We start from the raw sequence: 226,090 nt of genomic DNA on the forward strand, positions 1-226,090 counted from the left end.
TGTCGAATCGTCCGAGTAGCCCACTACGAGGACGACTCTCCGCCTTGCGATGCACCGCACCTGGGGGTACCCCCAGCGGTAGCTGGGGGAGCCGCTGGACCCGCCCTCCGGGCGGCCGACGCTACTTTCGAAACAGGCCCTAGTGGGTCGCCTCCTCCAGGGCCTTGCGGGTGTTGGGGCCGTAGACGCCCGCCGGGTCGCCCTGGACGTGGTGGAAGAACTGGAAGCGGGAGACCGCGTGGCTCACGCCCTGGTCGTACTCGCCGTCGGCGTCGCGGTAGTAGAGGCCGGCCTGGCGCAGGCGGTTCTGGAGTTCGACGACCGCGGGGCCGGTGTCGCCGGGGCGGAGCGTGGCGGGCACGGAGGGGGGCGTGCTGGTGGGCGGCGTGGACTGCGTGCCGGTGGCCGGGGCGGACACGGGGGCGGAGGCGGTGGCGGTGGCGGAGGCCGGGGCCGACGGCCGGGAGGGGGTCGCCGTGGCACTGGGCTGGTCCGACGTGGCCGGGCTCAGCCCCTCGGTGGCGGCCAGGGTCGACGGGGTCTCGCTCGGGGTCGCGGACGCCGACGCACTGTCCGCGGGGGTCGGCCGGGCGCTGGGCGGCAGTTCGAGCGCGGGCTCGGAGGCGCCCCGGTCCGGCACGGCTTCGGTGAGCTCCGGGCCCTGGTTCAGCTGCGCGGACAGGACGACGGCGCCGACGGCGAGGACGACCGCGCCGGCCGCGGCGCACGCGATCACCGCCGCACGGCGCGACCTGGCGGCGCGGCGGTGTCCGGCCCGGCCGGCCGCGGCGGGCAGGTACGGCTCCACTTCGCGCGAGGCCGTCGACAGCGGCACGGGCAGCCGGTCGGAGGTCGAGACCGTGCCGAGGTCGATGAAGTCGGTCTCCTCCTCGGCGGCTTCGCGCAGCGCCTCGGGCAGCGGGCCGGGGTCCCCGCCGTTCTCGCCGGGATCCGGCCCCGGAACGTACGGCCGCACGCGCAGCGATTCGTACTCGTACTCGTCCTCCGGAGAACCCGGCCCCTGCGACGCCACCGGCGCCCCCTCCCGACGTCCTGACAGTCGCAGTGATTATGCAGACACCCCGCACCGGTCACGAAGCCGCCTCGGGCTCCGCCGGTCGTACAAAGTGCGCGAATGATGTGCAATGGGTGTGAATCTTTGTGAAGAAGTGGCGGCTACGCGGTAACCGGCACGCATCAGGTGCCCGAGCGGAGCGAGATGGCGCAGGACGACATCGACGGCATGGACGACACCGGGGCCACCGAGGCCGCCGAGGCCACCGGCGGACCGGCCGCGGCCGGTCCCGTCGAGATCGGCGACCGGCGGGCCGTGCGCCTGGCCATCGGCGCGCTCGCCCTGGGCCTGCTGCTGGCCGCCCTGGACCAGACGATCGTGTCCACCGCGCTGCCGACCATCGTCAGCGACCTCGGCGGTCTGGACCATCTGTCCTGGGTGGTGACCGCCTACCTGCTGGCGTCGACCGCGGCGACCCCGCTGTGGGGCAAGCTGGGCGACATGTACGGCCGGAAGAAGCTCTTCCAGGCCGTCATCGTGATCTTCCTGATCGGCTCCGCGCTGTGCGGACTCTCCCGCAGCATGGGCGAGCTGATCACCTTCCGCGCCTTGCAGGGCCTGGGCGGCGGCGGCCTGATCGCGCTGTCGATGGCGATCGTCGGCGACATCGTCCCGCCCCGTGAACGCGGGCGCTACCAGGGCGTCTTCGGCGCGGTGTTCGGCGCCAGCAGCGTGCTCGGCCCGCTCCTCGGCGGGCTGTTCGTGGACACCCTCAGCTGGCGCTGGGTGTTCTACGTCAACCTGCCGATCGGGCTGGTCGCGCTCGCCGTGATCGCCACCGTGCTGCACATCCCCGTCCACCGCACCTCGCACCGCATCGACTACTGGGGCATGGCGGTGGTGGCGGCCGCCGCGACCTGCCTGGTGCTCGTGACCTCGCTCGGCGGCAGCACCTGGGCCTGGGACTCGTGGCGGATCATCGGGCTCGCGGTGCTGGGCGTGCTGCTCGTCGCGGTGTTCGTGGCTGTCGAGCGGCGGGCGGAGGAAGCGGTGCTGCCGCCGCGGCTGTTCCGGATCCGCACCTTCTGGCTCTGCTCGGTGATCTCCTTCGTCGTCGGCTTCGCGATGTTCGGCGCGCTGACCTTCCTGCCGACGTTCCTCCAGGTCGTCCACGGCTACTCGCCGACCTGGTCCGGCGTGCACATGATCCCGATGGTGGTCGGCATGCTGGTGGCGTCCACGGGCTCCGGCCAGATCGTCTCGCGCACCGGGCACTACAAGGTCTTCCCGATCACCGGGACCGCCGTCACCATCGTGGGCCTGTTCCTGCTGCACCGGCTGGACGAGCACACCGAGGTCTGGGTGCTCAGCACCTTCCTGCTGGTGTTCGGCCTCGGGCTGGGCCTGGTCATGCAGGTGCTGATCCTCGCCGTGCAGAACGCCGTCGGCTACCAGGACCTGGGCACCGCCACCTCGGGCGCCACCTTCTTCCGCTCCATCGGCGCCTCGTTCGGCGTCTCCATCTTCGGCACGATCTTCACCACCAGCCTGGCCCGCGAGATCACCGCCGCGCTCTCCGGCCGCACACTGCCGCCCGGCTTCGACCCCGCGGTCGTGCAGGCCGATCCGCGCGGGGTCGGCGCGCTCCCGGCGGACCTGCGCGAGCCGGTGCTGCACGCGTACTCCACCTCCATCACCGGGATCTTCCTGTGGGCGGTGCCGGTGTGCGCGGTCGCCTTCGTGCTGGCCTGGTTCCTCAAGGAGGAGCCGCTGCGGCGGTCGGTGACCGTGCCCGACGCCAGCGAGACCATCGGCACCAATCCCGTCAGCCGCTCCTCGCTCGACGAGATCGCCCGCTGCCTGAGCGTCCTGGGCGGCCGCCAGGCCGGCCGCGACCTGTACATCCGCATCACCCGGCTGGCCGGGCTCGACCTGCACCCCGCCTCCAGCTGGCTGCTGCTCTACCTGGCCCGGGCCCGCAGCGCCGACCCCGCGGACCTGGCCGGCCGGACGACCGTCCCGGCGGAGGCCCTCGACCGCGCGGCCCACGAGGTCGAGGAGCAGGGCCTGGCCGTACGGGACGGAAGCGCGCTGACGCTCACCGAACGGGGCCAGGAGGTCGCCGCGCTGCTGACCGAGGCACGCCGCAAGCTCCTCGCCGACCTGCTCGGCGACTGGAACCCCGAACGCCACGACGACCTGGCGGCCCTGCTCACCCGGCTGACCGGCGAGCTGTGCGGCCAGGACCAGGACCGCCCGGGGCACGATCCCCGCCGGGCCGCGTGACGGGTCGCCGTCACCGGCCCCCGGCGAAGGCGGCGAGGGCGGCGAAGTCCCGCTCGCGCAGGCCGGCCCGCGGGTCGACGTGGTGCAGCAGCGCGGGACCGGCGTGGTGGGCGGCGACGTAGTCGGTGTCCGCGGCGCTCTGCTCGTCGTCCACCCAGGCGAACGGGCGTCCGGCGGCGTGCGCCACCAGCGTCCGCGTCTTCCAGTGGACGAGGTCCGGACCGTGACCGAACAGCACGTCGGTGAAGTCGACGTACGGCAGCGGCGGCAGCCCGAGGACCGGGCCGATCCACGTGTTCGCCTCGGCCATCCAGGTGGTCGCCCACCACAGCTCGTACCCGAGGGCGAGCAGCGCCGGCCCGTGGGCCGGGTCGAGCCACACGCGCAGCGGTCCTGTGGCCAGGCCCACCGGCGGCACCCGCAGGGTGGTGTACCCGTCCGGGCGGCCTCCCTCGGCCGCGTACGGGTTGAGCGGCCCGTCCACGTCCAGGTAGAGCAGGGGCCCGGTCGACGGCGTCCTCACCGGCGGGGCGGCGCGGCTGCGGAGGCCGGCGCGCTGCCGTGGAACTTCTTGTGGATCCACAGGCGTTCGCCGCCGAGCTCGACCTTCGCGTACGTGCCGCTGAGCGGGCCGATGCGGGTCCCGAGGGGCAGGCGAGCCACCACGCGGTTCGGCCGCGTCGTCCCCCACCGACCCATGGCGAGGGTCACCACCGCCCGGTCGGTCACCAGCACGACGCGCCGCGTCGTCGCCAGGAGCGCCACCACCAGCGCGATCAGCAGCCACGGCAGCCCGAGCCACGGCGCCTCGCCGGCCAGCCGGCGCGCCACGATCCCCAGCATCACCGCGCCGGCGAACATCCACATCGTCGCCCACGGATTGATCCCGCCCTGGGCGACGAAGACCTGCCGGACCGACTCCCCCGGTTCCAGGAACCCCCGCGACCGCTCTTCCGCCTTCTGCAGCACCCTCATGCAGACTCCCCCTTCTGACGCTCCCCACCCGTACGGCAGCGACCCGGCTCCGTGACCCGCCGCCGGGCCCGGGCGGTCGTACGGGGACCACCGCGGGCAGGGCGACGGTACCGGCCCCTCAGGACTGCTTGGGGGCGGCCTGCTGGACGACCTCGAAGGACCACAGCGTCGAGCCGGTCGCCGCGGGCTGCGGGCGGCCCTCGCCGCCGCCCTGGTGGGCCTCGCGCATGGAGCCGGACATCCAGTTCGCGAAGTCCTCCTCGCTGCGCCAGCGTGTGTAGACCAGGTACTGGTCGGTGCCCTCCAGGGGGCGCAGGAGCTCGAACCACTCGAAGCCGTCGGAGTTCTCCACCGCGCCGGCGCGGGCGGCGAAGCGCTTCTCCAGGACCTCGCGCTGCTCCGCCGGAACGGTGAGGGCGTTGATCTTCACGATGCTCATGCCCTCATCGTGCCAGCCGGAATTCGGGTGCCGGGGGCGGGGCGGGCGTGTCAGGCTGCGCAGCGGTCGGCGAATCGTCCGTACGAAGGAGGCCTGCCATGTCCGAGACCGGTGCGCACGCCGTGTCCGCCCTGTTCCGCGGCGGTCGGCTGACCGTGATCCCCCGCCGTGCGGCGCGCCGCGAGCAGGTGCTGCGGCACCTGGCCGAGACGCTGTTCCGGCCCGGCCGCGGCTATGCCGAGGCCGAGGTGAACGAGGCCCTGCGCACGGTGCACGACGACTGCGCGGCCCTGCGCCGGTACCTGGTCGACGACGGCTGGCTGGAACGTTCCGCGGACGGCACGGTCTACCGCAGGATCCGCTAGGCCGGTTCGGCCCGCGGCCGGCGCCGCAGGGGCGGGCCGGCGAGCCAGACGCTCACGGCGATGATCCACAGGCCGGCCAGGCACAGGCCGATGAAGCCGGCGAACGGGACGAACATCAGCACGCCCAGGACGAAGGCGATCCACCCCAGCCAGTGCGGCAGCGGCCCGGAGGAGCGGGCCGTGCTGAGTCCGGCCGCGAGCAGCATCACGCCCACCCCGCCGAGGAACGGCATGAACAGGTCGCCGCTGAGCACGTTGAGGGCCTGGAGCGCGCCGCCGCCGACCATCTGCTCACCGGCGGCCTCGATGAGGCAGAGGGTGAGCCCGGCGCTGATCCAGAAGCCGAGGGCGCCGAGCGCGCCGCCGACGAGGGCGATGTCGGGCAGCCAGCCGGAGCGGTCGGTCGTGGCGAGGGCGCGGCGCAGGCTCCCGGCGAAGAACACCAGGAAGATCCCGGCGACCAGGAGCAGGTACAGGCCGACGCCCTGCGCGGTGTCGTGCCGGGTGTAGAAGAGGCGGACCGTGAAGCCGGAGCTGCCGACGCGGGGCGTGTCCCCTTGGAGGGCGAAGGCGATGGCGCCGAGGATCACGGCCACGAGGCCGTTGAGGGGCCCGAAGCGCATCGGGGGCCTCCGTCCGTGCGTCCGTGCTGCTGCCGCCCCCGGCACCGGCGATGCCCGTAATGATGTTTGCACGGGTGCCAGGGGGCCGCCATCGGCGGACGGGGCCTCAGCGGGCCTCCGCGACCGCCGCCCGGTCGGGGCCGGCCGTGGCCTGCGCGGGCAGGGTGACGGGCACGACGGAGTGACTGCGGCGCTCGCGCTGGAAGACGTACGCGGCGATCGAGCCGGAGCCGATGAGGGCGACGGCGGAGGTGGCGGTGCCGAGCCAGCCGGCGCCGAGCCACTGGCCGCCCGCGTAGCCGAGGCCGACGCTGTACGCGGCCCAGACCAGGCTCGCCAGCGCGGACCAGGGAAGGAATTCGCGGACCCTGCGGTGCGAGGCGCCGGCGGTGAGGCTGACGACGGAGCGGCCGGCCGGTGCGAAGCGGGCCAGGACGACGAGCGCGCCGCCGCCGCGGGCCAGGACGGCGCCGAGGACCTCCTGGGCGCTGGACAGCCGGCGGGAGTTGGCGACCCGGTGGTCGAGCCAGTCGCCGCCGCGCCAGGCCAGCCGGTAGGCGGCCAGGTCGCCGAGGGTGGAGGCGGTGGCGGCGCACAGCAGCAGGACGACCACGTCCAGGATGCCGTTGGTGCCTCCAACGGCGGTGCCGGCGGTGGCGGCCGAGATGAGCAGCACGCCGCTGGGCATCACGGGCACGAAGACGTCGAGCACGATGGACGCGGCGACCAGCGCGTAGATCCACGGTGAGTCGAACAGCGAGCCCGCTCCGGTCAGCACCGCGTTCTCCTCTCTCCCTCTGGTGCGCGGCGCCCTCCGGGGTGTGTGGCGGTCTCGCGCAGAAGCGGTTCTTCTGCGACCCGCCCTCAGCCGTACAGCGTACGCCAGAGAGGCGCCGAGGATCCCCTCGGGGGCGCGTGACGTTTTCCTCATCATCGATGGCGGGCTGTGGGAATAGCACGCGAATTACTGGGGAGTCACCGGGGTCGCCCTGCGATCGGCCCGGTCCGCGCGCCCGCCGCACGGCCGTGACCTCAGCCGATGCGGCATCACCCGGCACCGCCCCGCCCGCGGTGTTGATCCGGCGCCCAAGAAGCCGCGCAGTGGCGGAAGTCCACAGATCTACCCAAGTCACCCATTCCGGATTCTCATCCATTCGAGTGAGTGCAGGCGGCTCCGTCCCCTGGGTAGCTTCGGTGGGGACAGCGGCCGAGGGCAGGGGGGCTCCCACCACACACGTCGTTTCGCGGTGAATTGTTTGCATAAGCCACGCATGTGACTGCGTGGGCCACGAGGGCGCAAGGGAAGGACCATTCATGACGGTTGAGCCGGATGTCGCGTCGGAGTCGGCGACAGGGAACGGACAGTCCCAGCAGAGTCTGAGCACCGCCGCGGCGCGGAATTTGGCGACGACCACCAAATCCACGCCGCAGATGCAGGGCATCACCTCGCGCTGGCTGCTGAAGGTACTGCCGTGGGTCCAGGCGGCGGGCGGCGCGTACCGGGTCAACCGCCGGCTGAGCTACTCGGTCGGTGACGGGCGCGTCGACTTCGTCCAGACCGGCTCCGACGTGCGGGTGATCCCGGCGGAGCTCGGCGAACTGCCCCTGCTGCGCGGATTCGACGACGGCGCCGTCCTCGCGGCGCTGGCCGGCCAGTTCGAGCAACGGGAGTTCGCGCCCGGGGAGGTGATCGTCTCCGCCGGGCAGCCGGCCGACCATGTCTTCCTGGTCGCGCACGGAAAGATCAACAAGCTGGCGCCCACCAAGTGGGACGGCCAGGGCGTGGTCGGCACCATCGCCGACGGCGACCACTTCGGCTCCGAGGGGCTGGCCGCGGCCGACGCCACCTGGGACTGGACCGCCAAGGCCGCCACCACCGTGACCGCCCTCGCCCTGCCGCGGCAGGCCTTCCAGGCCCTGATGCAGCAGTCCGACGGACTGCGCGAGCACGTCGCCGGCTTCGTCAGCGGCACCCAGCAGGCGCAGAACAAGTACGGCGAGAAGGCCATCGCCCTCGCCTCCGGCCACATCGGCGAGCACGAACTGCCCGGCACGTTCGTGGACTACGAACTCTCCCCGCGCGAGTACGAGTTGAGCGTCGCCCAGACCGTGCTGCGGGTGCACAGCCGTGTCGCCGACCTGTACAACCAGCCCTACAACCAGGTCGAGCAGCAGCTGAAGCTCACCATCGAGGCGCTGCGCGAGCGCCAGGAGCACGAACTCATCAACAACCAGGAGTTCGGGCTCCTGAACAACGCCGACTACCGGCAGCGCATCACCACCCACTCCGGCCCGCCCACCCCAGACGACCTCGACGAGCTGATCAGCCGCCGCCGCGGCGCCCAGTACCTGCTGGCGCACCCGCGGGCCATCGCCGCCATCGGCCGCGAGTTCAACAGCCGCGGCCTCGTGCCGCACACCGTCGACCTGCACGGCAACCACGTGCCCTCCTGGCGCGGTCTGCCGATCCTGCCGTGCAACAAGATCCCCGTCACGAAGGAGAACACCACCTCGATCCTGGTGCTGCGCACCGGCGAGGACAACCAGGGCGTAATCGGCCTGCACCAGACGGGACTCCCGGACGAGTACGAGCCGGGTCTGTCCGTCCGCTTCATGGGCATCGACGAGAAGGCGATCATCTCCTACCTCGTCAGCGCCTACTACTCGGCGGCCGTCCTGGTGCCCGACGCCCTCGGCGTCCTGGAGAACGTCGAGATCGCCCGCCGCGGGGAGTAGGCGGCGGTGCGCGTGCTCGCGGCGGACGGCGGCCCCACGCGGCCCACCGTCCGCCGCGAGCGCGGCCGTTGCCCCCCGCTCCCGCGGGGGGTTTGCCCCACCCCGCAACCGGTGGGCGGCCTGATTCCGGCTCCGCCGCGCTCTCCGTACCGTCCTTGACATGACGAAACGCAACGGCACCCTCAGGACCCTGACCGCCGCCGCCGGTGCGGTGGCACTCGCCATGACGGCCTCCGCCTGTGCGGACGCCTCCGACGACACCCGCCCGGAACAGCGCGACTTCGCGCTCTCCGGCAGCCGGCTGACCATCGACGCCGCGGACAGCGCGGTCGTGGTCAGGCCCGCGGACGTCAAGACCGTCAAGGTCACCCGCTGGTTCGACGGCTGGTCCGTGCTCGGCGACACCCCGAAGGCCACCTGGTCGCTGGACGGCCACACCCTGAAGTTCCGGGTCGACTGCCACGGCTTCATGGACAACTGCTCCGCCCGGCACGAAGTGCTGGTGCCGCGCGGCGTGACCGTGACGGTGACCAACGGGGACGGCCGCGTGGAGGCCAGCGGCTTCAGCACCCCGCTCACCCTCACCACCAAGGACGGCTCGGTCCGGGTCCGGGACGTGACCGGTCCCCTGGAGCTGTCCACCGGCGACGGCCGCATCGAGGCGACCGGCCTGGCCTCCCGCCGGGTCACCGCGCACACCTCGGACGGCTCGCTGACGCTGGCGTTCGTGCAGGCCCCCGACAGCGTCGAGGCGCGCAGCGGCGACGGCGCGGTGCGGGTGTCCCTGCCCAAGCAGGCCTACCGGGTCAGCGCGCGCTCCGGCGACGGACACGTCCGCGTCGCCGTGCCGCGCGACGACAGCAGCCCCCGCACGGTCACCGTCCGCACCTCCGACGGCTCGGTGAACGTCGTCGAGGCGCCCGCCGGCTGACGCAACCGACCGGCCCGTGTATTCGTCCCTGCCGGGTGGGAGACTGGAGCGGACAACCACCGGCGGCGGACCTGCGGGAGAGGGCACTGTGACGACGGCACGCTCGTGGTGGCGGCGCGGGGACAATCTGCGCGCCGACGCCCAGGCCGCGAAGGACGCCGCCGCGCAGGCCTTCTACGAGCTCGACACGGCGCAGCGCGACCTCGTGATCTCCATAGAGACGGTCACCGCCGTGGACGACACCCCGGCCGCCCGCCGGGCCGTGGCGGACTTCCGGGCGCTGGGCGAGCGCATCGACGAGGTCAGCGCCGGCTACATCGCCGCCGTCGACGCCTACGACCTCGACCACGACGAACTGGACGCCTCGACGGCGGCCCGCGCCCGCACCGAGCTGACCCGGGCCAAGGACGAGCTGACCCGGGCCAGAACGGACCTCGACACCTTCGCCCGGAACCTCACGCCGCTGCTGGAGAAGGCCGAGACCCAGCTCGCCCGTCTCGCCCCGGCCGTCGAGCGCGCCCGGCAGGCCCTGCTGGGCGCCTCCAACGCGCTGGACGCGGTACGCGCCTCCGGGCTGCGCGCCGACGACCTGGCCGCCCGGCTCGCCGCGCTCGGCCCGGAACTGACCAAGCTCAACCAGGGCGCGGGCCGGCACGGCGTCCAGGAGACCATCCGCCGCGCCGACGAGGTCCTGCGCACGGCGGAGGGCATCCGCGCCGAGGCCGAACGGCTCCCCGAACGGGCCCGCGAGATCGACAAGCGCCTGGTGTCCCTGCGCACCCGTACACAGGCACTGGCCACCCGCACCGAGGGCGTCACACCGGTCCTCAGCGAGCTGCGGCGGCGGTACTCCATGGCCTGCTGGGAAGACCTCCAGCAGGTCCCGCAGCGGGCCGCCGAGGCGGTCGGCCACGCCGAACAGAAACTCGCGGAGGCCACCAAGGCCCGCGAGGAGCAGCGCTGGCCGGACGCGACGGCCCTGCTGGCGACCGTCCGGGCGCAGCTCGACGACGCCGACGCGGCCGTCTCCGCCGCCGGGGACCGCCTGCGGCGGCTCAACGAGGTCAGCAAGGACCCGCAGGGCGAGATCGAACGCACCCGGTTCGCCCTCCGCGACGCCCAGCGCCTCGCCATGCAGGGGCGCACCACGCCGGAGCCACGGCACGCCCGCCCTCTCGACGACGCGGTGGCCCGCGTGGACCGGGCTGTCGCCGGGCTGGAGGGGCGGCACCCCGACTGGTGGCACTTCCTGCAGGAGATGGCCGGGGTGCGGGATGCGGCGGCGCGGGTTGTCGCGGCGATCCGCGAGGACCGCGCGGCGGGCCGTCCTTAGGCCTGCGGCCTCCCTCCCCGATTTTTCCCCCGCCCTCCCGCCCGTGTGCCCCGTGAAGTCTGGGCACCCCGACGCCAGTTGTTGGGGGGCCGGGTTCGGGGCCTCCGGGGCTGCCATTCTGGACAGCACATTTAGGTGCCTCAGGAACTCTCGGCTGCGTGCCCCGGGTTGTGCACCCAAATATGCTCCACAGTCCAGAACACCACCCTCCCCCAGCTACCGCTGGGAGGTGCCCCCACCTCCCCCGCCCCCTCCGTGAGCTCTCGCGCCTGATCCCCGGTGGGTGGATATGGACGGCACCGTGCTCGGGCACCCGCAGGCGCAGCGCTGTCCAAGTGCGCAGCCGTCACCGCCCACAGACACCCCACCGGCCGTAAGTCGCCCCAACGACCCCGGGAGGGGGTGCGCCGGGGTCCGCCCGCTGGGGGCACCTCCCAGCGGTAGCTGGGGGAGGGACGAGCGGCGCCCGCAGCACACAAATTGCAGGGGTAACCCGCGAGCCCCGTGGGGGTCCCCCCGGCCGAAGGTTGGGGGAGGACTCCGGAGCGGCGCCGACCCCACACCAAACAGAGCGCAGGGCCCGTACTTACCGCGCCGGGCACACGGGCGGGAGGGCGGGGGAAAAACCTGGACCCGGACGGCAGTCAGGCGCAGCAACCGCCGCCGCAGCAACCGCCTCCCGCGGACGGGGCGGCCGCAGCCGACGCCGTCCCCCCGACAGCGACAGCCGAAAGCAGCTTGACCGTGTCGTCATGCCCGGCAGGGCACTCCGCCGGGGAGGAGGACTCGGCCATCGGCCGGTTCAGCTCGAACGTGGTGCCGCAGGACCGGCAGCGGTATTCGTATCGGGGCATGAGCACAGGTTAGCCAGAGCCAGAGCGCACCGCTTGCGCGCCGGCGTCAGCCCGTCGCGACACGGTCGTCGAACTCCCGAATGGCCGCGGCGGCGCTGCCCGCCGCGGGGCATGAGCACAGGTTAGCCAGAGCACAGGGCCCAGCGCCCAGCGTCACCGCTTGCGCGCCAGCGTCAGCCCGTCGGCGACCGTCAGAAGCAGCGCCTCGACGCGCAGGTCGGCCGCGACGTGGCCGTTGAACTCGCGGATGGCCGCGGCGGCGCCGCCCGCCGCGGGGTCGGTCACGCGGCCGTGGTAGAGGGTGTTGTCGGCCGCGAGGACGCCGCCCGGTCGCATGCGGGGGACGAGTTCCTCCCAGTAGGCGACGTAGTTCTCCTTGTCGGCGTCCAGGTAGACGAGGTCGATCGAGGGTTCCTGGGGCAGCGCCCGGAGCGTGTCGAGGGCGGGTGCGATGCGCAGGTCGATGCGGTCCTCCACCTCCGCCTTGGCCCATGCCTCGCGGGCGACGGCGGTCCACTCCTCGGAGATGTCGCAGGCGAGCAGGCGTCCCCCGGTGGGCAGGGCCTGTGCCATGGAGAGGGCGGAGAAGCCGGTGAAGGTGCCGACCTCCACGACGTTGCGGGCGCCGAGCAGGCGGACCAGGAAGGCCAGCAGCGGGCCCTGTTCCTGGGCGGACTGCATGCCGGCCGCGCCGCCGAAGCGCTGGTGGGTGATCTCGACCAGTTCGCGCTGGACGGCGTCCAGGGGCGGGTTGTGGTCCAGTACGTAGGCGTAGAGCTCGGGGGTAAGCGGGGGATTCTTGGTCTCGTTCACGACTGCTCCTTAAGGTGGCGGGCATGTACGTGGATGACGCCGTCGCCTTGGTGCCCAGCATGCCAGGAAGGCGGGTGCTGCTGGGTGTTGCCGGAGCTCCCGCCGCGGGCAAGTCGACCCTGGCCAGGTCGCTGGTGGACGGGGTGAACGCGCGGCTCGGCGCGGACACGGCCGTGCAGGTCCCGATGGACGGCTTCCACCTGTCCAACGTCCAGTTGGACCGGCTGGGGCTGCGCGGCCGCAAGGGCGCGCCGGAGACCTTCGACGTGGACGGCTACGTCCATCTGCTGCGGCGGCTGCGGGCGGCGCAGGGCCGCACGGTCTACGCGCCGGACTTCGACCGGGCGCTGGACGAGCCGGTGGCGGCGGGGATCGCGGTGCCGGCCGATGCCCGGCTGGTGGTGACCGAGGGGAACTACCTCGCCGACGACGGCCCCGGCTGGCACGAGGTGCGGGATCTGCTGGACGAGTTGTGGTTCCTGGAGACCGAGCGCGCGGTGCGCGAGGAGCGGCTGCTCGTACGGCATGTGACGGGCGGTCGCACCGAGGAGGAGGCACGCGCCTTCATCGAGGCCAGCGAACGCCCGAACGCGCTGCGCGTCGAGACGACACGCAGCGCGGCCACCCGCGTACTCAGGCTCAACGACGCGACGCACTGAACAGCCGACGAGCCCGCCACGGCGGCCGGCACGCGCCTTCATCGAGGCCGGCGAACGCCCGAACGCGCTGCGCGTCGAGACGACACGCAGCGCGGCCACCCGCGTGCTGAGGCTCAGCGACGGGACACGCTGAGCAATCGACGTGCGGGGCCGTCCGGCCGGAGCCGGCGTCCGGCATGTGACGGGGAGCGCACCGAGGACAAGGCACGCGCCCTTCATCCAGGCCGGCGAACGGCCGCACGTGCTGCGGCTCAGCGACGGGACACGCTGAGCATCCGGCGCAGCATCTCCTCGCCCGCCGCCGCGCCGGCGAGGGTGAGCGCGTCGATGTGCGGGGCGGTCCAGCCGGAGTCGGCGAGTTCGCCGTGGCCCGGGCGCCAGCCGGTGTGCGCGGCGAGCAGCAGGTCCGCGTCGAGGAGGGAGTCGCCGGCGGCCAGGACGTGCTCGGCGCCGGTGCGCCGGACGACCTCGGCCAGGGCGGCGGACTTGGTGAGCGGGCGGGGCACGGCGTAGATCTTGCGGCCCTGGAGCGACACCGTCCAGCCCCGCTCCTCGGCCCACTCGGCGAATTCCTTCACCCAGTTCTCGGGCAGCAGGGAGCGCTCGACGACGAGGTAGACGAAGAGGTCCTCGGCCACCCGCTCCTTGCGCAGCCAGGACTCGTCGCCGGTGCGCGCCAGGTGCGCCCGGACCTCGTCCAGTGGCGCGCAGCCCTCGGCGAGGCGGCGGCGCATCTCGGCGTTCCAGTCGTGGTCGGTGTGGCCCTTGACGAGGATGTGCCCGCCGTTGGCGCAGATCGCGTAACGCGGCACGGGGCCGGGCAGGTTGATCCGCCGGTACTGCTTGCGGGTGCGCGTGGTCGCGGGGACGAACTCGGCGACCGCGGCCAGCTTCTGGAGCAGGGCGGCGGCGGTCTCCGTCATGAAGGACAGCGGCCGTCCCTCGTGGACCTCCACGCACAGCAGGCGGGGCGCGTCCTCGTCGGGCACGGTCAGGGCGAGCGCCGACGGGGAGTAGACGAGGGTGCGGTCGAGGTCGCTGGCGACGAGGGTGCGCTGGTCCGGACGCTGCTTCACTGGGCCGTCACGGCCTTTCCGTTGGTACCGGTCGCGCCCCGGGTGAAGCGCGGGTGGATCAGCCCGACGCACGAGTACGGCAGGTCGTCCACCTCCTCCACCGGGACGCCCCGCTGCTCGGCGAGCAGCCGGATGTGGGCCAGGTCGGCGCCGGCCCCGCGGCGGGCGAGCACCCGCCAGGGCACGCGGCGCAGCAGGACCCGGGTGGTCTCGCCGACGCCGGGCTTGACCAGGTTGACGTCCCCGATGCCGTACTCCTCGCTGATCCGCTCGACGGCCTTCCAGCCCTCCCAGGTGGGTGCGCGGTCGGCGGCCTGGAGTTCCTTGAGGTCGCGGGCGACGTCCTCGGCCACGTCGCCGAAGCGGGCGGCGACCGTGTCGAGGAAGAGGGTGGAGACGTCCGAGCCGGCCAGTTCGCGGTAGAACTTCGCGCCGTGGAAGTCGTCGGGGCCGATCAGGTCGGAGCGCAGCACGGTGCGGGAGATCAGGCCGGAGACGGTGGAGTTGAGGCATGCGGACGGGATGAGGAAGTCGTCGCGGGTGCCGTAGGTGCGCACGCAGGACCCGGGGTCGGCGAGCACCGCGATCTCCGGGTCGAAGTCCCCGAAGGGGGCGACGGCCTCGGCCAGTTCACGGGTGATCGCGCCCTTGCCGGTCCAGCCGTCCACGAAGACCACCCGCGCCGGGTCGTGGTGCGCGGCCAGCCAGCGCAGCGCGGTGGTGTCGATCCCGCGGCCGCGGACGATGGAGACCGCGTAGTGCGGCAGGTCCAGGCCGTGGGCGTGCCGGGCCCAGCGGCGCATCAGCACGCCGACGGGCGTGCCCGCGCGGGCCAGCGACACCAGTACCGCGTCCGGGCCGCGCTCGGCGAGCACCAGGTCGGTGACGGCGCCGACGGCGCGGGCGATCCGGCCCGCGGACTGCTCCAGGGCGTCCCGGAACAGCTCCTGGTACTCCGCGCTCGGCTGGTACTCCTCGGGCAGCGACTCCGCGTAGTGCGCGCCGCCGCTCTGGATGGCCTCCTCGCGCTCCTCGGTCGGGGCCTCCAGCTCCACGTCCGACAGGTCCTTGAGCAGCCAGCCGACCTCCTCGGGGGCGTACGAGGAGAACGCGGGGCCGCGCAGCGGCTCCGGGAGCCCCGGGGAGGTACGGGGTTCGTAACTGGGGACCACGGCGAGCAGCATCCTTTCTGTGTGTTCCGCGAGCCGGGCGAGCAGCCCGCCCGGGGCGTGCAGCGCGGGGGTGTCCGCCGCGCTGTCCACGACCGCGACGATCGTGTCGAAGCCGGCGCCGGCGACGTTGTACGCGTAGCGCTCGCCGGGGCCGTCGGCGGGCGCGTCGTGGTCGGGGAAGACGATCCGGGTGCGGATCGCGTACCCGGGGTCGTCGACGGCGAGCACGGGCGAGCGGGTGGTGGTGGAGAAGCGGACCTCCGCGTGCGGCAACGTCTCCTGGAGGGCCTGGGCCAGGCGCAGCGGGACGTACATCAGCTCCTCGTTGCCCAGCACGAGGATGCGCCGACCGCCTGCCGCACCCGCCGCCAGTGAGGCGGCCATCGCCGGGAGGGCGGCCTCCAGGCGGGTGCGGTGGGCGGGGGTGAAGCCGTGCCGGCCGCCGTCGGGCACGCCGGCCGGCCAGTCCAGGGGCACGCGCTCCGGCAGCGGGCGGACGGCATCCGGTGCCGGGTGGGCGGCGGCGGCCTCGGCGGCAGCGTGACTGTCCTGCTCGGCGACCAGGGCCCGGCCCCGTTCCAGCACGTCCTCGGGGAGGTCGACGCCGCCGGTGGCGAGGGCCACCAGGTCGACGGCGGCGCCCAGTTCCGCGGCGACGGCGGTGAGCCGTTCGCGGTCGGCGGGCGAGCGCATGTCGACCAGGGCCACCACCACGTACCGGTCCCGCGGGTAGCGGGCGTGCAAGGCGCGGACCGTGTTGAGCACGGTGCGCCCGGTGGAGAACTCGTCGTCGACGAGGACCAGCGGCCCGTCCCCCGCCAGCAGCGCGGGGTCCTCGGGCAGCAGGAGGTGGGAGGTGGCGTGGCTGTGCTCCTCCTCGAAGCCCCCGACCGGGGTCGTACCGGGCACCGGGCGCCGGGTGGAGTGCAGGTAGGGGGCGGTGCCGAGGCCGTCGGCGACGGCGTGGCCGAGGCCGGTGGCGGTCTCCGCGTAGCCGAGGACGACCGCGCGCACGGCGGCGTCCGCCCCGAGCAGGTCGCGCACGCGCACGCCGAGCCCGTGCCCGGCCGCGTAGACGGCCTCGGGCCGCTGCGGGACGTGCTTGCCCAGCACGTTGGAGACGAGCAGGTGCGCGCGCTTGGGGTTGCGGCGCAGGGCGAGGCCCAGCAGACCGCTCAGGCCCTCGCCGCGAAGGGCGATGCCGAGGCGGTCGGCGACCCACTGCCCGGACCAGACGGGTTCTGCTGCCATGGGGAGGGCCCTTTCCCGGTGGGTGCCGGTCATGACGGCAGGCACGCGGCGAGGAGTTCCACGAAGGTGGTCTCCTCCCGCGCCACGCCGAAGACCTCGGCACGCCGCACGGTGCGCTCGGCCCAGGCGCGGTGCGGCTTCACCTCGTTCATCTTGTTGGTGTAGGCCGACCGCAGGACGCCGCCGCCGCTGCGGTCCTCGCGGAGGATGTCCACGGCGTCGCTCCACTCCTCGTGGGAGACGACGTTCAGCGCGTGCACGGGCTGCACGTGCGAGGGGTGGATGCAGGTCTTGCCCTGGAGCCCGTTGGTGCGGTCGAGCTCGATCTCGCGGATCAGGCCGTCCATGTCGCGCTGGATGAGGGCGTCGCGCAGGTCGACGGCCTCGGGCAGGAAGGGGCTCTGCCGCAGCAGCGGCTTGAACATCCGCTCGGAGTGCCGGAAGTACTCCCACACCGGGCCGGTGATCGTGAAGCCGGTGCCGTCGGCACGGCCGAAGACGTTGACGACGTCGGCGATGACGGAGGCCACGATGCGGACGTCGTAGGCGGTCATGTCGGGCGAGCGGCGCAGTCCGTAGGCGGAGCAGAAGTCGGTGACGCCCAGGCGGAGCGCGAGGACCCGCTCGCGGTACTTGTCGACGGTCCGCGCTATCCCGGTCAGCGTCTCGGTGCGCGTCTCCAGGTGCAGCAGCTGCGGCGACTCCAGCACCGGCATCGCGAACAGGCGGCGGCCGCAGATGCCCTCGGCGACGGCGAGCGCCTCCAGGAAGGGGACGCCGGACTCCTCGGTGAACTTGGGGAGCACGAACCCGGACAGCAGGCCCGCGGTGTCGCCGAGGCGGCGCACCAGGTCGGTGATCTGCTCCGGGGTGCGGACGCGGATGAACAGCAGCGGCGGGTCGGCGTCCCCGATGCGGGCGGCCAGCGCCCCGAACTGGAGGACCAGGTTCTCCTCACCGGCGACGACCTCGCGGTCGTCTATCGAGTCCTCCAGGCACAGGACCATGGAGACGACGCCGCGGGCGGCCTGCTTGAGGACGTCCTCGGCCAGGCTGGTGCGGGTGGCCGGGCTGTAGAGGGTGGCTCCCAGGGCGACGGCGAGCGTGGCGGCCGGCGAATCGGCCGTGAACTCGCCTGGCTCGCGGTGGAACAGTACGTTCCGCACGTCCGGCGCGAGGTGCGCGAAGTGGCGCATGCGTTCCCCCGTGGCAGGTGGTGGATGGTGAGGCGGGAAGCGTCCCCCGACGCCGTGGCCGATTATCGTACGTGTGGGGTCACCGGGGTCGTTCCCGTCGTGCATGAAAATCAGGTAACCCCCTCGGGTCCGCGGGATGTCGGCCGGTCCGCCGATTGCGGCGCTCCCCCGCCCCGCGTTGTGGGCGCGGCCCCCGGGAGGGCAGGATGACGGGCATGACGCAGGCGATGGTGAAGGGCTCGAACATCCCCGTACCGGCTTCGGGCGTACGGGCGGTACTGCGCTGGAGCCCGGGCGCGGGGGTACCGGACGTCGACGCGTCGGCGCTGCTGGTCGGGGCGGACGGGCGGGTGCGCTCGGACGAGGACTTCGTCTTCTACAACCAGCCCCGGCACCCGGCGGGCGTCGCGCGGCACCTGCCCAAGCGCAGCGAACCGGCCGGGCTGACCGACGCGGTCGAGGTGGACCTGTCCGCCCTGGACCCGAGCGTGGACCGGGTGGTGATCGCGGCCTCCTCCGACGGCGGTCCCTTCGCGCTCGTCTCGGACCTGCGGGTGCTGCTGTACGACGCCGCCGCGGCGGCCGGCTCCGACGCCGAGCCACTGGCCTTCTTCGAGGTCGTCCCGGACACCGGCGACGAGTCGGCGCTGATCTGCGGGGAGCTGTACCGGCGCTCCGGCAGCTGGAAGTTCCGCGCGCTGGGCCAGGGGTACGTGTCCGGCCTGGAGGGCCTGGCAACCGAGTTCGGGATCTCCGTGGACGAGGGCGACCTCGTCGAGGTCCCGGCGCAGCCGGCCCCGGACGCCGAGGCGAACGCGCTGCCGCCGCAGCCGGTGCCGCCCACGGTCCGCATGACGGCCGAGCCGGATGCGTACACCCTGCAGGCCCCGGCCCCTTCGACGCAGGCCGTGCAGGCCACCCAGGCCGCCCCGCCCGCGTACGGCTACCCGCAGCAGCCCCAGCCGACCGTGCCGGCCCCCGCCTACGGCTACCCGCAGCAGCCAACGGCGCCGGTCCCGGCGTACGGCTACCCGCAGCAGCCCGCCGCCACCGCGGCCGCGCCCGGCCCCGCCTACGGATATCCCCACCCGCAGCAGCCCGTCACGCTGCCCCCGCAGGGGCCGCAGTTCCAGGAGCGCCGCTGACCGTGGCCGCGGGCGGGGCCTGCGGCGTCACACCTTGCTCTTGAAGCCGCGGCCCCACTGCAGGCCCCAGCCGTACAGCCGGTCGAGTTCGGCCTGGAAGCCGTAGACGTACTTGACCTCGCGGCGCACGGTCAGGTCGCCCTTCTTGTTCTCGATGAGCACGACCGCGCAGGACCGGGCCTGCGGCTCGCGCTCGTTGAGCGGGATCTCGATGCGCGGCCCGGAGCTGGGGAAGATCTCCACCTTGGCGTGGGTGCGATCGAAGGCCGGCGTGCCGTCGTAGATGTAGACGAAGACGAGCATGCGCTTGAGTTCGTCGCGCTTGTCGAGGTTGATGTAGAGCGTCTCGCCCGAGGATCCGCCGAAGCGGTCGTCCCCGCTCATCTGGATGTACGGCGGGGCGTCCAGGTCGCCGAGGAAGTTGCCGAGCGGCTGGACGACGCCCTTGGTGCCGTCGGCGAGTTCGTACATGCAGGCCAGGTCCAGGTCGACATTGACCATGGCGGGACCGGCCGCCTGCACCGGCTCGGGCTTGAACAGGTGGGTCTGGCGGCTCAGCCAGGAGCCGCCGCGCTGGTTCCAGCCGCCGGTGTCGGAGGTGCGCATCTGCCAGGACAGGTTGATCCGCAGATTGCCGACGGCCGCGCCCTGCTTGGTGAGCGAGACCACCTGATGGCGCCGGGTGAGCTCGATGGTGTGCACGTTCGCGAGGTCGAACTGCACGTTGAAGCCGCCGCTGGGCCGCAGAAAGTTCCACATGTGGGCTCCGCCCCTCCCCTGACGTGCCGCCGCCCTCCACCCGGCGGGCGGAGGGCGGCGGCCCGGTCCGGTCGTGCGCCGGGGATCAGACCCCGCTCGTCACTTCCGTCTTGTCGTTGTCGTCCCGCTGCTCGGAGCTTTCCCCGAGGCGGCGGTTTCGCACCACCGACGACCAGTAGGAGGCGCCGATCAGGACAACACCGACGAGGCCGGTGATGACCTCGTTGATCTCGTACTTGATGGTGACCAGGAGGATGACGGCCAGGGCGCCGATGGCGTAGTGCGCGCCGTGCTCCAGGTAGACGTAGTCGTCCAGGGTGCCCTTGCGGACCAGGTACACGGTGAGCGACCGGATGTACATCGCACCGATGCCGAGGCCGAGCGCGATGATGAAGATGTCGTTGGAGATGGCGAACGCGCCGATGACGCCGTCGAAGGAGAACGAGGCGTCGATGACTTCCAGGTAGAGGAACAGGAAGAAGGCCGCCTTGCCGGCCAGGCCCACGGCGCTGGAGCCGCTGCCGCTCGGCTTGCCGCCGCCGGCCACCTCCTCCAGCTCCTGGTCGGCCTCGTCGGCCTCCTCGTCCAGCCGGTCCTCGAAGTAACCGGAGATGCCGCCGACGACGAGGTAGGTGATCAGACCGCCGACGCCGGCGAGCAGCACGGTGGAGGTCTTGTCGCCGCCGCCGTGGGCCACCGCGGTGGCCACGGTGGTGGCGGTGACCAGCAGCACGACCAGGGCGACGACCACCGAGAGCATGTCCAGCTTGCCGAGCTTGGACAGCGGGCGCTCCAGCCAGGACAGCCAGGTGTGCTCACGGCTCTCGAAGATGAAGTCCAGGAAGATCATCAGCAGGAACATTCCGCCGAACGCGGCGATCGCCGGGTGGGCGGAGGTGACCAGGTGTTCGTACTGGTCCTTGTTGTTGATCGCCAGATCGATCGCGTCGATCGGGCCGATCTTGGCCGTGATCGACACAATGATGATCGGGAAGACCAGCCGCATGCCGAAGACGGCGATCAGAATGCCGATCGTCAGGAAGATGCGCTGCCAGAACGCATTCATCTTCCGGAGGATCCCGGCGTTGATCACCGCGTTGTCGAAGGAGAGCGAGATCTCCAGGACAGAGAGGATCGCGACGAGTGCGAGACCTTCCGCACCCCACAGGAAGCCGGCGAGGGCCAAGCCCGCGGCGGTGACGCCGAGCGACCAGCCGAATGTACGGAGGAGCACTGGATATCCAATCCCTTTACGAAACGTTGACCCCGAAGTCTAGGGCGATGCCCCGCAGACCTGACGCGTACCCCTGGCCAACGGCCCGGAACTTCCATTCCCCGCCGTAGCGGTAGAGCTCGCCGAAGATCATGGCGGTTTCGCTGGACGCGTCCTCGGACAGGTCGTACCGGGCCAACTCGCTCTGGTCGAGCTGGTTGAGCACCCGGATGTAGGCGTTGCTGACCTGGCCGAAAGTCTGGCCGCGCAGGTCCGCCTCGTAGATGGAGACCGGAAAGACGATCTTGTCGACCCGCTCGGGGACCGCCGTCAGGTCGACGATCAGGACCTCGTCGTCGCCGTCCCCGTCACCGGTGAGGTTGTCCCCGGTGTGCTCGACCGAGCCCTCAGGGCTCTTGAGATTGTTGTAGAAGACGAAGTACTCGTCGCCGAGGACCCGCCCCGAAGCGCACAGCAGGGCGCTCGCGTCCAGGTCGAAGGGCGCTCCGGTGGTGGAGCGCGCGTCCCAGCCCAGCCCGATCATCACCTGCGTGAGATTGGGTGCGGCCTTGGTGAGGGAGACATTGCCTCCCTTGGCGAGCGTCACGCCCATGCTGTCCTCCTCCCCCAGCCGGAGTGCGCGGCCCGCCCCGGGCGGACGGACCGCACGACCCCGGACATCAGACGTTGACGCCGAAGTCCTGCGCGATGCCGCGCAGGCCGGAGGCGTATCCCTGGCCGATGGCCCGGAACTTCCACTCCGCACCGTGCCGGTACAGCTCGCCGAAGACCATCGCGGTCTCGGTGGAGGCGTCCTCGGTGAGGTCGTAGCGGGCCAGTTCGTTGTTGTCGGCCTGGTTCACCACGCGGATGAACGCGTTGCGGACCTGGCCGAAGGACTGCTGACGGGTCTCGGCCTCGTAGATCGACACCGGGAAGACGATCTTGGAGACCTCGGCCGGGACGGCCGCCAGGTTCACCTTGATCTGCTCGTCGTCGCCCTCGCCCTCACCGGTGATGTTGTCGCCGGTGTGCTCCACGGAGCCGTCGGGGCTCTTGAGGTTGTTGAAGAAGACGAAGTGCTGGTCGGAGAGGACCTTGCCCTCGGTGCCCGTGAGCAGGGCACTGGCGTCCAGGTCGAACCCCGCGCCGGTGGTGGTGCGGGCGTCCCAGCCGAGGCCGACGACGACGGCCGTGAGGTTGGGGGCCTCCTTCGTCAGCGAAACGTTGCCACCCTTGCTGAGGCTGACTCCCACGAGTCCTCCCATGTCGTCGCGTGCCGCTGGTAACAGGATCAACGCCCTGAGGGTAGTACCCGGTTCCCTCCGGCTACAGGGCTTCGAGCGCCTTGACGTACTCGTTCAGGTCACGCGCGTCCGGCAGGCCGTTGACGACCGTCCAGCGGATCACGCCCTCCTTGTCGATGACGAAGGTGCCGCGCACCGCGCAGCCCTTGTCCTCGGCGAAGACGCCGTAGGCGCGGGAGGCCTCGCCGTGCGGCCAGAAGTCGGACAGCAGCGGGTAGTCCAGGCCCTCCTGGTCGGAGAAGACGCGCTGGGTGTGCATGGAGTCGCATGAGACCGCCAGCAGCTGCACGTCCTCGTTCTGGAACGCCGGGAGCGCGTCGCGCAGCGCGCACAGCTCGTCGGTGCAGACGCCGGTGAAGGCGAAGGGGAAGAAGAGCAGCACGACGTTCTTGGCACCGCGGAAGTCCGAGAGCCGCACGGTCCGGCCGTGCTGGTCCCTCAGCTCGAAGTCGGGGGCCTTGTCTCCTGCGCCGAGCGCCATGCGGGACACACCTTTCCGGTGACGGGGGCGGCACCGGGACCCTCGCGGCCCGGCCGGCCACCCAGTCAACCACTGCCCGCCGGGCCCCACGCAAGACGCCCCCGCGGCATGCTGCCGCGGGGGCCCAGGGTCCGTCCGAAACGCCTCAGCGCTTGGCGGCCTTCGCCGACTTCGGAGTCACGAGCCGGCTGGCGGTCCAGTCCTTGGAGACGTTGACACTGCTGGTCTGAGCGAGGCCGGCGGTCTGCGCGGCCTCTCCGATGTCACTCGGCTCGACGTGCCCGTCACGGCCGGTCTTCGGGGTCATGAGCCAGATCTGGGCGCCGTCGTCGACGGCGGACGTGGCATCGACCAGGGCGTCGGTCAGGTCGCCGTCATCGTCGCGGAACCACAGGACGACACCGTCGGCGACGTCGTCGTAGTCCTCGTCCGCGAGCTCTTCGCCCGTGATCTCCTCGATACCCTCACGGAGCTCCTGATCGACGTCGTCGTCGTAGCCGAGCTCCTGGACCACCTGTCCGGGCTCGAAACCAAGCCGGCTTGCCGGGTTGGTCCGCTCCTCCGCGTGGCCCGCGGTCGCGCTCACGCTCTGCCTCCTGTCATGGGGGTTGTCTTCCCGCTCCTGTGCGGGGTTATGGGCGGTAGTCCACACGGGCGCGGCGGATCGCGCAAGTACCCGGCCACCCATCCCGCCCAAACGTTGACGTGTCACCGCAACCCGAACTGCGAAGGGTGACGTGGCTCACTCCACTATGCCAGCATTTCTCCCGAATCGGAGTCGCGGTCGGTCGTACGTCCGAGTGGGCGTACAGTTGCGATTTGGTCGCTCGGCCACCGGAAGCCACGCAGGAGCCCCGCTCAGGGCCTTGTAGGTGGGTCTGTCTCGCTACATGACGGTTACCGCTCAGTAGAGATGACGTATCCCGAACGCGCGGTACACGATGGAGGCGGCGTGACCCCGTAGCACTATCTATCAGCGAAGGATTAGCGTGGCTTCCGGATCAGATCGCAACCCGATCATCATTGGCGGCCTTCCCAGCCAGGTCCCGGATTTCGATCCCGAGGAGACGGCGGAATGGCTCGACTCGCTTGACGCCGCTATCGACGAGCGCGGACGCGAGCGCGCCCGCTACCTGATGCTCCGGCTGATCGAGCGCGCGCGCGAGCGGCGCGTGGCCGTGCCCGAGATGCGCAGCTCGGACTACGTCAACACCATCGCGACCAAGGACGAGCCGTTCTTCCCCGGCAACGAGGAGATCGAGCGGCGCATCCTGAACGCGACCCGCTGGAACGCGGCGGTCATGGTGTCCCGCGCGCAGCGCCCCGGCATCGGCGTCGGCGGCCACATCGCCACCTTCGCTTCCTCGGCCTCCCTCTACGACGTGGGCTTCAACCACTTCTTCCGGGGCAAGGACGACGGCAAGGGCGGGGACCAGATCTTCTTCCAGGGACACGCCTCCCCGGGTGTGTACGCCCGCGCCTTCATGCTGGACCGGCTCTCCGCCACCCAGCTCGACGCGTTCCGCCAGGAGAAGTCCAAGGCCCCCTACGGCCTGTCCAGCTACCCGCACCCGCGGCTCATGCCGGACTTCTGGGAGTTCCCGACCGTGTCCATGGGCCTCGGCCCGCTGGGCGCGATCTACCAGGCCCGGATGAACCGCTACATGCAGGCGCGCGGCATCGCCGACACCGAGCAGTCGCACGTGTGGGCCTTCCTCGGCGACGGCGAGATGGACGAGCCGGAGTCGCTCGGCCAGCTGTCCCTGGCCGCCCGCGAGGGCCTGGACAACCTCACCTTCGTCGTCAACTGCAACCTCCAGCGGCTCGACGGCCCGGTGCGCGGCAACGGCAAGATCATCCAGGAGCTGGAGTCGCAGTTCCGCGGCGCCGGCTGGAACGTCATCAAGCTGATCTGGGACCGCACCTGGGACCCGCTGCTGGCCCAGGACCGCGACGGCGTGCTGGTGAACAAGCTCAACACCACGCCCGACGGCCAGTTCCAGACGTACGCCACCGAGACCGGCGCGTACATCCGCGAGCACTTCTTCGGCGACGACCAGCGCCTGCGCGCGATGGTCGAGGGCCTCACCGACGACCAGGTGCTGCACCTGGGCCGCGGCGGCCACGACCACCGCAAGATCTACGCGGCGTACAAGGCGGCCCGCGAGCACAAGGGCCAGCCGACCGTGATCCTGGCCCAGACCGTCAAGGGCTGGACCCTCGGCCCGAACTTCGAGGGCCGCAACGCGACGCACCAGATGAAGAAGCTGACGGTCGACGACCTCAAGCGCTTCCGCGACCGGCTGCACCTGCCGATTGCCGACAAGGAGCTGGAGTCCGGCGCCCCGCCGTACTACCACCCTGGCCGGAACTCGGAGGAGATCCAGTACATGCACGACCGCCGCAAGGGCCTGGGCGGTTACGTCCCGACCCGCGTCGTGCGTGCCAAGCCCCTGGCGCTGCCGGACGACAAGGCGTACGCGGCGACCCGCAAGGGCTCCGGCCAGCAGACGATCGCCACCACCATGGCGTTCGTCCGGCTGCTGAAGGACCTCATGCGGGACAAGGAGATCGGCAAGCGCTTCGTGCCGATCGCCCCCGACGAGTACCGCACCTTCGGCATGGACTCGCTCTTCCCGTCGGCCAAGATCTACAACCCGCTGGGCCAGATGTACGAGTCGGTCGACCGCGAGCTGCTGCTGGCCTACAAGGAGTCCCCGACCGGCCAGATGCTGCACGACGGCATCTCCGAGGCGGGCTGCACCGCCTCGCTGATCGCCGCGGGCTCGGCCTACGCCACGCACGGCGAGCCGCTGATCCCGGTCTACGTCTTCTACTCGATGTTCGGCTTCCAGCGCACGGGCGACCAGTTCTGGCAGATGGCCGACCAGCTGGCGCGCGGCTTCGTGCTCGGCGCCACCGCGGGCCGCACCACGCTGACCGGTGAGGGCCTGCAGCACGCCGACGGCCACTCGCACCTGCTCGCCTCCACGAACCCGGCCGTGGTCGCCTACGACCCGGCGTACGGCTTCGAGATGGCGCACATCGTGCGGGACGGTCTGCGCCGCATGTACGGCGGGACGCCCGAGGCGAACGAGGACATCTTCTACTACCTCACCGTCTACAACGAGCCGATCGTGCAGCCGGCCGAGCCGGCGGGCGTCGACGTCGACGGCATCCTCAAGGGCCTGTACAAGTACAAGGCCGGCGAGGCGGGCGCGGTCCCGGCGCAGATCCTGGCGTCCGGTGTCGCGGTGCCGTGGGCCCTCGAGGCGCAGCGCATCCTCGCCGAGGAGTGGAACGTGCGGGCCGACGTCTGGTCCGCGACCTCCTGGAACGAGCTGCGTCGCGACGCGGTCGAGGCCGAGGAGCACAACCTGCTCCACCCGGAGGAGGAGCAGCGCGTCCCGTACGTGACGCGGAAGCTCTCCGGCTCCGAGGGCCCGTTCGTGGCCGTCTCCGACTGGATGCGGGCCGTTCCGGACCAGATCGCGCGCTGGGTGCCCGGCACCTGGCAGTCGCTGGGCGCGGACGGCTTCGGCTTCGCGGACACCCGAGGCGCGGCGCGGCGCTTCTTCCACATCGACGCGCAGTCGGTGGTCCTCGGCGTGCTCACCGAGCTCGCCAAGGAGGGGAAGATCGACCGCTCGGTGCTGAAGCAGGCGATCGACCGCTACCAGCTGCTCGACGTGGCCGCCGCCGACCCCGGCGCGGCCGGCGGCGACGCCTGACGGTCCCCGCTCCACCAGGGCCCCCACCGCGGTCGCGGTGGGGGCCCTGCCCGTCTGCGCGGCGTCATTGGTCGACGATCTGGAAGGCCCGGATCGTGTGCCGGGACTCGGGCACCCATGTGCCGGACGGGAACGTCTCGAAGTCGCCCTCGGTGGAGCACTCGGCACTCTGGTAGGTCGTCACGAGCTTGCGGGTGCGGTTGGCGAAGGACTTCGCGGTGACTCCGGCGGGCAGCGGCACGCAGGAGTTGACGTCGGTGTCGGCGAGTTCGTGGACCGTGCGTGGGCCGCCGTAGTCCGGCCGGGCCCACAGGCACAGTTCGCCGGGGTCGCAGCCGCCCGCGGGGGCGGCGCCCGCCGCGGTGGGGGACACCAGGGCGGCGGCGCTCGCGGCCAGGGCGAGCGGCAGGGTCAAGGTCAGGGTCAGGGCACGGCGCATGTGGATCACTCCCCGTTGTCGGTACGGCGTCGTCGCGGCACCCGAAGGCACCGGTACGGAGCACCACCGTGAACGACGAGGCCCGGGGCCGCCAAGGGCCCCGGGCCTCGATCACCCTGATAGGGAGTTCACCGGTGTCAGACGTGCACCGCGCCGCCGGCGGCGTCCGCGTTGACGCCGCGCCGGGTCAGGAACGCGACACCGGCCGCGAAGGCGGCCACGATGCCGGCGACCGTGAAGGCCAGCCCCATCCCGGACAGGAAGGTCTCGTGGGTGACCTTCGTGATCATCGCGACGACCTCGGCCGGGGTGTTCGGGGCGACCGGCGGCACGCCCACCACGACCGCGTCGGCGGCCTGTGCGGCCTGCTCGCCCTTGAGCGGGGGCAGACCGGCGGCGGCCCACTTCTCGGGCAGCGCGCTGTCCACCCGCGAGGCCATGACCGTCCCCAGGACGGCGGTGCCGAGGCTGCCGCCGACCTGCATGGCGGAGCCCTGGAGGCCGCCGGCCACGCCGGACAGCTCCAGCGGGGCGTTGCCGACGATGACGTCGGTGGCGCCGACCATCACCGGGGCGAGGCCGAGGCCGAGCAGCGCGAACCACAGCGACATGATCAGGGAACCGGAGTCGGCCTCCAGGCCGGTCATGCCGAACATGGCGACCGCCGTGCAGACCATGCCGCCGACCAGCGGCACCTGGGGGCCGAACTTGGTGATCAGCAGGCCGGCGACCGGCGAGCTGACGATCATCATCGCGGTGAGCGGCAGCAGGTGGACACCGCACTCCACCGCCGACATCCCGTGGACGTTCTGCAGGTAGAAGGTGACGAAGAACAGGCCGCCGAGGAAGGCGAAGGCCATCAGCACCATCAGCAAGGTGCCCGCCGACAACGGCACCGAACGGAACATCCGCAGCGGGATCAGCGGCTCGGAGGCCCTGGTCTCCCAGACCGCGAACAGCACGAACAGCAGCACCGAGCCGATCAGGAAGAGCAGGGTCTGCGCATTGCCCCAGCCCCACTCCGGAGCCTTGATCAGGCCCCAGACCAGACCGAACATCGCGCCGGAGAGCAGCAGGATGCCGGGGATGTCGAAGGACCGCGGCGCCTTCTCGGCGCGGACGTCCTTGAGGATCACCAGGCCCATGGCGAGCGCCACCAGGCCGACGGGCACGTTGATGAAGAAGACGGACTCCCAGTTGACGTGCTCGACCAGCAGACCGCCCGCGATCGGCCCGGCGGCGGTGGAGGCACCGATCACCATGCCCCAGATGCCGATGGCCATGTTGAGCTTCTCGGCCGGGAAGGTGGCCCGCAGCAGGCCGAGCGCGGCAGGCTGGAGCAGCGCGCCGAACACGCCCTGCAGCACGCGGAGCGCGATCACCATGCCGACCCCGCTGGAGAGGCCGATCAGTCCCGAGGTGAGGGCGAAGCCCGCGAGGCCGATCAGGAAGGTCTGGCGGTGCCCGAAGCGGTCGCCCAGCTTTCCGGCGGTGATCAGCGACACGGCGAGCGCGAGCATGTACCCGGTGGTGATCCACTGGATCTGCTCGCGGGAGGCGCCGAGGTCGGCCTGGATGGCCGGGTTGGCGACGGCGACGATGGTGCCGTCCAGCGCCACCACCATGACGCCGATGGCTACCGAGAAGAGGGTCAGCCAGGGATGGCCGCGGAGGGGCTTCTTGGAGGGCGCCGGTATGGGCTCCGGTGCCTGGTCGGTGACGACGGAGGCTTGGGTCATGGGCAAGAGATTATGGCAGCATCTGACATTTGACCAAAGCATTCATCCGTCGGTGACTGACAGGAAGCGCGACCGGTTCGAAGGGGGTCCCGAAAGGTGGACGGCAGATGACGTACGCGATGCCCAAGACGCCCGTGTGCGGTCTGCGGGAACGCAAGAAGCAGCGCACGCGTGACGCGCTGGTGCGGGCCGCGGTGGAGTTGTTCGTGGCGCAGGGGTACGACGGGACGACCGTGGACGAGATAGCGGACGCGGTGGGCGTCTCGCAGCGCACCTTCTTCCGCTACTTCGCGGGCAAGGAGGAGGTCGCCCTCGCACTGGAGGACACCGTCGAGGACGCCTACGTCACCGCGGTGGCGGCCCGGCCGCCCGGCGAGCCGCCGTTCGAGGCGCTGCACGCGGCGCTGAGGGCGTCGTGGGACGGCATCGGCGCGCTCATCGTCGCCGTCGTACCGCTGCCGACGTACATGGCGATGTACCGGGTGATCGAGTCCACGCCGACGCTGCTGGCCGCGCAGCTGCGCCGCTCGTCGGTGGTGGAGGGGCGGCTGGCGGCCGTCATCGCCGCGCGCGAGGGCCTGGACGCGGCCGACCCGCGGCCGCGGGTGCTCGTGGGAGCCGTCGGCGGGGTGCTGAGGGCGGCCCAGCGGCTGTGGGGCGACGGCGACGAGACCACCGTGGAGTCGATCCGCAGGATCACCGAGGAGCACCTGGCCCTGCTCGTCCCGGTCCTGACACAACCATGGGGCGAGCACAAGGGTGTGTCCGGAATCTCCTTCTTTCAAACGTGACTTGAGTCACGGCGTGCTCAGGGGACCTGCGGCGTCTCCTATGGTGGCACGCAGTGAATTTCGCCGACGAGCGTTTCAGCTCCCCCTCCCTGCGCGCCCTCCTGGCTCTTGCCGTGGTCTTCGTCATGCTGTCGACCACCGGCTGGACGGCGCTGCGTCATCACCAAGGTGACAACGACGCCAAGTCCGTTGCCCTGGCCGCCTGGCGGCACGGGACGGTGGGCGGCCGTGCGCTGCCCGACCCGCAGGCGGGGGCGCAGGCGGTGGCACGTTTCTTCGGCACACTCGCCCCGGCGCAGGCCCAGCGCCTTGCGAAGCGCTACCCGTTGATCGTGGGCAACCTCAACGGCGCGCCGCTGAGCCTGCGTTACCAGGCCAACCAGCTCACTCTCAGCGCCGAGCGGGCCCGGGAGCGTGCCCGCTCGCACAGCTCGCTGCTCACCACCGAGGGCCGGCACGACGCCGCCGAACGGGCCGCCCGCTACACCGCGCTCCAGCAGCCCGGCCGGCAGATCCTCGCCTTCGACCCCGCGGGCCGGGGCCGGGTCGCCGAGGTCTTCGGCGACCTCGACAGCGCACGGCGGGTCTCGATCGTGGTGCCCGGGGTCGACACCGACGTGATGTCCTTCGAGCGCACCGCCCTCCCCTACCGGGCCCCGGTGGGCATGGCCCGCTCCCTGTACGGCGCCGAGCGGGCCGCCGACCCGCGGGCGCGCACCGCCGTCATCGCGTGGGCGGACTGGACCACCCCGCTGGGCGTGGGCCTGGACGCGTCCACCGGCGAACTCGCCGAGCAGGGCGCCGTCCGGCTGACCGCCCTGGTGCGGGCGCTGCCGGCGCGCGGCGACGTCGCGCTGTTCTGCCATTCGTACGGCTCGGTGCTGTGCGGGGTGGCCGCTCCGGGCCTGCCGGCCGGCCGGGTCTCGGACATCACGGTCTTCGGCAGCCCCGGCATGCGCGTGGACCGGGCGGCCGATCTGCGCACCGGCGCCCGCGTGTGGGCGACCCGGGACAGCTCGGACTGGATCGGCGACGTCCCGCATCTGGAGATCGCGGGGCTGGGCCACGGAGCCGACCCGGTCTCCCGGGACTTCGGCGCCCGGGTGGTCAGCTCCGACGGCGCCGAGGGCCACGCGGGCTATTTCCGCTCGGGCACCGCCAGCCTCGCCAACTTCACCCGTATCGCGCTGGGGCGCTTTCCGGACATCCGCTGCGCCCAGGGCCGGTCCTGCACGGCGGGCGTGGCCTAGACCGGCCTCACGCGGCGGGTTCCCCCGGCGGAAACCCGGCCTACGATGACTCGTATGGGTGACGTATTGGCCGGATCCAACGCCGTATGGGAGTTCGATGCCGACGCTGTCCTCATCCGTTACGAGCGGGGTTTGCGCAACTCCAGGCTGCTCCAGGTCCTCGGGCAGCGCCGCGTCCCCTATGCGGCGCTGACGGGCGTGGAGCTCGCGCCGGGCAGGCGCGGCACCCTTGTGCTGCGCGCCGTGCCGCGGCCCGGCGCCGACCCTTTGATGGAAGCCGCGGACGGCCAGCTCAAGGAGGCCGCCGACCCCTATCGCCTGGTGCTGCCCGCCGCGCGCGAGCCGCTCGCGGAGCAGTGCGCCGAGCGGCTGGTGACCGCGATCGGCGCCCTGGGCGCCGGCGAGGACGAGCCGGCGGCGCGTCACCTCGTGGACGCCCCCGCGCCGCCGCTGTCCTTCAAGGCGTACGACGGGCGGGCGTCCTTCGACGGGCACACGGTGACCTTCCGCTGGTCCTGGACCGGCGCCTCCACGCCCAAGTGGCGGGCGGGCGACCAGCACTTCCCCGTCGCCGGGCTGACCGGCCTGGAGTGGCGCTCGCCCGAGGCGCCCGGCGGCCACCTGCGGCTGCTCCCCCGCGACGGCGGCGGCCGGTTGCCGGGCAGCGCGGACGACGACCCGGCGGCCGTGGTGTTCGGCCTCGGCTACGGCCCGGTCCACGAGTCGCTGCCGCTGGCCGCGGCCGTACTGGCGGCCGTCCAGCGGGCCGCGCGGTCGCGGCCCGCCCTGGAACGCGACGGCTACTCGCGCGCCGCCGACGTGGACGACATGTCCGCGTAGCGGTCACCGGCGACCTGTCCCGCGATCGGTTCCAGCCGGCCGAGCTCGGCCTCGTCCAGCACGATCCGGGTGGCGGCGGTGTTCTCCCGCACCCGCTCGGCCCTGCGGGTGCCGGGGATCGGGACGACGGCCAGTCCGTGCACCTGCGCCCGCTGCTGGACCCACGCCAGGGCGATCTGGCCGGGCGTGGCGTCGTGCGCCTGCGCGGCCGCGCGGAGCGGCTCCAGCAGATCGGCGTTGCGCTGGGCGTTCTCGCCGGTGAAGCGCGGCTGGGCCTGCCGGAAGTCGTCCGCCCCCAGCTCGGACGCGTTCCGGAAGGAGCCGGCGAGGAAGCCGCGCCCGAGCGGGGAGTACGGCACCACGGCCACGCCCAGCTCGGCGGCGGCACCGGCGAGCGAGACCTCCACGTCCCGGCTGAACAGCGACCACTCCGACTGCACCGCCGTGACCGGGTGCACCGCGTGCGCCTCGCGCAGTTCGGCACCGGTCACCTCGGACAGCCCGAGGTGCCTGACCTTGCCGGCCCGCACCAGCTCGGCCATCGCGCCCACCGACTCGGCGAACGGCACGGCCGGGTCGCGGCGGTGCATGTAGTAGAGGTCGATGACGTCCACGCCGAGGCGGCGCAGGCTGGCGTCGACGGCCTGCCGGATGTACGCGGGGTCGTTGCGGACACCGCGGTACCGCAGGTCGTCGGCCTTGCGCGCGATGCCGAACTTGGTGGCGAGGGTGATCTCGTCGCGGTGCGCCCGCACGAAGGGGGCGAGGAACTCCTCGTTCGCGCCCAGCCCGTAGACGTCGGCGGTGTCGAAGAGCGTGACGCCGAGGGCCAGGGCCTCCTCCAGCGTGGCGCGGGCGGCGGTATCGTCGGTCGGTCCGTAGAACTCGCTGATGCCCATGCAGCCCAGGCCCTGCACGCCGACCAGGGGACCGTCCGTGCCGAGCCCGACCTTGGCGATCGGCTCGTGTGTGTCGCTCATGCGCTTCATGCCCTCTCGGACGCCCTGGGGGCGTCGGCATAGACGTTGATCTTGTGGTCGAGGACCGCGAGGGTGTCCTGGAGCTCGGTGATCCGCTGGAGCACGTCGCGCCGGGTGGACTCCAGCAGGTCCCGGCGGTCGGGGAAGGTGTGGTCCCCCAGCCGCACCAGCTCGGCGTAGCGGACCATGTCCGCGACCGGCATCCCGGTCAGCCGCAGCTTGCCGACGAAGGCCAGCCAGTCCAGGTCGCGGCTGGTGAAGCGGCGTTGCCCGGTGTGGGAGCGGTCGACGTGCGGCATCAGCCCGATGCGCTCGTACCAGCGCAGGGTGTGCGCGCTCAGCCCGGTGAAGGCCGCCACCTCGCTGATCGTGTAGCGGTCCCGGCCGGCCGGGAGGGGGTGCGGCGCCGCGTCGGCGCAGTTGCGTACGCTGCCGGGCTTGCTCTTGGCCACCTGCGTCACGGTCATGGGTTCCACGCTAAAACCCTGGAGTGCACTCCAGGCAAGGCCATTCGTTAGGCTCACCGTCATGCGGAGCCTGAGCAGCCTGAGCGCGATCGAGAACTGGCCTGTCCCGACAGCCGCGGCGGCGGTCGTCCGCCGCGACGGCACACTGCTGGGAGCGTACGGCGACACCGGGCGGCGCTTCCCGCTGGCGTCGGTGACCAAGCCGCTGTCCGCCTACGCGGCGCTGGTCGCGGTCGAGGAGGGCGCGGTGGAGCTGGACGAGCCGGCCGGCCCCGAGGGATCGACCGTACGGCATCTGCTCGCGCACACCTCCGGTCTCGCCTTCGACGAGCACCGCGTGATGGCCGCCCCCGGCACCCGGCGGATCTACTCCAACGCGGGCTTCGAGGCGCTGGCCGACCACATCGCCAAGGCCGCCGACATCCCCTTCGCCGAGTACCTGCGGCTGGCCGTGCTGGAGCCGCTCGGCATGCACGCCACCGACTGCCCGGGCTCGGCGGGCGCGGGCGCGATCTCGACCGTGGACGACCTGGTGCGCTTCGCCGCCGAGGTGCAGGCGCCGCGCCTGCTGGCCGCGGAGACGGTGGCGGCGGCCACCTCGGTGGCCTTCCCCGGGCTCAGGGGCGTCCTGCCCGGCTACGGCGGCCAGAACCCCAACGACTGGGGCCTGGGCTTCGAGATCCGGGACCACAAGTCCCCGCACTGGACGGGCGCTTCCTCCTCACCGCGCACCTTCGGGCACTTCGGGCAGTCCGGCACGTTCCTGTGGGTCGACCCGGAGGCCGGCGCGGCCTGCGTGGTGCTGACGGACCGTGACTTCGGCGAGTGGGCACTGCCGTTGTGGCCCGCGCTCACGGACGCGGTGCTGTCGGAAGTCTGACGCGGCGCGCGCTCCGCCACCGAGCTGCGGGCGCCTCACGGGCTCAGGGACCCACCGCCCGGCCACGACGGCCGGGACCCGGGGCTACGCTCCGGCCCGCGCTCACGAACGCGGCGCTGTCGCCGTAAGCGGATCGGGCCGCGTGCGCTTCGCCACCGAGGTGCGGGCACCGCGGCCGCCTGCCCCGGATACGGAGGCCGCCACCACCTCGCGGGCGCCGGAGCCCACCGCCCGGCCACGACGGCCGGAACCCCGACGACCGGGACCCGGGGCTACGAGAACGGGCGCTCCCCCGACTTCCGCGCGTGGGCACCGCCGCTCCGGCCCGCGCTCACGAACGCGGCGCCGCCTCCGGAAGCGTGACGAGGGTCAGCGGGATCGGGTCGCAGGACCGTCCGCTGAAGCCCCGCAGGAGTGAGCCCGCCAGATGCCGGGGATCGGTGGAGGCGGCCACCCGGCCGCGGGCGTTGACCAGTGCGGCCGGGGCGGGCAGCCGGCGCAGCAGCGGCAGCACGGCGGCCTCGAAGTGCCGCAGGTAGACGTCGGCGGCGGCCACGCCGAGGAAGTGCCCGCCGTGCCGGACCGGCACCGACAGCGTGAGGCTGTACTCGTCGGAGCACAGGTAGTCGACGTAGGGCCCGGCGACCGCGCGCTCGCCGGTGGCGCGGGGCAGCGCGAACCAGTCCCAGTGCGTGTAGTCGGAGTAGGCCGAGGTCGCCGGGTCGAGGTCCAGCAGCAGCGGCCGCAACTCCCCGTCGCGGTGGGTCTGCCACCACTCCAGCCAGGCCGGCACGTCGCCGAGCAGCCCGGGTTCGGCGATGAAGCCGATACCGGAGATCAAGTCGCCCCGGCCGCGCAGCCGGTCGTGCAGCAGCGGCCGCAGCGCGGCGAGGTCGGCGGTGGTCGGCGCGCGGCCGGCGGCGCGCACCGCGGTGACGGCGGCGGTGCGTTCGGCGACCTGGGTGACGGCGGCGAAGACGTCCTCGAGCGCGGCGCGGACCCGGTCCACGACACCGGCGGCGACGGACTCGACGACGGTTGATGAGCTCATGACCACAGCGAATGCCTCCGGTGCGGGAGGACGGGAGGTACGGGGCGCCCGGGTCAGCCGGCGGCGGCCAGTCGCAGTCCGATCAGGCGCTCCATCGCGTCCTGCACCCGCCGTTCGGCCAGGGACCTGGCCCGTTCCGCGTCACCTTCGCGCACGGCGCCGATCAGCGCGCGGTGCAGCGCGACGGCCGCCGCGCGGGCGTCGTCCTCCCCGAGTGCGAGACAGATTAGCGCTCCGATCTCCGCCTGGATACGGATCTCCTCCTTGGTGAGACGGGCCGACTGGGAGGCGGCGGCGAGTTCCACATGGAGCCGGCCGTAGACCCGTCCGCGGGCGGTGAGTTCGCCGGCGGCCTCGAACTCCTCCAGGGAGCGCTGGAGGGGGGCGAGGTCGTCCGGCCCGGTGCGTTCGGCGGCCAGCCGGGCGGCGGATCCGGCGACGGCGGCCCAGTGGTCGGCGAGGTCGCGCAGTTCCTCGGTGCTCCAGTCGGCGAGCCGGTGGGCGAGCCGGACGTCCCGGGGCTGGCCGGGGGCGGTGACGAAGCTGCCGCCGCCGCGGCCGCGGCGGGTGGTGACCAGCCCCTGCTGCCGCAGGGCCATGAGCGCCTCGCGCAAGGTCACCGTGGACACGCCCAGCCGGGTGGCCAGTTCGCTCTCGCCGGGCAGCTGCTCCCCGTCGGCCAGCAGGCCCAGCTCGATGGCGTCCGCCAGCCGCCGTACGACCGCGTCCACCCGGGCGAGGCTGCCGACGGGTGCGAAGACGGCGTGCAGCGCGCCATTCGAAAGTTTGCTCACCCGGTCACCTTCTCACTTGGGGAAAGTTTTACCCCGGCCAGGCCTTGTCCTCTGAAATATAACTTCATAGGTTTTCGGTCAACGCCCGCGCGAACAGAAAGGTTCCCGCCCATGGAGGGAACGGACAGCGGAACGGCCGGGGGGACGGCCGACGGATCGCCCGCTCGGACACCTGCCGTGCGCCTGCGGGGCCTGGACAAGTCGTTCGGACCCGTGCACGCCGTCGACGGGATTGACCTGGAGATCGGCGACGGCGAGTTCTTCTCGATGCTGGGCCCCTCGGGCTCCGGCAAGACCACCGTGCTGCGCATGGTCGCGGGCTTCGAGACGCCCACCGCAGGCACCGTCGAACTCGCCGGCCGGGACGTCACCCGCCTCGCCCCCTTCGAACGGGACGTCAACACCGTCTTCCAGGACTACGCCCTCTTCCCGCACATGACGGTCGAGCAGAACGTCGCCTACGGGCTGAAGGTCCGCAAGGTGCCCCGGGCCGAGCGCGCCGAGCGCGTGCGCGCCGCCCTCGCCTCGGTCCGGCTGGCGGACTTCGGCGGGCGCCGCCCCGACCGGCTCTCCGGCGGCCAGCGGCAACGCGTCGCACTCGCCCGAGCGCTGGTCAACCGCCCGAAGGTGCTGCTGCTGGACGAGCCGCTGGGGGCGCTCGACCTCACCCTGCGCGAGCAGATGCAGGTCGAACTCAAGGCGCTCCAGCGCGAGGTGGGCATCACGTTCGTCTTCGTCACCCACGACCAGGAAGAGGCGCTGGCCCTCAGCGACCGGATCGCCGTCTTCAGCAACGGCCGGATCGAGCAGGTCGGCACCCCCGCCGAGGTGTACGAGCGGCCCGCCACCCCCTTCGTCGCCGGCTTCGTCGGCACGTCCAACCTGCTCACCGACGAGAGCGGGACCTACAGCGTCCGGCCCGAGAAGATCCGGCTGCTGGACCCCGGGGAGCAGGCGCCCGCCGGGGACGACGCGCAGCGCACCGTCTCCGGCACCGTCGCCGAGGTCGTCTATCTCGGCGACGCCACCCGCTTCCTGGTCGACCTGGACGACGGCGGCCGGGTGACCGCCCTCCAGCAGAACCGGGAGACCTCCTCGGCGGACGTCGCCGCGTACCGGGGCACCCGCGTCCGCCTCCAGTGGCACCGCCGCCACCACGTCACCGTCCAGCCCGCAGCACCGGAAACGGAGTCCACGTGCGTCTGACCCGTACCCTCGCCGCCTGCACCGTCCTGGCCCTGGCCACGGCCTGCGGCGGGTCCTCCTCCGACAAGGGCTCCGGCTCCGGGAGCGGTTTCACCCCGCCGAAACTCAGCGCGCAGAAGACCCTCGGCAAGACCGAGGGCGCGGTCGACCTGATCGCCTGGGCCGGATACGCCGAGGACGGCTCCAACGACAAGTCCGTCGACTGGGTCACGCCCTTCGAGCAGGAGACCGGCTGCCAGGTCAGCACCAAGGTGGCCGGCACCTCCGACGAGATGGTCAGCCTGATGAAGACCGGCCAGTACGACGCCGTCTCCGCCTCCGGCGACGCCTCACTGCGCCTGATCGCCTCGGGCGACGCCGCCCCGGTCAACACGGACCTCGTGCCCAACTACCAGGACATCTTCCCGAGTCTGAAGATGCAGAAGTGGAACTCGGTGGGCGGTGTCGCCTACGGCATCCCGCACGGCCGCGGCGCCAACCTGCTGATGTACCGAACCGACAAGGTCTCCCCCGCGCCCACCTCCTGGTCCGCGGTGTTCGACAAGTCCGCCCCGTACAAGGGCCATGTCACCGCCTACGACTCGGCGATCTACCTCGCCGACGCCGCGCTGTACCTGATGAAGACGAAGCCGGAGCTGGGCATCAAGGACCCGTACGCCCTGGACCAGAAGCAGTTCGACGCCTCGGTCGCGCTACTGAAGGAGCAGAACGCCAACATCGGCGAGTACTGGAGCGACTACCTCAAGGAGATCTCCGCGTTCAAGAGCGGCGACTCCGTCATCGGCACCAGCTGGCAGGTCATCGCCAACCTCGCGGAGGCCGAGAAGGCCGAGGTCGCCGCCGTCCTGCCGAGCGAGGGCGCGACCGGCTGGTCCGACACCTGGATGGTCTCCGCGAAGGCCCGGCACCCCAACTGCGCCTACAAATGGCTGGACTGGATCGTCTCGCCCAAGGTCAACGCCCAGGTCGCCGAGTGGTTCGGCGAGGCCCCGTCGAACGCCAAGTCCTGCGCGCTGACCGCCGACAAGAACCACTGCACCGTCTTCCACGCCGCCGACGAGCCGTACTGGAAGCAGGTCCACTTCTGGAACACCCCGATCCCGCAGTGCCTCGACGGCCGCACCGACGTGACATGCGTCCCCTACGCCAAGTGGGTCCAGGCCTGGACCGAGATCAAGGGCTGAGCCGTCGGTGACCACCACGACCCCCACGTCCGGCACGCCCGGGCGGCGGCTGGCAGGCTTCCTGCACCGCCGCCCGCGGCTGCGGCTGTCCCTGCTGCTGTCCGCCCCGCTGCTGTGGCTCGTCCTCGCCTACCTGGGCTCGCTGGCCGCGCTGTTCCTCTCCGCCTTCTGGACCACCGACCCCTTCACCTCGGACGTGGTGAAGGTCTGGAGCACCGACAACTTCCACGCCCTGTGGACGACCCCGGTCTACCGGGACGTCGCCCTGCGCAGCCTCGGCGTGGCGGTCGCGGTGACCGCCGTCGACATCGTCGTCGCCTTCCCGATCGCGTTCTACACCGCGCGGGTGGCCGCCCCGAAGTACCGCCACCTGCTGGTCGTCGCCGTCCTCACCCCGCTGTGGGCCAGCTACCTGGTCAAGGCGTACGCCTGGCGGATCATGCTCTCCGAGAACGGGCCGCTGGACTGGGTACTGAAGCCGCTGGGCCTCAGCGGCCCCGGCTACGGCCTGCCCGCGGCCGTCATGGTGCTGGCCTACCTGTGGCTGCCGTACATGATCCTGCCGATCCACGCGGGCCTCGAACAGCTGCCGGCGAGCCTGCTGGACGCCTCCGCCGACCTGGGCGCGCGCACCTGGCGCACCTTCAGGTCCGTGGTGCTGCCGATGGTGCTGCCCTCGGTCGCGGCGGGCTCGGTCTTCACCTTCTCGCTCAGCCTCGGTGACTACATCGCGGTGCAGATCGTCGGCGGCAAGACCCAGCTCATCGGCAACGTCGTCTACTCCAACATCACGCTCGACCTGCCGCTGGCCGCCGCGCTCGGCACGGTGCCGGTCGCGATCATCGTCGTCTACCTGCTGGCCGTGCGACGCACCGGCGCGCTCCAGAGTCTGTGAGGGCCGTACGCCATGCACCTGTCCCGACCCGCCCGGATCGCGCTGCGCGCCGCGGCCGCGCTCGGCTTCGCCGTCATCTACGTACCGCTGCTGCTGGTCCTGCTGAACTCCTTCAACGCCGACCGCGGCTTCGGCTGGCCGCCCTCCGGGCTCACCCTGCGCTGGTGGGGCGACGCCTGGCACAGCGACGGTGCCCGCGCGGCGCTGTGGACCTCGGTGAAGGCCGGGCTCGGGGCGACGGCGGTGGCGCTGGTGCTGGGCACCCTGGTCGCGCTCGCCGTCCGGCGCCACCGGTTCTTCGGCCGTGAGGCGCTGTCCTTCGTGGTGGTCCTGCCGATCGCCCTGCCCGGCATCGTCACCGGCATCGCGCTGAACACGGCGTTCCGCACGGTGCTGGAACCGCTCGGCGTGGGGCTCGGGCTGTTCACCGTCGTCGTGGGCCACGCCACCTTCTGCGTCGTGGTGGTCTTCAACAACGTCCTGGCCCGGCTGCGGCGCACCTCCGGCTCGTACGAGGAGGCGGCCATGGACCTGGGCGCCGACACCTTCCAGGTCTTCCGCGACATCACCTTCCCGCTGATCCGCTCGGCGCTGCTGGCGGGTGGGCTGCTGGCCTTCGCGCTCTCCTTCGACGAGATCGTGGTCACCACCTTCACCGCCGGGCCCGGCGTCCAGACCCTGCCGGTGTGGATCTTCAGCAACATGGCCAGGCCGCAGCAGGCGCCCGTGGTCAACGTGGTCGCCGCGGTGCTGATCGTGCTGTCGGTGGTCCCGATCTACCTCGCCCAGCGGCTGTCCGCGGACACCGCCGGACACGCGGCAGGCGGCCGGATCTGACGCGCGGACGCGCGCAGAAGAGGGGTCCGTGCCATCCTTCCGCCCGGATAAGGCAGGCTTGTACCGTGCCAGAACCCGCGCAGAACGCATTCGACCCCGCCCGCGACCACTCCCACATCGCCACCCTGCGACGGCTGGAGAAGTCCGCGGGGCGCCTGGCGGCGGCAGCGATCGCTCGGATGGACGCGCAGCTGCCCTGGTACCGGGCCATGCCGCCGGAGAACCGCTCGTGGATCGGGCTCGTGGCGCAGGCGGGCATCGCGGCCTTCACCGAATGGTTCCGCCACCCGGAGACGCCGCAGGCGATCAGCACCGACGTCTTCGGCACCGCGCCGCGGGAGCTGACCCGGGCGATCTCGTTGCGCCAGACGGTGGAGATGGTGCGCACCACCATCGAGGTGATGGAGGCGGCCATCGACGAGGTCGCCGCCCCCGGCGACGAGTCGGTGCTGCGCGAGGCGCTGCTGGTGTACGCGCGGGAGATCGCCTTCGCGACGGCCCAGGTCTACGCCCAGGCGGCCGAGGCGCGCGGCGCCTGGGACGCCCGCCTGGAGTCCCTGGTGGTCAACGCGGTGCTGTCCGGCGAGGCCGACGAGGGTGTGCTGTCCCGGGCGGCGGCACTGGGCTGGAGCTCGCCGGACAAGATCGTGGTGGTGCTGGGCACAGCACCCAACGGCGACAGCGAACTGACGGTGGAGGCGATCCGCCGGGCCGCGCGCCACGCCAAGCTCCAGGTGCTGACCGGTGTGCTGGGCGACCGGCTGATCGTGGTCGCGGGCGGCGACGACGAGCCGCTGCGTGTCGCCAAGGCGCTGATCGGCCCCTTCGCGGCGGGCCCGGTGGTGGCCGGACCGGTCGTCGGCGACCTGCTGTCGGCGTCCCGTTCCGCGCAGGCCGCGGCCGCCGGCCTGCGGGCCTGCGCCGCCTGGCCGGACGCCCCGCGTCCCGTGCAGGCGGACGATCTGCTGCCGGAGCGCGCGATGGCGGGGGACCGCTACGCCCGCGATCAACTGGTGGAGGAGATCTACAGACCGCTGGAGGAAGCCGGTTCGGCGTTGCTGGAAACGCTCTCGGTCTACCTCGAGCAGGCCTCGTCGCTCGAAGGGGCGGCCCGTATGTTGTTCGTTCACCCCAACACCGTCCGATACCGGCTCCGACGTGTGACGGACGTCACCGGCTGGTCCCCCTCGGATGTACGATCCGCATTCACCCTTCGCATCGCACTCATCCTGGGCCGGCTCTCCGACTCCGGACAGACACCGTAGGTGTACGCAGGGCATTTGTGGGACACCAACAAATCGCCCGTCGGTTCTTGGTCCCTGTCCCCACGGGCGGGGACGACCTCGCTCAAGAGAGAGTTGAAAGCGTGCTCGTACTCGTCGCTCCCGGCCAGGGTGCCCAGGCCCCCGGCTTCCTCGCCCCATGGCTCGATCTGCCCGGCGTCTCCGACCGCCTCGCGGAACTGTCCGCGACCGCCGGACTCGACCTCGCCCACTACGGCACCAAGGCCGAAGCGGAGGAGATCCGCGACACGGCCGTCGCCCAGCCGCTGCTGGTCGCCGCCGGCCTGGTCGCGGCGGAGCGGCTGCTGCCCGGCGCCGGCGCGCCGCACGCGGTGGCCGGCCACAGCGTCGGTGAGATCACCGCCGCGGCGATCGGCGGGGTGCTGAGCGCCGACGCGGCGATGGCGTTCGTCCGCACCCGCAGCACGGCGATGGCCGCGGCCGCCGCCGTCACCGAGACCGGCATGTCGGCGGTGCTCGGCGGGGACGCGGACACGGTCGTGGCGCACCTGGAGAACCTCGGGCTCACCGCGGCGAACATCAACGGGGCCGGCCAGATCGTCGCCGCCGGCACGGCCGCGCAGCTGGCCGCGCTGACCGCGGACAAGCCGGAGAAGGCGCGGGTCATCCCGCTGAAGGTCGCGGGTGCCTTCCACACCCACCACATGGCCCCGGCCGTGGCCACCCTGGACGCGCTGGCGGCGACGCTGGAGGTCTCCGACCCGGTGCTGCCGTACGTGTCCAACACCGACGGCAAGGTCGTCACCGGCGGCGCGGAGATCGTCGCGCGGCTGGTGTCGCAGGTCTCCAACCCCGTGCGGTGGGATCTGTGCATGGACACCTTCAAGGAACTCGGCGTCACCGCCATCATCGAGCTGGTGCCGGGTGGCACTCTGGTGGGCCTGGCCAAGCGCGCGCTGCCCGGCGTCGCGACCCTGGCCCTCAAGACCCCCGACGACCTCGAGGCCGCCCGCGCGATCGTCGCCGAGCACGGCACCCAGGAATAGGAGTCCTCGCAGACATGACCGCGAAGATCAGGCCCGCCAAGGGCTCCCCGTACGCACGGATCATGGGTGTCGGCGGCTACCGGCCGACCCGCGTGGTGCCCAACGAGGTCATCCTGGAGCACATCGACTCCAGCGACGAGTGGATCCGCTCCCGCTCCGGCATCGCCTCCCGGCACTGGGCCGGCCCCGACGAGACGGTCTCCGAGATGTCCGTGATCGCGGCGGGCAAGGCCATCGCGGACGCGGGGATCTCGGCCGAGGACATCGGCGGCGTCATCGTCGCGACGGTCTCCCACTTCAAGCAGACCCCGGCGGTCGCGACCGAGATCGCGCACCGGATCGGCGCCGTCAAGCCGGCCGCCTTCGACATCTCCGCGGGCTGCGCGGGCTTCACGTACGCCGTGACGCTCGCCAAGGGCATGGTCACCGAGGGCAGTGCCAAGCACGTCCTGGTGATCGGCGTCGAGCGGCTGAGCGACCTGACCGACAAGTCCGACCGGGCCACCGCCTTCCTGTTCGGCGACGGCGCCGGCGCGGTCGTGATCGGCCCCGCCGACGAGCCGGAGATCGGCCCGACCGTGTGGGGTTCGGAGGGTGACAAGGCCAACACCATCACCCAGACCGTCGCATGGGACCGCTTCCGAGCGGGTGATGTCTCGGGGCTTCCGGTGGACGCCGACGGACAGGTGAAGTTCCCCGCCATCACCCAGGAGGGCCAGACCGTCTTCCGCTGGGCGGTGTTCGAGATGGCCAAGGTCGCCCAGGAGGCGCTGGACGCCGCCGGGATCACCGCGGACGACCTCGATGTCTTCATTCCGCACCAGGCCAACATGCGGATCATCGACTCGATGATCAAGGCGCTCAAGCTCCCCGAGCACGTCGCCGTGGCCCGCGACATCGAGACCACCGGCAACACCTCCGCCGCGTCGATCCCGCTCGCGATGGAGCGCCTGCTGGCGACCGGACAGGCCAAGAGCGGCGACACGGCCCTGATCATCGGTTTCGGGGCGGGTCTCGTGTACGCCGCCACGGTCGTTACCCTCCCCTAGTCAACACCCCACGCGGCGCCGCACTCCCGCCCGCCGCAGCCCGTAGTAACAGCACCGAAGAAGGAGAGCGCCGCAATGGCCGCCACCCAGGAAGAGATCGTCGAGGGTCTCGCCGAGATCGTGAACGAGATCGCCGGCATCCCCACCGAGGACGTCCAGCTGGACAAGTCCTTCACCGACGACCTGGACGTCGACTCGCTGTCCATGGTCGAGGTCGTCGTCGCCGCCGAGGAGCGCTTCGAGGTCAAGATCCCGGACGACGACGTCAAGCAGCTCAAGACCGTCGGCGACGCCGTCGACTACATCCTCAAGGCTCAGGCCTGATCCAGGCCGGTCCCGGACGACGTGTCTGTCGCCCGCCCTTCTAGACGTGGAGAGACAATCCCTGTGAGCCCGACCAATCACACCGTGGTCGTCACCGGTATCGGCGCAACCACTCCGCTGGGCGGGGACAGCGCGTCGAGCTGGGAGGGGCTGCTCGCCGGCCGTTCCGGCGTCACCGCCCTGACCCAGGACTGGGCGGCAGACCTGCCCGTGCGCATCGCGGCGCAGATCGCCGTGGAGCCGCTGGAGGTTCTGCCCCGCCCGGTCGCACGCAAGCTCGACCGTTCTGCCCAGTTCGCTCTGATCGCCACCCGTGAGGCGTGGGCCGACGCGGGCTTCACCGCCAGGGCCGGCGAGGACAGCTCGATCGACCCCGACCGCCTGGGCGCGGTGATCGCCTCCGGCATCGGCGGCGTCACCACCCTGCTCGACCAGTACGACAACCTGCTGGCGTCCGGCCCGCGCAAGGTGTCCCCGCACACCGTGCCGATGCTGATGCCCAACAGCCCCTCCGCCAACGTCGGCCTGGAGGTCAACGCCCGGGCCGGTGTGCACACCCCGGTCAGCGCCTGCGCCTCGGGCGCGGAGGCCGTCGGCTACGCGTACGAGATGATCCGCTCCGGCCGTGCCGACGTGGTCGTCGCCGGCGGCACCGAGGCGGCCATCCACCCGCTGCCGATCGCCGCCTTCGCCAACATGATGGCGATGTCCAAGAACAACGAGGACCCGCAGGGCGCCTCCCGCCCGTACGACAAGGCCCGCAACGGCTTCGTCCTCGGCGAGGGCGCGGGCGTCGTCATCCTGGAGTCGGCCGAGCACGCCGCCAAGCGCGGCGCCAAGGTCTACGCCGAGGTGCTGGGCCAGGGCCTGTCGGCCGACGCCCACCACATCGCGCAGCCGGAGCCCACCGGCCGCGGCATCGCCGCCGCGCTGGAGCAGCTGCTGACCGCGACGGGCATCGACCCCGCGGAGATCCACCACCTCAACGCGCACGCCACGTCCACCCCGCAGGGTGACGTCGCGGAGATCAAGGCGCTGCGCAAGGTCCTCGGCGACCACCTCGACCACGTGGCCATCTCGGCCACGAAGTCGATGACCGGTCACCTCCTGGGCGGCGCGGGCGGCATCGAGACGGTCGCCACCGTCCAGGCCCTGTACCACCGCACCGCCCCGCCGACGATCAACCTCACCGACCTCGACGACGAGATCGACCCGGGTCTGGTCTCCGGCGAGCCGCGCAAGCTGCCGGACGGCCGGATCGTGGCCGTCAACAACTCCTTCGGCTTCGGCGGCCACAACGTCGTCCTGGCCCTGCGCACCGTCTGACGGCAGGACCGACCAGCCGCAACCCCGAGGGCCGGCCCACCGCGTGAGCGGGGGCCGGCCCTCGGCATTGCGGGCGGGCGCCCGGTCAGGGGCAGCTGACGACCTGTCCGGCCCAGGACAGCCCGCCGCCGAAACCGAGCAGCAGCACGGGGGCGCCCGGCGCCAGTTCACCGCGCTCGACGAGCTTGGAGAAGGCCAGGGGGACGGAGGCGGCCGAGGTGTTCCCGGAGTCGACGACGTCCTTGGCCACGACGGCTTCCGTGGCGCCGAGCTGACGGACCACCGACTCGATGATGCGCAGGTTGGCCTGGTGCGTCACGATGCCGCCGAGGTCGGCCACGGCGACGCCCGCGCGGCGGCAGGCCTCCTCCGCGATCGGGGCGAGGGTCGTGGTGGCCCAGCGGAAGACCGCCTGGCCGTCCTGGGCGAAGCGCGGCTGCCAGGCGCCCGTGAGGCGCACGGCGTCCGCCCGGGTGGGGTCGGAGCCCCAGACCACGGGGCCGACGCCCTGGAGCCCGCCAGGGCCTTCGGTGGCGCCGTCCGGCACCGCGCTGAGGACGGCCGCCCCGGCTCCGTCGCCGAGCAGGACGCAGGTGCTGCGGTCGGTCCAGTCGGTGAGGTCGGACATCTTCTCGGCGCCGATGACGAGGGCGTGCCGCGCTGCTCCGGCACGCAGGGAGTGGTCGGCGGCGGCCAGCGCGGTGGTGAAGCCCGCGCAGGCGTTGTTGAGGTCGTAGGACGCGGGCGCGGTGGCCCCGAGCCGGGCGGCGACCTGGGCCGCGGTGCTCGGGGAGCGGTCGATGGCACTGGAGGTGGCCACGACGACCAGGTCGATGTCGGCGGGCGCCAGGCCCGCGGAGGCCAGGGCCTTGCCGGCGGCGGCCGTCGCCATGTCGGCGACCGATTCGTCGTCGGCGGCGATGCGGCGGGTGGCGATGCCGGTGCGCTGCCGGATCCAGGCGTCGCTGGTGTCGACCATGGCGGCCAAGTCGTCGTTGGTGAGGACGCGTTCGGGCTGGTGGTGGCCGAGGGCGACGATACGGGTCGAGGTCATGCCGGAACTATAGCGACCGATCGATCGGACGCTAAAGAGGGGCGGCTCGCTACGATGGCCCCATGAGCCCACGCAAGTCCGCCACCGAGGCCCGCCACACCCGCGAGCGGATCATCGAACGCAGCGTCGCGGTCGCCTCCGTGGAGGGCCTGGAGGGCCTGACCATCGGCCGGCTCGCGACCGACCTCCAGATGAGCAAGTCCGGGCTGCTGGGCCACTTCGGCACCAAGGAGGCGCTGCAGATCGCCGCGCTGCGCCGGGCGTCGGAGATCTTCACCCGCGCCGTGTGGCTGCCGGCCGCGGGCAACCCGCCCGGCCTGGCCCGGCTGACGGCGATCTGCGAGGCCTGGGTGACCTACCTCGACCGCGAGCGGGAGGCCTTCCCCGGCGGCTGCCTGTTCACCGCCTCCGCCGTGGAGTTCGACGGGCGGGAGGGGCCGGTGCGGGACGCCGTGGCACGGCTGTACACCGTGTGGAAGCGGCGCCTGGTGCGGGATCTGCGGGCCGCCGTCGAGCAGGGCGAACTGCCCCAGGACACCGATCCCGACCAGATCGTGTTCGAGCTCAACGGCGTCTACTTCGCGCTGAATCACGCCGTCCAGCTCTTCGGCGACCGGAGCGCCCCCGATCGCGCCCGGCGTGCGCTGCGCCGCGTCCTGCGCTGACGAATCAGCCCTTCGGGGGGATTGGCCCGGATTGCCGGATGGGCGGCCCTGCCGCCGCACAACATCTGGGACATGACCATATGGCTGAGGGGGGCCGGCCTCACGGCGGCCGCCGTGCTGGTGGTACTGGGTCCGGGGGGTCCCGGGGGCGGGGCGGGAACCGCCCGTGCCGACGAGCGCCCCGGCGTCCCGGGACCGCCGGTCGTGCGGTTCCTGCCGGACGGCACCGTACGGGTGGAGACGGGCGGCGGCGCCGTCCGTGTGGAGACGAAACCGGACGGCGGGGCGGGAGGGGTGCCCAGGACCCGCGTCCGGATCCGGCACGGCGGTGACACCGTGGAGGCCCAGACCGGCCCCGGCGGCTCGTCGGCCCGCGTACGGCGGGAGCACTGCCCCCGCTACCAGGCCTCCGTGGACGCCTCCACGGACTCCTCGGGCGCGCGCGGCTCGGTGTCCTGGCGGCATCCGTGCGGACCGGCCCCGCGCCCGAAACCCGCCCCCGCGCCCGCCCCCGTGCGGCAGCGGCCCGCCCCCGCGCCGACTCCGACGCCCACCCCCACTCCGACGCCGACACCCACGCCCACCCCGACACCGACCCCGACCCCGACCCCGACACCCAGCCACCGGGTCGAACTGCCGCCGGTCGCCTACCGCAAGGTGACCGCGCTCCCACCGCCCGAGGGTCCGAGCCTCGTCCATCTGATGCTGCTGATCACCGCACCCGCGGTGCTGTCGGCCGCCGCGCTCAAACCCCGTTCCCAAGCTCGTTCCCGGAGGTGACGCATGTCGGACTGGATTGTCCTGGCCATCGGAATGGCCGCGAGCTGCGTGGTCGTGCTGAGCATCGTGGCGATCAACAACCGCCGGCTGAGCGAGGACGACGACCCCAGCGAGACCCCGGACGTCATCGAGTACATGACGATGATGATCGGCGTGGTCTACGCGATCGTCCTGGGCCTGGCCATCGCCGGCGTCTGGGAGGGACGGGGCGCCGCCGAGGACGCCGCGCGCCGTGAGGCCCAGGCGCTGCACGAGGTCCAGGAGCGGGTCCAGGTGTACCCGGCCGCCGTCCGCGACCGGGTGCGCGAGGACATCGACACCTACGTGTCGTACGTCGTGGACAAAGAGATCCCGTACATGGTCAAGAACGGCGACAACACCCAGCGCGGCAGCGAACTGCTGGGCGTGGTGCGCCGCGACGTGACGGCGTTCGAGCCGCGCACCCCGCTGGCCAACCAGGCCTACCAGCCCGTCGTCGACCAGGTGGCCGCGGCCGACGACGCACGCAACGCGCGCGCCGACAGCTCCGCGCCCACCATGCCGGGCGTGGTCTGGTTCGGGCTGATCGTGGGCGGCCTGGTCGCGGTGGGACTGATCTTCACCCTGCAGATCCGGCGCTCCCGGCGGGAGTTGCTCCTGGCCGGGCTCTACAGCGCCCTGATCGCCTTCCTCCTCTTCCTGATCTGGGACTTCAACGCACCCTACGGACGGGACCCCGCCGAGGCGGCGGCGTCCTTCGCCGCGCTCTTCCCGCACGTGGGATAGCCCCCGCGGGCCCGGGCAGTGCCCGGCCACCGCTGGGTGCCCCCACCGCCCGGCGGGCGGGTCCCGCGGCACCCCCGGCCACCGCCGGGGGTGCCGCCAGGTGCGGTGCACCGCACGGCGGACAGCCGTCCCGCGCTCTGCGTGGCCGGACCCCCCGGACAATGCGACGGCTTCCCCGGCCGAAGGCCGGGAAAGTGCCGTGCCTGAGGGCACCTTCCGGCGCAACCGGGGAGCCCGCATCGCGTCCCGGCCGTCCCCGAAGCCCACGGGATACGCCCCCCTCCCCCCGGCCGAAGGCCCGCCGAGAGCCGTGCCCGGGGCCACCTTCCGGCGAAACCAGGAAGCCCGCTTCGCGCCCCCGCCATCGCCGAAGCCCACAGGAAGCGACCCCTCCCCCCAGCCCAAGGCCGGAAAAGTCCGTGCCCGGGGCCACCTTCCCGCGAAACCAGGAAGCCCGCTTCGCGCCCCCGCCGTCCCCGCAGCCCGCGAGATGCGACCGCTCCCCCAGGCCGAAAGCCGGCGAAGTGCCGCGACCGCGGGCACCTTCCGGCGGAACCGGGGGGCAGGTGACGGCCCGGCCGTCTAGGCCTGCTGCGCGGCCCGGCCGTCGCCGAAGCTCGCGAACCAGGTGGCCGCCATGTCCTCCTCGCCGTGGCCCTGGGCCGCCGCCCGCCGGAAGCGCTCCGCGCCGGCCTCGGCCACGTCGAGGCGGACCCCGGCGGCCTCACCGGCCGCCACGACCAGCCGCGCGTCCTTCTCCGCGGTCTGCAGCGCGAAGCTGGGCGCGAAGTCGCCGCGCAGGATGGCGTCGGCCTTCCCCCGCAGGTAGCCCATGTCGAGGCCGCCGCCGGCCACCGCGTCCAGGAAGGCGCGGGGGTCCACCCCGAGTCCCTCGGCCAGCGCCAGGGCCTCCGCGGTGCCGTGGGTGACGGTGAGCACCCAGCTGTTGACCACGAGCTTGAGCCGGCTGGCGGCGCCCTCCGCGGCGTCCTCGCCCACCCACTGGGTGCGCCTGCCGATCGCGCCGTAGACCGGCTCCAGCGCCTGCCGCACCTCCTGCGGCCCCGCCGCGAGCACCAGCAGCTCCCCGGCCTCGGCCGGCTGCCTGGTGCCGAGGACCGGCGAGTCGACGAAGACGATGCCGTGTGCGGCGGCGAACTCCGCGAACGCGCCGAGCGCTTCGACGCCGGCCGTGGTGGCCTGCGCCCAGACCGTGCCGGGCCGCAGCGCGGGCGCCGCCTGCCGCATGGTCTCCAGCGCGGCCGGGCCGTCGTGGAGGATCGTCAGCACGACGTCGGCGCCCTCCACGGCCTCCGCGGGCGTGGCGGCGACCCGGACGCCGTCCTCCGCGAGCGGTTCGGCCTTGCTGCTCGTACGGTTCCACACGCGGACGTCGAGGCCGGCCCTGACGAGGTTGCGGGCCATCGCGGCACCCATGATCCCGGTGCCGAGGACTGCTACTGAGGTGGTGTCGGACATGGGAGCCACCGTACGACGGACCAATCCGAACCGCTCGCGGCGCCGAATGCCGGACGGGAGACTGTGCACGGGGCAACGGCAGGACCGCGGCGGCCGGGCACCGAGCACACGACAGCGGACCGACACAACGACGAAAGCGGGAGATGTGGAGAGGGAACCGGTGCGAATCGGCATGCCCGCGCGCCAGGGGCCGGACCTCACGGAACTGCTGCTCGCCGTCGCGCGCGGCGACCAGGAGGCCTTCGCCGGGCTGTACGACGCCGTGAGCGGGCCCGTGCTGGGGCTGGTCCGCGGCGTGCTGCGCGACCCCGCGCAGTCCGAGGAGGTCGCCCAGGAGGTCCTGGTGGAGGTCTGGCGCACGGCGGCCCGCTTCCGCCCCGAGAAAGGCAGTGCGATGACCTGGGTGATGACCCTGGCCCACCGCCGGGCGGTCGACCGCGTCCGGTCGGCGAGCGCCGCCGCCGACCGCGAGCACAAGGCGGCCCTGCTGGACCGCACGCCCGCGTACGACGAGGTGACCGAGCAGGTCGAGGCCCGGCTCGAACGGGAGCAGGTGAGGCGCTGCATGCGCACCCTCACCGAGCTGCAGCACCAGTCGGTGATGCTGGCGTACTACCGGGGCCTGACCTACCGCGAGGTCGCCGAACTGCTGTCGCTGCCCCTGGGGACGGTCAAGACCCGGCTCAGGGACGGCCTCATCCGGCTGCGCGACTGCCTGGGGGTGACCGCGTGAGCACCAACGCCGAGCTGCACACCCTCACCGGGGCGTACGCCCTGGACGCCCTGGACCGGCACGAGCGCGCCGAGTTCGAGAGCCACTTGGCGGACTGCGAGCCGTGCGCCCTGGAGGTGCGCGAGCTCACCGCGACCGCCGCCCGGCTCGGGCTCGCCGCGGCCGAACCCGCGCCGCAGCGGATGAAGGACGAGGTGATGCGGCGGATCGCCACCGTCCGGCAGGAGCCGCCGCGGGTGGCCGAGATCCCCGTGCGGGACCGCCGCCGTGTCCGCCGCGCCCCGCGGACCCCGCTGGTCACCCGGTTCGCCCTGGCCGCCTGCCTGGTGGCCGCCGCCGCGCTCGGCGGCGTCGCCGTCTGGCAGCAGCAGCAACTGGGCGACGCCCGCCAGGAGGCCCGGCAGGCGCAGGCCGGCGCCGAGTCCGTCGCCCGGGTCCTCGCCGCGCCGGACGCCGCCGCCACCACCGGGAAGCTCTCCGGCGGCGCCAGCGGCACCGTCGTGGTGTCCCGGAGCCAGGACCGCGCGGTCTTCTTCGCCCAGGGCCTGCCCCCGCTGTCCGGGGGCCGGGTCTACCAGCTCTGGTTCTCCGACACGGGCGGCACCATGCGCTCCGCCGGGCTGGTCCCCCGCTCCGGCCCGGGCGGCAGCGAGGCCGTGCTCCTCGACGGCCCCGTCGGCGGCGCATCCGGGATGGGCATCACCGTCGAACCGGCGGGCGGCTCCCCGCGCCCCACCACGCAGCCGCTCGCGCTCATGTCCTTCGCGAAGGCCTGACCGGTGGGGGGACGCGCCCGGCGAATGCGGGAGCCGGGCGCGCGGGCGGCCTAGGCTCGGGCGGGACAAGGCAATCAAAGGTACGAGGTGCACGCGTGTCCGTGGCCGTCTGCTTGTTCACCGCGGATCTGCGGGTGCACGACCATCCCGTGCTGCGCGCGGCGCTGAACTCGGCCGACGAGGTCGTGCCGTTGTTCGTGCTGGACGACGGCGTCGGGGCGGCCGGGTTCGCGGTGCCGAACCGCGCGGCGTTCCTGGCGCAGTGCCTGGCGGACCTGGACGCCCGGCTGCGGGACCGCGGGGGGCGGCTGGTGCTGCGCGCGGGGGACGTCGTCGAGGAGGTGTGCCGGGTCGCGGAGGAGACCGGCGCGCGGCAGGTGCACATCGCGGCCGGGGTGAGCGCGTACGCCGGCCGCCGGGAGACGCGGCTGCGGGAGGCGCTGGAGGGGGCGCGGCGGGAGCTGCGGGTCCACGACGGCGTGCTCACCGTGGTGCCGCCCGGGGCCGTCACCCCGGCGGGCAAGGACCTGTTCGAGGTGTTCACGCCGTACTTCCGGCGCTGGGAGCAGGAGGACGTCCGGGACGTGCTGGGCGCGCCGCGGGTGGTCCGGGTGCCGGAGGGCCCGCGGTCGCTCGCGCTGCCGGACGCACCGGGCGGGGTCTCGCCGGGCCTGCCCGCCGGGGGCGAGAGCGAGGGCCGGCGGCTCTGGCGGGCCTGGCGCTCGGGCGGCGGCGTGGACGCGTACGACGAGCGCCACGACGACCTGGAGGGCGACGGGACCTCGCGGCTCTCGCCGTACCTGCACTTCGGCTGCCTGTCGGCGACGGAACTGGTCGCCGGCGCCCACGGCGGCTTCGTACGCCAGCTGGCCTGGCGGGACTTCCACCACCAGGTGCTCGCCGCCCGCCCGTACGCCGCCCACCGCGACCTGCGCCCGCGTCACGACTCCTGGCAGGGCGACGGCCCGGAGGCCGAGGCGTGGCGGGAGGGCCGCACCGGCTACCCGATCGTGGACGCGGCGATGCGGCAGCTGCGGCACGAGGGGTGGATGCACAACCGGGCGCGGCTGCTGGTGGGCAGCTTCCTGACCAAGACGCTGTACGTGGACTGGCGGGTCGGCGCCGCGCACTTCCTGAGCCTGCTGGTGGACGGCGACATCGCCAACAACCAGCTCAACTGGCAGTGGGTGGCGGGCACCGGCACCGACACCCGCCCCAACCGCGTCCTCAACCCGCTGACCCAGGCCCGGCGTTTCGACCCCGACGGGGCGTACGTCCGCCACTGGCTGCCGGAGCTGGCCGGTGTGCCGGGCGGCGCCGTCCACCGTCCCTGGCTGCTGGACGAGGAGCGGCGCCGCGCACTGGACTACCCGGCGCCGCTGGTGGACCTGGACGAGGGCGCCGCCCGCTTCCGCGGGGGCCGGGGGAAGAAGCCCGCGGTACGGGAGGCGTAGTCGTCCCAGCCGGGGCGGCCGGCCATGCGCCGCTCCAGCAGGGCCTTCCCGCTGCCGCGGATCAGCAGCAGGCTCATCACCAGCGGGGAGACCACGGTGGCCGCCGCGGCCTGCCAGGCATCGCAGGTCAGCGCGAACAGCCCCCACCAGACGAGGAAGTCGCCGAAGTAGTTGGGGTGCCGCGTCCAGCTCCACAGCCCGCGGTCCATGATCTTCCCCCGGTTCGCGGGATCGGCCTTGAAGCGCGCCAGTTGACGGTCGCCGACCGCCTCGAAGAGCAGGCCGACGGCCCACAGCAGGGCGCCGACCGCGGCGGCGGGACCGAGCGGGCCGGGGAGGTAGGAGGCCGCCTGGACCGGCAGCGAGACCAGCCAGACCAGGGCGGCCTGGAGCAGGTAGACCATGCGCAGGGCGTACAGGGTGCGGTTGCCGCGCGCCTTGTCCAGCAGGGCCTCGTAGCGCGGGTCCTCGCCGTGCCCCCGGCCCCGCCAGGCGATGTGGGCGGCCAGCCGCAGCCCCCACACCGCCACCATCGCCAGCACCAGCGCGCGCCGGGCCGGGTCCCCGTGCCCGGCCGACATCACGTACGCGACCGCCCCCACGGCCGCAAAGGCCGCGCCCCAGGCGATGTCGACGTACCGGTGCATGCCGCGCACCCGGCCGACCGCGAAGGCCACCAGCATCACCGCGAGCGCCGCGCCCGCCGCCGCGAGGGTCACCATCGCCCGTACCAGCCGTCCTGCGTGTCCGGCAGCCCGGTGCCGCCGTCCTCGGTGGGGCGTACGGCGAGGATCTGGTCGACGCCCATGCGCCGTTCGGCGAAGGCGAGCGCACCGCCGGCCAGGTACAGCCGCCACACACGGGCGGTCTCCTCCCCTGCCATCGCCGTGAACTCGGGCCAGCGCGCCTCCAGCGTGGCCAGCCAGGCGCGGATCGTGCGCACGTAGTGGTCGCGCAGCGACTCCACGGCGCGCACCTCCAGCCCGGCGTCCTCCAGCAGGGCGACGGTACGGCCGAGGGGCCGCATGTGCATGTCGGGGGCGATGTACGTCTCGATGAACGCGCCGCCGCCCGGCGCGACCCGGCCGCGGGACATCTGCTGCACCAGGGCACGGCCGTGCGGGCGCAGCACGCGGTGCAGGGTGGCGGCGAAGGCGGGGTAGTGCGCGTCGCCGACGTGCTCGCCCATCTCGATCGCGGTGACGGCCTCGTAGCCGCCGCTGCCCTCCAGGTCGCGGTAGTCGCGCAGTTCGACCCGCACGTACTGCTCCAGGCCGCGTTCGCGGATGCGGGCCTGGACGGCGTCGCGCTGCGCGGCGGACAGGGTGACCGCGTGCACCTGGGCGCGGTGGGTCTCGGCGGCGTACAGCGACAGCGCGCCCCAGCCGCAGCCGATGTCGAGCAGCCGCATGCCGGGGCGCAGTCCCAGCTTGCGGCAGATCAGTTCCAGCTTGTCGCGCTGGGCGTCGGCGAGGCCGTACGCGGGGTCGTCCGCGCGGGTCCAGTAGGCGCAGGAGTACGCCATGGAGGGGTCGAGGAGCAGGGCGTAGAACGCGTTGGACAGGTCGTAGTGGTGGCTGATGGCGGCGCGGTCGCGGCCCCGGCTGTGCAAGGTCCCGTTCAGCCGGGCCCGGCCGCGCGGGGCGGGCGGCCGGGGGCCGACCGCGCCGAGCCGCAGCGCCGCGCCGGCCGCCCGCAGGCGGTCCGCGGCGGTCAGCCGGGGCGGGGTGACGCGGCCCTCGCGCACCGCGGCCCAGATCGTGCGCAGGCTCTCCGTGAGGTCGCCGCGCACGTCGAGCTCACCGGTGATGTAGGCCTCGGCCAGGCCGAGTTCGCCGGGTTCCCAGAGCAGCCGGCGCAGCGCGCGCCGGGAGCGCAGCACCACCATCGGCGCGTCGCGGGGCCCCGCGGTGCTGCCGTCCCAGGCCCGCAGCCGGAACGGCAGCGGGCCGCCGGTGAACTGCTCCAGCAGGGGGACGAGAGTGTCCGCGGCACTCTTCACCGGGCGGTCTCCCCTCGGGTGAGCAGCAGTTGGCGCACGTCGAGGTAGCCGGAGCGGAAGCCGGCCTCGGAGTGGGCGAGGTAGAGGGTCCACATGCGGCGGAAGGTCTCGTCGAAGCCGAGGGCGGTGACCTCGGCGGCGCGGTCGGTGAAGCGTTCGCGCCACAGCCGCAGTGTCTCGGCGTAGTGCGCGGCGAAGCCCGTGCTCTCCTCGACGCGCAGCGTCGTGTGCGCCGCGAGGGTGCGCTCGATCGCCTCCGGGGAGGGGATCAGGCCGCCGGGGAAGATGTACTTCTGGATCCAGGTGTGGGTGTGGCGGGTGGCCCGCATCCGGTTGTCGGCCATGGTGATGGCCTGGAGCGCGATCCGGCCGCCGGGGGCGAGCAGCCGGTCGAGGGCGGTGAAGTAGGCGGGCCAGTACTCGGCGCCGACGGCCTCTATCATCTCGACGCTGACGACGGCGTCGTAACGGCCCGTCACCTGCCGGTAGTCGCGCAGCAGCACCGTCGCGCGGGCGGACAGGCCGGCCGCCTCGATGCGCTCGGCGGCCAGCCGGCGCTGCTCCTCGGAGAGGGTGACGGTGACGACCTGGGCGCCGCGCCGGGCGGCGCGCACGGCGAGTTCGCCCCAGCCGGTGCCGATCTCCAGCAGCCGGGTGCCCTCGCCGACCCGCGCGAGGTCCAGCAGGCGGTCGATCTTCCGGCGCTGGGCGTCCGCGAGCGCCTCCGGGCCGGCGGGCAGGCCGGCGAAGACCGCCGAGGAGTAGGTGAGGGTCTCGTCCAGGAAGAGCGCGAACAGCTCGTTGGACAGGTCGTAGTGGGCGTGGATGTTGTCCCGGGCGCCGTCGAGGGTGTTGCGGCGCTCGCGGGGCTCCCGGCGTGCCCACAGGGCGCGCAGCCGCTGCATCGGCCGGGGGACGAGTCCGGTGACGTTGGCGGCCAGCACGGTGAGCACGGCGACGAGGTCGGGCGCGTCCCACTCGCCGGCCATCCAGGACTCGCCGAAGCCGATCAGTCCGCCGGCTCCCACGCGGCGGAAGAAGGCCTCGGGGTCGCGGATCTCGACCGCGGGGCCGCCGGTGCCGAGCACCGGGCCGCCGGGCCCGAGGCGGCAGTTCAGCGGCAGCCGGGACAGGGTGCGGCGCACGACGGCGCCGGCGACGGCGGCCCGTGCGCGGGAGCACCGCTGTGGTGCGGCGACGTCCGGCCAGCGGCGCGGGTCCACGCCGCCGGAGCAGGCGGGAGCGGGTGCGGGGACGGGTACGGACGTGGTCACTCGAAACCCTCCTGAGGCGGGTGGACGGGGCGCCGCAGCACGGGCAGTCCGCGCAGCAGCAGTCGGATGCCGTGGCGGCGGATGCCGGCCGACACGGCGGCGGTGGACCAGGGGTGGCGCAGCGCGGCGCGCAGCAGGAACGGGGCGGTGCCGGGCCGCCGTTCGCCGCGCACCGTGGCGGTGAACGGCCGGGTCCCGGCGCGTTCCAGGTGGACGGTGAGGCGCAGCGCGGCGTCCGGCTCCGGCAGCCGCATGCGGTAGGCGCCGTCGACGGGGAAGAACGGCGAGACGTGGAAGTCCTTGGCGACGTCCGCCGCGCCGGACCCGTCGGTGCGCAGCAGGTAGGCGTGGCGCTCGCCGTAGGTGTTGTGGACCTCGGCGACGACGCAGGCCAGGGCGCCGTCCGGCGTGTGGCACCAGTAGAGCGTCAGCGGGTTGAAGACGTACCCGAGGACCCGGGCGTGGGTGAGCATCCGCACCGGGCCGCCCCGCAGGTCCACCCCACGCGCGGCGAGCCAGGTCTCCAGGGCGGCCCGTACGGTGGGCTGCCGGCCGCCGAAGTGGTCCCGGGCGTCGAAGCGGGCGAAGGGGCGCAGCGGCGCGGGGAGCCGGGGCGGCCGGTCGGGGTCGATCAGCCACAGGTAGGTGCGGTGGGTGAAGGCGTGGCGGACCGGGCGGGTGCGGACGTGGGTGATCACGCACTCGTACAGGGCGGGCACGTCCGGCGGGGCCGCGGCGGTCACCATCGCGCCCCCAGCGCGCGGGCGGCCTCGGCGCCGGAGCGGCAGCCGTCCTCGTGGAAGCCCCAGCCGTGGTAGGCCCCGGCGAAGGCGGTGACGGGGGTGTTCAGCGTGGGCAGCAGACGCTGCGCGGCGACCGACTCCGGGGTGTAGACGGGGTGTTCGTAGACCATGCGGGCCAGCACCCGGCCGGGGTCGACCAGTTCCTCGCCGCCGAGGGTGACCAGGAAGCGCTCGGGGCTGTCCAGCCGCTGCAGGCGGTTCATGTCGTAGGTGACCCGTACGCCGCCGGGCGAGGGGGCGCAGGAGGGCATCCGGTAGTTCCACGAGCCGCGGGCCCCGGTGCTGCGCGGCAGCAGCGAGGTGTCGGTGTGCAGCAGCGTGGGGTTGCGGGAGTACGGGATCGCGCCGAGCACCGCGCGCTCCGCCGCCGTGGCGTCGGCGAGCAGGCGCAGCGCCTGGTCGGCGTGGGTGGCGACGACCACCGCGTCGTACTCCTCGCTCTCGCCGTCGTCGGTGACGATCTCGGCGCCGTCGGCGTGCCGGCGCAGGGCGCGTACGGGGGTGGCGGTGCGCAGGGCCGTCAGCCGCTTGGCGATCCGCTCGACGTAGGTGCGCGAGCCGCCGGTGACGGTCTTCCAGGTGGGCGAGCCGGACACCGACAGCATCCCGTGGTGGTCCAGGAACCGGAAGAGGTACACCGCCGGGTACTCGGCGGCGGTCCGCGGCGAGCAGGACCAGACGCAGGCCACCAGCGGGGTGGTGAAGTGCGCGACGAAGTACGCCGAGAAACCTCCCGCGCGCAGGAACTCGCCCAGGGTGGTGGTGTCGTCGCCGCCGTCCCCGGCGAGCAGCCGCCGGGCCCTGCGGTGGAAGCGCGGCACTTCGGCCAGCATCCGCAGGTACTCCGGGCGCAGCCCGTTGCGCGGCTGCGCGAACAGCCCGGCGGGCCCGCGGGCCCCGGCGTACTCCAGGCCGCAGCCCTCGCACCGCACGGACATGCTCATCTCGGACTCCTGCGTGCGGACGCCGAGTTCGGCGAAGATCCGCAACAGGGTGGGGTAGGTGCGCTCGTTGTGCACGATGAAGCCGCTGTCGACGGCCGCCACCCGGCCGTCGGACGAGGGGACGTCGTGGGTGTGGGCGTGCCCGCCGAGCCGGTCGTCCGCTTCAAACAGCGATACGTCGCCGTGCCGTTGCAGTGCGTACGCGGCGGTCAGGCCGGCCACCCCGCTCCCCACGACCGCGATCCGGCGCCCTGTGCCGTTCATGCCGCTCCCTTCGTGCCCCGTCTCTCCCTGATGGTGATTCGTAGGCCTGCGGCCACCGGATTGGCCGATCGGGCAATCCGGTGGGGACGCGGTTCCGAATCCCGGGCAGGTATCAGGACGGGCGGCGGCGGAGGGAGCGGCGGACAATGACGGAGAGTGCGAGGAGAGGCGATCCGATGACGTACGGTGACGACGCGCAGGGTGGCGACGGCGCCGCGACGCTGGTTCCGTACGCCCTGCCGGAGCGCCCGGCGGCCGCCGTCCTGCTGCTGCACGGGGGCCGCGCCGAGGGCCTGGAGCCGCCCACGCGGTGGAACCTCCCCGGGGCCCGGATGCGGCCGTTCGTCCGCGCCATCGGCCGGGCCACGGCCGGGCACCCGGTGGCGCTCGCCGGGGTCCGCTACCGGCACCGCGGCTGGAACGGCGACCGGCAGGACGCCGCGCACGACGCGTGGCGGGCGCTGGAAGCCCTGCGGGAACGCGCTGGGGCGGTGCCCGTCGTGCTGGTCGGCCACTCGATGGGCGGCCGGGCCGCGCTGCGGGTGGCCGGGCATCCGCTGGTGGGCGGGGTCGTGGGGCTCGCCCCGTGGTGCCCGGCGGGCGAACCGGTGGGGCAGCTGGCCGGGCGCCGCCTGGTGCTGCTCCACGGCGACCGGGACCGGGTCACCGATCCGGCCGAGTCGCTGACCCTGGCCGACCGGGCGCGCGCGGCGGGCGCCCTGGCCTGCCACCTGACGGTGCCGGGCGGCGACCACGCGATGCTGCGGGACGCCGGCATCTGGCACGCGACCACCGCCCGCGTGGTGGCGGGGCTGCTGCGGCTCGCCCCGCTGCCGCCGGACGTGGCGAGCGCCCTGGCGGCCCCTGCCGCCGGAAAGGAACGACCCGGATGACTGCGAAGACCGCCCTCACCTGCCTGGTGACCGGCGCCAGCGGCTACATCGGCGGCCGCCTGGTGCCCGAACTGCTCGACGCCGGCCACCGGGTGCGCTGCCTCGTCCGCACCCCGGGGAAGCTGCGCGACCACCCCTGGGCGCCCCGCGCCGAGACGGTGCGGGGCGACGTGACCGACGAGCGGTCGGTGCTCGCGGCGATGGAGGGCGTGGACGTCGCGTACTACCTCGTGCACGCCCTCGGCAGCGGCCGGGACTTCGAGGAGACCGACCGCCGTGCCGCCGAGATCTTCGGCCGCGCGGCGAAGGCGGCCGGTGTGCGGCGGATCGTGTACCTGGGCGGGCTCACCCCGGACGGGGTGCCCGAGCGGGAGCTGTCGCCGCACCTGCGCTCGCGCGCCGAGGTGGGCCGGGTGCTGCTGGCCTCGGGCGTGCCGACGGCCGTGCTGCGGGCGGCGGTCATCATCGGCTCGGGCTCGGCCTCGTTCGAGATGCTGCGCTACCTCACCGAGCGGCTGCCCGTGATGGTCACCCCGCGCTGGGTCAACACCCGCATCCAGCCGATCGCCGTACGGGACGTGCTGCGCCTGCTCGTCGGCTGCGCGGCGCTGCCGCCCGAGGTGAACCGCGCCTTCGACGTGGGCGGCCCGGACGTGCTCACGTACCGCGCGATGATGCTGAAGTACGCCGAGGTGGCCGGGCTGCCGCCGCGGCTGATCGTGCCGGTGCCGGTGCTCACCCCCCGGCTGTCCAGCCACTGGGTGGGGCTGGTGACCCCGGTGCCCGCGGGCCTGGCGCGTCCGCTGACCGAGTCGCTGCGGCACGAGGTGGTCTGCCACGACCACGACATCGCCCGGTGGGTGCCCGATCCGCCGGAGGGCATGATCGGCGTCGAAGGGGCCCTGGAACTGGCCCTCCAGCGCATCCGGGACGCCAATGTGGTCACCCGCTGGTCCTCGGCCTCGGTGCCCGGCGCGCCCAGCGATCCGCTGCCCACCGACCCCGACTGGGCGGGCGGCAGCCTCTACAGCGACCGCAGGGCACGGGTGGTGGACGCCTCGCCGGAGGCCCTGTGGCGGGTGATCGAGGGCATCGGCGGCGAGAACGGCTGGTACTCCTGCCCGCTGGCGTGGGCGGTGCGCGGCTGGCTCGACCGCTTCGTCGGCGGGGTGGGACTGCGCCGGGGGCGGCGGGACGCGGCGCGGCTGCGGACGGGCGACTCGCTGGACTTCTGGCGGGTCGAGGAGATCGAACCCGGGCGGCTGCTGCGGCTGCGGGCGGAGATGCGGCTGCCGGGGCTGGCCTGGCTGGAGCTGTCCGCCGGGCAGGACGACCGGGGGCGCACGGTCTACCGGCAGCGGGCCCTGTTCCACCCGCGGGGGCTGGCCGGCCACGCGTACTGGTGGAGCGTGTCGCCGTTCCACTCCGTCGTCTTCGGCGGCATGGCCCGCAACATCGCCTCGGCGGCGAAGCAGGCGGCCGCTCCGCCGCCGGCGGCTGCACGGTGACGCGGGGCCGGTTCGTCGTCCCCCGCCGCCAAGAGGCGGACGCCGACCGCGAGTCCGCCCTCCGCAGGACGGGCGCAGGTCACGGCCCCATGCCGGAACGGTCCCCCGACGCCGCGTTCACGGACGCGCGGTCGCCGGAAGAGTCACACGGCGACCGCACGTCCGACCTCGACGGGACCGGCGCGGGCCACCGCCCGATACCGAGGCGGTCCGCCGACGGCGGCCTCACGCCGGAGCCGGGCCCTCGCCGTCAGGAGGCCTACGGCGACCGCGAGTCCGCCCACGGCCGGACGGCCGCGAGCCACCGCCCGAAGCGGGGACGGTCCGCCGACGGCGCGTTCCCCGTCCCCCGCCGTCAGGAAGCGAACGGCGACCGCACGTCCGCCCCCGACGGGGCGGGCGCAGGCCACCGCGCGATGCCGAGGCGGTCCGCCGACGGCAGCTTCACGGTGGCGCGGGGCCGGTTCTTCGTCCCCCGCCGTCAGGAGGCCTACGGCGACCGCGAGTCCACGCTCGGTCGGCCGGGCGCAGGCCACCGGCTGATCCCGGGGCGGTCCGCCGACGGCGGGTTCCCCGTCCCCCGCCGTCAGGAGTCCGCCCTCGGCGGGACCGGCGCGGCGGAGGTGGCCGGTCCGAGCCGGCCGGTCCGGCCTGGTGGAGGTCGTCGCGCCGCCGTGCGCGGCGCCGTCCATGCTGAGGGCAGCAGAGGGAGACACCCGCACGCATCCCCACGGGAGAAGCGATGACATCCGTGCCACGCACCGTCCGATGGCTGCTGCCCGTGGTGCTCCTGGTCGCCTGGATGGGGATCGGCGGCACGCTCGGCCCCTACGCCGGCAAGCTGGGCGAGGTCTCCACCAACGACCAGGCGGCCTTCCTCCCCCGCAGTGCCGAGTCCACGAAGGCGCTGGCCGAACGGCAGGCGTTCCGCCGGGGCGAGACCGTGCCGGCCGTCGTCGTCTGGACCGCGGCCCGCGGTCCGGTCACCGACGCCCAGCGCGACGCCGCCACGGCCGCGCTGGCCTCCCTGGCCGGGACGGAGGGCGTGACAGGGCAACCCTCCCCCGCCGTGCGCTCGCGGGACGGGCGGGCGCTGGAGGGCGTGCTGCAACTGCGGCCCGATCTCGGGAGGCAGGTGCAGGAGGTCGTCGACCGGATCTCCGCCACCGCCGGGCGGGTGCCGGGCACCACGGCCCACGTCGCGGGACCGGCCGCGTCGCAGGCCGACCTGGGCGACGCCTTTGCGGGCATCGACGGGCTGCTGCTGCTCGTCGCCTTCGGTGTGGTGCTGGTGATCCTGCTGCTGGTCTACCGCGCGGTGCTGCTGCCCCTGGTGATCATCGCCGGCTCGGTGCTCTCCCTCGGCCTCGCCGCCGGCGTGGTGTACGTGCTCGCCGACCACGGCACGGTCCGGGTGGACGGCCAGGTGCAGGGCATCCTGTCGATCCTCGTCATCGGCGCCGCAACGGACTACGCCCTGCTGCTGTCGGCCCGCTTCCGGGAGGAACTCGCCGGGCGCGGCGACCGGTTCGCGGCCATGCGGGCGGCGCTGGGCCGCTCGGCCGGAGCGATCGTGGCCAGCGCCGCCACGGTGGCACTCGGGCTGCTCGCCCTGCTGGCCAGCGATCTGACGAACAACCGGGCCCTGGGCCCGGTCGGCGCCGTCGGCATCGTCTGCGCCGTGGCGAGCAGCCTCACCTTCCTGCCCGCCGTCCTGCTGCTGCTCGGCCCGGCCGCCTACTGGCCCGCCCGGCCGCGTCCGGCGCGGGAGGGCGGCCGGGGGGTGTGGCAGCGGGTGGCCGCGCTCGTGGACCGGGCGCCGCGCCGGGTCTGGGCGGTGGCTCTGGCGGTGCTGGCGGCCTGCGCGGCCTTCTCCCCCGCGCTGACCGCCCGGGGCGTGCCGCTCGACGAGATCTTCGTCCACCGGGCCCCCTCGGTGACCGCGCAGCGCGTCCTCGGCGAGCACTTCCCCGGCGGCTCGGGGAACCCCGCCGTGGTGGTCACGGCCGCGGACCGGCTCCCCCAGGTGACCCGGGTGGCCGAACGCACCGCGGGAGTCTCCTCAGCCGCCGCGGTCACGGCGTCCGGCCGCCCCGGCCAGGGCGTGCCGCTGGTCGCCGGCGGCAAGGCGCTGCTGGAGGTGACGCTGCGGGACGCGGCGGACAGCGACGCCGCCAAGGCCACCGTGGAGCGGCTGCGGCGGGCCGTGCACGCGGTGCCCGGCGCCGACGCGCTCGTCGGCGGCTACACCGCGCAGCAGGTGGACACCCAGGCGACCGCCGAGCGCGACCGGACGCTGGTGGTGCCCGTCGTCCTCGCGATCATCCTGCTGATCCTGGCCGCGCTGCTGCGAAGTGCGCTGCTGCCGCTGCTGCTGGTCGCCACGGTGGCGCTGAACTTCGCCGCCACCTTGGGTGTGTCGGCGCTGGTCTTCCCGCATGTGTTCGGCTTCTCGGCGACGGACGCCTCGGTCCCGCTGTACGGCTTCGTCTTCCTGGTCGCGCTCGGCGTCGACTACAACATCTTCCTGATGACCCGGGTCCGCGAGGAGACGCTGCGGTACGGGACGCGGCAGGGCGTCCTGCGCGGCCTGACGGCCACCGGGGGCGTGATCACCTCTGCGGGCGTGGTGCTGGCGGCGACCTTCGCCGCGCTGGGCGTGATCCCGCTGGCCTTCCTGGTGCAGATCGCCTTCATCGTGGCGTTCGGGGTGCTGCTGGACACACTGCTGGTGCGGTCGCTGCTGGTGCCCGCGCTGGTCCGGGACATCGGGCCGCGGGTGTGGTGGCCGGGGGCCGCGGCGCGGTGCGCGGAGGCCGGCGGCACGCCGCAGGGCCCCGCGGCGGGGGCCGCGGCGCCGAGGGAGTGTCAGACCACCTGATGCAGCCACCGGACGGGGGCGCCCTCGCCCGCGTACCGGAAGGGCTCCAGCTCGTCGTCCCAGGGCTTGCCGAGGAGCTTGGCGACCTCGGTCTCCAGGTCGGCCTCGCCCTTGCGGGCCCGCGCGAGCGCGGCGCGCAGCCGGTCCTCGGGGATGAGGATGTCGCCGTGGATGCCGGTGACGGCATGGAAGATGCCCAGTTCGGGGGTGCTGCTGTAGCGCTCCCCCTCGGCGGAGGGGCACGGCTCCGCCGTCACCTCGAAGCGCAGCAGATGCCAGCCGCGCAGCGCGGACGCCAGCTTGGAGGCGGTGCCGGGGTCTCCCTGCCAGGAGAACTCGGCCCGCCAGGTGCCCGGGGAGGCGGGCTGGCGGATCCAGTCGAGGTTCACGCGCACGCCGAGCACGCCCGCGACGGCCCACTCGACGTGTGGGCACAGCGCGCGCGGCGCGGAGTGCACGTACAGAACTCCACGTGTCGTCACCGGGACCTCCAGTGTGGGACGAGGTACGCCTTCCCCAGCGGCCTCATGCCCATAACCGAGCCATCCGGGACAGCAGTGGACATTCTGCACTAATCATAACGAATGAGACAAGATCTGACTTCTGATCACCTCTTTCCCATCAGGCGTCAAGGAAAAAGCTACCGCGCGGCGTCACCCGAGGAGTGACGTACTGTCGGGATCACCGAGAAGTCACCCACTCGCCCGAGGGAGCAGCGATGCGGGAGTCGCTCCGGCGCACGGTGCGCGGCGCCACCGCCGCCCTGACCGGCCTGCTGACGACGGTGCTGGTGACGGCCTGTTCCGTGGGCGGCACGGAGGCTCCGGCGGCCGCCGGGAGCGCGGCCGCGAGCCCCCGCCCGAGCGCCTCGGCGGCCCTCGACTGGAACACCCGGCCGGCCTCGCTGGCCGCCCTGGGGGATTCCATCACCAGGGGTTTCGACGCGTGCGGCGTGTTGACGGACTGTCCGGAACTGTCCTGGGCGACCGGCAGCGGGGCCTCGGTGACCAGCGTCGCCGGCCGGCTGCTGACCCGCCCCGCCGCCAGGAGCTGGAACCTGGCGGCCAGCGGCGCCCGGATGGCCGATCTGCCGGCGCAGGCCGAGCGGGCCGTGTCGCTCCGCCCCCAGCAGGTGATGATCCTCATGGGCGCCAACGACGCGTGCGCGCCCAGCACGGCCCGGATGACGCCGGTGGACGCGTACCGCCGGGACTTCGCGACCGCGTTGCGCACCCTGCACCGGGGGCTGCCCGAGGCGCAGGTCTTCGTGGCGAGCGTGCCCGACCTGCTGCGGCTGTGGGACGTCGGACGGCGCAACGCGCTGGGCCGGCAGATCTGGAAGCTCGGCCTGTGCCCCTCGATGCTGGCGGACCCCGAGGCGACGAACGCCGCCGCGAACGCCCGTCGCCAGGCCGTGCGGAAGCGGGTGATCGCGTACAACGGGGTGCTGGCGCAGGAGTGCGCGCGCTGGGAGCACTGTCGCTCCGACGGCGGCGCGGTCTTCGACTACCGCTTCACCGAGGCCGAGTTGAGCCCCTGGGACTGGTTCCACCCCAGCGCCCGGGGACAGTCCCGGCTCGCGGGCATCGTCTACGGCGCGGCCTTCGGCTCCGGCGCCGTCACCCGGTAGGGCGCGCGAACGCGCCTGCGCACGGCGGGGGTCGCGGGAGTCCGGCGGGCGGTCCGGACTCACTTCGGCAACAACGCCGACACCTGGGCGACTCAGCCATTGACACCGCCCGGAGCCCGTAACTACGGTCCCTTCAACATTTCGAACGGGTGACGAAATCTCGAACGACCGTCCTTAAGGGGCAACTTCCGTGCGCATCACCGGCATCAGTACCCACGTGGTCGGCACTCCCTGGCGCAATCTCACGTACGTGCTCGTCCACACCGACGAGGGCCTGACGGGCGTCGGTGAGACGCGCATGCTGGGCCACACCGACGCGCTGCTCGGCTACCTCCACGAGGCCGCCGCCAACCACATCACCGGCTCCGACCCCTTCGCGGTGGAGGACCTCGTCCGGCGGATGAAGTACGGCGACTACGGCCGGGCCGGAGAGATCGTCATGTCGGGCATCGCGGTCGTCGAGATGGCCTGCTGGGACATCAAGGGCAAGGCCCTCGGCGTGCCGGTGTGGCAGCTGCTCGGCGGCAAGGTGAACGAGAAGGTCAAGGCGTACGCCAACGGCTGGTACACCACCGAGCGCACCCCGGAGGCCTACCACAAGGCCGCGAGCGCGGTCGTGGAGCGCGGCTACCGGGCGCTGAAGATCGACCCGTTCGGCACCGGCCACTTCGAGCTCGACCACGCGGCCACCTCGTACTCCGTCTCCCTCATCGAGGCCGTCCGCGACGCGATCGGGCCCGAGGCCGAGCTGCTGGTCGAGATGCACGGGCGCTTCAGCCCGGCCACCGCGATCCGGGTCGCCAAGGACATGGCGCCGTTCAAGCCGAGCTGGATCGAGGAGCCGGTGCCGCCGGAGAACCTCAAGGCGCTGGCGAAGGTCGCCGCGCACACCGACCTGCCGATCGCGACCGGCGAACGCATCCACGACCGCTACGAGTTCCGCGAGCTGTTCGAGCTCCAGGCCGCCGACATCATCCAGCCCGACCTCGGGCACATCGGCGGCATCAACGAGGTGCGCAAGCTCGCCGCCACCGCCGAGACGCACTACGTGCTGGTCGCCCCGCACAATGTCGGCGGGTCGGTGCTCACCGCGGCGAGCCTGCAACTGGCCGGCTGCACCCCCAACTTCAAGATCCTCGAGCACTTCAACGACTTCGCGGACTCCGAGATCAAGAAGGTCGTCAAGGGCGCCCCCGTGGTCGGGCCCGACGGGTACTTCACCCTGTCGGACGCGCCGGGCCTGGGTGTCGAGCTCGACGTGGACGCCGCCGCCGAATTCCCCCAGCAGCAGGCCCGCTTCGACCTGTGGGCCGAGGGCTGGGAGCGCCGGCAGCCCAAGGGCACGCAGTGACCGGCCCGCGCGCCGTCGTCCTCGACGGACCGGGCCGGCACCGGATCGTCCCCGCGGAACCGGTCGCGCCCGGTCCGGGCGAGGCACTGGTCCGCGTGCACGCGGCCGGGATCTGCGGCAGCGACCGCGAGGTCCACGCGGGCACGCGGCCCGAGGGCTACGTCCGCTACCCCGTCACCCCCGGGCACGAGTGGTCCGGCACGGTGGAGGCGGTGGGCCCCGGCGTGCCCGCGGACCTGGCCGGCCGCAAGGTCGTCGGCGAGGGCTTCCGCAACTGCCAGGTCTGCGACCGCTGCCACGCCGGGGAGACCACGCTGTGCGGCGCCCCGTACGAGGAGACCGGCTTCACGCAGCCCGGCGCGATGGCCGACACCCTCACCCTGCCCGCCCGGCTGCTGCACGTCCTGGACGACGACGCCGATCTGCGCTCCGCCGCGCTGCTGGAACCGGCGGCGTGCGTGGCGGCCGCCCTGCTGATGGCCCCGGCCGCGCCGGGCGACCGGGTGGCCGTCGTGGGCACCGGCACGCTCGGGATGCTGGCGGTGCAGTTCCTGGCCGCGGTGTCCCCCGCCGAACTGCTCGTGGTGGGGACCCGGCGCGACCGGGAGGAGCTGGCGGCGTCCTTCGGCGCCACGATGTACCGCACCACGGCGGAGCTGCCGGGCCCGCAGTCGACGGACTTCGGGGACTTCGACCTCGTCGTGGAGGCGGCCGGTTCGCCCGGCGCGGCCCGGACCGGCGCGGGGCTGCTGCGCCGGGGCGGCCGGCTGGCGCTGACCGGCATCCCGGAGGCGGGCTCCGCGCAGGGGCTGGACCCGACCGACCTGGTGGTGCGGCAGCTGACCGTGCACACGGTGTTCGGGGCGCCGCCGGCCGCGTGGGCGCACACGGTGCGCGCGTTCGGCGCGGGCGTACTGGACCCGGCTCCCCTGATCACCCACGAACTGCCCCTGGAGGACTTCGCCGGGGCGCTCGGCCTGCTGGCGGGCCGGGACCCGAAGGTGGGCAAGGTGCTGCTGCGCCCATGACCCCGGCCCGCCCCGGACAACGATGTCCGCTCCGTACCGGCCCGCACCCAATGACCCGAACGTCGTCCGAGATCCCGAACAGCTCGCAGCCCGCACCGATCCGGAACGGCACCACCGGCACCGACGAAGGAGCACCGTGAACGACGCTTCCACCCCGAGTCCCGACGGGACCGGTACCGCCCCCGGCCCCCGTCACCCAGGGGAGTACGCTCTCGCCCTGCTCGGCCACGGTGCCCCGGCGGACGACCCGGCCGACGCCTCACCGCACTCCTTCCCCGACGGCGGCACCTGGCGCACCGAGATCCCCTCCGTGGAGGGCCCCGAGGCCCTGGCCACCGTGCTGGAGGAGGCCGAGCGCCTGGAGGTGCCCGTGCACCGGATCAGCCAGGGCAGCGGCGTCTGGATGCTGACCGACGCGGAGATCACCGAGATGGTGGCCGCCTGCGCCGAACGCGACGTCGAGCTCTGCCTGTTCACCGGTCCCCGCGGCACCTGGGACATCGGCGCGGCCACCCGCACCGACTCCCGCGGCGGCGGCCTGCGCGCCCGCGGCCACGACCAGGTGGCCGGCTGTGTCGAGGACGCCCTGCGGGCGGCCGCGCTGGGCGTGCGCTGCCTGCTCGTCGCCGACGAGGGCGTGCTGTGGCTGCTGCACCGGCTCCGCGAGCAGGGCCTGCTGCCCGCCGACACCACGTTCAAGGTCTCCGCGCTGGTCGGCCCGGTCAACCCGGCCGCCTACGCGGTGTGGGAGCGGCTCGGCGCCGACTCCGTCAACATCCCCTCGGACCTGACCCTCCAGCAGATCACCGAGATCCGCCGGACCAGCCGGGCCCCGATGGACTTCTACATCGAGGCCCCCGACGACCTCGGCGGCTTCGTCCGGCTGTACGACGCGGCCGAACTGATCCGCCGCGGCGCCCCGATCTACCTGAAGTTCGGCCTGAGCAAGGCCCCCGGCATCTACCCGTACGGACGGCAGTTGCGGGACGTCGCGCTGGCGACCGCCCGCGAACGGGTCCGCCGCGGACGCCTCGTGCTCGACCTGCTCTCCCGGCTCGGCGCGGACGGCGGGCTCTCCCCGCTGGGCGCGCGGCTGCCGGGCCCGCTCCACCGCTTCCCCCTCGACATCACGACCGACCAGGACCACGCGGCCGACCCCCGCCTGGCCCCCGAAAGGATCTGATCAGCCATGCGCATCGCCAGAGCCGCCCACCTGCGCACCACTGCCGCGCTGATAGCCACCCTCGCCCTCGGTGCCACCGCGACCGCCTGCGGGCAGAGCGACAACGGGGGCGGCGGCGCCGACAAGGACGGCGGGAAGGGCGGCACCATCGGCATCGCCATGCCCACCAAGTCCTCCGAGCGCTGGATCGCCGACGGCGACAACATGGTCAAGCAGTTCCAGGCCAAGGGCTACAAGACCGATCTGCAGTACGGCGACGACAAGGTGGAGAACCAGGTCGCGCAGATCCAGAACATGATCACCAAGGGCGACAAGCTCCTGGTCGTCGCGGCGATCGACGGCTCGGCCCTCAGCGACGTGCTCCAGCAGGCGCACGACGCGGGCATCAAGGTCATCTCCTACGACCGCCTCATCCTCGGCTCGCAGAACGTCGACTACTACGCCACCTTCGACAACTTCAAGGTCGGCCAGCTCCAGGCGGGTTACATCGTCGAGAAGCTCGGGCTGAAGGACGGCAGCAAGAAGGGCCCCTTCAACATCGAGCTGTTCGCCGGCTCGCCCGACGACAACAACACCAAGTACTTCTTCAACGGCGCGATGGACGTGCTCCAGCCGTACATCGACAAGAAGCAGCTGGTGGTCAAGAGCGGTCAGACGGGCCTCACCCAGGTCACCACCCTGCGCTGGGACGGCGCCACCGCCCAGGCCCGCATGGACGACCTGCTGAGCAAGTCGTACACCTCCGACGACGTGGACGCGGTCCTGTCCCCGTACGACGGCATCTCCCGCGGCATCATCTCGGCGCTCAAGAGCGTCAGCTACGGCACCGGCAAGAAGCCGCTGCCGGTCGTCACCGGCCAGGACGCCGAGGTCGCCTCGATCAAGTCGATCATCGCGGGCGAGCAGGCGCAGACCGTCTACAAGGACACCCGCGAACTGGCCAAGGTCGCCGTCCAGATGGGCGACGCGGTCCTCACCGGCGGCAAGCCCGAGGTCAACGACACCAAGACGTACGACAACGGCACCAAGGTCGTCCCGACCTACCTGCTGCCGCCGGTCAGCGTCGACAAGTCCAACTACAAGGAGATCGTCGTCGACTCCGGCTACATCAAGGAGTCCGAGCTCCAGTAGTACGGGAGCCGGACCGCGACCGACGATCACCACCCCTCCACCCGAGGAGAACGGAAAGCAGGAATGGCCGGACCCGTCCTCGAAATGCGCTCCATCACCAAGACCTTCCCAGGGGTCAAGGCGCTCTCCGATGTCACCCTGACAGTGGCCGAGGGCGAGGTCCACGCCATCTGCGGTGAGAACGGTGCGGGCAAGTCGACCCTGATGAAGGTGCTCAGCGGGGTCTATCCGCACGGCAGTTACGAAGGCGAGATCCTCTTCCAGGGGGAGCCCTGCGTCTTCCGCGACATCCGCGCCAGCGAGCAGCGCGGCATCGTGATCATCCACCAGGAACTCGCCCTGGTGCCCTACCTGTCCATCGCCGAGAACATCTTCCTCGGCAACGAGCACTCCAGCCGCGGCGTCATCAGCTGGAACGAGACGCTGCGGCACGCGGGCCGGCTGCTCAAGCGGGTCGGGCTCGCCGACCCGCCGAGCACCCGGGTCGCCGACATCGGCGTGGGCAAGCAGCAGCTCGTCGAGATCGCCAAGGCGCTGTCCAAGGAGGTCAAGCTCCTCATCCTGGACGAGCCGACGGCCGCCCTGAACGACGAGGACAGCCGCAAACTCCTGGACCTGATCCTGGAGTTCAAGGAGCACGGCATCTCCTGCATCATCATCTCGCACAAGCTCAACGAGATCGCGCGGGTCGCCGACTCCATCACGATCCTGCGCGACGGCCGCACCATCGAGACGCTGGACATGAAGGCCGGCGCCGAGGACGGCACCCCGGCCGTGACCGAGGAGCGGATCATCCGCGGCATGGTCGGGCGCGACCTGGACCACCGCTTCCCGGAGCGGGAGCCGGACATCGGCGAGGTGGCCTTCGCGGTCGAGGACTGGACCGTGCACCACCCGATCGACCAGCAGCGCAAGGTCGTCGACGGGGTCTCGCTCAACGTCCGCAGCGGCGAGATCGTCGGCATCGCCGGGCTGATGGGCGCCGGCCGCACCGAACTGGCCATGAGCGTCTTCGGCCGCTCCTACGGCCGCGGCATCTCCGGCCGGGTCTACCTGCGCGGCGAGGAGATCCGCACCCGTACCGTCCCGGAGGCGGTCGCCCACGGCATCGCCTACGTCACCGAGGACCGCAAGCACTACGGGCTCAACCTGATCGACGACATCAGCCGCAACATCTCGCTGAGCGCCCTGTCCAAGGTGGCCCGGCGCGGCGTCGTCAACCAGCACGAGGAGGCCCGGGTCGCCGAGTCCTTCCGCTCGACGATGAACATCAAGGCGCCCACGGTCTTCGAGACCACGGGCAAGCTGAGCGGCGGCAACCAGCAGAAGGTCGTCCTCAGCAAATGGATCTTCGCGGGACCGGAGATCCTCATCCTCGACGAGCCCACGCGCGGCATCGACGTCGGGGCCAAGTACGAGATCTACACGGTCATCAACGACCTGGCCGCCCAGGGCAAGGCCGTCGTGTTCATCTCCTCCGAACTGCCGGAACTGCTCGGTATGTGCGACCGCATCTACACGATGTCGGCGGGCCGGCTGACCGGGGAGATCCCGCGCGAGAGCGCGACCCAGGAAGTACTGATGCGCCACATGACCATGGACCGAGGGAACTGAGATGGGCAGCCCGGTGAAGACCGACATGACTCCTCCGCCGCCCGCCGGAGGGGCGGCCGCGGCCGCGACCGGGGGCGGACCGGCGGGCACCGCCGCGTACATTTTGCAGGCCGCGCGGCGCAACATGCGCCAGTACGGCATGATCATCGCGCTCGTGCTGATCGCCGCGCTGTTCCAGATATGGTCCGGCGGCATCCTGCTCAAGCCGCAGAACGTCACCAACCTGATCGGCCAGAACAGCTACATCCTGATCCTGGCCATCGGCATGATGGTGGTGATCATCGCCGGCCACATCGACCTGTCCGTCGGTTCGCTGGCGGCCTTCGTCAGCGCCGCGGCGGCCGTGATGATCGTCCAGCACCATGTCTCCTGGCCGCTGGCCCTGGTGGCGTCCCTGCTCATCGGCGCCGTCGCCGGAGCCTGGCAGGGCTACTTCATCGCGTACGTCGGCATCCCGTCCTTCATCGTGACGCTGGCCGGCATGCTGCTCTTCCGCGGCGGCACGCAGATCTTCCTGGAGGGCCAGTCCATCTCGCCCTTCCCCACCGGCTTCCAGAAGATCGGCAACGGCTTCCTGCCCGAGGTCGGGCCGCACACGAACTACCACAACCTCACGCTGCTGATCGGCCTCCTGGTCATCGCCATCGCCGTCGTCCAGGAGATCCGCGACCGCCGCCAGCAGGTCGCCTACGACCTCGACGTGCTGCCGCGCAACTTCTTCCTCCTCAAGCTGCTCGCCATCGTCGCCTGCGTGGTCGCCTTCACGATGACGCTGGCCAGCTACCACGGCGTGCCCATCGTGCTGCTCATCCTGGCCGGCCTGCTGATCGTCTTCGGCTTCGTGATGCGCAACGCGGTGATCGGCCGGCACGTCTACGCCCTCGGCGGCAACCAGGCCGCCGCCAAGCTCTCGGGCGTCAAGGACCGGCGCGTGGTCTTCCTGGTCTTCGTCAACATGGGCGTGCTGGCGGCTCTCGCCGGCCTCGTCTACGCCGCCCGTCTCAACGCGGGCGTCCCGCAGGCCGGGATCAACTTCGAGCTCGAGGCGATCGCCGCCGCCTTCATCGGCGGCGCCTCCGCCACCGGCGGCGTCGGCACCGTGCTGGGCGCCATCATCGGCGGCCTGGTGCTCGGAGTCCTCAACAACGGGATGTCGCTCGTCGGCATCGGCACGGACTACCAGCAGGTCATCAAGGGCCTGGTGCTCCTGGCCGCGGTCGGCTTCGACGTCTGGAACAAGCGCAAGGTCGGTTCGTAAAGCAGGCACCTAACGAAGGAGCCGCACGTGGACAGACGTACATTGATCGCGGGCGCGACGCTTGGGGCGGTCGCTCCCGTGATCAGCGGGACCAGCGCCCAAGCGGCCGGCACGACCGGGTCGGCCGCCCCTGTCAAGAAGGGGCCCGCAGGTAGGACAAAGGTGACAAAGGAACACTTCGGGACCCTGGAGGACGGCACCAAGGTCGACATCTGGACCGTGCGCAACGGCGGGATCACCCTGCGCGTGCTGTCGTACGGCGGGATCGTGCAGACCCTGGAACTGCCCGACCGCCACGGGCGCCGGGCCAATGTCTCCCTCGGCTTCGACAGCCTCGACGCCTACGTGGCGAGCAGCCCGTACTTCGGCGCGCTGATCGGGCGGTACGGCAACCGGATCGCGCGGGGCCGCTTCACGCTCGACGGCACCACGTACCAGCTGCCGGTCAACGACGGGCCCAACAGCCTGCACGGCGGCGACAAGGGGTTCGACAAGCGGGTCTGGGCGGTCGAGAGCTTCACCGCCGGCGGCGACGCGGGCCTGGTGCTGCGTTACACGAGTGCGGACGGAGAGATGGGCTACCCCGGCACGCTCAAGGTCAGGGTGGTCTACACGCTGACCTCTGGCGGCGAGTGGCGGGTCGACTACAGCGCCACGACCGACAAGGCGACGGTGGTCAACCTCACCAACCACACGTACTTCAACCTGCGCGGCGAGGGCAACGGCGGGATCTACGACCACCAGGTCGCGATCGCGGCGCGCCGCTTCACCCCGGTGGACTCCACGCTGATCCCCACCGGCGAGCTGGCGCCCGTCGCGGGCACCCCGTTCGACTTCCGCACCGCGAAGGCGATCGGCCGCGACATCCGCACAGCCCACCAGCAGGTGCTGTACGGGCAGGGCTTCGACCACAACTTCGTGCTCGACAAGGGCCGCACGGCCCGTCCCGAGCACGCGGCCACGGTCACCGAGCCGGTCTCCGGACGCACCCTGCGCGTCGACACCACCGAGCCCGGCGTGCAGTTCTACACCGGCAACTTCCTCACCGGCGCCTTCGCGGGCTCCTCCGGGCACGTCTACCGGCAGAGCGACGGCTTCTGCCTGGAGACCCAGCACTTCCCGGACTCCCCGAACCAGCCGTCGTTCCCCTCGACGGTCCTGCGGCCGGGGCAGACGTACCGCTCCACCACGGTGCACTCCTTCGGCGTCCACTGATCCGGACGTCCGCGACGGCGGCCGGGGCCACGTGCCCCGGCCGCCGTCGTTCGCTGTCCGGGGCCGGTCCGGCGCCGCGCTCAGACCGGGTCCTGCCAGTAGCGCGCGGGTCTGGGCGAACCCGGGGCGGCGGAGGCGAACGCGGGCGGCACCTCGGCGGCCGGCGCCGGGTACAGGTCGGGCGCCGGGGGCTGCGGCTGGGGGGCCGGCTGCGGCGGCATCATCTGGGTGGCCATCGGCTGCGGCTCGTACACCGGCTGCGGGCCCATCGGCTGCGGCTCGTACACCGGCTGCGGGCCCATCCGCTGCGGCTCGTACACCGGCTGCGCGGCCATCCGCTGCGGCTCGTACACCGGCTGCGCGGCCATCCGCTGCGGCTCGTACACCGGCTGCGCGGCCATCCGCTGCTGCTCGTACACCGGCTGCGGGGGCGCCGGCGGGAGCGGGGCGGGCTGCTCGTACACCGGCTGCGGGGGCTGCGCCTGCGGCAGCTGGAGCTGCGGGACGGGCACCGGCTGCGGGGCGGGCTGGATCTGCGGGAGCTGCTGCACCTGCGGCGCCGGTTCCGGCTCGGGGACGGGCGCGGCCTCGGGCTCGGCGGCGTACCAGGTGCTGCCGTACAGCACCGTGCTCAGCCCGGTCAGGAGCCGCTGGACGTCTCCTTGCGGCCGCACGACCAGGCGCATGAAGCGGCTGCTGCTGCCGAGCTTGTTGCCGCACTCGCGGACCAGCACGCCGTGCTCGGCCAGCAGCCGGTCGCGCAGGACGGCGCCGTCCACACCGTCGGGCATCTTGACGAAGACGAAGTTGCCCTGCGACGGGTAGACCGTCAGACCGGGCAGCGCCGCCAGCTGCCAGATCATCTCCTGGCGGTCGCGGGAGACCATGCGCAGGCTCTGCGCGTACTCCTCGCGGTGGTCCTTGAGCATGAAGACCACGGCCTCGGCGAAGGAGTTGAGGTTCCACTTGGGCAGCATCCGGCGCACCTTCCCGGCCAGCGCCGGGTTGGCGACCATGTAGCCGAAGCGGATGCCGTGCAGGCCGAAGTTCTTGCCGAGGCTGCGCAGCACGATCACATTGGGCCGCAGCACGGCCTCGTCCGCCACGCTGGGCCACGCCTCGGCGTCGGCGAAGTCCAGGAACGACTCGTCGACGACGACCAGGTCGAGATCGGCGAGGGCGTCCATCAGGCCGACGACCGCGTGCTTGGGGAGGAAGCCGCCGTCGGGGTTGTTCGGGTTGCAGATGACGGCGGTGCGCGAGCCGCGGGCGCGGACGAACGAGACGAAGGCCGCCGGGTCGAGTGCGAACCCGGCGGCCTCGGGGAGGAGGAACATGTCGACGCGCTTGCCGGTCTCCATCGGCTGATCGGTCCAGCGCCCGAAGGTCGGTATGGGGATGGCGAGACTGTCGCGGACCAGCAGGTGGTCGATCCAGGTGATCAGCTCGGTCGAGCCGTTGCCCATGGCGACGGTCTGCGGATTGAGGCCGAGCAGCGAGCACAGCTCGCCCGTGATGACGTCGGTGCTGCTCGGGTAGTAGGTGAGGATGTCCCGCATCGACTGCTGGAGCTTCTCGTACATCGCCGGGCTCGGGAAGTACGGATTGCACGGGATGCAGAAGTCGACGATGTCGGCCGCGCCTTCGGGGGAGGAGGCGCCGCCCGCGCGGCGCAGGGCGAAGTACGAGGGACTGTGCGCGGTATTGGCGCGGAACAACTCGGTGGCATTACCGGTGACGCCGACGGCGACGGTCACGGCAGGACCTCCCTCGATCACGCGGGCCGCCCGGCGGCCGCCCGCTTCCCCTTGCCCGCGCCGGCCCGGTGGCCCGTCCCGCACCGGCGGGCATGCGGGACACGAACGGGACCTGAGGTGCGCGGGGTGTCTGTCTTGCGGTCTTCCGCAGTCCCTTACGGCTCCGTCCCGGCTTCCGTTCAGCCCTCCGCGGCCACCACCGGCCGCGGCCGGTGCGTGGTGGTGGCGGCGGGGCGCCCCGCCGGCGCCGCGCGCCCCGGCGGTCGTCGGGGGGCTCGGGCCTCAGGCGCCGGCGGCCGCGGTGAGGATCGCCCGGATCTGGGCGGTGATGGCCAGGCGGTCGGCCACGAACGCGGGATCGGTGACGGTGCCGGTGGCGGGGTCGGTGTTGCCGGGACCGAAGTGCAGGAGAGGGGTGTGGACATGCCCGCCCGGCGCGGGGAGGCCGAGTTCGTCGCGGAGCAGGGTGGCGCGGTAGGCAATCTCGTTGGAGAGGTAGTCGCCGCCGCCTCCGGCGCGGGCCGCGGAGCCGGGCGTCGGGCCGCGGTCACTGACGACGGGCACACCGGCCCCGGCCGGGAGCTCCGTGACCTCGGTGCGGTCGTACACCGGGAAGGGACCGGTCCCGGCCGCGGCGACCGCCCGGTACGGCAGTCCCGTGGTGGTCCACTGCGGCGGCTCGTTGTCGTACGGGACGGGGACGGGACCGGTGGCCGGGACGCCGGCGTTGTCCGGGAGGCCGCCGCGCCAGGCCCCGTTGAAGCGTTCGAGGTCGAAGCGGCCGTCGCGGCCCTGACTGACGGTGGCGAACAGGTCCACGCGGTGCGGGCCCGGGCGGAACCACGGGCGCAGCGCGCGTTCGACGCTGCCCCGCGTGAAGTCGGCCCAGCGGACCGGGAACACGACGGCCGCCACGCGGGCCGGCCCGCGGGCGGTGCTGAGCGTGACGCCGTGCAGGGCGAGCGCGGCGGCGCCCGAGGGGTTGCTGCGGCGGACGTCGGCGTCGAGCCGGAAGGGGTCGAAGCCGGTCACCAGGATGCGTCCGACGCCCTCGGCCACGGGCGGCAGGACGGTGTCATGCCCCCGGGAGGTCCACTCCAGCCGGTCCAGCAGGGCGGCGCGCCCGGCCTCCCCGAGCGGGAAGGACGGCTGCCACGCGCCCAGGGCCCGGGTCAGGGACAGCCGGGCCCAGTACAGCGGCCGGTCGTCGTCGGGGCTGAGGTCGCCGCCGGCCGGGCCGCGCCCCTGGGCCCTGCCGACCGCGTCCTGCCACAGCGCGCGGCCGTGGCGGCGCACGACGCGTTGCGCCGCGGTCCTGGAGTGCGCGGCCGCCAGTTCCCGGGCGAAGCGGGGGGCCGCGGCGTCGAAGCCGCTGCGGCGCAGGATCTCCTGGGGCGCGGCCCGGTCCAGCCGGGCCTCCTCCACGGTCGGTGCCGCACAGGTGGGGGCAGTCGCGGGCGGCGCGAGGGCCGGCACGCCGCTCTGGGTGGGAAGCCGCACTGTCCGGGACCCTCCGAGCCGATCAGGTGCGCGGCCGGCGGACGCGCGCTCCCAGCATCGCCGACCGGCCCGGCGGAACGCCAGGGGCCCCGCCTTGACAGCCGGCGGGTCAGCGCAGGATCGAGGCGAGGGTGAGCCGGGTGAAGGTGACGGTGTCGTAGGGGGTGTCGCGCCCGGTCTCGTACAGCAGGCCCACGTGCTTGCTGTCGATCTGCACCAGGTCCGAGTAGGCCGCCTTGGCGTCCGACACCCGGTATCCGCGCGACCAGGTCGCCCCGTCGTCGAAGCTGGCCCGCACGGTCATCCCCACCCGGTCCCGGGGCTCGCCGGGGGCGGCCAGCAGCAGGGGGCCCGAACCGCGGCCGTTGTACGTCTGCAGCAGGCTGCCCTCGACGGACGGCGCGATGATCCCGGGCACCGTCCTGAAGGGTGCCTGGAGTGTCGCGCCGCCGTCGTCGCTCCAGGCGTGGGCCCGGCTGCCGCGCTCGCTGCCCTTCTGGTCGCGCGCGTTGAAGTAGACCCGGCCGTCGGGGAGTTGGGCGACGGCTGTTTCGTTGACATTGACCCGGCCGTCGACGTCGGCGTCGACGTAGCCGATCCGCCAGGTCCTGCCGCCGTCGTCGCTCAGCAGGCTGTGGCCCGCGTACCAGCGCGGCTCCGAGCCGTTGTCCCCGCTGCCCGGCGACGGGGTGACGGAGTGGTTGGCGCCGACGACGAGCCGGCCCTTGTGCGGGCCGGTGGTCAGCGCGACGCCGTGCCCGGGGCCGGTGGCGTACCAGCGCCAGCCGGGGCGCTTGACCTGCGCGGTGATCTCCCGCGGACGCGACCAGGTGACCCCGGCGTCGTCGCTGGACCGCACGAAGACACGCCGCCCGTCGGCGGGGACGGCGTCGCCGGACATGATGTCGGCCTCGGTCGCCGCGGCGCCGTTGCGCGTGGTGAGCAGCACCAGCCGGCCCGACGGGGTCACCACCGGTGCCGGGTTGCCCAGGGTGTTCGGCCCGGCGTCCGCGATCCTGCGCAGCGCCGTCCAGGTGCAGCCGCCGTCCGTCGAGCGGCGCTCGACGACGTCGACGTCGCCGTGGTCCGCGCCGGACTCCCGCCGACCCTCGGCGAAGGCGACGAGCACCGGGCCCGCCGTACCGGACCCCGGCACCTGGACCACCGCGGGGATACGGAATGTGCTGTAGCCCTTCTGGCCCGAGACGAAGACCCGCGTCGGCGCGCACCCGGCGCCGGACGCCGCCAGTTCCGTGGTGCTCGTGGAGTGGCACGCCGCGGCCAGGACCACGCCAACGGCCGTCACCAGACGCCCAGCCCACCGCACCACGCGCCACTCCCCGTACCGGCCGTCGCAAACACTCCGGACAGTAACAAAAGGGATGCCGCGGCCCCCGTCCCGGCGGCCGTCCGGCGCGGCGTGCCTGCCGGCTTACGCGGCCTTGCGGACCAGGAAGAAGATGCTCGGCCCGAATGTCACCCGGGCCAGCGGCCGCTGCAGCGCCACCTCGGCGCGGGCCAGCGCGCCCCGCGACACCACCCGCTTCAACCGCGTGCTGCGCAGGTTCGACACCGACAGCCGCTGCTGCACCCGCAGCCCGGCGGCCTCCAACTGGGCTGCCACGGTGGCCGGGTGGTGGTTGACGAACGGGATGCTGTCGCGTTCGCGGTTGGCGGCGGAGCGGATGTCGACCGGCTCCCGCGGCACCCGCCGGCGCCGGGCCGCGTACCGCAGCCGGTTCGCGGCGTGCGCGAGATTGGCGGTCTCCACGACCGCGGTGCCCCCGGGCCGCAGGACGCGGGCGATCTCGGCCAGCGCGGGCGCCGGGTCCGGCAGGTGGTGCATCACCCGGACCATCGTCACCAGGTCCACGCTGCCGGAGCGCAGGCCGAGCCCGGCCACGGTCGTCAGCCGCATGGTGACGCCCGCCAGGCCCGCCAGGTACTCCTCGGCGTCCTGCAGTTGACGGCGGCTGGAGTCCAGCAGCGTGACCCGGTCGGCGAACTCCCGCAGCACCGGCACCAGACGCCCGTACCCGCCGCCGATGTCCGCGGCATGGCCGAAGTGGCGGCCCGCCAGCAGCCGGCGCAGCGCGGCGACCTCGGCGTCGTGCTCGTAGCCGCGGCCGTCCCAATAGGCCCGGTAGCTCCGCTGGTTGTCGTCGTACTGATCGGCCCGCTGCTCCATCGCGTCCCCCTCGCGCCCTGCCGTCACCCTTCACCGGTGAGGTCACAAGCGGGACGGGGAACGGTTCCCTCCGCACCGCGACCGGCCCTACGGCTTGCGGAAGTCCAGGGGGCGCGGCGCGGGCGCGGGCGCGGGCACGGTACCGGACTCCTCGGGCTCCCGATCCGCCTGCGGCGGCAGCAGGTCACGGACGAGGAGCGTGGCACCGGCCATCGCCGGCAGCGGGCGCGGCGACCTCGGCGTCGTGCTCGTAGCCGCGGCCGTCCCAATAGGCCCGACACGCGGGACAGGGAACGGTTCCCTCCGCACCGCGACCGGCCCTACGGCTTGCGGAAGTCCAGGGGGCGCGGCGCGGGGGCGGGCGCGGGCACGGTGCCGGACTCCTCGGGCTCCCCTTCCGCCTGCGGCGGCAGCAGGTCGCGGACGAGAAGGGTGGCACCCGCCACCGCTCCCGGCATCAGGAAGACCGCGACGACCGGCACGAGGAAGCACAGCACCAGCGGCACACCGAAGCCGAGGCTCAGCATCATCCGGCCGCGCAGTATCCGCAGCCGCTCGCGCAGCGGCACCTCACGGCGCTGGAAGGCGACGCCGCTGAGTTCCAGGGCCAGGAAGAAGCCCGACACGCAGAAGCCGACCACGGGCACGACGGTCTGCCCGACGACGGGGACGAAACCGGCGGCGAACAGCGCGACCGTCCACGCCGTGACCCGTACCAGCACCCGCAGGCTGTCCCAGGCGGACTGCAGCAGCTCCCGCCACAGGGGGATGTCCGGACCGGCCGGGGCGCCCCCCTCGGTGTCGTCGACGCGCTCCGCCAGCGACTCGTAGAAGGGCTGCCCGACCAGCAGCGTCACCGCGGTGAAGGAGATCACCGCCAGCACGAGACCGCCGCAGAAGACGACAGCGGTCAGCAGACCGCGGAAGAGCCCCTGCCAGGGCGAGCCCCAGCCGTCGGCGAAGGGGGTCGCCCAGGCGGTCGCGTCGTCGGCCCAGAACGCCAGCACGACCAGCGCCGCGACGTAGCCGACGAGGGTGATGAGCGCGGGCAGCAGTCCGAAACCGAACCAGCGGCCGTGCCGGACGACCCAGCGCTGGCCGTCCACGAAGTGACGTATCCCGGTCGCAAGATCTCGCATGCGCGACAGGGTATGCGACCACCCCGGGACGGCGGGACCGTCCGGCCGCCGTGGAGCGGGATCAGGCCAGGATCTCGCAGTCCGCCGGGCCCGTCGGCTCGGCGTCGAAGAGGCACACGTCGGTGTCGGCGTCGCCGGTGACGCTGCCCGGGCCCGCGTCGTCGGCCTCGACGGAGATGAAGTCGGCTCCCGCACCGCCGTTCACGGCACCGGTGTTGGCGACGGCGTCGGCGGAGAGGTCGATGATGTCGGCCTCGGTGCCGCCGGTCACCGTGCCGGTGTTGCCGCCGTCGATCCCGATCAGGTCGGTCCCGGCGCCGCCGTCGACCGTGCCCGCGTTGACCCCCGTGATCGTGATCACGTCCACGCCGCCCCCGCCGCTGACCACCGTGCCGGCGGGCACTCCCGCCGGGCAGTCGATCTCGTCGGCGCCCTCCGTCCCTGTCACCACAGTGCCCGCGACGGCCGTGCCGTTCACCGTGCAGCCGGCGGGAGCCACCACCGCGGTGGGGTCCGCCGGGTCCGGGGGACCGGCGACGGCCGTCGCGGAACCCGACAGCAGGGCGGTGGCGGCGGCAAGGGCGAGCGCTGCGCCGGCCGCGACCGGCCGGGGACGTATAGCGGGCATCTACGACTCCTTGGGGGGACGCCTCGGGTCGGCGCGGATGCCACGAGCGTCACCGCGCCCGCCCCGCCCCGCAATCGGGCCGCGTCCGGCCGGGGGACGCCGGGCGCCCGCGCGCGCCGGAGCGGGCCGCGCGCGATCCGCCGCTGCCGTGCCGCCGGACGCGCCAACACGCCCCGCCGGGGCCGGACGGCCCGGCGCGGGCCCGTGAACAGGGGCGGGACCGCCGCGCGCGGTGCGTCCGCGGGCAAAGCGGAGCGGCCACACGCCGGGCCTCAGTCTTGCGTTCGGGGGCGCGTCAGGTGCTCGTAACGTCGAGTGGGGAACGTGAGATCGCACGGCCGCACGTCAACACCTCGCATCTCGACGCCCTGAAGAGCATTGGAGTCCGTGTGTACGCATGGGGAGACCTGACCGTCCGCTGCCCCGCCGACCGAGGTGTGCGGGCGCTGGAGCTCCTTCCCACCGCGCTCGCCGCGCGGGCCGTCACGGGTGACGGCCGGGCCGCCGAGCCGCTGGCCACGGCCGCGCGCGCGGGCGACACGGCGACCGAACCCTACGGCGCCGCACGCACATTGCGGCGCGGGACGACCGCGGCCGCGTTGCGCGAGCGCGCGCACCAGGCCGCGGACGACACCGTCACCACCGAACTGGCCACGGACGACGGACTCGTCCTGCGGCACCGGATCGTGCGGGGCGACGGCTTCGTGCGGATCCGCACGAGCGCGGTCAACGAGGGCAGCCGGCCGCAGACGCTGGAGATGCTCAGCTCCTTCACCCTCGGCGGGCTGACCGCGTTCGCCACGCACGACGCGGAGACCCCGGAGACCCCGGATTCCGAGGGGCGCTACGTCGTGCACCGCCTGCGCTGCGCCCGCGGCGCCGAGGCCCGGCTGGTCTCCGAGCCGGTCGAACGGCTCGGTCTGGAGGGCCCGCGGGACGGCGACGCCGGCACGGTGGCGGAGCGGTTCGGCGCCACCGGGCTGCTGCCGGTGGCGGGATGGCTGCCGTTCCTGGCCGTGGAGGACACCGTCGAGGGCGTCCTGTGGGGCGTCCAGTTGGCCGCGTCCGGGCCGTGGCAGCTGGAGGTGCTGCGCTCCGGCAGCGCGGGGCTGGCCATCGGCGGCGGCCCGGCCGACGCCGCCTTCGGCGGGTGGCGCCGTACGCTGCCGCCGGGCGGCCGCCTGGACGCGCCCGAAGCGGTGCTGTCCGTGGTGCACGGCGACCTCGACGAGTTGTGCCACCGGCTGACCTCGGCGCAGTCCGGGCACCCGCGCCCGGGGGCGGAGGCCTCGCTGCCCGTCGGCTTCGTCGTGGACGACCCCGGCCACGACCGGGCCCTCGCGCTCGCCGACCGCCTCGCGGGCACGCCCGTCCGGACCGTCACCCTGGGCCCCGGCTGGTACGGCGACCCCGGCACCGACGCCGACCGGACCCACGGCGACTGGGAGCCCAGCGCCGCCCGCTTCCCCGACGGCCTCGCCGCGACCGCCCGCGCGCTGCGGGAGCGCGGCTTCGTGCCGGGCCTGTGGTGGGAACCGGAGACCACCGGCGAACTGTCCAAGCGCCACGCCACGGAGGACGGGCATGTCACCGGCGAGGACGGCCCGGCGGCGGCCGCCGGACGGCGCCTGCTCGACCTGCGCCGCCCGGACGTCGCGGAACCGCTGCTCGACCGGATGACGGCGGTGCTGCGGGACTTCGGGTCCGTGAGCGTCGACTGCGGCGCGGACCCGGCCCTCGACGGCGAGGCCGCCCGTCAACTGGGCGACGCCGCCGTCGCCTTCCTCACCGCGCTCGCCGCGCGCCTGCCGGATCTGGTGATCGAGAACCGCGCGGGCGGCGGCCACCGCGTCACCCCCGCGTACACCGCCGTCACCGCGCTGTCCCGCGGAGCGGGCGCCGTCGACGCGCGCGAGGTCCCCGTGGTCGCGGCGAACCTGCACCGGGTGCTGCTGCCCCGGCAGTCCGTGGTCCCGGTGGAGCTCGCGGCCGAGGACGACGACCGCACCCTCGTCTCCCGCCTCGCCGCGGGCTTCCTGGGCCGCATGTGCCTCTCCGGCGACCCCGCGCGGCTCGACGCGGGCCGCTGGGCGCTGGTGCGGCGGGCGCTGGCACTGTACGAGCGCGCGGCGCCCGTCATCGCGGACGGGATCTCCCGGCACGGCGGTACGCGGGCCGCCGACGCCGCGGGCAACGCCACGGGCTCCCAGTCCGTGCTGCGCGTCTCCCCCGACGGCCTGCGCGCCCTCGCCGTCCTGCACACCTTCGGCGACCCCGGCGACTCGGCGGGCCTCGTCCTCCCCGAGGGCCTGTGGACCGTCGACGCCGCGCTCACCCCCTTCGGCGCCCCGCTGTCCCTGGCAGGCGCCCGCCTCCGCTGGCACCACCCGGGCCCCTGGGCAGGCGCAGTGGCTCTCCTGTCCGCGACCCCCCGCCCCTGACCCCGCCCCCGGGGAGGCGGCGACGGCCTCCCCGGGGACACACCCCACATGCCCGGACCCCGCCGACCCGCGACCGATCACGGCACTCCCCGCACCCGGGCCGTCAACCGACCACGGCCACCGGCACGACGAGCCTCGGCAGGACCCTGCCTCGCCGTCCGGACCGCGGGGACGACCGCCCGCACGACGAGCCCGCAGCCGTCATGGCCAGGACCGGCCGCGACACTCCCCCGCCCGATACACCTGCCGCACCACCGAACCCGGCCACCCCAACTGCCGCACGCCGAACCCATGGTCAGCACAACCACAGCCGATCCCGGCAGGTGGCGACGACCCCGGCACGACGACCTGTGCCCAGCCGGGCCACGGGCCGACACAATGCCCGGCCCCACCACAACTGCCGCACAGTGAGCCCGAGGGCGACAGGAGAGTGCCGACCCCGTCAACCAACCGGACACCCGCATCGCCACGTTGAGCCGCAGCCGTCCTGCCCCTGGCCAACCACGGCAAGCCGCCTGCCCCGTGGACCGACCGGCCGACAACGCGGGCCGCAGTCAACCTGGGCCGGGAAGCGACACGGCCTCCCTCGTCAACCGGCCACGTGCATCGGCACGGTGAGCCCGCAGCCGTGCCGACCTCCGCAAAGGTCCGCCCCCCGGGGAGGGAGCGCGCACACGTCAACCGGAGACCACCACCGGCACGGTGAGGCGGGGGTCGGCCAGGCTGCGGCCGATCTCGGCAGTGTAGGTGCCGGCGGGGGTGCGCCAAGCGGCGGCCGTCTCGTCCCAGGTGCGGGCGGCCCGCCGGCTCAGCGGTACGCGGACCTCCGTGGCGCCGCCCGCGGGCAGTTCCACGGAGAGGAAGCCGGCGAGGACGCGGCGCGGCCGGTCGGTGGTGTCGTCCTCGGGGACCGCCAGGTAGACCTGGACGACCTCGCGGCCCGCCCGGTCCCCGGTGTTGCGCAGCCGCACGGTCACCACGCCCAGGGTGTCGGGGTCGCCGCCGGGCTCGTGGCCGGCGCCCTCGTACTCCCAGTCCGTGTAGCCGAGTCCGTGCCCGAAGGGGTACGCCGGGGCGACGTCCGACCGGTCCCAGGCGCGGTAGCCGATGAAGACGCCCTCCTCGTATGCCAGGACGCCGCCGCGCGGCTCGACCCGGGTGACCGGGGCGTCGGCGAGCGCCACCGGCCAGGTGGTGGGGAGCCGCCCGCCGGGCTCCTCCGCGCCGAGCAGTACGTCGGCCAGCGCGGCGCCCGCCTCCTGCCCGGGGAACCACCCGAGCAGCACGGCCGCGACCTCCTCGCGCCACGGCAGCTCCACGGGGGCGCCGGAGTTGACCACGACGACGGTGCGCGGGTTGGCCGCGGCGACCGCGTGCACGAGGTCGTCCTGGCGCCCCGGCAGCCGCAGGTCGCCGCGGTCGAAGCCCTCGCTCTCGACCCGTTCGGTGGTGGCGACGACCACGACCGCGATCTCGGCGTCGCGGGCGGCCGCGACCGCCTCCGCGATCAGCTCGTCCGGGTCGCGCCGCGGTCCGCGGTGGACGAGGGAGAACGCGACGGCCTGGATCGGCATGCCCTCCATCTTGAAGACGTCGTAGGCGAGGGACACCGGGACGGTCGCGCCCGCCTCCAGTTCGACGGTCCCCCGGTCCAGGGGCGCGCCGAAGAACGCCTCGAACGGGTCGGACTCCTGGCCCATCTCCTGCACACCGTCGAAGACGACCGTGTCCGCGACGACCAGCCGGAAGCCGCCGGTCCCGCGGGTGCCGAAGTGGTGGGCACCGCTCTCGCGCGGGGTGAAGGTGCCGGTGACCTCGACGGTGTGGAGCGCGTCGTAGGTGACGCCGTCGGGCAGGGCGTCACCCGTCCACTGCACCTGTCCGCTGGGCAGGGCGGTCTCCCCCAGCAGTTGTCCCGCGGCGTCGCGGCACAGCGCGCGCAGCGCGAACCCCTGTCCGGCGGCGGCCGGTTCGTCGCTGGGGTCGGCGCCGACGGCGTACGTCAGCCGGGTGCCCGCGGGCAGCGCGGCGCGCAGCCCGTCGAGCGGGGAGACGACGTGGGCCGGGAAGACGTGCGCGGAACCGCCGCCGAGGACGCGGGCGTCGCGCGCGGCGGCGCCGATGAGCGCGAGGCCGTCCACCCGGGTGGGGTCGACCGGCAGCACGGGCCGCCCCTCGCGCGGCTCGTTGCGCAGCAGGACGAACGAGCGCCGCGCGATCTCGCGGGCCAGGGCCTCGCCGTCGACCGCGGCGGGCAGCGCGTCCGCGGGCACCGCGGCGGGCACGCCCTCCAGGAGCCCGGCGCGGGCGGCGAGCAGCAGGACGTTGCGCACGGCGGCGTCGACGACGGACTCCTCCACCCGCCCGTCCCGCACCGCCTGGGCGAGGGCCTCGCCGTACACGGTGTGCGGGCCGGGCATGGCCACGTCGAGACCGCCGGTGATGGCGGCGACGGTGTCGCGGGCGGCGAGCCAGTCGGAGACGACGAAGCCGTCGAAGCCCCATTCCTCGCGCAGCACTTCGTTCTGGAGCCGGTGGTGCTCGGTCATGGTGGAGCCGTTGACCCCGTTGTAGGCGGCCATGACGCCCCAGGGGCGGGCGTTCTTGACGATGGCCTCGAAGGGGGCGAGGTACAGCTCGCGCAGGGCGCGTTCGCCGACGGCGTTGTCCACGGTGAAGCGCTCGGTCTCGGCGTCGTTGGCCACGAAGTGCTTGACAGTGGTGCCGACGCCGCCGTCCTGGACACCGGCGACGTAGCCGGTGCCGATCTCGCCGGTCAGGTACGGGTCCTCGGAGTACGCCTCGAAGTGCCGCCCGCCGAGCGGCGACCGGTGCAGGTTGACGGTCGGCGCGAGGAGGACGTGCACGCCCTTGCGGCGGGCCTCCTGGGCGAGCAGCCGCCCGGTGCGGCGGGCGAGTCCGGGGTCCCAGGAGGCGGCGAGCGCGGTGGGGCTGGGCAGGGCGACGGACGGGTCGTCGGCGGTGGAGCGCACGCCCCGTACGCCGACCGGTCCGTCGGACATGACGAGGGAGCCCAGTCCGATCTCGGGGACCGAGGGCAGTGACCACATGTTCTGCCCGGCCAGCAGACGTGCCTTGGTGTCGAGGTCGAGTTTGCCGAGGGCCTGCTCCACGGCGGCCGCGCGCTCGGTGTCGGTCATCCGGTCAACTCCCATGTCGGGGACGGGTTGTCGTCGCCTTGTCCACGGGGCATCCTGGCCCTCCCACCTGATGATCGGTAGGTGTCGTCACCCGCTCGTTACCCGAGCGCGCCGCGGCCCGGTTAGGCTCGCCGTCGTGACAGGCGACGACCGCGGGCGGGGACTGGGGCGCGCGGCCCGCGGCGCGGACCGCAGGGCCGCGATCGTCCAGGCCGCCCTCGAAGTGATCGCCGAGCGCGGCTACCGGGGGGCCTCGCTGGCGGCCGTGGCCGAGCGGGCGGGCCTGACGCAGCAGGGGCTGCTGCACCACTTCCCGAGCAAGGAGGCCCTGCTGATCGCGGTGCTGGACATGCGCGACCAGTGGGACATGGCCTCGGCGGCGCTGCACGGCACCGCCTGGCCGCTGGAGATGATCGCCGGCCTCGTCGAGTACAACGCGACCCGGCCGGGCGTCGTCCAGGTCTTCACCGTGCTCGCCGGCGACAGCGTCACCGAGGGCCATCCGGCGAGCGGGTACTTCACGGAGCGGTACGCGCGGGTGCGCGCGTGGGCGGCGCAGTCGCTGCGCGGCGAGTACGGGGACGTGCTGCCCGGCCGCCTGACCCCCGAGCAGGCCGCGCCGCTGCTCGTCGCCGTGATGGACGGCCTGCAGACGCAGTGGCTGCACGACCCCGGGGCGGTGGACATGCCCGCCGTCTTCCGGGACTTCGTCGCGCTGCTGACCGCGCCGCGCGCGGCGGACGGGACGCCGGGGACCGCCCGGCGGGCGGTTCCGCCCGGATCATGCGGCGATGCGTGACATCGCCCCTCGGGGTCAGGGGAGGCACCTGGGACCGGGCGGCCACGGTGGGGCATTGCCGCCCGCCACGACGGCGTCAGGGGCGCACCCCCGAGGGAGCGCACCCCTGGACACGGGCCGGGAACCGGCCTACTCGGGCAGGCGGACCAGCATCTTGCCGGTGTTGTCGCCGCGCAGGACGCCGAGGAAGGCCTCCAGGTTGTTCTCGATGCCGTCCATGACGGTCTCGCGGTAGCGCAGTCCGCCCTCGCGGATCCAGCCGCCGACCTCCTGGACGAACTGCGGCTGGAGGTCGTAGTGGTCGCCGACGAGGAAGCCCTCGATACGCAGCCGGTTCTGGATGAGGCGGGCCAGGTTGCGCGGGCCGGGGTCGGGCTCGGTGGCGTTGTAGAGCGCGATCATGCCGCAGACGGCCACGCGGCCGCGCAGGTTGAGGGCGCCGATGGCGGCCTCCAGGTGCTCACCGCCGACGTTGTCGAAGTAGACGTCGATGCCGTCGGGGGCGGCGGCGGCCAACTGCTCGGCCACCGGGCCGTTCTTGTAGTTGAAGGCGGCGTCGAAGCCGTACTCCTCGGTGAGCAGCTTGACCTTCTCGTCCGAGCCGGCGCTGCCGACGACGCGTGAGGCGCCCTTGAGCCTGGCGATCTGGCCGACCTGGCTGCCGACCGCGCCGGCCGCGCCGGACACGAAGACGACGTCGCCCTCCTTGAACTCCGCGACCCGCAGCAGGCCCGCGTAGGCGGTGAGGCCGGTCATGCCGAGCACGCCGAGATAGGTGCTCAGCGGCGCGAGGCCGGGGTCGACCTTGACCGCGGTCTTGACGTCGACGAGGGCGTACTCGCGCCAGCCGAGGAAGTGCAGCACGTGGTCGCCGACGGCGAAGCCCTCGGCGTTGGAGGCGACGACCCGGCCGACCGCGCCGCCCTGCATCGGCTTGTCCAGCCGGTACGGCTCCGCGTACGACTTCGTGTCGTTCATCCTGCCGCGCATGTACGGGTCGACGGACACGTACAGGTTGCGGACCAGGACCTGCCCGGGGCCGGGCTCGCCGACCTCGGTCTCGCGCAGCGCGAAGTCCTCCGGCTTCGGCCACCCGTGCGGGCGGGAGACCAGGTGCCATTCACGGCTCTGCGGCATGGGGAAACGCCTCCAAAAGCTTTAGGTTCTTAACCAACCATGTACCTGAATGTTTGATGATGTCAAGCAACAGGTAGCCTGGAGCCATGCCACGCCGCACCGACCCGCTGACCGTGGAGGTCGTCGACCTCATCGCCACCGTCGTGGCGCGCTATCACGAGGAGTACGAGGAGGCCGCCGCGGCCCACCGGCTGACCGGCACCCAGGCGCGCGTGCTGACGCTGCTCGCCCGCGAGCCGCTGCCCATGCGCGGCATAGCGGCACGCCTGAAGTGCGAGCCGTCGAACGTGACCGGCATCGTGGACCGCCTGGAGGCGCAGGGCCTGGTGGAGCGGCGCGCGGACCCGGCCGACCGGCGGGTCAAGCTCGCGGCCCCCACCGAAGCGGGCGAGGTCACCGCGGGACGGCTGCGCGGCTCACTGGACTTCGCGCGGGAACCACTGGCCGCGCTCTCGGCGGGCGAGCGGGCGACACTGCGCGACCTGCTCAGGCGGATGGTGGGCCGGGACTGACCGGCCGGGACTGACCGGCCGGGACCGGCCGCCGGCGACGACGGGCGGCGACCCGTCAGCTGCACCACCACAGGATGCGGGTGCAGGTGGGCGACGGCGTCGAGGACGGGGGCGGCGGGGGCGCGCTGGCCGGGGTCGAGGCCGGGCCGGAGGAGCCCGAACCACCGCCGTTGCCGCCCGGGGCGGTCGGCGGCCCGGAGGTCGTCGGTTTCTGGCTCACCGCACCGGACGCCGTCGCGGTCGGCGAGCCCTTGCCGCTCGCCGAAGGACTCGACGACGTCGAGGCACTGGACGAGGCCGAGGCCGAGGCCGAGGAGGCGTCGGACGCGGGCTTCCCGGTGACGCTCGCCGTCGAGGAGGCGTGCGCCGAGGACGTCGCACCCGGTGAGGCGCTCGGGCTGGGCACCTCGTCGGAACCGGCGGACTGGGTCCGGTCACCGGTCACGTAGCCGGCCAGCGGAAGTTCGGCGACGCTCCAGCCGACCAGCACGATCGCGGCACCGATCAGCGTGCCCACCAACAGGCGGGACTTGCGCCGGGTGCGAATGCTGCGGGTGCGGTTGCGCCGGCCGGAGCGGCGCGGCGCCGCCGGGTCGTCGCCCCCGCGGGCCGCCGCGCGGCGGCGCTCGGCCCGGCCGGGCGCGACGGTCTCCATCGCCTCCGTGTCGGCGGACGCGGCCTGCGCCGCGGGCACGCCGTCGGAACCCTTCTCACCGAGCTGGTGGGCGGGCGCTCCGCACCCCGGGCAAGACAGGGCGCCGTTGATGTGCCGTCGGCAGGCTGCGCAGTAGTCCATCGTCCGGGCAGCGTATGTGAGGCACTGGTACGACGTACACATGAGCCGTTCGTCGAACTGGTGAAACCTCTGTGAAAGCCGGGACATGCGGGTTTAGGAACCCGATCAGCCCTGAATTCCACTCCAATCAGCCCGCAAAAGGCACTTCGGGCATACCCTGCCCGGCCCCGGGCAGTACCAGCAGCGAACCGGCCAGCGGGCGGGCGGCCAGCTCCCGCTCCCCCAGCCCGGTCCGCGCCGAGGTGATGTAGAGGTCGGTGAGGTGCGGCCCGCCGAAGGCGCAGGCCGTCGGCCGCCGCACGGGCACCTCGACCACCCGGTCCAGGGCACCGCGCGGGGTCCAGCGGCGCACCGCGGCCCCGTCCCACAGCACCACCCACACGCAGCCGTCGGCGTCCACCGTGAGCCCGTCGGGGAAGCCGGCACCCTCCTCGACCACCGCGAACGGGCGCCGCTTGCGGACCAGTCCGGTGTCACGGTCCACATCGAAGACGTCGATCCGGCGGGTGGGGCTGTCGACGTAGTACATGAGCGAGCCGTCGGGGCTCCAGCCGGTCCCGTTGCTGACGGCCACGTCGTCCAGGACCGTTTCGACCGTGCCGTCGGGGGCCACCCGGGACAGCGTCCCTCCGCCGGGTGCCTCGTCGTAGCGCATGGTGCCGGCCCACAGGGCGCCGGACGCGTCGACCGCCGCGTCGTTGGCCCGCCGCCCGGGCACGGACTCGCGGTGCAGCCAGCGGAAGGCGCCGTCGGCGTCGTACACCGCCACGCCGTCACGGAGGTTGACCACGATGCCGCCGGCCGCGCGCGGCTTGGCGGCGCCGACGTGCTGCCCGGTCCCCAGGACCGAGGTCCGGCCGTCCAGCGGGTCGTACCCGTGCACACGGGAGGCGAGGATGTCCACCCAGAGCAGCCGGGCACCGGCCGCGTCCCAGGTGGGGCCCTCACCGAGCGACGCCCGTGCGGCGAGGGCGAGTTCGACCCCGCTCATCGCACACCGCCGCGGTGGCCGAGGCGTTCGGAGAGTTCGGCGGCCCCCTTGACCGCCAGCCCCTCCAGCTCCGTCAGGCGCTCGTCGCTCCACCGGACCATCGGCACGGAGATGCTGAGCGCCGCCACCACGTGCCCGGCGGCGTCCCGCACCGGGGCGGCCACGCAGGAGACGTCGGGGTTGGACTCGCGCTGCTCGACGGCGATGCCGCGCTCGCGCACCAGGTCCAGCTGGCGCCGGAGTTCGCGCGGCGAGGTGATGCTGTGCGGGGTCATCGCGGTCAGCGGGCGGTCGTCGGGGAAGCGGTCGTCGATCGCGGCGGCGGGCAGCGCGGCGAGCAGCATCTTGCCGACCGAGGTGCAGTGCGCGGGGAGCCGCCGGCCGGCCGCGGAGACCATCCGCACCGCGTGGGTGCTGTCGACCTTGGCGATGTAGATGACGTCGGTGCCCTCGAGCACCGCCACGTGCACCGTCTCGTCGCAGGTCTCGGCGACGGACCGGGCGACCTGCTGCCCCTCGGCGGCCAGGTCCAGCTGCTCGGCGTAGCGGCTGCCCAGCTGGTACGTGCGCACGCCGAGCCGGTAGCGGCCGGCCTGCCCCGGCAGCGGGACGAGGTAGTTGCGCGCGGCCAGCGTCGTCACCAGCTCGTGCACGGTGGTGCGCGGGAGCCCCAGCCTGCGGGTGATCTCCGGCGCGGACATCGTGCCGTCCCCCTCGAGGAAGAGTTCCATGATGTCCAGCGCTCTGGTCACCGCGGGTACGAGACGTCCCATCTCTGCTCGCTCTCTCCGAGCGGTCGTTCCCGGCCGCCCTCGGCTGTTCGAGATTCCGAAAAGCGATCGGTATCGCGAACGCAGCGTATCCGCGCCGGGGCGGGCCGGGCAATGGCCGCGCATCACGCACACGCGACACCGGGGGCACGTCCGAACGACTGGCTTACCTGACGACCCATCACCCAGTGTGCTTATCTGACAGGACTATATGGGTGATGGTTCGCATCTCCGGACATCAGCAGGCGTTGATTCGGTCACGACGTTTGGAGTCGGACCGATCCGAAGGGAATAAAAGTGAACCGCTTCACCAAGGTCGCCATCTCGACCATCATCGCCGGGGTCACCGTTTTCGGCGCCAGCACGGCGGCTGTCGCCGGTGGCAACGACAACCGCGGCGGCGGTTTCGGCGGCGGCCGTAACTTCGGCCACGGCGGTGGCTACGGCGGTGGCTACGGCCACGGCGGTGGCTACGGCAACGGCTTCGGCGGCTTCGGCCGCGGCGGCGGTGCCCACGCGCGGGGCGCCGCCATCGGCTCGCCCGGCATCCTGAGCGGCAACGTCGTCCAGGTGCCGATCAACATCCCGATCAACGTCTGCGGCAACGGCATCGGCGTCATCGCCCTGCTGAACCCGACGGCCGGCAACGTCTGCATCAACAGCTGACGCAGTCCTACTGTCTCGACCGAGGCCGCCGGAGGATTCCTCCGGCGGCCTCGTCGTGTGCTCCGGCCGCCGTGTCACAGGCCGTTGGTGAAGGCGGCGAGCCGGGCCGTGCCGAACCCCCCGTCCAGCGGGACGTTGCGGATCGCGTGCTCGCCCAGCCACGCCGACAGCGCCGCGAAGGACGCGTCGCCGTACGTGTCCTTGTACAGCGCGGCGATCCCGGTGACATGCGGGGCGGCCATCGAGGTGCCGTCCATGTCGCGGAAGCTGCCGTTGAGGTACGCGGACAGGATGCCCGTACCGGGCGCGTGGATGTCCACGCACGTGCCCCAGTCGCTGAACCAGGCCCGGCGGTCCTCCTGGTCGATGGCGCCGACGGTGAAGGCTCCCGGCGAGGAGGCCGGGGAGACGAAGCAGGCGTTGACGTTGTCGTTCCCGGCCGCGACCACCGGGAAGACGCCCGCCTTCGACAGCGCCTCCACCGCGCGGTTCACCGCCAGGGACCACCGTCCGGCGAACGACAGATTGGCCACGGCGGGGCGCTTCGCGTGCCCGGCCACCCAGTCGATGCCCGCGAGGATCACGGAGTTCGCGGTCCGCCCCACGCAGGGGAAGACCCGCACCGACACCAGCGACACCTTGCGCGCGACCCCCGTGTAACTGCCGCCGACCGTGCCCGCCACATGCGTGCCGTGGCCGTTGCAGTCCCCGCCGTCCAGACCGTCGCCGATCGCGTCGTACCCGGGCACCGCGCGGCCCCCGAAGTCCGGGTGCGAGAACTCGATGCCGCTGTCGACGACGTACGCCGTCACCTTGGCCCCCGTCGCCTTCACGGAGAACCCGGTACCGCCCAGCGCCCGGTTGTTGATGCGGGTCAGCCCCCAGGGCGTGAAGCCGCCCATGCGCAGCGCGGAGGCGGACGGCAGGGGGGCCGCGGTCTCCGCCGGCGGGTCCACGGGCTCGCCGTCCGGGCCGCCGGAGTACGGCGGTTCGAGGTCGCTGTCCGCGGGGGCGTCCTCGCCGGGCGGCACGTTCACCATCGCGTCCTGCTCCACCTCGTCCACCCCGGCCGCGGTGCGCGCCTTCTCCGCCTGGGCCTGCGTCAGTTGCGCCGCGAAGCCGGTCAGGGCGTGCCGGTAGGTGAAGAGCGGCGTGACCCCGAGCCCGCCGAGCACCGCGTCGGGGGAGGCGCCCGGCTTCAGCGTGACGATGTACCGCCCGGGTATCGCCCCCGGGGGGCCGGGCCGGGGTTCGGCGGCGCCGGGCGCCGCGGGCAGGGCGAGGGCGAGGACCGGCAGGACGGTTATGAGGGCGGCGGACGCGGTCCGCCGCAAGGACAGGCGCATGTGCGGGACTCCTTGACGGCTCGGTCGATCTGACGGCCCCCCGGAACCCCTGGTTATCAGCTGGTATTTCCGCCCGCGCGGCCCGGACGGCTATCCGGGTGACGCTCCGCATCCGACGCGCGGGGGCTTCGTTGACCAGTCGGCATGCAGTGATCAATGAAAGGAACAGCTCGTGAAGCGTTTTTCGAAGGCAGCCGTCCTGACCGTCGCGGCGGGCGCCGCGGTCCTCGGCAGCGCGGGCGGTGCCCTTGCCGACGGCGGTTACGGCGGCGGCCACGGTGGCGGTTACGGCGGCGGCCACGGCGGTGGCTTCGCCGGCGGCTACGGCGGCTTCGGCCGCGGCGGTGCGCACGCGGACGGCGCAGCGATCGGCTCCCCCGGCGTGGTCAGCGGCAACGCGATCCAGGTCCCGGTGAGCATCCCGGTCAACGTCTGCGGGAACAGCGTCAACATCCTGCTCTCGCTGGTCAACCCGACCGCCGGGAACGTCTGCATCAACTCCTGACGGCAGCCCCCTCGTCGGGGCACCCGCCGTCCGGGGCACTCTCCCGCGCGGCCCTGTCCGTCCCCGCCATCGGCAGCGCCGCGGCCCTCGCGCTCCCCGCCCTGGCCAACGACGTCCACGGCCGCGGGAAGGTGCACCGCCCCGACCCGGCGATCCCCGGCTACGGCCGCCCCACTTCGGTGGGGCGGCCGTCGTCGTACCTGGGCCCTCCGCGCGGGCCCCACCTCAACGTCCGGGCTCCACGGTGCGGTTGAGGCCGCCCGTCCCGCAAGTCCGCCGGGGCACGGATGAGACGCCCGTTCCCCACAGACGACCCGGCCTCGTGGGACGGCCCCCGTCGCCCCGGACAGTCCGCGCGCCCGGCGCCAACGCCGCGACGCAACCGCGCTGTTCAAGCCGGTCATGCCGCGAGCGACCGTCAGCGCGGGCGGCAGTCAGGCCGGCCCCGCACCCGTCGGCTTCCGCCACACACGGGCCCGCTCCCATGCCCTCGGCGCGACAACACGGTTGACGCCGTCCGCACCACGCAGCCGATCCGGCCGTCGGTGGCAGGCATCACGGCAAAACGCACGGCGGTCCCGTGGGCCGCTGCCGTCCCGGACAGTCCTCACGGGCCTCGCCAATGCCCTGGCACCACCGCACGGTTGAAGCCGCCCGTACCGCGGACCGCGACCAGTGCCAGAAGCGGCCGGTCCGGCCCCGCACCCGTCGGGCGTACGCCGTGCCCCCCAGGCGGGGCCCGGCAGCCGTCGTCGTGCGGGGCGCTGCGCCCCAGGTGTCACGCCGGCGAACCCCAGCGCGACCGTGCCGTCGAGGCGGCCCGCCCCGCGCGGCGGGCCCGCACGGGCCTCATTCCAATGACCCCAGCACCACCGCGCTGTTGAAGCCGCCCGTGCCGCGGGCCACCACCAGTGCCGTGCGCAGGTGGTCCGGGCGGTGCCAGCGGGTGACCAGGTGGAGCCCGTACCGCTCGCGGCAGGTCGCCTCGTCCGCGCCGCGGGTGGGCGGGATCAGGCCCGTGCGCAGGGAGAGCGCGGCGGTGGCGGCGTCGAGCGCGCCCGCGCCCGACACGAGGCGGCCGACCGCCGCCTTCGGGACGGTCACCGGGAGCGCGGCCAGCCGGTCGCCGAAGACCCGGCGCAGGGCGGCGGCCTCGGCGGCGTCGCCGTCCGGGTCCGCCGCACCGTCGGCGAAGACCACGTCCACGTCCTGCGGTTCACGGCCGGCCTGCTCCAGGGCGGTGGTCATCGCCCGTGCGAGCTGTGCGCCGTCGGGGGCGGGCAGGGTGTGGTGGTACGCGTCGTGCGTGGCGGCGTGCCCGAGCAGTTCGGCGTAGGCGAGCCGGCCGCGTTCCGCCGCGTACGCCTTCTCCTCCAGCACCATCAGCGCGCCGCCCTCGCCGGGTACAAAGCCGGAGGCGTCGGGGCTGAACGGCAGGTAGGCGCGCTCGGGGTCGGTGCCCCGGTGCACGGTCGGCAGGGTCGCCTGGCACGCCAGCGCGTACGGGGACAGCGGCGCCTCGGTCCCGCCGACGAGCACGGCCTTGCTGCCGCGGCGCAGCAGCCGCCATGCCTGCTTGAGCGCGTCGAGGCCGCCCGCCCCGTCGGAGGCGACGACCCCGCAGCCACCGGTGAATCCGTGCCGGATGGAGATCTGCCCGGTGCTGGCCGCGTAGAAGGACGCCGCCGGTCCGCGGGCGGCCGTCCGGCCGGACCGCCCGGCCAGCAGGTGGTGGAGTTCGCGCTGCCCGTACTCGTTGCCGCCCGAGCCGCCCGCGGTGACCACCGACAGATGGAACGGGGGGTGGTCGGCCGGTTTGAGGGCGGCGTCGGTCAGCGCCATCTCGGCGGCGGCCAGGGCGAACCAGGTCCACCGGTCGGTCTGCGCCCGCAGCCGGTCGCCGATCCACTCGCCCGCGTCGAAGCCGGTGATCTCGCCGGCCACGGCGACCGGGGAGCGGCCGGCGTCCGGCCGGCCCAGCGGGCGCAGGCCGTTGCGCCCGGCGAGGGTGGCCCGCCAGTACGGGCCGGTGCCGACGCCGGTGGGGGCGATCACGCCGATGCCGCTGATCACCGCGCGCGTGGTCATGCCGCCGCCTCGTCCCGGTCGTCGCGTTCCGCGACCCCGCGCGCGCCCGCGTCGCGCCCGTCCGCGTCCAGGGCGGAGAAGACCATCGCCGACTGGAAGCCGCCGAAGCCGCTGCCGACCGACAGCGCGTGCCGCACCCGCTGCTCGCGGGCGAAGACGGGCGTGTAGTCCAGGTCGCACAGCGGGTCGGGGTGGACCAGGTTGGCCGTCGGCGGGATCTTGCCGCGGCTGATGGCCAGGGCGCACGCGGCCGTCTCCAGTGCGCCGATCGCGCCGAGGGAGTGGCCGATGACCGACTTGATGGAGCTGATCGCCACCTTCCGCGCGTGCTCGCCCAGGGCCCGCTTGTAGGCGGCGGTCTCATGGCGGTCGTTCTGCGTGGTGCCGGAGCCGTGGGCGCTGATGTAGTCCAGTTCCTCGGGGGAGATGCCGGCCTCGGACATGGCGGTGATGATGGCCTCGCTCAGCTCGTAGCCGTCGGGACGCAGCCCGGTCATGTGGTAGGCGTTGGCCCGGTTGTCGTAGCCGCGGACCTCGCAGTAGACGCGGGCGCCGCGGGCGACGGCGCGCTCCATCTCCTCCAGGACGAGCACGGCGCCGCCCTCGCCGAGGACGAACCCGCTGCGGCGTGCGTCGAAGGCGGTCGCCGCCCGCCCGGGGTCGCCGTCGAAGTCGGTGGTGGCGCGGACCGCGTCGAAACAGGCCACCGTGACGGGCGAGATGGGCGCGTCGCCGGCGCCCGCGAGCACCACGTCGGCCTCGCCGTCGCGCAGTGTCTGGAACGCGTGGCCGATCGCGTCGATGCCCGAGGTGCAGCCGGTGGAGACCACGACGGAGGGGCCGTGCAGCCCGTACCGCAGCGACAGTTCGGCCGCCGCGGAGGAGGGGTGCATGGCCCGGTGCAGGAAGGGGACGCCGTACTCGGCGTGCACCTCCCAGTCGCGGCCGCCGTCGCTGGCGACCGCGTACTCCTCCTCCAGCGTCGCGGTGGCGCCCGCGGCGGTGCCGAGGCAGACGCCGATCCGGTCGGTGTCCTCCTCCTGCGGCGCGATGCCGCTGTCGGCGAGCGCCTCCGCGGCGGCCACCAGGGCGAACTGCGCGTAGCGGGCGTTGCGGCGCACCTCCTGCGGGGTGAGCCCGGCCGCGACCGGGTCGAAGTCGGCCTCGGCGGCGATCTGCGAGCGGTAGCCGGAGGCGTCGAAGCGGCTGATCCGGCGGACCGCCGGCTGCCCCCCGACGATCCGCTGCCAGAAGGCCTCCCGCCCGGCGCCGCCGGGTGCGACCGCGCCGACGCCGGTGACCACGACGCGGCGCACGGCCGGGCGTCCCGTCACCGGTCGACCAGTTCGCGGCCCGGCTCGGACGGGCCCTCGGTGACGGCGGCCTGCGCCACGGCGGCCGCCTCCTCACGGCTCTCGGTGTTGACGTGGCCCAGGTCGGGGCGGGGCGCCAGCGGGCTCAGGAAGAACACCGCGCGGCCGACCGCGCCGGAGGCGTTCACCACGCGGTGCCGCACCTCGCGCGGGATGAGCAGCGCCTCGTTGGCGGCGACGCTGCGCGGCACGCCGTCGAGGTCGACCCGCAACTCGCCCTCCACGACGACCAGGTACTCCTGCGAGTAGGGGTGGTAGTGCTCGGCCACCGCCTCGCCGGGGCCGACCGTGACCATGCCGCAGAAGCCGTCCGTCGTGCCGACGGAGCCCGTCGCGAGCAGGGTGCGGATGTCGCCGCCGCGGCGCGTGTCGGCCGGTACGTCCAGGGTGCCGACCGGGCGGATGCGGCGGGCCTCCAGGCGCTCCTTGATGAGCTGCATCTGCACCTTGGAGTTGCCGTTGATGCGCTGCCGCATGCCCTCGTCGTCGACGGGCGCGTCCGCCTTCATGCGGAAGTCCTGCACCCAGCGCAACCGCGTGCTCTCCGGGCCCAGTTCCTCGTAGTGCCAGAAGATGTTCATGAACTCGAACGGGCCGGTCTCCACCCGCCGCGCCCGCACGGTGCGCGTCACCGGGTCCGCGGTGCGCTCCGAGACCCACGACCAGACGCGGCCCTTCTCGTCCGGGTGCATCGTGAGCCGGAAGCGCACGGTGTCGCCCTCCTGCGCGATGACCTCGGCCGACGCGTACTCGCTGAAGAGCGAGGGCCAGGCGGCGACGTCGTTCGTGCGCAGCCAGACGTACTGCAACGGCGCGTCGATGACGATCTCGTTCTCCGTGTGCGCGCTCATCGTGGGGGTTCCTCCAGAAGGGACGGCGAATGATCACACAAACGGTCCCCACGGTGACGGAACGTGTCACGCGCTCCCGGCCCGGTCCACCCGTACGGACGTCAGGCGCGCCGCTCCAGGCGTTCGGCGAGCACCGCGGCCCGTGTCGCCTGCACGGCGCCCGCCTGGGAGGCGGCGAAGCGCAGCAGGCCCGGCGGGGTGCTCAGCCGCAGGACGTCGGTGACGACGCTGCCGGAGCCGTCGGCCGCGATGGCGAAGCGGTAGCCCATGCGGACCCGGCCGGGGCTGCGCACCTCGCCGCCGACCGAGGCGGCGTCCGGCAGGCCGGCCGGGTCGGCGTTCAACGTGACGTCGATGGCGTTGTCGTGGCGCAGGCCGAGGAACCTGAAGCGCTCCACGGCGGTGTAGCGCACCGTGCCGTCCTCGTCGCGGCGCACCTCGCGGACGGCGACCACCAGCGGCGACAGGCCGATGTAGTGCTCCGGTTCCGCCAGGTGCGCGTAGACCTCGCGCGGCGGCGCGGCGATCCGGAAGACATGCGTCAGTTCGGTGGACGGCACGTTCAACCCCCTTGGACGCGCGGCGCGTCGGCACCGGCGATCCTTCCAGAAGGGGACCGGTTCAGGCCCTGTGGTGCGGCGCCTGACTTCCGTCGACATGGGTGCCGGGGACCAGCGGCGGCGGGCCGGCGGGGCCCTCGCCGATGACACCGGCGCCGGGCGGGGCGGCCGCGTGGCGGGTGTGCGGCTCGCGGCGTTCGGGGTGGCGGTGCGGCCAGAGCGACGGTTTCCTGTGCTTTCCGGTCATATCGGTCCGATACCCGGAACCCGCCGGGCTACGCGGCGGCCGGGGCGAGGGCGACCGCCGCCTCGGCGGTGTGCACCAGGAAGGCCAGCGTCTCCTGGAAGTACAGCCGCACGCTGGTGTCGTCGTGCGACAGGTAGCCGATGGCGACGTCCGAGCCGATGCGCAGTTCGAAGTCGCCGCCGCGCGTCGAGAGCAGGAAGGCCCCGTCGATCGCCGGTGCCCAGACGATCTCGCCGTCCAGGACGCGGGCCAGGTGGGTCTGGATGGGATAGCCGTAGTGGGACGTCTCGTTGACGGCGGTGTACGCCTCCGCGCTGAGCGCGAGCGTGTAGGGGCCGCCGACTCCGGCGAGGCGGAGCGCGGAGACGGCCTGGCTGACGGCGTTGGGGTAGTCGCGCACGTCGGCCGGCAGGGTGAGCGGCGGGTTCGACGCGCTCGCGCGGATGCCGTCGATGCCGGCGGCCGCCCAGCCCTCGAAGATCGCCCGGTCCTCGGTGAAGGCCAGCCGCCGGGCGGCGTCCTTGACCGGCTGCCAGTCGGCGTCCTTGGCACCGCGCTCCACGTCGTCCACCTGGCGGCGGTCGACCGTGAACGGCACCCGCAGCTCGACGACCGGCTGCGAGCGGCGCAGGTGCGCGACGACGTCCGGGGAGGGCGCCGCCACGTCGGCCAGGTGACCGGTCGTCACCGCGGCCAGTTCGGGCCCCGCGGCCTCGGGGACGTCCACGATCCGGCGGCCCGCGACATGGCGCTCGAAGGTGCGCCGCGCCTCGTCCTCCAGGTCCGCCCAGGCCGCGTCGGAGATCGGGGCGAGTTCTCGGTGCAGGTTGTTCATGGCGTGGCGGTCTTCCTGAGGTCTCCGATCCCCAGCGACTGCGGGGCCGGTACGGTCGCGGGCACCGCGGTCGCCGCCGGGGCGGGCGGGCCGGGCAGGTCGTCGAGGAAGGCGGCGGGCGGGGCGAAGAACAGGGTGCCGGTGACGGCGGTGGAGAAGTCCAGGATGCGGTCGTGGGACGCCTCGTCGTCGCCGAGGAACATCCTGCGCAGCATCGTCTCGGTGACCTCCGGCGTCCGCGCGTAGCCGATGAAGTACGTCCCGAACTCGCCGCTCCCGACGGTCCCGAAGGGCATGTTGTCGCGGAGGATCTGCCGCTCGGTGCCGTCCGGGTCGACCACCGTGGTGCGGGCGACGTGGGAGTCGGCGGGCTTGACGGCGTCGTCCATCTCGATGTTGCCCATCTTGCTCCGGCCGATGACCAGCTCCTGCTGCTCGACCGTGAGGGCGTTCCAGGCGTCCATGTCGTGCAGGTACTTCTGCACGATCACGTAGCTGCCGCCGGTGTGGCCGGGGTCCTCGTCGCCGATCAGGACGGCCGCGGCGGCCTCGGCGCCGACGGGGTTCTCGGTGCCGTCGACGAAGCCCAGCAGGTCGCGGACGTCGAGATAGGTGAAGCCGTGCACCTCGTCGCGGACCGTCACGGAGCCGCGCAGCCGCTCCATGATCTGCGCGGCGAGCCCGAAGCACAGGTCCTGCCGGGTGGCCCGGATGTGGAAGAGCAGGTCGCCGGGGGTGGCGGGGGCGTGGTGGCGGGGCCCGGTCAGCTCCTCGAAGGGGTGCAGGCGGGCCGGCCGCGGCGCGTCGAAGAGGCGGTCCCAGACCTGCGAACCGATGCCCGCCACGACGCTGAGCCTGCCGCCCGGGGAGCCGAAGCCGACCGAGCGCTGAAGGCCGGACAGGTCCTCCAGCAGATCGCGGACGGTGTCCTCACCCCCGTCGTCGACGGTGACGACCAGAAAGATGGCGGAGGTCGTGAGAGGGCTGAGCACCGGCTGCGACAGCGCCTCCGGGGAGGATTCCGCCATCACCACGCTCCTTCGGGTCCGGCCCGGCCCGGCCCGTTCCGGACCCGTACCCCTGATCGGCCACGCACCAGTCTGCTCCCCGCGCTTGCGCGGTGCATCCTGACCGGGAGAGCACGCGGCATCGGCGAAAGGCGGCGGACATGAGCGGTGGAACGGCCGCCGGGCCCGGACGCCTGCTTCCCGCACTGCTGCTCGCCCTCACCGTGCTGAGCGGGCTGATCGACGCGGTGAGCATCATCGGCCTGGGCCATGTGTTCGTGGCCAACATGACCGGCAACCTCGTCTTCGTCAGCCTCGGTATGGCGGGCGTCTCCGGCTTCTCCCTCGTCACCTCCGTGGTGGCCCTCGGCGGATTCGTCGCCGGCATCCTGATCTGCCGGGCGACGGTGGGCCGGCTGCAGCCGCCGACGGCGCTGGTGCGGGCCGGTGCGGGCTGCGAGGCCGCGCTGCTGGGCACGGCGGCGGGGCTGTCGGCGGTGGGCGTGCCGCACGACGCCCTGGTCGCGATCTGCGCGGTCGCGCTCGGCATGCAGAACACCATGGCCGGACGGCTGAAGGTCGGCGGACTGACGACGAGCGTGATGACCCGCACCCTGGTCGCCCTGGTCAGTGACGCCGGAGCCCCGAGGCATCCGCGGCCGCTGGCCGTGCGGCAGGCGCTGAGCGTCGTCGCGCTGGTCGCCGGGGCGGCGGTCGGCGCCCTGATCGTGCTCCATGTGAGCGCGGCCGCCGCGATCGCGGCGGCCGCGGGCTGCGCGCTGCTGGTCGCCGGGGCGGCGGCGGTCGCCGAGGCCTGACACCGGGCCCCGGACCAGCGCGTACACCCAACTCCCGTCAGGCAAAGGGCTGTTCATACAACCGACGGCCCATCAGTTCCCGGCGTGCGGCGAACTGACACGTTCCGGAACAGGCGACCCGGATCACATGTGGCGTAACTCTCGCCTCCACCTTGCGGGTCCGAAGAATTCATCCAGCCTCCGCAGGCTCTCTTCCTGCACGTCTCCTAACAGCGCGGACCGGCGCTCAGAGCAAGGAGCGAAACATGGGCCACGGCCACCACCACGGACACGACCACAGCCATGGACACCACCACGAGCACGGCGACGCCTCGCAGTCGCTGCCGCCCGCGCTGGACATGTCCGTCCCCGACGAGGAACTGACGCCGAACCAGCTGTCCCGTCGCGGGATGCTGCGGCGCACCGGCCTGCTCGGCGCGGGTCTGGCCGCGAGCAGCGTGCTCGCCGGCGCGGCGACGGGCGCGACGCCCGCCTTCGCGGACGAGAAGACGGGCCGCAGCGGCACCTGGAACGGCGACTTCCTGTGGCTGGCCGGTGACCACCACATCCACACCCAGTACAGCTCCGACGCGAAGTACCGCGTCGTCGACCACGTCCGGCACGCCAACGGCAACGGCCTGGACTGGATGGTCATCACCGACCACGGCAGCGAGCAGCACGCCAAGATCGGTGTGGAGAAGGTCAACCCCGACATCGTCGCCGCCCGTGACGAGATCGAGGACACCCTGGTCTTCCAGGGCCTGGAGTGGAACATCCCGGCGGCCGAGCACGGCACCGTCTTCGTGCACCCCGGCGCGAACGAGGTCGCGGTGCTGAAGGAGTTCGAGAACTCCTTCGACGGCGCGGTCAAGGGCGCCACGGACAACACCCCGGCCAACGAGGCGCTGGCCATCGCGGGCCTGAACTTCCTCGCCGACGCCGTCGACCAGCGCCGGGTCCGCGACGCGCTGTTCCTGGCCAACCACCCGGCCCGCAAGGGCCTGGACTCCCCGCACGAGATCCGCGCCTGGCGCGACGCCCAGCCGTCCATCGCGGTCGGCATGGAGGGCGCCCCCGGCCACCAGGCCGCGGGCCTCCGCGCCCCGCAGGGTCCCGGCGCGGGCCGCGGTTTCTACGACAGCAACCCGAGCGCCCAGTCCTGGCCCGGCTACCCCCTGGAGAGCTACCGCACCTGGGGCGGCTTCGACTGGATGACCGCCACCGTCGGCGGTCTGTGGGACAGCCTGCTCGCCGAGGGCAAGCCCTGGTGGATCACCGCCAACTCCGACGCCCACAACGTGTACGCGGACAACTCGGTGCGCGGCCCGGGCAGCGACTTCAACGCCAACGGCAAGTACAACGACCCGGTCTACGGCGGCGCGCTCAACCTGACCGACGGCGACTTCTGGCCCGGCCAGTACAGCCGCACCCACGTCGGCGCCGTCAGCTTCTCCTACCGCGCGGTGATGGACGGCATCCGCGACGGCCGCGTGTGGGTGGACCACGGCGGTCTGATCAGCGGCCTCAACGCCCGCCTGAAGGCCGGCGGCGACGAGCAGACCCTCGGCGGCATGCTGCGGATCCGCCGCGGCGACAAGGTCGACCTGATCCTCGAGATCGACCTGGCGAACGGCCCCAACTGGGCGCAGTTCGTGCCGACCCTCGCCCGTGTCGACGTCATCCAGGGCGACGTCACCGGCCGCGCCTCCGACAAGGACACCTTCGCCGCGCCCACCGCCAAGGTCGTGACGTCCTTCGAGGTGAACCAGTCCGTGGGCTCGGTGCGTCTGCGCTACTCGCTCGGCCGCGTCGACCGCCCGCTGTACGTCCGCCTGCGCGGTACGGACGGCAACCGCAGCGCCGTCGGCCTGAACGGTCCCGCGGTGGACCCGCACGGCCCGGCGATCGACGTCGTGGGCGACGCCGACCCGTGGCGCGACCTGTGGTTCTACACCAACCCGATCTGGGTGCTGCCCGCGTGACGAACGGCACGGTCCTCGGCGTCGACGCCGGAACCGCCGGCCTGCGGGAGGCCGACCACCTGATCCACCATCTGGTGGACCGGCTCGGCCTTCCCGCGGGCACGGTCGCCTGCACCCACCTCATCCGGACCGGCACCCCGCACACGGCGGTGTCGTTCACCCTGCCGGACGAGGAGGGGCCCGCGGCGGCCGAGGCGGCCTGGCGGGCGCTGACCGCTCCGGACGCCGCAACCGCCGATGAGGGCGTGGACGGGCCGGGGACCGCGGGACCGAAGCCGTGGGGCGTGCGCCTGGGCGACCGCACCCACGGCCCGGCCCCGCTGGCCGCCGCCGCCACGCGGGCCGCGGAGGAGGCCGCCGCCCGTACCGGCGGCCGCGCCGTGGTCTTCCCCGGTGTGGAGCACCTCACCGGGGTGATCACGGTGGCCGATGTGCTCGCGCACACCCCCATCACCGGGCTCACGGTCCTCGGTTCCCCGGCGGACGAACGGCCCGCGCCCGGCATCGAGGTCCTCACCAGGGACCATGTCCGCCCGGAGTGGCGGGCCGGCCGGCTCGTGCTGCCGCTGGTCCCCGCCGTCGGCGGGCGCCTCGCCCCCTTCGAGGTGCCCAACCCGACGCCCTGCTGCGCCGACCACTGAGTGCGTTCGGCCCGTCCCGCCCCCGGCCGGGACGGGCCGCACGTCAGGCGAAGACCTCCGGGTACGCCGCGACGAGTTCCCGGACGCCCGACGCCGGCCGGCCGATGAGCTGCTCCAGGTCGCCGGTGGCCCGGTCGTAGCGGTTGTCCGCGTGCAGGCGCGCCATGACGGACAGATGCTGCCGGACGTGCTCCGGCAGCCCCAGCGCCGCCAGGTCCTTCGCGGCCCACTCCTCGTAGGGGACGTCGACGTACCTGACGGGCCGTCCGAGCACCTCGGAGAACTCCGCCGCGATCGCGTTCATGTCGCGCGAGGCCGCCCCCGTCAGCTCGCGCACCTGCCCGATGTGCGGCGCCGGGTCCGCCAGGATCGCCGCGACCGCCTCCCCGACGTCGCGCCCCATGATGGGCGAGGTGCGGCCGGAGCCGAAGGGCAGACGGATCGTGCCGTCCCGGGTGATCGAGCCGAAACCGGCCGCCAGGAAGATCGGGTTCTCCATGAAGGCGGTCGGCCGGACCTCGGTGACGGGGACCCCGGACCAGTCCATGACCTGCTCCACGAGCCACTGCTGCCGGTGCTGCCGGGAGTCCGAACCGCCGGTGAGGTCCATCTGGGAGATGGTCATCTGCGACATGTTGACCAGCACGTCCAGCCGGCCGTAGTCACGGGCGACGGCCGCCGCGACCAGGGCGGCCTGGAGGTACTCCGCCGACACGCTCATCCCGAAGTACATCCGCGCGCAGTCGCGCACCGCCTCGGCCACGTCCGCGGTGCTGGTCAGGTCCCCGACGAACACCTCGGCGCCGATGGCCCGCAGCGCCTGGGCCCGGTCGTCCTCGCGGCGGACGAACGCGCGCACGGGGAACCCGCGGTCCCGCAGGACCTCGACCGCGGTGCGGCCGACGCCTCCCACGCTCCCCGCGGCACCGGTCACGAGAATCCTCGGCTTTCCGGGCATCGCCTTCTCCTTCTCCGTGGCTGTGCGGCATCCACAGGATCGCAGTCGCACCCCGCGCCGACCGGCAACGGCGATCACGGGAGTGTCCCGGCCCGGCGGGGTTCCACAGACCAGGACCCGCACATTAGTGCGAATCATCGATTGGCAGCGGGCCCCTCGGCGCGGTCTCCTGTACGCATGGCACAGAACCCGATCATCCGTTTCACCACCGAACTGATGCGCCTCACCGACGACCTCGACCAGGCGACCGCCGCCGAGTTCGTCCAGCGCGTCTACGCCGCCGGCCGCGAGGACGGCGCGGCCGAGGCCGCGGGCGGTGCGCCGGGAACGGAGTGACACGGGTTCACATACACAAACTCACGCCACGTATATGTACTTCAGCGGGAACGCCGTGCCACGCTTGCCTCGCCTCTTCGTGATCCGTCCCCCCACTCGAAACGGCGGGCACCCATGAGCATCTCCCGGCGACACCTGCTGACCACCGCGGCCGGCGCCGCGGCCGCGACCACCGCCACCGCACCGTCCGCGCGGGCCGCGTCCTTGCTCCCGTCCCCCGATCCGGCCGAGACCGAGCAGATCCTGCGCACGGCGGCGGACTACGCCGTGACCAAGCTGCGGGCGGTCGCCCCCGGCGTCACGTCGTTCCCCGTCATCACGAAGTTCGAGAAGTGGACCTACTCCGACAACGGCGACTGGGTCGGCGGCTTCTGGCCCGGCACGCTGTGGATGGCCTGGCTGCACAGCGGCGACGCCCGCTTCCGTTCCCTCGCCCTCGCCGCCGCCGACCGGCTCGCCCCGCGCCGCACCGACACCGGCACGCACGATCTGGGCTTCCTCTTCTCCCCTTCGTGGGTCACCGCCTGGCGGCTCACCGGCGACGCCAAGTGGCGCGACGGGGCGGTCCAGGCGGCGTCCTCGCTCGTCAAGCGGTACAACAGCGCGGGCCGGTTCATCCGCGCCTGGGGCGCGCTGAACGACCCGGCCAACGCGGGCCGCGTGATCATGGACACGATGATGAACCTCGACCTGCTCGCCTTCGCGACCGAGCAGACCGGGGACTCCCGCTACCTCGACGCCGCCACCGCCCACGCGCGCACGACCCAGCGCCACTTCCCCCGCCCGGACGGCTCCACACCGCACGTCTACGACTTCGACCCGGCCACCGGTGCCCCGATCGGCCCCAACACGGTGCAGGGCTACAGCCCCGCCTCCTGCTGGTCCCGCGGCCAGGCCTGGGGCGTCTACGGCTTCACCACGATGCACCGGCGCACCGGCGACGCGCAGTTCCTCACGACGGCGACGAAACTGGCGGACTACGCTCTCGGCGCCCTCACCCCCGACAACGTCCCCGTCTGGGACTACCTCGCGCCCCAGCAGCCGAACGACGTCAAGGACTCCTCCGCAGGCGCCGTCCTGGCCTGCGGGCTGCTCGACCTCTCCGCCGCCACCGGCCGCCCCTCCTACCGCGAGGCCGCGCTCCGCATCCTCACCGCCCTGGCCACCACGTGCCTCACGACCAGGTCCACCCGCGCGCAGGCCGTCCTCGCCCGCGCCACCCGCAACCGCCCCGCCGAGGACGGCGTCGAGGTCTCCGTCCCCTACGGCGACTACTACCTCCTGGAGGGCATCCTCCGCGTCCTGCGCCCCGCCGACGTCAACCGAGCGATCGACCTGTCGTCCGTGTGACGGCGGGGGCGGCACCCGGCGCCGCCCGGTGCCGCGGGGTCGTCCCCGCCCGCGACACGCGGATGCGCCGACTCGGCCCCCGCACGCCCGGGCCCCGTCACAATGCCGGGCATGCGTACTCACCTCACAGCCGCCGTCCTCACCGGCGCCGCCCTCCTGCTCGCGCTCACCGCGTGCACCTCCGGCGGCGACAGCAGCGGCGCGCCGGCGGACAGCCACCCGACGTCCTCCCCCACGGCCGCCGGCTCCCCCGTGCCCGACATCGCCGACCTGCTGCCGGACGAGCCCACCGGCGCCCAGCGCACCGCCCTGCTGGCCGCACTGACGGCGATCGACCCGGCGTTCACCAAGGACGCGGACAAGGCGATCGCCAACGCGCGCAACCAGTGCGCGACCATCAGCGGCGGCGGGGACGCGGTCTCGGCGGCCCAGGCCCGCTTCGGCACCGGCGACCACCGGATCACCGAGGCACAGGCCCAGGCCGTCAACGAGGCGCTGCGCAAGACCCTCTGCGTGTCCTGACCCCCCGGGCGGGCGGCCGGTGGCTCAGCCCTCCGAACGACCTTCGGGCAGCTCGTTGTTGCGGCCCAGGGCCTTGCGCCACGCGGTCCGGGACGCGAAGCCGAGCCCGACCAGCCAGGCCAGGGAGAAGGGCAGCGCCCAGAGGGTCTGGACCGACACCCCTCGGCTCAGGGTGACGACGATGCCCGCGACGGTCGACAGTGCCATGACACCGAGCACGGTGCCGGCAAGGGTCCAGGGAACGGATTTCATGCCGCGCACCCTAGCCAGCCCGCCGCGGCGCCCGATCACGAGGGTGCCGTGCTCGTCCCCGCCAAGTCACCCTTCCGGCAATTCCCTTGGCCCGAACGAAGCAGGCCCCCGCCACGCCGTTGTGGTGGGGGCCGACTCGGGCCGCGGGCTCCGCTGAGGGGGAGGCGCGAAGCCCGTCGCATCCGAGCCTGCCCGAGGCCCGCTCCCCCCGCACGCGGGACGCCGCCGGGCGGGCGAACGTCACCTGTTGCGGGCGGCACGGCCCTCACGTGCCTTGCCGACGGCCCAGCCCGTGGCCAGGCCGCTGACGATCACGTGCCCCGCATCGACGGCAACGCCACCGAGTCCGCTCCGGAACCCGGTGATGATGCCGACCACGGCGGACACGGCAAGAGCGCCGAAGAAGAGCGCGGCCAGCGCCCACAGCACGGTTCTCATGACGGCACCCTAGAACGCCGCCCTATGGGGTCAAGGGTGCTCTCCCGCAGGGCTGTTCACCGTCCTGCCCCGCGATCGCCGCTCATGAACTGAGCCGGCAACAGCACGATGACACCGGCCAGCAGGATCGCACTGCCGGCCAAGCTGCCCCAGGCGCGAGCGCCGGGGTCGCTGATCACCCACGCGAACAGCGCCTGCCAGTAGAGCCCGAAAGCCAGCACCAGCTGGCCGCAGCCGTGGAGTCCCGGACGGCTGACACGGCGCCGGTTCCACGGGACCACCCAGCCCCGGGTGATCGCCGCAACACCGGAGGCGACAAAGAGCGATGCCAGGACAACGACAGCTATTCCTAGCCAGAGCTTCACGGTTCCCCCCTGGAAGCCGGACCACGCCGGGACATCCGCGCGATCATGGCACCGGCCCTGCCCTACGTCCAGCCTCCCTCGACCCGGTTGGGCGCGACCATGCGCGCTCCGGACCGGCAGGCGATCGGTGCCGCGGGCCGACGGGCCCGTATGCGGGCTCCAACCCGGCCTTCGTCGTATCCTCGTGCGTCATCACGGCCCAGGACGCCGGCGGGCGTGGACCGCTTGCCCGCAACCCGATCTGTGTCCTTGCCGAGGACGACGGCCGTCGCTCACACCCCCTTGAGGAAGAAATGCGCACCCAAGCCTTTACGTTCGTCCTCGCCCCGGCGCTGCTCGCGGTTCTCACCGCATGCAGTGGCTCGTCACAGCCCACCACGGCCCCGAAGAGCGCCCCGCCGAGGGCGGCCGCGGCCACGCACAGCCCCACGGTGGTCGGCCTGGGGACTGTGCCGAACCCCGACTTCATCGGAGCCAACGTCAAGGGAGCGCTCGACCAGCTCGGGCCGGACGCCGACGTGAGGATCACCGACGCCGGCGGGCGGCACCGCACGATCGAGGACCCGTCCACCTGGAAGATCTGCACTTCATCCATGGAGCCCGGTCCGATCTTCCGATTCGGTGCGGTGATGACGAACGAGCACTGCTGAATCCGTCACGCGGTTCGGGCCCGGCAGTTGAAGGAGACGGGGCTGAGGCAGGCGCCGCACGGTCGTCCACGGAGAGGGTGTTCGTGACGGAGTTCGAGGCCGTCTTCCACCGACCGTGCCGGGAGGCGGCTCCACCAGAGATTCCTTCGTCGCCGAGCCGAGCGAAACCTGAACCCACGAAAGCGCCCCACTGCGATGGCCGAATGCGATCTAGGCGCCCCGGCGTGTGCCTCATAGCGTGTCCCCGTCCCAGATCCGCAGACGAGGGGAGATCGCATGCGTGACATCGGCTGGCCGGCGAACGACATCAACTGGTAGGCAGCAGTAGCTCTGGACGCACGAAAGCGCCCCCGCCGTCCCGAAGGACAGCGGGGGTGCAGTGGTGTTCAGGGCTGGAAGAGGGCGTACAGGCCAGCGGCGACCCCGGGAGGCGGACTTGCCGCCGATCGATCCGCGGGACTTACGCCATGTGGCGGCAACTCAGGTGCACGCGACTGGCGGTGAGATCTCCGCGGTGAGAAAGACGCTGCGGCACACGACGACCCAGCCGGCGTCCGACGCCTACGGGCCCTCTGCCTCAAGTGGACCGGGCGATCGCGGAGAAGACAGCTGTGCCCGCTCCGCGGGCGTGTCAGGCGGCCGTTCGGACGCCCGCTCACACAGGACCACCCGAGCGGGTGAGCATCCACCCCTGGCCCCAACCCGGTTGGGCACTCGGGCGCAGGGCGTCCAACGCCTGCGCCCTCGTCCCAGGGTGGGGCGGGTGGGACTCGAACCCACGACCGACGGATTATGAGTCCGCTGCTCTAACCGGCTGAGCTACCGCCCCGTACGGCGCGCCTTCACGTGTCGTGCACGCCGTCTGCCGCAGCATAGCTGCTCATACGATCTGTCGCCCTCGCGGGTCACAGACGCACCACCTGGGAGACCTCGATCACCCGGTGATCGGTTCCCGCACACGAAAAAGGACCCCCGAAGGAGTCCTTGATCACCGCTCCCCCGACTGGACTCGAACCAGTAACCTGCCGGTTAACAGCCGGCTGCTCTGCCAATTGAGCTACAGGGGAAAGACTTGCGCGAGCTCCCCCGACTGGACTCGAACCAGTAACCTGCCGGTTAACAGCCGGCTGCTCTGCCAATTGAGCTACAGGGGATTGCTCCGCTTGCACCGAATGTACCCGTTTCCGGCATCCCGGACGGCGTGCGCTCGCTGCGACACATACATTAGCGCAAGGTGGGGGGTGCTCCGCCAACCGGTAACGCCGCGGTTGTCCGCAGGCCACAGCGGGTAGGCGCGGAACACAGCCCCAGAGGACCCACGAGAGGTGGAGCCATGCGCTACCGACTGACGTTCATCAGCGGGATCGCCGTCGGGTACGTGCTCGGGGCGCGGGCCGGCCGCGAGCGGTACGAGCAGTTGCGCAAGAGCGCGCAGCGGATCGCCCAGAACCCCGCGGTGCGGAACACCGTGGAGACCGCGGGGCAGACCGGGCGTGAGGCGGCCGTGAAGGCCGTGGACGCGGTGTCGGCGAAGGTCGGCGACCGGCTGCCGCCCGCGGTGGCCGACCGGGTGCGCCGGCTGCGCGGCAACGGCGGGGACCAGGACGACTGGGGCACCGGCACCACCTGACGGCCCCGGGCCGGCCCGGCCCGGTCGCCCTGCGTGCGGCGCGCGTACGGCATGATGCGACGCATGGGGATTGTGGCGGGGATCGACAGCTCCGGTGCCGGGACGACCGTGGTCGTGTGCGACGCGGACAGCGGGGCCGTGCTCCGGCAGAGCCACGCCCCGCATCCGGCGCAGGGGGCGGAGGACGCGGGGACGCTGACGGAGATCGATCCGGAGGCGTGGCTGCTGTCGCTCGGCGAGGCGGCCAGGAGCGGGATGCTGGAGGGCGTCCAGGCGATCGGCGTGTCGGGGCAGCAGCACGGCCTGCTGGCGCTGGACGCCGGCGGCGCGCTGGTGCGGCCCGCGCTGCTGCGGAACGACAAGCGGGCGCAGATACAGGCCGCCGACCTCACCGAGGAACTGGGCGGCAAGGCCGGCTGGGCGGCGGCGGTCGGGTCGGTGCCGCAGGCGGCGTACCCGGTGGCGAAGCTGCGCTGGCTGGCGCAGCACGAGCCGGCCGCGGCCGGGCGCATCGCCGAGGTGCTGCTCCCCCACGACTGGCTGGTCTGGCAGCTGATGGGCCGGCCGCAGCGGCGGACCACCGACCGCGGCGAGGCCTCCGGCACCGGCTACTGGTCGGCGGCCACCGGCCAGTACCGCACCGACATCGTGGAGCGGGCGCTCGGCCACGCGGTGGGGCTGCCCGAGGTGCTGGCTCCCGCCCAGCCCGCCGGACGCACCCCCGAGGGGCTGCTGATCTCGGCCGGCACCGGGGACAACATGGCGGCCGCGCTCGGACTGGGCGTCGGGCCGGGTGACGCGGTGGTGTCACTGGGCGCCGCCGGCACCGTCTTCGCGGTGCACCACCAGGCGCTGAACGACCCGTCCGGCACGATCACCTCCTTCGCGGACGCGACCGGACACCATCTGCCGATGCTGCACACCCGCAACGCCGTACGGGTGCTGCGCGGCACCGCCGATCTGCTGGGCACCGACCTCGCGGGGCTGTCGGAACTGGCGCTGCGTTCCACCCCGGGCTCGTACGGGCTGGTGCTGCTCCCCTATCTGGAGGGTGAGCGCACCCCCGATCTGCCGCACACCGCGGGCACCCTCACGGGCCTGCGGCGCGAGAGCATGAAGCCCGAACACCTGGCGCGGGCGGCCTTCGAGGGCATGCTGTGCGGGCTCGCGGACGCGCTCGACATGCTGCGCGGGCGGGGTGTGGAGGTGCGCCGGATCTTCCTGCTGGGCCCCGCGGGCGATCTGCCGGCGGTGCGGTCGCTGGCCCCGGCGCTGCTGGGCGCGCAGATCGTGATCCCGCCGCCGGCGGAGTACGCGGCGCTGGGCGCGGCCCGGCAGGCGGCGTGGGCGCTGGCGGTGGCGGAGGGCAAGGGCTCGCCCGAGCAGCCCCCGTACTGGCAGCAGGCGGAGTACGCGGTCGTCGACGCCGGGCCGGACGACGGGGCGATCGGGCACTCGGTGCGGCAGCAGTTCGTCGCGGTGCGTGAGCAGACGCATCCGGGGGCGTTCGGGGGCTGATCGCCGCACGCACACGGATGCGTCAGGGTCTTTCCGGGTGTGAGGAATGCCCCGGTAAATCGGGTGCCTGTGGCAACCTTCGGACTATAGGGTCAGCGGTCGTGCTGATCCGACTCCTCCGCTCCCACCTGGGCCCGTACCGGCGTTCCATAGCCGTGCTCGTGGTCCTCCAGCTCGTGGCGACCATCGCCATGCTCTACCTGCCCACACTGAACGCCGACATCATCGACAACGGCGTCGTGAAGGGTGACACGGGCTACATCCTGCAGCTCGGCGGCATCATGGTCGCCGTCACCCTCGCGCAGCTCGCCTGCTCCGTCGGCGCCACCTTCTTCGGCGCCCGTACGTCCATGGCCGTCGGCCGGGACATCCGCGCCTCGGTCTTCGACCGGGTGCAGCGCTTCTCCGCCCGCGAGGTCGGGCAGTTCGGCGCCCCGTCGCTGATCACCCGCTCGACCAACGACGTGCAGCAGGTCCAGATGCTGGTGCTGATGACCTTCACGCTGATGGTCACGGCGCCGATCATGTGCTTCGGCGGCATCGTCATGGCCCTCGGCCAGGACGTTCCGCTGTCCTCCCTGCTGCTCGCGGTCGTGCCCGTGCTGGCGGTACTGATCGTGCTGCTCGTCCGGAAGCTCCGCCCCCTGTTCCGCGGGATGCAGCAGCGGCTGGACACCGTCAACCGCGTCCTGCGCGAGCAGATCTCCGGCATCCGGGTCATCCGGGCCTTCAACAAGGACGAGTTCGAGCAGCAGCGCTTCGGCAAGGCCAATGACGAACTCACCGATGTCTCGCTGCGCGCGGGACGGATGATGACGCTGATGTTCCCCATCGCGATGGCCGTGGTGAACCTCACCAGCGTCGCCGTCCTGTGGTTCGGCGCGCACCGCATCGACAGCGGGGGCATGCAGATCGGCGCGCTCACCGCCTTCATCAGCTATCTGATGCAGATCCTGATGTCGATCATGATGGCGACCTTCATGGTGATGATGGTGCCCCGCGCGGAGGTCTGCGCCGAGCGCATCGAGGACGTGCTGGGCACCGAGACCAGCGTCGTGCCGCCCGCGCAGCCCGTGCGGCTGCCGGTGCGCCGCGGCGAGCTGGAGCTGCGCGCCGCGGACTTCAAGTACCCGGGGGCCGAGGCCGAGGTGCTGCACGCGATCGGCCTGATCGCCCGGCCCGGTGAGACCACCGCGGTCATCGGCTCCACCGGCAGCGGCAAGAGCACCCTGCTGGGGCTGGTGCCGCGGCTGTTCGACGCCACGGGCGGCCAGGTGCTGATCGACGGGGTCGACGTCCGCGAACTGGACCCGGTGGACCTCGCCGAGACCGTCGCCCTCGTCCCGCAGAAGCCGTACCTCTTCTCCGGCACCGTCGCCTCCAACCTCCGCTACGGCAACCCGGAGGCGACCGACGAGGAGCTGTGGCAGGCCCTGGAGACCGCGCAAGCGCGGGAGTTCGTGGAGCGGCTCTCCGAGGACGGCTCCGGGCTCGACGCCCCCATCGCCCAGGGCGGCACCAATGTCTCCGGCGGTCAGCGGCAGCGCCTGGCGATCGCCCGGGCCCTGGTCCGCAAACCGCGCATCTACCTCTTCGACGACTCCTTCTCGGCGCTGGACTACGCGACCGACGCCGCCCTGCGGCGCGCGCTGGCCCGGCAGACCGCGCAGGCCACGGTCGTGATCGTCGCCCAGCGGGTCAGCACCATCCGCGACGCCGACCGCATCGTCGTCCTCGACGAGGGCCGGGTCGTGGGCACCGGCACCCACCGCGAACTGATGGACGGCAATCCGACGTACCGGGAGATCGTGCTCTCCCAGCTCACCGAGAAGGAGGCCGCGTGAGCGTCCCCACCCCCCGCCGCGGGCCGACGCCGGCGGCGGGACCGATGCGCTTCATGAGCGGCCAGCCCACCGAGCGCTCCATGGACTTCAAGGGCTCGGGCAAGCGCCTGCTCGGCCTGATGCGCCCCGAACGCACCCTGCTGTACGCGATGCTGGCGTGCACGATCCTGGGCGTCGGCCTCAACGTCCTCGGGCCGCGCATCCTGGGCCGTGCCACCGACCTGATCTTCGCCGGCGTCATCGGCCGGTCCATACCCGCCGGCACCGACAAGGCCACCGCGATCGAGCACCTGCGGCAGCAGGGCAACGACACCGTCGCCGACCTGCTCCGGTCCATCGACTTCACCCCCGGGCACGGCATCGACTTCGACGCGGTCGGCCATGTGCTGCTGATCGCCGTCGCGATCTACGCGGCCGCCGCCGTCTTCGCGATCGTCCAGGGCCGGCTGGCCACCCGGATCATCCAGCGCTCGATCTACCGGCTGCGCCGGGACGTCGAGGAGAAGCTGGCCCGGCTGCCGCTGTCGTACTTCGACCAGCAGCCGCGCGGCGAGGTGCTGAGCCGGGCCACCAACGACATCGACAACATCGGCCAGACGATGCAGCAGACGCTGGGCCAGATCATCTTCGCGCTGCTGTCGATCGTGGGCGTGCTCGCGATGATGTTCTCCATCTCGTGGCTGCTGGCGCTGGTCGCGCTGGTCACGGTGCCGCTGTCGGTGGTGGTCGCCACCGCCGTCGGCAAGCGCGCGCAGCCGCAGTTCGTCGCCCAGTGGCGGACCACGGGCAAGCTCAACGCCCACATCGAGGAGATGTACACCGGGCACACCCTGGTGAAGGTCTTCGGCCGCCAGGAGGAGTCCGCACAGGCCTTCCACGAGCAGAACCAGGCGCTCTACGAGTCGGGCTTCCGGGCGCAGTTCATCTCCGGCATCATCCAGCCCGCGATGATGTTCATCGGCAACATCAACTACATCCTGGTGGCGGTCGTCGGCGGCCTGCGGGTGGCCAGCGGCGCGCTGTCCATCGGCGACGTGCAGGCGTTCATCCAGTACTCCCGGCAGTTCAGCCAGCCGCTGACGCAGGTGGCGAGCATGTCCAACCTGGTGCAGTCCGGTGTGGCGTCCGCCGAGCGGGTCTTCGAACTCCTCGACGCGCCGGAGCAGAGCCCCGACCCGAAGGCGCTCAGCCTGCGCAAGGAACTGCGCGGCGAGGTCCGCTTCGAGGACGTCGCCTTCCGCTACGAGCCCGACAAGCCGCTCATCGACGACCTGTCGCTGGCCGTCGAGCCCGGCCACACCGTGGCCATCGTCGGCCCGACCGGCGCGGGCAAGACCACCCTGGTCAACCTGCTGATGCGGTTCTACGAGGTCACCGGCGGGCGGATCACGCTGGACGGCACCGACATCGCGTCCATGTCGCGGGAGGAACTGCGGTCCGGGATCGGCATGGTGCTCCAGGACACCTGGCTGTTCGGCGGCACGATCGCGGAGAACATCGCGTACGGCACCGAAGGCAGCACCCGCGAGCAGATCGAGGAGGCCGCGCGTGCCGCGCACGCCGACCGCTTCATCCGCACCCTCCCCGACGGCTACGACACCGTCATCGACGACGAGGGCACGGGCGTCAGCGCGGGCGAGAAGCAGCTGATCACCATCGCCCGGGCGTTCCTGTCCGACCCGGTCATCCTCGTCCTCGACGAGGCGACCAGCTCGGTCGACACCCGCACCGAGGTGCTGATCCAGCGGGCGATGGCGCAGCTCAGCCACGGCCGCACCAGCTTCGTCATCGCCCACCGGCTCTCCACGATCCGCGACGCGGACGTCATCCTCGTCATGGAGAGCGGCGACATCGTCGAACAGGGCACCCACGAGGAACTGCTGCTCAAGGACGGCGCCTACGCGCGCCTGTACGCGGCGCAGTTCGCCCAGGCGGTCGCCGAGGTCGACTGACCGCGGCACACGGCAGCACAGGGACCCCCGGCGGAACGCTCCGCCGGGGGTCCCGTCATCGCGTCAGGGGCCGCGATCAGTCGAGGTAGCCGCGGAGCTGATCGGCGAAGGCGTGGTCGCGGAGCTTGTTGAGGGTCTTGGACTCGATCTGGCGGATGCGCTCGCGCGTCACGCCGAAGATACGGCCGATCTCCTCCAGGGTGCGCGGACGGCCGTCGTCGAGGCCGTAGCGGAGCTGGACGACCTTGCGCTCGCGCTCGCCGAGGGTGGACAGCACGGCCTCCAGGTGCTCGCGCAGGAGCAGGAAGGCGGCGGACTCCACGGGCGAGGCGGCGTCGCCGTCCTCGATGAGGTCGCCGAGGGCGACGTCCTCCTCCTCGCCCACGGGGGCGTGCAGCGAGACGGGCTCCTGGGCCAGGCGCAGGACCTCCGCGACGCGCTCGGGCGGGATGTCGAGATGCGCGGCGACCTCTTCGTTGGAGGGCTCGTAGCCCCGCTCCTGGAGCAGCCGGCGCTGGACGCGGACGACGCGGTTGATGAGCTCCACGACATGCACCGGGACGCGTATGGTGCGGGCCTGGTCGGCCAGGGCGCGGCTCATGGCCTGCCGGATCCACCAGGTCGCGTAGGTGGAGAACTTGTAGCCGCGGGCGTAGTCGAACTTCTCCACGGCGCGGATCAGGCCGAGATTGCCCTCCTGCACCAGGTCGAGCATGGTCAGGCCGCGGCCGACGTAGCGCTTGGCGACCGAGACGACGAGGCGGAGGTTGGCCTCGATGAGCCGCCGCTTGGCCATCCGGCCGAGGACGACCAGGCGGTCGAGGTCCACGGCGAGCCGCGAGTCGAGGTCCGGGGTGCTGCTCAGCTTCTCCTCGGCGAACAGGCCGGCCTCGACGCGGCGGGCGAGTTCGACCTCCTCGACGGCGGTCAGCAGGGGTATGCGGCCGATCTCCCGCAGGTACTGCCGGAAGAGGTCGGCGGACGGTCCCGCCACGTCCTCCTTGAACGACCGTACCGGGCCCGGGTCGTCGTCCTCCGGGCCTTCCGCGTCCGGCTCGGGCCCGGCGGCCCCCTCCGGGTGGAGGGCGGCGTGCTGCTGCTCCGGGACCCGTTCCAGCAGGTCGTCCGTCACGAGGGCCGGGGGCGTCAGGGTCTGGATCTGCACGGGAGCGACCTCCACGGTGTGCGCAACCACGGACTCGGAGGCGCGCGACAGCGGAACGGTTGCGGCGCCCTCGCCGCGGCCCGTCCGGGAGTTCGCCGTCAGCGGTACTCCCTGGGCGCCGGCATCGGCGCCGCCCGGAATTCCGCGCTCCGAGGACTCTTGCACCGCCCCCAGTGTGGCGTACGGCACACCGGGCCCACGAGGGTCGTGCGCCGCTTTTTCCGACCGAGTGTGACCGAGGGCAACCCCGCGGTCACGCCGACGGCGCGGCGGGCGGTCCCGGGTGACCGCTGTCCGGCTCAGGCACCACGCGCCGTCGGCCGTCGCCCTGGCCGACCGCACGGCGGCCCGGAGGTGGCCACCAGGGCACGCTGCCCGTCCGCGCGGGCGGACCTCCCCGACCCCGCGCTGCGGGCGCGGCCTGCAAGCGGCACGGAGACGGACGGGCCGACGCGCATCGCCATGAGCGGCCGCCGCATGCCGGACGGCGGCGTACCGGCGGGCGCCATCCGGGCACGCTGCCCGCCCACGAGGGCGGGCCTCCCTGACCCGCGTTCCGGACGCGGCCCGCAAGCCCGCCCGGCCCGGGCGCACCCGGGACGATCCGCACAGGGACAGACAGGGCGGGACCGCTACCGCGCGCGCCGGCGGCGTGGCGCCGGGACCGGTCGGCCTGCGCCGACGCGTATTGCCGTGGGCGGCGCACCGGCCGGGGGTCACCAAGCAGCCACCCGAACCGACCGCGCGGGCAGGCTGCCCCGGCCCCGCGTTCCGGACACGGCCCGCAAGCCCGCCCGGCCCGGGCCTACTTGGGACGATCGACACAGGGCGACGAGGCGGGCCCGGTACAGCGCGTGCCCCGCTGCGGCGGCGTACCGGCGGAGGCCACCAGGCCGCGCGGGCGGGCCCCGCCCCGGCCCGGCGCTGCGGGCGCATGCCCGCCCGGGACGGGGGCGGACGGGGCGGTTACAGGGCGGCAGCGCCCTGTTCGCGGAGGCGGTGGTCGTACTGCTGGAGCGCCCACAGTTCGCCGCCGATCGCCGCGAGCTGGTCCTGGTCGGCACGGGGGCCCTGGGCGGTGAGCCGGGTGTGGTCGGCGTTGAGCTGGGCGACGCGGCGGGCGACGGCCTGGCGGCGCACATCGACGAGGATCTTGCCGGCGTAGACCTCGGGGGTCTTGTGCTGGACCGGTTCCACGGCGAGTTCGGTGACCAGCGAGCGCACGGTGTCGTCCGGGGCGACGTCGCGCACCCGGGTCAGGAACCGCGCGTCCGCGTACTCCGCGCCGCCTGCCTCGCTGATCGCGCGCCGCACGGCGATGTAGGGCGGGGCGGTGAACTCGTCCTCGCCGTACGCGTCGAAGGCCGGAGAGACCAACTCCGGGTACTGCAGGGCGAGTTTGAGCAGTTCACGCTCGACGCGCTGGGCGGGGCTGCGCATGTCCAGCCGCGGGCCGCGCGGACCCGAGGGCGCGGCGGGGCCGGCCGGGGGCGCCGCGGGACGTGCGGTGCGGGGGCCCGCGGCTCCCGCACCGGACTGGCGGCGTTCGCGCTGCCAGCGGGCGAGTTGGCCCACCCGGCGCACGACAAACTGGGTGTCGAGGATGCCCAGCATGCCGGCGAGCTGTACGGCGTACTCGTGCTGGATGGCGGAGTTCTTGATGCCGGCGACGATGGGCGCGCCCGCCTCCAGCGCGGAGGCGCGGCCCTCCGCGGTCTCCAGGTTGTAGCGGGCCACCGCCGACCGCAGGGCGAACGCGAACAGCGGCGTACGGGAGTCGACCAGCCGCTCCACGGCCGCGTCGCCCTCGGCCAGGCGCAGGTCGCACGGGTCCATGCCGCCGGGCGTGATGGCGATGGAGGTCTCGGCGGCGAACTTCTGGTCGTCCTCGAAGGCCCGCAGGGCGGCCTTCTGGCCGGCCTCGTCGCCGTCGAAGGTGAAGACCACCTCCGCGTTGGCGTTGTCCATCAGCAGCCGGCGCAGGATCTTGATGTGGTCGCCGCCGAAGGCGGTGCCGCAGGTCGCGATGGCGGTGGTGATGCCGGCGAGGTGGCAGGCCATGACATCGGTGTAGCCCTCGACGACGACGGCCCGGCTGGTGCGGGCGATCTCCTTCTTGGCCAGGTCGATGCCGTACAGGACCTGCGACTTCTTGTAGATCGGCGTCTCGGGCGTGTTGAGGTACTTCGGGCCCTGGTCGTCGTCGCGGAGCCGGCGCGCGCCGAAGCCGATGACCTCGCCGGTGATGTCGCGGATCGGCCAGATCAGCCGGCCGCGGAACCGGTCGATGGCCCCGCCGCGGCGGCTCTCGCTGGCCAGGCCGGAGACGATCAGCTCGCGGTCGCTGAAGCCCTTGCCGCGCAGGAAGCGCACCAGGTGGTCCCAGCCGGCCGGGGCGTAGCCCACTCCGAAGTGCTCGGCGGCCGCCTGGTCGAAGCCGCGCTCGGCGAGGAACGCGCGGCCGATCTCGGCCTCGGCGCTGCCGAGCTGCTCCACGTAGAACTGCGCGGCGGCCTTGTGCGCCTCGATGAGGCGGATCCGCTCGCCCTGCTGGCGGCCGGGCGTGTAGCCGCCGTCCTCGTACCGCAGGGTGATGCCGGCGACGGCGGCCAGCCGCTCGACGGCCTCGGAGAAGGACAGATGGTCGACCTTCATCACGAAGTCGAGGGTGTCGCCGCCCTCCTGGCAGCCGAAGCAGTGGTACAGCCCCTTGCTGGGGCTCACCTGGAAGGAGGGGGACTTCTCGTCGTGGAAGGGGCACAGGCCCTTGAGGTTGCCTCCGCCGGCGTTCCTGAGCTGCAGGTACTCCGAGACGACGGCGTCGATCGGGACCGCGTCCCGCACCGCCCTGACGTCCTCGTCCCTGATCCGCCCTGCCACACAGGGATTCTACGGCGCCGCCCGGGCGCGCTCAGACCAGCTTGGCCACGAACAGGAAGTGCGGGCCCGCGGGCTGCAGGACGAACTCCTCGCCCACCGCTGTGAAGCCCTGCCCCTCCCAGAAGCCGCGGGCCGACGTGCGGCCGTTGCACCAGACCAGCTCCGCCCCGCGCTCCCGGGCCTCCGCGAGGGCCGCGCCCAGCAGCGCGGAGCCCAGGCCGCGGCCGCGTACCTCGGCGGCGGTGGCCATGCCGCGGATGCGGTAGGCGGCCTCCTGGTGCCCCGGCAGCTGCTCCGGGAAGAGCGTGACGCATGTCACGACCGGGGCAAGGGCGCCTTCGCCGTCGTAGCCCGCCATGTGGAACGCGGCCGGGTGGCCGTCCTCGACGAAGATCGCGGATTCGCGCGGGAGTCCCGGCCTCAGCACGGTCCAGCGCAGATCGAAGATCTCCTCGACGGGCACGACAGCGGTACGGAACTCCATGAGGACCATGCTAGGCGACCGTGCGGGCGCTCATTCCAGCAGGGAGGTCAGCGGCACGGTGGGGTCGGCGAGCGCCTCGGCGTCGACCCGGCGGCCGGAGCGGATGAGTTTCTGGATGGTGTCGGTGACGTCCCACACATTGACGTTCATCCCGGCCAGCACCCGGCCCTCGCGCAGCCAGAACGCGATGAACTGCCGCTTGCCGACGTCGCCACGGGCCAGCACCTGGTCGTACGTGCCGGGGGCGGCGTGCCCGGAGAACTCCATGCCCAGGTCGTACTGGTCGGTGAAGAAGTACGGGACGCGGTCGTAGCTCACGTCCTTGCCCAGCATCGCGCGCGCCGCCACCGGCCCGCTGTTCAGCGCGTTCGCCCAGTGCTCCACCCGCAACCGGCCGCCCAGCAGCGGGTGTTCGGCGTTGGCGACATCACCGGCCGCGAAGATGTCGGGGTCGGAGGTGCGCAGGGACGCGTCGACGGCGACCCCACCGCCGGCCTCGCGGTCGGCGAGCGCGAGCCCGGCGGCCTCGGCCAGCGCGGTGCGGGGCGCGGCGCCGATGGCGGCGAGCACGTCGTGGGCGGGGTGCTCCTCGCCGTCGTCGGTGAGGGCGGACAGCACCATGCCGTCCTGGCCGGTGATCCCGGTGAGCTTCGCGCCGAAGTGGAACCGCACCCCGTGCTCGCGGTGCAGGTCCGCGAAGACCTCGCCCAGTTCGGGGCCGAGCACCGAGTGCAGCGGGCAGGGCTGCGCCTCCACCACGGTGACCTCGACGCCGTAGCCCCGGGCGGCCGCCGCGACCTCCAGGCCGATCCAGCCCGCCCCGGCGATGACCAGATGGCCGTTCTCCCGGCCGAGGGTGGTCAGCACGTTCTTCAGCCGCTCGGCGTGCGCGAGCCGCCGCAGGTGGTGCACGCCGACGAGGTCGGTGCCGGGGATGTCCAGCCGGCGCGGCTCGGCACCGGTGGCCAGCAGCAGCTTGTCGTACGGGATGGAGGTGCCGTCGCCCAGCGTGATGCGCTTGGCCGCCCGGTCCAGGCCGGTGACCGGCTGGCCGAGATGGAGCTCCACGTCGTGCTCGGCGTACCACGCGGCGGGGTGCACGAAGACCGAGTCGCGCTCCTCGTTGCCCAGGAGGAACCCCTTGGACAACGGCGGGCGCTCGTACGGGTGGTCGCGCTCGTCCCCGATCAGTATCACGCGGCCGGTGAACCCCTCGGAGCGAAGCGTCTCCGCCGCTTTCGCCCCCGCGAGTCCCGCCCCGACGATGACGAATGTCTGGTCTGCGTCCACCACTGTGCGCCTCCCTGAAAGTCCCTCGGGTGCCCGGGTGCCCTCCCTCTGGCAATTGCCAGTGAGGTGAGCGTCCCGCACGGCACGGCCCACGGGAAGAGTGCCGCGCCGGGGCGGACGTCTCCCGGACACCCTCCGGGGGGCGGGCGGGGGCCCGCCGGGGGCTCACCGCCCGGCGGTGAGCCGGGCGTGCAAGGCGGTCGCCGCCGAGTCGGTCAGGGAGGCGATCTGGTCGACGACGGCCCGCTTGCGGGCCCGGTCGTCCTTGGCCGCGTCGAACATCCCGCGGAACTGCGGGTCCAGCCCCTCGGGCGCCCGCGCGAGCAGCGCCTCGGCCAGCTCGCCGATCACCACCCGCTGCTGGGCGCGCCGCCGCTCCTGCGCCTCGCGCTGCATCACGTAGCGGTCGGCGACCGCCTTGAGCACCGCACATTCCAGGCGCTGCTCGCGCGGCACGACCAACTGCGCGCGGTAGCGGGTGAGCCGGCCGGTGCCGAAGGCGTCGCGGGTGGCGCGCTCGGCGGCGAGGCAGAACCGGCCGATGAGCTGCGAGGTGGCGTCCTTCAACCGGGCCTGCGCGATGGCCGATCCGTCGAAGCCGTGCGGCCACCACTCCATGTCCAGCAGCCGGTCCAGGGTCTCGGCGAGCTCGTCCTCCTCGGCGCCCGGCGCGTAACGCGCGGCGGCCACGGCGAAGATCTCGCGCCGCTCCGGCTCGGCCAGCAGCACGGCCGGGTCCAGATGCCCGGCGTGCAGCCCGTCCTCGACATCGTGGACGGAGTACGCCACGTCGTCCGCCCAGTCCATGACCTGCGCCTCGAAGCACTGCCCGTACGGGCGGTCCGCCGGGGCGGTGCCGCGCAGCCACGCGAAGACCGGCAGGTCGTCCTCGTAGACCCCGAACTTGGGACTGCCGGGCTGCGTGGGATGGGCACCTCGCGGCCAGGGGTACTTGGTCGCCGCGTCCAGCGCCGCGCGCGTGAGGTTGAGGCCGACGCTGACCAGCGCGCCGTCGTCGTCGTGCGTGAAGCGCTTGGGCTCCAGGCGGGTGATGATGCGCAGGCTCTGCGCGTTCCCCTCGAAGCCGCCGCAGTCCTGGGCGACCTCGGCGAGCACCATCTCGCCGTTGTGCCCGAAGGGCGGGTGGCCGATGTCGTGCGCCAGGCACGCCGTCTCCACCAGGTCCGGGTCGCAGCCGAGCGCGGCACCGAGCTCCCGGCCGACCTGGGCGCACTCCAGGCTGTGGGTGAGCCGCGTGCGCGGACTGCTGTTGATCGCCCGCTCGTCGTCGACCGGGTCCACCACCTGGGTCTTGCCGGCGAGCTTGCGCAGCCCGGCCGAGTGCAGCATGCGCGCGCGGTCCCGCTGGAACGAGGTGCGGCCGGGCCGCTTGTCGGGCTCGGGCACAAAGCGCTCGGTGTCGGCCTGGCTGTAGGGGGCGTACTCGTCCGCTGCCTGGTGGTTCAGGTCCATACGGCGACAGTATCCGGCGCGGCCCCGCACGGGCCGCCCCGCGCCGCCCGGCCGGCCCGCACGGCCGAGTGGACCTTCCGGGCGCGGCCCGTGCCCGGTCGCAGCGGTGCGGCATCCCGCCGCGGGGTGCGCGCCCGGTGGCGCGGCTGCCGCGAAGCAGTCCGGCTCTGCAGTTCGCGAGGCGGCGCCTCGGCCCCTCCGCAACCGGCTCGGGCACCCCGTACCCATCGGGGCGCCGCCGGCCGTGCCCACAACGGACCCATGTCCTGCGCGGACCTCGGGTCGCACGACCCCGCGGCGGCCGGCCCCGGCCACCAGGACGTTCAGCGCTTCCGCGGACAGCACGGCCATCCGGCCGCCCAGGTGCACGGGGTGGGACCAAGGGCGGGGTGCCCGCGGCGACTGCTGACCCCGCGCCGGCATGACCCGGCGCAGCACGGCGAGGGGCCGTCAGGCAGCGGTCGTCGGGGCTGGAACCGGAACACGCCGTCAGTGCCGGCGCCGTCCGTAGCTCCTCGGGGCCACGCGCCGCACGGCCTCACCGAGCAGCGCAACGCGGGCCGACAGCTCTCCTCGAGGTCAGGGCAGCCCGGACGCACCGTCACACCCGCGCCGTCCACAGGCCCCAGGATCGCCGCAACCGTCCGCGACGACCTCCGGCCCCGGCCGCCCGGAGGCCTGCGCCCGCAGGAGCGGGACCCGCACACCGCGGCACGGCCGCCGGCTCAGCGGTGTTTCCAGTCGCCGCCGTGGATGGGGCTGCCGGAGGCGCGCAGGTCGCGTTCGTGGGCGGGGGCGGCGAGGTACACCCAGGCGGGGAGGGTCCGGCCGGCGTAGGTGCGGACGTCGCGGACGACGCGTTCGTAGAGGTTGTCGGCCGCGCCGGGGGTGTACTCCTCCAGCCGGTCGAGGTCGGCGAGGACGTCCTCGTAGAGGTCGTCGACCGGCCGCACGACATCGCCCTGGACGTGACCCCGCGGGTCGGACACGGCGTACGGGTAGCCCGGGCCGTCGAAGAGCAGGGCGCCGTGCAGGACGGCCGGGGTCTCCGTGGCGATGCGGCCGCGCAGCAGCCAGGAGTGGTTGATCTCGCCGGGCCGCAAGGTCCCGTACACGAAGAACGGGAGGCGGGAGTGGTCGTCTCGCACGGTCATCATGGAACCGCAGGGACGTGGGCGGCGTCGACTCGGGCGTGAAGCGGTTGCGCGGGAAGGTACGGACAGGTGTCAGGGCCCTGGCGGCACGCCTGCCCAGGTCCAGGCGGGGCAGGCGGCGGTTGCTGCGTGCGGCCGTGGCGGTGTGCGTGCTGGCGCTGCTGCCCGCCACATGGCTCCAGCTGACCGCGGACCCGCGGGTCCGCACCCTGGCCGACGCGCCCGCCGAGCCGGTCGCGGTCGTCTTCGGCGCCGGGCTGTGGAACGGCGAGCCCTCGCCCTATCTGGCCCACCGGCTCGACGCGGCCTCGGCCCTGTACTCCGCCGGGAAGGTGCGGGCGGTCCTCGTCACCGGCGACAACAGCCGCACCGACTACGACGAGCCGACGGCCATGCGGGACTACCTCGCCACGCACGGCGTCCCGCGCGCGAAGGTCGTCCTGGACTACGCCGGCTTCGACACCTGGGACTCCTGCACCCGGGCCAAGCGCATCTTCGGCGTCGACCACGCGCTCCTGGTCAGCCAGGGGTTCCACATCCGCCGTGCGCTCGCGCTGTGCCGCGCGGCGGGCGTCGACGCCTACGGGATCGGTGTCGACGAACCCCGCGACGTCACCTGGTACTACGGCGGCGCCCGTGAGATCGCCGGCGCCGCCAAGGCCGCCGTCGACGCCGTCCTCACCCCGGACCCGCGGTTCCTCGGCCCCCGCGAGCAGGGCATCGCGCAAGCGCTGCGCTGACCGCCGAACCGCTCCCCACCTGCGGCATTGGGCGCGGCTCCGGATGCGGATCTTCAGTGGGGCGGTGATGCTGGGAGGAGTGCCACGTCACGGCAAGGAGGACAGCGATGTCCATGTTGGACAAGATCAAGGCCAAGCTGAAGGGCCACGAGAGTCAGGCCCAGAAGGGCATCGACAAGGGTGGCGACACGGTCGACGAGAGGACCGGCGGCAAGTACCAGCGCCAGGTCGACACCGCCCAGGACAAGCTGAGCGACGAGTACGGCACGGGCGAATCGGGCGGGAACCGGCCTCCGCAGCCCTGACGCCGGCGGGCCGCCGCGCCCGCTTCGGGCGGCGCGCGGCGGCCCGGCCGCGAGGACCGGCCCGCGATCAGCCCAGGGGTTCCGGCCGCTGCCGCGTCAGGGCCGGCACCGGTGCCGCCGGCCGGGCGGAGATGGGCCGTCCGGCACCGTGCCGGGGCGCGGGCAGGGCGGCGGCCGGGCGCGTGAGGGGGGCCGTGGGGGCGGGGCGGCGCCAGCGGGCGGGCACCTCGGCCATGACGACGCCCAGGACGAGCCAGAGCAGCGTGGCGATGCGGTCCTGGTTGGCGGGGTGGTCCACCATCGCGCTCAGGAAGAACCCGGTGAGGGCGGCCAGCCCCGCGGTGCCGATCACCGACTTCTCGCGCGCGGCCCGGGCCGCGCTCAGCAGGGCCACCACCGTGATGCCGAGCATGCCCAGCAGTCCGACGGGGCCGGTCTCCACCAGCCAGTTCAGCCACATGTTGTGGGTGTGCACGAAGACCCGCTTGCCGGGGACGGCCGCGGAGACGACCGCGCCGGCCCGGTCGAGCCCGACGCCCATCGGGTTGTGGGCCGCGATCCGCAGCGCCGCCTCCCACGCGTTCCCCCGCACGCCCAGCGAGGCGCCGGCCCGGGACGTCTCCCAGATCGCCGCGCCGCCCGCCAGCAGGAGCAGCACGCCTCCGCCGGTCGCGAACCGGCGCTGCCGCCGGTCGAGGCGGGGCGCGACCCAGTAGGCGCCGCCCAGCACCAGCAGGCCCGCGACGGCGGCCACGTAGCCGGCGCGCGAGTACGTCGTGAGCACGGCCCCGTACGCCACCACCGCCACCAGGGTGACCGCGGTCCGCGCGGTGCGCTCGCCGACCGCCACGACGGCGAGCAGCAGGAACGGGGTCAGCAGGACGAGGAAGGCGGACAGCAGGTTCGGGTTGGCGAAGGTGCCCACGGCCCGGGTCAGCGCCTCGGAGCCGCCGGCGCCGCAGCCCACGTCGGTGAGCATCCCGGTGCGGCAGAACCCGGTCGGCACGTCATTGGTGACCTGGGTGAAGGCCGCCATGCCGGCCGCCGCGACGCAGACCGTCGCCAGCAGGCCGAAGGCCCGCCAGGACTCGGGCTGGGTGCGCCGCAGCCCGACGACGAAGTAGAAGCCGGCGACCACGGTCAGCAGTCCGCGCAGCGGGGCGGTGGGATGCCCGCCGAGGAAGGTGGTCGCCGCCGCGGCACCCAGCAGGATCACGACGGGCAGGTCCAGCCGCGTGCGGAAGCTGCTCAGCCGCGCGCCGCCTGCTACCAGCGCCACGAGACCGAGGCCGAGCGCGAGGCGGGCCGGGGTGACGACGCCGGTCAGCGGGTCGTCGGGGAAGAAGTCGGTCGCGGAGTCGAGGAGGACGACCGCGAGCACCATGAGCGGCACGACGTGGAGGACCGCCTGCAGGGGCCGGGGAGCTGCCATGCGCCCCACCCTGACCGCGGAACCGGACGGCCCGGTGTCGTCGGGACGAACAAAGGGGAGCGGGGGCGGCACCTTCGCACAAAGGTGCCGCCCCCGGTGAGGGTGGGAGATGGTCTCGGGGTGCCGGGGTGGTTACCGGCTGCCGTTGCCCCTGTTCTGCGCCGCGGCCCGGCCCGCCTCCAGGCGGGCGACGGGGATGCGGAACGGGGAGCAGGACACGTAGTCCAGGCCCACCTCGTGGAAGAAGTGGACGGACTCGGGGTCGCCGCCGTGCTCGCCGCAGACGCCCAGCTTGAGGCCGGGGCGGGTGGCGCGGCCGGCCTCGGCGGCGGACTTCACCAGCGAGCCGACGCCGTCGCGGTCGATGGTCTCGAACGGGGAGACGCCGAAGATGCCCTTCTCCAGGTACGCCGTGAAGAAGCTGGCCTCCACGTCGTCGCGGGAGAAGCCCCACACGGTCTGGGTGAGGTCGTTGGTGCCGAAGGAGAAGAACTCCGCGGCCTCGGCGATCTGCGCGGCGGTCAGGGCGGCCCGGGGCAGTTCGATCATCGTGCCGAGGGCGAGGGCGAGTTCGGTGCCGGTGGCGGCCTCGACCTCGGCGATGACCGACTCGGCCTCGTCGCGGACGATCTCCAGCTCCTGGACGGTGCCCACCAGCGGGATCATGATCTCGGCCCGGGGGTCGCCCTTGGCGTGCTTGCGTTCGGCCGCTGCCTCGGCGATCGCCCGCACCTGCATCGCGAACAGGCCGGGGATGACCAGGCCGAGGCGCACGCCGCGCAGGCCCAGCATCGGGTTCTGCTCGTGGAGCTTGTGGACGGCCTGGAGCAGCCGCAGGTCGTTCTCGTTGGCGTCCTTGCGGGACTCGGCGAGCGCGACGCGCACCGACAGCTCGGTGATGTCGGGCAGGAACTCGTGCAGCGGCGGGTCGAGCAGGCGCACGGTCACCGGCAGGCCGTCCATCGCCTCGAGGAGCTCGACGAAGTCGGACCGCTGGAGCGGCAGCAGGGCGCTCAGTGCCTGCTCGCGCTCGGTGTCGGTGTCGGCGAGGATCAGGCGCTCGACGAGTTCGCGGCGCTCGCCGAGGAACATGTGCTCGGTGCGGCACAGGCCGATGCCCTGGGCGCCGAAGCGGCGGGCGCGCGAGGCGTCCTCGGCGTTGTCGGCGTTGGCGCGCACCCGCAGCCGGCGGACGCGGTCGGCGTAGGCCATGATCCGGTGCACGGCCTGCACGAGTTCGTCGGCGTCGTCGGCGCCCGCGTGCATGCGGCCCTCGAAGTACTCCACGACCGGGGACGGCACGACGGGGACGGTGCCCAGGTAGACCTTGCCGGAGGAGCCGTCGATGGAGACGACGTCGCCCTCCTCGACCACCACACCGCCGGGCGCCGTCATGCGCCGCCGCTTGGTGTCGACCTCCAGCTCCTCGGCGCCGCAGACGCAGGTCTTGCCCATGCCGCGGGCGACGACGGCGGCGTGCGAGGTCTTGCCGCCGCGCGAGGTGAGGATGCCCTCGGCGGCGATCATGCCGTTGAGGTCGTCGGGGTTGGTCTCGCGGCGGATGAGGATGACCTTCTCGCCGGAGCGCGACCACTTCACGGCGGTGTACGAGTCGAAGACGGCCTTGCCGACCGCCGCGCCCGGCGAGGCGGCGATGCCCCAGCCGATCCGCTCGGACTTCGCCTTCTCGTCGAAGCGGGGGAACATCAGCTGCGCGAGCTGGCCGCCGTTGACCCGCTGCAGGGCCTCGGCCTCGTCGATGAGCCCCTGGTCGACCAGCTGGGTGGCGATGCGGAAGGCGGCGGCCGCGGTGCGCTTGCCGACCCGGGTCTGCAGCATCCACAGCTTGCCGCGCTCAATGGTGAACTCGATGTCGCACAGGTCCTTGTAGTGCGTCTCGAGGGTCTCCATGATCTTCATGAGCTGGTCGTACGAGGTCCGGTCGAGCTGTTCCAGCTCGGCGAGCGGGACGGTGTTGCGGATGCCGGCGACGACGTCCTCGCCCTGCGCGTTGCACAGGTAGTCGCCGTACACGCCCTGGTGGCCGGTGGCGGGGTCGCGGGTGAAGGCGACGCCGGTGCCGGAGTCGGGGCCGAGGTTGCCGAAGACCATGGAGCAGATGTTGACGGCCGTGCCGAGGTCGCCGGGGATGCGCTCCTGGCGGCGGTAGAGGATGGCGCGCTCGCCGTTCCAGGACTCGAAGACGGCCCGGACGGCCATGTCCATCTGCTCGCGCGGGTCCTGCGGGAAGTCCCGGCCGGTCTCCTTGGCCACGACGGCCTTGAACTGCTCGACCAGGTCCCGCAGGTCGGCGGCGTCCAGGTCGAGGTCGCTGTGGGTGCCCTTGGCGCGTTTGGCGTCCTCCAGGGCCTCCTCGAAGAGGTCGCCCTCCACGCCCAGCACGGTCTTGCCGAACATCTGGATCAGGCGGCGGTAGGAGTCCCAGGCGAAGCGCTCGTCGCCGGCCTGCGCCGCGAGCCCGGCCACGGAGTCGTCGGACAGTCCGATGTTGAGGACGGTGTCCATCATGCCCGGCATGCTGAACTTCGCCCCGGAGCGCACGGAGACCAGCAGGGGGTTGTCCGGCTGGCCGAGCTTCTTGCCCATCCGCTGTTCCAGCGCGTCGAGGTGCGCACTCACCTCGTCGCGCAGGGCCGCGGGTTCGGAGCCGGAGCCCAGGTAGACCTTGCAGGCCTCGGTGGTGATCGTGAAGCCCGGAGGGACGGGCAGGCCGAGGTTGGTCATCTCGGCGAGGTTGGCGCCCTTGCCGCCGAGAAGGTCCTTGAGGTCCTTGTTGCCCTCGGTGAAGTCGTAGACGAACTTCTGGATTTCTTGTTCTTCCGACACGGGACTCGCTCCTCGCGGCCGGGATGCCCTGACGGCGGGGAGCGTACCCATCCCTAAGGCGCTGCAGTACGTCCATCACCAGGTCACACGGCTGTAACCACCCATCGGCCGACAGATCGAAAGCGCGGGACCGGTTCGGGCGGGCATCGGATGCATTCAATCCTCGAACACATGATGCCGCCCGGTGATCACTGCCAGCGGTTTCTGTTACTCCATGCGAGGGATGGCTTGACCGGATGGCGACGACAACGATGGCACCCAGTGCCACCCCTAAGAGAGATGATGTGACACTCGACGTGCTCATCTGAGCAATGCCCCTATCAGACGTGGCGAGAATCACTCGCCCCGCCGCCGCCGCACCAGGCCCGGCGGACGGCCCGACGGCCGACCGGAATGCCGTCAGCCGCCGGAAGTGTCCGATTCCGCGTCCGCGTCGACGACCACCGAGCAGTCGTACGGGTCCTCCAACCAGCCGTCCGGGAGCGCCACGCGCTTGCCCGCCGCCGTACGGCCGCGCGGGCCTTCGGCGCCATCCGGCCATTCCTGGTCGAGCTCGAGTCCGTCGAGGTGGGCGTCGAGCTCGGCCAGGGAGGACGCCATGGCGAGCTTGCGGCGCATCTCGGAGCCGACCGAGAAGCCCTTGGTGTACCAGGCCACGTGCTTGCGGAAGTCGATCACACCGCGCTCCTCGTCACCCAGCCACTCCCCGAGCAGCTCCGCGTGGCGCCGCATCACCCCCGCGACCTCGCGCAGCGCCGGGGTGGCCAGGTCGCCGCCGCCCTCGAACGCGGCGACGAAGTCGCCGAACAGCCAGGGCCGGCCCAGGCAGGCGCGGCCCACGACCACGCCGTCGCAACCGGTCTCGCGCATCAGCCGGACCGCGTCCTCGGCGCTCCAGATGTCGCCGTTGCCGAGCACGGGGATCTCCGGGACGTGCTCCTTCAGGCGGGCGACCTTCTCCCAGTCGGCCGAGCCGCCGTAGTGCTGGGCGAGCGACCTGCCGTGCAGCGCGACGGCGGCGATCCCCTCCTCGACGGCGATACGGCCCGCGTCCAGGTAGGTGACGTGATCGTCGTCGATGCCCGTGCGCATCTTGATGGTGACCGGCAGGTCGCCCGCGCCCGCGACGGCCTCGCGCAGGATCGACCGGAACAGGTTGCGCTTGTACGGCAGGGCCGCACCGCCGCCCTTGCGGGTCACCTTGGGGACCGGGCAGCCGAAGTTGAGGTCGATGTGGTCGGCCAGGTCCTCGTCGACGATCATCCGGACCGCCTTGCCGACGATCACCGGGTCCACCCCGTACAGCTGGATCGAGCGGGGGTTCTCGCTCTTGTCGAAGTGGATGAGCTGCATGGTCTTCTCATTGCGCTCGACGAGCGCCCGAGTGGTGATCATCTCGGAGACGAACAGCCCCTTGCCGCCGGAGAACTCCCGGCACAGCGTGCGGAAGGGGGCGTTGGTGATGCCCGCCATCGGCGCCAGCACCACAGGCGGCCACACGGTGTGCGGGCCGATCGTGAGCGACGGGGCGGTGATGGCGTCTGCAGTCATGCCTCCCATTCTCGCGTATGCACGGGAGACCGGGGCCCGGGGTGGGTGTAGATTGAAATGGTTACACAAATACAATCAAAGTCCGGGGCGGGAGTCCCGGCGGAGCGGACGGGGTACCGATGCCGGAGCTCAGCCACCGCAGGCGTCTGCTGGTGCTGGCCATTTGCTGCATGAGTCTGCTCATCGTCAGCCTCGACAACACGATCCTCAACGTGGCGCTGCCGTCCATGCGCGCGGACCTGCACGCCTCGATCTCCGGACTGCAGTGGACGATCGACGCGTACACCCTCGTGCTGGCCTCGCTCCTGATGCTCTCCGGATCGACCGCCGACCGCATCGGACGGCGCCGGATCTTCCGCCTCGGGCTGGTGATCTTCACCGTGGCCTCGGGGCTGTGCAGCATCGCCCCCAGCCTGGAGTGGCTGGTGGTCTTCCGGATGCTCCAGGCGGTCGGCGGCTCCATGCTCAACCCCGTCGCGATGTCGATCATCACCAACGTCTTCACCGACCCGCGGGAGCGGGCACGGGCCATCGGCGTGTGGGGCGGCGTCGTCGGCATCAGCATGGCGGCCGGCCCGATCGTCGGCGGGGCGCTGGTGGAGTCCATCGGCTGGCGCTCGGTCTTCTGGATCAACCTGCCCATCGGGTTCCTCGCCCTGATGCTGACCGCCCGGTTCGTCCCCGAGTCGCGCGCGCCCAGGCCGCGCCGCATCGACCCGGTCGGCCAGGTGCTGATCATCGCGCTGCTCGGCTCGCTGACGTACGCGATCATCGAGGCGCCGGGAGCGGGCTGGGGCTCGCCCCTCATCATCGGCTGCCTGGTGATCGCCGCGGGCTCGGCGGCGGGCCTGATCGGCTACGAACGGCGACGCAAGGAACCGCTGATCGACCCCCGCTTCTTCCGCAGCGCGCCCTTCAGCGGGGCCACGGTGATAGCGGTGAGCGCCTTCGCCGCGCTCGCCGGCTTCCTCTTCCTCAACACCCTCTACCTCCAGGACGTACGCAAACTGTCCGCCCTGGACGCCGGACTGCACCTGCTGCCGATGGCCGCCATGGCACTCGTCTTCGCCCCGCTGTCCGGCCGCATGGTCGGCAGCCGCGGCCCGCGGCTGCCGCTGCTGCTCGCCGGCACCGCCACGACCGCGAGCGGGGTGGTCTTCGCCGCGCTGCACGGCCAGTCCTCCGACGTCCTGCTCTTCACCGGGTACGTCCTGTTCGGCATCGGCTTCGGCTTCGTCAACGCCCCCATCACCAACACCGCCGTCTCCGGCATGCCGCGCTCCCAGGCGGGGGTCGCCGCGGCCGTGGCCTCCACCAGCCGCCAGGTCGGGCAGTCGCTGGGCGTCGCCGTCGTCGGCGCGGCCCTGGCGGCAGGGCTGGACATCACGGCGTGGTGGATCATCACCGGCTGCGGAGTGGTCGTCCTGGTGCTGGGCTGGCTGACGACGGGCTCCTGGGCCGCGGGCACCGCGGCACGGGCCGCGCAGCGCCTGGCGGCCGACGAGCCGCGGGAGATGGTGGGCGCCAGGTGAACGACGCGACGCCGGACCGCGTGTGGCGCAATCTGCGCACCCTCGTCCTGGAACGCAACGAGCGCCGCCGGGAGGTGGCCGACGCCCTCGGCATGAGCTTCTTCCGCGTCAAGGCGCTGCGCCGGATCGCCGCCGCGCCCGTCACCCCGGGAGAGCTCGCGTCCGACCTCATGTCGGACCGCCCCTACATCACGCTCGTCGTGGACGACCTGGCCCGGCGCGGCCTGGTGGACCGCACCCCGCACCCCGGTGACCGCCGCCGCAAGGTCGTCGCGGTCACCGCGGCCGGTGCCGCGGCCGCCGCGGAGGCCGAGCGCATCCTCGGCACTCCCCCGCCGGGTCTCGCCGCCCTGCCGGAGGACGAACTCGCGCTGCTGGACCGCATACTGGGCCGGCTGCTCGACGGGTGATCCCCATGCCCGCTGTCGGACCCCCGCGTTACCGTCACGGCATGACGCACACGCCGATCACCGAGCCGGGCGACGCACGCGACCACGAGACCCTCGTGGCGCTGGCGGCGCGGGGCGCACGGCCGAAGTACCTGTTCTTCTGGGGTCACCGCCCGCAGCGGGACGGCAGCGTGGGCGCGGGCTGCCTGAGCCAGTGGTGGCCCTCGCGGTTCTCCGTCGACGGCGTCGTGTACCCCACGGCCGAGCACTGGATGATGGCCGGCAAGGCCCGGCTCTTCGGCGACGAGGAGACGCTGGCGAAGATCCTCGCCGCGCCGCATCCGCAGGCCGCCAAGCGGCTCGGCCGCCAAGTGCGCGGCTTCGACGGCGAGGCGTGGGAAGCGCGGCGCTCGGAGCTCGTCGTGGCCGGCAACGCGGCCAAGTTCGGGCAGGACCCGGCGCTGCGCGCCTATCTGCTGGGCACGGGCCGGCGCGTGCTCGTCGAGGCCAGCCCGGTCGACCGGATATGGGGCATCGGCCTGGCCGCCGACGACGAGCGCGCCGCCGACCCGGCGCAGTGGCGCGGTCTGAACCTGCTGGGCTTCGCGCTGATGGAGGCCAGGACCCGGCTCGGCTGAGTCAGGCTCTCGGCCGGGTCAGGCGGGGACGGCCTGCGGCAGGGAGGCAGCGGCAGGGGCGGTGACCAGCTCGTACAGACGCTGCACCCGCTCCCGGGTGACGTCGTCCGCCGGGGTGTAGGTCACCAGCCGCGGGCCTTGCCGGGGGCCGAGCCACAGGTGGGTGAAGTCGAAGGTGAGCAGCCCGACATGGGGGTTGAGGAAGCGCTTGGTGCGGTTCTCCGGCTCCTGGACCTCATGGCGCTCCCAGAGTTCGCGGAACTCCGGCGACGCCTGCTCCAGCCGCTTCACCAGCGACTTCCAGGCGGGCTCGGCGAGGTGCCCGGCCATCGCGGAGCGGTACTTGGCGACCATCAGCCGGCTGGTCTCCTTCCAGTCCGGCATACCGACGCGCCAGGCGGGGTCGGTGAAGGCCAGCCACATGATGTTGCGGTCCTCGAAGGGCAGCGCGTCGAGGTCGGCCACCAGCCGCCCGTAGGTGCGGTTGTGCGCGATGACATCGGTACGGCTGTTGAGGACGGCGGCCGGCAGCGGCTCCAGCTTGGCGAGCAGCTCGCGGATCTGGTCCGACATGCCGGGGCACCGGGCGAGCGGATTGGGGTCGGTGACACCGGCCAGCAGGAACAGGTGCGTGCGCTCGTTCGGGTCGAGCATCAGCGCGCGGGCGACGGCGTCGGCGACCTGGGCCGAGATCTGGATCTCCCGGGCCTGCTCCAGCCACGTGTACCAGGTGACGCCGACCGCGGCGAGCTGCGCGACCTCCTCGCGGCGCAGCCCCGGGGTGCGGCGGCGGCGCCCGGGCGGCAGGCCGACCTGCTCGGGGGCGATCCGCTCGCGGCGGCTGCGGAGGAAGGAAGCGAGTTCCAGCCGGGCTGCTGCGGTCGTCGTCATGACTCCCAGGGTGCCGCATCGCCCAGCCCGTTGCCAGGTGGTCGTGATACCTGGATAAACGCTCTCTGGTACCACCTTGGGAAGGGGCCCATCGTGTCATAGGTGACCGATCGAAACGACCTCTCCGTCTCCTCCGGCCTGCCGTCGCGGGCTCAGGTCAAGCCCCGGGTGATCCGCCTGCGCGGCGGCGCCGGCGCCGCGTCCGCGCCGTCCGCTCCCGAGGCCCCCTCCACCGCCTCCACCGCCTCCGCGGCGTCGCCCGCCCCGCCCGCCTCCCCCGTGCTCAGCCCGCTCGGCCTGTTCACCGTGCTGCTGGGTGCCGCGCTGCCGCTGATCGACTTCTTCATCGTCAACGTCGCCCTGCCCGCCATCGAATCCGACCTGCACGCCGGGGCCGCGCTGCTGGAGTTGGTGGTCGCCGGTTACGGCGTGGCCTACGCCGTGCTGCTGGTGCTCGGCGGGCGGCTCGGCGACTCCTTCGGCCGCCGCCGGCTGTTCATGGCGGGCATGGCGGCCTTCGGCCTCACCTCGCTCGCCTGCGGCCTGGCGCCCGACGCCTGGACGCTGGTGGCGGCGCGCGTCGCGCAGGGCGCCTCGGCTGCCCTGATGCTGCCGCAGGTGCTGGCCACCATCCACTCCGCCACCTCCGGCCACCGCCGGGCCAAGGCGCTGAGCCTGTACGGTGCCACCGCCGGCCTGGCGATGGTCGCCGGGCAGATCCTCGGCGGCATCCTGGTCGCCGCGGACATCGCGGGCACCGGCTGGCGCGCGGTGTTCCTGGTGAACGTGCCGGTCGCGGCGATCGGCCTGTTCCTGGCCACGCGCAGTGTGCCGGAGACCCGTTCCGAGCACCCGGCGCCCGTGGACCGTCCCGGCACGCTCCTGCTGGCGGTGTCCCTGATCACGCTGCTCGCGCCGCTGACCGAGGGCCGGGCCGCCGGATGGCCGGTGTGGACCTGGGTGTCGCTGCTGCTCTTCCCCTTCGCCTCGATCGCCTTCTACCTGGTCGAGCGCCGGGCGGACCGCGCGGGACGGGTGCCGCTGGTGCCGCCGAGCCTGTTCCACTCGGCGGGCATGCGCAGGGCGCTGCCTTTGGTGCTGCCGTTCTCCCTCGGCTTCGGCGGCTTCATGTTCGTGATCGCGGTGGCGCTCCAGGAGGGCCTGGCGTACGGCCCGGTGGAGGCCGGTGCCGCGCTGGTGCCGATGGCGGTGGCGTTCTTCGCCGCCTCGCTCGCCGGGCCGCGCCTGGTCCTGCGCTACGGGGGGCGGGTGGTCACCGCGGGCGGCCTGGTGCAGGCGGCGGGTGTCGCCGTGCTGGCGGCGTCGGTGGCCCGCGCGTGGCACGCGGGAGGCATGAGCGGCTGGGCGCTGCTGCCGGGGCTGGCACTGGCCGGCTTCGGGCAGGGGCTGCAACTGCCCGTGCTCTTCCGGCTGGTGCTCGCCGACGTGCCGGCCGCCCGGGCCGGGGTGGGCAGCGGGGTCATGGTGACCGCGCAGCAGTCCGCGCTCGCCCTGGGCGTGGCCACGCTCGGCACCCTCTTCCTCTCCCTGGCGCCCGGGCACGGGATGCGGGACGCCCTGGTCATCGTGCTGGTCGTGCAGCTCGCGGCCGTCCTGGGCACGGCGCTGTTCAGTCTGCGGCTGCCGCGGCACGTGGGGTGAGGCACCCGGCCCCGCGGTCATGACGGGGCGGGTACCGACGATCGACAGAGGGAGTGGGTTGGACACATGCACTGACAGATATTGAAATCTGTCAGTGCATGTGTCATCGTTGTCCGCACACCCCCTGAACGGAGTTCCCGCAATGCGCAACCGCACCCTCGGCACCACCGGCCCGACCGTCTCCACCCTCGGCCTCGGCGCCATGGGCATGTCGGCCCTCTACGGCGAGGCCGACCGCGCCGAGTCCATCGCCACGATCCACGCCGCCCTCGACGCGGACATCACCCTGATCGACACCGGCGACTTCTACGGCATGGGCCACAACGAGATGCTCATCGGCGAGGCCCTGCGCTCCGCCGGCGCGAACCGTGACAAGGCCCTGATCAGCGTCAAGTTCGGTGCCCTGCGCGGCCCCGGAGGCGAGTGGCTCGGGTACGACGGCCGGCCGGCAGCGGTGAAGAACTTCGCCTCGTACTCGCTGCAGCGCCTCGGCACCGACCACATCGACATCTACCGCATCGCCCGCGTCGACCCCGCCGTCCCGATCGAGGAGACCGTCGGCGCCATCGCCGACCTCGTCCAGGCCGGCCACGTACGCCACATCGGCCTGTCCGAGGTGGGCGCCGACACCCTGCGCCGCGCGGCCGCCACCGCCCCCATCAGCGATCTGCAGATCGAGTACTCACTGATCTCCCGCGGCATCGAGGACGAGATCCTGCCGACCGCCCGCGAGCTGGGCATCGGTGTGACCGCCTACGGCGTGCTCTCGCGCGGCCTGATCAGCGGCCACTTCACCCGGGACCGGCAGCTCGCCGCCCACGACTTCCGGGCGATGAGCCCGCGCTTCCAGGGCGAGAACCTGGACCACAACCTGGCGCTGGTCGAGGCGCTGCGGAAGATCGCCGAGCAGAAGGGCGTCTCCGTCGCGCAGACCGCCATCGCCTGGGTGCTGGCCCAGGGCGAGGACATCGTGCCGCTGATCGGCTCCCGCACCCGCGAGCGGCTCGGCGAGGCGCTGGGCGCGCTGGACATCCGCTTCGACGCCGCCGACCTCGCCGCCATCGGGACGGCCGTCCCGGCCGGCGCGGCGGCGGGCAACCGCTACCCGGACGCGCAGATGGGCCACCTGGACAGCGAACGGCAGCACTGACACCCACCGCCCCGGTCCTGGGAGAATGTCCACCATGCCACCCGAGACGCTGACCGCAGAACGCATCCTCGAGACCACGGAGGACGTGCTGCGCCGCTACGGCCCCGCCAAGGCCACCGTGGTCGACGTGGCCCGCGCGCTCGGCGTCAGCCACGGAAGCGTGTACCGGCACTTCCGGACCAAGGCGGCGCTGCGGGAGGCGGTCACCCAGCGCTGGCTGGACCAGTCGCACGCGGAACTCTCCGCCATAGCGCTCGACGCCGGCCGCCCCGCGCCGGACCGGCTGCGGGCGTGGCTCGCGGCGCTCTTCGCGGCGAAGCGGCGCAAGGCGGGTGGCGACCCGGAGCTGTTCGCGACGTACATGGTGCTGGCGGCGGAGCAGAGCCTCGTCATCGAGCGCCATGTGGACGACCTGGTGGGGCAGTTGACCCGGATCGTCCGGGACGGGGCCGGCGCGGGCGAGTTCGAGGCCGGGGACCCGGACGTCGTGGCGCGGGCCGTCTTCGACGCCGCGGGACGCTTCCACGACCCCGCCTACGCGGCCGAGTGGTCCGCCCCCGGCATCGACGCCGCGTTCACGGCCGTCTGCGACCTGATCGTGCGCGGCCTGGCGTCCTGAAGCGCGGGCGCACACACGGAAGGCGCCCGGTCTCCCCCTCGGGGGTGACCGGGCGCCTTCGCCGTACGTCGGGACCTAGCAGCCGAGCAGACGGCCGCCGAGGAAGGACTCGACCTGGTCGAGCGAGACGCGCTCCTGCTTCATGGTGTCGCGCTCGCGGACCGTCACCGCGTTGTCCTCGAGGGTGTCGAAGTCGACGGTGACGCAGAACGGCGTGCCGATCTCGTCCTGGCGGCGGTAGCGGCGGCCGATGGCGCCGGCGTCGTCGAACTCGATGTTCCAGTGCCGGCGCAGGTCCGCGGCGAGCCCCTTGGCCTTCGGGGAGAGCTGCGGGTTGCGGGACAGCGGGAGCACCGCGACCTTGACCGGGGCCAGGCGCGGGTCGAGCCGCATGACGGTGCGCTTCTCCATCACGCCCTTCGCGTTCGGCGCCTCGTCCTCGTTGTAGGCGTCGAGCATGAAGGCGAGCATGGCGCGGTTGAGACCGGCCGCGGGCTCGATGACGTACGGGAAGTAGCGCTCACCGGCCTCCTGGTCGAAGTACGACAGGTCCTGGCCGCTGGCCTGGCTGTGCGCCTTGAGGTCGTAGTCCGTGCGGTTGGCGATGCCCTCCAGCTCGGAGAACTCGGTGCCGCCGAAGTTGAAGCGGTACTCGATGTCGGTGGTGCGCTTCGAGTAGTGGGAGAGCTTCTCCTTGGCGTGCTCGAACCAGCGCATGTTCTCCTCGCGCAGGCCGAGGCCCCGGTACCAGTCCCAGCGCTGCTGCATCCAGTACTCGTGCCAGGTCTCGTCCTCGCCCGGCTTGACGAAGAACTCCATCTCCATCTGCTCGAACTCACGGGTCCGGAAGATGAAGTTGCCCGGCGTGATCTCGTTGCGGAAGGACTTGCCGGTCTGGGCGATGCCGAACGGCGGCTTCCGGCGCGAGGTCGTCTGCACCTGGGAGAAGTTGGTGAAGATGCCCTGGGCGGTCTCGGGGCGCAGGTAGGCGACCGAGCCGGAGTCCTGGGTGGGGCCCAGGTGGGTGGAGAGCAGCCCGGAGAACTGCTTGGGCTCGGTGAACGCGCCCTTGTTGCCGCAGTTGGGGCAGTTGATCTCGGACAGGCCGTTGGCCGGCAGGTGGCCGTGCTTGGCCTCGTACGCCTCCTCCAGGTGGTCCGCGCGGTAGCGCTTGTGGCAGGAGGTGCACTCGGTGAGCGGGTCGGTGAACGTGGCGACGTGGCCGGAGGCCTCCCAGACCTCGCGGGCCAGGATCACCGAGGAGTCAATGCCGACCACGTCCTCCCGCGAGGTGACCATCGCACGCCACCACTGGCGCTTGATGTTCTCCTTGAGCTCCACGCCCAGCGGCCCGTAGTCCCAGGCGGCACGCTGACCGCCGTAGATCTCGCTGCAGGGGAAAACGAAGCCACGGCGCTTGCTCAGGCTGACGATGGTGTCGATCTTGTCGGCGGCCACGGTGCTCTCTTCAGACGACGAAGCGGTCGGTGGGGTCGCCGGGGGCGAGCTCGGTCCGGCGAATACCTCAGATTACCGGCGCCGACGGGGGCCGTATCAAATCGGTTCCGCGCCGCGGGGGGCCGATCGTGATCAGACTGTGCTCAATTGACAATCGTTTCCATTTTTGTTGAAAATGGGAGTCATGAACATAGGTCGTGTGCTGCTCCCGATGGCGGCCGTCGCCGGGCTGGTCGCCCTCTCCGCGTGCTCCGCCGCCGCGGGCGACACCCGGACCGCGGACGGCCGCCTCAAGGTCACCGCGTCCTTCTACCCGATGCAGTTCCTGGCGGAGCGGATCGGCGGCAGCCACGTCAGCGTCACCGGCCTCACCAAACCCGGCACCGAGCCGCACGACCTGGAACTCACCCCCCGGCAGATCGGCCGACTCGGCCAGTCGGGCGTGGTCGTCTACCTCAAGGGCCTCCAGCCCGCCGTGGACGAGGCCATAGCCCAGTCCGGTGTGCGGCACATCGTGGACGCCGCCTCGCTCACCGCGCTGGAGGAGCACGGCACCGAGGTCGACGGCGAGCACCACACCACCGGCGACAACCACAGCGGCCCCGGCCCGGACGAGGAAGATCCGCACCACCACGAGGACGCCGGCGCCGACCCCCACATATGGCTCGACCCCGTGAAGTACGCGCAGGTCGCCGAGGGCGTCGGCCGGGCGCTGACCCAGGCCGACCCGGACCACGCGGCGCTCTACGCCAAGAACACCGACGCGCTCGTGAAGAAGCTCGACGCGCTGAACACCGCGTTCGCCGACGGACTGCGCACCCGTACCTCGGACACCTTCCTCACCACCCACGCCGCCTTCGGCTACCTCGCCGAGCGGTACGGCCTGGTGGAGGAGGCGGTCAACGGCATCGACCCCGAGGCGGAACCGAGCGCCGCCCGGATGCGGGCGCTCCAGCAACTCGCCAGGGACAGGCACGTGAGCACGGTGTTCTTCGAGACGCTCGTCAGCGACCGGACCGCGAAGACCCTCGCGGGTGACCTGGGCCTGCGGACCGACGTACTCGACCCGATCGAGGGGATCACCGACCGCTCACGGGGGTCCGACTACTTCGGGGTCCAGCGCGCCAATCTCAAGGCCCTGCAGACGGCGCTGGGCGCCACCACGTGACCGCGACGACGGAGGCAGCCATGGACGCTACAGACGCTACGGACACGGTGATCTCGCTGCGGGGCGCGACCGCCTCGCTCGGCTCGCGCCCGGTACTGCGCGGCGTCGACCTGGACGTGCGGCGCGGCGAGGTCGTCGCGCTGCTCGGCGCCAACGGCTCCGGCAAGTCGACCGCGGTGCGCGCCGTGGTCGGCCAGGTGCCGCTCACCGGCGGCGAGCTGGAACTCTTCGGCACCCCGCACCGCCGCTTCCGGGACTGGGCGCGGATCGGCTACGTGCCGCAGCGCACCACGGCCGCCTCCGGGGTCCCCGCGACCGTGCGCGAGGTCGTCACCGCGGGGCGGCTGGCCCGCACCCGGATGGGGTTCTCCCGCAAGGCCGACCGGGCCGCGGTGGACCGCGCGCTGGAGCTGGTCGGCATGGCCGACCGGGCCGGCGACTCGGTGAACGCCCTGTCCGGCGGCCAGCACCAGCGGGTGCTGATCGCCCGCGCGCTGTCCGTGGAACCCGACGTGCTGATCATGGACGAGCCGATGGCCGGCGTCGACCTCGCCAGCCAGGAGGTGCTCGCGGGCACCCTGCGCGAACAGGTCGGCATCGGCACCACGGTGCTGGTCGTCCTGCACGAACTCGGCCCGCTGGAGCCGCTCATCGACCGCGCGGTCGTGCTGCGCGACGGCTGTGTCGTCCACGACGGCCCGCCGCCGCAGGCGCGCGGCCAGCACGCGCTGCCCGGCCACGACCATGTCCACCCGCACGCCGACCGTGCGGCCGAGCCGATCCGGACGGGGCTGTTCTGATGGAGCTGTTCACCTTCGCCTTCATGCAGCGGGCCCTGATCGCCGCCGTCCTGGTCGGCATCACCGCCCCCGCCATCGGCATCTTCCTCGTCCAGCGCCGCCAGGCCCTGATGGGCGACGGCATCGGCCATGTCGCGCTGACCGGCGTGGGCCTGGGTTTCCTGCTGAGCACCAACCCGGTGTGGATGGCGACGGCCGTGTCGATCGTCGGCGCGATCGTGATGGAGCTGATCCGCTGGTACGGCCGTACCCGCGGCGACATCGCGCTCGCCATGCTCTTCTACGGCGGCATGGCGGCCGGCGTCATGTTCACCTCGCTCGCGCCCAACGGCTCCAACGCCAATCTGACGACGTATCTCTTCGGTTCGATCACCACCGTCTCGCCGCAGGACATCACCGCGGTCTGCGTGCTCGCCGGCTTCGTCGTACTGGTCACCCTGGGGCTGCGGCGGCAACTGTTCGCCGTCTCCCAGGACGAGGAGTTCGCCCGCGTCACCGGGCTGCCGGTGCGGCTGCTCAACCTGCTGGTCGCGGTCACCGCGGCGGTCACCGTCACCGTGGCGATGCGGGTCGTCGGCCTGCTGCTGGTGAGCGCGCTCATGGTGATCCCGGTGGCGGCCTCGCAGGCGATCACCCGCAGCTTCGCGACGACCTTCGCGCTGGCGGTGGCCATCGGCGTGACGGTGGCCTTCTCCGGCACGGTCACCTCGTACTACGTCGACGTGCCCTCCGGGGCGACGATCGTGCTGCTCGCCATCGGTGTCTTCGTCGCCCTGACCGCGGCGGCCACGCCACTGGCGAAAAAGAGGGCTCGCAGGGCCGCGCAGGACACGGAACGATGCACCCTTGAGGTACCCGGCGCACGCCCGGCCGAGGACGACGTTCGGGTCTGAGAGCCCCGGACTGGCACAATGTCCGACCGGGACAACGACCGAGAAGGAGGCCACCGGTGACGACCGCCAAGCCCCCCGTACGGGGCCGTTCGACGCGGCAGCGCGCCGCCGTGGCCGCGGCTCTCGCCGAGGCCGACGAGTTCCGCAGCGCCCAGGAACTGCACGACCTCCTCAAGCACCGGGGTGACTCGGTGGGCCTCACCACGGTCTACCGCACCCTGCAGTCCCTCGCCGACGCCGGCGAGATCGACGTCCTGCGCACGGGCGACGGCGAGTCCGTCTACCGGCGCTGCAGCAGCGGTCACCACCACCACCTGGTCTGCCGCGTCTGCGGCAAGGCCGTCGAGGTCGAGGGCCCCGCGGTCGAGAAGTGGGCCGACGCGATCGCCGTCGAGCACGGCTTCGTGGACGTCGCGCACACGGTCGAGATCTTCGGCACCTGCGCCGACTGCGCGGGTTGCGGCATCCCCGCGGAGGACTGAGCGGGGGGCCAGTTCCCCCGTTCCCCCGGCCCCGGCTCAGCCGGGCCCGCACAGGGACACGGCGCTCCACAGCCCGCTGGGGGGTGTTCGCCTTCGCGAGCCCGCCCCGGACGGCCGCGCCGCACCCCGTGCGGCGCGGTTCCCGGCGGGATCCGTCAGGCCTGCGGGGCCGCCGCCCCGCCCTCGGCGGACATCAGCTCGTTGGGGATCGCGCCGCCGAAGCGGCGGTCGCGGGAGGCGTACTCCAGGCAGGCGCGCCACAGGTCGCGGCGGTCGAAGTCGGGCCAGAGCACGTCCTGGAAGACCATCTCGGCGTAGGCGGACTGCCAGATCAGGAAGTTGGAGGTGCGCTGCTCGCCGGAGGGGCGGACGAAGAGGTCCACATCGGGCATGTCCGGGTGGTACATGTACTTCGCGAGGGTCTTCTCGGTGACCTTGGAGGGATCCAGGCGACCCGCCTTTATGTCCTCGCCCATGCGCACCGCCGCGTCGGCGATCTCGGCGCGGCCGCCGTAGTTGACGCACATGTACAGCGTCATCGCGTCGTTGTCGCGGGTCATCTCCTCCGCGACCTGGAGCTCCTTGACCACGGACTTCCACAGCCGCGGCATGCGCCCGGCCCAGCGGATGCGGATGCCCATCTCGTGCATCTCGTCACGGCGGCGGTGGATGACGTCGCGGTTGAAGTTCATCAGGAAGCGGACCTCGTCGGGGGAGCGCTTCCAGTTCTCGGTGGAGAAGGCGTACAGCGAGAGGTTCTTGACGCCGATGTCCAGGCAGCCCTTGAGGACGTCGAGGACGACGGACTCGCCGATCTTGTGGCCCTCGGTGCGGGGCAGGCCGCGCTCCTTGGCCCAGCGGCCGTTGCCGTCCATGACGATGGCGACGTGCTGCGGGACCAGCTCGCCCGGGATCTTGGGTGGCCGGGCGCCGGACGGGTGCGGGTCGGGAGCCCGGTACTCGCGTCGGGGGCGGCTCAGAATCCCGCGTACAGCCATGCGCCTGCTCTCCACTTCCGTGTGTATCTACTTGTCGATGAACCGCAGCGAGCGCAGCCCGCGCTCCAGATGCCACTGCAGGTAGGCGGCGACCAGCCCGCTGCCCTCACGGCAATGGCGCGGCTCGCACGCGTCCGCGGTCTCCCAGTCGCCGCCGAGCAGCGCCCCGAGGAGTTCCAGGGACTCCAGTGAGGGTACGACGCTTCCGGCCGGGCGGCACTCGCCGCATACGACTCCTCCCGCCGCGACCGAAAAGAACCGATTCGGTCCGGGCATCCCGCACTTCGCGCAGTCGCCGAAGCTGGGCGCGTAGCCGTTGACCGCCAGGGAACGCAGCAGGAAGGCGTCGAGCACCAGGCGCGGGTCGTGATCGTCGCCGGCGAGGGTGCGCAGGCCGCCGACGAGGAGCAGGTACTGCTGCACCGCCGGTTCGCCCTCGTGGTCGGTGAAGCGCTCGGCGGTCTCCAGCATCGCGGTGCCCGCGGTGTACCGGGCGTAGTCGGTGACGATCCGGCTGCCGTACGGGGTGATCGTCTCGCCCTGCGTGCACAGCGGCAGCCCGCGCCCGACGAGTTCTCCCCCGCGGGCGAAGAACTGCACGTCCACATGGGAGAAGGGCTCCAGCCGGGCCCCGAACTTCGACTTCGTGCGGCGCACTCCGCGGGCCACCGCGCGCACCCGGCCGTGGCGGCGGGTGAGCAGCGTGATGATCCGGTCCGCCTCGCCCAGCTTCTGGGTGCGCAGCACGATGCCGTCGTCGCGGAACAGACTCATGGCGCCCATTCTCCCGCACGGCGCGGGGCGCCCGGCACGCAACGTACGCTACGGCCCATGTCGATCACCGCAACCGTCGCCGTGCTGCTCATAGCGGCCCTGCATGCCTACATCCTGGTCCTGGAGATGTTCCTGTGGACCACACCGCGCGCCCGCGCCTCCTTCGGCACCACCGAGGAGTTCGCCCGCGAGAGCAAGGCGCTGGCGGCCAACCAGGGCCTCTACAACGGCTTTCTGGCCGCGGGACTGGTGTGGGGCGCGCTGGCGTCGGACCCGGTCGGCTTCCAGGCGAAGCTGTTCTTCCTGATCTGCGTGGCCGTCGCCGGGGTGTACGGCGCGGCGACCGCGAGCCGCCGCATCCTGTTCGTGCAGACCGTCCCGGCCCTGGTCGCGCTGGCGCTGGTCGTGGCCGCGCACTGAGCAACACCCCGCGCGGCAGGGCGGTCCGATGGGTCAGCCGCCGGGACTGACCAGTCCCGACTCGTAGGCGGCGATCACCAACTGCGCGCGGTCGCGGGCACCGAGCTTGCCCATGATCCGGCTGACATGGGTCTTGGCGGTGAGCGGGCTGAGGCCCAGCGCCTCGGCGACCTCGGTGTTGTTCAGGCCGCGCGCCACGAGGACGAGCACCTGGCGTTCCCGTCCGGACAGCACGGCCGTCCGCCCCGGAGCCGGGACGCCGGGCCCCGGGCCGTCCGGCAGGCGCAGCACCCGGGCGATCAGGCGTGCGGTGGGCCCTGGCGAGAGCAGCGCCTCACCGGCGGCGACCGTGCGGATGGCGTCGAGGAGTTCGGCGGGGCGGGTGTCCTTGACCAGGAAGCCGCTGGCGCCCGCGCGCAGCGCCGGGACGACGTGGTCGTCGGTGTCGTAGGTGGTGAGCACCAGCACGCGCACCCCCGCGAGGTCGTCGTCGGCCGCGATGAGCCGGGTCGCCTCGATGCCGTCGAGGTCGGGCATGCGGATGTCCATCACGACGACGTCGGCACGGCAGGCCCGGGCGGCGGAGACGGCCTCCCGGCCGGTGGCCGCGTGGCCGACGACCGCCATGTCCGGGGCGGACTCGACCAGCATCGCGAAGGCCTCGCGGACCAGCGTCTGGTCGTCGGCGAGCAGCACGCGGATCACGCGGTACCCCCGGCCAGCGGCAGGACGGCGGCGACCTGGAAACCGCCCTCGGGGCGCGGCCCGGCGGTGAGCGTCCCGCCGACGCTGCGGGCCCGCTCCCGCATCCCGACGAGGCCGTAGCCGGCGGCGGGCCCGGTCTCCGCCGGGGCGGCGTCCACGGGCGCCCTGGGCGGTGCCACGGCGCGCCAGGGGCGCCAGCGGGCGTCGGGGCGTTCCGGTTCGCTCCCGGGCCCTGTGCCGGGGCAGGGGCCGTCGTCGGTGACGGCGATCCGCAGGGCGGTGCCCCGGTCCGGGTCGGTGCCGAGTTCCAGCCCGACCCGCACCGAGGTGCCCCCGGCGTGCCGTACGGCGTTGGTCAGCGCCTCCTGCACGATGCGGTAGGCGGCCGCCCCGATCGCCGGGGGCACCCCGTCCGCGCCGGCCGCGACGGCCAGTTCCACCCGGGCGCCGGCCGCTTCGGCGGAACGGGCCAGGTCGGCCACGGCGGCCAGGCCCGGCAGTGGGCCGCGCTCGTCGTCGCCGCGCAGTACCTGGAGGGTGGCGCGCAGTTCGGCGCGGGCGTCGCGGCAGGTGCCGGCGATGCTGTCGAGGGCGCCGGCGACGGCGGTGCGGTCCAGCCGGTCGGGGTCGGCGAGCAGGACGTGGGCGGCGACCGAGGTCTGCACGCCGATGAGGGTGATGCTGTGGGCGAGCAGGTCGTGCAGGTCGCGGGCGATCCGCAGCCGCTCCTCGGCGACGCGGCGGGCCGCCTCCTCCTCGCGGGTGCGTTCCGCGCGTTCGGCGCGCCCGACGATGGCGGCCACGTACTTGCGGTGGATGCGGACCGCCTCGCCGGTCAGCGCCACCGCCACCACCCAGCCGCCGCTGCGCAGCATGTCGGTCGCCGCGTGCCGGTCCGGCGTCGCCGACATCACGCCGACCATGATCGCGACGACCGCCGCCACGGTGAGGTAGGTGCGCGGCGGCGGCCCGGCGACCGCCAGCGAGTAGACCGCCACCATGCTGGCCGGGACCACGGCCAGGTGCAGGTTGTCCATGGCGTGGTACGGGGCGACGGCCGCGACCATGACGAGCATCACGGTCATCGGCCACCGCCGCCGGGCCGCCAGCACCAGCGCGGTGACCACCAGCAGCGCCCACCCCACCGCGTCCGGGCGGTGCCCCTGCCCGGCCGGCAGGAGGGCGCCCATGGCGCACTGGAGCGCGAGCACGCCCACGGCGAGGGCGGCGTCCTTGTGCGCGCGGACGGCGGGCGGGAGGGGCGGCGGCTTCGGCACGGCTCCATCTTCCGTTACGGGGTCGGCGGGGGGACAGACCGGTTCACAGGCCGGCTCACGGGCCCGTGCGCGGCCGGCCGGGCCCGCTCAGCCGCTCGCGCAGCGCCACGCTCGTAGAGGTGACCAGAGGCGATCACCCCGCCCGTGGTCCGCAGCGCGGTGACAGCCGCGCCAGCCGCGAGGCCCCGCCTACGACTCCTCGCACATCCGGCGCATGCCGGCGGGGGGACAGACCGGTTCACAGGCCGGCTCACGGCCCCGTACGCGGCCGGCTGAGCCGGCCCGGCCACCACAGCCGCTCGCGCAGCGCCACGCTCGCGGAGGTGACCAGGTAGGTGCGCACCAGGAAGGTGTCCAGCAGGACGCCCACGGCGATGACGAAGCCCAGCTCGACCAGCGACACCAGCGGCATGTTGAGCAGCACCGAGAAGGTGGCCGCCAGCACCAGCCCCGCCGAGGCGATCACCCCGCCCGTGGTGCGCAGCGCGGTGACGGCCGCGGCGGCCGCGGGGGCTCCGGCCAGCGACTCCTCGCGCATCCGGTGCATGAGGAAGATGCCGTAGTCGACCCCGAGGGCGACGAGGAAGACGAACGACAGCAGCGGCAGCCCCGGGTCCGTGCCCGCGAAGCCGAACAGCGGCCCGAAGACCAGTCCGCCGATGCCCAGCGCGGCGCCCCACACCGCGATCACGGCCGCCACGAGCAGCAGCGGCGCGACCAGGCTGCGCAGCAGCACGACGAGGATCAGCAGCACGGCGGCCAGGACGAGCGGCACGACGACCCGGCGGTCGCGGGAGCTGGTGTCGGCCAGGTCGGCCTGCTGGGCGCCGGGACCGCCCACGTGGGCGCCGTACGGGCCGTCCAGCTCCGCCCGCAGGGCGTGGATGGTCGCGGTCTCGCCGGCCGACTCCGGCGGCGCCTTCGCGGTCACCGACATCTCGGTCCAGCCGGCGCCGCTGCGTCCGGGCTCGGCGGACGCGACGCCCTCGGTGCTGCGGACCGCGGCCAGCACCTGCGCCGTCCGGCCGGTGGGCGCCATGACGGTGATCGGCTGCGCGGAGCGGCCGGGGTCGGCCTCGGCGAGGGTGCGCATCGCGGCGACGGACTCGGGGGCGCTGGTGAACGTGTCGTCGTTCCGCAGGCTGCCGGGCAGGGCCAGGGTCCCGAGCGCGAGCGCCCCGAGCAGGACGGCGCCGCCGGCGAGCACGGTCAGCGGACGGCGTGCCGCCGAGCCGCCCATCGCCGCGAACAGGCCGCGCGGGCGCGGCACTTCGCTGCCGTACGCGGGCACCAGCGGCCAGAACACCCGCCGTCCCAGCAGCACCAGCAGCGCGGGCAGCAGGGTGGTCGTCGCCAGCAGCGCGCACACCACCCCGACGGCGGCGATCGGGCCCATGCCCCGGCTGCTGTTGAGGTCGGCGGCGAGCAGGCACAGCAGTCCGGCGGCGACGGTCCCGGAGGAGGCGAGGATCGCGGGGCCGCAGCCGCGCAGCGCGGCGCGCATCGCGTCGTACGGGCGCTGGATCCGGCGCAGTTCCTCGCGGTAGCGGGAGACGAGCAGCAGCGCGTAGTCGGTGCCCGCGCCGAAGACGAGGATGGTCATGACGCCCTGGCTCTGGCCCGTGACGGTGATGTCGAAGGCCCGGTGGAGCCCGTAGACCCCGGCCATGGCCGCGGCGTCGGCGACGCCCGCGACGACCAGCGGCAGCAGCCACAGCAGCGGACTGCGGTAGATGAGGATCAGCAGGACGGCGACCACGGCGACGGTGGTCCACAGCAGCGGCCCGTCGAGGGAGGAGTAGACCTCCTTCAGGTCGGTGTTGAGCGCGCCGGGGCCGCCCACCTGGGCGGTCAGCCCACCGCCGCCCTCGGCCCGGTCGCGGACGTCGGCGACGAAGGCGTTCCTGGCCTCGTCGTCCTGGCCCGGCTCCGTGCTCGCCACCGGGTACATCAGCGTGTCGCCGTGCGACATGACGGGCCGCGGTGCGTCGCCGGTGAGCGGGTGGGCCCGCGCGATGCCGGCGATCTGGGCGGCGGCCCGGTCCCGGTCGGCGGCGGTCAGCCCGCCGTCGCGGTGGTAGACGACGACGAGTTCGGTGGCCTCGCCGCCGGGCAGCGCGTCCTGGAGGCGGGCGACCTGCGTGGAGTCGGCACTCACCGGGAGGTAGTCCACCGCCCGGTTCTGCTGGGCGTCGGCGAGCCTGCCCGCCAGGGGGCCGGCGAGCGCCAGGACGGCGATCCACAGGGCGAGCACGGCCCAGGGGATCGCGCGGGCGCCGCGGCGGCCGTCCCGTCGTGTCGGCGGCGGCACGGCCGCCGGTGTGGTCTCAGTGGTCGGGGCCCCCATCGCGGGCCTCCCTCCGGGCCGGTGGTCTGGTGCTTCCAGACTTCCGGCGCGCGGGCGCTCTTTCGTCGGGCCCGGGAGGGAGCCGCGCGTTACTGCCCGGGGTGCGGGGCGGGCCGCGTTACTCCCCGGGGAGTACGCCTCAGGAGGGCGTGCGGGCCGCGGCCTCCAGGATCCGGGCCGTGTCCTCGCCGACCAGGCCGAGGCAGCGGCCGACGGCGCCCAGCACCTCGCGCTCCGCGGGCAGGTACGGGCCGTCGGCCAGGGCGATACGGGCGCCCTGGAGGAGGACGCGTTCACGCCCCTGGGGGGCGAGGTGGCGGGAGAGCGGTTCCAGGGCCTCGTGCAGCTCGATGGAGAGCCAGCTGCCGCAGCCGTCGAGGGAGTCGGCGAGGCCCTCCGCCGGGAGGGAGCCGGCGGCGCCGGGGAAGCGGCCCTCGTCGGCGACGATGGCGGCGAGCAGGCCGAGCAGCTGGTCCTCGGTGCAGTCGGTGAAGCCGGCCGTGCGGACCGCCTCCACGGCCGTCTCGCGGGCGGCCCGTCCCGTGGAGCCGCCCGCGGTGAGGACGGCGAGGGCAACGGTGTGGACGGCGTCGCGCAGCATGGCGGAGAAGACGGTGGTGGTCGGCTGCTCCAGGGCCTCGGGGCCGGAGCGGGCGCGGCACACGACGCACTCCACGACGGTGCCGGCCGAACCGCGTGGCAGCAGCGGCAGACCGAGGACGGTCAGCCGCCGGGTGCCGGTGCGCCGCCGGTAGCCGCGGTCGCCGCCGCAGCCTGCACAGAAGAACTCCCCGTCGCCCTCGGTGTGCCAGACCGTCCGCACGCCCAAGAGGCACAAGCCCTTGATGTGGAGCACTTCGCACCCTCCGGCCGCTCATCCGGATAAATCCCGGTTCGTCCCGTTACGGGCCGTAGGCGCGGGTAACGCTCCGGCAACGGCGCCGTAATGACGTGATGTTAGCCACATGAGCAACGCGGAGTCAGTACCACGAGAGGGCCGAATACAAGAATCGGCCACGGCACCCGGGCGGGTGCCGTGGCCGGTTCACCGTTCGCGGTGATTCAGCGGGTCGCGCGGTTGACGGCGGAGACGACCGCCTTCAGCGAGGCACGGGTGGTGTTGGCGTCGATGCCGATGCCCCACAGGACCTTTCCGTCGATCGCGCACTCGATGTACGAGGCGGCCTGGGCGCTGGCCCCCTCGCTCATGGTGTGCTCGGTGTAGTCCAGCAGGCGGGCGTCGACTCCCACGGCGGCCAGCGCGTCGAAGAACGCCGAGATGGGGCCGTTGCCGGTGCCGGTCAGGACCGTCTCCGCACCGTCCACGGCCGCCTCGACGGTGAGGGTGTCGGCGCCGTCGCTGCTGGTCGAGGTCTGGGCGGAGCGCAGAGCGATGCGGCCCCAGGCGTTGTCCGGGGTCGGCAGGTACTCGTCCTCGAAGATCGCCCAGATCTCCTTCGGGGTGACCTCGCCGCCCTCGGCGTCGGTCTTGGCCTGGATGATCTTCGAGAACTCGATCTGCATCCGGCGCGGCAGGTCCAGCTTGTGGTCGTTCTTCAGGACGTACGCGACGCCGCCCTTGCCGGACTGCGAGTTCACGCGGATCACGGCCTCGTAGGAGCGGCCGACGTCCTTGGGGTCGATCGGCAGGTACGGGACCGCCCACTCGATGTCATCGACCGTCTTCCCCTGGGCGGCCGCGTCCGCCTCCATGGCGTCGAAGCCCTTCTTGATGGCGTCCTGGTGGGAGCCGGAGAAGGACGTGTAGACCAGGTCGCCCACGTACGGGTGGCGCGGGTGGACCTCCATCTGGTTGCAGTACTCGGCGGTGCGGCGGATCTCGTCGATCTGCGAGAAGTCGATCATCGGGTCCACGCCCTGGCTGAACAGGTTCATGCCCAGGGTGACCAGGTCCACGTTGCCGGTGCGCTCGCCCTGGCCGAACAGGCAGCCCTCGATGCGGTCCGCACCCGCCATCAGCGCCAGTTCGGCGGCGGCGACGGCCGTGCCGCGGTCGTTGTGGGGGTGCACCGACAGGCACACGTACTCGCGGCGCGACAGGTTGCGCGACATCCACTCGAAGCGGTCGGCGTGCGTGGAGGGCGTGGAGCGCTCCACGGTCGCCGGCAGGTTCAGGATGATCTCGCGGCCCTCCTCGGGCTGCCAGACGTCCATGACCGACTCGCAGACCTCCAGGGCGAAGTCCAGCTCGGTGTCGGTGAAGATCTCCGGGCTGTACTGGTAGCCGAAGACGGTCTCCTGACCGCCGCCGCCCAGGATCTTGTCCGCGTACTCCATGACCAGCCGCGTGCCGTCCACGGCGATCTGCCGGATCTGCTCCTTGGAGCCGCGGAAGACCACCCGGCGGAAGGTCGGGGCGGTCGCGTTGTACAGGTGGACGGTCGCGCGGGCCGCGCCGCGCAGGGACTCCACGGTGCGCTCGATGAGCTCCTCGCGGGCCTGGGTCAGCACGGAGATCGTGACGTCGTCGGGGATCGCGCCCTCTTCGATGATGGAGCGCACGAAGGCGAAGTCGGTCTCGCCGGAGGCGGGGAAGCCGACCTCGATCTCCTTGTAGCCCATCGACACCAGCAGGTCGAACATCGCGCGCTTGCGGGCGGGCGACATCGGGTCGATCAGGGCCTGGTTGCCGTCGCGCAGGTCGGTGGACAGCCAGCGCGGCGCCTTGGTGATCCGGTTGCCGGGCCAGGTGCGGTCCGGGATCTCCACGGCCTCGTACGGCCGGTACTTGTGCACCGGCATCGTCGTGGGGCGCTGGCGTACGGTCGCGGCGGTGATGGGCGTGGGACGGCCGACGGCGTTGGGGGTGGACATGTGCGGGGGTGCTCCTCGGTTGCGGCTTCAGAAGCGGCCGACCGGCGCTGGCTCTCCGACAACGCCACACTCCGCGGGGAGGGAGTCGACCTGGACTACAGGCCCTCGCCGCGGCAGCTAAGGAGAAGCATCCCGAAACGCATGATGCGTCCGACCCTAACCGAGCCCCGGGTCGCCCCGCAGCCGTCGCGGCGTTCTTCTCAGTATGCAAGACCGCCCGCGTTGACATGAAAAACGTAATTCTCCGCACTTTGCGGCAATCGCCGTCACAGCTGGTGACACGGGAGACGCGGCGTGCCACATTGCCGACCATGGAGCACACACCCGTTTTCTGCACGATCGTGCCGCCGCACGTCCTGGACCGGATCGCCCGCAATCCGGACAGCGCGCTGGCCGGCCCCTCCCGCCGCACCCTGGAGCAGGACGCCGCGCAACGCACCCGGCGCCGGCTGACCACCGTCATCGGAACGCTCCCGGTGGCGGGGGCGGAACCCTCGGAGCAGCCGCGGCGCACCATCGGCGACGCCCGGCACGGGGAGGACCTGCCGGGCGCGACGGTCCGCGGCGAGGGCGAGGCGCCGGTCGCCGACGCAACGGTCAACCGGGCCTACGACGGGCTCGGCGCGACCTTCGAGCTGTACCTGACCGCGTACGGCCGGCACTCCATCGACGACGCGGGCCTGCCGCTGGACGCGACCGTGCACTACGGCCGCGACTACAACAACGCCTTCTGGAACGGCGAGCGGATGGTCTTTGGTGACGGCGACGGGGAGCTCTTCCTCGACTTCACGCTGCCCGTCGACGTCATCGGCCACGAACTCACCCACGGCGTCACGCAGTACACCGCCAACCTGGACTACTTCGGCCAGTCCGGCGCGCTCAACGAGTCGGTGTCCGACGTCTTCGGCTCGCTGATCAAGCAGTACGCGCTCGGACAGACGGCCGGCGAGGCCGACTGGCTCATCGGCGCCGGGCTGCTCGCCCCGCGCGTCACCGGCGCCGCCCTGCGCTCCATGAAGGCCCCCGGCACGGCCTACGACGACGACGTGCTCGGCAAGGACCCGCAGCCCGCCCACATGGACGGCTATGTGCGCACCTCCCGCGACAACGGCGGCGTCCACATCAACTCCGGCATCCCCAACCGGGCGTTCCACCTGGCCGCCACCGCGCTGGGCGGGCACGCCTGGGAGCGCGCCGGGCGGATCTGGTACGACACGCTGACCGGCGGCGGGCTCTCACCGCGTGCCGACTTCGCGGAGTTCGCCCGCGCCACGGTGGCGGCGGCCGCCGCCCGTTACGGCGAGGACGGCGAGGAGCGCACGGCCGTCGCCAGGGCCTGGAGCGACGTCGGCATCGCCACGCCGGCCGCCGGCGGATCCGAACTCCCGCGCCAGGCACCGGCACCGGAAGGTGCGCAGCCCCCCGTCCAGGGGTAGGCGCCCCCCATGCGCATACAGGTGATCCGCTCCGGCGGTTTCGCGGGGATCGAGCGCCGGGCCGCGCTGGACACGGCCGGCCGGCCCGACGCCTTCCGGCTGCACGCCCTGGCCCGCGACGCGCTCGCCGCGGGCGGGGAGGGGCCGCAGCCCGGAGTCCCGGACGGCTTCCACTACGAGATCACGGTCGACGCGCGCACGGTGCACTGCGCCGACCCGCACCTGACCGAGGCCCAGCACGAGCTGATCCGCACCGTCCTGAAGGAGGGCACCTGACCGCGGCCCGCCGCGGCCGGGCGGCGCCCTAGAAGCCCAGCTTGCGCAGCTGCTTCGGGTCGCGCTGCCAGTCCTTGGCCACCTTCACGTGCAGGTCGAGGAAGACCGGCGTGCCGAGCAGGGCCTCGATGTGGCGGCGGGAGGTGGTGCCGACCTCCTTCAGCCGGGCGCCCTTGGGGCCGATGATGATGCCCTTCTGGCTGGGCCGCTCGATGTAGATGTTGGCGTGGATGTCGAGCAGCGGCCGGTCCGCCGGGCGGTCCTCGCGGGGCAGCATCTCCTCGACCACCACGGCGATGGAGTGCGGCAGTTCGTCGCGCACACCCTCCAGCGCGGCCTCGCGGATCAGCTCGGCGACCATGACCTGCTCGGGCTCGTCGGTCAGGTCGCCCTCCGGGTAGAGGGCCGGGCCCTCGGGGAGGAGCGGGACCAGCAGGTCGGCGAGGAGGCCGACCTGGGTGTCGCCGACGGCGGAGACGGGGATGATCTCGGCCCACTCGATGCCGACTTCGGCGCCCAGCTGGTGGATGGCGATGAGCTGCTCGGCGAGGCGCTTGGAGTCCACCAGGTCGGTCTTGGTGACGATCGCGACCTTGGGGGTCTTGCGGACCTCCGCCAGCTCCTTGGCGATGTAGCGGTCACCGGGGCCCAGCTTCTCGTTCGCGGGCAGGCAGAAGCCGATCACGTCGACCTCGGCCCAGGTGGTGCGGACCACGTCGTTGAGCCGCTCGCCGAGCAGGGTGCGGGGCTTGTGCAGTCCCGGGGTGTCGACCAGCACGAGCTGCGCGTCCGGCCGGTGCACGATGCCGCGCACGGTGTGCCGGGTGGTCTGCGGACGGTTGGAGGTGATCGCCACCTTCGTCCCGACCAGAGCGTTGGTCAGGGTCGACTTGCCCGCGTTGGGGCGGCCCACGAAGCAGGCGAAGCCGGCCCGGTGGGCGGGGGCAGTGGTCTCGGTACGAACGCTCATGGCGACCATTGTCCCTGATCCTCCGGGCCCGCCCGACGCACGCGCCCGGCGGCCGGGAGCCCGCCGCGGGTCACTCCGTGCGGACGGTGGCGCGCACCGCGCCGTCCGGGCCCGCGAGGAGCACCGGCGTGCCCGGGCCGCCGAGGTCGCGCACGGCGGCCAGGTCCTGCTCGGGCACCGCGTCGGCCGCCGAAACGACCGCCGCGGCCTCCAGGGACGTGGCGCCGCTCGCGACGGCCATGGCGACGGCGGTCCGCAGGGCACTGAGCGCCAGCGACGGCAGTGCCACCGTGCCCGCGACGTAGGTGCGCCCCGTCCCGTCCCGCACGGCCGCACCCTCGGGGACGCCGCCCCGGGCCCGCGCCGAGCGGGCCAGCGTGATGATCTTGCGGTCCTCGGGGTCCTGCACGGGCTGCTCGTCGCTCATGCGGTCAGCGTATCCGCCGCGAACTGCCCGCCGGGGACGGATTCCCGGGGCAGGTCCTAGCCGCGTACGGCGCCGTCCTGGGCGTCGCTGCCCGCGTCCGCCACGGGGGCGGGCAGCGGGTCGACCAGCACCGCGCCGATCCGGTTGCGGCGCCCCGACGGGGCCTCGGCGGTCAGGCGCAGCGCCGCCGGGGCGTCGGGGGCCGAGGCGGTCTCGGGCAGTTCCACGACCGCGGAGGCGCCCGGGATGGGCACCCGGCCGAGGATCTTGGCGAGCAGGCCGCCGACGGTCTCCACGTCCTCGTCGTCCAGGTCGACCCCGTACAGCTCGCCGAGGTCGCCCAGGTCGAGGCGGGCCGTCACCCGGTAGCGGCCGTCGCCCAGGTCCTCGACGGGCGGCAGCTCGCGGTCGTACTCGTCGGTGATCTCGCCGACGATCTCCTCCAGGATGTCCTCGATGGTGACGATGCCGGCCGTGCCGCCGTACTCGTCGATGACGACGGCGACGTGGTTGCGCTCGCGCTGCATCTCGCGCAGCAGGTCGCCGGCGTTCTTGGTGTCGGGCACGAAGGCGGCCGGGCGCATCACCGAGGAGACCGGGTCGGTCTCGGCGTCGCGGTTGATGTGCATGCGCCGGGCGAGGTCCTTGAGGTAGACGATGCCGACGATGTCGTCCTCGCTCTCCCCCGTGACGGGGATGCGGGAGAACCCGCTGCGCAGGGCGAGCGTCATGGCCTGCCGGAGCGTCTTGAAGCGCTCGATGGCGACCAGTTCGGTGCGCGGCACCATCACCTCGCGCACCAGTGTGTCGCCGAGCTCGAAGACGGAGTGCACCATGCGGCGCTCCTCGTCCTCGATCAGGGACTCGCTCTCGGCGAGGTCGACCAGCGCCCGCAGTTCGGCCTCGGAGGCGAACGGGCCCTGCCGGAAGCCCTTGCCGGGGGTGAACGCGTTGCCGAGGAGGATCAGCAGCGCGGGGATCGGGCCCATCACCCTGGCCAGCGGCAGCAGGACGTACGCCGCCGCGGTGGCCGTGTTCAGCGGGTGCTGGCGGCCGATGGTGCGCGGGGACACGCCCACGGCCACGTACGAGACGACGATCATCACGCCGATGGCGACGAGCAGCGCCTGCCAGGTCGGCTCGAAGTGCCGTACGCACAGCACCGTGACGAGCACCGCCGCGGCCATCTCGCACGCCACGCGCACCAGCAGGGCCACATTGAGATAGCGCGTGGGGTCCGAGGCGACCGCCAGGAGCTTGTCCGCGCCCCGGCGGCCCGCCCGCAGGGCCGCCTCGGCGCGGAAGCGGGACATGCGGGCGATGCCGGCCTCGGCGCAGGCGGCGAGCCAGGCGACGACGACCAGCAGGACGGCATAGACCACCATCGTGATCAGTGGGTGGTGGTCGGGGCCGGGGAGGGGCCCTGGATGCCGCGCTCGGCGCGCCAGCCGTCGAGGATGGCCTTCTGCAGGCCGAACATCTCGGCCTTCTCGTCGGCCTCGTCGTGGTCGTAGCCGAGCAGGTGCAGCACCCCGTGGACGGTGAGCAGTTGGAGCTCCTCGTCCATGGAGTGCTTCGTCGTGGCCGCCGCGCCCTGCTGCTTGGCCACCTCGGGGCAGAGCACGATGTCCCCGAGCAGGCCCTGCGGGGGCTCCTCGTCGTCCTTCCCGGGACGCAGTTCGTCCATCGGGAAGGACATGACGTCGGTGGGGCCCGGTTCGTCCATCCACTGGATGTGCAGCTGCTCCATGGCGTCGGCGTCGATCGCGATGACCGAGAGCTCGGACAGCGGATGGATGCGCATGTGCTGCAGGGCGTAACGGCTGATGTCGAGCACAGCCGCCTCGTCGAAATCCCAGCCGGATTCGTTGTTGACGTCGATCGCCATAGTGCTTCGGTGGCTACTTTCCGTTGCCGTTTCGGTTGCCGTTGAGGTCGTCGTAGCGCTCGTAGGCGTCCACGATGCGCCCGACCAGCTTATGGCGTACGACATCGGTGCTCGTCAGGCGCGAGAAGTGCACGTCCTCGACGCCGTCCAGGATGTCCACGACCTGGCGCAGGCCGCTCTTCGTGCCGCCCGGGAGGTCGACCTGCGTGACGTCGCCGGTGATGACGATCTTGGAGTCAAAGCCGAGCCGGGTGAGGAACATCTTCATCTGCTCGGCGCTGGTGTTCTGCGCCTCGTCGAGGATGATGAACGCGTCGTTGAGCGTACGGCCGCGCATGTACGCCAGCGGGGCGACCTCGATCGTCCCGCTCGCCATGAGGCGCGGGATGGAGTCGGGGTCGACCATGTCGTGCAGCGCGTCGTACAGCGGGCGCAGGTACGGGTCGATCTTCTCGTAGAGCGTGCCCGGCAGGAAGCCGAGCCGCTCGCCGGCCTCGACGGCGGGACGGGTCAGGATGATCCGGTTGACCTGCTTGGACTGCAGGGCCTGCACGGCCTTGGCCATCGCCAGGTAGGTCTTTCCGGTGCCCGCGGGCCCGATCCCGAAGACGATCGTGTGCTTGTCGATGGCGTCGACATAGCGCTTCTGGTTCAGCGTCTTGGGGCGGATCGTGCGGCCCCGGCTGGACAGGATGTTCTGGGTCAGGACCTGGGAAGGGGTCTCCTCCAGGCCGTCGTCTCCGCTGTCCTGGCGGAGCATGGCGATCGACCGCTCCACGGCGTCCTCCGTCATCGGCTGTCCGGTGCGCAGCACCAGCATCATTTCGTCGAAGAGGCGCTGGACCAGGGCGACGTCGGCCGATTCGCCGGTCGCGCTGATCTCATTGCCTCGTACATGGATGTCGACGGCCGGGAACGCCTTCTCGATCACGCGCAGGAGCGAGTCGCCGGACCCCAGGACAGTCACCATGGGGTGCTTGGCCGGTACGACGAAGTGGGCGCTCGCCTGCGGTTGCTGCGTTGTCGGTGTCTGTGTCATGGGCCAGGCACTTCGGCCTGCTCATCCCGCCTTCTGCTCTTCGACATACCACTGGGCTTGGGGTTCAAGGGTACGTCGGTGCGACGGAGGTGCCGAGGGGTTTTACGCTGCGTCACGCGACGGGTAGAACTGCGCCATGCAGATCCGCACCGGAGGCCCCGGCGACCTCCCCGCCACGCTCGCCCTGCTCGACCGCGCCGTCGCCTGGCTCACCGCGCGCGGCCGCACCGGGCAGTGGGGCACCGAGCCGTGGTCGTCCCGCCCGGCGGCCGTCGACCGGACCCGCCGGTACACCGAGGAGTACCTGCTGCGCGTCGCCGAGGTGGGCGGCGAGGTCGCCGGGGTGTGCGTGCTCGCCGAGGAGCCCCCGCAGTTCACGCCGCCGGCCGGCGAGCCCGAGCTGTACATCCGGCTGCTGGTCACCGACCGCGCGCGCTCCGGGAGCGGCATCGGCGCCGCGCTGGTCGACGACGCGGTCGCCGAGGCCCGCCGCCGGGACGTGGGCCTGCTGCGGGTCGACTGCTACGCGGGCGGCGACGGGCGGCTCGTGCGGCAGTACGAGGCGCTCGGCTTCACCCGGGCGGAACCGTTCACCGTGCCGCGGGCCGAAGGCGACCCCTGGCCGGGGCAGGTGCTTCAGCGCAGGGTGTGAACCCGAGAGCGATACGCGGGCGGGGAGGCGTGCGGCATGGCAGCGTGGCGGCATGGCGAACATCCGGATCACGGACGTCCCCGGCGACGTGCACCGCACGCTCGGGCACCGGGCGCTCGCGGTGCACCAGGCCCTCGAGGAGTACCTGCGCCGATGACTGATCGAGCAGGCGCGAACGCAGACGCCCGACGACGTACTGGGCCGCGCCCGGAAGTCCGCGACGGCCGACTACACGCTCGACGAGGTGCCTCACCGGTGATCGTCGTCCATGCGTAGGGGATCGTCCTCGCCCCCACCCGCGGCGGCCCGCCGGGCGACCTGGCACGCAAGCGCCTGTCCGGCGTGACCTCGCACGCCCCGGCTCTCGACGGCCCGTGCGATCCGCGGTCCGTCGCCGGGAGGCGGCAGCGATCACCCTGCTGTCCGCCCCGTCGATTCGGCGCACGCCCGGATACGCCCTGCTCGAACGGGTCCGGAACCGCGCACCGGCCTGTCGGCGGACGGCGCGTCGTAGGTCGCGCTCGCGGACAGCGCGGGCGGGGGCGGCGCGCTGCCCGGCACGGTCGCGTGAGGCGACCCCCTCAGCGGTACGGGCGGAAGCCGATCGTCGGCACCGCGCGGCGCAGCGGCCAGCGGCGGGTGCCGGTGGGGAGCAGGTCGTCCAGGAAGGCGTAGCGGCGCAGCGCGGTGCGGTCCTGGTCGTCGTAGGCCTTGGCGTGCTGCCACCACGCGGCGATCTCGATCCAGCCGGGCGCCGACAGCGAGCCGCCGAACTCCTGCACCGACAGGGCTGCGGCCAGGCAGGCGAAGGACAGGCGGTCGTCCAGCGCCCAGCCGGCGAGCGTGCCGGTCACGAAGGCCGCGACGAAGACGTCGCCCGCCCCGGTCGGGTCGAGGGCCTCCACGTCGAGCGCGGGCACCTGCGCGCACTGCCCGGAACCGGAGTCCACCGCGTAGGCGCCCTCGGGGCCGAGCGTCACCACCGCCAGCGGCACCTGCTCGGCCAGCTTGCGGGCGGCGGCCCGGGGGCAGTCGGTGCGGGTGTAGGCCATCGCCTCCGCCGCATTGGGCAGGAACGCCTCGCAGTGCTCCAGATCGCTCAGGTCGGAGGGGTCCCAGCGGCCGGACTCGTCCCAGCCGACGTCGGCGAAGACCCGGCTGCCGTGCCGGGCGGCGTGCCCGATCCACTCCTGCCGCGGCCGGCCGGGCACCAGCGAGGCCACACAGGCCCGGCTCGGCGGCGGGCACACCGGGGCCGCCTCCTCCGGCGGCGGGGCCTCGTGGCCGTGGCTGACCATGGTCCGCTCGCCCTCGTACGCCATCGAGACGGTGACCGGCGAGTGCCAGCCGGGGATCCTCCGGGAGGGCGCCAGGTCGATGTCCTCCCCCTCGGCGAGGGAGTCCCAGCAGTAGTCGCCGTACATGTCGTCGCCGAAGGCGGCTGCCAGGCAGGTGCGCAGGCCGAGCCGGGCCAGCGCGGTGGCCATGTTGGCGACCCCGCCGGGGCTGGAGCCCATGCCGCGGGCCCAGGACTCGGTGCCGCGTACGGGCGCGGTGTCGAGACCGGTGAAGATGATGTCCAGGAAGACCGTGCCGGTCAGGTACACATCGGTCTCCGGGTCGTCCGCGGCGCGCACGGCGGCCAGCGGATCGAGGACGGGCTGGTCTTCCACCCGGGGTTCCTCCCGACCTGGTGTCGTTCGGACGATCGTACGCGCGGCGGCCCCGCGCGTATGCGTTTGTCCGTTCGGACACTCGGGCGGATCATGAAGGAAAGCGGACGAACGGCGGGGGCTGAACATGCCCGGACCTTCGGCTTCACCACCGCGGCTGATCGTCACGTCCGGGCCGGACGAGGGGACCGTCTACGACGTCCCGGCCGGGTACTGCGAGATCGGCAGACTGCCCGGGAGCGGCATCCGGCTCGACGGCGAGGGGATCAGCAGGCGGCACGCGGCGATGAACCGTGCCGGGAGCCATGTCGTCCTCGCCGACCTGGGCTCGACCAACGGCACGTTCCTCAACGGGGACCGGCTCATGGCGCCGCGGCCGCTGCGGGACGGCGACCTGGTGCGGATCGGGCATGTCGAACTGCGGCTGTCGGTGGCCTCGGGCGGCGACCGGGACGCGCTGCCGGGACGCGAGCCGGAACGGGAGCCGGCCGGACAGGACCCTGACGGGTCCGCTCGCGGCGACCCCCCGCCGCCCGCCGCGCCCTCGGTGGCCGTCGACCTCGGCGACGTCCGCGGCCCGGCGCCGCGCGGCCGTACGCGGCGGTACATCTCGGCGCACGAGCAGTTCCTGGTGGGCCGCGACCTCTACCGGGACGATCCGCCGGAGCCCGCGGCGGACGGCCCGGAGGTCCCTGACGCGGCGTACGCCGGTCCGTACGACGACCCGGACGACGACCCGGACGGCGCGGTCGCCGCCCCGGGGCAGGGGCCGGGCCGCGCTCTGATGGTGCTGGGACTGCTCGTCGCGCTCGCGGGGTTCGTGATCTGGGTGTCCCTGATCCTCGGCCTCCTGGGCGGCACGGGCAGCGCCGCGGTGCCGCCCGACCCCTTCGCGGAGCACTTGTGGGGAGCGCCGAAGGCACCGCTGGGGTTTGCCGCGTTCGGCGGCGGTGCGGTGCTGTTCGGCGCCGGCGCGGCCCTGTCGAAGGCGGCGCGCCGGCGGGGGCGCGAGGCCGGACGGCACGCGAGCCGGCACGACGGAAGCCACAACTGACGATACGTCAACTACCCGGCCGTCACATGCCCTCGCGGGGCACCGGCCGCCAGCCCGCGCCGCCCGTGCCGCCGCGCGGCGGACGGGGGCCGCGGCGCCGTGCGCGGGCCAGCCACAGACCGCGCCCCGCCGACCAGGCCAGCAGCGCGGCGACCAGCGGGCCGCCGAACAGGATCACCAGCCCTGCGCCGATGTTGGCGCCGACGCCGCCCGCGGTCACAACCCGCCAGCCCGCACCGGCCAGCGCTCCGGCCGCCACCAGCGGGCCGAGCACCTGCCACCACCGTCCGTCGAACCGCTCCGGCCCGGGTCGACGCGAGGCGAGCCCCAGCAGGGTCGCGGCGCCCACGGCCAGCACCGCCGCCGCGACGCCCAGGCCGGTCTCCACACCGGCCGGGATGTCGAAGGGCCGCACCAGGTAGTCGAGTTCGGAGGGGCGGAAGCCTGCGGCGTCCTGCCGGCCCAGCAGGCCCCAGACGGCGACCGGTACCGCAACGATCAGCGTGACGGCCGCCAGGGGCCGTATCGGGTGCTTTCCCATGAGTCCATGCTCCGTCCGGCGGACGCGGTCCGCATGAGTGCGCGTACTCAGAACGCCTGCCCCCGGAACGGGCAGGGAACTCAGAAGACGTACGCGTCCACTTCGGCGAGATAGCGGGCGCGCAGGTCCTCCTCGTCGTCCAGGAAGGCCGCGTGGAAGGAGTTGCGGGCCAGGCGCCGCAGGGTGTCCTCGTCGAGGCCCAGCGCGTCGCGCAGGGCGTCGAAGTTGTCGCCGGCGTACCCGCCGAAGTAGGCGGGGTCGTCGGAGTTGACGGTGACCAGCAGCCCCGCGTCGAGCATCGCGGGCAGCGGGTGCTCCGCCAGGGCGGGAACACAGCGCAGCCGCACATTGGACAACGGGCAGACGGTCAGCGGGACTTGGTCGCGCACCAGCCGGGCGACCAGCTCCGGGTCCTCCATGCTGCGGATGCCGTGGTCGATCCGCTCCACGCCAAGGACGTCCAGGGCCTCCCGTACGTACGCGGGCGGGCCCTCCTCCCCGGCGTGCGCCACGCGCCGGAGCCCCGCCTCCGCGGCCGCCGCGTAGACCTCGCGGAACTTCGACGGCGGATGGCCCACCTCGGCCGAGTCCAGCCCGACCGCCGTGATGCGGTGCAGGTGCGACCGCGCGGCCTCGAAGGTCTCCCTCGCGGACGCGGCGGACTCGTCGCGCAGGAAGCACATGATCAGCCGAGTGCTGACGCCGTGCCGCTCCCGGCTGCCGTCCAGCGCCCGCGCCAGGCCCTCCACGACGGTCCCGATCGGCACCCCCCGCGCGGTGTGCGCCTGCGGGTCGAAGAAGATCTCCGCGTGCCGCACGCCCTGCGCGGCGGCCCGCGCCAGGTAGGCGTCGGCGAGGTCGGCGAAGTCCTGCTCGGTGCGGAGGACGGCCATCAGCGCGTAGTACAGGTCGAGGAACGACTGCAGGTCCTCGAACGCGTACGCCCGGCGCAGTGCGTCCGCCGACGCGAACGGCAGGGTGACCCCGTTGCGCTCGGCGAGGGCGAAGGCCAGCTCCGGTTCGAGGGTGCCTTCGATGTGCAGATGGAGTTCGGCCTTCGGGATCGTCACCCGGCAACGGTACAGGTCACAGCGGTGCGAACCGGCCCGCGGCGGGTCAGCGGCGGCGCGGCACCGGGACCCGGCCGAGGTCCTGGGCGACGGTCAGTTCCCCCGCGAAACCGGCGCCGCGGGCCTGCCGCTCGAAGGCCTCGGGGTCGGTGTAGCGCTGGGAGAAATGGGTGAGCACCAGATGGCGGACCCCGGACTCGGCCGCCACGCGCGCCGCTTGACCGGCCGTCAGATGCCCGTGCTCCTCGGCGAGGGACGCGTCCTCGTCGAGGAAGGTGGACTCGATGACCAGCAGGTCGCAGCCGTCCGCGAGCGCGTACACCGCGTCGCACAGCCGGGTGTCCATCACGAAGGCGAAGCGCTGGCCCGGCCGCACCTCGCTGACCTCGGCCAGGGTGACCCCGTCGACCTCGCCGTCGCGCTGGAGACGGCCGACCGCGGGTCCGCCGATACCGAGCGCCGCCAGCCGGTCCGGCAGCATGCGCCGGCCGTCCGGCTCGACGAGGCGGTAGCCGTACGCCTCCACGGGGTGCGAGAGCCGGCGCGCCTCCAGCCGGAAGGCGCCGTCGGCCAGGACGGCGGTCTCGCTGGACACCGGCTCCTCGCGCAGCTTCACCGTCTCGCGGTAGGCCGTCGCGTAGCGGAGCCGGTCGAAGAAGTGCCGCCCCGACGCGGGGTAGTGGGCGGTCACGGGGTGCGGCACCCGGTCGAGGTTGATCCGCTGGATCACCCCGGCCAGGCCCAGGCTGTGGTCGCCGTGGAAGTGCGTGACGCACAGCCGGGTCAGGTCGTGCGCGGCCACCCCGGCGCGCAGCATCTGCCGCTGGGTGCCCTCCCCGGGGTCGAAGAGGATGCCCTCGCCGTCCCAGCGCAGGAAGTAGCCGTTGTGGTTGCGGTGCCGTGTCGGGACCTGGCTGGCCGTGCCCAGGACGACGAGTTCGCGTGCGGACACGGGCCGTTATCCCGGGGGCCAGTCCAGGCCGCGCCCGCCGAGCACGTGCGCGTGGGCGTGGAAGACCGTCTGGCCGGCGCCCGACCCGGTGTTGAAGACGATCCGGTAGCCGGTGCCGTCCACCTTGTCCTCGGCCGCCACCTCGCCCGCCTCGCGCAGCACGTCGGCGGCCAACTGCGGCTCGGCCGCCGCGAGGGAGGCCGCGTCCGGGTAGTGCGCCTTGGGGATCACCAGCACATGCGTCGGCGCCTGCGGGTTTATGTCGCGGAACGCGACCGTCGTCGCCGTCTCGCGGACGACGGTCGCGGGCACACTCCCCGCGACGATCTTGCAGAACAGGCAGTCCGCCTGCGGTTCTCCCGCCACCGTGGCGCCTCCGGCACGTCGTGGGTCGCTTCGTTGATCGGTACGGGCATGCTACCGGTGCCCCGGCGGAGCCGGGGTCACGGCAGCGGCGGCGCCGTCCGTGCCGGGTTCTCCGCGAGCGCGTCGAGGGCGAGACGGATCGCGGTGTCGAGCTGCGGGTCGCGGCCGGCCGCCCAGTCCTGCGGGGTCTGCGGGACCTCGACGTCCGGGTCGACACCGTGGTTCTCCAGGTCCCAGCCGACGCCCTCCATCCAGGTCGCGTACTTCGGCTGGGTCACGAGCGTGCCGTCCACCAGGTGGTAGCGGGAGTCGATGCCGATGACCCCGCCCCAGGTCCGGGTGCCCACCACGGGCCCGATCCCGAGCGCCTTGATGGCCGCGTTGACGATGTCGCCGTCCGAGCCGGAGAACTCGTTGGCGACCGCGACGACCGGACCGCGGGGGGCGTCCATGGGGTAGGTGAACGCGGGCAGCCCGCGCGGCAGGTCCCAGCCGACGACCCGGCGGGCGAGCTTCTCGACCACGAGCTGCGAGGTGTGGCCGCCGCGGTTCTCCCGGACGTCCACGATCAGCCCCTCGCGGGCGACCTCGACCCGCAGGTCGCGGTGGAGCTGCGCCCAGCCCGAACCCACCATGTCGGGCACGTGCACATAGCCCAGCCGGCCGTCCGAGGCCTCACGGACGTGGGCACGCCGCCCGGCGACCCAGTCGTGGTACCGCAGCGGCTCCTCGTCCGGGATGGGCACGACCACCACATGCCGCGGGGCGCTCCCGTCGGCCGGCGCCACCGTCAGCTCGACGGGCTTGCGCACGGTCCCGATCAGCAGCGGGCCGGGCCCGGCCACCGGGTCCACGGGCCGGCCGTCGACCGCCAGGATCGCGTCCCCGGCCCGCACCGCGACCCCGGGCGCGGCCAGCGGGGCACGGGCGCGCGGGTCGGAGGTCTCCGAGGGCAGCACCCGCCCGACCCGCCACACGCCGTCCTCGTCGCGCACGAGATCGGCGCCGAGCAGGCCCTGCCGGTACAGGGAGTCGACGCGCCCGCCGGGCGGGCTGACGTACGCGTGCGAGGTGCCGAGCTCGCCGGCCACCTCCCACAGCAGGTCGGTCAGGTCGTCGTGGGTGGCGACGCGGTCCAGCACCGGGCGGTAGCGGTCGCGCACACCGTCCCAGTCGACGCCGCCCATGTCGGCACGCCAGAAGTTGTCGCGCATGAGGCGGTGCGCCTCGTCGTACATCTGGCGCCACTCGGCGTGCGGGTCGACGGTGACGCGGACCCGGGACAGGTCCACCGTCACATTGCTGTCCGAATCGTCCTCGGAGGGCGTGGACTTGTGATCGGCGGCGGCCACTCGCAGCCGGTTCCCTGAGGACACCAGCACCTTGTTGCCGTCACCGCTGACCGCGTAGTCGTCCGCGTCGTCGGCGATCTCCTCCACCCGCAACTGCTTCAGGTCGTACCGCTCCAGCACGCTGGACGGCGGCTCCGACTCCGGGGAGGCCAGGGTCGCGCCGAGCACGCCCCGCACGGGGTGGCGCAGCCACAGCACACCGTCCTTGGCGGCGCGCAGCGTGGAGTACCTGGCCGCCTCGACCGGGAACGGCACGATCCGGTCGGCCAGGCCCTCGACGTCGACCCGGGTGACGGGGACGCGGGGACGCTCCTCGCCGTCCTCCTTGCGGGACTCGCCCTTGGGCTTGGCCTCCTCCTGGCCGCGGTCGTCGCCGTCCTTCTCCTCCGCCGAGGAGTCCACGGGCCGGCCGTGGAGCTGCGGGCCGAAGGGCGAGGGGGTGGTGGCGGCGAGGGTGATCAGGTGCGGGCGGCAGGCGGCGAGGAAGGCCATGTCGAAGACATGCTCGTCGTAGACCGGGTCGAAGGACCGCTCGGACAGAAAGGCCAAGTGCTTGCCGTCGGCGGTGAAGGCGGGCGAGAAGTCGTTGAAGCGCAGCGGCGTGGCGTCGACGACGGTCAGATCGGCGGTCGACGCCAGCTTGAGCTGGCTCAGCGGCTCCCGCCCCGGCTGCGACCAGGCCAGCCACGCGGAGTCCGGCGAGAAGGCCAGACCGCGGGCGTGACCGTACGCGCTCTCCACGACCGTGCGCACCTCACCGGTCTGCGCCTCGACCAGCAGCACCCGGCCGTCGTGCGAGGCGACCGCGATCCGGTGGCCGTCGGGGGACACGGCCATCGACAGCACACGGCCGAGCCGCCCCGCGGCCAGCCGGCGCGGCGCGGGGACCCCGCCCGCGGCGGGCGCGATCTCCAGCGCGTCCTCGCCCTCCGCGTCCGTCACCCACACGACCTGCTGGTCGCCCTCGCCGCCGAACACCCGCGGCAGCCGGGTGCGCACCCCCGGCTCGGCGGCCAGCGCCCGCGCGGGACCGCCCCGGTGGGTGACCCAGTGCGTGGTGCCGCGCACCTCGACGGCGCTGCCGCGGCCGGTGTGGTCCGGGCGCGCGTCGCCGAGATGACTGCCGGCATGAACGGGATGCGGCTGCAGATCCGTGCGCTGGCCGCCGAGGCGCACCTCCAGCGGGCGGGCCTCGGCGCCGTCGAGGTCGTCCAGCAGGAACAGCCGCCCGGTGCTGGTGTACACCACCCGGGTGCCGTCGGTCGTGGCCTGCCGGGCGTAGAAGCCGCCCGCCTCCACGGCGGTGTGCCGCCGCAGGTCGCTCCCGTCGGGAAGGCTGGAATACAGCGCGCCCACGCCCTCGTGGTCGGAGAGGAACGCCAGGCGGTCCCCCACCCACATCGCGCACTCCAGATTGCCGTCCAGATCCGCGTGGACCCGCTCGAACTCCCCGCTCCCCGTACGGTCGATCCACAGCTTGCCCGCCGTGCCGCCGCGGTAGCGCTTCCACGCCGCCGCCTCGCGGCCCATCGTGGCCGACAGCAGCAGCACGGCGCCGTCCGGCCCGTACGCGACGTCCCCGACCGGCCCGTACGGCAACTGCCGGGCCGGCCCGCCGTCCAGCGGGACCGCCCACGCCCAGCTCCGGCGCGACGACGCCTGCCCCTGCGGGCTGATGGCCAGCACCTCGCCGTCGGCCGTCCAGCCCCGCACGAGGGTGCGCCCGGCGCCCCAGTACGTCAGCCGCTTCGACGGGCCGCCGTCGGCCGGCGCCACATGGATCTCCGGCGCCCCGTCGCGCGTCGAGCTCCAGGCCACGTGCTCGCCGTCCGGCGAGAACCGCGGGTGGGCGACCGGCATGTTGTCCGCACTCACGCGCCACGCCCGGCCGGCACTGTCGAGCGGGGCCGCCCAGACGTCGTCCTCGGCGGTGAAGGTGATCAGGTCGCCGTGCAGATGCGGAAAGCGGAGGTACGAAGGCTGCGTCACGCCGTCACACTAACCACCCCGTGGCCTGTGGGTCAGGGCTTTTGGATCTCATTTGCCGCTCCCAACCACGGTCGCGCCCCCCATCCGCCCCCGCCGCAGGATCCAGGTGCCCGTGGGCCCACCCCTACAGCCCGTGAGCGAGCCAAAGGGCGCGCCGGTGCCGAAAGCGACGAGACCAAGCGACCGAGGAACGAGGAAGCGCAGCGTCAAGGAGCGTCGGCACCGGATCAGAGCGCCCGGAGGCAGAGCGAACACAAAAAAGGGGGCGCGCCGGTGCGAAAGCAACGCCCCTGCGACCGGTACCGCCCGCAGCCGACGCAGGATCCAAGTGCCCGAGGGCACACCCCCACCCCCCGTGAGCGAGCCAAAGGGCGCGCCGGTGCCGAAAGCGACGAGACCAAGCGACCGAGGAACGAGGAAGCGCAGCGTCAAGGAGCGTCGGCACCGGACCAAAGCGCCCGGAGGCGAGCGAACACAAAAAAGGGGAATCAACCCCAGCGCCCCGTCCGCCCCAGCAGCAGCGCCGTCGCCGCGACCCCCGCCGTCGAGGTGCGCAGCACACTCGCGCCGAGCCGGTACGGCTTGGCCCCGGCGGCGGCCAGGGCGTCGAGTTCCTCGGGGGAGACTCCGCCCTCGGGCCCGACGACCAGGACGATGTCGCCGTCCGCGGGAAGGCCCGCGGAGGCCAGCGGCTCGGAGCCCTCCTCGTGGAGGACGGCGGCGAAGGCCGCCCCCGCCAGCAGCGGCGCGAGTTGACGTGTGGTCACCAACTCGGCGATGTCGGGGAAGCGCAGCCGCCGGGCCTGCTTGGCGGCCTCGCGGGCGGTGGAGCGCCATTTGGCAAGGGACTTGGCGCCGCGGTCGCCCTTCCACTGCGTGATGCAGCGGGACGCGGCCCACGGCACGATCGCGTCGACGCCGACTTCCGTCATGGTCTCCACGGCCAGTTCGCCGCGGTCGCCCTTGGGCAGTGCCTGCACGACCGTGATCCGCGGGTGGGGGGCGGGCTCCTCGCGGACGCCGGTGACGTCGACCTCGAGCGTGTCCTTGCCGTCGACGGCGGCCACGACGCCGTGCGCGCCCCGCCCTTGACCGTCGGTCAGCACGATCTCCTCGCCGACCTGCAGCCGCCGTACGGAGACGGCGTGCCGCCCCTCGGGGCCGGAGAGGGTGATGCGGGCGGGGCCCAGGGCGTCGGGCTCGACGACAAAAACAGGGGCGGTCACAAAGCGCTCCGGGCGGAGTCGAGTTCGGCCGCGAGCAGCCGTACGAGGTCGATGGCGGGCAGGTCGCGGGCCATGGCGTGCCCCTGGCCGGCCCACAGGGCCATCGCCGCGGGGTCGCCGGCCTTCGCGGCGGCGGCGCGCACGGGGGCGGTCAGGAAGTGGATGCGCGGATAGCCGGGCGGGGCGTACCGGTCGTGGTCGCGCAGGTACCGGTTGACCAGGCTGCGCGCGGGGCGGCCGGTGAACGCGCGGGTCAGCCGGGTCGCTGTGAAGTCCGGGTCGGTCAGGGCCCGTTTGTGCACGGGGTGCGCCCCCGACTCGGGGCAGGCCAGGAAGGCGGTGCCCATCTGGGCGGCGTCGGCGCCCGCCGCCAGCACCGCGGCGATCTGCTCGCCGCGCATGATGCCGCCCGCCGCGACCAGGGGCAGCGACACGGCCGCCCGCACCTGCGGCACCAGGGCGAGCAGCCCGGTCTCCGTGCCGTCGCGCTCCGGGTCGTCGCGGTGCGTGGACTGGTGGCCGCCGGCCTCGGAGCCCTGCACGCACACCGCCGCCGCGCCCGCCTCCTCGGCGGCCCGCGCCTCGGCGACGGAGGTCACGGTGACGACGGTGACGGTGCCGGCGTCGGCGAAGCCGCGCAGCACGGTGGGTTCGGGGCATCCGAAGGTGAAGCTGACCAGGGGGACGGGGTCCTCCAGCAGGGCCGCGATCTTCGCCCCGTACGCGTCCTCCAGCACGGCGTCGCCGCCGGTGGCGGGGTCACCCAGGGACGTTCCGTAGTGGCCGGCGTCGCCGGCCACCCGTGCGGCGAACTCCTCGACGCGCGCCGGGTCGGCAGTCTCGCGCTGCGGCATGAACACGTTGACACCGAAGGGCCGGGAGGTGAGTCCCCTGATCCGGGCGATCTCCTCGCGCATGCCCTCCGCGGTCTTGAAACCGGCCGCCAGGAAGCCGACGCCGCCGCCCTCGGCCACGGCCGCCGCCAGCGCGGGCGTGGACGTACCGCCGGCCATGGGCGCCTGCACCACCGGATGCGCGGCGAGGGTCGAGAGATCGGTCAGCGCGGCCATGCGTCCATCGTTTCACGAGACCGGGCGCACGGCCGCGCGAGGCGCGGGCGGGTGCCCGCACCTCGCGCATGCCGCGTCAGCGGCCGTTGAAGGCGTCCTTCAGCCGCGAGAACAGGCCCTGCTGGCCCGGCTGGAACTGGCCCATGGGCCGCTCCTCGCCGCGCAGCTTCGCCAGCCGCCGCAGGAGTTCCTCCTGGTCCGGGTCGAGCTTGCCCGGGGTCTGCACCTCGACGTGCACGACCAGGTCGCCCCGGCCGCCGCCCCGCAGATGCGTGATGCCGCGCTGGTGCAGCGGGATCGACTGGCCGGACTGCGTGCCCGGCCGGATGTCGATCTCCTCCAGCCCGTCCAGGGTCTCCAGCGGCACCTTGGTGCCCAGCGCCGCCGCCGTCATCGGGAGGGTGACAGTGCAGTGCAGGTCGTCGCCGCGGCGCTGGAAGGCCGCGTGCGGCAGCTCGCGGATCTCCACGTACAGGTCGCCGGCGGGGCCGCCGCCGGGGCCGACCTCGCCCTCGCCCGCGAGCTGGATGCGGGTGCCGTTGTCGACGCCGGCGGGGATCTTGACCGTCAGCGTGCGGCGCGAGCGGACCCGGCCGTCGCCCGCGCACTCGGGGCACGGGTTCGGCACGACGGTGCCGAAGCCCTGGCACTGGGGGCAGGGCCGGGAGGTCATGACCTGGCCGAGGAAGGACCGGGTGACCTGCGAGACCTCACCGCGGCCGCGGCACATGTCGCAGGTCTGCGCGGAGGTGCCGGGGGCGGCGCCCTCGCCGTGGCAGGTGTTGCAGACGATCGCCGTGTCGACCTGGATGTCCTTGGTCGTGCCGAAGGCGGCCTCGTCGAGCTCGATCTCCAGCCGGATCATCGCGTCCTGGCCGCGCCGGGTGCGCGAGCGCGGGCCGCGCTGGGACGCCGTGCCGAAGAAGGCGTCCATGATGTCGCTGAAGTTGCCGAAGCCCTGGCCGAAGCCCGCGCCCGCACCGGCGCCGCCGCCGTTGGCGGACAGCGGGTCGCCGCCGAGGTCGTAGACCTGCTTCTTCTGCGGGTCCGAGAGCACCTCGTAGGCGGCGTTGATCTCCTTGAACCGCTCCTGCGTCTTCGGGTCCGGATTGACGTCCGGGTGCAGCTCGCGCGCGAGACGGCGGAAGGCCTTCTTGATCTCGTCCGGACTCGCGTCGCGGCGCACGCCGAGCACGGCGTAGTAGTCGGTGGCCACTACGACTCCGCCAGGATCTGTCCGACGTAACGTGCCACTGCGCGTACCGCTCCCATCGTTCCGGGGTAGTCCATGCGGGTCGGGCCGACCACGCCAAGTTTCGCGACCGCCTCGTCGCCCGAACCGTAGCCGACGGAGACGACGGATGTGGAGTTCAGGCCCTCGTGGAAATTCTCGTGACCGATTCGCACGGTCACGCCCGAATCCCCGGCCTCGCCCAGCAGCTTCAGGAGCACGACCTGCTCCTCCAGCGCCTCCAGGACCGGGCGGATCGTGAGGGGGAAGTCATGGCCGAAACGGGTCAGGTTGGCGGTGCCGCCCAGCATGATCCGTTCCTCGGTCTCCTCGACCAGGGTCTCCAGCAGTGTGGCGAGCACGACCTGCACGGTCGGCCGGTCGTCGGGCTCGAAGCCGTCCGCGAGGTCCTGCACCAGCTGCGGGACGTCGGCGAAGCGGCGGCCCACCACCCGGCTGTTGAGCCGGGCCCGCAGATCGGCCAGCACGGTCTCGCCCACCGGCGCGGGGGCGTCGACCAGCCGCTGCTCGACCCGGCCGGTGTCCGTGATCAGCACCAGCATCAGCCGGGCCGGCGCCAGGGCCAGCAGTTCGACGTGGCGCACGGTCGAGCGGGTCAGCGACGGGTACTGGACGACGGCGACCTGCCGGGTCAGCTGCGCCAGCAGCCGCACCGTGCGGGCCACGACGTCGTCGAGGTCCACCGCGCCGTCCAGGAAGTTCCCGATGGCCCGGCGCTCCGCGCCCGACAGCGGCTTGACGTTCGTGAGCCGGTCGACGAAGAGCCGGTAGCCCTTGTCGGTCGGCACCCGGCCGGCGCTGGTGTGGGGCTGCTGGATGTAGCCCTCCTCCTCCAGCACCGCCATGTCGTTGCGCACCGTGGCGGGGGACACACCCAGCCGGTGGCGTTCGGTGAGCGCCTTGGAGCCGACCGGCTCCTCGGTGCCCACGTAGTCCTGGACGATGGCCCGCAGCACTTCGAGCCGTCGTTCGCTCAGCATTGCGGCGTCCACCTCCAGTCGTCGGTCGTTTTCCCTGCCCTGGCACTCCCTGCGAGCGAGTGCCAGCTTTCCCCAAGTCAGTGTACGGCGGGGAGGCAAGACCTCGGCAAGGGCGGTCCGCACCCGGACCCCCCTCGACCGGTCACCGTAGCGCGCACGGGCCGCCCCGGCGGGGATACCGTCGCCGTGTGGACACGACACCGGCGGCACCGGGGACCTTCGGCGGCTGGGAGCAACTGGCGCCCGGCGTCGCGCGGTGCCGGATGCCGTTCCTCGACGTCACCATCGGGGTCGTCACCGGCGGCGAGGGCGTCCTGCTGGTCGACACCGGGTCCTCGGTCGCCGAGGGAGCCGGGCTGCGACGCCGGGTCCGGGAGCTGACCGGACGCGACGTGACGCACATCGCACTGACCCACGGTCACTTCGACCACGTCTTCGGCACGGCCGCCTTCCCCGGCGCGCAGGTCCACGGGGAAATGACCCTCGGCGTCCACCTGGACCGCGAACGCGACGCGCTGCGCCTGGACGCCATCGCGTACGGCGTCGCCGAGGACGCGGCGAAGGAGGCCGCGGACGCCCTGGTGCCTCCCGATCACCTCGTGGACGGCCACTGGGCGCTGGACCTCGGCGGCGGCCGCGAGGCCCTGCTGGTCCACCCCGGTGAGGGACACACCACCCACGACCTGGTGGTGATCGTGCCGGGCACGCCCACTGTGGTCTTCTGCGGCGACCTCGTCGAGGAGTCCGGCGAGCCGCAGGCCGGCCCGGACGCGGCGCCCGGCGCGTGGCCGGGCACCTTGGACCGGCTGCTGGAACTGGGCGGCGAGACCGCGCTCTACGTCCCCGGCCACGGAGCGGTGGTCGACGCGCGCTTCGTCCGCGCCCAACGGGACGCGCTGGCCGCCCGGTTCTGATCCGCTTGAGCGGACCCGCGCCCGGATACGATCCCTGGCATGCGCAGCCGGAACTACGACGCCGATCTCACCCCGCCCTGGAAGCGGCCGTCCGTGCCCGCGCCCGAGGTCGCGGCCGAACGCGACCTGGTGGTGGAGGAGGTCTCCACGGGGTTCTGCGGGGCGGTGATCCGCTGCGAGAAGACCGCGGAGGGCCCCACCGTCACCCTGGAGGACCGCTTCGGCAAGCACCGCGTCTTCCCGCTCGTGCCGCGCGGCTTCCTCCTGGAGGGCAAGGTCGTCACCCTCGTGCGCCCCGGCGCCACCGCCCCCTCCGGCCCGCGGCTGACCGCCTCCGGCTCCCTCGCCGTCCCCGGCGCCCGCGCCCGGGTCGCCCGCGCCGGGCGCATCTATGTCGAGGGACGCCACGACGCCGAGCTCGTCGAACGGGTCTGGGGCGACGACCTGCGGATCGAGGGCGTCGTCGTGGAGTACCTGGAGGGCGTCGACGACCTGCCCGCCATCGTCTCCGCCTTCGCCCCGGGACCCGACGCCCGGCTCGGCGTGCTCGTCGACCACCTCGTGCCCGGCTCCAAGGAGTCCCGGATCGCCGCCTCGGTCACCGGGGACCACGTGCTGGTCGCCGGCCACCCGTACATCGACGTGTGGGAGGCCGTGAAGCCCGCCTCCCTCGGCATCACCGCCTGGCCGGCCGTACCGCGCGGCCAGGACTGGAAGACCGGCGTGTGCCGCGCGCTCGGCTGGCCGGAGAACACCGGTGCCGCCTGGCAGCGCATCCTGGGCTCCGTCCGCTCCTACAAGGACCTCCAGCCGGAACTGCTCGGCCGCGTCGAGGAGCTGATCGACTTCGTCACCGCCCCGGGAGCCTGATCAGTCGACCAGGTCCCGCACCACCGCGTCCGCCAGCAGCCGCCCGCGCAGCGTGAGCACCGCCCGCCCCGCCTCGTACGCGCCCGGCTCCAGCAGGCCGTCCGCCACCGCGCGCCCGGCGGCCTCCGCCCCGGCCGGGGCCAGGATGTCCAGCGGGCAGCCGTCCGCGAGCCGCAGCTCCAGCAGGATCCGCTCCACCCGGCGGTCCTCCGCGGCCAGCACCTCGCGGCCCGCGCCCGGACTGCGGCCCTCCGCGAGCGCCGCCGCGTACGCCGCGGGATGCTTCACGTTCCACCAGCGCACGCCGCCCACGTGGGAATGCGCGCCCGGTCCGGCGCCCCACCAGTCGGCACCGGTCCAGTACAGCTCGTTGTGGCGGCAGCGGGCCGCCGTGGACGTCGCCCAGTTCGACACCTCGTACCAGTCGAAACCGGCCTCCGACAGCCGCTCCTCCGCGATCAGGTAGCGGTCCGCGTGGACGTCGTCGTCCGTCATCGGCACCTCGCCGCGCCGGATCCGGCGGGCCAGCTGCGTGCCCTCCTCCACGATCAGCGCGTACGCCGACACATGGTCCGGACCCGCGTCGATCGCCGCGTCCAGGGACGCCCGCCAGTCGTCGTCCGACTCCCCCGGCGTGCCGTAGATCAGGTCCAGATTGACGTGCTCGAAGCCCGCCGCCCGCGCCTCCGCGACACAGGCCTCCGGCCGGCCCGGCGTGTGCGTGCGGTCCAGCACCCGCAGCACGTGCTGCCGGGCGCTCTGCATCCCGAACGACATCCGGTTGAAGCCCCCGGCCCGCAGCTCCGCCAGGTACGCGGGGTCCACCGACTCCGGATTCGCCTCCGTCGTGACCTCCGCCCCCTCCGCCAGGCCGAACTCGTCCCGGATCGCGCCCAGCATGCGCGTCAGGTCCGCCGCCGGCAGCAGCGTCGGCGTGCCGCCGCCCACGAACACCGTCTCGACGCGGCGCGCGTCGTCGCCCAGCACCTTCCGGGCGAGCCGGACCTCGTCGATCAGCGTCTCCGCGTAGTTCTCGCGGGAGGCGAGAACGCCACCGGTGCCGCGCAGCTCGGCGGCGGTGTAGGTGTTGAAGTCGCAGTAGCCGCAGCGGGTCGCGCAGTACGGGACGTGCAGGTAGAACCCGAGTGGGCGGTGCTCCGCACCGGCGAGGGCGGTGGGGGGGAGTGCGCCGTTCTGGGGCATGGGTTCGCCGTCGGGCAGTACGGATGGCATACGCCTATTCTGCCGGGTTCTTTTCCCTCCCTCCCGCCTGTGTGCCCGGCAAGGTCTGGGCGCCCCGACGCAAGTGGTGCGGGGGCCGGGTTCGGGCCCTCCGGGGCTGCCATTCCGGACAGCACATTTAGGTGCCTCAGGCACCCGCCTGCAGCACTCCGGGTCACGCACCCAAATATGCTCCAGTGTCCAAAACACCATCCTCCCCCAGCTACCGCTGGGAGGTGCCCCCACCTCCCCCGCCCCCTCCGCTTCGTATCGCGCCTGATCCCCGGTGGGTGGGTGAAGAAGCGGTCCGGGGTCGACGCAAGTGCCCATCTGACCCCCCACCGGCCGTAAGTCGCCTCAACCGGCCCGGGAGGGGGTGTGGCGGGGTGCGCCCGGAAGCGACGAGAGGTGACCGCGGTACACGAATCGCGGGGGTAACCCGCGAGCGCTGAGGACGTACCCCGGCGCGGCACCGACCCCACGGCAAACGTGCGGGGCCTGCACTTACCGTGCCGGGCACACGGGAGGGAGGGCGGGGAAAGAACCAAGGCCCAAGGAAGCGCAGCGGAGCGCTATTGGGCCCGAAGCACGAGCACCGCGAGGTCATCATCAGGCGGCGCCACGTCATACCCGTGCACCGCCGCGCGAACCCGCTCCGCGACCCCCGCCGCCCCCAACCCCGCACACCCCGCCAGCACCGCCGCGAGCCCGTCGTCGTCGTCGAACTGCCGGTTGCCGCTGCGCCGCTCCGTGACGCCGTCGGTGACGCACAGGAGCGTGTCCCCGGGGGCGAGACGGAACGATTCGCTGCGGTAGTGCGCGTCGTCCGTGATGCCCAGCAGTATCTGGGGGACGGCGGCGGCGCGGACCGTGCCCTCGCCGTTGAGGACGAGCGGGAGCGGGTGGCCGGCGCTGGCGAGGGTGCACAGGACGCCGCCGTCGTCGCCGGGCACGATCTCGCCGTACAGCAGGGACAGGAAGCGCGGGCCGGTCTCCCAGCCGGGGCCGAGGCCGTCGCCGAGGGTGGCCGCGGCGGCCTCGTCGGCGAGGGCGCGGTTGAGGCGGTCGAGGACTTCGGCGACGCCGTGGCCCTCCCTGGCGAGGAGCCGCATCACGGGCCGGGCGAGTCCGGTGACGGCGGCGGCCTCGGGGCCGTTGCCCTGGACGTCGCCGAGGGCGAAGCACCAGCGGCCGCCGCCGGCGGGGAAGATGTCGTAGAAGTCGCCGCCGACGACGTCGGCGCGGGTGGGTTCGTAGACGACGGCCGTCTCGACGCCGGGGACCGTGCCGAGCCCGGCGGGCAGCAGCCCGCGCTGCAGGACGCGGCTGATCATGGCCTGCCGGGCGTACTGCCGGGCCGTGCCGACCGCGAGGGCGACGCGGCGGGCGAAGTCCTCGATGAGCCCGATGACCTCGTCGGGCATGCGCATGAGCCCGGTCCGGCCGAGCAGGAGGGTGCCGTGGCAGCGTCCGCCGGCGACGAGCGGGCAGGCGAGGGCGGCGCCCACGGCGTCGGCCCCACCGGCCCCGTCGGCGGTGGCCGGCCAGGGCCAGGGGACGGCGCCGGAGCGCCCGTCGGGGGGCGGTGGGGGCGGGTCCTTCTCCAGGACCATGCGCAGCCCGTCGATGCGGCTCTCCGCGGCGTGCCAGACGCGGGCGAGCCGCGGGCCGGTCGTCCCGGGGCCGTCGGCGCCGAGCCAGACGGCGCACCAGTCGGCGAGCCGGGGCACCAGCAGCTGTCCGGCCAGCGCGGCGACCATGTCCTCGTCGAGCTGCCCGGCGAGGAGGTCGGACGCCTCGGCGAGGAATGACAGGGAGCCGCGGCTGATCCAGTCGCCGTCCGTGCGTCGGTCGGCCTGGCGGGGCAGCGGTGCCAGGAATTCGGCGGCGGGCAGCAGCGTGCGGTCGCCCTCGGCGGGCGGGGCAGGGTGCTCCTCGGGGTCGTGCGCGGTGGCGAGCCGGCACCAGATGGTCTTGAGGTCGCGCCGGTAGGTGATGCCCCAGGCCTCGGAGAGCGCCGCGACGAGCTGGAGGCCGCGTCCGCCGTCGCGGCCCTCCCGTTCCAGTTCCGCCCGGTCGCGGACGACGCGCGCGGGGTGGTGGTCCGACACCTCGACCACGAGCGCGTCCGGTTCGAGCCGGCAGAGCAGTTCGACGGTCGTCCCGGCGTGGATGACGGCGTTGGTGACGAGTTCGCTGACGACCAGGACGGCGTCGGCGGTCAGACGCTCGTCGGGGCCGGGGCCGCGCGTCGGCCACGCGCCCAGCGCGGCGCGGACGAATCTGCGGGCGGCGGAGGCGGCGAGCTGGTTGCCGGGCAGGCTGGTGCGGGAAACGACCTCCCGTGGCATGGAATCTGGCCCCACTGTGCGGCTCCCGAGCAGATCCGGCGTTGCGCCCTTGAGGGCAGGGTCAGCGTGACAGACTGAGCGCGCTCATAAGCGCCGAGTCACCGAAGAAGGCCGTCATGGCTCGCAAATCGGCTGTTCCCGCCCTGAAAACCGCTCTTCCTGTACGTCCGCGTGTCGCGGGTCCGCAACGGGCGGCGGAGCGCCGGTCGCTGGGCGGTGAAGGACCGCGGGCCGTGTCCGCCGGAGCGTTCCGTCAAAGGCGGCCCGCACGCGCGGCAGCGGGGCGGCCCGGACGGTGACGGGCGGCGCCGCCGGCGCGGTCACCGGCACGGGCAGCGCCGGCATCCTCCTGGTCGACGACATGGAGGACAACCTGCTCGCCCTGGAAGCCGTCCTCGGCTCGCTCAACCGGCCGATGGTCCGGGCCCGTTCCGGGCAGGAGGCGTTGAAGGCGCTGCTGTGCCAGGAGTTCGCCGTGGTCCTACTGGACGTCCTCATGCCGGGGATGGACGGCTTCGAGACGGCCGCGCACATCCGACGGCTCGACCGGACCAAGGACATCCCGATCGTCTTCCTGACCGGCAGCGACCCCGGCACCAGCGTCGCCTTCCGCGGCTACGCCACGGGCGCGGCGGACTACCTGGCCAAGCCCTTCGACCCGTGGGTGCTGCGCGCCAAGGTCTCCGTCTTCCTCGAACTCCACCGCACCGCCCGGGAACTGCGCGATCTGCTGGCCCGCGACCGGGAGCGGCTGGCGGCCGTCGAGGAACGCCTCACGGCCGTCGAGCGGCTGCTCGCCGCCGACGGCCGTGCCGACGTGGCCGAACTGGCGCTGCGCGTGGCGGGGCTGGAGCGCGCCGTCCACGGGGTGGACCTGCCGGGCCCGCGCCGGGGCGACTGACCCGGCGCGGGCGGGCGCGGGGCTCAGGACTCGCGGGTGCCGGAGTACATGTCGTCGATGAGGTCCTTGAACTCGCGTTCCACGACGGGCCGCTTGAGCTTGAGGCTGGGGGTCAGGTCGCCGTGTTCCACGTCGAGGTCGCGGGGCAGGACGCGGAAGGTCTTGATCTGCTGCCAGCGCTGCAGGTCCTCGTTGACGCGGCGCACGTAGCCGTCGATGAGTTCGCGGACCTGTTCGGAGGCGACGACCTGTGCGTACGGCAGGCCCTGCAGGCCGTTGTCGGCGGCCCAGCCGAGGATGGTGGGCTCGTCGAGGGCGATCAGGGCGGTGCAGAAGTTGCGGGACGCGCCGATCACCAGGACGTTGCTGACGAACGGGCACACGGCCTTGAACTGGCCCTCCACGGCGGCCGGCGCGATGTACTTGCCGTTGGAGTTCTTGATGATGTCCTTTTTGCGGTCGGTGATGGTGAGGAAGCCGTCCGCGGACAGTTCGCCGATGTCGCCGGTGTGGAACCAGCCGTCGGGCTCCAGCACCTCGGCGGTCTTCTCCGGCAGCTTGTGGTAGCCCTGCATGATGCCGGGGCCGCGCAGCAGGATCTCGCCGTCCTCGGCGATCCGCACCTCGGTGCCGGCCAGCGGCTTGCCGACGGTCCCGGTGCGGTACGCCTCGCCGGGGTTGACGAAACTGGCCGCGCTGGACTCCGTCAGGCCGTAGCCCTCCAGGATGTGGATGCCGGCGCCCGCGAAGAAGTAGCCGATCTCCGGAGCCAGGGCGGCGGAGCCGGAGACGCAGGCGCGCAGCTTGCCGCCGAAGGCCTCGCGGAGCTTGGCGTACACCAGGCGGTCGGCGACGGCGTGCTGCGCGGCCAGCGCGAAGGGCGCACTGGCCGTGCCGGTGCGGCGGCGGTTGTCCTGGGTGGCCTTGGCGTACTCGCGGGCGACCTCGGCGGCCCACTTGAAGATCTTGTACTTCGCCCCGCCGCCCGCACGGGCCTTGGCGGCCACGCCGTTGTAGACCTTCTCGAAGATCCGGGGGACGGCGGCCATGTAGGTCGGCTGCACCACCGGCAGATTCTCGATGATCTTGTCGACCCGGCCGTCCACGGCGGTCACGTGGCCGATGGTGATGTGCCCGGCGGTGAGGACCTTGCCGAAGACGTGCGCCAGCGGCAGCCAGAGGTACTGCACGTCCGCCGCTTCCAGCAGGCCGTTGGCCTGGATGGCGCGGGCCATGTAGGCCCAGCAGTCGTGCGGCAGGCGGACGCCCTTGGGACGGCCGGTGGTGCCGGAGGTGTAGATGAGGGTGGCCAGCTGGTCCTTGGTGATCGCGCCCACGGCCTCGCGGACCGCCTCGGGGTGCTTCTCCAGGTAGAGCGCGCCGCGCTTCTCCAGGTCGGCCAGGGAGAGCACCCAGCCGTCGTCACCGGAGTCGGTGTCGGTCTCGATGCCGTCGGCGTCGATCACCACGACGTGGGCCAGCTCGGGCAGTTCGGCGCGCCGCTCGGTGGCCTTGGCCAGCTGGGCGGCGTTCTCGGCGATCAGCACGCGGCTGCCGGAGTCGGCGAGGACGAAGGCCGTCTCGTCGGCGTTGGTGCTGGGGTAGACCGTGGTCGTCGCGGCGCCCGCGCACAGCACGCCCAGGTCGGCCAGGATCCACTCGACCCGGGTGGCGGAGGCGATGGCCACCCGCTCCTCGGGACGGACTCCGAGGTCCATCAGACCCGCCGCGACGGCGAAGACCCGGGTCGCGGCCTCCTGCCAGCTGAGCGACCGCCAGGAGTCCGGGCCGCCGCCCGCCGAAAGCACCGGGAAACGGTAGGCCTCGGCGTCGGGCGTGGCCTCGACGCGCTCCAGGAACAGGTTCGCCACAGACGGCGGCCGGTTCTCGATCAAAGTCTGCGTGTCGCTCACGACAACCTCCGGGGCCCGCCACATTGCTGGGTGACTCGCGAGTAACCCGCGATTGGTGATCAGGGTAGGCAATCCGCGCCCGCTATGTAAGGGGCAGTGGACACCGCGTTGCGAGCGCGACGGGTGAGATAGGTGACAGGTACATCTAGTTTGCGCATGTGTACGCCGCATGGACCCCATGGGCCGCAGACGCAAACGGCGGGCTCACCCGGAACCCGGGGAGCCCGCCTCCCGCCGTCACGCCGGCCACCCTCCGGCGACACCGCGGAGCACAGGGACGGTCAGCCGCCGATGGGCAGGCCGCCGATCATGCCGGTGGTGCCGCCCGACTTGCCGACCCCGCCCAGCAGTTCGCCCGTCTTCCCGGTGACCGCCTTCAGGCCGGTCTTGGCGACCTCGTCCTTGGCGTCCAGGAGCTTCATCGGGCCCTTCCCGAGCGGGAGGGAGCCGTCACCGGCGAAGGCGGGGGACGCGGCGGCACCGGCGGCGCCCAGCGCGATCACGGAACCTGCGACGACGGCCGCGGCCTTCGAGTACTTCACGACACATTCCCCTTCCACGGCGACGACTTTCGCCGCCGTCGCCATGGGTAACGCCCGCGAACACCCCCGGAAACCGCACATGACAGGCTTTTTCACCAATCACCCGAATGCCGAACCGCTCATACGAAAGGGCGCCTGCCCGGTCATCGGACAAACGCCCCTCGTGTGCGGCGAGTCGGGCGGCGGACCGCCCGATCCGCCCCCCGCCTGCGGCTACTTCTTCTTGGCCGCCGTGTCGTCGCTCGACAGCACCGCGATGAAGGCCTCCTGCGGCACCTCCACGGAACCGACCATCTTCATCCGCTTCTTGCCCTCCTTCTGCTTCTCCAGCAGCTTCCGCTTACGCGAGATGTCACCGCCGTAGCACTTGGCGAGGACGTCCTTGCGAATGGCGCGGATGGTCTCGCGGGCGATGACCCGGGAGCCGATGGCCGCCTGGATGGGCACCTCGAAGGCCTGCCGCGGGATGAGTTCACGCAGCTTGGCGACGAGCCGCACCCCGTACGCGTACGCCGCGTCCTTGTGCGTGATCGCCGAGAAGGCGTCCACCTTGTCGCCGTGCAGCAGGATGTCGACCTTGACCAGGCTGGAGGTCTGCTCGCCGGTGGGCTCGTAGTCCAGGGAGGCGTACCCGCGGGTCTTGGACTTCAACTGGTCGAAGAAGTCGAAGACGATCTCGGCGAGCGGCAGGGTGTAGCGGATCTCCACCCGGTCCTCGGAGAGGTAGTCCATGCCCAGCAGCGTGCCGCGCCGGGTCTGGCACAACTCCATGATCGCGCCGATGAACTCGGTGGGCGCCAGGATCGTGGCCCGCACCACCGGCTCGTACACCTCGGAGATCTTGCCCTCGGGGAACTCGCTGGGGTTCGTGACGATGTGCTCCGCGCCGTCCTCCATGACCACGCGGTAGACCACGTTGGGGGCGGTCGCGATCAGGTCGAGGCCGAACTCGCGCTCCAGCCGCTCGCGGATCACGTCCAGGTGCAGCAGGCCGAGGAAGCCGACGCGGAAACCGAAGCCGAGGGCCGCGGAGGTTTCCGGCTCGTAGACCAGGGCGGCGTCGTTGAGCTGGAGCTTGTCGAGCGCGTCGCGCAGCTCCGGGTAGTCCGAGCCGTCCAGCGGGTACAGACCCGAGAACACCATGGGCTTGGGGTCCTTGTAGCCCCCCAGGGCCTCGGTGGCACCCTTGGTCTGCTGGGTGATCGTGTCACCCACCTTGGACTGGCGGACGTCCTTCACACCCGTGATCAGATAGCCCACCTCGCCGACACCGAGGCCGTCGGCCGGCAGCATCTCGGGCGAGTTGGTACCGATCTCCAGCAGCTCGTGGGTCGCGCCGGTCGACATCATCTTGATGCGCTCGCGCTTGCTGAGCTGACCGTCGACGACCCGGACATAGGTGACGACACCGCGGTAGGAGTCGTAGACCGAGTCGAAGATCATCGCGCGGGCGGGCGCGTCGGCGACACCGACCGGCGCGGGGACGGTCTCCACGACACGGTCCAGCAGCGCCTCGACGCCGAGACCGGTCTTGGCCGAGACCCTCAGCACGTCGGAGGGGTCGCAGCCGATGAGGTTGGCCAGCTCCTCGGAGAACTTCTCGGGCTGCGCGGCCGGCAGGTCGATCTTGTTCAGCACCGGGACGATGGTGAGGTCGTTCTCCATCGCCAGGTAGAGGTTGGCCAGCGTCTGCGCCTCGATGCCCTGGGCCGCGTCGACCAGCAGGACCGTGCCCTCACAGGCCGCGAGCGACCGGGAGACCTCGTAGGTGAAGTCCACGTGCCCCGGGGTGTCGATCATGTTCAGGATGTGGGTCTTCCCCTCACCGGCGCCCGCGGTGGGCGCCCAGGGCAGACGGACGGCCTGGGACTTGATCGTGATGCCGCGCTCGCGCTCGATGTCCATGCGGTCGAGGTATTGGGCGCGCATCTGCCGCTGATCCACCACACCGGTGAGCTGGAGCATCCGGTCGGCAAGCGTGGACTTGCCGTGGTCGATGTGCGCGATGATGCAGAAATTGCGGATCAGCGCCGGGTCGGTACGGCTCGGCTCCGGCACGTTCGAAGGGGTCGCGGGCACGCAGGGTCCTGTCTCTTGAGGCGCCTGTCGCCTCTGGTCGGATCGATACGTATGACTCCCATAGTCCCATGCGCGGGGCCCGGGACCGTGCCGGGCGGCCCGGAAGGGCCCGAGCGCGGCGCCGGGACCGGGCCCGGGAGCGCCGGTTTGGGCGGCGCAGTGGGCGACTGCTAACCTGGGCAGTCGCGCTTCGTGCCCTCTACCCGAGGCGTGAACCCCATCAGATCACACCTGAGAAGGCTCTTTCGTGGCGAACATCAAGTCCCAGATCAAGCGCAACAAGACCAACGAGAAGGCGCGCCTGCGCAACAAGGCCGTCAAGTCCGAGCTCAAGACCGCCATCCGCCGCACCCGTGAGGCCGTGGCCGCCGGTGACGTCGAGAAGGCCGCCGAGGCCGCGCGTCTCGCCGGCAAGAAGCTCGACAAGGCCGTGAGCAAGGGCGTCATCCACAAGAACCAGGCCGCCAACAAGAAGTCCGCGCTGGCCGTCAAGGTCGCCGCGCTCCAGGCCTGAGCCTTTCTCGTCAGCAGTACCCAGCGGTAGACAGCAGCACCCAGCAGCACCCCGCCGGTGACGGGCACAGCGGTCCCTCTCACCCGCTCCACCACCGGCACCCATGGTTTTCCGGCCGCACGCGGCCTGCGTTCGCCACGCGGGTGCGGTCCACGAAGGGCCCCGTACCTCCCCGGTACGGGGCCCTTCGGCGTGAGGGGGAGGCGCGGTGGGCGGATCAGCGGGTGCGGGAGGCGCGTGCGATGGAGACGACGGCCTTCTCCAGGGCGTAGGCCGGGTCGGCGCCGCCGCCCTTGACCGCGGCGTCGGCCTCGGCGACCGCGCGCAGCGCCGCGGAGACCCCGTCACCGGACCAGCCGCGCATCTGCTGGCGCACCCGGTCGATCTTCCACGGCGGCATGCCGAGCTCCCGGGCGAGATCCGCCGGGCGGGCGCCGCGCGGCGCGGAGGCGAGCTTGCCGATGGCCCGTACGCCGGACGCCAGCGCGAAGGTGATGCCGGGCAGCGGCTGACCGACCGCGATGGCCCAGCGCAGCCGTTCCAGGGCCTCCGCCGTGCGTCCGGTGACCGCCAGGTCCGCGACCTCGAAGCCGGTGGCCTCCGCGCGGCCGGTGTAGTAGCGGGCGACGACGGCCACGTCGATGGCGCCCTCCACGTCGGCGGCGAGCTGGGAGCAGGCGCTCGCCAGCTCGCGCAGATCGCTGCCCAGGGCGTCCACGAGTGCCTGGCAGGCCTCCGGGGTAGCCGACCGGCCGAGCGTGCGGAACTCGCCGCGCACGAAGGCCAGCCGGTCGGCCGGCTTGGTCATCTTCGGGCACGCCACCTCGCGCGCCCCCGCCTTGCGGGCGGCGTCCAGCAGGCCTTTGCCCTTGGCCCCGCCCGCGTGCAGCAGCACGAGGGTGATCTCCTCGACGGGGGCCCCCATGTAGGCCTTCACGTCCTTGATGCTGTCCGCCGACAGGTCCTGCGCGTTGCGGACGACCACGACCTTGCGCTCCGCGAACAGCGACGGGCTGGTCAACTCCGCGAGGGTGCCCGGCTGCAGCGCGTCGGGCGTGAGATCGCGCACATCGGTGTCGGCGTCGGCCGCCCGCGCGGCGAGCACGACCTCCCGCACCGCGCGGTCGAGAAGCAGGTCCTCCTGCCCCACCGCGACCGTGACGGGGGCGAGCGGACTGTCTGTCGTACTGTTCCTGGGCATCGCCGTCCAGCATCCCACGCGGGTCCGACACAATGTCCCGGTGAATGACGTCAGACATGTTCTCGTGCTGCCCGACCGCGACTCCGCGGAGGACGCCGCAGACGAAGCCTCCGAGCGCTTCGACCTTCCCGCCCGACCCCAGATCGTCCGCGACGCCCTCGCAGGTGAGGACGACGCCGAGGACGCCCAGTGGCTCGTCGTCGTCGACGACGAGGACGGCGAACTCGATCCCGCCGCGCTCAACGCGCTGGCGGAGGAGTTCGAGGGCTGGCTGGAGGAGGAAGAGGAAGAGGACTAGTCCCCCAAGCGGTGCGCGGCGGCTCCCGCTCAGCGGGCGCGGGAGTCGCCGAACAGGATGCGGTAGACGATCAGCAGCACCAGGGCGCCGCCGATCGCGGCCCCCCAGGTGGGCAGGTCGTAGAAGTCCTTGGTGATGGGGTGGTGCAGGAACTTCGCCGAGATCCAGCCGCCGACGACGGCGCCCGCGATCCCAATGAGCGTGGTTCCTATCAGGCCGCCCGGGTCCCTGCCGGGCAGCAGTATCTTCGCAATTGCGCCTGCCAGCAGGCCGAGCACGATCCAGCCGATGATGGTCATGGGGTCAACCTGCCACGTCAGCCGGGCCCTCATGCCTGCCGATACGCACCCATGGACATCCCGTGACACGGCGGTTGCACTTCTCGGACCGGCCCCGGCTGCGCACACTGGTGCGGTGGACACGGCGCGACGCGGCGGCACCATCGAGATCCTGGTCGTCAAACCCCTCAGACGGCGCCGGTGTTCGGCGTGCCGGCAGGGGCCGGTGCCGTTCCACGTCCTGGAGGCGGGCCGGCCGCTGTGCCTGCCGTGCGCCGATCTCGGCCACCTGGTCTTCCTCCCCCGCGGTGACACGGCGCTGACCCGGCGGGCCCGGGCGGCCGCCCCGGTCTCGGCGGTCGTCATCCGGCTCAACCGGCGCCGCAACCGCTGGGAGCGGCAAGGGCTGTTCGTCGACGCCGACGCCCTGGCGCTGGCCGAGCGGCAGTGCCTCGCGGACGCCGCGGCGCGGGCCGCCCGCCGGGCCCGCGACGCGCGGCGCCGCGAGGCCGAGGACGTCCGTGTCACGGACGTCCTCACGGCGGAGGTGCTGCGGCTGTTCCCGTCCTGCCCGCCGGCGCGTGCCGCTGCCATCGCCGCGCATGCCGCTGTGCGGGGCAGCGGCCGTGTGGGCCGCACCGCCGCGGGGCGGGCGCTGGACGAGGGCGCCGTCACCGCTGCCGTCCGGGCGTCCGTACGCCACGGGGACACCGCCTACGACGCCCTGCTGGCCTCCGGCGTCCCCCGCTGGGAGGCCCGGCAGCGGATCGCGGTGGAGGTGGACGGCGTCCTCGCGGCCTGGCGCGCGCCGAAAACCGTGTGACACGGCCCCGGTGGGCCCCGCAGGCTGCGGGGATGGCAGATCGCACGACCGTCCCGTCCCTCTTCCCGCCGCCCGACTACGCCCACGCCGCGGTCGTCGAGGCCGGCGCCCGTCTCGCCTTCATGGCCGGCTCCGTGCCGCTCGACGCGGAGGGCCGTCTCGTCGGTCCTGGTGATCCCGTCGCGCAGACGCACCAGGTCCTGAGGAACCTCGAGGAGGCGCTGCGCGCGGTGGGCAGCGCGCTCCCCCACGTCGTCGCCACCACGGTGTACGTGGTCGCCCACGAGCCCGGCGACCTCGGCCGCGTCTGGGACGTCGTCCGCGCCGGCGGCCTCGCCGAAGGACCGCACACCTCCACGCTGGTCGGCGTCGCCTGCCTCGGTTACGCGGGGCAGTTGGTGGAGATCACGGCGACGGCAGTGGTGCCATGAGGCCGAGCGCGGTGTGGGCCAACGGAAGGCGGGGCGTGACGACTTGGCACTTCCAGTGCCGATTAACGCATCCAAACACCCACATCGCAGTGGTTTTGCGTTGCACACAAGGGGTTCGCGCTACGGATTTCGTTGTCCGGAGACTCTTGACGGGGGCTTAACGGCCGGGGTTTCATCCTCGGAACGGAAATCGACATTCCGTTCTGTGTTTCCTCGGTTCCTCGGTTCCTCGGCCGGAGGCTGCAGCCCCCTTCAGCCCGACCTGATCGGATGCGCGCATGACCGACACGCTTCACCCGCCGGCGGCCCCGCACTCGCCCCTGGCCCCGCCCATCGAGGCGCCCGCGGCGCTGAAGCGGTCGATCGGCGTCGTCGGCGGAACGCTGCTGACGCTCTCGTGCCTGACGCCCGCGTCGTCGTTGTTCGTCATCGTGCCGCCGCTCTTCGCGGACCTGGGGACGGGGACCGCGCTGACCATCGTGATCGCGGCCGTGCTCTGCGTCGCGGTGGCCTTCTGCTACTCCGAGCTCGGCACGCTGATCCCCAGTGCGGGCGGCGAGTACGCGATGGTCGGCACGCTGATCGGCCGGCTGGCCGGATGGATCGTGTTCGTGCTGTCCCTGATCGTGGTCATGATCGTGCCGCCGATCATCGCGCTGGGGACCGGTGAGTACCTGGCGCCGCTCGCGCAGATCGACCCCAAGGTCGCGGGAGCGGCGGTCATGCTGCTGGCGACTGTGATGGGCCTGCTGGACCTGCGGGCCAATGCCTGGATCACCGGCATCTTCCTCGTGCTGGAAGTGGTGGCGGCGGGCATGGTGGCGTTCCTGGGCTTCTCGCACAGCGCCCGGCCCGCCTCGGTGCTGGTCCACCCGGTGACCCAGGGCGCGCACGGGCTGAGCACCGCGGTCACGGCCGGGACGATCGTCGCGGGCCTGGCGATCGCGCTGTTCGTGCTCCAGGGGTTCAGCACGGCCGTGTACCTGTCGGAGGAGATGGAGAACCCGCGCCGCACCGTCTCACGCACCGTGCTGTGGACGCTCGGCATCGGCGCGCTGGTGGTCATCGTCCCGACGATCGCCATCACGCTGGGCGCCCCCGACATGAACTCCCTGACGGCGGGCGACCTGTCGGCCCTGGTACGGGGCTGGAGCAACTCGGCGGTAGGCACCTTCATCAGCCTGTGCATCGCGCTGGCGATCATCAACGCGGGCATCGTGATGGTGATCCAGAACTCCCGTGTGCTGTACGCCTCGGCGCGCGACCGCGCCTGGCCGACGGCGGTCAACAAGGCGTTCGGGACGCTCAGCAAGCGCTTCGGGGCGCCGTGGATCGCCACGCTGGCCGTGGGTGTGCCGGGGGCCGTGCTGTGCTTCGTGCCCGTGGACACCCTGAGCGGGGTGACGGGTGTCGCGGTCGCCGCGATGTACATCGTGGTCGCGCTCGCGGCGCTCGGGTCGCGCAGGGGCAGCCACAAGCAGCGGTCGGCGTGGCGCATGCCGCTGTGGCCGGCGGTGCCGGTGCTGCTGGTGGCGGTGCTGGCCTACGTCCTGGCGCAGCAGACCGCGCAGGATCTGGTGATCACCGGTGTGATCGTGGTGGCCTCCCTCGCCTACTGGTGGTTCTATCTCCGGCCGCGGCAGAGCACTCGCTGGGTGATCTCCGTACCGGAGGAGGAACTGGGCCTCGACGGGCGCTGAGAGCGCCGCGCATCACCGTCCGGCGCCCGATCCGGGCCGGGTGCCCGGGCGCAAGGTCCCGACTGCACCGCTTGGGCAGGGCTGTTGGCGCTGCCGAGGCCAGCGCGGCCCGGCGTCACGGGGAATGCCCCATGGGGACGGCGCGGAGACGGGCGGTGTCGCCGAGGACGGCGAGGGGGCCGTCGGTGTCGGTACGCAGCACGGTGGTGCCCTGGGCGCGAAGGGCACTGATCGTGCGCGGTGAGGGGTGGCCGTAGGGGTTGTCCCTGCCGCAGCTGATGAGGGCGAGCCGGGGGCGGAGCCGCGCGAGCAGGGCGGGGTCCTGGTAGGCCGAGCCGTGGTGGGCGACTTTCAGCACGTCGATGCGGCCCAGGTCGGGCACGGCGGTCAGCAGTGCCCGCTGGGCTTCGGGTTCGAGGTCGCCGAGGAGGAGCACAGTAAGCCCGGCGATGCGCACAAGGAGGGTCACGCTGGCGTCGTTCGGATTGGCGTCGTCGCCGACGGGGAGGGCGGTGGGCGCGGCCGGAGGCCACAGGACGCGCCAGTCGAGCGGGCCGAGGCGGCGGTGCTCGCCCGCGACGGCACGGATCACGGGTACGTGGGCAGCGGCCGCCCGGGCGCGGACGAAGGCCGCCTGGTCGGCGGGTTGGTCCAGGGTGGTCGTCTCGATGGCGCCGACGGCCCGTCCGCGCAGGACGCCGGGGAGGCCGTCGACGTGGTCCGCGTGGAAGTGCGTCAGGACGAGGAGCGGGACGGCCCGGATGCGCAGCGACCGCAGGCAGCGGTCGACCAGCCGGGGTTCGGGTCCGGTGTCGACGACCACCGCGGTGCCCTGCCCGCCCGCCGAGAGCACCAGGGCGTCACCCTGACCGACGTCGCACGCGACCATGCGCCAGTCGGGCGGCGGCCACCCCGTCACGGCCCGGGGCAGCGGGACGGGCCGGACGACGGTCAGCGCGACCAGCAGCACCGCCGCCGCGCACAGCCAGGGCCGGCGCAGCAGACGGCGGCCCGCGGCGACGACGGTCGCCACCACCGCCGCGAGCAGCAAGGCGCCCGTCCATGTGCCCGGCCAGTCCACGGTGGCGCCGGGGAGGGCGGCGCCGTGCCGGGCGACGGCGGCGATCCATCCGGTGGGCAGACCGGCGAGCCAGGCGAGGGCCTTGGCGGCGGGCATGAGCAGCGGCGCGGTGGCGAGCGCGGCGAAACCGAGCACGGTGGCGGGACCGACGGCGAGTTCGGCCAGCAGGTTGCACGGAACCGCGACGAGGCTGACGTGGGCGGCGAGCACCGCGACCAGCGGGGCGCAGACGGCCTGGGCGGCGGCGGACGCGGCGAGGACCTCGGCGAGGCGGGGCGGGACCCGTCGGCGGCACAGGGCCTGGCTCCACCGCGGGGCGAGGGTCAGCAGGGCTCCGGTGGCCAGCACGGAGAGGGCGAAGCCGTACGAGCGGGCCAGCCAGGGGTCGTGGAGCAACAGCAGCAGGACGGCCGCGCACAGGGCCGGCAGGAGTGAGCGGCGGCGCCCGGTGCCGATGGCCAGCAGGGTGATCAGGCCGCAGGCCGCCGCGCGCAGCACGCTGGGGTCGGGACGGCACACCACGACGAACGCGAGGGTGAGCAGGCCGCCGAGCACGGCGGTGGTGTGCAGCGGGAGCGCCAGTCGCGGGGCCAGGCCCCGGCGTTCGGCGCGCAGCGCGATGCCGGGTGGCCCGATGAGCAGGACCAGGACGAGGGAGAGGTTCGACCCGCTGACGGCGGTGAGATGGGTCAGGTCGGTCGCCTCGAAGGCGTCGTGGAGCTCAGGGCCGATGCGCGTGGTGTCTCCCACCACGAGACCGGGCAGCAGGGCACGGGCGTCCGGTGCCAGATGCTCGGAGGCCGTGCGCAGGCCCGCGCGCAGTCCGCCGGCGAAGCGCTGCACGGCCGACGGCTGCCCGACGGCGCGCGGCGGGCCGCGCACGGACAGCACCGCCGCGACACGGTCGCCCGGGTGGGCCGGCGGGGCCAGCCGGCCTTCGACGACGAGCCGCGTCGAGGGGAGCAAGGTCAGCCAGGGGGCGATCGGTTGCCGGGCCACGAGCAGCATGGGCGTGCGCACGGCGGTCGTCGTGCCGCGCGCGGTGACACGCACCGCCTCGGCTTCGAGCAGCGCGGCGGCGGGCGCCCGGGCCGCGCCGCGCACATGGGGCCGGATCGTGCGGGGGTCCGCGGTGAGGGTGATCTCGACGCGGGCGTGTGCATGTTGGGCGGCGAGGCCCGGCAGTGGGCCCCGGTGGAGGTCGGCGGCGTGCAGGGCCGCCACCGCGGCGGAGGCGCTGGCGCAGAGCAGCGCGGCCGCCACCGCCGTGAGGACGGTCACCGGCAGGCTCCGCCGCAGGAGCCGGGGCACCAGGAGCAGGCCCACCCCCACGAGGGCCCCGGCGGCACAGAGCCCGGCCACCGCTGCCCCGGGGGCGACGAGTGCGACGCCCGCGGCGAGCCACGCGGCCAGGGCCGGCAGTACCAACCGCAGGTCCGCGGGCCCCTCTTGACGTGGGTGGGACGCGCCCCGGGGCGAGGCCGCTTCCGCGTGCACCGCGGGGCGGCGGGTGCTCACGGCGTCACCAGCGGTTTGAGGTCGGCGAAGCGGCGGTCGCCGATGCCGGTGACGTCCCGGAGCTGGTCGACGGAGGTGAAACCGCCGTGCTGCGCGCGGTATTCGAGGATGTGCCGTGCCAGGACCGGGCCGACGCCGGGGAGGGTGTCCAGCTGATCGGCGGTGGCACCGTTCAGGCTCACGGCGGCAGGCGTGGCGGGCGCGGCGCCCGGTGCCGCGAGGGCGGCCATGCCGGGCGCGGCGGCCCGGCCGACGACGATCTGCTCGCCGTCGGCCAGCCTGCGGGCGAGATTCAGGGCGCTGGTGTCGGCTCCGGGCAGCGCTCCCCCGGCGGCCCGCAGCGCGTCGGCGACCCGTGCCCCGGTCGGCAGCCGCCGCAGGCCCGGGCGCCGTACCTTGCCGGCCACATCGACGACCAGGACCGCCTGCGGGCCCGGCTCCGGGCGCGGTGTGCGCGAGTTCGCGGACGCGGGGGCGGGCACAGCCGGGGGGAGCGTGGAGACGGCCGGGGGCACCGCGACGGTGCGCGGCCTCCCCGTCCAGAAGTGGTGCGCCGCGAAACCGAGCGCGAGGACCAGCACGACGGCGAGCGCGAGCGCAGTCCTCGGCTCCATCCCGCACCGCAGCGCGAACCACGTGGGCAGGCGCTCGGTCAGGGCGGGCCGCCAGGCCGTACCGCGCCGACCCGCGGGCCCCGGCGGCTCCAACCCGCTCCGCGGTCCGTGCCGGGCGGCTGCCCCGCGCGGCGGCGCGGCGCCTCCCCGAACGGCATCGGGCACCCGTGACTCCCCGCCCCCGTCCGCGCCCACATCGACATCCACATCGGCGCCCGCGCCGGCGCCGGCGGAACCACCGCGCGACACCGGCCCGTTCAGCACGGCGGGCGGGCGAACGGGCGGCGGGTCGAAGAGTGCCGCGGCGCGGTCGCGGACGGAGGTGGTGTGAAGGTGCCGGTGACGGCGGCTGGTTGCGGTGATCGGTCCCATGTCCGCGACGGTAGGCCCCGCCCGGCCGACGAGATGATCTTGCTCAATTCCTGTGGACAACCCCGCCGTTGTGGATAACTCCGTCACCCGCAGGGGTTGCGCACCCACACCCCGCGGAGCCGGGAGCCGCCTGTCCCCCGCCCCACCTCACAGGGGTGAGACCACCGCCCCCAGCAGCCCGGGCCCCGTGTGGGCGCCAATCACCGCGCCGACCTCGCTGAGGACGAGGGTGCGCAGTTCGGGGACCCGGCTGCGCAGGCGGTCCGCGAGGCCGGAGGCGCGGTCGGCGGCGGCGAGATGGTGCACGGCGATGTCGACGGGCCGGGAGCCGGCGCGTTCGACCACGATCTCCTCCAGGCGCAGCAGCGCCTTGGACGCCGTCCGCACCTTCTCCATCAGCTGGATCCGGCCCTCGTCGAGCTGCAGCAGCGGCTTCACCGCGAGCGCCGAGCCCAGCAGTGCCTGGGCGGCCCCGATGCGGCCGCCGCGCCGCAGGTAGTCCAGGGTGTCGACGTAGAAGTACGCGGACGTGTCCGACGCGCGCTTCTCCGCCGCGGCGACGATCTCGTCGCCGCTGCCGCCCGCCTCCGCTGCCTCGGCCGCGCTGAGCACGGGGAAGCCGAGGGCCATGGCGACCATCGCGGTGTCCACCACCCGCACCGGCACCGGCGCGCTCCCCGCCGCCAGCCGTGCGGCGTCGTACGTCCCGGAGAACTCGGCGGACAGGTGCAGGGAGACGATCTCGGTGGCCCCGGCCTCCGCCGCCGCGCGATAGGCGGCGGCGAACTCCTCGGGGCTGGGCCGGGACGTGGTGACGGGCTTGCGGCGCAGCAGGGCTCGGGCGACCGCGGGGGCGGAGACCTCGGTACCCTCTTCCAGCGCTTCGTCGCCGATGACCACCGCCAGCGGGACCACGGTGATCCGGTGCCGGGTCAGGGCCTCCTGCGGCAGGTAGGCCGTGGAATCGGTGACGATGGCGACATGGGACGACATGTGCGGGAGGTTACCCGCGCCGAAGGCCCGGCAACAGTACGGCCCCGCTGAGGTGAACACGAGTGGGGCTCCCGGTACACGTGAACCGGGCACACCGGCCCGGCCCGCACGCCCCGACCACGCTCACAGCGCCTTCGGCGGACGCTCCGCGGACGCGGACGCCCCCGGGCCCCCCTCGGGCAGGCTCGCGGGCGCCCAGTGCCGCAGAGCGCCCGCCTCCAGGTCGATGTCGCGGCCCAGCGCAGCGAGGTCGTCGTCGGCGAAGCGCCGGGCCCGGTCCTGGGCCGCCCAGCGCAGCGAGTCGGCGGAGTGGGTGATGCGGCGGGTGCGCTCCTCCAGGTCGCCCAGGCGCGCGGCGATGCGGGCGCGGTCGGGCTCGCGTTCCAGGAGCTTGAGTTCGGCGTCGAGTTCCGTGGCGTGTCCGCGCAGCCGCCGGAAGAGCGCGACGGCCTCGCTGAGCCCGGTGTCGTCGGCGGCGCGGGCCTCCAGGGCCGTCTCGGTGCTGGTGACCGAGGTGCGCAGCGCCAGCCGCAGTTCGGCGAGCTTTCCCGCGGGGCCGGGCTGGGTGTAGCGCCGGGCCTTGAGACCGGTGTCCTCCACGACGCGCCGGGCCTCGATGCTCGTACGCTCCACGCCGCGCCGGACCGCCCGGGCGGTCCTGACCGTGGCCACGAGGCCGAGCACGACAAAGGAGGCGAAGAGCAGCATGATCAGGGCGACGGCGACATCCACGGCGGCTCCTTTGCCCGGTCGGCCCGATCGGCTCGATCTGCTCGATCTGCTCGATCGGCTGTATGCCCACCGTAAACGGCCGGGGGCGGACGAGGGTTCCGGGGAAACCCTCATCCGCCCCTGAGATCCGCAGCGCGGCAGCCGCGGGGCCGGCGACCCCGCGAGCGAACCGCCGATCCGGCCCGCCGCCTCAGCCCGTGACGATGTTGACCAGCTTCGGCGCCCGGACGATCACCTTGCGCACGGCCGCGCCGTCCAGCGCCGCGACGACCGCGGGGTCGGCCAGGGCCTGGGCCTCCAGGTCGGCGTCGGAGATCGCCGGCGGGACCTCCAGGCGGGCCTTGATCTTGCCCTTGATCTGGACGACGCAGGTGACGGTCTCGTCCACCACGTACGCGGGGTCGGCCACCGGCAGGTCCTCGTGCGCCAGGGACCCCTGGTGTCCCAGCCGCCGCCACAGCTCCTCCGCGATGTGCGGGGCCAGCGGGGCGATCAGCAGCACCAGGGGCTCGGCCACGGAGCGCGGCAGGGCGCCGCCCGCCTTGGTCAGGTGGTTGTTCAGCTCCGTGATCTTGGCGATCGCGGTGTTGAAGCGCAGGCCTTCCAGGTCCTGCCGGACGCCGTCGATCGCCTTGTGCAGGGCGCGCAGGGTGTCCTCGTCGGGCTCGGCGTCCGTGACCGTCACCTCGCCGGTCGCCTCGTCGACGACGTTGCGCCACAGGCGCTGCAGCAGCCGGTACTGGCCGACGACGGCGCGGGTGTCCCAGGGGCGGGAGACGTCCAGCGGGCCCATCGCCATCTCGTACAGGCGCAGGGTGTCGGCGCCGTACTCGGCGGCGATCTCGTCCGGGGTGACGGCGTTCTTCAGGGACTTGCCCATCTTGCCCAGCTCGCGCTTGACCTGCTCGCCGCCGTACCAGTAGCCGCCGTCACGCTCCTCGACCTCGGCCGCCGGAACGGGGAAGCCCCGGCTGTCGCGGTAGACGTAGGCCTGGATCATGCCCTGGTTGAACAGCTTGTGGAACGGCTCCACGGACGACACGTGGCCCAGGTCGAACAGCACCTTGGACCAGAAGCGCGCGTACAGCAGGTGCAGCACCGCGTGCTCGGCGCCGCCGACGTACAGGTCGACGCCGCCGTGCGGCTGCCCCTCGCGCGGGCCCATCCAGTACTGCTCGATCTCGGGGTCGACCAGCGCGCGGTCGTTGTGCGGATCCAGGTAGCGCAGCTCGTACCAGCAGGAACCGGCCCAGTTGGGCATGGTGTTGGTCTCGCGGCGGTACGGGCGCACGCCGCGGCCGTCGCCCAGGTCCAGGTCGACGTGGACCCACTCCGCGTTGCGGGACAGCGGGGTCTCGGGCTCGGTGTCCGCGTCGTCCGGCTCGAAGGTGCGCGGCGAGTAGTCCTCGACCTCCGGCAGCTCCAGCGGCAGCATCGACTCGGGCAGGGCGTGGGCGACGCCGTCCTCGTCGTAGACGATCGGGAAGGGCTCGCCCCAGTACCGCTGGCGGCTGAACAGCCAGTCGCGCAGGCGGTAGTTGATGGTGCCCTCGCCGATGCCGCGCTGCTCCAGGTACGCGATGACCTTGCGCTTGGCGTCGGCGACCTCCAGGCCGTTCAGGTCGATCTCGTCGTTGGCGGAGTTGATCGCCGGGCCCTGGCCGGTGTACGCCTCGCCCTCCCAGCCCTCGGGCGGCCGCACGGTGCGGACGATCGGCAGGTCGAAGACGGTGGCGAACTCCCAGTCGCGCTCGTCCTGGCCGGGGACGGCCATGATCGCGCCGGTGCCGTAGCCCATCAGGACGTAGTCGGCGACGAAGACGGGGATGCGGGCGCCGGTCAGCGGGTTGACGGCGTAGGCGCCGCTGAAGACGCCGGTCTTGTTCTTGCCCTCGGTCTGCCGCTCGACGTCCGACTTGGCCTGGGCCTGCCTGCGGTACTCGGCGACGGCCTCGGCCGGGGTGGCCGCGCCGCCGGTCCAGGCGTCTTTGGTGCCCTCCGGCCAGGCGGCCGGCACCACGGTGTCGACCAGCGGGTGCTCGGGGGCCAGCACCATGTAGGTGGCGCCGAACAGGGTGTCCGGCCGGGTGGTGAAGACGGTGACCGGGGTGCCGGCGTGGCCGTCGACCGCGAAGTCGACCTTGGCGCCCTCGGAGCGGCCGATCCAGTTGCGCTGCTGCAGCTTGATCGCCTCGGGCCAGTCCAGCGCGTCCAGGTCGGACAGCAGGCGGTCCGCGTAGGAGGTGATGCGCATCATCCACTGGCGCAGCTTGGCCTTGAAGACGGGGAAGTTCCCGCGCTCGGAGCGGCCGTCGGCGGTGACCTCCTCGTTGGCCAGCACGGTGCCCAGGCCGGGGCACCAGTTGACCGGGGACTCCGAGGCGTAGGCCAGGCGGTACTCACCCAGGACGGTGTCGCGCTCGGCGGGCGTCAGCTCCGCCCAGGCGCGGCCGTCGGGTGTGGCGCGCTCGCCCTTCTCGAACTGCTCGACCAGCTCGTCGATGGGGCGGGCGCGGTCGGCCTGGGGGTCGTACCAGGAGTTGAAGATCTGCAGGAAGATCCACTGGGTCCACTTGTAGTAGTCCGGGTCGATCGTGGCGAACGACCGGCGCTTGTCGTGGCCCAGGCCCAGCCGGCGCAGCTGGGACTTCATGTTGTTCATGGCCGCCTCGGTGGTGACCCGGGGGTGCTCGCCGGTCTGCACGGCGTGCTGCTCCGCGGGCAGGCCGAAGGCGTCGAAGCCCAGGGTGTGCAGCACGTTGTGGCCGGTCATCCGCTGGAAGCGGGCGAAGACGTCGGTGGCGATGTAGCCCAGGGGGTGGCCGACGTGCAGTCCCGCGCCCGAGGGGTACGGGAACATGTCCATGATGAACTTCTTGGGCCTTGCCAGCTCGCCGTCCCCGGCCAGGTCACCGGAGGGGTTCGGGGCGGCGAAGGTCTGGTGCTCGTCCCAGAAGTCCTGCCAGCGGCCCTCGATGTCGGCGGCCAGCACGGCCGTGTAGCGGTGGGGCGCGGCCGCCTCTGCGGCGGGGGTGGTCTCGCTCATCGTCCTTCGTACTCCATCGCTGTCATGACGGCCTGCGGCCCGGCCGCCGTACGGGGATCTGCCTGCGGGAACCGCGGCACTGCGGAAACGAAAAAGCCCCTCGCACAGGAGGGGCGCCGCACTGACATCGATCCTGGTCAGTGCGGCTTGCTAAGCAGAAGGCGTACGGCACGCATGGGGTCAGGTTACCGCAGAGCCGCAAAGGCCCGCACCGAGGTTCCCCCCGGTGCGGGCCCTTACGTGCCGTTTCCTGCCGTGCTCAGCGGCGGTGGCCCGGCTTGTACGAGTCGACGTAGCCGCGCGCGGGGGTGCCGACGCCGGTCACGTCGTCGTAGCCGGTGACCGCGGACAGCGAGCTGTCCTTGCCGAGGCTGCGGAGCGAGGTGAGCAGACCGTCCGAGGCGTCGAAGCCGTTGGCGAAGTCCACGCGGACCACCGCGAGGTCCTGGCCGCGGCCCAGCGGGTGGTCGGTGACGTCGTGGTACGCCCCGGTGCCGTAGCGGTCGTAGATCAGCGGGTTGGCGAAGCCGATCGGCACACCGTGCCGCGCCTGCTGCGCCAGCGCCTGGACGCCCGCGATCACCGGGGCGGCGAGCGAGGTGCCGCCGATCCGGTACTCGCTGTACTGGAAGGACCCGTCGGGGAACGCCTGGGTCTGGCCGACCAGGAATCCGGTGTTCGGGTCGGCGACGGCCGAGATGTCCGGCTCGACGCGCTGCTTGACCGTGCCGCCGTTGGCCAGGGCGAGCGCGTTGGGAACGACGCCGCGCTGGTAGAAGGGCTGCGCGTACAGCTTGCTGGTGCCGCCGCCCGCGCCGGAGGTGTAGGCGCCGGGGAAGGCCGTCCAGGCGGAGCCGTCCGCGGAGAGGGAGGCCTTCAGCGTGCCCCAGCCGGTCTCCCACTGGTACGTGTCGCCCTTGCCGACGGCGAGCGCGGTGCCGCCGACGGAGGTGACCCAGGGGGAGTTCGACGGGGTGTCGACCTGCTTGGTGCCGTTTCCGTTGGGGTTCGCGACGTTGTCGCCGGCGTCGCCGGAGGAGAAGTAGAAGCCGATGCCCTCGACCGCGCCCAGCTGGAAGATCTGGTCGTACGCCGCGGCGATGTCGGGGGTCTCGTTGCTCTCCAGGTCGCCCCAGGAGTTGGAGACGATGTCGGCGAGCCGGTGGTCGACGATCTTGTTGAGCGCGTCGAGCAGGTCGTCGTCCGTGCAGGAGGAGGCGCCGACGTAGGTGATGTCGGCCGCCGGGGCGAGGGCGTGCACCGCCTCGACGTCCAGGGTCTCCTCGCCGTACCAGCCGGACGCGTCGCACTCGTCCGCGCCGGTGAAGCGGTAGTCGGCCGGCAGTACCTGGGTGAACTGGCCGCGCTTGTAGTCCGCGTCGCCGTTGCGCGCCGCGTACTTCTTGGCGTCGGCGGCGATCGTCGGCGAGGCGAACGCGTCGGTGATGGCGACGGTGACGCCCTTGCCGGTGTACGAGCCCGCTCCGTACGCGGAGCGCAGCTGCCGGCCCGTGTAGCCCTTGACGGCGTACGGGGCGTGCGTGCCGTAGGCGACCGGCAGCTTCTTGTCGGTGTTCGACCCGAAGTACGTGGAGAAGGGGCCGGAGTTCTTGAAGACGGCTCCGGGCGGCGGGAGCGTGTCCTGGTGCTGGGCGCGCCGCGGGGAGTTGTCCAGGCCGGTGACCGTGAGGACCGTGCCGCTCAGGGAGGCGGGGACGGAGGCGGTGCCGACCGGGGCACGGTAGGTCTTCGAGCCCTTGGCGAAGTTGTGCAGCTGGGTGCCGAAGGCCTTCTCGGCGGCGGAGACGTCGCCGGTGACCGTCAGGTAGTGGTCGTTGGCGCCGGTGACCTGCAGGCCGGAGGACTCCAGCCACGCGGTGGTGTCGGCGACCTGCTGCTGGGTCGCGCCGAAGCGGGACTTGGCCTGCGCGGCGGAGAGGAACGAGCCGTACGAGGCGGACGCCGGGTCGGAGACCGCCTGGGCGTAGGCGGCGAGGCCCTGGGCGTCACGGCCGGCCAGGTACACCCGGAGGGTGACCTTGTTCGCGTCGGAGGTGGCGCCCTTGTCGGACGTGGCAGTCGCCCAGGCCGGCTTGCTGCCTGCGAGGGTGTGGCGCCCGTGCGAGGCGTCGGCCTGGGCCGTGGGTATGCCCATCGCCAGCGCACCGGCGACCAGCGGCAGCGCCGCCACCAGGGCCAGGCCGGCCCGCTTTCTGGAGCGGGTGGAGCTCATGTAACCCCCTGCTGTGTGAAGTTCTGACGTACGTCGGCGTGCCAGGACCGGCCACGCACGTGAACCGCCAGGCCACTCTTGCGGTGAACCGCTCATGTCAGGGACATGTGTTCACCAAGAAGGACCCAAGGAAGCTTCACGAAAGGGCAATTGGGGAGGCATCGCGATCCGGAATGCGGACATATTGATCCGGAGACAGAACACGGCCGGCGCCAAATGGGGAGAAATGGCGAAGAACCGGATGCCGGACGGCACGCCATCTTCACCGAACGGCGCCCGAACAAACCGACGTTAGCAGTTCGTAATGATCCGCATCCGGGGTTGTCGAAAGACGATCGAAGTGGGTACCCGTACGGGTTAGCGTCTGCGCATGCGCACCAACCGTCAGTCCTCCGACAGTCGCCGGAACCCCCCGCTCCCGGCGAGCGCCACACTGTCCGGGGCTCTCCGCACCGCACGGTCGCCGCGTGTCTGGGCGACCGCCGGAACAGCAGCCGCTCTGCTCGTCCTGGCCTTCACCGCCGGCCCGGCCCTGCGTGCCTTCCTGGACTTCGGCGCCGGTGTCCTCACCCTCGTCTCGCTCAGCTGCACCGTCATCTGGGGCCTGGTGTCCACCGACACCGTCTTCCTCGGCCCGCGCGAGCGGCTGGTCACCCAGGGCATCCACCGCGGCCTGGGCGTTGCCGCCATCGGCTTCCTGATCCTGCATGTGACGACGAAGGTCGTCGAGGTCCGCGTCACCACCGCCGGCGCCTTCCTCCCCCTCGGGGTCACCGGCCGCGACGGCCTCATATCGCTGGGCGTGCTGGCCGCCTACCTGATGATCCTGGCCGCCGCCACGGGCGCGATGCGCAGCATCTTCGCCGCCAAACGCCACCCTGTGCGCTGGCGCATCCTGCACGGCATGGCGTACGCCTCGTGGTGCGCCGCCCTCATCCACGGACTGGAGTCCGGCCGGGCCGCCAAGCCGTGGGTGATCATCGCCTACATGGTCTGCCTGGTCGGCGTCGCCATCGGCCTGGTGGTCCGGCTGCGCAAGCTGCGCGGCGAGTCCGTCTTCCCCGAGACCCGCGAACGCTCCGCCTCCTTCCGCAACCTCGCGCGCGGCGGCGGTTCCGGCAGCCGCCGACGCGCCGTCCGCGAGGAGGGCGGCCCGGCCCTGGCCAGCGCGTACACCGACCCGCTGCCGCCGCTGCCCGGCTTCCCGACCACCGGCCAGTACGCGCCCACGCCTCCCCCGGCCCCCGGCAGCCTCCTCGGCATGGACCCCGCGGCGGCCACCGCACAGCTGCCGCAGGTTCCCGCGGACCCGCAGGCGCCGTATTCTCAGCAGCCCCAGCAGTTCCAGCAGCCGTATCCGCAACAGCCCCAGCCCGGCGCCTGGGACGGCACCCCTCCTTGGGGGACCGAAGTGCCCGGCGGCGTCCAGGAGACCGATCCGCTGGGAGCCGAACGGCTCCAGCCGATCTCCTGGCAGCAGTCGACGCCCGGACCTTATGAAGGACAGCGATGAACCTGCCCGCCATGCCGGACCGCTCACCCGCCCTTCGTCAGGGGGCGGGTGATGTGCTGCCCGACGTGCGTACCGTCGGGCTGCCCCGAATAACCGCGGGGTTCGACGAGGTGGAACGGCTGGACCGGGTCACCCACCTTAATGTGCACGGTTCCATGCCCACCCTCACCGAGGGCGAACTCCTGGACCTCTCCGAGCTGATGGGCCTGCGCGGCCGCGGCGGCGCCGGTTTCCCGTTCTACAAGAAGCTCAAGGCCGTGGGAGAGGCCGCGCGTCGTCGCGGCAGCCCCACCGCGGTCGTGGTCAACGGCTGCGAGGGCGAGCCCGCCTGCCGCAAGGACGCGGTGATCCTGCGCCGGGCACCCCATCTGATGCTGGACGGCGCCCTGATGTGCGCCGAGATCCTGGGCGCGCGCGAACTGGTGATCAGCGTCACCCGCGACAGCAACGAGCAGTCCGTGCGCGACGCCCTGGCCGAACGCGGCCTCGGCACCAAGCGGGGCCGCCAGTTGCGCGCCCGCATCGTGCGCATGCCGGAGCGCTTCGTGTCCGGCGAGTCCTCGGGCATCATCTCGGCCGCCAACGGCGGACTGCCGCTGCCGCCCGGCAAGAAGGTCAGCGCGAGCGAGTCGGGCATCGGCGGGATGCCGACGCTCTTCTCCAACACCGAGACCTTCACCCAACTCGCCGTCGGCGCCCGCATGGGGGCCATCCGCTTCGGCTCCGCGGGAGCGCCCGGGGAGCCCGGCACCGCCATGCTCACCGTGTCGGGCTCGGTGCCGCGGCAGACGGTCGTGGAGACCCCGACCGGTGTGCCCATGTCGTACATCCTGCAGATGTGCGGCGGCAATCCCGGTCAGGGCGTACTCGTGGGCGGCTACCACGGCAACTGGATCGACCCCAACATCGCCTCGATGGTGACGATCGCCCGCGAGTCCCTGGAGGCCCACAAAGCGACGCTCGGCGCGGGCGCGCTGCTGCCGCTGGACCCGGGCCTGTGCCCGCTCGGCGAGTCGCTGCGGGTCGCGCAGTGGCTGGCCGCCGAGACCGCGGGCCAGTGCGGTCCGTGCCGCCTCGGCCTGCCGCGGATGGCCGGGCTGCTGCAGGACGTGCTCAACGGCGGCGGACAGGCCGCGCTGGAGCAGCTGCGGCAGACCGCGGTGGCGGTCAAGGGACGCGGGGTCTGCAAGCACCCCGACGGCTCCATGCGCTTTGTGATGTCCACCATCAACGCGTTCACCGACGACCTCGCGGCCCATGTGCTCGGCGGCGGCTGCGGCCGCCCCACGGTCGGTGTGCTCCCCCTGCTGAAGTCCGAGCCGTCGCCGCTGCTCGGCGGCCCCGCCGGCGGCGGCGCGCCCGCGGCCGCCAGCAACAAGCGCTTGGTGGTCGACTGGACGCTGTGCAAGGGGCACGGGCTGTGCGCCGGCGTCCTGCCGGAGATCGTCCGGCTGGACCGCGACGGCTACCCCGACATCGCCGGGACCCCCGTTCCGCCGCACCTGGACGCCGCCGCCCAGCGCGCCGTGGCCCGCTGCCCCGCGCTGGCGCTGCGGATGGAGGAGGGCGGACGCCGCTGAGCGTCCGCCCGGCCCGGCGGTGGCGGCCGCCGGGCCGGGTCGGGTCGGTCCGGTCACGCGAAAGGGCCCGGTACCTGAGGTACCGGGCCCTTCACGTGAAGTGGAGCTACGGGGATTCGAACCCCGGACCTCTTGCATGCCATGCAAGCGCTCTACCAACTGAGCTATAGCCCCGCGTTGCCGTTCCTCCGGGTCCCCCCGGCGACTCGGCATACATTACACGGCCGTGGGGGCGGTTCGCCAAATCCATTCCGGTACTGTCGGCTGACCCCCGACCCCCAGGACTGGAGACGGCCCCCGTGACCGCCACGCAGCGCCTCGCCGACGCCACGGCGGAACGTGACCGCCGCCTCCGCCGCCCCACGGTCGTGGCGGCCGCGGTGTGCCTGGTCTCCTTCGCGGCGTTCTGCCTGGCGCAGCGCGCCGCCCATGTCTCCATGATCGACCTCACGGTCTACCGGGCCGAGGGATGGACGGTGCGGCAGGGCGGCGACCTGTACGCGATGCGTGTCACCCACGCACAGCTGCCGAACACCTACCCGCCCTTCGCCGCCCTCCTCTTCACCGCCCTCACCGTCCTGCCGGCCGGGGCGACACGGATCGCGGTCACCGCGCTCAACCTCGGGCTGCTCGTGGCGCTCGGCTCGCTGTCGCTGCGGCTGGCCGGCCTGCCGCGCCGGCTGCCCCCGGCCGCGGCGGCCCTCGCCGTGGCGGCGGTCGCGGTCTGGTCGGAACCGGTGTGGACGACGCTGCGGTACGGGCAGATCAACCTGCTGCTGGCCGTGCTGGTGCTGTGGGACCTGACCCTGCGGAAGGGTTCGCGGGCGGCGGGCGTCGGGATCGGCATTGCCGCGGGCATCAAGCTCACCCCCGCGCTCTTCGTGGTTCTGCTCGCCGCCGGCGGGCTCGTGCTGGCCTGGCGGCGCCGGGAGCGGTGGAACGAGCATCTGCGGCACGCCTGCGTCGCCGCGGGCGTCCTCGCCGCGACGGCCGGCCTGTCCGCGGTGGTCCTGCCGCACGACTCCCGGCGCTTCTGGACCGGCGTGATCTTCTCCGCGGACCGGGCCGGGCACGGCGAGGACACCGCCAACCAGTCCCTGCGGGGGATGCTCGCGCGGGCCCTGCACACCGGCGACCCGGGGACGTGGTGGCTCGTGACCGCCGGACTCGTGGCGTGCGCCGGGCTCGCGGTCGCCGTGGCCGCGCTCGTCTCGGGCGCCCGGGCCTGGGCGGTCGTCTCCTGCGCGGTCACCGCGCTCCTGGTCAGTCCCGTCTCCTGGTCCCACCACTGGGTGTGGGCGGTGCCGCTCGTCGTGCTGCTGAGCCGGGTCTCCCGGACCGCGGCCGTCGCGGCGGGGCTCGTCTTCTGCTCGTACGGGCTGTGGCTCATCCCGCACGGCGACGGCGTCGCCCGGCCCGAACTCCACCAGTCCGCCGGGCAGATGGCCCTGTCGGCGGTCTACCCGGCGGTGGGCGCCGCCTTCCTGTGCGTCGCGGCGGTGGCCGTACGGCGGCAGCGGGCCCGGTCCCGCGGCGCGAGCGGCACACCGTCCCTCACACCCGCCCCGCACGCCCCCTGAGCAGCCCCGCCAGGACACCGAGGACGGCCGTGAGGGCGAGCGCCCAGGAGGTGAGGGCGATGGCGTGCGCGGAAGAGCCGGAGGAGGCCAGGCGGTTGAGGAAGAGCGTGCCCAGGGTGGCGACGCCGATCAGCTGGCCGAGCTGCGTGACGGTGGCCAGCAGCCCGCTGGCGTCCGCGGCGTCCTGCGGCGCGACCCTGCCGAGGGCAAGCGTCAGCGTGGGGCTGAAGGACGCGCCGAGGCCCAGGCCGATCCCGAACTGAACGGCGAGGAAGGGCAGCTGGTGCTGTTCCCCGTCGCGCAGCAGCAGTCCCATGGCCGCGAACGAGACGGCCGCCACCAGCAGTCCGAGCGGGGCGAGCAGACCGTGGATGCGCGCCGGGAGGCGCCGCCAGTTGAGACCGACGCCGCCGAAGGCGACGGCCGCGGCGGTGAAGGTCAGCCCGGTGCGCAGGGCGCTGAGGCCGAGACCGCTCTGCAGGTGCAGCGCGATGGAGAACAGGAAGCCGGCGTTCAGCGCCATCGCGACGGCGATCACGGCCACGGAGCGGGGCATGCCGGGTGCGCGCAGGACCCGCGCGGAGACCAGCGGCGCCCCGCCGCGGCGGGTCAGGCGGGCCTCCAGGACGGCGAAGACGGTGAGCAGCACGACGCTGAGGCCGAGGCAGATCCAGCCCCACAACGGCCAGCCCTCCTCCTGGCCGAGGACGAGCGGGACGGTGAAGAGGGTCACGGCGGCGCCCAGGGTCACCAGGCCGGGCAGGTCCAGGCCGCGACGGCGCTCCTCGGCCCCGCCGGGGTCGCGCGGAATGACCCGGGGCGCGAGAACGAGCAGGCAGATCCCGATGGGCACGTTGACCAGGAACACCGGGCGCCAGCCCGTGCCGAACAGATCGGCACTGACGAGGACGCCACCGAGGGACTGCCCCGCCGCCGCGCCGGTGGCCAGGACCGCGGAGTAGACACCGAGGGCCCGCACCCGCCGCTCGCCGGTGAAGTTGCGCTGGATGAGGCTGAGCACCTGGGGGATCATCAGGGCCGACCCGGCCCCCTGGACCAGCCGGAAGCCGGTCAACTCCCCGGCGGACTGCGCGAGTCCGCAGGCCAGGGAGGCCGCGGTGAAGAGGCCGAGCCCGGCGACGAAGGTCCTGCGGTGGCCCCACAGGTCGCCGATGCGGGCGCCGGTGATGAGCAGGACGGCGTAGGAGACGGTGTAGCCCGCCACGACGAGCTGGAGCGCGGCACCCGAGGCGTGCAGGTCGGTGCGGATCGTGGGCGCGGCCACGTTGACGATGAAAACGTCGAGCAGGGCCATGAACTGGCCGGTGAGCACGGTGCCGAGCAGCCGCCCGGACGGGGCGCGGCCGCCTGACCCGGCGCGGGGCACCGGTGGGGCCGAGACTGTGGGATTCGCCATGGCACGAGCCTGCGGGCGCCCGCGTACCGGTGCCGAGAGCCCCTGGATGCTGGTACCGACAGCACCTGGCACCGCGTCCCGACCCGGTGGACGATGGGGCACATGTCCGCCGTGTCCGCTCCGCGCCGCAACGAACTCGCCGCCTTCCTGCGCAGCCGCCGCGCCCGGATCACACCGCAGGACGTGGGCATGCCGCCGGGCCTGCGCCGCCGTACACCGGGGCTGCGGCGCGAGGAGGTCGCGCAGCTCGCCGGGGTCGGGGTGACCTGGTACACGTGGCTGGAGCAGGGCCGCCCGATCAACGCGAGCGTGCAGGTCCTGGACGCGGTGGCGCGCACGCTGCGGCTGGACGTCACCGAGCGGGAGCACCTGTACCGGCTGGCGGGAGTGCCCTTCGTCCGGGAGCAGGCCGCCGAGGAGGAGTCGGTGGGCGAGGAGGTGCAGGGCATCATCGACGCGCTGGACCCGCTCGCCGCGGTCGTCTACAACACCCGCTACGACGTGCTGGCCTGCAACGCCGCCTACCGGTACGTCTTTCCGTCGGTGCGGCTGGACTCCCCCGCCGACCGCAATGTACTGCGGCGGCTCTTCACCGGCCCGGCGTGCTGCTCGGCCTTCCTCGACCGGGGCGCCGAACTGCCGCGCATGGTCGCGCAGTTGCGCGGCGGTTACGGACGGCATGTGGGCGAGCCGGTCTGGGAGACGTTCATCCGGCGGATGACCGACTCGAGCGCGGAGTTCGCACGGATGTGGGCGAGCGGGGACGTGGCGCCGCCGGGGCCGCGGGTCAAGGTGATCCAGCACGCGTCGGTGGGCGTCGTCCGGCTCGCCTCGACCTCGCTCTCGGTGGACTCCGCGCCGGAGCACCGGCTCGTGGCCTACACCCCGGCCGACGAGGAGAGCCGGGTGCGGATGGCGCGGCTGCGGGAGCTGCCCGACCCGCTGATCGGCTGCCCCCTGCACGCGCGCCCGCTGTCCGAGCTCGTCCTGGAACGCGAGAAATCCCGCCTTCCCTGACGGGAGGACGGGATTCCATGACCGCTGTGTCGCTGTGGAGCTACGGGGATTCGAACCCCGGACCTCTTGCATGCCATGCAAGCGCTCTACCAACTGAGCTATAGCCCCGCTGTCCTCAGGCTTTCCGCCTGGCGAACGAGAAGAAGCTTAGCCGGTCAGGGCCGGATTTCCGAAATCGGCCCCGGTGGCCCCGCCGCGGCGGTTCAGTCGTCGTCGCCGAGCACCGGCTCGGGCAGGGTGCCCGCGTTGTGCTCCAGCAGACGCCAGCCCCAGGCCCCCTCGCCCAGCACCGACCAGCACGTGTTGGACAGGCCGCCGAGCGCCTCCCAGCTGCGCGGGTCGAGGCCGAGCAGCCGGCCTATCGTCGTGCGGATCGCGCCGCCGTGGCTGACCACCACGAGGATGCCGCCGTCGGGCAGCTTGTCGGCGGCCGCGAGCACCACGGGAGCGGCCCGGTCGGCGACCTCGGTCTCCAGTTCGCCGCCGCCGCGCCGCACGGGCTCCCCGCGCTTCCACGCCGCGTACTCCTCGGGGTGGCGTGCGGTGATCTCCTCGTGGGTCAGGCCCTGCCAGACGCCCGCGTAGGTCTCCCGCAGGCCCTGGTCGTAGGTGACGTCCAGGCCCGTCACGGCCGCCAGCTCGGCGGCCGTGTCGGCGGCGCGCCGGAGGTCCGAGGCGATGATCCGGTCCGGTTCGAGCGCGGCCAGCAGGCGGGCGGCGCGCCTGGCCTGCCCGACGCCGGTGGCGGTCAGCGGAATGTCCGTGGTGCCCTGGAAGCGGCCCTCCAGGTTCCAGGCGGTCTGGCCGTGCCGCCAGAAGACGATGCGCCGGCCGCGCCCGCGGCTGTGCCCGTTCAGCTCGGCTCCCCGTCCTCGTCCGCCACCGACATGGCGCGGGCGTGCTCCTCGGCCTTGCCGCGGGTCGCCACGGCGTCCTTGGGCAGCTCCAGCTCGGGGCAGTCCTTCCACAACCGCTCCAGGGCGTAGAAGACACGCTCCTCGGAGTGCTGGACGTGCACCACGATGTCCACGTAGTCGAGCAGCACCCACCGGCCCTCGCGCTCACCCTCGCGGCGCACCGGCTTGGCGCCCAGCTCCTTGGCGAGCCGCTCCTCGACCTCGTCGACGATGGCCTTCACCTGGCGGTCGTTCGGCGCGGAGGCGAGCAGGAACGCGTCGGTGATGGCGAGGACGTCGCTGACGTCGTAGGCGATGATGTCGTGCGCGAGCTTGTCGGCTGCCGCCTGGGCGGCGGTCTGGATGAGCTCGATGGAGCGGTCCGTGGCGGTCACAGGTGCGGCTTTCCGGTCGGGGACGTCGTACCCCCAAGGGTCTCACGGACCGCGGACAGTCCCCGACCGGTTATCCGGCCGGGGACCGGGCGGCTCACTGCTTGGGCGGCGGGGTGTAGTCCTGGCCGAGCACCACCAGGATGTCCGCGTTCGGCGGGACGGTGCCCTTGGCGACGGCCTTGGCCGGCAGCCCCAGGGTCTTCGCCACTTCCTGCGCGTTCGCCTTCTGCTCCGCGGCGCCGTAGAGCACCTGGGACGCCGCCTGGGTGGCGGTGGAGGTGCCGGACACATAGGTGTACCCGCCGCCGACGATCTGCACCTGGGCCTCGCCGGCGTTGGCGGACTCGCCCGAGCCGTTCTTCAGGCCGACCCGCGGGATGCCGTCGGACGAGGTGTTGGTCACCGTGCCGCCGAGCACATCCTTGACGACGCCGTCGGTGTCCTTCTCGCTGACGGTGCCGTCGGCCTGCACCGGGAGGGTGTCGGTCCGGTACGCGCCGGTCTTGGCCTCCTCGGACAGCGCCGCGAGGCTGGTGCCGAGGTCCTTGGCGGTCAGCGGGGGCTCGATGACCTGGTTGAGCCCCTCGATGGTCTTGGTGGCCAGGTCCGGGTCGCTGTACATCTTCTTCAGCACGCCCTGGACCACCTGGCCGAACCGGGCCAGCTGCTTGTCCTGCGCCTCGCCGGGCGCGCGGTAGACGGCGTACGCGACGGCGGCCTGGCCGCCCAGCTCCTGCTGCTTGCCGGGCTTGACGAGGACCTTGCCGCCCTTCTTCTTGTCGGCCTTCACCGTGGCGTCGGTGTCGACGATGATCCCGCCGAGGGATTCGACAAGGTTGTCCAGGTACGGGGTGTCCAGCCGCCAGGTGCCGCTGATCTTCGTGCCGAGCAGGGTCTCCAGGGCCTCGCGGGTGGGGGCGGAACCGCCGTCGACCACCGACTTGCCGAGCGTGGTGCTGCCCCCGTCGTCGCTGCTCACGGCGAGCGAGTTGGGCAGCAGCACCGTGGTGCCCTTCTTCGTGGTCGAGTTGCTGACCAGCAGGGCGGTGGAGGTCTCGTTGCCGTCCACCGGGCGCAGGTGCAGCACGAGCACGTCGCGCTTCTGGCCGCCGGCGGCCTGCTGCGTTGCGGCCGTGTCACCGCCCAGTCCGGGGATCTTGCCGGCCTTCCACAGGTAGCCGACGCCGCCGACCGCGGCCAGCGCGACCACGACGACGAGGGCGACGACGCGGTTGCGGCCGCGGCGCCTGGCCTCCTCGCGCCGCTCGGTGCGGGACTCGGTGAACTTCAGCCAGTCGATGACCTCTTCGGACTCCTCGGTCTCCTCGTCGACGAAGGAGAACTGCCCGGTGGCGTAGTCCCCGTTGCCCGAGGGAGCCGCGGGCCCGGTGGGACCGGGAGGACCGGGCTGCGCGGGAGCCTGCACCGGAGCCTGGACGGAGCCCGGCGCGGGCCGGGAGGGCCGCTCGGGGTCGCGGTAGAGAGGCTGCGGGTGCGTGTGCTGCTGCTGGTACTGCGGCTGCTCGGGCTGGGGCTGGGGCTGGGGCTGCTGCTGCGGCTCGTAGTACGGCTCCTGGTACTGCGGCTGCTGCGGGATCCAGCCCTGGTACTGCTGGGTCTGCTGCGCCTGCGCCTGCTGCGGGTCGTAGCCGTAGTCCTGCTGCTGGCCGTAGCCCTGGTCCTGGTACTGCTGCGGCTGTTGCGGCTGCCGGCCCGCCCCCTGGGCGTACGGGTCGTAGCCCTGGCCCTGCTGCTGGTATCCGTAGTCACCCTGCTGCTGTGCGTAAGGGTCCTGGGGGTAGGGGTCCGGTCCCTCCTGCTCGGGTGTTCCCTCGGCGTAGTGCCATCGGGGGTAGTCGTTCACTGGGGACCCCTCCAGTTGCCGCTGAGCCGCTGATCGATTACCGGTAGAGCCTGCGTTTGTCGATGTAGCGCACCACACCGTCGGGCACCAAGTACCAGACGGGCTCCCCCTTGGCGACCCGGTGCCTGCAGTCGGTGGAGGAGATCGCGAGGGCGGGCACCTCCACCAGGGAGACACCCCCCGCGGGGAAGCCCGGGTCGGACAGCACGTGCCCGGGCCTGGTGACGCCGATGAAGTGCGCCAGGGAGAAGAGTTCCTCGGCCTCGCGCCAGGAGAAGATCTGCGCCAGCGCGTCGGCACCCGTGATGAAGAAGAGCTCCGCCTCGGCATGGTCGGACCGCAGGTCGCGAAGCGTGTCGATGGTGTACGTGCGGCCGCCGCGCTCGATGTCGCTGCGGCTGACCGAGAACTGCGGGTTCGACGCGGTGGCGATCACCGTCATGATGTAGCGGTCCTCGGCGGCCGACACCTTCTGGTCGCTCTTCTGCCAGGGCTGACCGGTCGGCACGAAGACGACCTCGTCCAGCTCGAAGAGGTGCGCCACCTCGCTGGCCGCGACGAGGTGACCGTGGTGGATGGGATCGAACGTCCCACCCATCACACCGATTCGCTTCTTCATGCGGACAGACCCTACCCGCATCCGCCTCTGCGGCCTCAGCGGTCGCGGTTGAAGCGGGTGGTGATGAAGAGCAGGAGCAGCAGCGCGAACAGGGCGCCGCCACCGGTGAGGTAGGGGCTCAGGCTCTCGTGGTTGCCGCCGCCCTCGCCCTCGGCGAGCGTGGTCAGGACGGCTGCGGTCGCGTAAGAGGTCATTCGCGGTTTCCCTTGGTGACGGTGCGTACTCTTGGCGGACGTGGGGACTTGGGGGACATGGTACGGGCGGTGCGGACGGAACTTCGCGGTGGCTCCGCGCGTCCTTCCTGTGTATGGCCAGCCGACCAGGGGAACGGGGAGACATGTCCGGTCCGAATGATCCGAACGGCGTGCGGGGCGGCACGGAGGGCGACGGCGACCGTCTGCCGGGGCGGAACCGCCGGCGGTTCCCGGGGATCTCCTCCCGGGCGTACGAGCACCCGGCCGACCGCTCGGCCCTGGTGGCGCTGCGCAAGCTCAGCGGCTTCGACACCGTCTTCAAGGCGCTCAGCGGGCTGCTCCCGGAGCGCTCGCTGCGGCTGCTGTTCCTGTCGGACTCGGTCCGGGTCGGCGACGAGCAGTTCACCCACCTCAACGACATGCTGCGGGACGCCTGCTCCATCCTGGACCTGGAGACCGTCCCGGCCATGTACGTCACGCAGGACCCCCAGCCGAACGCGATGTGCATCGGGCTCGACGCGCCGATCATCGTCGTCACCACCGGCCTGGTGGAACTGCTGGACGAGGAGGAGATGCGGGCCGTCGTGGGCCACGAGGTGGGCCACGCGCTGTCCGGTCACTCCGTGTACCGCACGATCCTGCTCTTCCTCACCAGCCTGGCCCTGCGGATCGCCTGGATCCCGCTCGGCAATGTCGCGATCATGGCGATCATCACGGCCCTGCGCGAGTGGTTCCGCAAGTCGGAGCTGTCCGCGGACCGCGCCGGCCTGCTGGTCGGCCAGGACCTCCAGGCGTCGATGCGCGGTCTGATGAAGATCGCCGGCGGCAACCATCTGCACGAGATGAACGTGGACGCGTTCTTGAAGCAGGCCGAGGAGTACGAGGGCTCCGGCGACCTGCGCGACTCCGTGCTGAAGATCCTGAACGTGCTGCCGCGCAGCCACCCCTTCACCACGGTGCGTGCAGCGGAGCTGAAGAAGTGGGCCGCGACCCGCGACTACCAGCGCCTCATGGACGGCCACTACCCCCGGCGCAGCGAGGACAAGGACACCTCGGTGTACGACTCGCTCAAGGAGTCGGCGAACCACTACGCCGACACGGTGAAGACCAGCAAGGACCCGCTGATGAAGCTGCTGAACGACATCGGTTCGGGCGCCGGCGACATCGGCGGCAAGCTGCGGGACCGGTTCACCGGGACGGCGCAGGGCTCCCAGGGGCCGCAGAGCTCCCCGAAGGACGCGCCGCCGGACCCGTCCGCGGAGTGACACCGGGGCCGGCGAGCGACCCGGGGGCCAGCACGCCGCACACCGAGGTGATCTGGTGGCGGTGGTCGTACGGGTCGACGCCGGCCTGGGCGGAGGCCTTCTCCCCCGCCAGCAGCGGCTCGAACCGCTTGGCGGGCTCCGACCCGCAGGACAGCGGCCCGGCCTCGACGTCGGCCTGGAGCACTTGCACGTGCATGTCGCGCAGGTCCTGGCGGTCGAACCGCAGGCGCAGCGCGCGCCGCACGGTGAACAGCGACGGCTCGCCGCTTGCGGAGGCCGCCGCCCGCACGGCGTAGACCATGGTGTGGTCCGTGAGGACCTCCAGGGCGTCGTCGGCGGTCTCCATGACGGCCATCGTCCCGTCGACCCGCACCTGGTCGGAGGCGAGGGCGATCCTGGCGGGGTCCAGGCGCACCAGCCAGCCCGTGGCGGCGTGCCGCCCGTCGTCGGCCGGTGCGGACAGGCTGCGGTCGAACTGCACGCGCTGCCCGGGGTCCAGCAGGTCCCGGACCTTGCTCACGTTGCCGCCGGTCAAGGCGGTGGGATCGACGGCCGAGGCCCAGAGGTAGTCCTTGGCCAGCGTCAGCGCCTGCGTGACCTGGCTCTCGCCGAAGTGCGGGGTGCCGAAGGGGGCCGGAAGGGTGAATCCCTTGCTGCCGATCTGGTAGCCGGCCGCCGCATGGCCGTCGAAGGGGCGCGTGCGGTCCGTGGGTGGCACCACGCCGGCCGGGGCGAGCGGGACCAGGGTGATCCGCAGCGGCTCCGCGACGGGCTCGGGCCCCTGCTCGTAGGGATTGCGGATGCCGAGGTAGACGGCGGTGCCGAAGGCGACGGCGATCAGGGCCACCAGGACGAGCGCCTGGCGCGTCGCGCCGCCCCGGGCCCAGAAGCGCCGGGTGCGGACCGCGCGGGTCGAACCGTCCAGGCGCTCGCGGGCCGAGTACTCCTGGATCCGGGCAGCACGTACGAACGATTCGTCGAACACGACGGATCGGTACTCGTCGTCGCCGCTTCCCGGGGAGCCCTCGGGAATCCCCTCAGGTGGGTCACCAGGCCCGGTCATACAACAAGCGTAGGTCTGTCCGGGCTCTTTAAAACGTCCTGGTACGCGACAACTTCTCTCGACGCTCAGGGCGTTGGGCTGACCACCACGGGGGGCATCGAGGGCGCGCCGATCCGGCCCGTCGGGGAGGGCGGGACGGCCGGCTGGCGGCTGCCCCCGCCGGCTCCCCGGTAGACCGCGGCGAACGTCAGTGCGACGACCCCGATGCCCATGACGACCGCCAGCAGCCAGGCCACCATGCGGTGCCAGCGGCCGTGCCCGCGGTACGGGCGGCGCTGGGCGTAGAGCTCGTCGTACTCGTCGTCCTCCGCGGTGCGGTCCGCGTGCTCGTCGTACGGGGCGGAGCCGTCCTGGACACCGAGAAGGCGGGCACGGGAGGCCTCGGCCTCCGCCTGGGCCGTGGCGGCGGCCAGCATGCGCTCGTGGGCGCTGGGCTCGTGGAAGGCTGCCGCACGTATGAAGGCCTCGTCGAACACCACGGACGCGAATTCGTCATCCGCGCCACCGTGGTCCTCGCCGTCCGGGAACGGCTTGCCCCCCAGGTCGTCCGGCACCCGTCCAGAATAGGGCCGATGACGCGGATTGGGCAGGCCGCCGGGGAAAGTGCGCCCCGAACGCCGTGAAGTGCCCGTGTCCCGCCCGCCGGCCCTCAGCCGCGGGTCTGGCCGTCGCCGGTGATGACGTACTTGGTCGAGGTCAGCTCCGGCAGGCCCATCGGGCCGCGGGCGTGCAGCTTCTGCGTGGAGATGCCGATCTCCGCGCCGAAGCCGAACTGCCCCCCGTCGGTGAAGCGCGTGGAGGCGTTCACGGCGACCGCGGCGGAATCCACCAACTGGGTGAACCTGCGGGCGGCGGGCTGCGAAGCGGTGACGATCGCCTCGGTGTGCCCCGAGGACCACAGCCGGATGTGCGCCACCGCGGCGTCCAGGGAGTCCACGACGGCCGCGGCGATGTCGTGGCTCAGGTACTCGGTCTCCCAGTCCTCCACGGTGGCCGGGACGACGGTCGCCTTCGTGCCGGACTTCTCCGCGATGTCGCGGACGCGCTCGTCGGCGTGCACGGTGACGCCCGCCGCGGCCAGCGCGTCCAGGGCGCGCGGCAGGAACTCGCCCGCGATGTCCTGGTGCACCAGCAGGGTCTCCGCGGAGTTGCAGACGCTGGGACGCTGCGCCTTGGAGTTGACCAGGATGCGCACCGCCATGTCGAGGTCGGCCTGCGCGTCCACGTACACGTGGCAGTTGCCCGTGCCGGTCTCGATGACCGGGACGGTGGACTCCTCGACCACCGAGCGGATCAGGGAGGCGCCGCCGCGCGGGATGAGCACGTCGACCTGGCCGCGGGCGCGCATCAGCTCGCGCACCGACTCCCGGCTCTCGCCCGGCACCAGCTGGATCGCGTCGGCCGGCAGCCCGGCGCCGCCGATCGCGTCGCGCAGGACGGTGACCAGGGCGGTGTTGGAGTGGTAGGCCGAGGACGAGCCGCGCAGCAGCACCGCGTTGCCGGATTTCAGGCACAGGGCGGCGGCGTCCACGGTGACGTTGGGACGAGCCTCGTAGATGATGCCGACCACGCCCAGCGGCACCCGGACCTGCCGCAGGTCGAGCCCGTTGGCCAGGGTCGAACCGCGGACGACCTCGCCCACCGGGTCGGGCAGCCCGGCGACGTCCCGCACGTCGGAGGAGATGGCGCGGACGCGCTCGGGGCTCAGGGTGAGCCGGTCGACGATGCCCTCGGCGGTGCCGGCGGCGCGGGCCCGCTCCACGTCGAGCGCGTTGGCCTCGACGATCTCCTTGGTGCGCACCAGGAGGGCGTCGGCGATCGCCAGCAGCGCGTCGTCCTTGGCCGCGCGCGGCAGCGGCGCGATGTCGGCGGCGGCGGACCGGGCCCGGTAGGCGGCCTGCAGGACCGGCGACGCCGGCCACGGCGAGGGCAGGGAGGCGGCGAGGTCGTCGTTGCTGTGGCTGTGGCTGCGGCTGCTCATAGCCGTCAGCGTACGGCGTGGGCACCGCCCTGGGGGGTGTCTTTCCAGCCGGTGAGACCCGGACGGTTCCGTACGGCTCAGTACCGCTCAGTACGGGTGCACTCCGACGGGGGCGGCGGGCGGCGGCCCGTAGCCCTCGGCGATGCGCTGGTGGTACGTGTCGCGGTCGATGACCTCCAGGCCGACCGTCTCCCAGGGCGGCAGCTTCGCGGAGGCGCGGTGCTCGCCCCACAGCCGCAGGGCGATGGCGGCGGCGTCGTGCAGGTCGCGCGCCTCCTCCCAGTACCGGATCTCGGCGTGGTCGGCCGCGTACCGGCTGGTGAGCAGGAAGGGGTGGTCGTGCGCCAGCTGCTCCAGGGCGCGCCGCACCTCCGCCAGCGGGGCCTCGGGGCCGGAGACGCTGAGTGTGACGTGCCAGAGCCGGGACACGGGGCGCTCCTGCGGCTTCGAGGTCGACGGGGTCTGCTGCGGGGCCGCGTGGGTCCTCGCTGCGCTCTCGTCGGCCGCCACGCTCACCAGTGTCCGCTCCGCCGTCCCGCGGGACGACGAGGCCCCTGGGCGCACTCGTCTCACCGGCGGCCTCCCTGTCGTCACCTGTCGTCCCTGTCGTTGCCGTTGTCGTCGTCCCCGTCGAATTCCTTCCCCGCCATCAAAGTTGAGCAGTCGGCGGGCGGCCGCGGGGCCGTTTTCACGAAGTAACCACGAAGGGGGCGGGCTACGGGTTCAGGAGTACGAGGTCGTCCCGGTGCACGACTTCCCGCTCGTACGCGGGACCGAGTTCGCGGGCCAGTTCGCGGGTGGAGCGGCCGAGCAGCCGGGGCAGTTCGCGGGCGTCGAAGTTGACCAGTCCGCGCGCCACGGCGTGTCCCGTGGTGTCGCGCAGCTCGACCGGGTCGCCGGCCGAGAAGTCGCCCTCGATGCCCGCGATACCGGCCGGCAGCAGCGAGGTCCGGCGCTTGACGACGGCCTGGACGGCCCCGTCGTCGAGGATGAGCGCACCCAGCGGGGCGGAGGCGTGGGCCAGCCACAGCAGGCGGTCCGCGGACCGCTTGCCGGTGGGGTGGAAGAGGGTGCCGGTCGGCCGTCCGGCGAGCGCGTCCGCGGCCTGCGAGGCGGACGTCAGCACCACGGGCATCCCGGCCCCGGCGGCGATCCGCGCGGCCTCGACCTTGGTCACCATGCCACCGGTGCCGACGCCGGCCTTGCCGGCGCTGCCGATGGAGACCCCGTCGAGGTCCTGCGGGCCGCGTACCTCGGCGATGCGGGAGGTGCCGGGGGTGCTCGGGTCGCCGTCGTACAGGCCGTCGACGTCGGAGAGCAGCACCAGCAGGTCGGCCCGGACGAGATGGGCGACGAGGGCCGCCAGGCGGTCGTTGTCGCCGAAGCGGATCTCGTCCGTGGCCACCGTGTCGTTCTCGTTGACGACGGGGACGGCGCCCATGGCGAGCAGCTTGTCCAGGGTCCGGTACGCGTTGCGGTAGTGGGCCCGGCGGCTCATGTCGTCGGAGGTGAGCAGCACCTGCCCGACGCGGACGCCGTACCGGGCGAAGGAGGCGGTGTACCGGGCGACCAGCAGGCCCTGTCCGACGCTGGCGGCGGCCTGCTGCCGGGCGAGGTCCCGGGGGCGCCGGTCCAGGCCCAGGGGCGCCAGCCCGGCGGCGATGGCGCCGGAGGAGACCAGCACGATCTCCCGCTCGGTGCCGCGCGCCTTGGCGACCACGTCCACCAGGGCGTCGACGCGGTCCGCGTCCAGACCCCCGGCGGCCGTCGTCAGCGACGACGAACCGATCTTGACCACGACCCTGCGGGCGTCCACCACGTCCTGCCTTGCGCCTGCCACGTGCGTCCCTTCCTCTCCCGGCTTCGCAATCTACGGCAGAGCCGGGACCGGGCGCCCCTGCCTTTCACCCACCGGACGGGGCGGGGACGCGCACGCACCGGCCTCGGGGACGGGCGAGGCCCCCGGTGCGGCTCGGTCGCCGCGCCGGGGGCCTCGCCCGTCCCCGCCGGGGATCAGTCCCGGGCCGGCTCCGGGTGGCGCAGGCACCATCCCGCCCAGGCGGACGTCACCATCTCGCGCACGTCGTGGCGGGCCGTCCAGCCCAGTTCCTGCTGGATCCGCGTCGCGGCGGCCACGACCCGCGCGGGGTCGCCCGGCCGGCGCGGGGCGGTCTGCGGGGCCACGTCGGCCCGCCCGGTGACGGAGCCGATGATGCCGACCATCTCGGCGACCGAAACGCCCTCGCCGCGGCCGATGTTCAGCACCAGGGCGGCGGAGGGGTCCGCCGCGAGCCGGCGGGCGGCCGCCACATGGGCGGAGGCGATGTCCTCGACGTGGATGAAGTCGCGGACGCACGTCCCGTCGGCGGTCGCGTAGTCGTCACCGAAGATCAGCGGGGCCTTGTCCTGGGAGAGCCGCTCGAAGACCATCGGCACGAGGTTGAAGATCCCGGCGTCGCCGAGTTCCGGCGTGGCGGCGCCCGCCACGTTGAAGTAGCGCAGGCAGGCGGTGGCGATGCCGTTCGCGGCGCCCGCGGCGCACACCATCCACTCGCCCGCGAGCTTGGTCTCGCCGTACGGGCTCATCGGCGCGCACGGGGTCTCCTCCGTCACGAGGTCCACGTCGGGCATCCCGTAGACGGCCGCCGACGAGGAGAACAGGAAGCTGCGCACCCCCGCGCGCACCGCGGCCTCCAGCAGCGTCTGCAGCCCCTGGACGTTCTCCCGGTAGTAGTACAGCGGGCGTTCGACCGACTCGGCGACCTGCTTCTTCCCGGCGATGTGCACGATGCCGTCGACGGAGTGCTCGCGCAGCACCCGGTCCAGCAGGTCCGCGTCGAGCACGGAGCCCTTCTCCAGGTGCACGCCGTCGGGCAGCCGCTGCGGGTCACCGGTGCTCAGGTCGTCGACGACCACGACGCGCTCTCCTGCCGCGACCATCGCCCTGACTACATGTGAGCCGATATATCCGGCTCCACCGCTTACCATCCAGGTCATCGCGCCAGTCTAAGGGGTGTGGACCGTACGATAAACTTCAGGTGAACCTTAGGCGTCCGGTTCTCGTGGAGCAGGGCCTTGGTTCCTCCCCGTCCGCCACGGAAAGGTTGTCCCGCCCCATGCTCCCTCGGCTTTCGGTGGTCGTGCCGATCTACAACGTCGAGACGTACCTCGAAGAGTGCCTCGACTCGCTCGCCGGCCAGACGCTCCGTGAGCTCGAAGTGATCATGGTGGACGACGGGTCGACCGACTCCAGCGCCGGGATCGCCCGTGCCTACGCCGCCAAGGACTCCCGTTTCCGGCTGGTCCAGCAGCCCAACGGCGGCCTCGGCAATGCCCGGAACAACGGCGTGAAGAACTGCACCCCCGGTGTGGACTACCTCACATTCGTCGACAGCGACGACATCATCCCGGACTACGCCTACGACCTGTGCGTCCGCACGCTCGACGAGACGGGCTCCGATCTGCTGTCCGGCAATGTGCAACTGCTGCGGATCGCCGGCACCTCCCAGTCGCCGATGCACAAACGGCCCATGGCGACCACACGCCTCAAGACGCACATAACCAAGGACGAGTCGCTGATCTACGACCGGCTCGCCCCGAACAAGGTCTTCCGCAAGGACTTCTGGGACGAGCACGAGATGGCGTTTCCGGAGGGTGTGCTCTACGAGGACATCCCCCTGACCATCCCCGCCCACTTCCGCGCCCGTTCGGTGGACATACTCAGCACGCCGATCTACTACTGGCGGCAGCGCGAGGCGGGGGCCGGTCCCTCCATCACCCAGCGCCGCACCGAACCGAACGCCGTGCGCGACCGTGTCGCCGCCGTGGACTCGGTGAGCCGGTTCCTGGCCGCGCAGTCGGGGCCGGAGTACCGCACCTACAAGCGGTGGTACGACAAGTCGGCCATCGGCAGCGACATCCGCATCTTCATCAACGTACTGCCGCAGGCGGACCAGGAGTTCCGCGAGCTGTTCATGCAGGTCGCGTCCGACTTCCTCAGCCGCGTCGATCCGAAGGTCGTGGAGCAGCTTCCGGCGATCATGCGGCTGAAGTGGCACCTCATCGGTGAGAACAAGCTGGACGAACTGCTGGACGTGCTGGCCTTCGAGAAGAGGGGTACCGGCGGCTCCATCCCGGTGGCCCGGCGCTTCCGCCGCTACGCGAAGTACCCGTTCTTCAAGGACGCGGCGGTCGGCGTGCCCGACCACGTCTACCGCCTCAAGCAGGAACTCGCCCTGCGCACCAAGGTGGAGAGCGTCGGCTGGGACGGCGAGAAGATCAAGATCGTCGGACACTCCTACGTCAACAACGTCGGCGGGCTCCGGCGGTTCACGTCGTTCAAGGTCATCAGCCTGAGCAACAGCAAGAGCAAGCGCAGACTGATCCTGCCCGCCCGCACCGTCTACAGCCCCGGCGCGACCGCGGCGTCCCGCCAGAACCGCTACTCCTACGACTGGTCGGGCTTCGAGGTGTCGCTGGACGCCAACCGGCTGAAGACCGGCGGCCGTTGGGAAGAGGGCAGCTGGCGTCTCGGGATCGGCGTCCTCGGCAAGGGGATGCTGCGCCGCGGCGGTTTCGCGCCGGGACCGTTCGGTTCCGGCGCCAATCCGCCCGTCCGCTACGTCGACGCCGACACGCGGATCGTTCCCCGGTTCGTCCGCAAGCGGCTGCACCTGCGGGTCGAGAAGGTCACGGCACGGGTCACCGCACACGAGGTGACCGATGGACGGCTCGTGCTGCGCGGTACGGTCGCGGGCCGCTTCGTCGAGGGCACCCGTCTGCAGATCAGGCACAGCAAGTCGCCGGTGGAGAAGGAGTACGCGCTGGAGCCCGGCGCGTACACCGACGGCGGCACCGCGTTCACCGTGCGCATACCCGTCGCGGACATCGTCGGCGGCCGGACCCGGAATGCGCTGCCCTCGCTGAACAAGCGCGTCCCCGCGGAGACCTGGCGGGCGAGCGTGACCGTCCCCGGCGAGCAGAAGTCCCGCCAGCTCGTCGCCGACGACGAGTCGGCCACCGGTCTCCACCCGATCCAGGCGTCCTCCGACGGACTGGCGCGGGAGCTGGCCCTGCACCGCGGCGCGACGGGCCACCTGTTGCTGAGCGACCGTCTGCTGCACCCCACCGTGGACACCCTGTCCTGGGAGGACGGCGGCACGCTGGTCCTGGAGGGCCCCTCCCCCTTCCTGAGCGGGGAGGTCTCCGTCCTGCTCACGCACCGGGCCCACCACGAGGTGAAGCGCTTCGCCGGGACCGCCGCCGACGGCCGGTTCACGGTCCGGCTGACCCCTGCCTCCGTCACCTCGCTCGCCGGAACGCTGCCGATCCGCTCGGGCCGCTGGAACGTGATGGTCGAGGACCCCGCGACCGCCGAAGCGCTGACGCCGGTCGTCGTCACCCCCGAACTGGTCGAACGGCTCCCGGCGATGACGGAACGGGACGGCCGCCGCTACACGGCCGTCACCCATGCCTACGACGAACTCGTCCTCGACGTGTCGTCCGCCCTCAAGGACGACGAGCGCGGCCCGTACTGGCAGGCACGACTCCGCAACACCACCTACGCCGAGGCACGCCGCGCCCCCCTGCGGGACGCGGTGCTCTACGACAGCTACACCGGCAAGCAGTTCTCCGACTCGCCGCGAGCCGTCTACGAGGAACTGGTCCGCCGCGGCGACGCGCTGGAGCACCTGTGGGTCGTCCGGGACAGCCAGGTGGCGCTGCCGGACGGGGCGCAGGCCGTGCGCATGTACAGCAGGGACTGGTTCGAGGCGATGGCGCGCTGCCGCTACATCGTCACCAACGCACACCTGCCGCACTGGATCAAGCGGCGCGAGGGGCAGGTCATCGTCCAGGCGTGGCACGGGACTCCGCTGAAGAAGATCGGCCACGACATCGAGGACGTCCAGTTCGCGAACGGCCGGTACCTGGAGAATGTCGCTCAGGAGTCCTTGAGCTGGAGCTTCCTGGTGTCACCGAACCGGTTCAGCACACCGATCCTCAAGCGTGCCTTCGCCTACGGCGGCGAAATGCTGGCCGCCGGCTACCCGCGCAACGACATGCTCTACTCCCCGCACGCCGACGAGATCTCCCGGCAGGTCAAGGAGCGCCTCGGCATCCCCGAGGGGAAGAAGATCGTGCTGTACGCGCCGACCTGGCGCGACGACCAGTACTACGGACCGGGACGCTACAAGCTGGACCTGCGGATCGACCTGGCCCGGTTCCGTGAGGTGCTCGGCGACGAGTACGTCCTGATGATCCGCCGGCACCCCAATGTGGTGGACACCGTGCCGGGCGCCGGCGAGGGCACGGTCTGGGACGTCTCCGAGTACCCGGAGATCGCCGAGCTGTTCCTCGCCTCGGACGTGCTGGTCACGGACTACTCGTCGCTGATGTTCGACTACGCGAACACCGGGCGTCCCATGCTCTTCTTCACGTACGACCTGGAGCACTACCGGGATCAGCTGCGCGGCTTCTACTTCGACTTCGAGAACGAGGCCCCCGGCCCGCTGATCGCGACCTCGGACGAGCTGATCGCGGCGCTGCGCGACCTGCGGGGAACCACGGAGCAGTACCGGGGCGCGTACAAGAAGTTCCAGGATCTCTTCTGCGACCTGGACGACGGGCAGGCGGCGGGCCGGGTCGTCGACCGGATGAAGCAGCTGGCGCGGGAGAGCTGAGACCGCCGGGCACGACCGGGCACGAGGCCTCCGGGACACGGTGTGTCCCGGAGGCCTCGCCCGTTCCGACGTGTTCAGGAGCCGGCAGCGGCCGTGCTCCCGGTGCGCCGCGGGCGGCGTACCACCGCGGTCACGCCCGACGTCGCCCCGGACGGAACAGGCGGTCCTTCCAGCCGGCCGGCCCGGACGGGGAACCGCCCTCGGCGCACCGGCGGAAGGCCAGATTCCCGCCGGCCGTCTCGTAGGCCTCCAGGGCCCTGTCCCGCAACGCCTCGTTCACCGGGGCCAGATCGATGCCGCGCACGCAGACGGCGGTGATGTGCCTGCGCCCCTTCCACAGGAGCTGCACCTGCAGGTTCACCGCGTCCGCGGCCGGGAATCCGGCGAACAGTTTGCGCAGACCGGCAGTCGCGGCATAGCCGATGACGTCCGCGTCCACCCGCGTCCCGCCGATCGCGGCGACGTCCTTGCGCCCCCGCTCCTTGGACCGTGTCAGCACGACCAGTTCCAGGCCGTCACCGGCGCCGATGCGCCCGAACTGGTTGAGGATCTCCCCGGAGATCCTGAGTTCCTTGCCCACCACCTCCACCGAGAGGGCACGGTTGAACATGCGGGAGCTCTCGAACGGCTCGTCCTGGAGCCCCAGCTCGGTGACATCGAGGAACGCACGGGCGTCCGGCAGGTCCAGGTGTCCGGCCGACCAGTACACGCGGCCGTCATCGATCACGAGGTCCGTCGACACGACCCCGCGGCGCTGCTCGAAATCCGCCACCGTCAGCGCCTCCGGGATCATTCCGTGGCGCAGATAGAAGGCCCTGACGCGCTCCAGCGGCGTGCATCGGCGGTAGGACTCGTCATCCACCTCGGCAAGGTAACCGGACACCAGACGGATGAACCCGGCCCGGTACTCGTCGTCCGCCCGCCGCAATTCCTTCATGTACAGCCGGACATCGTGCCCGAGGAATTTGACGTCCTTGTGGATTTTCAGATCCCGGGCGCCGGCCTCGCGCAGATAGGCATCGGCGCGCCGGTGCACCTCGATCCGGTCGCTGACGCTCCGGATCTCATTCCGGCGATTCGTGATGGAGGCGCCGGCGCCTTGACGGTCCTCCCAGATCCAGTGATACACGGGCTCGGTCAGCACCGATATACCGCGGGCCAGATGGTAGGCCTTCACGGAGAAGAACGTGTCCTCGTAGAAGAGTCCCTCAGGGAATCGGATGTCACGGCCGACCAGGAATTCACGCCGGAAGAGCTTGGCCGCGGCAATGGGGTCGGTCAGCAGTTCCGGCCATTCGCGGACGCCGGCCACGTACCGATCCGCGGTGTACAGATCGGGCTGCCACGTCGTACGGGTGCCGCGGGCGTGGTTCACCCGCTCGGCGCGCCCGGCGGTGATGTCCGAGCCGGTCCGCTCCGCGACGGCGACCAGCACCTCGCAGGCCTTCTCCGGCAGTTGGTCGTCCGCGTCGAGGAACATGACGTACTTGCCACAAGCCGCCCGGACACCGTCGTTGCGGGGCGCGCCGACGCCGCCGCTGTTGTCCTCGCGGCGAATCAGCCGGAATCCGGGAACACGGTCCGAATAACTCTCGGCCACATCACGAGTGGAATCCGTCGAGGCATCGTCGACCACGACGACCTCGACATCGTGAAACGTCTGGCCCGCAATTGAGTCGAGCGTCCGCGCCAATGTCTGCGCCGCGTTGTACGCGGGCACGATCACGGTGATCAATGGATCGGCGTCGGCACGCGGGGACATCAAGCCTCCATCATCAGGAACGTCGCTCCGGGACGCGGCCTGTCCCCGCATGGGAAGCTCGCGACATCCCAACTCTCGGAGACGAGTTCACGCCCGACACATGAACAGTGAGTGACGGGAGGGCCGTCAGGCCACTGAGCCCCATAGAATAGTGCGCCGCCCTGCGGCAACATCCCACCTTATGCGCACTTCCTGACAAAACGGACTGTGACCTGTGTCACGCGTTCTCGGCCCCGCATGCGGGCTGACATCGGGAGATCCGGACGGCGCTCGCGGCGTTAGCGCATTGCACCGGGATCGGGAGAGATCCTCATTGTCGGCAGGCTGTATGGTTTTCAGGCGGAAGCCTTTGATCCGCCGGAACCGGGGGCCCGGCCCTCCGCCGGCGGCAGCGACGACGCAGCCGCATCGGCCGCCGTCCGGTCGGGGCACCACGGAATTCCTGGATGCCCAGTTCGCCTCGAAAGGGTCCTCTTTCATGGAAATACCGCCCCTCGCGGAAGTACGTCGCCTCACCGAGAAAAAGCGGGACGCCTGGTGGACCGTATTCCTGGTCGACCCGGTGGCGACACCCTTGGTGCGCTGGACGGCCATGCGGACCCGGATCACCCCGAACCAGATCACCTGGGCGGCGCTGGTGCTCGGCCTCGGGGCCGCCGCCTGCTTCGCCATGGGCGACTGGAAGTGGCTCGTGGTGGGCGCGGTCGTGTACCACTTCAGCTTCGTCCTGGACTGCATGGACGGGAAGCTGGCGCGGCTCACGGGCAGGGGCTCGGAGTTCGGCGGCTGGCTCGACTACATCTTCGACCGCATCCGCGTGCTGGCCTGCGCCGTCGCCCTCATGGGCGGCCAGTTCCACCGCACCGGTGAGGTCGTCTACATGTGGCTGGCCGTCGCGGTGGTGTTCCTCGACGCGCTGCGCTACCTGGACGCCCTGCAGATCTTCAAGGTCCGCCACGGCATGCGCACCAAGCTGGAGCGGCGCCAGGCGGAGCTGCACACCCAGGGCGGTCTGAAGTTCATGGAGGACCTGCTGCGCGAGCAGGAGATCGCCGCGGCCGAGGGCGCGGAGAACGTCCCCTCCCGAGCGGCCGCCCCCGCCGCCGTTCCGGCGGCCGTCACCGAGCCGCTCACGGCGAGTGCCGAGGCCACCGCGGCGCCCGAGGCCGCCGCCCCGGTCGTCGACCTCCAGCAGAGCTTCAAGAGCCGCTTCGGCCCCTACGCGGCCTTCCGCTCCTTCCTGATCCGGCACCGGGTCCGGCCGCACCTCGTCAGTGGCATCGAGTTCCAGATGGCCGTGTTCATCATCGCCCCCCTCACGGGCTTCATCGTGGGCACCACGGTCGTCGCGGCCGTCCTGCTGCTGCTGTTCGAGCTGGCGATCATCTACAAGCTGCTGCTGTCGACCCGCGACTTCGAGCGCGTCATGGCACGGCTGGACAAGGAAGCCCAGGCACAGGCGCAGAACGGCGACACCGCGCCCCTGCGGGCCTCCGTGAGCTGACAGCTGACGACAAGGTCGCGCTTCCGCAAACGCCGAGGGCCGGTCCCCCACGATGGGGGACCGGCCCTCGGCATTGACGGAGCGGCTCAGGAACCGAAGGGGTCGAAGCCCTCGAACTCCCGGTCCGGGTCGCTGTGTTCCGCGTCCCGGTCCTTGCGACGCGTTGCGGCCGGTCGCGGTGTGTCGAAACGGTGGTCCTCACCGCGGCGGCCCAGCATCTCGGCGCCGGCGGCCATCGACGGCTCCCAGTCGAAGACGACCGCGTCCTCGGTGGCGCCGATGACGACCTCGTCGCCTTCGCGGGCGCCGGCCTTGACGAGCTGCTCCTCGACCCCGAGGCGGGCGAGCCGGTCGGCGAGGTAGCCGACGGCCTCGTCGTTGGAGAAGTCGGTCTGGCGCACCCAGCGCTCGGGCTTCTCGCCGACGACGCGGTAGAAACCGTCCTCGGCGACGATCGTGAAGCCGGCGTCGTCCACGGCCTTGGGCCGGATGACGACACGGGTGGCCTCCTCGACGGGCTTGGCGGCCCGCGCCTCCGCGACAATGCCGGCGAGGGCGTACGACAGCTCCCGCAGGCCCTTGTGGGCGACCGCGGAGACCTCGAAGACCTGGTAGCCGCGGGACTCCAGCTCGGGGCGGACCATGTCGGCCAGCTCCTGCCCGTCGGGCACGTCCACCTTGTTGAGCACCACGACCCGCGGCCGGTCGCCCAGACCGCCGTACTGCTTCAGCTCCTCCTCGATGGTGTCGAGGTCGGAGACCGGGTCGCGCTCGGACTCCAGCGTGGCGGTGTCCAGGACGTGCACGAGGACGCTGCAGCGCTCGACGTGCCGCAGGAACTCCAGCCCCAGCCCGCGGCCCTGGCTCGCACCCGGGATCAGCCCGGGGACGTCCGCGATGGTGTAGACGGTGGACCCGGCGGTCACCACGCCCAGATTGGGCACCAGCGTGGTGAACGGGTAGTCGGCGATCTTCGGCTTGGCGGCCGACAGGACCGAGATGAGCGAGGACTTGCCCGCGCTCGGGTAGCCGACCAGCGCCACGTCGGCGACGGTCTTGAGCTCCAGGACGATGTCCTGGTCCTTGCCCGGCTCGCCCAGCAGCGCGAAGCCCGGCGCCTTGCGGCGGGCCGAGGCCAGCGCCGCGTTGCCGAGGCCGCCGCGGCCGCCCTGGCCGGCGACGAAGGTGGTGCCGTGGCCGACGAGGTCGGCGAGCACATTGCCCTGCTTGTCCAGGACGACCGTGCCGTTCGGCACCGGCAGGATCATGTCCGTGCCGTCCTTGCCGGAGCGGTTGCCGCCCTCGCCGGGCTTGCCGTTGGTCGCCTTGCGGTGGGGGCTGTGGTGGTAGTCGATGAGCGTGGTGACCGCCTGGTCGACGACCAGCATCACATCACCGCCCCGCCCGCCGTTGCCGCCGTCTGGGCCGCCCAGCGGCTTGAACTTCTCCCGGTGCACGGAGGCGCAGCCATGGCCCCCGTTACCCGCGGCGACGTGCAGCTCGACGCGGTCCACGAAGGTGGTCATGCCGTCTTCCTCTCAACGTGCTGTTACGTACTGGTGCCGATGGTGCAACGCGCCGAGGGCGGACCTGCTTCCCGACCGGGAAGCAGCGTCCGCCCTCGGTGACGTCGTACGTCTGCGA

General features: G+C 72.9%; 200 protein-coding genes, 5 tRNA genes and 1 pseudogene. 87 read left to right on the forward strand and 119 right to left on the reverse strand.

Annotation, left to right across the window (positions count from 1 at the left end):
* Window positions 1-139: 139 nt before the first annotated feature.
* Window positions 140-1,033 (reverse strand): peptidoglycan-binding domain-containing protein, encoded by an 894-nt coding sequence (locus ABZ883_RS16980; protein WP_360906516.1) that lies wholly within the window; start codon window positions 1,031-1,033, stop codon window positions 140-142.
* A 186-nt stretch (window positions 1,034-1,219) separates the two neighbouring features.
* Here ABZ883_RS16980 and ABZ883_RS16985 point away from each other — a divergent pair, with 186 nt between their 5' ends.
* Window positions 1,220-3,301 carry an MFS transporter gene (locus ABZ883_RS16985; RefSeq protein WP_360906518.1) on the forward strand — a complete coding sequence of 694 codons (2,082 nt, stop codon included), beginning with the start codon at window positions 1,220-1,222 and terminating at the stop codon, window positions 3,299-3,301.
* Between the two features lie 10 nt (window positions 3,302-3,311).
* Here ABZ883_RS16985 and ABZ883_RS16990 read toward each other — a convergent pair whose 3' ends face one another.
* The 3 genes from ABZ883_RS16990 to ABZ883_RS17000 all read right to left on the reverse strand — a co-directional run bounded on the left by ABZ883_RS16990 (window position 3,312) and on the right by ABZ883_RS17000 (window position 4,715).
* Complete coding sequence (locus tag ABZ883_RS16990; RefSeq protein WP_360906520.1) at window positions 3,312-3,824, reverse strand: hypothetical protein; 513 nt, start codon at window positions 3,822-3,824, stop codon at window positions 3,312-3,314.
* Complete coding sequence (locus tag ABZ883_RS16995) at window positions 3,821-4,276, reverse strand: hypothetical protein (RefSeq protein WP_360906522.1); 456 nt, start codon at window positions 4,274-4,276, stop codon at window positions 3,821-3,823. The genes ABZ883_RS16990 and ABZ883_RS16995 overlap by 4 nt, the downstream gene beginning before the upstream one ends.
* A 118-nt stretch (window positions 4,277-4,394) precedes the next feature.
* A complete protein-coding gene (locus ABZ883_RS17000; RefSeq protein WP_360906524.1) occupies window positions 4,395-4,715 on the reverse strand; it encodes an antibiotic biosynthesis monooxygenase in 321 nt (106 codons plus the stop codon).
* Between the two features lie 98 nt (window positions 4,716-4,813).
* Between ABZ883_RS17000 and ABZ883_RS17005 the strand changes: the two genes are divergently transcribed.
* Complete coding sequence (locus ABZ883_RS17005; protein ID WP_360906527.1) at window positions 4,814-5,080, forward strand: DUF2087 domain-containing protein; 267 nt, start codon at window positions 4,814-4,816, stop codon at window positions 5,078-5,080.
* Here ABZ883_RS17005 and ABZ883_RS17010 read toward each other — a convergent pair.
* Window positions 5,077-5,703 (reverse strand): hypothetical protein, encoded by a 627-nt coding sequence (locus tag ABZ883_RS17010; RefSeq protein ID WP_360906529.1) that lies wholly within the window; start codon window positions 5,701-5,703, stop codon window positions 5,077-5,079. The genes ABZ883_RS17005 and ABZ883_RS17010 overlap by 4 nt on opposite strands.
* Before the next feature lie 106 nt (window positions 5,704-5,809).
* Complete coding sequence (locus ABZ883_RS17015; protein WP_360906531.1) at window positions 5,810-6,481, reverse strand: VTT domain-containing protein; 672 nt, start codon at window positions 6,479-6,481, stop codon at window positions 5,810-5,812.
* Window positions 6,482-7,017: 536 nt separating this feature from the next.
* Here ABZ883_RS17015 and ABZ883_RS17020 point away from each other — a divergent pair.
* From ABZ883_RS17020 to ABZ883_RS17030, 3 genes are all read left to right on the forward strand, one after another.
* Window positions 7,018-8,439, forward strand: coding sequence for a family 2B encapsulin nanocompartment shell protein (locus tag ABZ883_RS17020; RefSeq protein WP_360906533.1), 1,422 nt, complete (start codon window positions 7,018-7,020; stop codon window positions 8,437-8,439).
* A 160-nt stretch (window positions 8,440-8,599) separates the two neighbouring features.
* Window positions 8,600-9,370 carry a DUF4097 family beta strand repeat-containing protein gene (locus tag ABZ883_RS17025; protein ID WP_360906534.1) on the forward strand — a complete coding sequence of 257 codons (771 nt, stop codon included), beginning with the start codon at window positions 8,600-8,602 and terminating at the stop codon, window positions 9,368-9,370.
* An 88-nt stretch (window positions 9,371-9,458) separates the two neighbouring features.
* Window positions 9,459-10,703 (forward strand): hypothetical protein, encoded by a 1,245-nt coding sequence (locus tag ABZ883_RS17030; protein ID WP_360906536.1) that lies wholly within the window; start codon window positions 9,459-9,461, stop codon window positions 10,701-10,703.
* A 644-nt stretch (window positions 10,704-11,347) separates the two neighbouring features.
* Here ABZ883_RS17030 and ABZ883_RS17035 read toward each other — a convergent pair.
* The gene (locus ABZ883_RS17035) at window positions 11,348-11,557 is read right to left on the reverse strand and encodes a zinc ribbon domain-containing protein (RefSeq protein WP_360906538.1); all 210 of its coding nucleotides are present in this window, start codon (window positions 11,555-11,557) and stop codon (window positions 11,348-11,350) included.
* Window positions 11,558-11,710: 153 nt separating this feature from the next.
* Complete coding sequence (locus ABZ883_RS17040; RefSeq protein WP_360906540.1) at window positions 11,711-12,370, reverse strand: class I SAM-dependent methyltransferase; 660 nt, start codon at window positions 12,368-12,370, stop codon at window positions 11,711-11,713.
* 23 nt (window positions 12,371-12,393) lie between these two features.
* Between ABZ883_RS17040 and ABZ883_RS17045 the strand changes: the two genes are divergently transcribed.
* Window positions 12,394-13,029 (forward strand): nucleoside/nucleotide kinase family protein, encoded by a 636-nt coding sequence (locus ABZ883_RS17045; RefSeq protein ID WP_360906542.1) that lies wholly within the window; start codon window positions 12,394-12,396, stop codon window positions 13,027-13,029.
* Window positions 13,030-13,280: 251 nt separating this feature from the next.
* Here ABZ883_RS17045 and ABZ883_RS17050 read toward each other — a convergent pair whose 3' ends face one another.
* The 3 genes from ABZ883_RS17050 to ABZ883_RS17060 are packed head-to-tail and all read right to left on the reverse strand — an operon-like array spanning window position 13,281 to window position 17,724.
* Window positions 13,281-14,105, reverse strand: coding sequence for an HAD family hydrolase (locus tag ABZ883_RS17050; RefSeq protein WP_360906544.1), 825 nt, complete (start codon window positions 14,103-14,105; stop codon window positions 13,281-13,283).
* Complete coding sequence (locus ABZ883_RS17055; RefSeq protein WP_360906546.1) at window positions 14,102-16,528, reverse strand: phosphoribosyltransferase; 2,427 nt, start codon at window positions 16,526-16,528, stop codon at window positions 14,102-14,104. The genes ABZ883_RS17050 and ABZ883_RS17055 overlap by 4 nt, the downstream gene beginning before the upstream one ends.
* A gap of 29 nt (window positions 16,529-16,557) precedes the next feature.
* Window positions 16,558-17,724 (reverse strand): HpcH/HpaI aldolase/citrate lyase family protein, encoded by a 1,167-nt coding sequence (locus ABZ883_RS17060; RefSeq protein WP_360906548.1) that lies wholly within the window; start codon window positions 17,722-17,724, stop codon window positions 16,558-16,560.
* Window positions 17,725-17,939: 215 nt separating this feature from the next.
* On the opposite strand from ABZ883_RS17060, the gene ABZ883_RS17065 reads away from it, so the two are divergent.
* On the forward strand, window positions 17,940-18,869 hold the full coding sequence (locus tag ABZ883_RS17065) for a TerD family protein (protein WP_360906550.1): 930 nt from the start codon (window positions 17,940-17,942) through the stop codon (window positions 18,867-18,869).
* A 27-nt stretch (window positions 18,870-18,896) separates the two neighbouring features.
* Here ABZ883_RS17065 and ABZ883_RS17070 read toward each other — a convergent pair whose 3' ends face one another.
* The 6 genes from ABZ883_RS17070 to ABZ883_RS17095 form a co-directional block, all read right to left on the reverse strand.
* Window positions 18,897-19,628 carry a Tellurium resistance gene (locus ABZ883_RS17070; protein WP_360906552.1) on the reverse strand — a complete coding sequence of 244 codons (732 nt, stop codon included), beginning with the start codon at window positions 19,626-19,628 and terminating at the stop codon, window positions 18,897-18,899.
* Window positions 19,629-19,713: 85 nt separating this feature from the next.
* Entirely contained in the window at window positions 19,714-20,862 is a 1,149-nt protein-coding gene (locus ABZ883_RS17075) for a DUF475 domain-containing protein (RefSeq protein WP_360906554.1), read from the reverse strand.
* A gap of 16 nt (window positions 20,863-20,878) precedes the next feature.
* The gene (locus ABZ883_RS17080) at window positions 20,879-21,454 is read right to left on the reverse strand and encodes a TerD family protein (RefSeq protein ID WP_360906556.1); all 576 of its coding nucleotides are present in this window, start codon (window positions 21,452-21,454) and stop codon (window positions 20,879-20,881) included.
* Between the two features lie 67 nt (window positions 21,455-21,521).
* Window positions 21,522-22,097, reverse strand: a complete 576-nt coding sequence (locus ABZ883_RS17085) for a TerD family protein (RefSeq protein ID WP_360906988.1) — start codon at window positions 22,095-22,097, stop codon at window positions 21,522-21,524.
* 73 nt (window positions 22,098-22,170) lie between these two features.
* A complete protein-coding gene (locus ABZ883_RS17090; RefSeq protein WP_360906558.1) occupies window positions 22,171-22,629 on the reverse strand; it encodes a peroxiredoxin in 459 nt (152 codons plus the stop codon).
* Between the two features lie 145 nt (window positions 22,630-22,774).
* Window positions 22,775-23,215, reverse strand: a complete 441-nt coding sequence (locus ABZ883_RS17095; RefSeq protein ID WP_319662596.1) for a DUF3052 domain-containing protein — start codon at window positions 23,213-23,215, stop codon at window positions 22,775-22,777.
* Between the two features lie 403 nt (window positions 23,216-23,618).
* Between ABZ883_RS17095 and aceE the strand changes: the two genes are divergently transcribed.
* The gene (aceE, locus tag ABZ883_RS17100) at window positions 23,619-26,360 is read left to right on the forward strand and encodes a pyruvate dehydrogenase (acetyl-transferring), homodimeric type (protein ID WP_360906560.1); all 2,742 of its coding nucleotides are present in this window, start codon (window positions 23,619-23,621) and stop codon (window positions 26,358-26,360) included.
* Between the two features lie 64 nt (window positions 26,361-26,424).
* Here the strand turns inward: aceE and ABZ883_RS17105 are convergent, their stop codons facing one another.
* Window positions 26,425-26,799, reverse strand: coding sequence for a peptidase inhibitor family I36 protein (locus ABZ883_RS17105; RefSeq protein ID WP_360906562.1), 375 nt, complete (start codon window positions 26,797-26,799; stop codon window positions 26,425-26,427).
* A gap of 137 nt (window positions 26,800-26,936) precedes the next feature.
* A complete protein-coding gene (locus tag ABZ883_RS17110; RefSeq protein WP_360906564.1) occupies window positions 26,937-28,538 on the reverse strand; it encodes an MFS transporter in 1,602 nt (533 codons plus the stop codon).
* A 107-nt stretch (window positions 28,539-28,645) separates the two neighbouring features.
* Between ABZ883_RS17110 and ABZ883_RS17115 the strand changes: the two genes are divergently transcribed.
* From ABZ883_RS17115 to ABZ883_RS17125, 3 genes are read left to right on the forward strand one after another with little or no spacing between them, the layout of a single operon-like run.
* On the forward strand, window positions 28,646-29,329 hold the full coding sequence (locus ABZ883_RS17115; protein ID WP_360906566.1) for a TetR family transcriptional regulator: 684 nt from the start codon (window positions 28,646-28,648) through the stop codon (window positions 29,327-29,329).
* Window positions 29,330-29,382: 53 nt separating this feature from the next.
* A complete protein-coding gene (locus ABZ883_RS17120; protein ID WP_360906568.1) occupies window positions 29,383-30,579 on the forward strand; it encodes an alpha/beta hydrolase in 1,197 nt (398 codons plus the stop codon).
* 54 nt (window positions 30,580-30,633) lie between these two features.
* Window positions 30,634-31,419: a DUF4429 domain-containing protein gene (locus ABZ883_RS17125; protein WP_360906570.1), complete on the forward strand. Its 786-nt coding sequence runs from the start codon at window positions 30,634-30,636 to the stop codon at window positions 31,417-31,419.
* Here ABZ883_RS17125 and ABZ883_RS17130 read toward each other — a convergent pair.
* The gene (locus ABZ883_RS17130; RefSeq protein ID WP_360906572.1) at window positions 31,380-32,399 is read right to left on the reverse strand and encodes an aldo/keto reductase; all 1,020 of its coding nucleotides are present in this window, start codon (window positions 32,397-32,399) and stop codon (window positions 31,380-31,382) included. The two genes, ABZ883_RS17125 and ABZ883_RS17130, sit on opposite strands and share 40 nt — an antisense overlap.
* A 5-nt stretch (window positions 32,400-32,404) precedes the next feature.
* Entirely contained in the window at window positions 32,405-32,866 is a 462-nt protein-coding gene (locus ABZ883_RS17135; protein WP_360906574.1) for a MerR family transcriptional regulator, read from the reverse strand.
* A gap of 61 nt (window positions 32,867-32,927) precedes the next feature.
* Here ABZ883_RS17135 and ABZ883_RS17140 point away from each other — a divergent pair, with 61 nt between their 5' ends.
* Window positions 32,928-33,746, forward strand: coding sequence for a serine hydrolase domain-containing protein (locus ABZ883_RS17140; RefSeq protein WP_360906576.1), 819 nt, complete (start codon window positions 32,928-32,930; stop codon window positions 33,744-33,746).
* Window positions 33,747-34,077: 331 nt separating this feature from the next.
* Here the strand turns inward: ABZ883_RS17140 and ABZ883_RS17145 are convergent, their stop codons facing one another.
* Together ABZ883_RS17145 and ABZ883_RS17150 are read right to left on the reverse strand one after the other, a co-directional pair.
* A complete protein-coding gene (locus ABZ883_RS17145; protein ID WP_360906578.1) occupies window positions 34,078-34,797 on the reverse strand; it encodes a cache domain-containing protein in 720 nt (239 codons plus the stop codon).
* Between the two features lie 53 nt (window positions 34,798-34,850).
* The gene (locus ABZ883_RS17150) at window positions 34,851-35,591 is read right to left on the reverse strand and encodes a GntR family transcriptional regulator (protein ID WP_360906580.1); all 741 of its coding nucleotides are present in this window, start codon (window positions 35,589-35,591) and stop codon (window positions 34,851-34,853) included.
* A 111-nt stretch (window positions 35,592-35,702) separates the two neighbouring features.
* On the opposite strand from ABZ883_RS17150, the gene ABZ883_RS17155 reads away from it, so the two are divergent.
* The 9 genes from ABZ883_RS17155 (at window position 35,703) to fabF (ending at window position 44,702) form a co-directional block, all read left to right on the forward strand.
* Window positions 35,703-36,797 carry an ABC transporter ATP-binding protein gene (locus ABZ883_RS17155; protein ID WP_360906582.1) on the forward strand — a complete coding sequence of 365 codons (1,095 nt, stop codon included), beginning with the start codon at window positions 35,703-35,705 and terminating at the stop codon, window positions 36,795-36,797.
* Window positions 36,788-37,981, forward strand: a complete 1,194-nt coding sequence (locus ABZ883_RS17160) for an ABC transporter substrate-binding protein (protein ID WP_360906584.1) — start codon at window positions 36,788-36,790, stop codon at window positions 37,979-37,981. The genes ABZ883_RS17155 and ABZ883_RS17160 overlap by 10 nt, the downstream gene beginning before the upstream one ends.
* Before the next feature lie 7 nt (window positions 37,982-37,988).
* On the forward strand, window positions 37,989-38,876 hold the full coding sequence (locus ABZ883_RS17165) for an ABC transporter permease (protein WP_360906586.1): 888 nt from the start codon (window positions 37,989-37,991) through the stop codon (window positions 38,874-38,876).
* A gap of 12 nt (window positions 38,877-38,888) precedes the next feature.
* On the forward strand, window positions 38,889-39,713 hold the full coding sequence (locus ABZ883_RS17170; RefSeq protein WP_360906588.1) for an ABC transporter permease: 825 nt from the start codon (window positions 38,889-38,891) through the stop codon (window positions 39,711-39,713).
* 65 nt (window positions 39,714-39,778) lie between these two features.
* Window positions 39,779-40,978, forward strand: coding sequence for a helix-turn-helix domain-containing protein (locus ABZ883_RS17175; RefSeq protein WP_360906590.1), 1,200 nt, complete (start codon window positions 39,779-39,781; stop codon window positions 40,976-40,978).
* Between the two features lie 101 nt (window positions 40,979-41,079).
* Window positions 41,080-42,003, forward strand: coding sequence for an ACP S-malonyltransferase (locus tag ABZ883_RS17180; protein WP_360906592.1), 924 nt, complete (start codon window positions 41,080-41,082; stop codon window positions 42,001-42,003).
* 14 nt (window positions 42,004-42,017) lie between these two features.
* Window positions 42,018-43,052, forward strand: coding sequence for a ketoacyl-ACP synthase III (locus ABZ883_RS17185; RefSeq protein WP_360906594.1), 1,035 nt, complete (start codon window positions 42,018-42,020; stop codon window positions 43,050-43,052).
* A 75-nt stretch (window positions 43,053-43,127) separates the two neighbouring features.
* On the forward strand, window positions 43,128-43,376 hold the full coding sequence (locus tag ABZ883_RS17190) for an acyl carrier protein (RefSeq protein ID WP_319662619.1): 249 nt from the start codon (window positions 43,128-43,130) through the stop codon (window positions 43,374-43,376).
* A gap of 63 nt (window positions 43,377-43,439) precedes the next feature.
* A complete protein-coding gene (gene fabF, locus ABZ883_RS17195; RefSeq protein WP_360906596.1) occupies window positions 43,440-44,702 on the forward strand; it encodes a beta-ketoacyl-ACP synthase II in 1,263 nt (420 codons plus the stop codon).
* 85 nt (window positions 44,703-44,787) lie between these two features.
* Here the strand turns inward: fabF and ABZ883_RS17200 are convergent, their stop codons facing one another.
* The gene (locus ABZ883_RS17200) at window positions 44,788-45,756 is read right to left on the reverse strand and encodes a beta-ketoacyl-ACP synthase III (protein WP_360906598.1); all 969 of its coding nucleotides are present in this window, start codon (window positions 45,754-45,756) and stop codon (window positions 44,788-44,790) included.
* Window positions 45,757-45,818: 62 nt separating this feature from the next.
* Between ABZ883_RS17200 and ABZ883_RS17205 the strand changes: the two genes are divergently transcribed.
* From ABZ883_RS17205 to ABZ883_RS17215, 3 genes are all read left to right on the forward strand, one after another.
* Complete coding sequence (locus ABZ883_RS17205) at window positions 45,819-46,421, forward strand: TetR/AcrR family transcriptional regulator (RefSeq protein WP_360906600.1); 603 nt, start codon at window positions 45,819-45,821, stop codon at window positions 46,419-46,421.
* Between the two features lie 72 nt (window positions 46,422-46,493).
* Complete coding sequence (locus tag ABZ883_RS17210; protein ID WP_360906603.1) at window positions 46,494-47,201, forward strand: hypothetical protein; 708 nt, start codon at window positions 46,494-46,496, stop codon at window positions 47,199-47,201.
* Between the two features lie 3 nt (window positions 47,202-47,204).
* Window positions 47,205-47,966 carry a hypothetical protein gene (locus tag ABZ883_RS17215; RefSeq protein WP_360906605.1) on the forward strand — a complete coding sequence of 254 codons (762 nt, stop codon included), beginning with the start codon at window positions 47,205-47,207 and terminating at the stop codon, window positions 47,964-47,966.
* A 582-nt stretch (window positions 47,967-48,548) separates the two neighbouring features.
* Here the strand turns inward: ABZ883_RS17215 and ABZ883_RS17220 are convergent.
* Window positions 48,549-49,445, reverse strand: a complete 897-nt coding sequence (locus tag ABZ883_RS17220) for an NAD(P)-dependent oxidoreductase (protein ID WP_360906607.1) — start codon at window positions 49,443-49,445, stop codon at window positions 48,549-48,551.
* 172 nt (window positions 49,446-49,617) lie between these two features.
* On the opposite strand from ABZ883_RS17220, the gene ABZ883_RS17225 reads away from it, so the two are divergent.
* The 3 genes from ABZ883_RS17225 to ABZ883_RS17235 all read left to right on the forward strand — a co-directional run bounded on the left by ABZ883_RS17225 (window position 49,618) and on the right by ABZ883_RS17235 (window position 52,408).
* On the forward strand, window positions 49,618-50,178 hold the full coding sequence (locus ABZ883_RS17225; RefSeq protein ID WP_360906609.1) for a sigma-70 family RNA polymerase sigma factor: 561 nt from the start codon (window positions 49,618-49,620) through the stop codon (window positions 50,176-50,178).
* On the forward strand, window positions 50,175-50,954 hold the full coding sequence (locus tag ABZ883_RS17230; protein WP_360906611.1) for an anti-sigma factor: 780 nt from the start codon (window positions 50,175-50,177) through the stop codon (window positions 50,952-50,954). The genes ABZ883_RS17225 and ABZ883_RS17230 overlap by 4 nt, the downstream gene beginning before the upstream one ends.
* 95 nt (window positions 50,955-51,049) lie before the next feature.
* Window positions 51,050-52,408: a deoxyribodipyrimidine photo-lyase gene (locus ABZ883_RS17235; RefSeq protein ID WP_360906613.1), complete on the forward strand. Its 1,359-nt coding sequence runs from the start codon at window positions 51,050-51,052 to the stop codon at window positions 52,406-52,408.
* On the opposite strand, the gene ABZ883_RS17240 is transcribed toward ABZ883_RS17235, so the two are convergent.
* From ABZ883_RS17240 to ABZ883_RS17260, 5 genes are read right to left on the reverse strand one after another with little or no spacing between them, the layout of a single operon-like run.
* Window positions 52,321-53,130 (reverse strand): DUF1295 domain-containing protein, encoded by an 810-nt coding sequence (locus tag ABZ883_RS17240; RefSeq protein ID WP_360906615.1) that lies wholly within the window; start codon window positions 53,128-53,130, stop codon window positions 52,321-52,323. The two genes, ABZ883_RS17235 and ABZ883_RS17240, sit on opposite strands and share 88 nt — an antisense overlap.
* Window positions 53,124-54,410, reverse strand: a complete 1,287-nt coding sequence (locus ABZ883_RS17245) for a cyclopropane-fatty-acyl-phospholipid synthase family protein (RefSeq protein ID WP_360906617.1) — start codon at window positions 54,408-54,410, stop codon at window positions 53,124-53,126. Before ABZ883_RS17245 ends, ABZ883_RS17240 begins: the two co-directional genes overlap by 7 nt.
* The gene (locus tag ABZ883_RS17250; RefSeq protein ID WP_360906619.1) at window positions 54,407-55,684 is read right to left on the reverse strand and encodes a cyclopropane-fatty-acyl-phospholipid synthase family protein; all 1,278 of its coding nucleotides are present in this window, start codon (window positions 55,682-55,684) and stop codon (window positions 54,407-54,409) included. Before ABZ883_RS17250 ends, ABZ883_RS17245 begins: the two co-directional genes overlap by 4 nt.
* Entirely contained in the window at window positions 55,681-56,430 is a 750-nt protein-coding gene (locus ABZ883_RS17255) for a DUF1365 domain-containing protein (protein WP_360906621.1), read from the reverse strand. The genes ABZ883_RS17250 and ABZ883_RS17255 overlap by 4 nt, the downstream gene beginning before the upstream one ends.
* Entirely contained in the window at window positions 56,424-57,695 is a 1,272-nt protein-coding gene (locus ABZ883_RS17260) for an FAD-dependent oxidoreductase (protein ID WP_360906623.1), read from the reverse strand. Before ABZ883_RS17260 ends, ABZ883_RS17255 begins: the two co-directional genes overlap by 7 nt.
* Window positions 57,696-57,871: 176 nt before the next feature.
* Between ABZ883_RS17260 and ABZ883_RS17265 the strand changes: the two genes are divergently transcribed.
* From ABZ883_RS17265 to ABZ883_RS17275, 3 genes are all read left to right on the forward strand, one after another.
* Complete coding sequence (locus ABZ883_RS17265; RefSeq protein WP_360906625.1) at window positions 57,872-58,588, forward strand: alpha/beta hydrolase; 717 nt, start codon at window positions 57,872-57,874, stop codon at window positions 58,586-58,588.
* Window positions 58,585-60,096: an SDR family oxidoreductase gene (locus tag ABZ883_RS17270; protein WP_360906627.1), complete on the forward strand. Its 1,512-nt coding sequence runs from the start codon at window positions 58,585-58,587 to the stop codon at window positions 60,094-60,096. The genes ABZ883_RS17265 and ABZ883_RS17270 overlap by 4 nt, the downstream gene beginning before the upstream one ends.
* A gap of 742 nt (window positions 60,097-60,838) precedes the next feature.
* Window positions 60,839-62,977 carry an MMPL family transporter gene (locus ABZ883_RS17275; RefSeq protein ID WP_360906629.1) on the forward strand — a complete coding sequence of 713 codons (2,139 nt, stop codon included), beginning with the start codon at window positions 60,839-60,841 and terminating at the stop codon, window positions 62,975-62,977.
* On the opposite strand, the gene ABZ883_RS17280 is transcribed toward ABZ883_RS17275, so the two are convergent.
* A complete protein-coding gene (locus ABZ883_RS17280) occupies window positions 62,965-63,459 on the reverse strand; it encodes a DUF3145 domain-containing protein (protein ID WP_319662641.1) in 495 nt (164 codons plus the stop codon). The two genes, ABZ883_RS17275 and ABZ883_RS17280, sit on opposite strands and share 13 nt — an antisense overlap.
* A 236-nt stretch (window positions 63,460-63,695) precedes the next feature.
* On the opposite strand from ABZ883_RS17280, the gene ABZ883_RS17285 reads away from it, so the two are divergent.
* The 8 genes from ABZ883_RS17285 (at window position 63,696) to ABZ883_RS17320 (ending at window position 73,387) form a co-directional block, all read left to right on the forward strand.
* The gene (locus ABZ883_RS17285) at window positions 63,696-64,607 is read left to right on the forward strand and encodes an SGNH/GDSL hydrolase family protein (RefSeq protein ID WP_360906631.1); all 912 of its coding nucleotides are present in this window, start codon (window positions 63,696-63,698) and stop codon (window positions 64,605-64,607) included.
* 190 nt (window positions 64,608-64,797) lie between these two features.
* Window positions 64,798-65,958: a mandelate racemase/muconate lactonizing enzyme family protein gene (locus ABZ883_RS17290; RefSeq protein ID WP_360906633.1), complete on the forward strand. Its 1,161-nt coding sequence runs from the start codon at window positions 64,798-64,800 to the stop codon at window positions 65,956-65,958.
* Window positions 65,955-66,986, forward strand: coding sequence for an alcohol dehydrogenase catalytic domain-containing protein (locus tag ABZ883_RS17295; protein ID WP_360906635.1), 1,032 nt, complete (start codon window positions 65,955-65,957; stop codon window positions 66,984-66,986). The genes ABZ883_RS17290 and ABZ883_RS17295 overlap by 4 nt, the downstream gene beginning before the upstream one ends.
* A 136-nt stretch (window positions 66,987-67,122) precedes the next feature.
* On the forward strand, window positions 67,123-68,169 hold the full coding sequence (locus ABZ883_RS17300; RefSeq protein ID WP_360906636.1) for a hypothetical protein: 1,047 nt from the start codon (window positions 67,123-67,125) through the stop codon (window positions 68,167-68,169).
* A gap of 6 nt (window positions 68,170-68,175) precedes the next feature.
* Window positions 68,176-69,300 (forward strand): multiple monosaccharide ABC transporter substrate-binding protein, encoded by a 1,125-nt coding sequence (gene chvE / locus ABZ883_RS17305; RefSeq protein WP_360906638.1) that lies wholly within the window; start codon window positions 68,176-68,178, stop codon window positions 69,298-69,300.
* Window positions 69,301-69,363: 63 nt separating this feature from the next.
* A complete protein-coding gene (gene mmsA, locus ABZ883_RS17310; RefSeq protein ID WP_360906640.1) occupies window positions 69,364-70,914 on the forward strand; it encodes a multiple monosaccharide ABC transporter ATP-binding protein in 1,551 nt (516 codons plus the stop codon).
* Window position 70,915: 1 nt separating this feature from the next.
* Complete coding sequence (gene mmsB, locus ABZ883_RS17315; RefSeq protein WP_360906642.1) at window positions 70,916-72,172, forward strand: multiple monosaccharide ABC transporter permease; 1,257 nt, start codon at window positions 70,916-70,918, stop codon at window positions 72,170-72,172.
* A gap of 42 nt (window positions 72,173-72,214) precedes the next feature.
* Window positions 72,215-73,387, forward strand: coding sequence for an aldose epimerase family protein (locus ABZ883_RS17320; RefSeq protein WP_360906990.1), 1,173 nt, complete (start codon window positions 72,215-72,217; stop codon window positions 73,385-73,387).
* An 80-nt stretch (window positions 73,388-73,467) separates the two neighbouring features.
* On the opposite strand, the gene ABZ883_RS17325 is transcribed toward ABZ883_RS17320, so the two are convergent.
* The 7 genes from ABZ883_RS17325 to ABZ883_RS17355 form a co-directional block, all read right to left on the reverse strand.
* Entirely contained in the window at window positions 73,468-75,144 is a 1,677-nt protein-coding gene (locus ABZ883_RS17325) for an aminotransferase class I/II-fold pyridoxal phosphate-dependent enzyme (protein WP_360906644.1), read from the reverse strand.
* 282 nt (window positions 75,145-75,426) lie between these two features.
* A complete protein-coding gene (locus tag ABZ883_RS17330; RefSeq protein ID WP_360906646.1) occupies window positions 75,427-76,644 on the reverse strand; it encodes a pyroglutamyl peptidase in 1,218 nt (405 codons plus the stop codon).
* Between the two features lie 109 nt (window positions 76,645-76,753).
* Entirely contained in the window at window positions 76,754-77,974 is a 1,221-nt protein-coding gene (locus ABZ883_RS17335; RefSeq protein ID WP_360906648.1) for a sialidase family protein, read from the reverse strand.
* Window positions 77,975-78,076: 102 nt separating this feature from the next.
* Window positions 78,077-78,859 (reverse strand): class I SAM-dependent methyltransferase, encoded by a 783-nt coding sequence (locus ABZ883_RS17340; RefSeq protein ID WP_360906650.1) that lies wholly within the window; start codon window positions 78,857-78,859, stop codon window positions 78,077-78,079.
* 60 nt (window positions 78,860-78,919) lie between these two features.
* Window positions 78,920-79,045 (reverse strand): hypothetical protein, encoded by a 126-nt coding sequence (locus ABZ883_RS17345; protein WP_360906652.1) that lies wholly within the window; start codon window positions 79,043-79,045, stop codon window positions 78,920-78,922.
* A 107-nt stretch (window positions 79,046-79,152) separates the two neighbouring features.
* Window positions 79,153-79,971, reverse strand: coding sequence for an EI24 domain-containing protein (locus ABZ883_RS17350; protein ID WP_360906653.1), 819 nt, complete (start codon window positions 79,969-79,971; stop codon window positions 79,153-79,155).
* 61 nt (window positions 79,972-80,032) lie between these two features.
* Window positions 80,033-80,599: a hypothetical protein gene (locus ABZ883_RS17355; protein WP_360906656.1), complete on the reverse strand. Its 567-nt coding sequence runs from the start codon at window positions 80,597-80,599 to the stop codon at window positions 80,033-80,035.
* 389 nt (window positions 80,600-80,988) lie between these two features.
* On the opposite strand from ABZ883_RS17355, the gene ABZ883_RS17360 reads away from it, so the two are divergent.
* The gene (locus ABZ883_RS17360) at window positions 80,989-83,040 is read left to right on the forward strand and encodes a glycoside hydrolase family 36 protein (protein WP_360906658.1); all 2,052 of its coding nucleotides are present in this window, start codon (window positions 80,989-80,991) and stop codon (window positions 83,038-83,040) included.
* Between the two features lie 677 nt (window positions 83,041-83,717).
* Here ABZ883_RS17360 and ABZ883_RS17365 read toward each other — a convergent pair.
* The gene (locus ABZ883_RS17365; RefSeq protein ID WP_360906660.1) at window positions 83,718-86,201 is read right to left on the reverse strand and encodes a glycoside hydrolase family 3 C-terminal domain-containing protein; all 2,484 of its coding nucleotides are present in this window, start codon (window positions 86,199-86,201) and stop codon (window positions 83,718-83,720) included.
* Between the two features lie 136 nt (window positions 86,202-86,337).
* Here ABZ883_RS17365 and ABZ883_RS17370 point away from each other — a divergent pair, with 136 nt between their 5' ends.
* The gene (locus ABZ883_RS17370; protein WP_360906662.1) at window positions 86,338-87,000 is read left to right on the forward strand and encodes a TetR/AcrR family transcriptional regulator; all 663 of its coding nucleotides are present in this window, start codon (window positions 86,338-86,340) and stop codon (window positions 86,998-87,000) included.
* Window positions 87,001-87,129: 129 nt separating this feature from the next.
* On the opposite strand, the gene ABZ883_RS17375 is transcribed toward ABZ883_RS17370, so the two are convergent.
* Entirely contained in the window at window positions 87,130-88,137 is a 1,008-nt protein-coding gene (locus tag ABZ883_RS17375; RefSeq protein ID WP_360906664.1) for an NADP-dependent oxidoreductase, read from the reverse strand.
* An 86-nt stretch (window positions 88,138-88,223) separates the two neighbouring features.
* Here ABZ883_RS17375 and ABZ883_RS17380 point away from each other — a divergent pair, with 86 nt between their 5' ends.
* Both ABZ883_RS17380 and ABZ883_RS17385 read left to right on the forward strand, forming a co-directional pair.
* Entirely contained in the window at window positions 88,224-88,649 is a 426-nt protein-coding gene (locus ABZ883_RS17380; protein ID WP_360906666.1) for a MarR family transcriptional regulator, read from the forward strand.
* A gap of 74 nt (window positions 88,650-88,723) precedes the next feature.
* The gene (locus ABZ883_RS17385) at window positions 88,724-89,098 is read left to right on the forward strand and encodes a hypothetical protein (protein ID WP_360906668.1); all 375 of its coding nucleotides are present in this window, start codon (window positions 88,724-88,726) and stop codon (window positions 89,096-89,098) included.
* Between the two features lie 474 nt (window positions 89,099-89,572).
* On the opposite strand, the gene ABZ883_RS17390 is transcribed toward ABZ883_RS17385, so the two are convergent.
* Complete coding sequence (locus ABZ883_RS17390) at window positions 89,573-90,436, reverse strand: SMP-30/gluconolactonase/LRE family protein (RefSeq protein ID WP_360906670.1); 864 nt, start codon at window positions 90,434-90,436, stop codon at window positions 89,573-89,575.
* A complete protein-coding gene (locus ABZ883_RS17395) occupies window positions 90,433-91,209 on the reverse strand; it encodes an IclR family transcriptional regulator (RefSeq protein ID WP_360906672.1) in 777 nt (258 codons plus the stop codon). The genes ABZ883_RS17390 and ABZ883_RS17395 overlap by 4 nt, the downstream gene beginning before the upstream one ends.
* Window positions 91,210-91,503: 294 nt before the next feature.
* Here ABZ883_RS17395 and ABZ883_RS17400 point away from each other — a divergent pair, with 294 nt between their 5' ends.
* Window positions 91,504-91,872 carry a chaplin gene (locus tag ABZ883_RS17400; RefSeq protein WP_360906674.1) on the forward strand — a complete coding sequence of 123 codons (369 nt, stop codon included), beginning with the start codon at window positions 91,504-91,506 and terminating at the stop codon, window positions 91,870-91,872.
* A gap of 74 nt (window positions 91,873-91,946) precedes the next feature.
* Here ABZ883_RS17400 and ABZ883_RS17405 read toward each other — a convergent pair whose 3' ends face one another.
* Entirely contained in the window at window positions 91,947-93,218 is a 1,272-nt protein-coding gene (locus ABZ883_RS17405) for a S8 family peptidase (RefSeq protein ID WP_360906676.1), read from the reverse strand.
* Window positions 93,219-93,390: 172 nt separating this feature from the next.
* On the opposite strand from ABZ883_RS17405, the gene ABZ883_RS17410 reads away from it, so the two are divergent.
* Window positions 93,391-93,723 carry a chaplin gene (locus ABZ883_RS17410; RefSeq protein WP_360906678.1) on the forward strand — a complete coding sequence of 111 codons (333 nt, stop codon included), beginning with the start codon at window positions 93,391-93,393 and terminating at the stop codon, window positions 93,721-93,723.
* Window positions 93,724-94,572: 849 nt separating this feature from the next.
* Here ABZ883_RS17410 and ABZ883_RS17415 read toward each other — a convergent pair.
* The 7 genes from ABZ883_RS17415 to ABZ883_RS17445 all read right to left on the reverse strand — a co-directional run bounded on the left by ABZ883_RS17415 (window position 94,573) and on the right by ABZ883_RS17445 (window position 100,705).
* Complete coding sequence (locus ABZ883_RS17415; protein WP_360906680.1) at window positions 94,573-95,811, reverse strand: beta-ketoacyl synthase N-terminal-like domain-containing protein; 1,239 nt, start codon at window positions 95,809-95,811, stop codon at window positions 94,573-94,575.
* Window positions 95,808-97,145 carry a beta-ketoacyl-[acyl-carrier-protein] synthase family protein gene (locus ABZ883_RS17420; protein WP_360906681.1) on the reverse strand — a complete coding sequence of 446 codons (1,338 nt, stop codon included), beginning with the start codon at window positions 97,143-97,145 and terminating at the stop codon, window positions 95,808-95,810. The genes ABZ883_RS17415 and ABZ883_RS17420 overlap by 4 nt, the downstream gene beginning before the upstream one ends.
* Window positions 97,142-98,035: a cupin domain-containing protein gene (locus ABZ883_RS17425; protein WP_360906683.1), complete on the reverse strand. Its 894-nt coding sequence runs from the start codon at window positions 98,033-98,035 to the stop codon at window positions 97,142-97,144. Before ABZ883_RS17425 ends, ABZ883_RS17420 begins: the two co-directional genes overlap by 4 nt.
* A 101-nt stretch (window positions 98,036-98,136) precedes the next feature.
* The gene (locus tag ABZ883_RS17430) at window positions 98,137-98,595 is read right to left on the reverse strand and encodes an SRPBCC family protein (RefSeq protein ID WP_360906685.1); all 459 of its coding nucleotides are present in this window, start codon (window positions 98,593-98,595) and stop codon (window positions 98,137-98,139) included.
* Between the two features lie 61 nt (window positions 98,596-98,656).
* Complete coding sequence (locus ABZ883_RS17435) at window positions 98,657-98,842, reverse strand: hypothetical protein (RefSeq protein ID WP_360906687.1); 186 nt, start codon at window positions 98,840-98,842, stop codon at window positions 98,657-98,659.
* Between the two features lie 28 nt (window positions 98,843-98,870).
* Window positions 98,871-99,677, reverse strand: coding sequence for a family 1 encapsulin nanocompartment shell protein (locus ABZ883_RS17440; RefSeq protein WP_360906689.1), 807 nt, complete (start codon window positions 99,675-99,677; stop codon window positions 98,871-98,873).
* Window positions 99,674-100,705, reverse strand: a complete 1,032-nt coding sequence (locus ABZ883_RS17445; RefSeq protein ID WP_360906691.1) for a Dyp-type peroxidase — start codon at window positions 100,703-100,705, stop codon at window positions 99,674-99,676. The genes ABZ883_RS17440 and ABZ883_RS17445 overlap by 4 nt, the downstream gene beginning before the upstream one ends.
* Window positions 100,706-100,845: 140 nt before the next feature.
* Between ABZ883_RS17445 and ABZ883_RS17450 the strand changes: the two genes are divergently transcribed.
* The 3 genes from ABZ883_RS17450 (at window position 100,846) to ABZ883_RS17460 (ending at window position 104,104) form a co-directional block, all read left to right on the forward strand.
* Entirely contained in the window at window positions 100,846-101,502 is a 657-nt protein-coding gene (locus ABZ883_RS17450) for a YoaK family protein (RefSeq protein WP_360906693.1), read from the forward strand.
* Between the two features lie 245 nt (window positions 101,503-101,747).
* Window positions 101,748-103,463, forward strand: a complete 1,716-nt coding sequence (locus ABZ883_RS17455) for a PHP domain-containing protein (RefSeq protein WP_360906695.1) — start codon at window positions 101,748-101,750, stop codon at window positions 103,461-103,463.
* Window positions 103,460-104,104, forward strand: a complete 645-nt coding sequence (locus ABZ883_RS17460) for a hypothetical protein (RefSeq protein ID WP_360906697.1) — start codon at window positions 103,460-103,462, stop codon at window positions 104,102-104,104. Before ABZ883_RS17455 ends, ABZ883_RS17460 begins: the two co-directional genes overlap by 4 nt.
* 43 nt (window positions 104,105-104,147) lie before the next feature.
* Here the strand turns inward: ABZ883_RS17460 and ABZ883_RS17465 are convergent, their stop codons facing one another.
* The gene (locus ABZ883_RS17465) at window positions 104,148-105,062 is read right to left on the reverse strand and encodes an NmrA family NAD(P)-binding protein (protein ID WP_360906698.1); all 915 of its coding nucleotides are present in this window, start codon (window positions 105,060-105,062) and stop codon (window positions 104,148-104,150) included.
* Between the two features lie 177 nt (window positions 105,063-105,239).
* Here ABZ883_RS17465 and ABZ883_RS17470 point away from each other — a divergent pair, with 177 nt between their 5' ends.
* From ABZ883_RS17470 to ABZ883_RS17480, 3 genes are all read left to right on the forward strand, one after another.
* The gene (locus ABZ883_RS17470; protein WP_360906700.1) at window positions 105,240-105,398 is read left to right on the forward strand and encodes a hypothetical protein; all 159 of its coding nucleotides are present in this window, start codon (window positions 105,240-105,242) and stop codon (window positions 105,396-105,398) included.
* Window positions 105,399-105,512: 114 nt separating this feature from the next.
* Complete coding sequence (locus ABZ883_RS17475) at window positions 105,513-106,748, forward strand: glycoside hydrolase family 88 protein (RefSeq protein WP_360906702.1); 1,236 nt, start codon at window positions 105,513-105,515, stop codon at window positions 106,746-106,748.
* A gap of 111 nt (window positions 106,749-106,859) precedes the next feature.
* Window positions 106,860-107,270, forward strand: a complete 411-nt coding sequence (locus ABZ883_RS17480) for a hypothetical protein (RefSeq protein WP_360906704.1) — start codon at window positions 106,860-106,862, stop codon at window positions 107,268-107,270.
* A 24-nt stretch (window positions 107,271-107,294) separates the two neighbouring features.
* Here ABZ883_RS17480 and ABZ883_RS17485 read toward each other — a convergent pair whose 3' ends face one another.
* From ABZ883_RS17485 to ABZ883_RS17495, 3 genes are all read right to left on the reverse strand, one after another.
* Window positions 107,295-107,522, reverse strand: coding sequence for a hypothetical protein (locus ABZ883_RS17485; protein ID WP_360906706.1), 228 nt, complete (start codon window positions 107,520-107,522; stop codon window positions 107,295-107,297).
* A 240-nt stretch (window positions 107,523-107,762) separates the two neighbouring features.
* On the reverse strand, window positions 107,763-107,960 hold the full coding sequence (locus tag ABZ883_RS17490) for a hypothetical protein (protein ID WP_360906707.1): 198 nt from the start codon (window positions 107,958-107,960) through the stop codon (window positions 107,763-107,765).
* A gap of 56 nt (window positions 107,961-108,016) precedes the next feature.
* Window positions 108,017-108,325, reverse strand: a complete 309-nt coding sequence (locus ABZ883_RS17495) for a hypothetical protein (RefSeq protein ID WP_360906709.1) — start codon at window positions 108,323-108,325, stop codon at window positions 108,017-108,019.
* A gap of 293 nt (window positions 108,326-108,618) precedes the next feature.
* Between ABZ883_RS17495 and ABZ883_RS17500 the strand changes: the two genes are divergently transcribed.
* Window positions 108,619-108,975, forward strand: coding sequence for a hypothetical protein (locus tag ABZ883_RS17500; RefSeq protein WP_360906711.1), 357 nt, complete (start codon window positions 108,619-108,621; stop codon window positions 108,973-108,975).
* Window positions 108,976-109,730: 755 nt separating this feature from the next.
* On the opposite strand, the gene ABZ883_RS17505 is transcribed toward ABZ883_RS17500, so the two are convergent.
* The 3 genes from ABZ883_RS17505 to ABZ883_RS17515 form a co-directional block, all read right to left on the reverse strand.
* Window positions 109,731-109,804, reverse strand: a tRNA-Ile gene (locus ABZ883_RS17505).
* A gap of 165 nt (window positions 109,805-109,969) precedes the next feature.
* Window positions 109,970-110,042: transfer RNA gene (locus tag ABZ883_RS17510), tRNA-Asn, on the reverse strand.
* A gap of 14 nt (window positions 110,043-110,056) precedes the next feature.
* A tRNA-Asn gene (locus ABZ883_RS17515) sits at window positions 110,057-110,129 on the reverse strand.
* 179 nt (window positions 110,130-110,308) lie between these two features.
* Between ABZ883_RS17515 and ABZ883_RS17520 the strand changes: the two genes are divergently transcribed.
* The 4 genes from ABZ883_RS17520 (at window position 110,309) to ABZ883_RS17535 (ending at window position 115,919) form a co-directional block, all read left to right on the forward strand.
* Window positions 110,309-110,605: a YtxH domain-containing protein gene (locus tag ABZ883_RS17520; RefSeq protein WP_360906713.1), complete on the forward strand. Its 297-nt coding sequence runs from the start codon at window positions 110,309-110,311 to the stop codon at window positions 110,603-110,605.
* 63 nt (window positions 110,606-110,668) lie between these two features.
* Window positions 110,669-112,123, forward strand: coding sequence for an FGGY family carbohydrate kinase (locus ABZ883_RS17525; RefSeq protein ID WP_360906715.1), 1,455 nt, complete (start codon window positions 110,669-110,671; stop codon window positions 112,121-112,123).
* Between the two features lie 101 nt (window positions 112,124-112,224).
* On the forward strand, window positions 112,225-113,967 hold the full coding sequence (locus ABZ883_RS17530; protein WP_360906718.1) for an ABC transporter ATP-binding protein: 1,743 nt from the start codon (window positions 112,225-112,227) through the stop codon (window positions 113,965-113,967).
* A gap of 44 nt (window positions 113,968-114,011) precedes the next feature.
* Window positions 114,012-115,919 (forward strand): ABC transporter ATP-binding protein, encoded by a 1,908-nt coding sequence (locus ABZ883_RS17535; RefSeq protein ID WP_360906992.1) that lies wholly within the window; start codon window positions 114,012-114,014, stop codon window positions 115,917-115,919.
* Between the two features lie 76 nt (window positions 115,920-115,995).
* Here ABZ883_RS17535 and ABZ883_RS17540 read toward each other — a convergent pair whose 3' ends face one another.
* The 6 genes from ABZ883_RS17540 to ABZ883_RS17565 form a co-directional block, all read right to left on the reverse strand.
* On the reverse strand, window positions 115,996-117,249 hold the full coding sequence (locus ABZ883_RS17540; RefSeq protein WP_360906720.1) for an RNA polymerase sigma factor: 1,254 nt from the start codon (window positions 117,247-117,249) through the stop codon (window positions 115,996-115,998).
* Between the two features lie 801 nt (window positions 117,250-118,050).
* Entirely contained in the window at window positions 118,051-119,964 is a 1,914-nt protein-coding gene (gene dnaG, locus ABZ883_RS17545) for a DNA primase (RefSeq protein ID WP_360906722.1), read from the reverse strand.
* A 31-nt stretch (window positions 119,965-119,995) separates the two neighbouring features.
* Window positions 119,996-120,448 carry a GNAT family N-acetyltransferase gene (locus tag ABZ883_RS17550; protein ID WP_360906724.1) on the reverse strand — a complete coding sequence of 151 codons (453 nt, stop codon included), beginning with the start codon at window positions 120,446-120,448 and terminating at the stop codon, window positions 119,996-119,998.
* Between the two features lie 30 nt (window positions 120,449-120,478).
* Complete coding sequence (locus ABZ883_RS17555; RefSeq protein ID WP_360906726.1) at window positions 120,479-121,741, reverse strand: FAD-dependent oxidoreductase; 1,263 nt, start codon at window positions 121,739-121,741, stop codon at window positions 120,479-120,481.
* A 162-nt stretch (window positions 121,742-121,903) separates the two neighbouring features.
* Complete coding sequence (locus ABZ883_RS17560) at window positions 121,904-123,211, reverse strand: deoxyguanosinetriphosphate triphosphohydrolase (protein WP_360906728.1); 1,308 nt, start codon at window positions 123,209-123,211, stop codon at window positions 121,904-121,906.
* 725 nt (window positions 123,212-123,936) lie between these two features.
* Window positions 123,937-124,368, reverse strand: coding sequence for a gamma-glutamylcyclotransferase family protein (locus ABZ883_RS17565; RefSeq protein WP_360906730.1), 432 nt, complete (start codon window positions 124,366-124,368; stop codon window positions 123,937-123,939).
* Between the two features lie 35 nt (window positions 124,369-124,403).
* Here ABZ883_RS17565 and ABZ883_RS17570 point away from each other — a divergent pair, with 35 nt between their 5' ends.
* Together ABZ883_RS17570 and ABZ883_RS17575 are read left to right on the forward strand one after the other, a co-directional pair.
* Window positions 124,404-125,105 carry an ElyC/SanA/YdcF family protein gene (locus ABZ883_RS17570; protein ID WP_360906994.1) on the forward strand — a complete coding sequence of 234 codons (702 nt, stop codon included), beginning with the start codon at window positions 124,404-124,406 and terminating at the stop codon, window positions 125,103-125,105.
* Between the two features lie 107 nt (window positions 125,106-125,212).
* Window positions 125,213-125,410 (forward strand): antitoxin, encoded by a 198-nt coding sequence (locus tag ABZ883_RS17575; RefSeq protein ID WP_360906732.1) that lies wholly within the window; start codon window positions 125,213-125,215, stop codon window positions 125,408-125,410.
* A gap of 67 nt (window positions 125,411-125,477) precedes the next feature.
* Here the strand turns inward: ABZ883_RS17575 and ABZ883_RS17580 are convergent, their stop codons facing one another.
* The 3 genes from ABZ883_RS17580 to dusB all read right to left on the reverse strand — a co-directional run bounded on the left by ABZ883_RS17580 (window position 125,478) and on the right by dusB (window position 131,240).
* Entirely contained in the window at window positions 125,478-126,842 is a 1,365-nt protein-coding gene (locus tag ABZ883_RS17580; protein ID WP_360906734.1) for an O-antigen ligase family protein, read from the reverse strand.
* A gap of 132 nt (window positions 126,843-126,974) precedes the next feature.
* Window positions 126,975-129,689: a pyruvate, phosphate dikinase gene (ppdK, locus tag ABZ883_RS17585; protein ID WP_360906736.1), complete on the reverse strand. Its 2,715-nt coding sequence runs from the start codon at window positions 129,687-129,689 to the stop codon at window positions 126,975-126,977.
* Window positions 129,690-130,088: 399 nt separating this feature from the next.
* Window positions 130,089-131,240: a tRNA dihydrouridine synthase DusB gene (dusB, locus tag ABZ883_RS17590; RefSeq protein ID WP_360906739.1), complete on the reverse strand. Its 1,152-nt coding sequence runs from the start codon at window positions 131,238-131,240 to the stop codon at window positions 130,089-130,091.
* Window positions 131,241-131,359: 119 nt separating this feature from the next.
* Between dusB and ABZ883_RS17595 the strand changes: the two genes are divergently transcribed.
* Genes ABZ883_RS17595 through ABZ883_RS17605 form a run of 3 tightly spaced genes read left to right on the forward strand, consistent with a single transcriptional unit; the run spans window position 131,360 to window position 133,799 of the window.
* The gene (locus tag ABZ883_RS17595) at window positions 131,360-132,772 is read left to right on the forward strand and encodes an MFS transporter (protein WP_360906741.1); all 1,413 of its coding nucleotides are present in this window, start codon (window positions 131,360-131,362) and stop codon (window positions 132,770-132,772) included.
* Window positions 132,769-133,182, forward strand: coding sequence for a MarR family transcriptional regulator (locus ABZ883_RS17600; RefSeq protein WP_360906743.1), 414 nt, complete (start codon window positions 132,769-132,771; stop codon window positions 133,180-133,182). The genes ABZ883_RS17595 and ABZ883_RS17600 overlap by 4 nt, the downstream gene beginning before the upstream one ends.
* 41 nt (window positions 133,183-133,223) lie before the next feature.
* Complete coding sequence (locus tag ABZ883_RS17605; protein WP_360906745.1) at window positions 133,224-133,799, forward strand: NADAR family protein; 576 nt, start codon at window positions 133,224-133,226, stop codon at window positions 133,797-133,799.
* Between the two features lie 18 nt (window positions 133,800-133,817).
* Here the strand turns inward: ABZ883_RS17605 and ABZ883_RS17610 are convergent, their stop codons facing one another.
* Complete coding sequence (locus tag ABZ883_RS17610; RefSeq protein WP_360906748.1) at window positions 133,818-134,690, reverse strand: helix-turn-helix transcriptional regulator; 873 nt, start codon at window positions 134,688-134,690, stop codon at window positions 133,818-133,820.
* Between the two features lie 279 nt (window positions 134,691-134,969).
* On the opposite strand from ABZ883_RS17610, the gene ABZ883_RS17615 reads away from it, so the two are divergent.
* The 3 genes from ABZ883_RS17615 (at window position 134,970) to ABZ883_RS17625 (ending at window position 138,121) form a co-directional block, all read left to right on the forward strand.
* Window positions 134,970-136,352 (forward strand): MFS transporter, encoded by a 1,383-nt coding sequence (locus tag ABZ883_RS17615; protein WP_360906996.1) that lies wholly within the window; start codon window positions 134,970-134,972, stop codon window positions 136,350-136,352.
* 142 nt (window positions 136,353-136,494) lie between these two features.
* Window positions 136,495-137,502 carry an aldo/keto reductase gene (locus ABZ883_RS17620; RefSeq protein ID WP_360906750.1) on the forward strand — a complete coding sequence of 336 codons (1,008 nt, stop codon included), beginning with the start codon at window positions 136,495-136,497 and terminating at the stop codon, window positions 137,500-137,502.
* Between the two features lie 34 nt (window positions 137,503-137,536).
* Window positions 137,537-138,121 carry a TetR family transcriptional regulator gene (locus ABZ883_RS17625; RefSeq protein ID WP_360906752.1) on the forward strand — a complete coding sequence of 195 codons (585 nt, stop codon included), beginning with the start codon at window positions 137,537-137,539 and terminating at the stop codon, window positions 138,119-138,121.
* 75 nt (window positions 138,122-138,196) lie between these two features.
* Here the strand turns inward: ABZ883_RS17625 and ABZ883_RS17630 are convergent, their stop codons facing one another.
* Window positions 138,197-139,579: a glycine--tRNA ligase gene (locus ABZ883_RS17630; protein WP_360906754.1), complete on the reverse strand. Its 1,383-nt coding sequence runs from the start codon at window positions 139,577-139,579 to the stop codon at window positions 138,197-138,199.
* 184 nt (window positions 139,580-139,763) lie between these two features.
* On the opposite strand from ABZ883_RS17630, the gene ABZ883_RS17635 reads away from it, so the two are divergent.
* The 4 genes from ABZ883_RS17635 to ABZ883_RS17650 are packed head-to-tail and all read left to right on the forward strand — an operon-like array spanning window position 139,764 to window position 142,922.
* Complete coding sequence (locus ABZ883_RS17635) at window positions 139,764-140,747, forward strand: metal ABC transporter substrate-binding protein (RefSeq protein ID WP_360906756.1); 984 nt, start codon at window positions 139,764-139,766, stop codon at window positions 140,745-140,747.
* 20 nt (window positions 140,748-140,767) lie between these two features.
* Complete coding sequence (locus ABZ883_RS17640; RefSeq protein ID WP_360906759.1) at window positions 140,768-141,547, forward strand: metal ABC transporter ATP-binding protein; 780 nt, start codon at window positions 140,768-140,770, stop codon at window positions 141,545-141,547.
* Entirely contained in the window at window positions 141,547-142,440 is an 894-nt protein-coding gene (locus ABZ883_RS17645) for a metal ABC transporter permease (RefSeq protein ID WP_360906761.1), read from the forward strand. The genes ABZ883_RS17640 and ABZ883_RS17645 overlap by 1 nt, the downstream gene beginning before the upstream one ends.
* 56 nt (window positions 142,441-142,496) lie before the next feature.
* Entirely contained in the window at window positions 142,497-142,922 is a 426-nt protein-coding gene (locus tag ABZ883_RS17650) for a Fur family transcriptional regulator (RefSeq protein WP_360906763.1), read from the forward strand.
* A gap of 155 nt (window positions 142,923-143,077) precedes the next feature.
* Here the strand turns inward: ABZ883_RS17650 and ABZ883_RS17655 are convergent, their stop codons facing one another.
* Complete coding sequence (locus ABZ883_RS17655; RefSeq protein WP_360906765.1) at window positions 143,078-143,920, reverse strand: isoprenyl transferase; 843 nt, start codon at window positions 143,918-143,920, stop codon at window positions 143,078-143,080.
* A 27-nt stretch (window positions 143,921-143,947) separates the two neighbouring features.
* Entirely contained in the window at window positions 143,948-144,694 is a 747-nt protein-coding gene (recO, locus tag ABZ883_RS17660) for a DNA repair protein RecO (RefSeq protein WP_360906767.1), read from the reverse strand.
* Window positions 144,695-144,751: 57 nt separating this feature from the next.
* Here recO and ABZ883_RS17665 point away from each other — a divergent pair, with 57 nt between their 5' ends.
* Window positions 144,752-145,114: a DUF1304 domain-containing protein gene (locus ABZ883_RS17665; RefSeq protein ID WP_360906769.1), complete on the forward strand. Its 363-nt coding sequence runs from the start codon at window positions 144,752-144,754 to the stop codon at window positions 145,112-145,114.
* Window positions 145,115-145,147: 33 nt separating this feature from the next.
* Here ABZ883_RS17665 and ABZ883_RS17670 read toward each other — a convergent pair whose 3' ends face one another.
* The 5 genes from ABZ883_RS17670 to leuA form a co-directional block, all read right to left on the reverse strand.
* Window positions 145,148-145,765: a response regulator transcription factor gene (locus ABZ883_RS17670; protein WP_360906998.1), complete on the reverse strand. Its 618-nt coding sequence runs from the start codon at window positions 145,763-145,765 to the stop codon at window positions 145,148-145,150.
* A gap of 50 nt (window positions 145,766-145,815) precedes the next feature.
* Window positions 145,816-147,096 carry a histidine kinase gene (locus ABZ883_RS17675; RefSeq protein ID WP_360906772.1) on the reverse strand — a complete coding sequence of 427 codons (1,281 nt, stop codon included), beginning with the start codon at window positions 147,094-147,096 and terminating at the stop codon, window positions 145,816-145,818.
* 250 nt (window positions 147,097-147,346) lie between these two features.
* Window positions 147,347-149,443, reverse strand: coding sequence for an MMPL family transporter (locus tag ABZ883_RS17680; RefSeq protein ID WP_360906774.1), 2,097 nt, complete (start codon window positions 149,441-149,443; stop codon window positions 147,347-147,349).
* A 139-nt stretch (window positions 149,444-149,582) separates the two neighbouring features.
* On the reverse strand, window positions 149,583-150,299 hold the full coding sequence (locus ABZ883_RS17685; RefSeq protein WP_360906776.1) for a TerB family tellurite resistance protein: 717 nt from the start codon (window positions 150,297-150,299) through the stop codon (window positions 149,583-149,585).
* A gap of 206 nt (window positions 150,300-150,505) precedes the next feature.
* Window positions 150,506-152,278, reverse strand: coding sequence for a 2-isopropylmalate synthase (gene leuA / locus ABZ883_RS17690; RefSeq protein ID WP_360906778.1), 1,773 nt, complete (start codon window positions 152,276-152,278; stop codon window positions 150,506-150,508).
* A 311-nt stretch (window positions 152,279-152,589) separates the two neighbouring features.
* Between leuA and ABZ883_RS17695 the strand changes: the two genes are divergently transcribed.
* Together ABZ883_RS17695 and ABZ883_RS17700 are read left to right on the forward strand one after the other, a co-directional pair.
* Window positions 152,590-153,714: a M4 family metallopeptidase gene (locus ABZ883_RS17695; RefSeq protein ID WP_360906780.1), complete on the forward strand. Its 1,125-nt coding sequence runs from the start codon at window positions 152,590-152,592 to the stop codon at window positions 153,712-153,714.
* Between the two features lie 9 nt (window positions 153,715-153,723).
* On the forward strand, window positions 153,724-153,990 hold the full coding sequence (locus ABZ883_RS17700; RefSeq protein WP_360906782.1) for a protealysin inhibitor emfourin: 267 nt from the start codon (window positions 153,724-153,726) through the stop codon (window positions 153,988-153,990).
* 28 nt (window positions 153,991-154,018) lie between these two features.
* On the opposite strand, the gene era is transcribed toward ABZ883_RS17700, so the two are convergent.
* From era to ABZ883_RS17725, 5 genes are all read right to left on the reverse strand, one after another.
* Window positions 154,019-154,960 (reverse strand): GTPase Era, encoded by a 942-nt coding sequence (gene era, locus ABZ883_RS17705; protein ID WP_360906784.1) that lies wholly within the window; start codon window positions 154,958-154,960, stop codon window positions 154,019-154,021.
* Window positions 154,961-155,030: 70 nt separating this feature from the next.
* Window positions 155,031-155,387, reverse strand: coding sequence for a cytidine deaminase (locus ABZ883_RS17710; protein WP_360906787.1), 357 nt, complete (start codon window positions 155,385-155,387; stop codon window positions 155,031-155,033).
* 56 nt (window positions 155,388-155,443) lie between these two features.
* Window positions 155,444-156,772, reverse strand: a complete 1,329-nt coding sequence (locus tag ABZ883_RS17715; RefSeq protein ID WP_360906789.1) for a hemolysin family protein — start codon at window positions 156,770-156,772, stop codon at window positions 155,444-155,446.
* 5 nt (window positions 156,773-156,777) lie between these two features.
* Window positions 156,778-157,275, reverse strand: coding sequence for an rRNA maturation RNase YbeY (gene ybeY / locus ABZ883_RS17720; protein WP_360906791.1), 498 nt, complete (start codon window positions 157,273-157,275; stop codon window positions 156,778-156,780).
* Between the two features lie 13 nt (window positions 157,276-157,288).
* Window positions 157,289-158,314 (reverse strand): PhoH family protein, encoded by a 1,026-nt coding sequence (locus tag ABZ883_RS17725; RefSeq protein ID WP_360906793.1) that lies wholly within the window; start codon window positions 158,312-158,314, stop codon window positions 157,289-157,291.
* Between the two features lie 136 nt (window positions 158,315-158,450).
* On the opposite strand from ABZ883_RS17725, the gene ABZ883_RS17730 reads away from it, so the two are divergent.
* Entirely contained in the window at window positions 158,451-158,966 is a 516-nt protein-coding gene (locus tag ABZ883_RS17730) for a GNAT family N-acetyltransferase (RefSeq protein WP_360906795.1), read from the forward strand.
* A 581-nt stretch (window positions 158,967-159,547) separates the two neighbouring features.
* Here the strand turns inward: ABZ883_RS17730 and ABZ883_RS17735 are convergent.
* Window positions 159,548-160,639 carry a PfkB family carbohydrate kinase gene (locus ABZ883_RS17735; RefSeq protein WP_360906797.1) on the reverse strand — a complete coding sequence of 364 codons (1,092 nt, stop codon included), beginning with the start codon at window positions 160,637-160,639 and terminating at the stop codon, window positions 159,548-159,550.
* Between the two features lie 127 nt (window positions 160,640-160,766).
* On the opposite strand from ABZ883_RS17735, the gene ABZ883_RS17740 reads away from it, so the two are divergent.
* Window positions 160,767-161,693: an FHA domain-containing protein gene (locus tag ABZ883_RS17740; RefSeq protein WP_360906799.1), complete on the forward strand. Its 927-nt coding sequence runs from the start codon at window positions 160,767-160,769 to the stop codon at window positions 161,691-161,693.
* Between the two features lie 22 nt (window positions 161,694-161,715).
* Here ABZ883_RS17740 and ABZ883_RS17745 read toward each other — a convergent pair whose 3' ends face one another.
* The 9 genes from ABZ883_RS17745 to hrcA form a co-directional block, all read right to left on the reverse strand.
* On the reverse strand, window positions 161,716-162,234 hold the full coding sequence (locus ABZ883_RS17745) for a hypothetical protein (RefSeq protein ID WP_360906801.1): 519 nt from the start codon (window positions 162,232-162,234) through the stop codon (window positions 161,716-161,718).
* A gap of 80 nt (window positions 162,235-162,314) precedes the next feature.
* The gene (locus ABZ883_RS17750) at window positions 162,315-163,304 is read right to left on the reverse strand and encodes an adenosine deaminase (RefSeq protein ID WP_360906803.1); all 990 of its coding nucleotides are present in this window, start codon (window positions 163,302-163,304) and stop codon (window positions 162,315-162,317) included.
* Between the two features lie 46 nt (window positions 163,305-163,350).
* Window positions 163,351-164,256 carry a ribonuclease Z gene (locus ABZ883_RS17755; protein ID WP_360906805.1) on the reverse strand — a complete coding sequence of 302 codons (906 nt, stop codon included), beginning with the start codon at window positions 164,254-164,256 and terminating at the stop codon, window positions 163,351-163,353.
* A 6-nt stretch (window positions 164,257-164,262) separates the two neighbouring features.
* Window positions 164,263-164,622: a histidine triad nucleotide-binding protein gene (locus ABZ883_RS17760; RefSeq protein WP_360906807.1), complete on the reverse strand. Its 360-nt coding sequence runs from the start codon at window positions 164,620-164,622 to the stop codon at window positions 164,263-164,265.
* Window positions 164,623-164,699: 77 nt separating this feature from the next.
* A complete protein-coding gene (locus ABZ883_RS17765; RefSeq protein ID WP_360906809.1) occupies window positions 164,700-167,963 on the reverse strand; it encodes a PDZ domain-containing protein in 3,264 nt (1,087 codons plus the stop codon).
* Window positions 167,964-168,451: 488 nt separating this feature from the next.
* A complete protein-coding gene (locus ABZ883_RS17770; protein WP_360906811.1) occupies window positions 168,452-169,189 on the reverse strand; it encodes a 16S rRNA (uracil(1498)-N(3))-methyltransferase in 738 nt (245 codons plus the stop codon).
* Entirely contained in the window at window positions 169,186-170,259 is a 1,074-nt protein-coding gene (locus ABZ883_RS17775; protein WP_360906814.1) for a nitronate monooxygenase, read from the reverse strand. The genes ABZ883_RS17770 and ABZ883_RS17775 overlap by 4 nt, the downstream gene beginning before the upstream one ends.
* A 76-nt stretch (window positions 170,260-170,335) precedes the next feature.
* Window positions 170,336-171,475, reverse strand: coding sequence for a molecular chaperone DnaJ (gene dnaJ / locus ABZ883_RS17780; RefSeq protein WP_360906815.1), 1,140 nt, complete (start codon window positions 171,473-171,475; stop codon window positions 170,336-170,338).
* A complete protein-coding gene (gene hrcA / locus ABZ883_RS17785) occupies window positions 171,475-172,491 on the reverse strand; it encodes a heat-inducible transcriptional repressor HrcA (protein WP_360906817.1) in 1,017 nt (338 codons plus the stop codon). Before hrcA ends, dnaJ begins: the two co-directional genes overlap by 1 nt.
* Window positions 172,492-172,754: 263 nt before the next feature.
* Here hrcA and ABZ883_RS17790 point away from each other — a divergent pair, with 263 nt between their 5' ends.
* Together ABZ883_RS17790 and ABZ883_RS17795 are read left to right on the forward strand one after the other, a co-directional pair.
* Window positions 172,755-173,405 carry an MBL fold metallo-hydrolase gene (locus tag ABZ883_RS17790; RefSeq protein WP_360907000.1) on the forward strand — a complete coding sequence of 217 codons (651 nt, stop codon included), beginning with the start codon at window positions 172,755-172,757 and terminating at the stop codon, window positions 173,403-173,405.
* A 39-nt stretch (window positions 173,406-173,444) separates the two neighbouring features.
* Window positions 173,445-174,275 carry a DUF3097 domain-containing protein gene (locus ABZ883_RS17795; RefSeq protein WP_360906819.1) on the forward strand — a complete coding sequence of 277 codons (831 nt, stop codon included), beginning with the start codon at window positions 173,445-173,447 and terminating at the stop codon, window positions 174,273-174,275.
* Here the strand turns inward: ABZ883_RS17795 and hemW are convergent, their stop codons facing one another.
* Window positions 174,276-175,508, reverse strand: a complete 1,233-nt coding sequence (gene hemW / locus ABZ883_RS17800) for a radical SAM family heme chaperone HemW (protein ID WP_360906821.1) — start codon at window positions 175,506-175,508, stop codon at window positions 174,276-174,278.
* A gap of 560 nt (window positions 175,509-176,068) precedes the next feature.
* Complete coding sequence (locus ABZ883_RS17805) at window positions 176,069-177,847, reverse strand: ATP-binding SpoIIE family protein phosphatase (RefSeq protein ID WP_360906823.1); 1,779 nt, start codon at window positions 177,845-177,847, stop codon at window positions 176,069-176,071.
* Window positions 177,848-178,142: 295 nt separating this feature from the next.
* Between ABZ883_RS17805 and ABZ883_RS17810 the strand changes: the two genes are divergently transcribed.
* Window positions 178,143-178,748, forward strand: a complete 606-nt coding sequence (locus tag ABZ883_RS17810) for a response regulator (RefSeq protein WP_360906825.1) — start codon at window positions 178,143-178,145, stop codon at window positions 178,746-178,748.
* A gap of 23 nt (window positions 178,749-178,771) precedes the next feature.
* On the opposite strand, the gene ABZ883_RS17815 is transcribed toward ABZ883_RS17810, so the two are convergent.
* From ABZ883_RS17815 to lepA, 3 genes are all read right to left on the reverse strand, one after another.
* Window positions 178,772-180,661 (reverse strand): AMP-dependent synthetase/ligase, encoded by a 1,890-nt coding sequence (locus ABZ883_RS17815; protein WP_360906827.1) that lies wholly within the window; start codon window positions 180,659-180,661, stop codon window positions 178,772-178,774.
* 281 nt (window positions 180,662-180,942) lie between these two features.
* Complete coding sequence (locus ABZ883_RS17820; protein ID WP_360906829.1) at window positions 180,943-181,203, reverse strand: hypothetical protein; 261 nt, start codon at window positions 181,201-181,203, stop codon at window positions 180,943-180,945.
* Window positions 181,204-181,416: 213 nt separating this feature from the next.
* On the reverse strand, window positions 181,417-183,282 hold the full coding sequence (gene lepA, locus ABZ883_RS17825; protein ID WP_360906831.1) for a translation elongation factor 4: 1,866 nt from the start codon (window positions 183,280-183,282) through the stop codon (window positions 181,417-181,419).
* Window positions 183,283-183,529: 247 nt separating this feature from the next.
* Between lepA and rpsT the strand changes: the two genes are divergently transcribed.
* The gene (gene rpsT / locus ABZ883_RS17830) at window positions 183,530-183,796 is read left to right on the forward strand and encodes a 30S ribosomal protein S20 (protein ID WP_360906833.1); all 267 of its coding nucleotides are present in this window, start codon (window positions 183,530-183,532) and stop codon (window positions 183,794-183,796) included.
* 217 nt (window positions 183,797-184,013) lie between these two features.
* Here the strand turns inward: rpsT and holA are convergent, their stop codons facing one another.
* Complete coding sequence (holA, locus tag ABZ883_RS17835; protein ID WP_360906835.1) at window positions 184,014-184,997, reverse strand: DNA polymerase III subunit delta; 984 nt, start codon at window positions 184,995-184,997, stop codon at window positions 184,014-184,016.
* Window positions 184,998-185,037: 40 nt separating this feature from the next.
* Between holA and ABZ883_RS17840 the strand changes: the two genes are divergently transcribed.
* Window positions 185,038-185,295, forward strand: a complete 258-nt coding sequence (locus tag ABZ883_RS17840; protein ID WP_360906837.1) for a hypothetical protein — start codon at window positions 185,038-185,040, stop codon at window positions 185,293-185,295.
* A 29-nt stretch (window positions 185,296-185,324) separates the two neighbouring features.
* Here ABZ883_RS17840 and ABZ883_RS17845 read toward each other — a convergent pair whose 3' ends face one another.
* Window positions 185,325-185,594 carry a GlsB/YeaQ/YmgE family stress response membrane protein gene (locus tag ABZ883_RS17845; protein ID WP_360906839.1) on the reverse strand — a complete coding sequence of 90 codons (270 nt, stop codon included), beginning with the start codon at window positions 185,592-185,594 and terminating at the stop codon, window positions 185,325-185,327.
* A gap of 115 nt (window positions 185,595-185,709) precedes the next feature.
* Between ABZ883_RS17845 and ABZ883_RS17850 the strand changes: the two genes are divergently transcribed.
* The 3 genes from ABZ883_RS17850 to ABZ883_RS17860 all read left to right on the forward strand — a co-directional run bounded on the left by ABZ883_RS17850 (window position 185,710) and on the right by ABZ883_RS17860 (window position 188,527).
* On the forward strand, window positions 185,710-186,396 hold the full coding sequence (locus tag ABZ883_RS17850; RefSeq protein WP_360906841.1) for a DUF2293 domain-containing protein: 687 nt from the start codon (window positions 185,710-185,712) through the stop codon (window positions 186,394-186,396).
* A 32-nt stretch (window positions 186,397-186,428) separates the two neighbouring features.
* A complete protein-coding gene (locus tag ABZ883_RS17855; RefSeq protein ID WP_360906843.1) occupies window positions 186,429-186,827 on the forward strand; it encodes a RidA family protein in 399 nt (132 codons plus the stop codon).
* 278 nt (window positions 186,828-187,105) lie between these two features.
* The gene (locus ABZ883_RS17860; RefSeq protein WP_360906845.1) at window positions 187,106-188,527 is read left to right on the forward strand and encodes an APC family permease; all 1,422 of its coding nucleotides are present in this window, start codon (window positions 187,106-187,108) and stop codon (window positions 188,525-188,527) included.
* A 115-nt stretch (window positions 188,528-188,642) separates the two neighbouring features.
* Here ABZ883_RS17860 and ABZ883_RS17865 read toward each other — a convergent pair whose 3' ends face one another.
* From ABZ883_RS17865 to ABZ883_RS17890, 6 genes and pseudogenes are all read right to left on the reverse strand, one after another.
* Complete coding sequence (locus ABZ883_RS17865) at window positions 188,643-191,126, reverse strand: ComEC/Rec2 family competence protein (protein WP_360906847.1); 2,484 nt, start codon at window positions 191,124-191,126, stop codon at window positions 188,643-188,645.
* Entirely contained in the window at window positions 191,123-192,112 is a 990-nt protein-coding gene (locus tag ABZ883_RS17870) for a ComEA family DNA-binding protein (RefSeq protein WP_360906849.1), read from the reverse strand. The genes ABZ883_RS17865 and ABZ883_RS17870 overlap by 4 nt, the downstream gene beginning before the upstream one ends.
* 147 nt (window positions 192,113-192,259) lie before the next feature.
* On the reverse strand, window positions 192,260-193,105 hold the full coding sequence (locus tag ABZ883_RS17875; protein WP_360906851.1) for a DegV family protein: 846 nt from the start codon (window positions 193,103-193,105) through the stop codon (window positions 192,260-192,262).
* A 195-nt stretch (window positions 193,106-193,300) separates the two neighbouring features.
* Window positions 193,301-193,837: pseudogene (locus ABZ883_RS17880) on the reverse strand (hypothetical protein); the annotation flags it as partial.
* Window positions 193,838-194,027: 190 nt separating this feature from the next.
* Complete coding sequence (gene leuS / locus ABZ883_RS17885) at window positions 194,028-196,883, reverse strand: leucine--tRNA ligase (protein WP_360906853.1); 2,856 nt, start codon at window positions 196,881-196,883, stop codon at window positions 194,028-194,030.
* A 259-nt stretch (window positions 196,884-197,142) separates the two neighbouring features.
* On the reverse strand, window positions 197,143-199,116 hold the full coding sequence (locus ABZ883_RS17890; protein ID WP_360906855.1) for a S53 family peptidase: 1,974 nt from the start codon (window positions 199,114-199,116) through the stop codon (window positions 197,143-197,145).
* A 370-nt stretch (window positions 199,117-199,486) separates the two neighbouring features.
* On the opposite strand from ABZ883_RS17890, the gene ABZ883_RS17895 reads away from it, so the two are divergent.
* Window positions 199,487-200,629, forward strand: a complete 1,143-nt coding sequence (locus tag ABZ883_RS17895) for a cytochrome b/b6 domain-containing protein (RefSeq protein WP_360906857.1) — start codon at window positions 199,487-199,489, stop codon at window positions 200,627-200,629.
* Entirely contained in the window at window positions 200,626-202,209 is a 1,584-nt protein-coding gene (locus ABZ883_RS17900) for an NADH-ubiquinone oxidoreductase-F iron-sulfur binding region domain-containing protein (protein ID WP_360906860.1), read from the forward strand. Before ABZ883_RS17895 ends, ABZ883_RS17900 begins: the two co-directional genes overlap by 4 nt.
* Window positions 202,210-202,310: 101 nt before the next feature.
* Here the strand turns inward: ABZ883_RS17900 and ABZ883_RS17905 are convergent.
* Window positions 202,311-202,383 (reverse strand) — tRNA-Ala (locus ABZ883_RS17905).
* A gap of 125 nt (window positions 202,384-202,508) precedes the next feature.
* Between ABZ883_RS17905 and ABZ883_RS17910 the strand changes: the two genes are divergently transcribed.
* Complete coding sequence (locus ABZ883_RS17910; RefSeq protein ID WP_360906862.1) at window positions 202,509-203,789, forward strand: glycosyltransferase 87 family protein; 1,281 nt, start codon at window positions 202,509-202,511, stop codon at window positions 203,787-203,789.
* On the opposite strand, the gene ABZ883_RS17915 is transcribed toward ABZ883_RS17910, so the two are convergent.
* Window positions 203,764-205,206 carry an MFS transporter gene (locus ABZ883_RS17915; RefSeq protein WP_360906864.1) on the reverse strand — a complete coding sequence of 481 codons (1,443 nt, stop codon included), beginning with the start codon at window positions 205,204-205,206 and terminating at the stop codon, window positions 203,764-203,766. The genes ABZ883_RS17910 and ABZ883_RS17915 overlap by 26 nt on opposite strands.
* A gap of 93 nt (window positions 205,207-205,299) precedes the next feature.
* Here ABZ883_RS17915 and ABZ883_RS17920 point away from each other — a divergent pair, with 93 nt between their 5' ends.
* Window positions 205,300-206,223, forward strand: coding sequence for a helix-turn-helix transcriptional regulator (locus ABZ883_RS17920; RefSeq protein WP_360906866.1), 924 nt, complete (start codon window positions 205,300-205,302; stop codon window positions 206,221-206,223).
* Window positions 206,224-206,258: 35 nt separating this feature from the next.
* Here the strand turns inward: ABZ883_RS17920 and ABZ883_RS17925 are convergent.
* The 6 genes from ABZ883_RS17925 to ABZ883_RS17950 all read right to left on the reverse strand — a co-directional run bounded on the left by ABZ883_RS17925 (window position 206,259) and on the right by ABZ883_RS17950 (window position 210,191).
* Window positions 206,259-206,331, reverse strand: a tRNA-Ala gene (locus ABZ883_RS17925).
* 95 nt (window positions 206,332-206,426) lie between these two features.
* Window positions 206,427-207,080, reverse strand: coding sequence for a histidine phosphatase family protein (locus ABZ883_RS17930; protein WP_360907002.1), 654 nt, complete (start codon window positions 207,078-207,080; stop codon window positions 206,427-206,429).
* Window positions 207,077-207,514, reverse strand: a complete 438-nt coding sequence (gene rsfS, locus ABZ883_RS17935) for a ribosome silencing factor (protein WP_360906868.1) — start codon at window positions 207,512-207,514, stop codon at window positions 207,077-207,079. Before rsfS ends, ABZ883_RS17930 begins: the two co-directional genes overlap by 4 nt.
* 94 nt (window positions 207,515-207,608) lie before the next feature.
* Window positions 207,609-209,378: an LCP family protein gene (locus tag ABZ883_RS17940; RefSeq protein ID WP_360906870.1), complete on the reverse strand. Its 1,770-nt coding sequence runs from the start codon at window positions 209,376-209,378 to the stop codon at window positions 207,609-207,611.
* Window positions 209,379-209,415: 37 nt separating this feature from the next.
* Entirely contained in the window at window positions 209,416-209,997 is a 582-nt protein-coding gene (gene nadD, locus ABZ883_RS17945) for a nicotinate-nucleotide adenylyltransferase (RefSeq protein WP_360906872.1), read from the reverse strand.
* Between the two features lie 35 nt (window positions 209,998-210,032).
* Window positions 210,033-210,191, reverse strand: a complete 159-nt coding sequence (locus ABZ883_RS17950) for a hypothetical protein (RefSeq protein ID WP_018556595.1) — start codon at window positions 210,189-210,191, stop codon at window positions 210,033-210,035.
* A gap of 143 nt (window positions 210,192-210,334) precedes the next feature.
* On the opposite strand from ABZ883_RS17950, the gene ABZ883_RS17955 reads away from it, so the two are divergent.
* A complete protein-coding gene (locus tag ABZ883_RS17955) occupies window positions 210,335-211,456 on the forward strand; it encodes a M48 family metallopeptidase (protein WP_360906874.1) in 1,122 nt (373 codons plus the stop codon).
* Here ABZ883_RS17955 and ABZ883_RS17960 read toward each other — a convergent pair.
* From ABZ883_RS17960 to galE, 6 genes are all read right to left on the reverse strand, one after another.
* Entirely contained in the window at window positions 211,380-212,441 is a 1,062-nt protein-coding gene (locus ABZ883_RS17960) for a hypothetical protein (protein WP_360906876.1), read from the reverse strand. The genes ABZ883_RS17955 and ABZ883_RS17960 overlap by 77 nt on opposite strands.
* Window positions 212,442-212,584: 143 nt before the next feature.
* Complete coding sequence (locus ABZ883_RS17965; RefSeq protein ID WP_360906877.1) at window positions 212,585-213,073, reverse strand: hypothetical protein; 489 nt, start codon at window positions 213,071-213,073, stop codon at window positions 212,585-212,587.
* A gap of 95 nt (window positions 213,074-213,168) precedes the next feature.
* A complete protein-coding gene (locus ABZ883_RS17970) occupies window positions 213,169-214,500 on the reverse strand; it encodes a glutamate-5-semialdehyde dehydrogenase (RefSeq protein WP_360906879.1) in 1,332 nt (443 codons plus the stop codon).
* A gap of 87 nt (window positions 214,501-214,587) precedes the next feature.
* Window positions 214,588-215,073, reverse strand: a complete 486-nt coding sequence (locus ABZ883_RS17975; protein WP_360906881.1) for a hypothetical protein — start codon at window positions 215,071-215,073, stop codon at window positions 214,588-214,590.
* A gap of 142 nt (window positions 215,074-215,215) precedes the next feature.
* Complete coding sequence (gene proB, locus ABZ883_RS17980) at window positions 215,216-216,319, reverse strand: glutamate 5-kinase (RefSeq protein WP_360907004.1); 1,104 nt, start codon at window positions 216,317-216,319, stop codon at window positions 215,216-215,218.
* 194 nt (window positions 216,320-216,513) lie between these two features.
* Window positions 216,514-217,497: a UDP-glucose 4-epimerase GalE gene (gene galE / locus ABZ883_RS17985; protein WP_360906883.1), complete on the reverse strand. Its 984-nt coding sequence runs from the start codon at window positions 217,495-217,497 to the stop codon at window positions 216,514-216,516.
* 119 nt (window positions 217,498-217,616) lie between these two features.
* Here galE and ABZ883_RS17990 point away from each other — a divergent pair, with 119 nt between their 5' ends.
* The gene (locus ABZ883_RS17990; RefSeq protein ID WP_360906885.1) at window positions 217,617-221,180 is read left to right on the forward strand and encodes a bifunctional glycosyltransferase family 2 protein/CDP-glycerol:glycerophosphate glycerophosphotransferase; all 3,564 of its coding nucleotides are present in this window, start codon (window positions 217,617-217,619) and stop codon (window positions 221,178-221,180) included.
* 130 nt (window positions 221,181-221,310) lie between these two features.
* On the opposite strand, the gene ABZ883_RS17995 is transcribed toward ABZ883_RS17990, so the two are convergent.
* On the reverse strand, window positions 221,311-222,942 hold the full coding sequence (locus ABZ883_RS17995; RefSeq protein WP_360906887.1) for a glycosyltransferase family 2 protein: 1,632 nt from the start codon (window positions 222,940-222,942) through the stop codon (window positions 221,311-221,313).
* Between the two features lie 478 nt (window positions 222,943-223,420).
* Here ABZ883_RS17995 and ABZ883_RS18000 point away from each other — a divergent pair, with 478 nt between their 5' ends.
* Window positions 223,421-224,446 (forward strand): CDP-alcohol phosphatidyltransferase family protein, encoded by a 1,026-nt coding sequence (locus ABZ883_RS18000; RefSeq protein ID WP_360906889.1) that lies wholly within the window; start codon window positions 223,421-223,423, stop codon window positions 224,444-224,446.
* An 86-nt stretch (window positions 224,447-224,532) separates the two neighbouring features.
* On the opposite strand, the gene obgE is transcribed toward ABZ883_RS18000, so the two are convergent.
* Window positions 224,533-225,972: a GTPase ObgE gene (gene obgE / locus ABZ883_RS18005; protein ID WP_360906891.1), complete on the reverse strand. Its 1,440-nt coding sequence runs from the start codon at window positions 225,970-225,972 to the stop codon at window positions 224,533-224,535.
* Window positions 225,973-226,090: the final 118 nt, after the last annotated feature.

The organism is Streptomyces sp. NPDC046977 (genome assembly GCF_040644455.1).
Classification (GTDB): Bacteria; Actinomycetota; Actinomycetes; order Streptomycetales; family Streptomycetaceae; genus Actinacidiphila.

What these genes read in the sequence shown, in the direction of transcription:
- ABZ883_RS16985 (WP_360906518.1), top strand. Translation starts at nt 1,220, where the DNA reads ATGGCGCAGGACGACATCGACGGCATGGACGACACCGGGGCCACCGAG.
- ABZ883_RS16995 (WP_360906522.1), bottom strand. Translation starts at nt 4,276, where the DNA reads ATGAGGGTGCTGCAGAAGGCGGAAGAGCGGTCGCGGGGGTTCCTGGAA.
- ABZ883_RS17000 (WP_360906524.1), bottom strand. Translation starts at nt 4,715, where the DNA reads ATGAGCATCGTGAAGATCAACGCCCTCACCGTTCCGGCGGAGCAGCGC.
- ABZ883_RS17005 (WP_360906527.1), top strand. Translation starts at nt 4,814, where the DNA reads ATGTCCGAGACCGGTGCGCACGCCGTGTCCGCCCTGTTCCGCGGCGGT.
- ABZ883_RS17010 (WP_360906529.1), bottom strand. Translation starts at nt 5,703, where the DNA reads ATGCGCTTCGGGCCCCTCAACGGCCTCGTGGCCGTGATCCTCGGCGCC.
- ABZ883_RS17020 (WP_360906533.1), top strand. Translation starts at nt 7,018, where the DNA reads ATGACGGTTGAGCCGGATGTCGCGTCGGAGTCGGCGACAGGGAACGGA.
- ABZ883_RS17025 (WP_360906534.1), top strand. Translation starts at nt 8,600, where the DNA reads ATGACGAAACGCAACGGCACCCTCAGGACCCTGACCGCCGCCGCCGGT.
- ABZ883_RS17035 (WP_360906538.1), bottom strand. Translation starts at nt 11,557, where the DNA reads ATGCCCCGATACGAATACCGCTGCCGGTCCTGCGGCACCACGTTCGAG.
- ABZ883_RS17045 (WP_360906542.1), top strand. Translation starts at nt 12,394, where the DNA reads ATGTACGTGGATGACGCCGTCGCCTTGGTGCCCAGCATGCCAGGAAGG.
- ABZ883_RS17055 (WP_360906546.1), bottom strand. Translation starts at nt 16,528, where the DNA reads ATGGCAGCAGAACCCGTCTGGTCCGGGCAGTGGGTCGCCGACCGCCTC.
- ABZ883_RS17060 (WP_360906548.1), bottom strand. Translation starts at nt 17,724, where the DNA reads ATGCGCCACTTCGCGCACCTCGCGCCGGACGTGCGGAACGTACTGTTC.
- ABZ883_RS17065 (WP_360906550.1), top strand. Translation starts at nt 17,940, where the DNA reads ATGACGCAGGCGATGGTGAAGGGCTCGAACATCCCCGTACCGGCTTCG.
- ABZ883_RS17070 (WP_360906552.1), bottom strand. Translation starts at nt 19,628, where the DNA reads ATGTGGAACTTTCTGCGGCCCAGCGGCGGCTTCAACGTGCAGTTCGAC.
- ABZ883_RS17080 (WP_360906556.1), bottom strand. Translation starts at nt 21,454, where the DNA reads ATGGGCGTGACGCTCGCCAAGGGAGGCAATGTCTCCCTCACCAAGGCC.
- ABZ883_RS17090 (WP_360906558.1), bottom strand. Translation starts at nt 22,629, where the DNA reads ATGGCGCTCGGCGCAGGAGACAAGGCCCCCGACTTCGAGCTGAGGGAC.
- ABZ883_RS17105 (WP_360906562.1), bottom strand. Translation starts at nt 26,799, where the DNA reads ATGCGCCGTGCCCTGACCCTGACCTTGACCCTGCCGCTCGCCCTGGCC.
- ABZ883_RS17110 (WP_360906564.1), bottom strand. Translation starts at nt 28,538, where the DNA reads ATGACCCAAGCCTCCGTCGTCACCGACCAGGCACCGGAGCCCATACCG.
- ABZ883_RS17115 (WP_360906566.1), top strand. Translation starts at nt 28,646, where the DNA reads ATGACGTACGCGATGCCCAAGACGCCCGTGTGCGGTCTGCGGGAACGC.
- ABZ883_RS17125 (WP_360906570.1), top strand. Translation starts at nt 30,634, where the DNA reads ATGGGTGACGTATTGGCCGGATCCAACGCCGTATGGGAGTTCGATGCC.
- ABZ883_RS17130 (WP_360906572.1), bottom strand. Translation starts at nt 32,399, where the DNA reads ATGAGCGACACACACGAGCCGATCGCCAAGGTCGGGCTCGGCACGGAC.
- ABZ883_RS17135 (WP_360906574.1), bottom strand. Translation starts at nt 32,866, where the DNA reads ATGACCGTGACGCAGGTGGCCAAGAGCAAGCCCGGCAGCGTACGCAAC.
- ABZ883_RS17140 (WP_360906576.1), top strand. Translation starts at nt 32,928, where the DNA reads ATGCGGAGCCTGAGCAGCCTGAGCGCGATCGAGAACTGGCCTGTCCCG.
- ABZ883_RS17145 (WP_360906578.1), bottom strand. Translation starts at nt 34,797, where the DNA reads ATGAGCTCATCAACCGTCGTCGAGTCCGTCGCCGCCGGTGTCGTGGAC.
- ABZ883_RS17155 (WP_360906582.1), top strand. Translation starts at nt 35,703, where the DNA reads ATGGAGGGAACGGACAGCGGAACGGCCGGGGGGACGGCCGACGGATCG.
- ABZ883_RS17170 (WP_360906588.1), top strand. Translation starts at nt 38,889, where the DNA reads ATGCACCTGTCCCGACCCGCCCGGATCGCGCTGCGCGCCGCGGCCGCG.
- ABZ883_RS17185 (WP_360906594.1), top strand. Translation starts at nt 42,018, where the DNA reads ATGACCGCGAAGATCAGGCCCGCCAAGGGCTCCCCGTACGCACGGATC.
- ABZ883_RS17190 (WP_319662619.1), top strand. Translation starts at nt 43,128, where the DNA reads ATGGCCGCCACCCAGGAAGAGATCGTCGAGGGTCTCGCCGAGATCGTG.
- ABZ883_RS17200 (WP_360906598.1), bottom strand. Translation starts at nt 45,756, where the DNA reads ATGACCTCGACCCGTATCGTCGCCCTCGGCCACCACCAGCCCGAACGC.
- ABZ883_RS17205 (WP_360906600.1), top strand. Translation starts at nt 45,819, where the DNA reads ATGAGCCCACGCAAGTCCGCCACCGAGGCCCGCCACACCCGCGAGCGG.
- ABZ883_RS17210 (WP_360906603.1), top strand. Translation starts at nt 46,494, where the DNA reads ATGACCATATGGCTGAGGGGGGCCGGCCTCACGGCGGCCGCCGTGCTG.
- ABZ883_RS17215 (WP_360906605.1), top strand. Translation starts at nt 47,205, where the DNA reads ATGTCGGACTGGATTGTCCTGGCCATCGGAATGGCCGCGAGCTGCGTG.
- ABZ883_RS17220 (WP_360906607.1), bottom strand. Translation starts at nt 49,445, where the DNA reads ATGTCCGACACCACCTCAGTAGCAGTCCTCGGCACCGGGATCATGGGT.
- ABZ883_RS17225 (WP_360906609.1), top strand. Translation starts at nt 49,618, where the DNA reads ATGCCCGCGCGCCAGGGGCCGGACCTCACGGAACTGCTGCTCGCCGTC.
- ABZ883_RS17240 (WP_360906615.1), bottom strand. Translation starts at nt 53,130, where the DNA reads ATGGTGACCCTCGCGGCGGCGGGCGCGGCGCTCGCGGTGATGCTGGTG.
- ABZ883_RS17255 (WP_360906621.1), bottom strand. Translation starts at nt 56,430, where the DNA reads ATGGTGACCGCCGCGGCCCCGCCGGACGTGCCCGCCCTGTACGAGTGC.
- ABZ883_RS17260 (WP_360906623.1), bottom strand. Translation starts at nt 57,695, where the DNA reads ATGAACGGCACAGGGCGCCGGATCGCGGTCGTGGGGAGCGGGGTGGCC.
- ABZ883_RS17265 (WP_360906625.1), top strand. Translation starts at nt 57,872, where the DNA reads ATGACGTACGGTGACGACGCGCAGGGTGGCGACGGCGCCGCGACGCTG.
- ABZ883_RS17270 (WP_360906627.1), top strand. Translation starts at nt 58,585, where the DNA reads ATGACTGCGAAGACCGCCCTCACCTGCCTGGTGACCGGCGCCAGCGGC.
- ABZ883_RS17275 (WP_360906629.1), top strand. Translation starts at nt 60,839, where the DNA reads ATGACATCCGTGCCACGCACCGTCCGATGGCTGCTGCCCGTGGTGCTC.
- ABZ883_RS17285 (WP_360906631.1), top strand. Translation starts at nt 63,696, where the DNA reads ATGCGGGAGTCGCTCCGGCGCACGGTGCGCGGCGCCACCGCCGCCCTG.
- chvE (WP_360906638.1), top strand. Translation starts at nt 68,176, where the DNA reads ATGCGCATCGCCAGAGCCGCCCACCTGCGCACCACTGCCGCGCTGATA.
- mmsA (WP_360906640.1), top strand. Translation starts at nt 69,364, where the DNA reads ATGGCCGGACCCGTCCTCGAAATGCGCTCCATCACCAAGACCTTCCCA.
- mmsB (WP_360906642.1), top strand. Translation starts at nt 70,916, where the DNA reads ATGGGCAGCCCGGTGAAGACCGACATGACTCCTCCGCCGCCCGCCGGA.
- ABZ883_RS17345 (WP_360906652.1), bottom strand. Translation starts at nt 79,045, where the DNA reads ATGGCCGGTGCCACGCTCCTCGTCCGTGACCTGCTGCCGCCGCAGGCG.
- ABZ883_RS17350 (WP_360906653.1), bottom strand. Translation starts at nt 79,971, where the DNA reads ATGCGAGATCTTGCGACCGGGATACGTCACTTCGTGGACGGCCAGCGC.
- ABZ883_RS17355 (WP_360906656.1), bottom strand. Translation starts at nt 80,599, where the DNA reads ATGCCCGCTATACGTCCCCGGCCGGTCGCGGCCGGCGCAGCGCTCGCC.
- ABZ883_RS17365 (WP_360906660.1), bottom strand. Translation starts at nt 86,201, where the DNA reads ATGACCGACACCGAGCGCGCGGCCGCCGTGGAGCAGGCCCTCGGCAAA.
- ABZ883_RS17375 (WP_360906664.1), bottom strand. Translation starts at nt 88,137, where the DNA reads ATGCCGCAGAGCCGTGAATGGCACCTGGTCTCCCGCCCGCACGGGTGG.
- ABZ883_RS17380 (WP_360906666.1), top strand. Translation starts at nt 88,224, where the DNA reads ATGCCACGCCGCACCGACCCGCTGACCGTGGAGGTCGTCGACCTCATC.
- ABZ883_RS17385 (WP_360906668.1), top strand. Translation starts at nt 88,724, where the DNA reads ATGCGGGTGCAGGTGGGCGACGGCGTCGAGGACGGGGGCGGCGGGGGC.
- ABZ883_RS17390 (WP_360906670.1), bottom strand. Translation starts at nt 90,436, where the DNA reads ATGAGCGGGGTCGAACTCGCCCTCGCCGCACGGGCGTCGCTCGGTGAG.
- ABZ883_RS17395 (WP_360906672.1), bottom strand. Translation starts at nt 91,209, where the DNA reads ATGGGACGTCTCGTACCCGCGGTGACCAGAGCGCTGGACATCATGGAA.
- ABZ883_RS17405 (WP_360906676.1), bottom strand. Translation starts at nt 93,218, where the DNA reads ATGCGCCTGTCCTTGCGGCGGACCGCGTCCGCCGCCCTCATAACCGTC.
- ABZ883_RS17415 (WP_360906680.1), bottom strand. Translation starts at nt 95,811, where the DNA reads ATGACCACGCGCGCGGTGATCAGCGGCATCGGCGTGATCGCCCCCACC.
- ABZ883_RS17425 (WP_360906683.1), bottom strand. Translation starts at nt 98,035, where the DNA reads ATGAGCGCGCACACGGAGAACGAGATCGTCATCGACGCGCCGTTGCAG.
- ABZ883_RS17435 (WP_360906687.1), bottom strand. Translation starts at nt 98,842, where the DNA reads ATGACCGGAAAGCACAGGAAACCGTCGCTCTGGCCGCACCGCCACCCC.
- ABZ883_RS17440 (WP_360906689.1), bottom strand. Translation starts at nt 99,677, where the DNA reads ATGAACAACCTGCACCGAGAACTCGCCCCGATCTCCGACGCGGCCTGG.
- ABZ883_RS17445 (WP_360906691.1), bottom strand. Translation starts at nt 100,705, where the DNA reads ATGGCGGAATCCTCCCCGGAGGCGCTGTCGCAGCCGGTGCTCAGCCCT.
- ABZ883_RS17450 (WP_360906693.1), top strand. Translation starts at nt 100,846, where the DNA reads ATGAGCGGTGGAACGGCCGCCGGGCCCGGACGCCTGCTTCCCGCACTG.
- ABZ883_RS17455 (WP_360906695.1), top strand. Translation starts at nt 101,748, where the DNA reads ATGGGCCACGGCCACCACCACGGACACGACCACAGCCATGGACACCAC.
- ABZ883_RS17465 (WP_360906698.1), bottom strand. Translation starts at nt 105,062, where the DNA reads ATGCCCGGAAAGCCGAGGATTCTCGTGACCGGTGCCGCGGGGAGCGTG.
- ABZ883_RS17470 (WP_360906700.1), top strand. Translation starts at nt 105,240, where the DNA reads ATGGCACAGAACCCGATCATCCGTTTCACCACCGAACTGATGCGCCTC.
- ABZ883_RS17475 (WP_360906702.1), top strand. Translation starts at nt 105,513, where the DNA reads ATGAGCATCTCCCGGCGACACCTGCTGACCACCGCGGCCGGCGCCGCG.
- ABZ883_RS17480 (WP_360906704.1), top strand. Translation starts at nt 106,860, where the DNA reads ATGCGTACTCACCTCACAGCCGCCGTCCTCACCGGCGCCGCCCTCCTG.
- ABZ883_RS17485 (WP_360906706.1), bottom strand. Translation starts at nt 107,522, where the DNA reads ATGAAATCCGTTCCCTGGACCCTTGCCGGCACCGTGCTCGGTGTCATG.
- ABZ883_RS17490 (WP_360906707.1), bottom strand. Translation starts at nt 107,960, where the DNA reads ATGAGAACCGTGCTGTGGGCGCTGGCCGCGCTCTTCTTCGGCGCTCTT.
- ABZ883_RS17500 (WP_360906711.1), top strand. Translation starts at nt 108,619, where the DNA reads ATGCGCACCCAAGCCTTTACGTTCGTCCTCGCCCCGGCGCTGCTCGCG.
- ABZ883_RS17520 (WP_360906713.1), top strand. Translation starts at nt 110,309, where the DNA reads ATGCGCTACCGACTGACGTTCATCAGCGGGATCGCCGTCGGGTACGTG.
- ABZ883_RS17525 (WP_360906715.1), top strand. Translation starts at nt 110,669, where the DNA reads ATGGGGATTGTGGCGGGGATCGACAGCTCCGGTGCCGGGACGACCGTG.
- ABZ883_RS17535 (WP_360906992.1), top strand. Translation starts at nt 114,012, where the DNA reads ATGCGCTTCATGAGCGGCCAGCCCACCGAGCGCTCCATGGACTTCAAG.
- ABZ883_RS17550 (WP_360906724.1), bottom strand. Translation starts at nt 120,448, where the DNA reads ATGGAGTTCCGTACCGCTGTCGTGCCCGTCGAGGAGATCTTCGATCTG.
- ABZ883_RS17560 (WP_360906728.1), bottom strand. Translation starts at nt 123,211, where the DNA reads ATGGACCTGAACCACCAGGCAGCGGACGAGTACGCCCCCTACAGCCAG.
- ABZ883_RS17565 (WP_360906730.1), bottom strand. Translation starts at nt 124,368, where the DNA reads ATGATGACCGTGCGAGACGACCACTCCCGCCTCCCGTTCTTCGTGTAC.
- ABZ883_RS17575 (WP_360906732.1), top strand. Translation starts at nt 125,213, where the DNA reads ATGTCCATGTTGGACAAGATCAAGGCCAAGCTGAAGGGCCACGAGAGT.
- ABZ883_RS17580 (WP_360906734.1), bottom strand. Translation starts at nt 126,842, where the DNA reads ATGGCAGCTCCCCGGCCCCTGCAGGCGGTCCTCCACGTCGTGCCGCTC.
- dusB (WP_360906739.1), bottom strand. Translation starts at nt 131,240, where the DNA reads ATGACTGCAGACGCCATCACCGCCCCGTCGCTCACGATCGGCCCGCAC.
- ABZ883_RS17595 (WP_360906741.1), top strand. Translation starts at nt 131,360, where the DNA reads ATGCCGGAGCTCAGCCACCGCAGGCGTCTGCTGGTGCTGGCCATTTGC.
- ABZ883_RS17605 (WP_360906745.1), top strand. Translation starts at nt 133,224, where the DNA reads ATGACGCACACGCCGATCACCGAGCCGGGCGACGCACGCGACCACGAG.
- ABZ883_RS17610 (WP_360906748.1), bottom strand. Translation starts at nt 134,690, where the DNA reads ATGACGACGACCGCAGCAGCCCGGCTGGAACTCGCTTCCTTCCTCCGC.
- ABZ883_RS17620 (WP_360906750.1), top strand. Translation starts at nt 136,495, where the DNA reads ATGCGCAACCGCACCCTCGGCACCACCGGCCCGACCGTCTCCACCCTC.
- ABZ883_RS17625 (WP_360906752.1), top strand. Translation starts at nt 137,537, where the DNA reads ATGCCACCCGAGACGCTGACCGCAGAACGCATCCTCGAGACCACGGAG.
- ABZ883_RS17635 (WP_360906756.1), top strand. Translation starts at nt 139,764, where the DNA reads ATGAACATAGGTCGTGTGCTGCTCCCGATGGCGGCCGTCGCCGGGCTG.
- ABZ883_RS17640 (WP_360906759.1), top strand. Translation starts at nt 140,768, where the DNA reads ATGGACGCTACAGACGCTACGGACACGGTGATCTCGCTGCGGGGCGCG.
- ABZ883_RS17645 (WP_360906761.1), top strand. Translation starts at nt 141,547, where the DNA reads ATGGAGCTGTTCACCTTCGCCTTCATGCAGCGGGCCCTGATCGCCGCC.
- ABZ883_RS17655 (WP_360906765.1), bottom strand. Translation starts at nt 143,920, where the DNA reads ATGGCTGTACGCGGGATTCTGAGCCGCCCCCGACGCGAGTACCGGGCT.
- recO (WP_360906767.1), bottom strand. Translation starts at nt 144,694, where the DNA reads ATGAGTCTGTTCCGCGACGACGGCATCGTGCTGCGCACCCAGAAGCTG.
- ABZ883_RS17665 (WP_360906769.1), top strand. Translation starts at nt 144,752, where the DNA reads ATGTCGATCACCGCAACCGTCGCCGTGCTGCTCATAGCGGCCCTGCAT.
- ABZ883_RS17670 (WP_360906998.1), bottom strand. Translation starts at nt 145,765, where the DNA reads ATGCTGGTCGAGTCCGCCCCGGACATGGCGGTCGTCGGCCACGCGGCC.
- ABZ883_RS17680 (WP_360906774.1), bottom strand. Translation starts at nt 149,443, where the DNA reads ATGGGGGCCCCGACCACTGAGACCACACCGGCGGCCGTGCCGCCGCCG.
- leuA (WP_360906778.1), bottom strand. Translation starts at nt 152,278, where the DNA reads ATGTCCACCCCCAACGCCGTCGGCCGTCCCACGCCCATCACCGCCGCG.
- ABZ883_RS17695 (WP_360906780.1), top strand. Translation starts at nt 152,590, where the DNA reads ATGGAGCACACACCCGTTTTCTGCACGATCGTGCCGCCGCACGTCCTG.
- ABZ883_RS17700 (WP_360906782.1), top strand. Translation starts at nt 153,724, where the DNA reads ATGCGCATACAGGTGATCCGCTCCGGCGGTTTCGCGGGGATCGAGCGC.
- era (WP_360906784.1), bottom strand. Translation starts at nt 154,960, where the DNA reads ATGAGCGTTCGTACCGAGACCACTGCCCCCGCCCACCGGGCCGGCTTC.
- ABZ883_RS17710 (WP_360906787.1), bottom strand. Translation starts at nt 155,387, where the DNA reads ATGAGCGACGAGCAGCCCGTGCAGGACCCCGAGGACCGCAAGATCATC.
- ABZ883_RS17715 (WP_360906789.1), bottom strand. Translation starts at nt 156,772, where the DNA reads ATGGTGGTCTATGCCGTCCTGCTGGTCGTCGTCGCCTGGCTCGCCGCC.
- ybeY (WP_360906791.1), bottom strand. Translation starts at nt 157,275, where the DNA reads ATGGCGATCGACGTCAACAACGAATCCGGCTGGGATTTCGACGAGGCG.
- ABZ883_RS17725 (WP_360906793.1), bottom strand. Translation starts at nt 158,314, where the DNA reads ATGACACAGACACCGACAACGCAGCAACCGCAGGCGAGCGCCCACTTC.
- ABZ883_RS17730 (WP_360906795.1), top strand. Translation starts at nt 158,451, where the DNA reads ATGCAGATCCGCACCGGAGGCCCCGGCGACCTCCCCGCCACGCTCGCC.
- ABZ883_RS17740 (WP_360906799.1), top strand. Translation starts at nt 160,767, where the DNA reads ATGCCCGGACCTTCGGCTTCACCACCGCGGCTGATCGTCACGTCCGGG.
- ABZ883_RS17745 (WP_360906801.1), bottom strand. Translation starts at nt 162,234, where the DNA reads ATGGGAAAGCACCCGATACGGCCCCTGGCGGCCGTCACGCTGATCGTT.
- ABZ883_RS17775 (WP_360906814.1), bottom strand. Translation starts at nt 170,259, where the DNA reads ATGGCCGCGCTGACCGATCTCTCGACCCTCGCCGCGCATCCGGTGGTG.
- hrcA (WP_360906817.1), bottom strand. Translation starts at nt 172,491, where the DNA reads ATGCTGAGCGAACGACGGCTCGAAGTGCTGCGGGCCATCGTCCAGGAC.
- ABZ883_RS17790 (WP_360907000.1), top strand. Translation starts at nt 172,755, where the DNA reads ATGCCGTTCCTCGACGTCACCATCGGGGTCGTCACCGGCGGCGAGGGC.
- ABZ883_RS17795 (WP_360906819.1), top strand. Translation starts at nt 173,445, where the DNA reads ATGCGCAGCCGGAACTACGACGCCGATCTCACCCCGCCCTGGAAGCGG.
- hemW (WP_360906821.1), bottom strand. Translation starts at nt 175,508, where the DNA reads ATGCCATCCGTACTGCCCGACGGCGAACCCATGCCCCAGAACGGCGCA.
- ABZ883_RS17805 (WP_360906823.1), bottom strand. Translation starts at nt 177,847, where the DNA reads ATGCCACGGGAGGTCGTTTCCCGCACCAGCCTGCCCGGCAACCAGCTC.
- holA (WP_360906835.1), bottom strand. Translation starts at nt 184,997, where the DNA reads ATGCCCAGGAACAGTACGACAGACAGTCCGCTCGCCCCCGTCACGGTC.
- ABZ883_RS17845 (WP_360906839.1), bottom strand. Translation starts at nt 185,594, where the DNA reads ATGACCATCATCGGCTGGATCGTGCTCGGCCTGCTGGCAGGCGCAATT.
- ABZ883_RS17855 (WP_360906843.1), top strand. Translation starts at nt 186,429, where the DNA reads ATGGCAGATCGCACGACCGTCCCGTCCCTCTTCCCGCCGCCCGACTAC.
- ABZ883_RS17860 (WP_360906845.1), top strand. Translation starts at nt 187,106, where the DNA reads ATGACCGACACGCTTCACCCGCCGGCGGCCCCGCACTCGCCCCTGGCC.
- ABZ883_RS17870 (WP_360906849.1), bottom strand. Translation starts at nt 192,112, where the DNA reads ATGGGACCGATCACCGCAACCAGCCGCCGTCACCGGCACCTTCACACC.
- ABZ883_RS17875 (WP_360906851.1), bottom strand. Translation starts at nt 193,105, where the DNA reads ATGTCGTCCCATGTCGCCATCGTCACCGATTCCACGGCCTACCTGCCG.
- leuS (WP_360906853.1), bottom strand. Translation starts at nt 196,883, where the DNA reads ATGAGCGAGACCACCCCCGCCGCAGAGGCGGCCGCGCCCCACCGCTAC.
- ABZ883_RS17890 (WP_360906855.1), bottom strand. Translation starts at nt 199,116, where the DNA reads ATGAGCTCCACCCGCTCCAGAAAGCGGGCCGGCCTGGCCCTGGTGGCG.
- ABZ883_RS17895 (WP_360906857.1), top strand. Translation starts at nt 199,487, where the DNA reads ATGCGCACCAACCGTCAGTCCTCCGACAGTCGCCGGAACCCCCCGCTC.
- ABZ883_RS17900 (WP_360906860.1), top strand. Translation starts at nt 200,626, where the DNA reads ATGAACCTGCCCGCCATGCCGGACCGCTCACCCGCCCTTCGTCAGGGG.
- ABZ883_RS17915 (WP_360906864.1), bottom strand. Translation starts at nt 205,206, where the DNA reads ATGGCGAATCCCACAGTCTCGGCCCCACCGGTGCCCCGCGCCGGGTCA.
- ABZ883_RS17920 (WP_360906866.1), top strand. Translation starts at nt 205,300, where the DNA reads ATGGGGCACATGTCCGCCGTGTCCGCTCCGCGCCGCAACGAACTCGCC.
- nadD (WP_360906872.1), bottom strand. Translation starts at nt 209,997, where the DNA reads ATGAAGAAGCGAATCGGTGTGATGGGTGGGACGTTCGATCCCATCCAC.
- ABZ883_RS17950 (WP_018556595.1), bottom strand. Translation starts at nt 210,191, where the DNA reads ATGACCTCTTACGCGACCGCAGCCGTCCTGACCACGCTCGCCGAGGGC.
- ABZ883_RS17955 (WP_360906874.1), top strand. Translation starts at nt 210,335, where the DNA reads ATGTCCGGTCCGAATGATCCGAACGGCGTGCGGGGCGGCACGGAGGGC.
- ABZ883_RS17970 (WP_360906879.1), bottom strand. Translation starts at nt 214,500, where the DNA reads ATGAGCAGCCGCAGCCACAGCCACAGCAACGACGACCTCGCCGCCTCC.
- galE (WP_360906883.1), bottom strand. Translation starts at nt 217,497, where the DNA reads ATGACCTGGATGGTAAGCGGTGGAGCCGGATATATCGGCTCACATGTA.
- ABZ883_RS17990 (WP_360906885.1), top strand. Translation starts at nt 217,617, where the DNA reads ATGCTCCCTCGGCTTTCGGTGGTCGTGCCGATCTACAACGTCGAGACG.
- ABZ883_RS17995 (WP_360906887.1), bottom strand. Translation starts at nt 222,942, where the DNA reads ATGTCCCCGCGTGCCGACGCCGATCCATTGATCACCGTGATCGTGCCC.
- ABZ883_RS18000 (WP_360906889.1), top strand. Translation starts at nt 223,421, where the DNA reads ATGGAAATACCGCCCCTCGCGGAAGTACGTCGCCTCACCGAGAAAAAG.
- obgE (WP_360906891.1), bottom strand. Translation starts at nt 225,972, where the DNA reads ATGACCACCTTCGTGGACCGCGTCGAGCTGCACGTCGCCGCGGGTAAC.